General features: G+C 71.6%; 212 protein-coding genes, 4 tRNA genes and 1 pseudogene (2 of these 217 only partly in view). 120 read left to right on the top strand and 97 right to left on the bottom strand.

The window, feature by feature from the left end:
- The 3 genes in view from AB0M54_RS11055 to AB0M54_RS11045 are tightly spaced (at most 42 nt apart) and all read right to left on the bottom strand, a layout consistent with a single transcriptional unit that may run on beyond the window.
- On the bottom strand, positions 1-617 hold the 5' portion of the coding sequence (locus AB0M54_RS11055) for an amino acid ABC transporter permease (RefSeq protein WP_364315635.1). 91 nt of this gene lie to the left of the window's left edge; only the first 617 of its 708 coding nucleotides appear in the window; its start codon is at positions 615-617; its stop codon lies off the left edge, out of view.
- Between the two features lie 42 nt (positions 618-659).
- On the bottom strand, positions 660-1535 hold the full coding sequence (locus AB0M54_RS11050; RefSeq protein WP_364315638.1) for a glutamate ABC transporter substrate-binding protein: 876 nt from the start codon (positions 1533-1535) through the stop codon (positions 660-662).
- A gap of 36 nt (positions 1536-1571) precedes the next feature.
- Positions 1572-2318: an amino acid ABC transporter ATP-binding protein gene (locus AB0M54_RS11045; protein ID WP_364315640.1), complete on the bottom strand. Its 747-nt coding sequence runs from the start codon at positions 2316-2318 to the stop codon at positions 1572-1574.
- A gap of 217 nt (positions 2319-2535) precedes the next feature.
- Between AB0M54_RS11045 and AB0M54_RS11040 the strand changes: the two genes are divergently transcribed.
- Together AB0M54_RS11040 and miaB are read left to right on the top strand one after the other, a co-directional pair.
- Positions 2536-2904: a hypothetical protein gene (locus tag AB0M54_RS11040; RefSeq protein ID WP_364315643.1), complete on the top strand. Its 369-nt coding sequence runs from the start codon at positions 2536-2538 to the stop codon at positions 2902-2904.
- A 24-nt stretch (positions 2905-2928) separates the two neighbouring features.
- Positions 2929-4407, top strand: coding sequence for a tRNA (N6-isopentenyl adenosine(37)-C2)-methylthiotransferase MiaB (gene miaB / locus AB0M54_RS11035; protein ID WP_364470406.1), 1479 nt, complete (start codon positions 2929-2931; stop codon positions 4405-4407).
- 42 nt (positions 4408-4449) lie between these two features.
- On the opposite strand, the gene AB0M54_RS11030 is transcribed toward miaB, so the two are convergent.
- Positions 4450-4782 (bottom strand): helix-turn-helix domain-containing protein, encoded by a 333-nt coding sequence (locus AB0M54_RS11030; protein ID WP_364315648.1) that lies wholly within the window; start codon positions 4780-4782, stop codon positions 4450-4452.
- 55 nt (positions 4783-4837) lie between these two features.
- Here AB0M54_RS11030 and AB0M54_RS11025 point away from each other — a divergent pair, with 55 nt between their 5' ends.
- Positions 4838-5299 (top strand): group II truncated hemoglobin, encoded by a 462-nt coding sequence (locus AB0M54_RS11025; protein ID WP_364315651.1) that lies wholly within the window; start codon positions 4838-4840, stop codon positions 5297-5299.
- 91 nt (positions 5300-5390) lie between these two features.
- Here AB0M54_RS11025 and AB0M54_RS11020 read toward each other — a convergent pair whose 3' ends face one another.
- Positions 5391-6599, bottom strand: a complete 1209-nt coding sequence (locus AB0M54_RS11020; RefSeq protein ID WP_364470404.1) for a DUF349 domain-containing protein — start codon at positions 6597-6599, stop codon at positions 5391-5393.
- Positions 6600-6779: 180 nt separating this feature from the next.
- Here AB0M54_RS11020 and miaA point away from each other — a divergent pair, with 180 nt between their 5' ends.
- From miaA to AB0M54_RS11005, 3 genes are read left to right on the top strand one after another with little or no spacing between them, the layout of a single operon-like run.
- On the top strand, positions 6780-7661 hold the full coding sequence (gene miaA, locus AB0M54_RS11015) for a tRNA (adenosine(37)-N6)-dimethylallyltransferase MiaA (protein WP_364315657.1): 882 nt from the start codon (positions 6780-6782) through the stop codon (positions 7659-7661).
- Positions 7662-7669: 8 nt separating this feature from the next.
- Positions 7670-8473 carry a diaminopimelate epimerase gene (gene dapF, locus AB0M54_RS11010; RefSeq protein ID WP_364470402.1) on the top strand — a complete coding sequence of 268 codons (804 nt, stop codon included), beginning with the start codon at positions 7670-7672 and terminating at the stop codon, positions 8471-8473.
- Positions 8473-9183, top strand: a complete 711-nt coding sequence (locus tag AB0M54_RS11005; RefSeq protein WP_364315662.1) for a glycerophosphodiester phosphodiesterase family protein — start codon at positions 8473-8475, stop codon at positions 9181-9183. The genes dapF and AB0M54_RS11005 overlap by 1 nt, the downstream gene beginning before the upstream one ends.
- On the opposite strand, the gene AB0M54_RS11000 is transcribed toward AB0M54_RS11005, so the two are convergent.
- Positions 9180-10631: an NAD-dependent malic enzyme gene (locus AB0M54_RS11000; RefSeq protein WP_364470401.1), complete on the bottom strand. Its 1452-nt coding sequence runs from the start codon at positions 10629-10631 to the stop codon at positions 9180-9182. The two genes, AB0M54_RS11005 and AB0M54_RS11000, sit on opposite strands and share 4 nt — an antisense overlap.
- Before the next feature lie 175 nt (positions 10632-10806).
- On the opposite strand from AB0M54_RS11000, the gene hflX reads away from it, so the two are divergent.
- Together hflX and AB0M54_RS10990 are read left to right on the top strand one after the other, a co-directional pair.
- A complete protein-coding gene (hflX, locus tag AB0M54_RS10995) occupies positions 10807-12201 on the top strand; it encodes a GTPase HflX (RefSeq protein ID WP_364470399.1) in 1395 nt (464 codons plus the stop codon).
- Positions 12202-12282: 81 nt separating this feature from the next.
- On the top strand, positions 12283-14268 hold the full coding sequence (locus AB0M54_RS10990) for a hypothetical protein (RefSeq protein ID WP_364470397.1): 1986 nt from the start codon (positions 12283-12285) through the stop codon (positions 14266-14268).
- A gap of 100 nt (positions 14269-14368) precedes the next feature.
- Here the strand turns inward: AB0M54_RS10990 and lexA are convergent, their stop codons facing one another.
- Complete coding sequence (lexA, locus tag AB0M54_RS10985) at positions 14369-15094, bottom strand: transcriptional repressor LexA (protein ID WP_364317130.1); 726 nt, start codon at positions 15092-15094, stop codon at positions 14369-14371.
- Positions 15095-15399: 305 nt separating this feature from the next.
- Between lexA and AB0M54_RS10980 the strand changes: the two genes are divergently transcribed.
- The 4 genes from AB0M54_RS10980 to AB0M54_RS10965 all read left to right on the top strand — a co-directional run bounded on the left by AB0M54_RS10980 (position 15400) and on the right by AB0M54_RS10965 (position 20904).
- On the top strand, positions 15400-15714 hold the full coding sequence (locus tag AB0M54_RS10980; protein WP_364470395.1) for a LysM domain-containing protein: 315 nt from the start codon (positions 15400-15402) through the stop codon (positions 15712-15714).
- Between the two features lie 340 nt (positions 15715-16054).
- Entirely contained in the window at positions 16055-16573 is a 519-nt protein-coding gene (nrdR, locus tag AB0M54_RS10975) for a transcriptional regulator NrdR (protein ID WP_364315673.1), read from the top strand.
- A 61-nt stretch (positions 16574-16634) separates the two neighbouring features.
- Positions 16635-19532 (top strand): vitamin B12-dependent ribonucleotide reductase, encoded by a 2898-nt coding sequence (locus AB0M54_RS10970; RefSeq protein WP_364470441.1) that lies wholly within the window; start codon positions 16635-16637, stop codon positions 19530-19532.
- Positions 19533-19722: 190 nt separating this feature from the next.
- Positions 19723-20904: an MFS transporter gene (locus AB0M54_RS10965; RefSeq protein WP_364470393.1), complete on the top strand. Its 1182-nt coding sequence runs from the start codon at positions 19723-19725 to the stop codon at positions 20902-20904.
- Positions 20905-21031: 127 nt separating this feature from the next.
- Here AB0M54_RS10965 and AB0M54_RS10960 read toward each other — a convergent pair whose 3' ends face one another.
- Positions 21032-21928: an alpha/beta hydrolase gene (locus tag AB0M54_RS10960; RefSeq protein WP_364470391.1), complete on the bottom strand. Its 897-nt coding sequence runs from the start codon at positions 21926-21928 to the stop codon at positions 21032-21034.
- A 255-nt stretch (positions 21929-22183) separates the two neighbouring features.
- Between AB0M54_RS10960 and AB0M54_RS10955 the strand changes: the two genes are divergently transcribed.
- Positions 22184-22789, top strand: coding sequence for a hypothetical protein (locus AB0M54_RS10955; RefSeq protein ID WP_364470389.1), 606 nt, complete (start codon positions 22184-22186; stop codon positions 22787-22789).
- Between the two features lie 3 nt (positions 22790-22792).
- Here the strand turns inward: AB0M54_RS10955 and AB0M54_RS10950 are convergent, their stop codons facing one another.
- Positions 22793-23521, bottom strand: a complete 729-nt coding sequence (locus AB0M54_RS10950) for a metal-dependent transcriptional regulator (protein ID WP_364315679.1) — start codon at positions 23519-23521, stop codon at positions 22793-22795.
- Positions 23522-23595: 74 nt separating this feature from the next.
- The gene (locus tag AB0M54_RS10945) at positions 23596-24066 is read right to left on the bottom strand and encodes a hypothetical protein (protein WP_364315681.1); all 471 of its coding nucleotides are present in this window, start codon (positions 24064-24066) and stop codon (positions 23596-23598) included.
- Between the two features lie 53 nt (positions 24067-24119).
- Here AB0M54_RS10945 and AB0M54_RS10940 point away from each other — a divergent pair, with 53 nt between their 5' ends.
- Positions 24120-25298 (top strand): acetoin utilization protein AcuC, encoded by a 1179-nt coding sequence (locus tag AB0M54_RS10940; protein ID WP_364315683.1) that lies wholly within the window; start codon positions 24120-24122, stop codon positions 25296-25298.
- Positions 25299-25304: 6 nt separating this feature from the next.
- Positions 25305-27821 carry a GNAT family N-acetyltransferase gene (locus AB0M54_RS10935; protein WP_364470387.1) on the top strand — a complete coding sequence of 839 codons (2517 nt, stop codon included), beginning with the start codon at positions 25305-25307 and terminating at the stop codon, positions 27819-27821.
- 60 nt (positions 27822-27881) lie between these two features.
- Here AB0M54_RS10935 and sigB read toward each other — a convergent pair whose 3' ends face one another.
- Positions 27882-28838 (bottom strand): RNA polymerase sigma factor SigB, encoded by a 957-nt coding sequence (gene sigB, locus AB0M54_RS10930; RefSeq protein ID WP_364315689.1) that lies wholly within the window; start codon positions 28836-28838, stop codon positions 27882-27884.
- A 319-nt stretch (positions 28839-29157) separates the two neighbouring features.
- Here sigB and AB0M54_RS10925 point away from each other — a divergent pair, with 319 nt between their 5' ends.
- Entirely contained in the window at positions 29158-29946 is a 789-nt protein-coding gene (locus AB0M54_RS10925; protein WP_364470386.1) for a sporulation protein, read from the top strand.
- Here the strand turns inward: AB0M54_RS10925 and dtd are convergent.
- Both dtd and AB0M54_RS10915 read right to left on the bottom strand, forming a co-directional pair.
- Positions 29943-30365: a D-aminoacyl-tRNA deacylase gene (gene dtd, locus AB0M54_RS10920; protein WP_364470384.1), complete on the bottom strand. Its 423-nt coding sequence runs from the start codon at positions 30363-30365 to the stop codon at positions 29943-29945. The two genes, AB0M54_RS10925 and dtd, sit on opposite strands and share 4 nt — an antisense overlap.
- A complete protein-coding gene (locus AB0M54_RS10915; protein ID WP_364470382.1) occupies positions 30365-31006 on the bottom strand; it encodes a phosphotransferase in 642 nt (213 codons plus the stop codon). Before AB0M54_RS10915 ends, dtd begins: the two co-directional genes overlap by 1 nt.
- Before the next feature lie 116 nt (positions 31007-31122).
- On the opposite strand from AB0M54_RS10915, the gene AB0M54_RS10910 reads away from it, so the two are divergent.
- The 3 genes from AB0M54_RS10910 to AB0M54_RS10900 all read left to right on the top strand — a co-directional run bounded on the left by AB0M54_RS10910 (position 31123) and on the right by AB0M54_RS10900 (position 35302).
- On the top strand, positions 31123-34173 hold the full coding sequence (locus tag AB0M54_RS10910) for a hypothetical protein (protein WP_364470380.1): 3051 nt from the start codon (positions 31123-31125) through the stop codon (positions 34171-34173).
- 21 nt (positions 34174-34194) lie between these two features.
- Positions 34195-34761, top strand: a complete 567-nt coding sequence (locus AB0M54_RS10905) for an HhH-GPD-type base excision DNA repair protein (protein ID WP_364315702.1) — start codon at positions 34195-34197, stop codon at positions 34759-34761.
- A gap of 190 nt (positions 34762-34951) precedes the next feature.
- A complete protein-coding gene (locus tag AB0M54_RS10900) occupies positions 34952-35302 on the top strand; it encodes a DUF3099 domain-containing protein (protein ID WP_364315705.1) in 351 nt (116 codons plus the stop codon).
- Here AB0M54_RS10900 and AB0M54_RS10895 read toward each other — a convergent pair whose 3' ends face one another.
- The gene (locus AB0M54_RS10895) at positions 35303-36187 is read right to left on the bottom strand and encodes a carbohydrate kinase family protein (protein WP_364470378.1); all 885 of its coding nucleotides are present in this window, start codon (positions 36185-36187) and stop codon (positions 35303-35305) included. It lies immediately after the preceding gene.
- Positions 36184-37131, bottom strand: a complete 948-nt coding sequence (locus tag AB0M54_RS10890) for a pseudouridine-5'-phosphate glycosidase (protein ID WP_364315710.1) — start codon at positions 37129-37131, stop codon at positions 36184-36186. Before AB0M54_RS10890 ends, AB0M54_RS10895 begins: the two co-directional genes overlap by 4 nt.
- A gap of 161 nt (positions 37132-37292) precedes the next feature.
- On the opposite strand from AB0M54_RS10890, the gene AB0M54_RS10885 reads away from it, so the two are divergent.
- Together AB0M54_RS10885 and AB0M54_RS10880 are read left to right on the top strand one after the other, a co-directional pair.
- Positions 37293-37511 carry a DUF3039 domain-containing protein gene (locus AB0M54_RS10885; RefSeq protein WP_364315712.1) on the top strand — a complete coding sequence of 73 codons (219 nt, stop codon included), beginning with the start codon at positions 37293-37295 and terminating at the stop codon, positions 37509-37511.
- 180 nt (positions 37512-37691) lie between these two features.
- The gene (locus AB0M54_RS10880) at positions 37692-39419 is read left to right on the top strand and encodes a DEAD/DEAH box helicase (protein WP_364470376.1); all 1728 of its coding nucleotides are present in this window, start codon (positions 37692-37694) and stop codon (positions 39417-39419) included.
- Positions 39420-39492: 73 nt separating this feature from the next.
- On the opposite strand, the gene AB0M54_RS10875 is transcribed toward AB0M54_RS10880, so the two are convergent.
- Together AB0M54_RS10875 and AB0M54_RS10870 are read right to left on the bottom strand one after the other, a co-directional pair.
- Positions 39493-39735: a hypothetical protein gene (locus AB0M54_RS10875; protein WP_364315716.1), complete on the bottom strand. Its 243-nt coding sequence runs from the start codon at positions 39733-39735 to the stop codon at positions 39493-39495.
- A 244-nt stretch (positions 39736-39979) separates the two neighbouring features.
- On the bottom strand, positions 39980-41524 hold the full coding sequence (locus AB0M54_RS10870) for an RNA polymerase sigma factor (protein ID WP_364315718.1): 1545 nt from the start codon (positions 41522-41524) through the stop codon (positions 39980-39982).
- Positions 41525-41782: 258 nt separating this feature from the next.
- On the opposite strand from AB0M54_RS10870, the gene AB0M54_RS10865 reads away from it, so the two are divergent.
- Positions 41783-42613 carry an inositol monophosphatase family protein gene (locus tag AB0M54_RS10865; protein ID WP_364470439.1) on the top strand — a complete coding sequence of 277 codons (831 nt, stop codon included), beginning with the start codon at positions 41783-41785 and terminating at the stop codon, positions 42611-42613.
- A gap of 13 nt (positions 42614-42626) precedes the next feature.
- Here the strand turns inward: AB0M54_RS10865 and AB0M54_RS10860 are convergent, their stop codons facing one another.
- Positions 42627-43187 carry a LytR C-terminal domain-containing protein gene (locus AB0M54_RS10860; protein WP_364315721.1) on the bottom strand — a complete coding sequence of 187 codons (561 nt, stop codon included), beginning with the start codon at positions 43185-43187 and terminating at the stop codon, positions 42627-42629.
- A gap of 366 nt (positions 43188-43553) precedes the next feature.
- Here AB0M54_RS10860 and AB0M54_RS10855 point away from each other — a divergent pair, with 366 nt between their 5' ends.
- Positions 43554-43850 (top strand): DUF4193 domain-containing protein, encoded by a 297-nt coding sequence (locus AB0M54_RS10855; RefSeq protein WP_285683063.1) that lies wholly within the window; start codon positions 43554-43556, stop codon positions 43848-43850.
- 94 nt (positions 43851-43944) lie between these two features.
- Positions 43945-44721 (top strand): hypothetical protein, encoded by a 777-nt coding sequence (locus AB0M54_RS10850; RefSeq protein WP_364470437.1) that lies wholly within the window; start codon positions 43945-43947, stop codon positions 44719-44721.
- On the opposite strand, the gene AB0M54_RS10845 is transcribed toward AB0M54_RS10850, so the two are convergent.
- On the bottom strand, positions 44707-45174 hold the full coding sequence (locus AB0M54_RS10845; protein ID WP_364470374.1) for a DUF3093 domain-containing protein: 468 nt from the start codon (positions 45172-45174) through the stop codon (positions 44707-44709). The two genes, AB0M54_RS10850 and AB0M54_RS10845, sit on opposite strands and share 15 nt — an antisense overlap.
- Positions 45175-45271: 97 nt before the next feature.
- On the opposite strand from AB0M54_RS10845, the gene dut reads away from it, so the two are divergent.
- The 4 genes from dut to AB0M54_RS10825 are packed head-to-tail and all read left to right on the top strand — an operon-like array spanning position 45272 to position 47587.
- The gene (gene dut, locus AB0M54_RS10840) at positions 45272-45730 is read left to right on the top strand and encodes a dUTP diphosphatase (RefSeq protein ID WP_364470435.1); all 459 of its coding nucleotides are present in this window, start codon (positions 45272-45274) and stop codon (positions 45728-45730) included.
- 7 nt (positions 45731-45737) lie between these two features.
- Complete coding sequence (locus AB0M54_RS10835) at positions 45738-46382, top strand: DUF3710 domain-containing protein (protein ID WP_364470372.1); 645 nt, start codon at positions 45738-45740, stop codon at positions 46380-46382.
- A gap of 30 nt (positions 46383-46412) precedes the next feature.
- Positions 46413-46793, top strand: coding sequence for an OB-fold nucleic acid binding domain-containing protein (locus tag AB0M54_RS10830; protein WP_364315728.1), 381 nt, complete (start codon positions 46413-46415; stop codon positions 46791-46793).
- On the top strand, positions 46790-47587 hold the full coding sequence (locus AB0M54_RS10825) for a DUF3159 domain-containing protein (RefSeq protein WP_364315731.1): 798 nt from the start codon (positions 46790-46792) through the stop codon (positions 47585-47587). The genes AB0M54_RS10830 and AB0M54_RS10825 overlap by 4 nt, the downstream gene beginning before the upstream one ends.
- Here AB0M54_RS10825 and AB0M54_RS10820 read toward each other — a convergent pair.
- Positions 47577-48251: a TrkA family potassium uptake protein gene (locus AB0M54_RS10820; protein ID WP_364315734.1), complete on the bottom strand. Its 675-nt coding sequence runs from the start codon at positions 48249-48251 to the stop codon at positions 47577-47579. The genes AB0M54_RS10825 and AB0M54_RS10820 overlap by 11 nt on opposite strands.
- 1 nt (position 48252) lies before the next feature.
- Entirely contained in the window at positions 48253-48918 is a 666-nt protein-coding gene (locus AB0M54_RS10815; RefSeq protein ID WP_364315737.1) for a TrkA family potassium uptake protein, read from the bottom strand.
- Between the two features lie 117 nt (positions 48919-49035).
- On the opposite strand from AB0M54_RS10815, the gene AB0M54_RS10810 reads away from it, so the two are divergent.
- Both AB0M54_RS10810 and AB0M54_RS10805 read left to right on the top strand, forming a co-directional pair.
- Positions 49036-51084, top strand: a complete 2049-nt coding sequence (locus AB0M54_RS10810; protein ID WP_364315739.1) for an APC family permease — start codon at positions 49036-49038, stop codon at positions 51082-51084.
- 5 nt (positions 51085-51089) lie between these two features.
- A complete protein-coding gene (locus tag AB0M54_RS10805) occupies positions 51090-52271 on the top strand; it encodes a TRAM domain-containing protein (RefSeq protein WP_364317139.1) in 1182 nt (393 codons plus the stop codon).
- Here the strand turns inward: AB0M54_RS10805 and AB0M54_RS10800 are convergent.
- Positions 52261-53643 (bottom strand): cation:dicarboxylase symporter family transporter, encoded by a 1383-nt coding sequence (locus tag AB0M54_RS10800; protein ID WP_364315741.1) that lies wholly within the window; start codon positions 53641-53643, stop codon positions 52261-52263. The two genes, AB0M54_RS10805 and AB0M54_RS10800, sit on opposite strands and share 11 nt — an antisense overlap.
- Positions 53644-53759: 116 nt before the next feature.
- Between AB0M54_RS10800 and dxs the strand changes: the two genes are divergently transcribed.
- The 6 genes from dxs to AB0M54_RS10770 all read left to right on the top strand — a co-directional run bounded on the left by dxs (position 53760) and on the right by AB0M54_RS10770 (position 61702).
- On the top strand, positions 53760-55670 hold the full coding sequence (gene dxs / locus AB0M54_RS10795; protein WP_364315744.1) for a 1-deoxy-D-xylulose-5-phosphate synthase: 1911 nt from the start codon (positions 53760-53762) through the stop codon (positions 55668-55670).
- 50 nt (positions 55671-55720) lie between these two features.
- Complete coding sequence (locus tag AB0M54_RS10790; protein WP_364315747.1) at positions 55721-57037, top strand: PQQ-binding-like beta-propeller repeat protein; 1317 nt, start codon at positions 55721-55723, stop codon at positions 57035-57037.
- 5 nt (positions 57038-57042) lie between these two features.
- Positions 57043-58353 (top strand): PQQ-binding-like beta-propeller repeat protein, encoded by a 1311-nt coding sequence (locus tag AB0M54_RS10785; RefSeq protein WP_364470370.1) that lies wholly within the window; start codon positions 57043-57045, stop codon positions 58351-58353.
- 71 nt (positions 58354-58424) lie between these two features.
- Positions 58425-59738, top strand: coding sequence for a hypothetical protein (locus AB0M54_RS10780; RefSeq protein WP_364315752.1), 1314 nt, complete (start codon positions 58425-58427; stop codon positions 59736-59738).
- Between the two features lie 54 nt (positions 59739-59792).
- Entirely contained in the window at positions 59793-60482 is a 690-nt protein-coding gene (locus AB0M54_RS10775) for a response regulator transcription factor (RefSeq protein WP_364315755.1), read from the top strand.
- The gene (locus AB0M54_RS10770; protein WP_364315757.1) at positions 60479-61702 is read left to right on the top strand and encodes a HAMP domain-containing sensor histidine kinase; all 1224 of its coding nucleotides are present in this window, start codon (positions 60479-60481) and stop codon (positions 61700-61702) included. The genes AB0M54_RS10775 and AB0M54_RS10770 overlap by 4 nt, the downstream gene beginning before the upstream one ends.
- 13 nt (positions 61703-61715) lie before the next feature.
- Here the strand turns inward: AB0M54_RS10770 and AB0M54_RS10765 are convergent, their stop codons facing one another.
- Genes AB0M54_RS10765 through AB0M54_RS10755 form a run of 3 tightly spaced genes read right to left on the bottom strand, consistent with a single transcriptional unit; the run spans position 61716 to position 65460 of the window.
- On the bottom strand, positions 61716-63995 hold the full coding sequence (locus AB0M54_RS10765; protein ID WP_364470368.1) for a xanthine dehydrogenase family protein molybdopterin-binding subunit: 2280 nt from the start codon (positions 63993-63995) through the stop codon (positions 61716-61718).
- Positions 63992-64975: a xanthine dehydrogenase family protein subunit M gene (locus tag AB0M54_RS10760; RefSeq protein ID WP_364315761.1), complete on the bottom strand. Its 984-nt coding sequence runs from the start codon at positions 64973-64975 to the stop codon at positions 63992-63994. The genes AB0M54_RS10765 and AB0M54_RS10760 overlap by 4 nt, the downstream gene beginning before the upstream one ends.
- Positions 64972-65460, bottom strand: a complete 489-nt coding sequence (locus AB0M54_RS10755) for a 2Fe-2S iron-sulfur cluster-binding protein (RefSeq protein ID WP_364315763.1) — start codon at positions 65458-65460, stop codon at positions 64972-64974. The genes AB0M54_RS10760 and AB0M54_RS10755 overlap by 4 nt, the downstream gene beginning before the upstream one ends.
- Positions 65461-65550: 90 nt before the next feature.
- Here AB0M54_RS10755 and AB0M54_RS10750 point away from each other — a divergent pair, with 90 nt between their 5' ends.
- Positions 65551-66225, top strand: a complete 675-nt coding sequence (locus AB0M54_RS10750; protein ID WP_364470366.1) for a TetR family transcriptional regulator — start codon at positions 65551-65553, stop codon at positions 66223-66225.
- 145 nt (positions 66226-66370) lie between these two features.
- On the opposite strand, the gene AB0M54_RS10745 is transcribed toward AB0M54_RS10750, so the two are convergent.
- The 6 genes from AB0M54_RS10745 to AB0M54_RS10720 all read right to left on the bottom strand — a co-directional run bounded on the left by AB0M54_RS10745 (position 66371) and on the right by AB0M54_RS10720 (position 74353).
- Positions 66371-67477, bottom strand: coding sequence for a DUF2637 domain-containing protein (locus AB0M54_RS10745; RefSeq protein ID WP_364470364.1), 1107 nt, complete (start codon positions 67475-67477; stop codon positions 66371-66373).
- Positions 67478-67613: 136 nt separating this feature from the next.
- Complete coding sequence (locus AB0M54_RS10740) at positions 67614-68627, bottom strand: hypothetical protein (protein ID WP_364470362.1); 1014 nt, start codon at positions 68625-68627, stop codon at positions 67614-67616.
- A 144-nt stretch (positions 68628-68771) separates the two neighbouring features.
- Positions 68772-69680: a hypothetical protein gene (locus AB0M54_RS10735; RefSeq protein WP_364470361.1), complete on the bottom strand. Its 909-nt coding sequence runs from the start codon at positions 69678-69680 to the stop codon at positions 68772-68774.
- A 132-nt stretch (positions 69681-69812) separates the two neighbouring features.
- Positions 69813-71873 carry a 3-hydroxyacyl-CoA dehydrogenase NAD-binding domain-containing protein gene (locus tag AB0M54_RS10730; RefSeq protein ID WP_364470359.1) on the bottom strand — a complete coding sequence of 687 codons (2061 nt, stop codon included), beginning with the start codon at positions 71871-71873 and terminating at the stop codon, positions 69813-69815.
- On the bottom strand, positions 71870-73060 hold the full coding sequence (locus AB0M54_RS10725) for a thiolase family protein (RefSeq protein ID WP_364470357.1): 1191 nt from the start codon (positions 73058-73060) through the stop codon (positions 71870-71872). The genes AB0M54_RS10730 and AB0M54_RS10725 overlap by 4 nt, the downstream gene beginning before the upstream one ends.
- A gap of 48 nt (positions 73061-73108) precedes the next feature.
- Positions 73109-74353 (bottom strand): ribonuclease D, encoded by a 1245-nt coding sequence (locus tag AB0M54_RS10720; RefSeq protein ID WP_364470355.1) that lies wholly within the window; start codon positions 74351-74353, stop codon positions 73109-73111.
- Between the two features lie 231 nt (positions 74354-74584).
- On the opposite strand from AB0M54_RS10720, the gene AB0M54_RS10715 reads away from it, so the two are divergent.
- Positions 74585-75619 carry a S1C family serine protease gene (locus AB0M54_RS10715; protein WP_364470354.1) on the top strand — a complete coding sequence of 345 codons (1035 nt, stop codon included), beginning with the start codon at positions 74585-74587 and terminating at the stop codon, positions 75617-75619.
- Between the two features lie 21 nt (positions 75620-75640).
- On the opposite strand, the gene AB0M54_RS10710 is transcribed toward AB0M54_RS10715, so the two are convergent.
- Positions 75641-76210, bottom strand: coding sequence for a DUF3000 domain-containing protein (locus tag AB0M54_RS10710; RefSeq protein WP_364315786.1), 570 nt, complete (start codon positions 76208-76210; stop codon positions 75641-75643).
- Between the two features lie 110 nt (positions 76211-76320).
- On the opposite strand from AB0M54_RS10710, the gene hemE reads away from it, so the two are divergent.
- The 3 genes from hemE to hemQ are packed head-to-tail and all read left to right on the top strand — an operon-like array spanning position 76321 to position 79472.
- Positions 76321-77343 carry a uroporphyrinogen decarboxylase gene (hemE, locus tag AB0M54_RS10705; protein WP_364470352.1) on the top strand — a complete coding sequence of 341 codons (1023 nt, stop codon included), beginning with the start codon at positions 76321-76323 and terminating at the stop codon, positions 77341-77343.
- A 10-nt stretch (positions 77344-77353) separates the two neighbouring features.
- A complete protein-coding gene (gene hemG, locus AB0M54_RS10700) occupies positions 77354-78760 on the top strand; it encodes a protoporphyrinogen oxidase (RefSeq protein WP_364470350.1) in 1407 nt (468 codons plus the stop codon).
- A 7-nt stretch (positions 78761-78767) separates the two neighbouring features.
- Entirely contained in the window at positions 78768-79472 is a 705-nt protein-coding gene (gene hemQ, locus AB0M54_RS10695) for a hydrogen peroxide-dependent heme synthase (protein ID WP_364315794.1), read from the top strand.
- Here the strand turns inward: hemQ and AB0M54_RS10690 are convergent.
- Positions 79421-79915, bottom strand: a complete 495-nt coding sequence (locus AB0M54_RS10690) for a GNAT family N-acetyltransferase (protein ID WP_364315797.1) — start codon at positions 79913-79915, stop codon at positions 79421-79423. The genes hemQ and AB0M54_RS10690 overlap by 52 nt on opposite strands.
- Positions 79916-80003: 88 nt before the next feature.
- Between AB0M54_RS10690 and AB0M54_RS10685 the strand changes: the two genes are divergently transcribed.
- From AB0M54_RS10685 to AB0M54_RS10675, 3 genes and pseudogenes are all read left to right on the top strand, one after another.
- Entirely contained in the window at positions 80004-80258 is a 255-nt protein-coding gene (locus tag AB0M54_RS10685) for an isoamylase early set domain-containing protein (protein ID WP_364315799.1), read from the top strand.
- Positions 80259-80288: 30 nt separating this feature from the next.
- Positions 80289-80684, top strand: a pseudogene (locus AB0M54_RS10680) (NAD(P)H-dependent oxidoreductase); the annotation flags it as partial.
- A gap of 56 nt (positions 80685-80740) precedes the next feature.
- Positions 80741-80974, top strand: coding sequence for a hypothetical protein (locus tag AB0M54_RS10675; RefSeq protein ID WP_364315802.1), 234 nt, complete (start codon positions 80741-80743; stop codon positions 80972-80974).
- Between the two features lie 24 nt (positions 80975-80998).
- On the opposite strand, the gene AB0M54_RS10670 is transcribed toward AB0M54_RS10675, so the two are convergent.
- Positions 80999-82102, bottom strand: a complete 1104-nt coding sequence (locus AB0M54_RS10670; RefSeq protein WP_364315804.1) for an MBL fold metallo-hydrolase — start codon at positions 82100-82102, stop codon at positions 80999-81001.
- Between the two features lie 107 nt (positions 82103-82209).
- On the opposite strand from AB0M54_RS10670, the gene dgt reads away from it, so the two are divergent.
- Positions 82210-83673: a dGTP triphosphohydrolase gene (gene dgt, locus AB0M54_RS10665; RefSeq protein WP_364315807.1), complete on the top strand. Its 1464-nt coding sequence runs from the start codon at positions 82210-82212 to the stop codon at positions 83671-83673.
- Positions 83674-83694: 21 nt separating this feature from the next.
- Here the strand turns inward: dgt and AB0M54_RS10660 are convergent, their stop codons facing one another.
- Positions 83695-83934, bottom strand: a complete 240-nt coding sequence (locus AB0M54_RS10660; RefSeq protein ID WP_364315810.1) for a hypothetical protein — start codon at positions 83932-83934, stop codon at positions 83695-83697.
- A 93-nt stretch (positions 83935-84027) separates the two neighbouring features.
- A complete protein-coding gene (locus tag AB0M54_RS10655; protein ID WP_364317140.1) occupies positions 84028-84480 on the bottom strand; it encodes a GNAT family N-acetyltransferase in 453 nt (150 codons plus the stop codon).
- A 68-nt stretch (positions 84481-84548) separates the two neighbouring features.
- Between AB0M54_RS10655 and AB0M54_RS10650 the strand changes: the two genes are divergently transcribed.
- Positions 84549-85007 carry a potassium channel family protein gene (locus tag AB0M54_RS10650; RefSeq protein WP_364315812.1) on the top strand — a complete coding sequence of 153 codons (459 nt, stop codon included), beginning with the start codon at positions 84549-84551 and terminating at the stop codon, positions 85005-85007.
- On the opposite strand, the gene AB0M54_RS10645 is transcribed toward AB0M54_RS10650, so the two are convergent.
- Positions 84958-86454, bottom strand: coding sequence for an alpha/beta hydrolase (locus tag AB0M54_RS10645; RefSeq protein WP_364317142.1), 1497 nt, complete (start codon positions 86452-86454; stop codon positions 84958-84960). The genes AB0M54_RS10650 and AB0M54_RS10645 overlap by 50 nt on opposite strands.
- 141 nt (positions 86455-86595) lie before the next feature.
- On the bottom strand, positions 86596-87663 hold the full coding sequence (locus AB0M54_RS10640; RefSeq protein WP_364315815.1) for an ATP-dependent DNA ligase: 1068 nt from the start codon (positions 87661-87663) through the stop codon (positions 86596-86598).
- A gap of 106 nt (positions 87664-87769) precedes the next feature.
- Between AB0M54_RS10640 and AB0M54_RS10635 the strand changes: the two genes are divergently transcribed.
- The 4 genes from AB0M54_RS10635 to AB0M54_RS10620 all read left to right on the top strand — a co-directional run bounded on the left by AB0M54_RS10635 (position 87770) and on the right by AB0M54_RS10620 (position 91498).
- Positions 87770-88318, top strand: coding sequence for a hypothetical protein (locus tag AB0M54_RS10635; protein ID WP_364470348.1), 549 nt, complete (start codon positions 87770-87772; stop codon positions 88316-88318).
- Positions 88319-88327: 9 nt separating this feature from the next.
- Positions 88328-89032, top strand: coding sequence for a HipA family kinase (locus tag AB0M54_RS10630; RefSeq protein ID WP_364315820.1), 705 nt, complete (start codon positions 88328-88330; stop codon positions 89030-89032).
- Entirely contained in the window at positions 89029-89409 is a 381-nt protein-coding gene (locus tag AB0M54_RS10625; RefSeq protein ID WP_364315823.1) for a DUF3037 domain-containing protein, read from the top strand. Before AB0M54_RS10630 ends, AB0M54_RS10625 begins: the two co-directional genes overlap by 4 nt.
- A gap of 112 nt (positions 89410-89521) precedes the next feature.
- Positions 89522-91498, top strand: a complete 1977-nt coding sequence (locus AB0M54_RS10620) for a nitrate- and nitrite sensing domain-containing protein (RefSeq protein ID WP_364470346.1) — start codon at positions 89522-89524, stop codon at positions 91496-91498.
- A gap of 48 nt (positions 91499-91546) precedes the next feature.
- Here AB0M54_RS10620 and ligD (AB0M54_RS10615) read toward each other — a convergent pair whose 3' ends face one another.
- From ligD (AB0M54_RS10615) to AB0M54_RS10605, 3 genes are all read right to left on the bottom strand, one after another.
- Positions 91547-92581, bottom strand: a complete 1035-nt coding sequence (ligD, locus tag AB0M54_RS10615) for a non-homologous end-joining DNA ligase (RefSeq protein WP_364470344.1) — start codon at positions 92579-92581, stop codon at positions 91547-91549.
- A 65-nt stretch (positions 92582-92646) separates the two neighbouring features.
- Positions 92647-93195 (bottom strand): LPXTG cell wall anchor domain-containing protein, encoded by a 549-nt coding sequence (locus AB0M54_RS10610; RefSeq protein WP_364470342.1) that lies wholly within the window; start codon positions 93193-93195, stop codon positions 92647-92649.
- A gap of 99 nt (positions 93196-93294) precedes the next feature.
- Entirely contained in the window at positions 93295-93738 is a 444-nt protein-coding gene (locus AB0M54_RS10605; RefSeq protein ID WP_364470340.1) for a hypothetical protein, read from the bottom strand.
- Between the two features lie 67 nt (positions 93739-93805).
- On the opposite strand from AB0M54_RS10605, the gene msrB reads away from it, so the two are divergent.
- Positions 93806-94219, top strand: coding sequence for a peptide-methionine (R)-S-oxide reductase MsrB (gene msrB, locus AB0M54_RS10600; RefSeq protein ID WP_364315835.1), 414 nt, complete (start codon positions 93806-93808; stop codon positions 94217-94219).
- 26 nt (positions 94220-94245) lie between these two features.
- On the opposite strand, the gene AB0M54_RS10595 is transcribed toward msrB, so the two are convergent.
- Positions 94246-95022 carry a class I SAM-dependent methyltransferase gene (locus AB0M54_RS10595; protein ID WP_364470338.1) on the bottom strand — a complete coding sequence of 259 codons (777 nt, stop codon included), beginning with the start codon at positions 95020-95022 and terminating at the stop codon, positions 94246-94248.
- Between the two features lie 53 nt (positions 95023-95075).
- Here AB0M54_RS10595 and AB0M54_RS10590 point away from each other — a divergent pair, with 53 nt between their 5' ends.
- From AB0M54_RS10590 to AB0M54_RS10565, 6 genes are all read left to right on the top strand, one after another.
- Positions 95076-95633, top strand: coding sequence for a TetR family transcriptional regulator (locus AB0M54_RS10590; protein WP_364315841.1), 558 nt, complete (start codon positions 95076-95078; stop codon positions 95631-95633).
- Positions 95634-95725: 92 nt separating this feature from the next.
- Entirely contained in the window at positions 95726-96715 is a 990-nt protein-coding gene (locus AB0M54_RS10585; protein WP_364315844.1) for a LacI family DNA-binding transcriptional regulator, read from the top strand.
- A complete protein-coding gene (locus AB0M54_RS10580) occupies positions 96708-98312 on the top strand; it encodes an FAD-dependent oxidoreductase (RefSeq protein WP_364470336.1) in 1605 nt (534 codons plus the stop codon). The genes AB0M54_RS10585 and AB0M54_RS10580 overlap by 8 nt, the downstream gene beginning before the upstream one ends.
- A gap of 15 nt (positions 98313-98327) precedes the next feature.
- Complete coding sequence (locus tag AB0M54_RS10575; protein WP_364470334.1) at positions 98328-99527, top strand: sugar ABC transporter substrate-binding protein; 1200 nt, start codon at positions 98328-98330, stop codon at positions 99525-99527.
- Positions 99524-100393: a sugar ABC transporter permease gene (locus AB0M54_RS10570; protein WP_364470332.1), complete on the top strand. Its 870-nt coding sequence runs from the start codon at positions 99524-99526 to the stop codon at positions 100391-100393. Before AB0M54_RS10575 ends, AB0M54_RS10570 begins: the two co-directional genes overlap by 4 nt.
- The gene (locus AB0M54_RS10565) at positions 100383-101201 is read left to right on the top strand and encodes a carbohydrate ABC transporter permease (protein ID WP_364315852.1); all 819 of its coding nucleotides are present in this window, start codon (positions 100383-100385) and stop codon (positions 101199-101201) included. The genes AB0M54_RS10570 and AB0M54_RS10565 overlap by 11 nt, the downstream gene beginning before the upstream one ends.
- On the opposite strand, the gene AB0M54_RS10560 is transcribed toward AB0M54_RS10565, so the two are convergent.
- The 3 genes from AB0M54_RS10560 to AB0M54_RS10550 form a co-directional block, all read right to left on the bottom strand.
- Positions 101202-101399, bottom strand: coding sequence for a hypothetical protein (locus AB0M54_RS10560; protein ID WP_364315854.1), 198 nt, complete (start codon positions 101397-101399; stop codon positions 101202-101204).
- Positions 101400-101662: 263 nt separating this feature from the next.
- On the bottom strand, positions 101663-102565 hold the full coding sequence (locus AB0M54_RS10555) for a YegS/Rv2252/BmrU family lipid kinase (RefSeq protein WP_364315857.1): 903 nt from the start codon (positions 102563-102565) through the stop codon (positions 101663-101665).
- A 35-nt stretch (positions 102566-102600) separates the two neighbouring features.
- A complete protein-coding gene (locus AB0M54_RS10550) occupies positions 102601-103179 on the bottom strand; it encodes a GAF domain-containing protein (protein WP_364315859.1) in 579 nt (192 codons plus the stop codon).
- Positions 103180-103684: 505 nt separating this feature from the next.
- On the opposite strand from AB0M54_RS10550, the gene AB0M54_RS10545 reads away from it, so the two are divergent.
- The 7 genes from AB0M54_RS10545 (at position 103685) to AB0M54_RS10515 (ending at position 110945) form a co-directional block, all read left to right on the top strand.
- Positions 103685-104362 carry a sigma-70 family RNA polymerase sigma factor gene (locus AB0M54_RS10545; RefSeq protein ID WP_364315862.1) on the top strand — a complete coding sequence of 226 codons (678 nt, stop codon included), beginning with the start codon at positions 103685-103687 and terminating at the stop codon, positions 104360-104362.
- On the top strand, positions 104359-105135 hold the full coding sequence (locus tag AB0M54_RS10540; protein WP_364315865.1) for a zf-HC2 domain-containing protein: 777 nt from the start codon (positions 104359-104361) through the stop codon (positions 105133-105135). The genes AB0M54_RS10545 and AB0M54_RS10540 overlap by 4 nt, the downstream gene beginning before the upstream one ends.
- A gap of 251 nt (positions 105136-105386) precedes the next feature.
- On the top strand, positions 105387-106058 hold the full coding sequence (locus AB0M54_RS10535) for a hypothetical protein (RefSeq protein WP_364315866.1): 672 nt from the start codon (positions 105387-105389) through the stop codon (positions 106056-106058).
- 229 nt (positions 106059-106287) lie between these two features.
- Positions 106288-107007, top strand: coding sequence for a DUF4142 domain-containing protein (locus AB0M54_RS10530; protein ID WP_364315868.1), 720 nt, complete (start codon positions 106288-106290; stop codon positions 107005-107007).
- Positions 107008-107111: 104 nt separating this feature from the next.
- Complete coding sequence (locus AB0M54_RS10525; RefSeq protein WP_364470330.1) at positions 107112-108305, top strand: Pecanex-like protein 1; 1194 nt, start codon at positions 107112-107114, stop codon at positions 108303-108305.
- Between the two features lie 407 nt (positions 108306-108712).
- Entirely contained in the window at positions 108713-109561 is an 849-nt protein-coding gene (locus tag AB0M54_RS10520) for a DNA-3-methyladenine glycosylase 2 family protein (protein WP_364470433.1), read from the top strand.
- Between the two features lie 94 nt (positions 109562-109655).
- Complete coding sequence (locus AB0M54_RS10515) at positions 109656-110945, top strand: hemolysin family protein (protein ID WP_364470328.1); 1290 nt, start codon at positions 109656-109658, stop codon at positions 110943-110945.
- Here the strand turns inward: AB0M54_RS10515 and AB0M54_RS10510 are convergent.
- The 6 genes from AB0M54_RS10510 to AB0M54_RS10485 all read right to left on the bottom strand — a co-directional run bounded on the left by AB0M54_RS10510 (position 110942) and on the right by AB0M54_RS10485 (position 118548).
- Positions 110942-111340: a nitroreductase family deazaflavin-dependent oxidoreductase gene (locus AB0M54_RS10510; RefSeq protein ID WP_364470326.1), complete on the bottom strand. Its 399-nt coding sequence runs from the start codon at positions 111338-111340 to the stop codon at positions 110942-110944. The two genes, AB0M54_RS10515 and AB0M54_RS10510, sit on opposite strands and share 4 nt — an antisense overlap.
- 50 nt (positions 111341-111390) lie before the next feature.
- On the bottom strand, positions 111391-112353 hold the full coding sequence (locus AB0M54_RS10505; protein ID WP_364470324.1) for a hypothetical protein: 963 nt from the start codon (positions 112351-112353) through the stop codon (positions 111391-111393).
- Entirely contained in the window at positions 112350-114836 is a 2487-nt protein-coding gene (locus AB0M54_RS10500; protein WP_364470322.1) for an SMC family ATPase, read from the bottom strand. Before AB0M54_RS10500 ends, AB0M54_RS10505 begins: the two co-directional genes overlap by 4 nt.
- The gene (locus AB0M54_RS10495; RefSeq protein ID WP_364470320.1) at positions 114833-115966 is read right to left on the bottom strand and encodes an exonuclease SbcCD subunit D; all 1134 of its coding nucleotides are present in this window, start codon (positions 115964-115966) and stop codon (positions 114833-114835) included. The genes AB0M54_RS10500 and AB0M54_RS10495 overlap by 4 nt, the downstream gene beginning before the upstream one ends.
- 35 nt (positions 115967-116001) lie before the next feature.
- Positions 116002-117750 (bottom strand): ATP-binding protein, encoded by a 1749-nt coding sequence (locus AB0M54_RS10490; RefSeq protein ID WP_364315886.1) that lies wholly within the window; start codon positions 117748-117750, stop codon positions 116002-116004.
- A gap of 72 nt (positions 117751-117822) precedes the next feature.
- A complete protein-coding gene (locus AB0M54_RS10485) occupies positions 117823-118548 on the bottom strand; it encodes a pyrimidine reductase family protein (RefSeq protein WP_364470318.1) in 726 nt (241 codons plus the stop codon).
- 163 nt (positions 118549-118711) lie between these two features.
- On the opposite strand from AB0M54_RS10485, the gene AB0M54_RS10480 reads away from it, so the two are divergent.
- The 3 genes from AB0M54_RS10480 to AB0M54_RS10470 all read left to right on the top strand — a co-directional run bounded on the left by AB0M54_RS10480 (position 118712) and on the right by AB0M54_RS10470 (position 121796).
- A complete protein-coding gene (locus AB0M54_RS10480; protein WP_364315892.1) occupies positions 118712-119713 on the top strand; it encodes a LacI family DNA-binding transcriptional regulator in 1002 nt (333 codons plus the stop codon).
- A gap of 124 nt (positions 119714-119837) precedes the next feature.
- Positions 119838-120557, top strand: a complete 720-nt coding sequence (locus tag AB0M54_RS10475) for an amino acid-binding protein (RefSeq protein WP_364315895.1) — start codon at positions 119838-119840, stop codon at positions 120555-120557.
- Positions 120558-120704: 147 nt separating this feature from the next.
- Entirely contained in the window at positions 120705-121796 is a 1092-nt protein-coding gene (locus AB0M54_RS10470; protein ID WP_364470316.1) for a GNAT family N-acetyltransferase, read from the top strand.
- 8 nt (positions 121797-121804) lie between these two features.
- Here the strand turns inward: AB0M54_RS10470 and AB0M54_RS10465 are convergent, their stop codons facing one another.
- Together AB0M54_RS10465 and bioB are read right to left on the bottom strand one after the other, a co-directional pair.
- The gene (locus AB0M54_RS10465) at positions 121805-122320 is read right to left on the bottom strand and encodes a GNAT family protein (RefSeq protein WP_364315900.1); all 516 of its coding nucleotides are present in this window, start codon (positions 122318-122320) and stop codon (positions 121805-121807) included.
- A 300-nt stretch (positions 122321-122620) separates the two neighbouring features.
- Positions 122621-123616: a biotin synthase BioB gene (gene bioB, locus AB0M54_RS10460; protein ID WP_364315902.1), complete on the bottom strand. Its 996-nt coding sequence runs from the start codon at positions 123614-123616 to the stop codon at positions 122621-122623.
- Positions 123617-123782: 166 nt separating this feature from the next.
- Here bioB and AB0M54_RS10455 point away from each other — a divergent pair, with 166 nt between their 5' ends.
- The 3 genes from AB0M54_RS10455 (at position 123783) to AB0M54_RS10445 (ending at position 127490) form a co-directional block, all read left to right on the top strand.
- The gene (locus AB0M54_RS10455) at positions 123783-124919 is read left to right on the top strand and encodes an 8-amino-7-oxononanoate synthase (RefSeq protein ID WP_364470431.1); all 1137 of its coding nucleotides are present in this window, start codon (positions 123783-123785) and stop codon (positions 124917-124919) included.
- A 701-nt stretch (positions 124920-125620) separates the two neighbouring features.
- Entirely contained in the window at positions 125621-126385 is a 765-nt protein-coding gene (gene bioD / locus AB0M54_RS10450; RefSeq protein WP_364317146.1) for a dethiobiotin synthase, read from the top strand.
- Between the two features lie 181 nt (positions 126386-126566).
- Complete coding sequence (locus tag AB0M54_RS10445; protein WP_364470314.1) at positions 126567-127490, top strand: hypothetical protein; 924 nt, start codon at positions 126567-126569, stop codon at positions 127488-127490.
- 371 nt (positions 127491-127861) lie between these two features.
- Here AB0M54_RS10445 and AB0M54_RS10440 read toward each other — a convergent pair whose 3' ends face one another.
- Positions 127862-128470: an NAD(P)H-binding protein gene (locus tag AB0M54_RS10440; protein WP_364470312.1), complete on the bottom strand. Its 609-nt coding sequence runs from the start codon at positions 128468-128470 to the stop codon at positions 127862-127864.
- A gap of 61 nt (positions 128471-128531) precedes the next feature.
- Here AB0M54_RS10440 and AB0M54_RS10435 point away from each other — a divergent pair, with 61 nt between their 5' ends.
- Entirely contained in the window at positions 128532-129131 is a 600-nt protein-coding gene (locus AB0M54_RS10435) for a TetR/AcrR family transcriptional regulator (protein ID WP_364315911.1), read from the top strand.
- Here AB0M54_RS10435 and AB0M54_RS10430 read toward each other — a convergent pair.
- Positions 129104-129907 (bottom strand): TrmH family RNA methyltransferase, encoded by an 804-nt coding sequence (locus AB0M54_RS10430; RefSeq protein ID WP_364470310.1) that lies wholly within the window; start codon positions 129905-129907, stop codon positions 129104-129106. The genes AB0M54_RS10435 and AB0M54_RS10430 overlap by 28 nt on opposite strands.
- 50 nt (positions 129908-129957) lie before the next feature.
- Here AB0M54_RS10430 and AB0M54_RS10425 point away from each other — a divergent pair, with 50 nt between their 5' ends.
- From AB0M54_RS10425 to AB0M54_RS10415, 3 genes are read left to right on the top strand one after another with little or no spacing between them, the layout of a single operon-like run.
- On the top strand, positions 129958-130719 hold the full coding sequence (locus AB0M54_RS10425) for an ROK family protein (protein WP_364315917.1): 762 nt from the start codon (positions 129958-129960) through the stop codon (positions 130717-130719).
- Complete coding sequence (locus AB0M54_RS10420; protein ID WP_364315920.1) at positions 130716-131438, top strand: HAD family hydrolase; 723 nt, start codon at positions 130716-130718, stop codon at positions 131436-131438. The genes AB0M54_RS10425 and AB0M54_RS10420 overlap by 4 nt, the downstream gene beginning before the upstream one ends.
- A 9-nt stretch (positions 131439-131447) precedes the next feature.
- Positions 131448-132923: a hypothetical protein gene (locus tag AB0M54_RS10415; RefSeq protein WP_364470308.1), complete on the top strand. Its 1476-nt coding sequence runs from the start codon at positions 131448-131450 to the stop codon at positions 132921-132923.
- Between the two features lie 39 nt (positions 132924-132962).
- Here the strand turns inward: AB0M54_RS10415 and AB0M54_RS10410 are convergent, their stop codons facing one another.
- Positions 132963-133613 (bottom strand): 50S ribosomal protein L11 methyltransferase, encoded by a 651-nt coding sequence (locus tag AB0M54_RS10410; protein ID WP_364470429.1) that lies wholly within the window; start codon positions 133611-133613, stop codon positions 132963-132965.
- A gap of 55 nt (positions 133614-133668) precedes the next feature.
- Here AB0M54_RS10410 and AB0M54_RS10405 point away from each other — a divergent pair, with 55 nt between their 5' ends.
- On the top strand, positions 133669-136776 hold the full coding sequence (locus AB0M54_RS10405; RefSeq protein ID WP_364470306.1) for an EAL domain-containing protein: 3108 nt from the start codon (positions 133669-133671) through the stop codon (positions 136774-136776).
- Here AB0M54_RS10405 and AB0M54_RS10400 read toward each other — a convergent pair.
- From AB0M54_RS10400 to AB0M54_RS10390, 3 genes are all read right to left on the bottom strand, one after another.
- A complete protein-coding gene (locus AB0M54_RS10400; RefSeq protein ID WP_364470304.1) occupies positions 136746-137480 on the bottom strand; it encodes an SDR family oxidoreductase in 735 nt (244 codons plus the stop codon). The genes AB0M54_RS10405 and AB0M54_RS10400 overlap by 31 nt on opposite strands.
- Before the next feature lie 81 nt (positions 137481-137561).
- Complete coding sequence (locus AB0M54_RS10395) at positions 137562-137903, bottom strand: Lsr2 family protein (protein WP_364315930.1); 342 nt, start codon at positions 137901-137903, stop codon at positions 137562-137564.
- A 152-nt stretch (positions 137904-138055) separates the two neighbouring features.
- Positions 138056-139750 carry a GMC family oxidoreductase gene (locus tag AB0M54_RS10390; protein ID WP_364315932.1) on the bottom strand — a complete coding sequence of 565 codons (1695 nt, stop codon included), beginning with the start codon at positions 139748-139750 and terminating at the stop codon, positions 138056-138058.
- Positions 139751-139931: 181 nt separating this feature from the next.
- On the opposite strand from AB0M54_RS10390, the gene AB0M54_RS10385 reads away from it, so the two are divergent.
- The gene (locus AB0M54_RS10385) at positions 139932-141530 is read left to right on the top strand and encodes an AMP-binding protein (RefSeq protein ID WP_364470427.1); all 1599 of its coding nucleotides are present in this window, start codon (positions 139932-139934) and stop codon (positions 141528-141530) included.
- Here the strand turns inward: AB0M54_RS10385 and AB0M54_RS10380 are convergent.
- Together AB0M54_RS10380 and AB0M54_RS10375 are read right to left on the bottom strand one after the other, a co-directional pair.
- Complete coding sequence (locus tag AB0M54_RS10380; protein ID WP_364470302.1) at positions 141492-142661, bottom strand: NAD(P)/FAD-dependent oxidoreductase; 1170 nt, start codon at positions 142659-142661, stop codon at positions 141492-141494. The two genes, AB0M54_RS10385 and AB0M54_RS10380, sit on opposite strands and share 39 nt — an antisense overlap.
- Positions 142662-142737: 76 nt before the next feature.
- Positions 142738-143607: a BadF/BadG/BcrA/BcrD ATPase family protein gene (locus tag AB0M54_RS10375; RefSeq protein ID WP_364315937.1), complete on the bottom strand. Its 870-nt coding sequence runs from the start codon at positions 143605-143607 to the stop codon at positions 142738-142740.
- A 68-nt stretch (positions 143608-143675) separates the two neighbouring features.
- Here AB0M54_RS10375 and AB0M54_RS10370 point away from each other — a divergent pair, with 68 nt between their 5' ends.
- Both AB0M54_RS10370 and AB0M54_RS10365 read left to right on the top strand, forming a co-directional pair.
- Complete coding sequence (locus tag AB0M54_RS10370) at positions 143676-144554, top strand: MurR/RpiR family transcriptional regulator (RefSeq protein ID WP_364315939.1); 879 nt, start codon at positions 143676-143678, stop codon at positions 144552-144554.
- Between the two features lie 38 nt (positions 144555-144592).
- Positions 144593-145768 carry a glycosyl hydrolase gene (locus AB0M54_RS10365; RefSeq protein WP_364470300.1) on the top strand — a complete coding sequence of 392 codons (1176 nt, stop codon included), beginning with the start codon at positions 144593-144595 and terminating at the stop codon, positions 145766-145768.
- Here the strand turns inward: AB0M54_RS10365 and AB0M54_RS10360 are convergent.
- Entirely contained in the window at positions 145765-147387 is a 1623-nt protein-coding gene (locus tag AB0M54_RS10360; protein WP_364315944.1) for an AMP-binding protein, read from the bottom strand. The two genes, AB0M54_RS10365 and AB0M54_RS10360, sit on opposite strands and share 4 nt — an antisense overlap.
- Before the next feature lie 214 nt (positions 147388-147601).
- Here AB0M54_RS10360 and AB0M54_RS10355 point away from each other — a divergent pair, with 214 nt between their 5' ends.
- Positions 147602-148174 carry a hypothetical protein gene (locus tag AB0M54_RS10355; protein ID WP_364470298.1) on the top strand — a complete coding sequence of 191 codons (573 nt, stop codon included), beginning with the start codon at positions 147602-147604 and terminating at the stop codon, positions 148172-148174.
- A gap of 62 nt (positions 148175-148236) precedes the next feature.
- On the opposite strand, the gene AB0M54_RS10350 is transcribed toward AB0M54_RS10355, so the two are convergent.
- From AB0M54_RS10350 to AB0M54_RS10310, 9 genes are all read right to left on the bottom strand, one after another.
- The gene (locus tag AB0M54_RS10350) at positions 148237-148761 is read right to left on the bottom strand and encodes a hypothetical protein (protein ID WP_364470296.1); all 525 of its coding nucleotides are present in this window, start codon (positions 148759-148761) and stop codon (positions 148237-148239) included.
- Between the two features lie 80 nt (positions 148762-148841).
- Positions 148842-148923 (bottom strand) — tRNA-Tyr (locus AB0M54_RS10345).
- A 71-nt stretch (positions 148924-148994) separates the two neighbouring features.
- Positions 148995-149067, bottom strand: a tRNA-Ala gene (locus AB0M54_RS10340).
- Between the two features lie 5 nt (positions 149068-149072).
- A tRNA-Leu gene (locus AB0M54_RS10335) sits at positions 149073-149147 on the bottom strand.
- 24 nt (positions 149148-149171) lie between these two features.
- Positions 149172-149245: transfer RNA gene (locus AB0M54_RS10330), tRNA-Leu, on the bottom strand.
- A 710-nt stretch (positions 149246-149955) separates the two neighbouring features.
- Complete coding sequence (locus AB0M54_RS10325; RefSeq protein WP_364470294.1) at positions 149956-150927, bottom strand: TAXI family TRAP transporter solute-binding subunit; 972 nt, start codon at positions 150925-150927, stop codon at positions 149956-149958.
- Between the two features lie 44 nt (positions 150928-150971).
- The gene (locus AB0M54_RS10320; protein ID WP_364470292.1) at positions 150972-152975 is read right to left on the bottom strand and encodes a TRAP transporter fused permease subunit; all 2004 of its coding nucleotides are present in this window, start codon (positions 152973-152975) and stop codon (positions 150972-150974) included.
- 21 nt (positions 152976-152996) lie between these two features.
- Positions 152997-153638: a response regulator transcription factor gene (locus AB0M54_RS10315; protein ID WP_364470290.1), complete on the bottom strand. Its 642-nt coding sequence runs from the start codon at positions 153636-153638 to the stop codon at positions 152997-152999.
- On the bottom strand, positions 153629-154672 hold the full coding sequence (locus tag AB0M54_RS10310) for a histidine kinase (RefSeq protein WP_364470288.1): 1044 nt from the start codon (positions 154670-154672) through the stop codon (positions 153629-153631). Before AB0M54_RS10310 ends, AB0M54_RS10315 begins: the two co-directional genes overlap by 10 nt.
- Before the next feature lie 141 nt (positions 154673-154813).
- Between AB0M54_RS10310 and AB0M54_RS10305 the strand changes: the two genes are divergently transcribed.
- The 5 genes from AB0M54_RS10305 (at position 154814) to AB0M54_RS10285 (ending at position 160322) form a co-directional block, all read left to right on the top strand.
- Positions 154814-156256, top strand: a complete 1443-nt coding sequence (locus AB0M54_RS10305) for an alpha/beta hydrolase (protein WP_364470286.1) — start codon at positions 154814-154816, stop codon at positions 156254-156256.
- Between the two features lie 45 nt (positions 156257-156301).
- Entirely contained in the window at positions 156302-157318 is a 1017-nt protein-coding gene (locus AB0M54_RS10300) for an NADPH:quinone reductase (RefSeq protein WP_364315966.1), read from the top strand.
- An 84-nt stretch (positions 157319-157402) separates the two neighbouring features.
- Positions 157403-158383 (top strand): acyl-CoA desaturase, encoded by a 981-nt coding sequence (locus AB0M54_RS10295; protein ID WP_364315968.1) that lies wholly within the window; start codon positions 157403-157405, stop codon positions 158381-158383.
- A gap of 47 nt (positions 158384-158430) precedes the next feature.
- Positions 158431-159735 (top strand): sensor histidine kinase, encoded by a 1305-nt coding sequence (locus AB0M54_RS10290; protein WP_364470284.1) that lies wholly within the window; start codon positions 158431-158433, stop codon positions 159733-159735.
- Positions 159687-160322 carry a response regulator transcription factor gene (locus AB0M54_RS10285; protein WP_364315973.1) on the top strand — a complete coding sequence of 212 codons (636 nt, stop codon included), beginning with the start codon at positions 159687-159689 and terminating at the stop codon, positions 160320-160322. Before AB0M54_RS10290 ends, AB0M54_RS10285 begins: the two co-directional genes overlap by 49 nt.
- On the opposite strand, the gene AB0M54_RS10280 is transcribed toward AB0M54_RS10285, so the two are convergent.
- Complete coding sequence (locus AB0M54_RS10280) at positions 160312-161388, bottom strand: oxidoreductase (protein WP_364315975.1); 1077 nt, start codon at positions 161386-161388, stop codon at positions 160312-160314. The genes AB0M54_RS10285 and AB0M54_RS10280 overlap by 11 nt on opposite strands.
- A gap of 200 nt (positions 161389-161588) precedes the next feature.
- Between AB0M54_RS10280 and AB0M54_RS10275 the strand changes: the two genes are divergently transcribed.
- From AB0M54_RS10275 to AB0M54_RS10230, 10 genes are all read left to right on the top strand, one after another.
- On the top strand, positions 161589-162347 hold the full coding sequence (locus AB0M54_RS10275; protein WP_364315976.1) for a CPBP family intramembrane glutamic endopeptidase: 759 nt from the start codon (positions 161589-161591) through the stop codon (positions 162345-162347).
- Between the two features lie 10 nt (positions 162348-162357).
- Positions 162358-164007, top strand: a complete 1650-nt coding sequence (locus tag AB0M54_RS10270; RefSeq protein ID WP_364315979.1) for a histidine kinase — start codon at positions 162358-162360, stop codon at positions 164005-164007.
- The gene (locus AB0M54_RS10265; protein WP_364470282.1) at positions 163992-164660 is read left to right on the top strand and encodes a response regulator transcription factor; all 669 of its coding nucleotides are present in this window, start codon (positions 163992-163994) and stop codon (positions 164658-164660) included. The genes AB0M54_RS10270 and AB0M54_RS10265 overlap by 16 nt, the downstream gene beginning before the upstream one ends.
- Before the next feature lie 17 nt (positions 164661-164677).
- Entirely contained in the window at positions 164678-166531 is a 1854-nt protein-coding gene (locus tag AB0M54_RS10260) for an alpha-amylase family protein (RefSeq protein WP_364470280.1), read from the top strand.
- Between the two features lie 939 nt (positions 166532-167470).
- The gene (locus AB0M54_RS10255) at positions 167471-169243 is read left to right on the top strand and encodes a sensor domain-containing diguanylate cyclase (RefSeq protein ID WP_364470278.1); all 1773 of its coding nucleotides are present in this window, start codon (positions 167471-167473) and stop codon (positions 169241-169243) included.
- Positions 169244-169275: 32 nt separating this feature from the next.
- Positions 169276-170454: a S8 family peptidase gene (locus AB0M54_RS10250; RefSeq protein WP_364470276.1), complete on the top strand. Its 1179-nt coding sequence runs from the start codon at positions 169276-169278 to the stop codon at positions 170452-170454.
- 90 nt (positions 170455-170544) lie between these two features.
- Entirely contained in the window at positions 170545-171462 is a 918-nt protein-coding gene (locus AB0M54_RS10245; RefSeq protein ID WP_364470274.1) for an ATP-binding cassette domain-containing protein, read from the top strand.
- Positions 171459-172208, top strand: a complete 750-nt coding sequence (locus AB0M54_RS10240) for a hypothetical protein (protein ID WP_364315994.1) — start codon at positions 171459-171461, stop codon at positions 172206-172208. The genes AB0M54_RS10245 and AB0M54_RS10240 overlap by 4 nt, the downstream gene beginning before the upstream one ends.
- 9 nt (positions 172209-172217) lie before the next feature.
- Entirely contained in the window at positions 172218-173321 is a 1104-nt protein-coding gene (locus AB0M54_RS10235) for a histidine kinase (protein ID WP_364470272.1), read from the top strand.
- Positions 173318-173962: a response regulator transcription factor gene (locus AB0M54_RS10230; RefSeq protein WP_364470270.1), complete on the top strand. Its 645-nt coding sequence runs from the start codon at positions 173318-173320 to the stop codon at positions 173960-173962. Before AB0M54_RS10235 ends, AB0M54_RS10230 begins: the two co-directional genes overlap by 4 nt.
- A 7-nt stretch (positions 173963-173969) precedes the next feature.
- On the opposite strand, the gene AB0M54_RS10225 is transcribed toward AB0M54_RS10230, so the two are convergent.
- Positions 173970-174830, bottom strand: a complete 861-nt coding sequence (locus tag AB0M54_RS10225) for an NAD(P)-dependent oxidoreductase (RefSeq protein ID WP_364316000.1) — start codon at positions 174828-174830, stop codon at positions 173970-173972.
- 158 nt (positions 174831-174988) lie between these two features.
- Between AB0M54_RS10225 and AB0M54_RS10220 the strand changes: the two genes are divergently transcribed.
- The 4 genes from AB0M54_RS10220 (at position 174989) to AB0M54_RS10205 (ending at position 180733) form a co-directional block, all read left to right on the top strand.
- Positions 174989-175636, top strand: a complete 648-nt coding sequence (locus tag AB0M54_RS10220; protein WP_364316002.1) for a hypothetical protein — start codon at positions 174989-174991, stop codon at positions 175634-175636.
- Between the two features lie 73 nt (positions 175637-175709).
- Positions 175710-176672 carry a non-homologous end-joining DNA ligase gene (gene ligD / locus AB0M54_RS10215; RefSeq protein WP_364316004.1) on the top strand — a complete coding sequence of 321 codons (963 nt, stop codon included), beginning with the start codon at positions 175710-175712 and terminating at the stop codon, positions 176670-176672.
- A 99-nt stretch (positions 176673-176771) separates the two neighbouring features.
- Positions 176772-180260 carry a S8 family serine peptidase gene (locus tag AB0M54_RS10210; protein WP_364470268.1) on the top strand — a complete coding sequence of 1163 codons (3489 nt, stop codon included), beginning with the start codon at positions 176772-176774 and terminating at the stop codon, positions 180258-180260.
- A gap of 32 nt (positions 180261-180292) precedes the next feature.
- On the top strand, positions 180293-180733 hold the full coding sequence (locus AB0M54_RS10205) for a YdeI/OmpD-associated family protein (protein ID WP_364316008.1): 441 nt from the start codon (positions 180293-180295) through the stop codon (positions 180731-180733).
- Here the strand turns inward: AB0M54_RS10205 and AB0M54_RS10200 are convergent.
- Both AB0M54_RS10200 and AB0M54_RS10195 read right to left on the bottom strand, forming a co-directional pair.
- Positions 180730-181677 (bottom strand): helix-turn-helix domain-containing protein, encoded by a 948-nt coding sequence (locus tag AB0M54_RS10200; protein ID WP_364316010.1) that lies wholly within the window; start codon positions 181675-181677, stop codon positions 180730-180732. The genes AB0M54_RS10205 and AB0M54_RS10200 overlap by 4 nt on opposite strands.
- A gap of 51 nt (positions 181678-181728) precedes the next feature.
- Positions 181729-182901 (bottom strand): hypothetical protein, encoded by a 1173-nt coding sequence (locus AB0M54_RS10195; RefSeq protein WP_364316013.1) that lies wholly within the window; start codon positions 182899-182901, stop codon positions 181729-181731.
- A 251-nt stretch (positions 182902-183152) separates the two neighbouring features.
- Here AB0M54_RS10195 and AB0M54_RS10190 point away from each other — a divergent pair, with 251 nt between their 5' ends.
- Both AB0M54_RS10190 and AB0M54_RS10185 read left to right on the top strand, forming a co-directional pair.
- Positions 183153-185414 carry an NACHT domain-containing protein gene (locus tag AB0M54_RS10190; RefSeq protein ID WP_364470266.1) on the top strand — a complete coding sequence of 754 codons (2262 nt, stop codon included), beginning with the start codon at positions 183153-183155 and terminating at the stop codon, positions 185412-185414.
- Positions 185411-185827: a hypothetical protein gene (locus AB0M54_RS10185; RefSeq protein WP_364470264.1), complete on the top strand. Its 417-nt coding sequence runs from the start codon at positions 185411-185413 to the stop codon at positions 185825-185827. Before AB0M54_RS10190 ends, AB0M54_RS10185 begins: the two co-directional genes overlap by 4 nt.
- Here the strand turns inward: AB0M54_RS10185 and AB0M54_RS10180 are convergent.
- Complete coding sequence (locus AB0M54_RS10180; protein WP_364470262.1) at positions 185824-186924, bottom strand: hypothetical protein; 1101 nt, start codon at positions 186922-186924, stop codon at positions 185824-185826. The genes AB0M54_RS10185 and AB0M54_RS10180 overlap by 4 nt on opposite strands.
- 57 nt (positions 186925-186981) lie before the next feature.
- Between AB0M54_RS10180 and AB0M54_RS10175 the strand changes: the two genes are divergently transcribed.
- Together AB0M54_RS10175 and AB0M54_RS10170 are read left to right on the top strand one after the other, a co-directional pair.
- Positions 186982-187740 carry a dihydrodipicolinate synthase family protein gene (locus tag AB0M54_RS10175; protein ID WP_364316018.1) on the top strand — a complete coding sequence of 253 codons (759 nt, stop codon included), beginning with the start codon at positions 186982-186984 and terminating at the stop codon, positions 187738-187740.
- Positions 187741-188219: 479 nt separating this feature from the next.
- Positions 188220-190226: an NB-ARC domain-containing protein gene (locus AB0M54_RS10170; protein ID WP_364470260.1), complete on the top strand. Its 2007-nt coding sequence runs from the start codon at positions 188220-188222 to the stop codon at positions 190224-190226.
- On the opposite strand, the gene AB0M54_RS10165 is transcribed toward AB0M54_RS10170, so the two are convergent.
- Positions 190157-190402 carry a hypothetical protein gene (locus tag AB0M54_RS10165; RefSeq protein ID WP_364470258.1) on the bottom strand — a complete coding sequence of 82 codons (246 nt, stop codon included), beginning with the start codon at positions 190400-190402 and terminating at the stop codon, positions 190157-190159. The two genes, AB0M54_RS10170 and AB0M54_RS10165, sit on opposite strands and share 70 nt — an antisense overlap.
- Positions 190399-191589 (bottom strand): hypothetical protein, encoded by a 1191-nt coding sequence (locus AB0M54_RS10160; protein ID WP_364470256.1) that lies wholly within the window; start codon positions 191587-191589, stop codon positions 190399-190401. The genes AB0M54_RS10165 and AB0M54_RS10160 overlap by 4 nt, the downstream gene beginning before the upstream one ends.
- A 204-nt stretch (positions 191590-191793) precedes the next feature.
- Here AB0M54_RS10160 and AB0M54_RS10155 point away from each other — a divergent pair, with 204 nt between their 5' ends.
- A complete protein-coding gene (locus tag AB0M54_RS10155; protein ID WP_364470254.1) occupies positions 191794-194640 on the top strand; it encodes a BTAD domain-containing putative transcriptional regulator in 2847 nt (948 codons plus the stop codon).
- Here AB0M54_RS10155 and AB0M54_RS10150 read toward each other — a convergent pair.
- Both AB0M54_RS10150 and AB0M54_RS10145 read right to left on the bottom strand, forming a co-directional pair.
- Positions 194621-195925: an aspartate aminotransferase family protein gene (locus AB0M54_RS10150; protein WP_364470252.1), complete on the bottom strand. Its 1305-nt coding sequence runs from the start codon at positions 195923-195925 to the stop codon at positions 194621-194623. The genes AB0M54_RS10155 and AB0M54_RS10150 overlap by 20 nt on opposite strands.
- Positions 195922-197229, bottom strand: a complete 1308-nt coding sequence (locus tag AB0M54_RS10145; protein WP_364470250.1) for an aminotransferase class I/II-fold pyridoxal phosphate-dependent enzyme — start codon at positions 197227-197229, stop codon at positions 195922-195924. Before AB0M54_RS10145 ends, AB0M54_RS10150 begins: the two co-directional genes overlap by 4 nt.
- Positions 197230-197382: 153 nt before the next feature.
- On the opposite strand from AB0M54_RS10145, the gene AB0M54_RS10140 reads away from it, so the two are divergent.
- The 7 genes from AB0M54_RS10140 to AB0M54_RS10110 are packed head-to-tail and all read left to right on the top strand — an operon-like array spanning position 197383 to position 204072.
- The gene (locus tag AB0M54_RS10140) at positions 197383-198222 is read left to right on the top strand and encodes a nitrilase-related carbon-nitrogen hydrolase (protein ID WP_364316052.1); all 840 of its coding nucleotides are present in this window, start codon (positions 197383-197385) and stop codon (positions 198220-198222) included.
- A complete protein-coding gene (gene hydA / locus AB0M54_RS10135) occupies positions 198219-199619 on the top strand; it encodes a dihydropyrimidinase (protein ID WP_364316049.1) in 1401 nt (466 codons plus the stop codon). Before AB0M54_RS10140 ends, hydA begins: the two co-directional genes overlap by 4 nt.
- A gap of 9 nt (positions 199620-199628) precedes the next feature.
- Positions 199629-200612, top strand: a complete 984-nt coding sequence (locus tag AB0M54_RS10130; RefSeq protein WP_364316046.1) for a TIGR03842 family LLM class F420-dependent oxidoreductase — start codon at positions 199629-199631, stop codon at positions 200610-200612.
- Positions 200609-201451: an ABC transporter permease subunit gene (locus AB0M54_RS10125; RefSeq protein WP_364316044.1), complete on the top strand. Its 843-nt coding sequence runs from the start codon at positions 200609-200611 to the stop codon at positions 201449-201451. Before AB0M54_RS10130 ends, AB0M54_RS10125 begins: the two co-directional genes overlap by 4 nt.
- Before the next feature lie 5 nt (positions 201452-201456).
- Positions 201457-202206, top strand: a complete 750-nt coding sequence (locus AB0M54_RS10120; RefSeq protein ID WP_364470425.1) for an ABC transporter ATP-binding protein — start codon at positions 201457-201459, stop codon at positions 202204-202206.
- Positions 202203-202955: an ABC transporter permease gene (locus tag AB0M54_RS10115; protein WP_364316038.1), complete on the top strand. Its 753-nt coding sequence runs from the start codon at positions 202203-202205 to the stop codon at positions 202953-202955. The genes AB0M54_RS10120 and AB0M54_RS10115 overlap by 4 nt, the downstream gene beginning before the upstream one ends.
- A complete protein-coding gene (locus AB0M54_RS10110) occupies positions 202948-204072 on the top strand; it encodes an ABC transporter substrate-binding protein (protein WP_364316035.1) in 1125 nt (374 codons plus the stop codon). The genes AB0M54_RS10115 and AB0M54_RS10110 overlap by 8 nt, the downstream gene beginning before the upstream one ends.
- Positions 204073-204122: 50 nt before the next feature.
- On the opposite strand, the gene AB0M54_RS10105 is transcribed toward AB0M54_RS10110, so the two are convergent.
- From AB0M54_RS10105 to AB0M54_RS10075, 7 genes are all read right to left on the bottom strand, one after another.
- Positions 204123-204425 carry a hypothetical protein gene (locus AB0M54_RS10105; protein WP_364316033.1) on the bottom strand — a complete coding sequence of 101 codons (303 nt, stop codon included), beginning with the start codon at positions 204423-204425 and terminating at the stop codon, positions 204123-204125.
- 227 nt (positions 204426-204652) lie between these two features.
- Entirely contained in the window at positions 204653-205162 is a 510-nt protein-coding gene (locus tag AB0M54_RS10100) for a hypothetical protein (RefSeq protein ID WP_364316060.1), read from the bottom strand.
- Entirely contained in the window at positions 205159-205896 is a 738-nt protein-coding gene (locus tag AB0M54_RS10095) for a hypothetical protein (protein ID WP_364316063.1), read from the bottom strand. Before AB0M54_RS10095 ends, AB0M54_RS10100 begins: the two co-directional genes overlap by 4 nt.
- A 1-nt stretch (position 205897) precedes the next feature.
- Positions 205898-206932 (bottom strand): hypothetical protein, encoded by a 1035-nt coding sequence (locus AB0M54_RS10090; protein ID WP_364316066.1) that lies wholly within the window; start codon positions 206930-206932, stop codon positions 205898-205900.
- A gap of 148 nt (positions 206933-207080) precedes the next feature.
- A complete protein-coding gene (locus AB0M54_RS10085; RefSeq protein ID WP_364316069.1) occupies positions 207081-207608 on the bottom strand; it encodes a hypothetical protein in 528 nt (175 codons plus the stop codon).
- Between the two features lie 182 nt (positions 207609-207790).
- A complete protein-coding gene (locus AB0M54_RS10080) occupies positions 207791-208417 on the bottom strand; it encodes an ATP-dependent Clp protease proteolytic subunit (RefSeq protein ID WP_364316071.1) in 627 nt (208 codons plus the stop codon).
- Positions 208418-208496: 79 nt separating this feature from the next.
- Entirely contained in the window at positions 208497-208628 is a 132-nt protein-coding gene (locus tag AB0M54_RS10075; RefSeq protein ID WP_364316074.1) for a hypothetical protein, read from the bottom strand.
- A 127-nt stretch (positions 208629-208755) separates the two neighbouring features.
- Here AB0M54_RS10075 and AB0M54_RS10070 point away from each other — a divergent pair, with 127 nt between their 5' ends.
- Genes AB0M54_RS10070 through AB0M54_RS10055 form a run of 4 tightly spaced genes read left to right on the top strand, consistent with a single transcriptional unit; the run spans position 208756 to position 212375 of the window.
- The gene (locus AB0M54_RS10070) at positions 208756-209712 is read left to right on the top strand and encodes a helix-turn-helix domain-containing protein (RefSeq protein WP_364316077.1); all 957 of its coding nucleotides are present in this window, start codon (positions 208756-208758) and stop codon (positions 209710-209712) included.
- Positions 209709-211064, top strand: a complete 1356-nt coding sequence (locus AB0M54_RS10065) for a glucose-6-phosphate dehydrogenase (RefSeq protein WP_364470248.1) — start codon at positions 209709-209711, stop codon at positions 211062-211064. Before AB0M54_RS10070 ends, AB0M54_RS10065 begins: the two co-directional genes overlap by 4 nt.
- Positions 211065-211107: 43 nt before the next feature.
- Positions 211108-211437 (top strand): DUF6204 family protein, encoded by a 330-nt coding sequence (locus AB0M54_RS10060; RefSeq protein WP_364316081.1) that lies wholly within the window; start codon positions 211108-211110, stop codon positions 211435-211437.
- Positions 211434-212375, top strand: a complete 942-nt coding sequence (locus AB0M54_RS10055; protein ID WP_364470246.1) for an aminoglycoside phosphotransferase family protein — start codon at positions 211434-211436, stop codon at positions 212373-212375. The genes AB0M54_RS10060 and AB0M54_RS10055 overlap by 4 nt, the downstream gene beginning before the upstream one ends.
- Positions 212376-212470: 95 nt before the next feature.
- Here the strand turns inward: AB0M54_RS10055 and AB0M54_RS10050 are convergent, their stop codons facing one another.
- The gene (locus tag AB0M54_RS10050) at positions 212471-213532 is read right to left on the bottom strand and encodes a hypothetical protein (protein ID WP_364470244.1); all 1062 of its coding nucleotides are present in this window, start codon (positions 213530-213532) and stop codon (positions 212471-212473) included.
- Positions 213533-213598: 66 nt separating this feature from the next.
- On the opposite strand from AB0M54_RS10050, the gene AB0M54_RS10045 reads away from it, so the two are divergent.
- The gene (locus AB0M54_RS10045) at positions 213599-214222 is read left to right on the top strand and encodes a TetR family transcriptional regulator (RefSeq protein ID WP_364470242.1); all 624 of its coding nucleotides are present in this window, start codon (positions 213599-213601) and stop codon (positions 214220-214222) included.
- A complete protein-coding gene (locus tag AB0M54_RS10040; RefSeq protein WP_364316090.1) occupies positions 214219-214812 on the top strand; it encodes a chloramphenicol phosphotransferase in 594 nt (197 codons plus the stop codon). Before AB0M54_RS10045 ends, AB0M54_RS10040 begins: the two co-directional genes overlap by 4 nt.
- On the opposite strand, the gene AB0M54_RS10035 is transcribed toward AB0M54_RS10040, so the two are convergent.
- Together AB0M54_RS10035 and AB0M54_RS10030 are read right to left on the bottom strand one after the other, a co-directional pair.
- Positions 214809-215186, bottom strand: a complete 378-nt coding sequence (locus AB0M54_RS10035; protein WP_364316093.1) for a hypothetical protein — start codon at positions 215184-215186, stop codon at positions 214809-214811. The two genes, AB0M54_RS10040 and AB0M54_RS10035, sit on opposite strands and share 4 nt — an antisense overlap.
- A gap of 105 nt (positions 215187-215291) precedes the next feature.
- Positions 215292-215828, bottom strand: coding sequence for a hypothetical protein (locus tag AB0M54_RS10030; RefSeq protein ID WP_364470240.1), 537 nt, complete (start codon positions 215826-215828; stop codon positions 215292-215294).
- A 38-nt stretch (positions 215829-215866) separates the two neighbouring features.
- On the opposite strand from AB0M54_RS10030, the gene AB0M54_RS10025 reads away from it, so the two are divergent.
- The gene (locus tag AB0M54_RS10025) at positions 215867-216652 is read left to right on the top strand and encodes a nuclear transport factor 2 family protein (RefSeq protein ID WP_364470238.1); all 786 of its coding nucleotides are present in this window, start codon (positions 215867-215869) and stop codon (positions 216650-216652) included.
- Here the strand turns inward: AB0M54_RS10025 and AB0M54_RS10020 are convergent.
- Positions 216632-218503 carry a propionyl-CoA synthetase gene (locus AB0M54_RS10020; RefSeq protein WP_364470423.1) on the bottom strand — a complete coding sequence of 624 codons (1872 nt, stop codon included), beginning with the start codon at positions 218501-218503 and terminating at the stop codon, positions 216632-216634. The genes AB0M54_RS10025 and AB0M54_RS10020 overlap by 21 nt on opposite strands.
- A gap of 34 nt (positions 218504-218537) precedes the next feature.
- Here AB0M54_RS10020 and AB0M54_RS10015 point away from each other — a divergent pair, with 34 nt between their 5' ends.
- Positions 218538-219068 carry a GNAT family N-acetyltransferase gene (locus AB0M54_RS10015; RefSeq protein ID WP_364470236.1) on the top strand — a complete coding sequence of 177 codons (531 nt, stop codon included), beginning with the start codon at positions 218538-218540 and terminating at the stop codon, positions 219066-219068.
- Here the strand turns inward: AB0M54_RS10015 and AB0M54_RS10010 are convergent.
- Positions 219057-219455, bottom strand: a complete 399-nt coding sequence (locus tag AB0M54_RS10010; protein ID WP_364316104.1) for a hypothetical protein — start codon at positions 219453-219455, stop codon at positions 219057-219059. The two genes, AB0M54_RS10015 and AB0M54_RS10010, sit on opposite strands and share 12 nt — an antisense overlap.
- A gap of 95 nt (positions 219456-219550) precedes the next feature.
- On the opposite strand from AB0M54_RS10010, the gene AB0M54_RS10005 reads away from it, so the two are divergent.
- Together AB0M54_RS10005 and AB0M54_RS10000 are read left to right on the top strand one after the other, a co-directional pair.
- Positions 219551-220627 (top strand): histidine kinase, encoded by a 1077-nt coding sequence (locus AB0M54_RS10005; RefSeq protein ID WP_364470234.1) that lies wholly within the window; start codon positions 219551-219553, stop codon positions 220625-220627.
- Positions 220624-221274, top strand: a complete 651-nt coding sequence (locus AB0M54_RS10000; RefSeq protein ID WP_364316110.1) for a response regulator transcription factor — start codon at positions 220624-220626, stop codon at positions 221272-221274. The genes AB0M54_RS10005 and AB0M54_RS10000 overlap by 4 nt, the downstream gene beginning before the upstream one ends.
- Positions 221275-221289: 15 nt before the next feature.
- On the opposite strand, the gene AB0M54_RS09995 is transcribed toward AB0M54_RS10000, so the two are convergent.
- The 5 genes in view from AB0M54_RS09995 to AB0M54_RS09975 are tightly spaced (at most 11 nt apart) and all read right to left on the bottom strand, a layout consistent with a single transcriptional unit that may run on beyond the window.
- Positions 221290-222402, bottom strand: a complete 1113-nt coding sequence (locus AB0M54_RS09995) for an aromatic ring-hydroxylating dioxygenase subunit alpha (RefSeq protein ID WP_364470232.1) — start codon at positions 222400-222402, stop codon at positions 221290-221292.
- On the bottom strand, positions 222399-223547 hold the full coding sequence (solA, locus tag AB0M54_RS09990) for an N-methyl-L-tryptophan oxidase (protein WP_364316115.1): 1149 nt from the start codon (positions 223545-223547) through the stop codon (positions 222399-222401). Before solA ends, AB0M54_RS09995 begins: the two co-directional genes overlap by 4 nt.
- Before the next feature lie 11 nt (positions 223548-223558).
- A complete protein-coding gene (locus tag AB0M54_RS09985; protein ID WP_364470230.1) occupies positions 223559-226048 on the bottom strand; it encodes an FAD-dependent oxidoreductase in 2490 nt (829 codons plus the stop codon).
- Positions 226030-226995, bottom strand: a complete 966-nt coding sequence (locus AB0M54_RS09980) for an ABC transporter substrate-binding protein (protein ID WP_364316119.1) — start codon at positions 226993-226995, stop codon at positions 226030-226032. Before AB0M54_RS09980 ends, AB0M54_RS09985 begins: the two co-directional genes overlap by 19 nt.
- A protein-coding gene (locus AB0M54_RS09975; protein ID WP_364470228.1) for an ABC transporter permease subunit crosses the window boundary here: on the bottom strand, positions 226992-227394 show its final stretch. The gene runs 1409 nt beyond the window's last position; only the last 403 of its 1812 coding nucleotides appear in the window; the start codon falls outside the window, past its right edge; it ends in the stop codon at positions 226992-226994. Before AB0M54_RS09975 ends, AB0M54_RS09980 begins: the two co-directional genes overlap by 4 nt.

Here is a 227394-nt window from a genome sequence, read left to right as displayed (position 1 = left end):
ATCAGCGGGATGGCCGGTTCGCCGCCGACCGTGATCCGCTCGTACCCGCTGTTGGAAAGGTCTCCCACCACGCCGAAGAAGCCGGCCAGCGCGGAGTTCTTGATCATCGCGATGATCACGCTGCCGAGGGGCACGATGGCCGCCTTCCACGCCTGCGGGAGCACCACGAAGCGGAGGTTCTGGGTGAAGGTCAGGCCGATCGCGCGGGCCGCCTCGGCCTGGCCGGCCGGCACCGCGTTGATGCCGGAGCGCAGCGCCTCACAGACGAACGCGCCGGTGTAGAGGCTGAGCGCGATGATCGCGAAGCGGAAGTACGGCAGGTCGATGCCGAGCCGGGTGAAGATCTGGTCGAGCCCGGGGATGCGCAGGAAGCTGGCGTTGGAGCCGAGCGCCGGCAGGCCGAACGCGGAGAAGAAGAACACGATCGTGAGCGGTACGTTGCGGAACACCGTCACATACGCGGTGCCGACCGCGCGCAGCGGCGGCACCGGGGAGATCCGGAAGACCGCGATGACGGTGCCGATGACCAGCGCACCGATCGCGGCCAGGAACACGAGTTGCAGGGTGAGCCAGAACCCACCGGCTAAGACGTCGAAGTTGTCGATCACGGCGCCCATGAAGCCGCCTCACAGTTCTGGCTCAACCCTGGTCCTCAGTTGTCAGCTACGGTCGATCGTCGGGATCTTGAGCTCCGACGTGTCGTTCTTGCCGGCGGTGTCGTCCCACGCCTTCTTGTACGCACCGTCCTGGAACGCCTTCTCCAGGGTGTCGTTGATGAAGGTCTTGAAGGCGGTGTCGCCCTTCTTGAGGCCGATGCCGTACGGCTCCTCGGTGAAGGTCTTACCGGCCAGCTTGAAGGCGCCTTCGTTGGTGGCGACGAAGCCGGACAGGATCACGTTGTCGGTGGTGACCGCGTCGACCTGACCGCCCTTCAGGGCGTCCACGCACTTCTGGTAGATGTCGAACAGCACCAGCTGCTTGGTCTTGTCACCGAGGTACTTCTCGATGTTGGTGGCCGGCGTGGAGTTGGTCACCGAGCAGACCTTCTTGGTGCCGTCCTTGAAGGAGTCGGGCCCGGTGATCGAGGCGTCGTCGGCCTTCACCAGGATCGACTGACCGGCGATGTAGTACGGCCCGGCGAAGTCGATGACGGCCTTGCGCTTGTCGTTGATCGTGTACGTCGCCACCACGATGTCGACCTTGTCCTGCTGGAGCACCTGCTCGCGGACGGTCGACGGGGTCTCGGTGTACTCGATCTTGTCCTCGGGGACGTCGAGCGCCTTGGCGACCAGCTTGGCGATCTCCACGTCGAAGCCCTCGGGCTTGCCGCTGAGGCCCTTGAGGCCGAAGCCGGGCTGGTCGAACTTGGTGCCGACCCGGATCTTCTTGGCCTTGTTCAGCTTCTCCATCGTCGAGCCCGCGGCGAAGTTGCTGGTGCCGGACCCGCCGCCATCGCTGTCATCCCCGCCACAGGCGGTGAGAGTCAGCGCGAGGGTGATAGCCCCCAGCGCCGCCACAATGCGGGTTTTGCGCATCCTTGCTCCTTGATTGCTCCGAAATGGACGGTCAGGTCAGTGCGTCAGAATCTTGGACAGGAAGTCCTTGGCCCGATCCGACTTCGGGTTCGCGAAGAACTCCGTCGGCGCCGCCTCTTCGACCAGTTGGCCGTCGGCCATGAACACCACGCGGTTCGCGGCGTGCCGGGCGAAGCCCATCTCGTGCGTCACCACCACCATCGTCATGCCGTCCCGGGCCAGCGAGGTCATCACGTCGAGCACCTCGCCCACCATCTCGGGGTCGAGCGCGCTGGTCGGCTCGTCGAAGAGCAGGGCCTTGGGCTGCATGGCCAGCGCCCGGGCGATCGCCACCCGCTGCTGCTGACCGCCGGAGAGCTGGGCCGGGTACTTCTCGGCCTGGCTGGCGATGCCCACCCGGTCGAGCAGGCTCATCGCCCGGTCGCGGGCCACCCCGGCCTTCTCGCGCCGCACCTTGAGCGGCCCGAGCATGACGTTCTGCAGGATGGTCTTGTGGGCGAAGAGGTTGAACGACTGGAACACCATCCCGACCTCGCTGCGCAGCTTGGCCAGCCCCTTGCCCTCGGCCGGCAGCAGCCGGCCGTCGAAGACGATGGAACCCGAGTTGATCGGCTCCAGCCGGTTGATCGCCCGGCACAGGGTCGACTTGCCCGACCCGGACGGTCCGATCACGACGACGACCTCGCCCCGGCCGACCGACAGGTTCACGTCCTGAAGAACGTGCAGCGGCCCGAACCACTTGTTGACCTTGTCAAGGACGATGAGAGCCTTGTCGTCAGCCACTAGCGGACACCGTCCTGTTCGTCGGTTCACTCGGATGGGGCCACTCTAGGGGCGCTGGTGTATCGGTTCGCCCCGAGAATGGTCACGGAGAGGTAACACAGGGAGATGCAGGTCGGGAGTGTTGTCCACGATGAGCGGTATGGCGGACGTTGACCCGGTGGGCGGCATCTGGAACTGGTCCGTAGCCGGTCGGATCGATGAGGCCTTGGTCCGGTCTGTGATCTCTGACGTCCTCGGCCGCCCGGTGACCGGAATGGACGAGGACGCGGATGATTCTGCCGTCCTGGTCGACGTCTACCACGTCGGTGGCGATTTCCCGACAATGATTGATCTTTACCTCGTCCCGTCCGTTGCACCGGAGATCGAGGTCGCGGCGGCCGTCGCGGCCGGGCTGGGTGCGGCGGTCCTGCTGCCCGACGACACCCTCAACCCCACGCGGTACGTCCTGAGCGAGCCGGACGAGAGCCCACGGATCGTGCATGTCGACGAGGTCGAGACCGACGAGGGCACCGAGCGGCGCAACATGCGCCCGTGCACCGGATCCGATCCGGCCTGCGCGGTGGCCTCCGAGCGCAACGCCGCCTAGAGAAGGACTACCCTTTACCTCGCCATGACCAGTAATCCACGCACCTACGACGTGCGCACGTACGGCTGTCAGATGAACGTGCACGACAGCGAACGCATCTCCGGGCTGATGGAAGATGCGGGCTACGTGCGTGCCACCGACGCGGACGCGGCCGACGTGGTCGTGTTCAACACCTGCGCGGTCCGGGAGAACGCGGACAACCGCCTCTACGGCAACCTCGGCCGCCTCCGGCCGACCAAGCTGAAGAACCCCGAGATGCAGATCGCCGTCGGCGGCTGCCTCGCGCAGAAGGACCGCGGCGACATCGTCAAGAAGGCGCCGTGGGTCGACGTGGTCTTCGGCACCCACAACATCGGCTCGCTGCCCACGCTGCTCGAGCGCGCCCGCCACAACGCCGCCGCCGAGGTGGAGATCCTCGAGGCGCTCGAGGTGTTCCCCTCCACGCTGCCCACGCGCCGCGAGTCGACGTACGCGGGATGGGTCTCGATCTCGGTCGGCTGCAACAACACCTGCACCTTCTGCATCGTCCCGTCGCTGCGCGGCAAGGAGAAGGACCGCCGGCCGGGCGAGATCCTGGCCGAGGTCGAGGCGCTGACCAGCCAGGGCGTGCTCGAGGTCACGCTGCTCGGGCAGAACGTGAACTCCTACGGCGTCGAGTTCGGCGACAAGCTGGCCTTCGGCAAGCTGCTGCGGGCGACCGGCGGCGTCGAGGGGCTGGAGCGGGTGCGGTTCACCAGCCCCCACCCGAAGGACTTCACCGACGACGTGATCGCCGCGATGGCCGAGACGCCGAACGTCTGCCCGTCGCTGCACATGCCGTTGCAGTCCGGTTCCGACGCGACGCTCAAGGCGATGCGCCGCAGCTACCGGCGCGACAAATACCTCGGCATCATCGACAAGGTGCGCGCCGCGATGCCCGACGCCGCGATCACCACCGACATCATCGTCGGCTTCCCCGGCGAGACCGAGGCCGACTTCGAGCAGACGCTCGAGGTGGTGCGCGAGGCGCGGTTCGCCAGCGCGTTCACCTTCCAGTACTCGATCCGCCCCGGCACCCCGGCCGCGACCATGGCCGATCAGGTGCCCAAGAAGGTGGTGCAGGGACGCTACGAGCGGTTGATCGCCGAGCTCGAGGACATCACCTGGGCCGAGAACAAGAAGCAGGCCGGCCGTACGGTCGAGGTGCTGGTCGCGGTCGGTGAGGGTCGCAAGGACACGCGTACGGGCCGGCTCAGCGGCCGCGCCCGCGACGGCCGGCTGGTGCACTTCGCCACCGGCGAGGTGACGCCCCGCCCGGGCGACATCGTGGAGACCGTGGTCACCTACGCCGCGCCCCACCACCTGAACGCCGACGGCGCCCCGGTCAGCCACCGCCGCACCCGCGCCGGCGACGCCTGGGAGGCCGGCCACACCCCGAAGATGCCCGGCGTCAGCCTGGGCCTCCCCACGATCGGCGTCCCCGCCCCGCTGCCCGCCACCACCGGCGGCTGCGCGGTCAACTAAGGCCCGCCACCACCGGCGGCTGCGCGGTCAACCAAGGCGCGGTCAACTGGTGAAGGTCGCCCCGGTTCGCGCGGCGCGCTCGACACCCCAGTCGTAGAGCGCCTGCAACACCGGGGCCAGGCTGCGTCCCTCGTCGGTCAGCTCGTACTCGACGTGGGGCGGGTTCGTGCCGAGGTCGCGGCGGCACACCAGGCCGTCCGCCTCCAGCTCGCGGAGCCGCTGGGTGAGCATCTTCTCGCTCACCCCGGGCACCAGGCGGCGGAGTTCGCCGTAGCGGTGCACGCCCTCCTTGAGCCGGGACAGGATGACGGTGCGCCAGCGGCCGCCCACCACGTCGACGGTGAGTTCGACCGGGCACGAGAAGGTCTTGGGCACGAACCATTATGTGCGTACTTGTGCTTCGGGCCGCCCCGGTGCTGGGCTGATCGACATGACGACACCCAGCCTGTACGAGTGGGCCGGCGGCACCGACGCGTTCGTGCGGCTGACCGACGCCTTCTACGCCAAGGTGGTCGAGGACGAGTTGCTGGCCCCGCTGTTCGCGCGGATGGACGCCCAGCACGCCCGGCACGTGGCGACCTGGCTGGCCGAGGTGTTCGGCGGCCCGGCGGCCTACACCGACCAGCACGGCGGATACCCGCACATGGTGGCCAAGCACATCGGCATGGCCATCACCGAGCCGCAGCGGCGGCGCTGGGTGAACCTGATCCAGGACGCCGCCGACGAGGCCGGCCTGCCCGACGACCCCGAGTTCCGGGCCGCGTTCCTCGGCTACGTCGAGTGGGGCACCCGCCTGGCCCGCCAGAACTCGCAACCCGGCGCCGACGTGTTCCGGAAGGCGCCGGTCCCCCGTTGGGGCTGGGGTGTGGCCCCGCCCTACCAACCGGGATGACGCGGAAGCAAGAAGCGGCCCGGACCATCTACGGTCCGGGCCACTGAGGTCGTGCAGGTGTTGCGCGCGTACCTGAAAATGCTCTTGATCTTTACGAAGCCTGCTCGGCCAGGGCCAGGAACTGACGCTTCGAGTCGAGCGCCTGCTGGGCCTCTTTGATGCGGCGCTTGTCGCCGGCCGCCTCGGCGCGGGCGAGACGCTGCTCGGCCTCGGCGACCTGCTCGCGCATCTGCTGGAGCAGCGGGTTTTCCTGCGGGGAGGTCTTGCGCCAGGCGGAATCCATGGCCACCCGGATGCGTTCCTCGGCGGCCCGCCAGCGACGGTCGAGGCCGGCCTGCGACTCGCGCGGCACCCGACCGGCGTCGTGCCAGGAGGCCTGGGCGTCGCGAAGCTTGTTCTGGGCCTGGCGCGGGTCGGCGTCGACGTCGAGCGCCTCGATCTCGGCCAGGATCGCCTGCTTGCGCTCGAGGTTGCCCTTGAACTCGGCGTCCCGGGCCGAGAAGACCTCGCTCCGCCGGGTGAAGAAGGCGTCCTGCGCGGCGCGGAAGCGTTCCCAGAGGCGCTGCTCGGCCTCCTTGGCGGCGCGCGGCGCGGCCTTCCACTCGGTCATCAGCTCTTTGAGCCGGTTCGCGGTCGGGCCCCACTCGGACGACCCGGACAGTGTCTCGGCCTCGGTGACCAGGTCTTCCTTGGCCGTCTGGGCCTGCTTGCGCTGACCGTCGAGGGTCGCGAAGTGGGCGCCGCGGCGGCGGGTGAAGCCGTCCCGGGCGGCCGCGAACCGCTTCCACAGCTCGCCGTCGGTCTTCTTGTCGACGCCGCGGATCGTCTTCCACTCGTCGAGGATCTCCTTGAGCCGGTCGCCGGCCGTCTTCCAGCCGGTGGCGTCGGCGGCGATCTTCTCCGCCTCCTCGACCAGCGCGGTCTTGCGGGCGATGGCCTCGCCCCGGGCCGCCTCGCGGGCCACCCGGGCCTCGCCCGCCTTCTCGTCGGCGAGCGTGGAGAGCCGGTCGAGGCGGGCGGCCAGGCCGTCGATGTCACCGACGACGTGTGCCTCGTCGAGCTGCGTGCGCAGCCGCTTGACGCTGGACAACGAGTGGGCGGCGTCGGCCGCGCCGGACTTGAGCCGGGCCTCGATCAGGTCGACCTCGGTCACCAGATCGGCGAACCGGCGGGCGAAGTGGGCCAGACCCTCTTCGGGTGTGCCCGCCTGCCACGAGCCGACCACCCGGTCGCCCTCGGCGGTCTTGACGTAGACCGTGCCGTCGGCGTCGACTCGCCCGAAGGTTGTCCAGTCGTTCATCAGCCCATCCTCGTTCATCCCGGCCCGCGTGAGCCCCTTCGCTCACACCCACCGCCACAGCGCAGTCAAGAATGCCGTACATCCCTTGACATTCTTTCTCGCGCATTGTCACAGGTCCAACCCGGTTACGACCAAGTGCCCGCCGATGACCGTGACCATACGGTGTCCTACCGTTGCTCCGTGCCGAACCACCCCCATCCCCGGGTGATCGCCGTCGTCGGTCCCACCGCCGCCGGCAAGTCGGCGCTGAGCATCGGTCTGGCCCAGGCCCTCAGCGGGGAGATCGTCAATGCCGACTCGATGCAGCTGTACCGCGGGATGGACATCGGCACCGCCAAGATACCGGTCGCGGAGCGGGCCGGCGTGCCCCATCACCTGCTCGACATCTGGGACGTGACGGAACCGGCCAGCGTCGCCGAATACCAGCGGCTGGCCCGCGCGGCGGCCGACCGGATCGTCACCCCGATCCTGGTCGGCGGCTCGGGGCTCTACATCCGCGCGGTGCTCGAGGACTTCGAGTTCCCGGGCACCGACCCGGCGATCCGGTCCCGCCTGGAGGCCGAATGGTCGGACGGCGCCCCGCTGTTCGAGCGGCTCCGGGCGCTCGACCCGGCCGCCGCCGCCAAGATCCTTCCGTCCAACGGGCGGCGGATCGTGCGCGCGCTCGAGGTGATCGAGCTGACCGGGCGCCCGTTCACCGCATCCCTGCCGTCGCCTACGCCGGTGTACGACTCCGTTCAGATCGGTATCGACCGGGACGATCTGGACTCCCGCGTGGACCTCCGGGTGGATCTGATGTGGGAGGCCGGGCTGGTCGACGAGGTGGCCGGGCTCGACGGGCTCCGGGACGGGCTGACCGCGAGCCGGGCGCTCGGCTACCAGCAGGCGCTGGCCCAGCTCGACGGCCGGCTCACCGCCGCCGAGGCGCGCGAGGAGACGAAGCGGGCCACCCGGCGGTTCGTCCGGCGGCAGCGGTCGTGGTTCCGTCGTGACCCACGGATCCACTGGCTGGACGGGTCGTCGGACACGTTGTTGACGGACGCCCTCGCGCTTACGCGATGATGGACGGCGTGTTGTTCACCAAGGGCCATGGCACCGGCAACGACTTCGTGATCCTGCCCGATCCGGATGGCGCCCTCGACCTCCCGGCCGACCTCGTCCGCGAGCTCTGCGACCGCCACTTCGGCCTGGGCGCCGACGGCGTGCTGCGGGTGGTCCGCAGCGCCAAGCACCCCGACGCCGCCGATCTCGCGGCCGACGCCGAGTGGTTCATGGACTACCGCAACGCCGACGGCTCGGTCGCCGAGATGTGCGGCAACGGGGTCCGGGTCTTCACCCGCTACCTGGTCGACCAGGGCTGGGCGTCGTTCCCGGTCCCGGTGGCGACGCGATCCGGGGTGGTGCGCGCGGTGGCCGAGGCGGACACGATCTCGGTGCGGATGAAACCCCCGCGGGTGTACGCGGCCAGCACGGCGACCACCGGCGGTTTCACCCTGCCCGGCGTGGCCGTCGACTGCGGCAACCCCCACCTGGTCTGCGGGCTGTCCGCCCCGCTCGACTCGCTCGACCTGACCGTGGCCCCCGACCACGACGAGACGCTGTTCCCCCACGGCGTGAACGTCGAGTTCGTGACGCCGGTCGCCGACCTCCATGTCCGGATGCGCGTCCACGAGCGCGGCTCCGGCGAGACGCTGTCCTGCGGCTCGGGCGCCCTGGCCGTCGGCGCCGTGACCCTGCGCGACGCGAAACTGTCCGCCGGCCGGGTGACCGTCGAGGTGCTCGGCGGCACGCTCACCGTGACCGCCACCGAGTCGGGGGAGTGGTGGCTCGCGGGACCGGCGGTGCTCGTGGCGACGGGAGAGGTCACGCTCTGATGCACCGGGTGGCCCACCGCGGGTACTCCGCCGTGGCACCTGAGAACACGCTGCCCGCCCTGGCCGCGGCGGTGTCCGCGGGGGCGACCCATGTCGAGTTCGACGTCCGCACGACCGCCGACGACGTGCCCGTGGTCATCCACGACCGCACCGTCGACCGCACCACGAACGGGACCGGCCACGTCTGGGACCTGACCGTCGACGAGATCCGCGCGCTGGACGCCGGGTCCTGGTTCTCGCCGGCCTTCGCGGGGTTGAAGGTGCCGCTGCTCAGCGAGGTGCTGGCGCTGCCGCTGGCCGACGCCTCGCTGCTGCTCGAGATCAAGCCGCCGACCAACGCCGACCAGGTGAAGCGGATCCTCACCATGCTGGGTGACCTGGCCGGCCGCACGATCGTGCAGAGTTTCGACCCGTCGGTGGTCCGGCTGGTGCGCGAGGTCGCTCCCGACATCCGGCGCGGGCTGCTGCGCCTGCGCTTCGAGGCCGACACGGTCGCCCTGGTCAGGGATCTCGGCGTGGTCTGCTGCAACCCGTCGGTGGCCGATGTGGTCGGCGCCCCGGAGATGGTCGCCGAACTGGCCGCCGAGGGCGTCGAGGTGATGCCGTGGACGGCCAACGACATCACCGAGTGGCGCGCGCTGGCCGCCGCCGGCGTGGCCGGTCTGATCACCGACCATGCCGGCGAACTGACCGGCTGGGCGGCCAGTTAGAACGTCTCCTCGGGGGCCTCGTCGACCTCGATCGCGGCCGCGTTGGCCGGGGGTGGCGTGCCCTTGACGACCGCGCGGATCGCGGCCGCCACCGCCGGGGTGACCCGCGGGTCGAAGACGCTCGGGACGATCACCGTCGGGTTCAGCTTGTCCTCGCCCACCACGTCGGCGATCGCGCGGGCCGCGGCCAGCGCCATCTCCTCGGTGAACTCCGAGGCGGCGGCGTCCAGCATGCCGCGGAAGACGCCCGGGAAGGCGAGCACGTTGTTGATCTGGTTGGGCTGGTCGGAGCGGCCGGTGGCGACCACCGCGGCGTGCTGCCGGGCCTCCCGCGGGTCGACCTCGGGGTCGGGGTTGGCCAGCGCGAACACGATCGACTTCTCGGCCATCCGGGCGATGTCGGCGCCGGACAGCAGGTTGGGGGCGGAGACGCCGATGAAGACGTCGGCGCCCACGATGGCGCCGGCCAGGTCACCGGAGTAGTTGTCCTTGTTGGTGTTGTCGGCCAGCCACTGCCACGTCTCGTTCAGGCCGGCCATGCCGCGGTGGAGAGCGCCCTGCCGGTCGTACGCGACGATGTCGCCCACGCCCTGACGCAGCAGCAGCTTCATGATCGCCGTGCCCGCCGCGCCCGAGCCGGACACCACCACCTTGACGTCGGCCATGTTCTTGCCGACCACCCGCAGCGCGTTGGTCAGCGCGGCCAGCACGCAGATGGCGGTGCCGTGCTGGTCGTCGTGGAACACCGGGATGTCCAGCAGCTCACGCAGCCGGGCCTCGATCTCGAAGCATCGCGGCGCCGCGATGTCCTCCAGGTTGATGCCGCCGTAGGCCGGGGCGATCGCCCGGACGATGTTGACGATCTCGTCGGTGTCCTGGGTGTCCAGCACGACCGGCCAGGCGTCCACCCCGCCGAACCGCTTGAACAGCGCCGCCTTGCCCTCCATCACCGGCATCGCCGCGGCCGGGCCGATGTTGCCCAGCCCCAGCACCGCCGACCCGTCGCTGACCACGGCGACCGTGTTGCGCTTGATGGTCAGCCGGCGCGCGTCGTCCGGGTTCTCGGCGATCGCCATGCAGACCCGCGCCACGCCCGGCGTGTAGGCCCGGCTGAGCTCGTCCCGGTTGCGCAGCGCGACCTTCGAGCTCACCTCGATCTTGCCGCCCAGGTGCAGCAGGAAGGTGCGGTCGGAGACCTTGCGGACGTCGACGCCGTCCAGCTCCTCCAGCGTCTTGACGACCTGGTCGGCGTGGCCGGAGTCGGCGGTGTCGCAGGTGAGGTCGACGAGCACGCGTGAGGAGTCCGAGTCCACCACGTCGAGGGCCGTCACGATGGCGCCGGCCTCGCCGACACAGGTGGTGAGGCGACCGATGGACGACGCGTCGGCCGTCACGGCGATCCGGATCGTGATCGAGAATCCTGCGCTGGGCAGGCGGGTGGTCACCACGGTGGTCCCTCCGTCGTTGGCGGGTGAGTCACCGCATTCTTGCGCGTCCGGAATAGGAACTTCCAATTCGGTGGTTACAGATGCGTCAGGCACTGTCATTACAACTTCCGGACCGGTTATGTGGATGCGCTCGGTGCGCGGGTCTGCCACGATCGGTGCCGAGGAGGTCACACTTTTGCAGACTCAATTCTCTGAACCCGACGTCACCACCGGTGATCTTGAACTCGAGGAGCGCCACTCGCTACGGCGGGTCGCCGGCCTCTCCACCGAGCTCACCGATGTCACCGAGGTCGAGTACCGGCAGCTCCGGCTGGAACGGGTCGTCCTGGTCGGCGTGTGGACCGAGGGCGGCGTCACCGACGCGGAGAATTCGCTGGCCGAGCTCGCCCTCCTCGCCGAGACCGCCGGGTCCGAGGTCCTCGAGGGCCTGATCCAGCGCCGCAGCCGGCCCGACCCGGCCACGTTCATCGGCCGCGGCAAGGTCGACGAGCTGCGCGACGTGGTGCTCTCCACCGGCGCCGACACGATCATCTGCGACGGCGAGCTGTCCCCGTCCCAGCTCCGCAACCTGGAGCAGCAGATCAAGGTCAAGGTCGTCGACCGTACGGCGCTGATCCTCGACATCTTCGCCCAGCACGCGAAGAGCAAAGAGGGCAAGGCCCAGGTCGAGCTGGCCCAGCTGCAATACCTGCTGCCGCGACTCCGTGGCTGGGGCGAGACGCTCTCCCGGCAGAGCGGCGGTCGTGCCGGTGGCGCGGGCGGCGGCGTCGGCCTGCGCGGTCCCGGTGAGACCAAGCTCGAGACCGACCGCCGCCGGATCAACACCCGCATCGCCAAACTGCGTCGAGAGATCAAGGCGATGCGTACGGTGCGGCAGACCAAGCGTGCCCGCCGGTCGCGCAACGGCGTGCCCGCCGTGGCCATCGCCGGCTACACCAACGCCGGCAAGTCCAGCCTGCTCAACCGGCTGACCCAGGCCGGCGTGCTGGTGGAGGACGCGCTGTTCGCCACGCTCGACCCGACCACCCGCCGGGCCGCCGCCGAGGACGGCCGGGTCTACACGCTCTCCGACACCGTCGGCTTCGTCCGGCACCTTCCGCACCACATCGTCGAGGCGTTCCGCTCGACGCTGGAAGAGGTGGCCTTCGCCGACGTCGTCCTGCACGTGGTGGACGGCTCGCACGCCGACCCCGAGGGTCAGGTGAGCGCGGTCCGTGAGGTGCTGGCCGAGGTGGGCGCCGACAAGCTGCCCGAGCTGCTGGTCATCAACAAGGTCGACGCGGCCGACGAAGAGACCCTGCTGCGCCTCAAGCGCACCTGGCCCGACGCCGTCCTCGTGTCGGCCAGGTCCGGCCGGGGCATCGACGAGCTGCGGCAGGCGATCGAGGCGAACCTGCCCAAGCCCGCGCTCGAGCTCACCGTTCTGGTGCCGTACGACCGGGGCGACCTGATCGCCAAGATTCACCGCACCGGCCAGGTCCTCACCACCCGCCACACCGAGGACGGCACCGAGATGCGGGTCCGCGTCGACGAGCGACTCGGCGCTGAACTGTCCGCATTCGCGTCGTGATCGATGGGACTGATCGGACGCCTGAGCTGTGGTGATCCACGCGTAACAACAGCACGGGACGCCGCATGCGACACTGATCGGATGCGGCGTCTCGTGGTGTCGGTTCTCTGTGCCTCCGGGCTCGTGCTGACCGGCGCCGGCACCGCCTTCGCGGAGGAGGCCCCCGGGGGCACCGCGCAGGCTCAGGCCGGCAAGAAGGTGTGCAAGATCACCGATGAAAAGCTTCCCGGCCTGTCGGGTCTCGTGGCGACCGACGACGGGTTCGTCGTCATCAACGACAGCAACCCGCAGAACAGCCGCAAGCGTGTTTTCTTCCTCGACGCCAAGTGCAAGGTGAAGGACTCCGTCGCCTACAGCGGCCAGGGTCCGCTGGACACCGAGGACATGGTCCTCTCGCCGGACGGCAAGACGCTCTGGATCGCCGACATCGGCGACAACGACAGCAAGCGCCCCACCGTCGCCCTCTGGTCGATGCCGCTCACCGGCAAACAACAGCCGAAGATCCACCGGCTGAAGTACCCCGACGGCGGGCACGACGCCGAGGCGCTGCTGATCAACGGCGACGGCACCCCGATCATCGTGACCAAGGTGGTCGGGGTCGGCAAGGCCGCGGGCGTCTACACGCCGGCCGCCAAGCTCAAGACGAATAACTCGGCCGAGGACGCCGTCCCGCTCAAACGCGTGGGCGAGGTCGCGGTTCCGGCCAGCGAGACCCCGGCCAACCAGATCGCCTCGCTCGGCAGCCGCTCGATCGACGGCGGCGCGGTGGCGCTGAACGCGACCAAGGTGGCGCTGCGGACGTACACCGACGCCCTGGAATGGGATGTCACCGGCGGCGACGTGCTGGCCGCGCTCAAGGGCAAGCCCCGGGTGACCCCGCTGCCCAACGAGCCGTTCGGCGAGGCGATCAGTTTCAGCCCCGACGGCAAGTACTTCTACACGGTCTCCGACATGGAGAACACGCCTGAGCAGGGTGCGGCCAACTACATCCTCCGCTACACCCCGTCCACGGCCGGGGCGCCGGTCGTGAAGAGCGCCGCGGGCTCCGAGACCGAGAAGAAGACCGGCCCGTCCTGGTTCCAGAGCCTCGACCTGAACGACATCACCTACCTGGTCGCCGGCGTCGGCGTCCTTGGCCTGATCCTGGTCGGCGTCGGCATCTTCGGCATCCGCCGGCACCGCAAGAACGCCCCGGCCGAACCGGTCGCCCCGAAGAAGTCCGACCCGGACGACGGCCCCAAGCCCTCCGACGCGGCCACCGAGTTGCTGGCGGTCGGCGGCGCGCCGTCCGGCCCCGGCGTCTACGGAGCCGGTGGCGCCGCCCGTGGTGGTGGCGCTCCCGCCGGTCCGGGCGTCTACAGCGGCAAGCCCGCGGCCGGTGGCCCGGGTGTCTACGGCGGCGGTCGTCCGCCGGCCGGCGCCGGGGCGGGTCGTCCGCCCGCCGGTGCCGGCGCCGGTGGCCGGCCCGCGGCGGGTCCTCGTCCGCCGGGTGGCGGGCGTCCGCCGGTGGTCAACGGCCGGCCGGGTGCCGGACGCCCGCCGGTGAGCGGCGCGCCCGGTGCTGGTGGTCGTCCTCCGGTCAGTGGTGCTCCCAGTGGTGGTGGTCGCCCGCCGGTCAGTGGCGCGCCGGCCGGCGGCGGTCGTCCGCCGCAGGGCGGTGGCCGCCCACCGCAAGGTGGCCGTCCGGCCCAGGGTGGTGGCCGTCCTCCGCAGGGTGGCCAGCCGAGGCCGCCGCAAGGTGGTCAGCCCCGTCCGGCTCAGGGTGGTCAGCCCCGTCCGGCTCAGGGTGGTCAGCCCCGTCCGGCTCAGGGTGGTCAGCCCCGGCCGCCTCAGGGTGGTCAGCCCCGGCCGCCTCAGGGTGGTCAGCCTCGCCCGGCTCAGGGTGGTCAGCCCCGGCCGCCTCAGGGTGGCCAGCCGAAACCGCCCCAGGGCGGCCAGCCCAGGCCTCCGCAGGGTGCGGGTGGTCGTCCCGGCGGTGGTGTCTACGGCGCCCCGCCGCCCGCCGGTGGTGGTCGTTCCCGTGACCTGGACGACGATCAGAACTACGGCCGCACGTACGGCCGCTGACCCCTACCGAAAGCCCGAACGGTCGGCTTCCTCGCGAGGGAAGCCGACCGTTTGATTGTCGCCCCCTGCAAGCGGGCGCCGTCGGACCACGGGTCCGGTCTCAGACCCGGCGCAGCACCGCCACCACACGGCCCATGATCGTCGCGTCGTCACCGGGGATCGGGTCGAACGCCTGGTTCGCCGGCATCAGCCAGACATGCCCGTCCCGCTGCCGGTAGGACTTGACCGTCGCCTCGCCCTCGATCATCGCGGCCACGATGTCGCCCGACGTCGCCGTCGGCTGCTGGCGGACCACCACCCAGTCGCCGTTGCAGATCGCCGCGTCGATCATCGAGTCGCCCTTGACCTCGAGCATGAACACGTCGCCCTCGCCGACCAGCTCGCGCGGCAGCGGGAAGAAGTCTTCGACCGCCTGCTCGGCCAGGATCGGCCCACCGGCGGCGATCCGCCCGACCAGCGGCACGTACGCCGGTGTCGGCCGGGCCTGGCGCAGCGTCTCGTCGTCGACCATCTCGCTGGGCGAGCGCACGTCGACCGCGCGCGGCCGGTTGGGGTCGCGGCGCAGGAAGCCCTTGGTCTCGAGCGCCTTCAACTGGTAGGCCACGCTGGACGGCGAGACCAGCCCGACCGCCTCGCCGATCTCACGCACGCTCGGCGGGTAGCCGTACCGCTCCACCCAGTCGCGGATGAACTCGAGGATCCGCCGTTGCCGCGCGGTCAGGTCGGCGGTCACCACCTCGGGGAACTGGCTGACCGACGCCGGTGTCACCGCCCGCAGCTGGGGCGCCTCGGCGCTGCGCGAACGGGCCGGCGACCGCCGCCGCATGCCGCCCGCGGGATTCTGCTGGTGCTGCCGGCTCGTTCGGTCGTCGGTCGACACGCCTGCCCTCCCAAATTCGTTGGCCATGTCTGTGGCCCAGTGCCGTTCCGGCGGCACGCGCTGCTTCACCGGGTCATCCGAAAACGACCCCTTCTGAGGAAAGACCTTATGTTCGCGGTACGACAGTTTCAAACATCTGTACGACTTTCCTGTCGGCGTGTCGCCCGGAAGTGCTCGACTTCCGTACACGTGTTCTGATAAACCGTCGTACGGGCGTTCGATAGAACAGCCGTACGAGGAAGGTGAAACCCATGGTCACGACCTCTTACCCCCGGCCGCCGCTCCGTCTGACGCGGCGCGGACGCGCCGTGGTCCTGGCTTTCTTCGTCGGGACGTCCACGATCGCGAGCGCGTTCCTGTTGTCGACCGCCTCGCGTGCCGATCAGCCCGCGCAGGGGCCGGCGGCGACCGTCATCGTCCAGCCGCACGACACCCTCTGGTCGATCGCGACCCGCACCGCGCCGCGCCGTGACCCCTACGCCGCCGTGGCCGACCTCAAGAAAATCAACCACATCGATGGGTACGTCGTGCACCCGGGCCAGACCCTCCAGCTTCCGAGGGGCTAGTCCGCGGGCGTCGCGAACGTGACGACGACCACCCGTCCGGGTCGCAACGGCGGAAACACGACATTCCAAGGACGGCAAATCGGGCGCGGCCGACGCGCCAAGTGATCTCCTGTATACGGCTCGTGGTGGCACGAAATTCCCGGCGCGCCGACCCGCCGTCTGGCTTGCGTCGCGGTCGGCATCGGCCTAACTTTGACCCCAACATCTAGTAGTTACATGGCTGTAAGTCATCCACAGGTTGGGGTCACAGTCCCCAAGTTCTCCACACGTTATCCACAGCGCCGCGCTCTCGTGGGGCTTATTTGGCGTGTCCGGGGAGCCAGGAGAGGAATGGTTTCCGGTGCGCTGTCCGTATTGCCGCCACGCTGATTCGCGCGTGGTCGACTCGCGTGAGGCCGACGACGGCAAACTGATCCGTCGCCGTCGCTCGTGCACCGAGTGTGGCAAGCGGTTCACCACGGTCGAGGAGGCGGTTCTCGCGGTGGTCAAGCGCAACGGGGTGACCGAGCCGTTCTCACGCACCAAGATCATGAGCGGCGTCCGCAAGGCGTGTCAGGGCCGGCCGGTGGATGAAGACTCGATCGCGCTGCTGGCGCAGAAGGTCGAGGAGTCGGTCCGGGCGAAGGGCGCGGCGGAGATACCGAGTCACGACGTGGGACTCGCGATCCTCGGGCCGCTGCGCGAGCTCGACCAGGTGGCCTACCTCCGGTTCGCCAGCGTCTACAAGTCGTTCGACTCGCTGGACGAATTCGAGAAGGAGATCGCCGAGCTGCGCTCGGCGGCGACCGGCCGGGATTCGGCGGCCCGACACACCGTGACCCATACCCGGGCGGGCCGGCCGCCCAAGATCAATCAGTAGGGGACTGCCACAGCGACGGGCAGCGTTCAATCAGTAGTGGCACCAAATGAGGGGGAGCACCATGGCCGGGGACGGCATTACAGCAGGTCGGCAGCGCAGCCGCAGCAACGGCTCCAGCGCGCCCGCGGGGGGTCTGCGCGTTGAGCGGGTGTGGACGACCGAGGGCGTCCACCCGTACGACGAGGTGGAGTGGGAGCGCCGCGACGTCGTCATGACGAACTGGCGGGACGGCTCGATCAACTTCGAGCAGCGTGGCGTGGAGTTCCCGGTTTCGTGGAGCGTGAACGCGGCGAACATCGTGACCACCAAGTACTTCCGCGGCGCGGTCGGCACCGACCAGCGCGAGTGGTCGCTCAAGCAGCTCATCGACCGCGTGGTGCAGACGTACCGCAAGGCGGGGGAGAAGTTCGGCTACTTCACCACCAAGGACGACGCCGAGCTGTTCGACCACGAGCTGACCTGGATGCTGCTGCACCAGGTGTTCAGCTTCAACTCGCCGGTCTGGTTCAACGTCGGCACGGCGTCGCCACAGCAGGTCAGCGCCTGTTTCATCCTGTCGGTCGACGACTCGATGGACTCGATCCTGGACTGGTACAAGGAGGAGGGGCTGATCTTCAAGGGCGGCTCCGGCTCCGGGGTCAACCTGTCCCGCATCCGCTCCAGCCGCGAGCTGCTCTCGTCCGGCGGCACGGCCAGCGGCCCGGTCAGCTTCATGCGCGGCGCCGACGCCAGCGCGGGCACGATCAAGTCCGGTGGCGCCACCCGGCGCGCGGCCAAGATGGTCATCCTCGACGTCGACCACCCCGACATCGAGGAGTTCGTCTACACCAAGGCGCGCGAAGAGAACAAGATTCGCGCCCTGCGTGACGCCGGCTTCGACATGGACCTCGGCGGCTCCGACATCGTCTCGGTGCAGTACCAGAACGCCAACAACTCGGTGCGGGTCAGCGACGAGTTCATGCGCGCGGTCGAAGAGGGCACGACCTTCGACCTGCGCGGCCGGCTGCACGGCGAGGTCATCGACTCGATCGACGCCAAGAAGCTGTTCCGCGACATCGCCCAGGCCGCGTGGGAGTGCGCCGACCCGGGCCTGCAGTACGACGACACCATCAACGACTGGCACACCAACCCCGAGACCGGCCGGATCACCGCGTCCAACCCCTGCTCGGAGTACATGTCGCTGGACGACTCGTCCTGCAACCTGGCCTCGCTCAACCTGATGAAGTTCCTCAAGGCCGACGGCGGCTTCGAGGTGCAGAAGTTCGTCAAGAGCGTCGAGTTCATCATCACCGCGATGGACATCTCGATCTGCTTCGCCGACTTCCCGACCCCGCGGATCGGCGAGACCACGCGGGCCTACCGCCAGCTCGGCATCGGGTACGCCAACCTGGGCGCCCTGCTGATGGCGACCGGGCACCCGTACGACTCCGAGTCGGGCCGCGGCGTCGCCGGGGCGATCACCTCGCTGATGACCGGCACGGCGTACCGCCGCTCGGCCGAGCTGGCCGGCGTGGTCGGCGCGTACGAGGGCTATGCCCGCAACGCCGAGGCCCACCAGCGCGTCATGCGCAAGCACGCCGCCGCCAACGACGGCATCCGCCCGCAGGGCGTCGTCGCCACCGAGATCGTCCGCGAGGCCACCAAGCAGTGGCAGGACGGCAACAAGCTCGGCGCGAAGAACGGCTGGCGCAACGCGCAGGCCTCGGTGCTGGCCCCGACCGGCACCATCGGCCTGATGATGGACTGCGACACCACCGGCATCGAGCCCGACCTGGCCCTGGTGAAGTTCAAGAAGCTGGTCGGCGGCGGCTCGATGCAGATCGTCAACCAGACGGTCCCGCGGGCGCTGCGCAGCCTGGGCTACCCCGAGGAGCAGGTCGAGGCGATCGTCGAGCACATCGCCGACCACGGCCACGTGGTGGACGCGCCGGGCCTCAAGCCCGAGCACTACAGCGTCTTCGACTGCGCCATGGGCGAGCGGTCGATCGCGCCGATGGGCCATGTCCGGATGATGGCGGCGGCCCAGCCGTTCCTGTCCGGCGCCATCTCCAAGACGGTCAACATGCCCGAGTCGGCGACCATCGAGGAGATCGAGGAGATCCACTTCCAGGGCTGGAAGCTGGGCCTCAAGGCGCTGGCCATCTACCGCGACAACTGCAAGGTGGGCCAGCCGCTCTCGGTGGCCAAGCCGGCCAAGGGCACGACCGAGGAGGCGCCGGCCGCGCAGGCCGAGAAGGCCGTCGAGAAGGTCATCGAGTACCGCCCGGTCCGCAAGCGGCTGCCGAAGAAGCGCCCCTCCGAGACGGTGTCCTTCTCGGTCGGCGGCGCCGAGGGTTACCTGACCGCGTCGTCCTACCCCGACGACGGCCTCGGCGAGGTCTTCCTCAAGATGTCGAAGCAGGGCTCCACCCTGGCCGGCGTGATGGACGCCTTCTCGGTGGCCATCTCGATCGGCCTGCAGTACGGCGTGCCGCTGGAGACCTTCGTCAGCAAGTTCACCAACATGCGCTTCGAGCCGGCCGGCATGACCGACGACCCGGACATCCGCATGGCGGCGTCGGTGATGGACTACATCTTCCGTCGCCTGGCGCTCGACTTCCTGCCCTACGACACCCGCGCCGAGCTGGGCATCTTCACCGCCAAGGAGCGGGCCGCCCAGATCCAGGCCGAGATGGCGGCCGAGGCGGCGGCGGCCGACCTGACCGCGACGTCGATGGCGGAGTCCGCTCCGGTCTCGGCCCCGGTCGGCGCCGTGGCCGCTCCGCTCGCCGAGGTGCCCAAGGTGGAGGCTCCGAAGACGGAGGCGCCGAAGGTGGCGCACTCGTCGACCGAGCTGCTCGAGGCGGTGACCGGCCACGCCTCGGACGCGCCGCTCTGCTTCACCTGCGGCACGAAGATGCGCCCCGCCGGTAGCTGCTACGTCTGCGAGGGCTGCGGCTCGACCTCCGGCTGCAGCTGACCTCAGGGTTGGCTGAGAAGGCCTCCTACCCGGCAACGGGTGGGAGGCCTTTGCCGTTTGTCGCATGACCGATAGGCCCGGCCCGACCCGACCGGGCTGGTCGCGGCGGTCCGGTCAACCCTCCGGGTCAGTGATGCATCACGCATCAAGCGGCGCCCGGCTGATCTACTTTAACGGTTAAGTTGAGGTGGTGACCGCCACGCTCGAACCTGTCCGGCTCAACGCCGCCAAGATCGCCGTCGGCGTCACCTTCACGGTCAACGGCCTCGCCTACGCCGGCTGGCTCGCGCGCGCCCCCGCCGTCCGGGACGACCTCGGGCTGACCGCGGCCGGCTTCGGGCTCCTCCTGCTCTGCATGTCCGGCGCCGCGATCGCCGCGATCCCGCTGGCCGGCCCGCTCGTGCAGCGTCTCGGCCCGGCCCGGGCGGTGCTGCTCGGCAGCATGTCGGTGGTGCTCGGGCTGATCGCCCTGGCCACCGGCACGGCCACCGGCACCATCTGGCTGGCCGGCCTCGGGCTGGTCCTGGCCGGCATGGGCAACAGCACCTGGGACGTCTCCATGAACGTCGAGGGCGCCGACGTCGAACGCCGCCTCGACCGCACCATCCTGCCGCGCTTCCACGCCGGCTTCAGCCTGGGCACAGTGCTCGGCGCCGGGGTGAGCGCCCTGCTGGCCGCGGTCGGCGTGCCGGTGTCCGTGCAGCTCACGCTGACCGCGGTGCTCGCCGCCGCCGTGATGGCGTTGGCGGTGCGCCGCTTCACACCGTGGTCGCCGCTGCCCGCGGGCGAGAAGCCGGCGATGAGCGTACGCGAAGCCTGGCGCGAACCGCGCACCATCATGATCGGCCTGATCCTGCTGGGTTTCGGCTTCACCGAGGGCGTGGCCAACGACTGGCTGGCGATCGCGCTGGTCGACGCCTACCACGCCAGCGAGACCATCGGCGCCGTAGGCTTCGGCGCCTTCGTCACCGCCATGACGGTGTCCCGCCTGTTCGGCGGCGTGGCCATCGAGCGCTGGGGCCGCGTCCGGACCCTGCGCGGCACGGTGGTCCTGGGCGTCGCCGGCGTGCTGCTGGTGGTCACGAACATCGGCGTGCCGGTCGCCCTGGTCGGCGCCCTGCTGTGGGGCGCGGGCGCGTCCCTCGGCTTCCCGGTCGGCATGAGCGCCGCCGCCGACGATCCCGTCCGGGCCGCGCTGAGATTGTCGGTCGCGGGCTCCATCGGGTACGGCGCCTTCCTGGCCGGCCCGCCCCTGATCGGCCTGGTCGCCGAGGATCTCGGCGTCCTCCAGGCCATCCTCTGCGTCTTCGTCGCCCTGGGCATCGGCCTGTTCGCCAGCCGGGCCGCAAAGCCGTTGGCTGAGATCCGCTGACCCGGTTTTTTCAAGATCGCGCGCGGCCCCGCCGCCTCCCCCACCCCTGTTGGGTGGGCAGGAATGTAGCGCGCCGGTATGACAGTCTCGCGAACTGTCCACAGCTCGTGGCGCTGGGCCGGCGACGCTAGGCCGCGGCCAGGAAGTCCGAGATCAGCCCGGCCAGCAGGTCGGGCTGCTCGATGACCATCGCGTGCGAGGCGCCGGCCAGCTGCACGTACCGCACCCCACTGTCCTCGGCCTGCTCCCGCACGAAGCGGCGGTGCGCCTCGTACAGCTCCGCAAACCCCTCCTGCTCCGGCAGGTCGCGCGTCGGCAGCACCACCAGCTCTGGGCACCGCGTAGCGCGATAGACCGGACCAAGATCAAGATCCTCCATCAGCGTACGCAGTGACGACGCCGTCTCGGCCGAAGGCCGGATCGACGTCTCCCCGTTCGCCTGGACCAGGTTCCGCCGGAACCCCTCGATCCACACCTTCTCGTTGGCCCCCATGGCATGGGCCGCCGCCTTCTGCCGCTCGACCAGCTCGGGCAACTGCTCGGCCGGGACGGTCTGGCCCATCTCGGCGCCCATCCGGTCGAAGATCGCCCGCAGCTCGGCCAGCTCGGCCGCCGCCTTCTTGAGATCCATCCCGGGCAGATGTTCGGTCCGGGTCGGGGGCGGGTTGCCGTCGAGGCTGACCACCCCGGGCGTCTCCGGATGCCGCTCGCCCCACAGCGCCGCGATCATCCCGCCCAGCGAATGTCCGACCACCGCCGGCCGCGCCAGCTCGAGCTGCACCACCACGGCCGCCACGTCGGCGAGCGCCGCGTCCCAGCTCCACGGCCCGTCGCCGGACCGGCCGTGGCCACGCAGATCCATCGTGATCACCCGATGGCGCGGCCGGAGCGCCCGCGCCAGCGTCGTCATGTGGGCCAGGTTCGCGCCGGCGCCGTGCAGCAACACCAGCGGCGGCGCCGAACCGCCGAAGTCGCGCACCGCGATCGGAAGGTCCCCGGCATCAACCAGTCGGTCATTGATCACGCCGTCCATCTTCCCAGGGGCGCCCGCCCACCCGTGCGGCGCCGCCACCGCCCAGAACGATCTTGAAATTTCGCGCGCGCGCCGCCGCCACCCCCACCCCTGTACTGGGTGGGTCTGAACGTAGCGCTCGAAAACGACAGACCTGAGAACTATCCACAGTTACCGAGCGTGTCCCACCGGTTTCAGAGTTCGGGCTTTCGTGACCCGCATCCGACCAAGTACGGTGTGCCCCGAATTCGTCGGGAGGACCCCACTGTGCGTTCGCGTCTGCTGACCCTCGGTGTGGTCGTTGCCACCCTGGCGGTAACCGGCTGTAACGCCAAGGATGACGCCCGGGTGGTCCTGCCTCCGATCGAGGTGGTCGAGCCGCCGGCCGCTTCGGGTGGTGGCGCCTGCATCCTGTGGGACTACGCGTTCATCGAGGAGATGATCGGCGTCCGGTTCACGGTGGCGGCCGGCTCCCAGGTCGACAACACCGCCACCTGCGTGGTGCAGACCGAGGAGGGGCCGGAGCCGTCGCTTCTGCTCACGGTCAGCGACTCGTCGGCCACCGCCGAGTTGTTCAACGACGACCTGATCCCGGACAAGGCGACCAAGCTCAAGGGCCTGGGCGTGGCCGCCTACAAGCAGGAGATCGAGGCGTCGAAGACGGCCGGGCCGTCGTACGAGATCGGCTGGCTCAGTGAGGGCCACCAGCTGCAGTCGTTGCGGTTCACGTTCACCAAGGCGGCGAAACCGGCCGCGGTCGCCGACATGGGCGCCAAGTTGCTCGCCATGGCCAAGACCATGACGAGCACCACCGGGACCGACCCGAAGAAGACCGACCCGAAAAAGAAGACCGACGCGAAGAAGAAGAGCTGACGGTCAGTGCGCGTCGACGAACACGCGTGACGCCACCTCGCGAGGCAGCCTGATCTTGTCACCGGACCGGTCGACGGTCACCGCGTCGCGTTCCTGCGCCACGGTCACGGTCACGCCCGGGTCGATGCCGGCCGCGTGGAGCTGGCGCAGCACGTCGGCGTTGGTCTGGACGCTCTCGCAGATGCGCCGCACCACGACGCTGCCGGTGAGACCGGGGAACGCCAGGTTGCGTTCGCCGGTGTCGAGCTGTTCACCGAACGCCGTGGTGCTGTCGAGCACCTCGAGGCCGGGGATCGGGTTGCCGTACGGCGACCGGGTCGGCTTGTTGAGCAGCTCGTAGACCCGCTTCTCGACCGAGTCGCTCATCACGTGTTCCCACCGGCAGGCCTCGTCGTGCGCCTCCTCGTAGGGCATGCCGATGACGTTGACCAGGAGCAGTTCGGCGAGGCGGTGTTTGCGCATGACCGAGATGGCGACCATGCGACCCTCCTCGGTGAGCAGGAGGTGTCGATCGTTCTCGACGGTGAGCAGGCCGTCGCGCTCCATCCGGGCGACGGTCTGGCTGACGGTGGGGCCGCTCTGGTGGAGTCGCTCAGCGATCCGGGCGCGCAGTGGAGGCACGCCCTCCTCCTCGAGCTCCAGGACGGTACGCAGGTACATCTCGGTGGTGTCGACAAGATCGTGCTTGTGCGCGTGGGCACCACTCGTCGTGTTGTGGGTCCTGGTTGCCATCGTCCTAACCCTCCGGAGCCGCAGCTGTCGACCAAGACTAGTCGGTGCCGCACCGGGCGACGAATCATCTCTGGTCAGAGCGTCGCGAATGCCGCACGATCGACATATTCGCCGTTCCTGGTGAACGTGAAGCCGCTCGGCCCCTGCTCGATCCGCAGTGTGCCGGATTCCAGCCCGCGCACGTACTTCCCGATCAGATCTCCGACACCGGCCGCGATGACCCGGTCGCCGAGGACGAGTCCCCGGTCGGTGAGGAGGAGCGGGTCGCCGTTGCGGGTGCGGGCGATCGCCACCTGCCCGTCCGGCCCGGGGGCCAGCTGGTCGATGGTGAGCAGGCTGATCTCCTCGGGCGGGAAGGTGATCAGCGATGGGTCGACCTCGTTGCCGGTCAGCTGGAGCAGCAGCGCGTAGTCGTCCGGCACGGGAAAGCCGAGCGCCTCGATCTGGGCGGGGGAGGCGCCCTCGCCGAAGGGGGAATCCGTCATTCCGGTCTGCGAGACCAGGAGCATCCCGAACCGTTCGTAGAGCGCGGAATAGTCGGTCACCCCGACATTGTGGGCACGGCCGGTCCGGCCTGACAACGTGCGACGATGGCGGCATGGACGGCTCTGCGGCGGTGGTGTGGGACAAGGCCCTGCTCGGGTACGACATGGGCGATCACCCGCTCAACCCGGTGCGGGTCGAGTTGACCATCGCGCTGGCCCGTGAGCTGGGCGTGCTCGACCGTCCGGGGGTCCGCATGATCACCCCCGAGGCGGCCGGCGAGGCCGCGCTGACCCGGGTGCACCGCGCCGATTACCTGGACGCGGTCCGACATGCGCCGATGGATCCGTTCTTCTCCGGCTGGGGCCTGAACACGCCGGACAACCCGGTCTTCGAGGGGATGCACGAGGCGAGCGCCCGGATCTGCGGCGCCACGCTGGCCGCGGCCGAGGCGGTGTGGAGCGGCGATGTGACCCGGGCGGTGAACGTGGCCGGCGGCCTGCACCACGCGATGGCGGCCCGGGCGGCCGGGTTCTGTGTCTACAACGACCCGGCGGTGGCCATCGCGCGGCTGCTCGACCAGGGTGCGGAGCGCGTCGCGTACGTGGACATCGACGTGCACCACGGCGACGGTGTCCAGGCGGCGTTCTGGGACGACCCGCGCGTCCTCACGATCAGCCTGCACGAGACGCCGCTGGCGCTGTTCCCGTGGGCGTCCGGCTTCCCCGAGGAGGTGGGTGGCAAGGACGCCGAGGGCACGGCGGTGAACATCGCCCTGCCGCCGGGCACCGACGACGCCGGGTGGCAGCGGGCCTTCGACGCGGTGGTGCCGTCGGTGCTGCGCGCGTTCCGGCCGCAACTGCTGTTCAGTCAGTGTGGCGCCGACGCCCACCGGCTCGACCCGCTGGCCGACCTGCGCCTGTCGGTGGACGGGCAGCGGGTGGCGTACATCAAGATGCGCGCGCTCGCCGACGAACTGTGCGAGGGCCGCTGGGTGGCCACCGGCGGCGGTGGGTACGCGCTGGTCGAGGTCGTGCCCCGGGCCTGGACCCATCTGCTCGCCGTGGCCACCGGCGACCCGCTCGACCCGCACACCCCGACCCCGCAGGCCTGGCGCGACCTGGCCGCCGAACGGTGCCCGGGCACGGAGATCCCCGACGATCTGACCGATTCCGTGGAGATCACGAGCAAGAAGTGGGAACCGACCGCGGACCCGGTCGACAAGGCGGTCCTGGCGACGCGGATGGCGGTCTTCCCGCTGCACGGCCTCGACCCCCACGACCCCCGGGACTGATCAGCCATGGCATCGGACGTCCTGCTCTCCGACGGCAGCACCGTCCACCTGCGCCCGATCAGGAAGGAGGACGCGCCGGCCATCGTGGACTTCCACGGCCGGATGAGCGAGCGCACCCGCTATCTGCGGTACTTCTCGCCGTACCCGAGAATCCCCGACCGCGACCTGGAACGTTTCGTCAACGTCGACCACGCCGACCGCGAGGCGTTCGTGATCGTCGCGGAGAAACGGATCATGGCGGTCGGCCGGTACGAGCGGCTGGGGCACGACAGCAACGAGGCCGAGGTCGCCTTCGTGGTCGAGGACGCGCACCAGGGCCGGGGCATCGGCTCGGTGCTGCTGGAACACCTGGCCGAGGCGGCCCGCGCCAACGGCATCGAGCGTTTCGTCGCCGAGGTGCTGCCCCAGAACGCCGGCATGCTGCGCGTCTTCGGCGACACCGGCTACCCGGTGCAGCGCCGCTACGAGGACGGCACGGTGCACCTGAGCTTCCCGATCGCGCCGACCGAGAAGTCCCGGGCCGTGCAGGAGGACCGCGAGCACCGCACCGAGTCCCGCTCGATCGCCCGGCTGCTCAGCCCGCGCGGGGTCGCGGTGTACGGCGCCAGCGCGAGTGGTCAGGGCATCGGCGCGGCGCTGCTCGGCCACCTGCGGGACGGCGGCTTCACCGGCGCGATCATCCCGGTGCACCGCAGTGCGGACCGCGTCGCCGGGCTCCCGGCGTACCCCTCGGCCGTTGATGCTCGCGTCGACGTCGATCTCGCGTTGATCGCCCTGCCTCCCGCCTCGGTCGCGGATGCCGTCACGGACGCGGCCGCGGCCGGCGCGGGCGGCCTGGTGGTGATCTCGGCCGGCTTCGCCGAGGCCGGGGCCGAGGGCCAGGCCGCACAGCGTGCGCTGATCGAGAGCGCCCACCGGGCCGGACTCCGGGTGGTGGGGCCGGTCAGCATGGGGGTGGCCAACACCGATCCGGGGGTACGCCTGAACGCCACGCTCGCCCCGCGGCTGCCGGCGGCGGGCCGGGTCGGCTTCTTCAGCCAGTCCGGCGCGCTCGGTGTGGCGCTGCTGACCGAGGCCGACCGGCGCGGGCTGGGCCTGTCGACGTTCGTGTCGGCGGGCAACCGGGCCGACGTCTCCGGCAACGACCTGCTCCAGTTCTGGCAGGACGACCCGGGCACCGACGTGGTCCTGCTCTACCTGGAGACGTTCGGCAACCCGCGCAAGTTCGCCCGGCTGGCCCGCCGGATGAGCCGCGTCAAGCCGGTGGTGGCGGTGGCCTCCGCGACCCGTCCGCCCGGGCTGGCGGGCGAGCTGCCCGGTCCCGACGAGCGCGCGGTGACGGCGTTGTTCGCGCGGTCCGGCGTGATCCGGGTCGACACCGTGGCCGAGCTCTTCGACGTCGGCCTGCTGCTGGCCCACCAGCCGCTTCCGGCCGGCCGGCGCGTCGCGGTGGTCGGCAACTCGTCGGCGCTGTCCGGCCTGGCGATCGCCGCCGCCCGCGCGAACGGGCTGGTCGTGGCCCCCGGCTACCCACGTGACATCAGCCCGCAAGCCGGCGCGCACGACTTCGCCGACGCGCTCGCCGAGGCGGCCGTGGACGAGGGTGTGGACGCGATGGTCGTGGTCTTCGCGCCGCCGCTGCCCGGCCAGCTCGCCGACGAGGACGCCGATTTCGCCGCGGCCCTGGCGAGCGTGGCCCTGGCCGGCGAGAAGCCGACCGTGGCGACCTTCCTCCTCGGACAGTCACCGGCCCGCGTGCCGTCCTACCCGTCGGTCGAGGAGGCCGTGCGGGCGCTGGGCCGGGTCGCGTCCTACGCCGACTGGTTGCGCCGCCCACCCGGCGTTCTCCCCGAGTTCACCATCGACCAGGAGAGAACGAACGTTCTTTCTCGCTACGGCATCGACGTCGTACCGTCGATCGCGGCCGGCGACGAGGAAGCCGTGCTGGCGGCGGCGGAGCAGGTCGGCTACCCGGTGGCGATCAAGGCCGCCGGCCGCGCGTTGCGTCATCGCATCGACCTGGGTGCCGTCCGCCTCGCGCTGGCCGGCCCCGACGCCGTGCGCGCGGCCTACGCCGAACTGCTGGGCGCCTTCGGCCCCGGGGTCCTGGTGCAGTCGATGGTCCCGCCCGGCGTGGCGTGCACGATCGAGGTGGTGGAAGATCCGGCGTTCGGCCCGGTGGTCGGCTTCGGGCTGGGCGGGGTGGCCAGCGAGCTGCTGGGCGACCTGGCCTGGCGGGCCGCGCCGCTGACCGACCGGGCCGCCGAGGCGCTGGTCGACGAGCCGCGCGCCGCGCCCCTGCTGCACGGATACCGGGGTTCCCAGCCGGTTGACCGGGCCGCCCTGATCGACCTGCTGCTCCGCGTGGGCCGGCTCGCCGACGACCACCCGGAGATCCGCTCGCTGTCCCTGAACCCGGTGCTGGCCCGTCCCGACGGTTACTCGGTGCTGCACGCCCAGACAGAAATCGGCGAGGCCCGCCCCCGACCGGACACCGGACCTCGCCGCCTACAAACCCCCTAGTGGTAGGCGAGCGCGCCATCCGCGGAGCGGATGCCGCGCTGCGCTACCACCGAGGAAACCTCAGCCCGCGTACGCCTCCAGGCGACCGGCCCGCTCCGGCGCCCGCAGCTTGGACATCGTGACCTTCTCGATCTGGCGGATGCGCTCGCGGCTCAGACCGAACTCGCGGCCCACCTCGTCGAGGGTGCGCTGCCGGCCGTCGTCCAGGCCGAAGCGCAGCCGGATCACCGCCGACTCCCGCTCGGAGAGGGTGGCCAGCACGATCTCGACCTCGCTGCGCAGCTCGCCCTGGGCCAGCGAGTTGCCCGGCTCGGCGTTGGGGTCGACCGCGGCGACGAAGTCGCCCAGTGCGCTCTCGCCGTCCTCGCCGACCGCCTGGTCGAGGCTGACCGGCTCCCGGTCGTACGAGATCAGCTCGATGACCTGGAAATCGGGCACGTCCATGGCCTTGGCGATCTCGGCGATGCTGGGCTCGCGGCCGAGCTGGGCGGAGAGGTCGCGCCGGGCCCGGACCATGCGGTTGACCTGCTCGACCATGTGCACCGGGATGCGGATGGTGCGGGCCTGGTCGGCCATGGCGCGGGTGATGGCCTGGCGGATCCACCAGGTGGCGTACGTGGAGAACTTGTAGCCCTTGGTGTAGTCGAACTTCTCGACGGCGCGGATCAGGCCGAGGTTGCCTTCCTGGATCAGGTCGAGGAAGGCCATGCCGCGACCGGTGTAGCGCTTCGCGATGCTCACGACCAGGCGGAGGTTGGCCTCCAGCAGGTGGTTCTTGGCCTCGCGGCCCTCGGCCACGATGATCGCGAAGAGCGGCCGGAGGTCGTCGGAGGCGTCCCGCAGCTTCTCCTCGGCGTACAGGCCGGCCTCGATCCGCTTGGAGAGGTCGACCTCCTGGACCGCGGTGAGCAGCTTGGTCCGGCCGATGCCGTTCAGGTACGCCCGGACCAGGTCTGCCGACACCCCACGCTCGTCCGTCGCGTCCAGGTCGATCATGTGCTCGACACCATCGGTCATGATGTTCTCGTCAGCCCCTGCCACCGTGGACTCCGCCTTCAGCGTCTGCGCGACCATCCCGAGTCCCTCCCCGCGTTCCCGAATGTCCCTACGTCGTTTCCCAGCCGCATTCGTGCCGGTGATCACAAGCTTGGACCGGTGGGCGTTAAGCGGAGGTGAGGCAAGCGTCCGGGTGGCATGAATCCGGGAGAACCCTGAGGTCGCGAACCCGACACCTTGCCCGGATTGGTGGGACATATGACGAGAGCGGCGCAATTCCGTACGGGCTGGTAAGTGGCCGATAATCTGGACTCCAGGAATCCGAGAAAGGGAAGCCGACGTGGTCTTCAAGCGGTTGATGCAGGCGATGGGCGTCGGGGGCCCTTCCGTCGAGACGGTGCTCACGAACCCCAACTGCCGTCCCGGCGGTTATCTGGAGGGCAACGTCCACGTGATCGGTGGCGAGCACCCCACCGACATCGAGTACGTCGCGGTCGGCCTGATCACGCGGGTCGAGGTGGAGAGCGGCGACAGTGAGTACCACTCCGATCAGGAGTTCCACCGCCAGCGGCTCACCGGCTCGTTCCGGCTCGACCCGGGCGCGCGCCACGACGTCCCGTTCCGGTTCGACGTGCCGTGGGAAACCCCGATCACCGAGGTGTACGGGCAACATCTGCACGGCATGACGATGGGCCTGACCACCGAGCTCGAGGTCGCCCGCGCGGTGGACAAGAGCGACCTCGACGCGGTGGCGGTACACCCGCTGCCGGCCCAGGAGAAGATCCTCGAGGCGCTGCTGCGGCTCGGCTTCCGGTTCAGCCGCGCCGACGTGGAGCGGGGCCGGGTCTACGGCGTCCAGCAGGAGCTGCCGTTCTACCAGGAGATCGAGTTCTACCCGCCGTCGGCGTACGCGAGCGGCATCAACCAGCTCGAGCTGACCTTCATCGCCAATCCGCGCACCCTCCAGGTGGTGCTCGAGCTGGACAAGCGCGGCGGCGTGTTCACCGAGGGCCACGACTCGTTCGGCAGCTTCACCGTCGACTACCAGACCGTCGACCACACCGACTGGGCCCGCGAGCTGGACACCTGGCTCCGGCAGTCGGCGTCCCGCCGGGGCCTGTTCTTCTAGATCTCGATCAACAGCGTGTGCGGGCCCTCGTTCACGCTCTCGACCCGCATCATCGTCCGGAAGCGTCCGGTCTCGACGGTCGCGCCCCGCGCACGCAGGGCGTCCACGAAGGCCAGGAACAGCGGTTCCGCGACCTCCGCCGGGGCGGCGGCCGACCACGTCGGCCGCCGCCCTTTGCGTGCGTCGCCGTAGAGCGTGAACTGGCTGACCACGAGCAGGGGAGCGGCCACATCGGAGGCGGACCTCTCGTCGGGCAGCAGCCGCACCTCGTGCACCTTGCGGGCCAGCGTCGCCGCCTTCTCCTTGGTGTCGTCGTGCGTGACACCGACCAGCACCAGCAGACCGGCGTCGATTGCGCCGACGACCTCATCACCCACCGTCACTCTGGCCCGGCTCACCGTCTGCACCAGCGCCCGCATCAGCTCACTCCTCGCAACCTGGTCAAGGCCGGCGGCGGAAGATCGTCGACCTTCAGCTGCCTCTTGCGTACGGCCACCGCGTCGTCCAGCAGCCGGAACGGGTCGCCGGGCGCCGCCGCCAGGAAGGCATCGAGAAAGACCCCGGCCGGCGCCGACCAGACGTGTTGGTCATCGGTCGCCACCATCGCCAGGATCAACGACGACAGGGCCACGTCCAGATCGGGCTCGCCGTGGCGGGCGTTCACCCAGTCGATCACCACCGGGCCGCGGCCGGTGATCATGATGTTCTCCGGGTGCAGGTCGAGATGCAGGATCCGGCCCGTGTTCCCCGGCATCGGCGGCAGATCGTGCAGCCGGCTCAGGAGGCCGGCCAGCATCGTCGCGCCCTCGGCCGCCGTGACGTCGCCCGAGACCAGGGCCAGCGCCATGGTCGGACCGTGCAGGCGTTCCATCTCCATCTCGCCGCCACGGACCTCGTACACCGCGGGCACGGGATAGCCCAGCCCGCCGACGTACGCCATCACCTCGGCCTCGCCACTGACGTCGGTCATGTGACGGTGCCGGCGCACCACCCGGTGCTCGTCCAGGGCGTACACGTCGGCCTCGTTGCCGGAGGCCAGCAGCTCGAGGTCGCCAGTCACCCGGCGAGGCTACCCGTCGGCCTTTGCTCTGAGCGCGTATAGGCAACACCTGGATACCGGCATCATCGAGGTGGTGCCTATACGCGCTCAGAGCAGAGGGGCTCCATGATGGTCCGATGGCCCGGAGACTGCGTTACGCCGATGCCGTTCGGCTGCTCGGTGGGAGCGGTCCGCTCGCGGCCGCCGTGGACAACCTGCTCGGCACGGCGTTGTCGCTGGCCACGGCCGGTGGGAGCGACGTCGCGCTGAGCCTGTTCGACGCCAAGACGGAGACGGTCCGGCTGGGCCGGCTGGCCGCCGGGCAGTTGCGGGAGCGATGGACCGGGTACGGCCGGTACGAGCGCAACCTGCGGCTCGAGGCGGCGCACGGTGTGCTGGTGGTGGTCGCGTTCTTCGAGGCGTTCGACGAGATCGTCCGGGTGGCCGAGTTCCCGGCGCCCGAGCTGAGCCGCGACGACCAGGTGCTGCTCGCCGGGGGAACCCCGCTGCACGGCGACTGGCTGCACGCCCTGCTCGACGCGCCGTTGCCGGTCCCGGCGGCCGAACGCGGCTACCACCGGCTGCTGGCCGAGCTCACCGACTGGTACACCACGGCCGGCGACTGGTTCCGCGGCTACCTCGAAGGGCTGGCCGAGTGGGACCGGGCCGACGACCGGGCCCGCGCGGCGGTCGCCCGGCTGCTGTGCGAACGGCTGCCGCAGCTGGCCGTCCAGCACTACGAGGAAGGCCACCGGCGGCTGGCCGTGGATGTCCCCGAGTTCGCGATCTGGGTCGACCGGGCCGAGTCCCGGGCCGTCGGCCGGGGCCTGACCGAGCTGGAGGCGACACTCCGGCGGACCACGGCCGGTCGCGACCCGGACCGGCATCGGGCCGCGCTGGCCGCGGCGTACCGGGCCGAGCTGGACCGGCCCATCCTCGGCGGCGACACCAGCGAGCTGACCATCCCGCTGCTCGGCGAGGCGTACGTGGACGCGCTGTTCCGGGCGCGGGAGTGTGGCCCGGGCTCCCGGCCCGGTGCGGAGGACTGGTGGGACGCCGCGCCGCTGCGCCGTGACCTGTCCGGCTTCCTGGTCCGCCACCTGATCACGGCGCGGGCCGCGGTCGCCCCGATGCTGCTGCTCGGGCACCCGGGGGCGGGCAAGTCGGCGCTGACCCGGATCCTCGCCGCGCGGCTGCCGGCCACCGACTTCCTGGCCGTGCGGGTGGTGCTGCGCGAGGTGCCGGCCGAGGCGGCGGTGCAGGACCAGATCGAGTACGCGCTGCGTGCCGCGATCCACGAGTCGGTGGCCTGGGCCGACCTGTCCCGGGCGGCCGATGGCGCGCTGCCGGTGGTCATGCTCGACGGCTTCGACGAGCTGCTCCAGGCCACCGGCGTGCACCGCTCCGACTACCTGGAACGGGTCGCCCGGTTCCAGCGCACCGAGGCCGTGCAGGGCCGGCCGGTCGCGGTGATCGTGACCAGCCGGGTGGCGGTCGCCGACCGGGCCCGGCTGCCCGAGGACTGCGTGGCGGTGCGGCTGGAGCCGTTCGACGACGCGCAGGTGGGGCGCTGGCTGGAGACGTGGAACGCGGCCAACCGGGGTTCGCTGGGGCGGCGCGGTCTGCGTACCCTGCCGAAAGAGGTCGTGGCCCGCTTCCCGGACCTGGCCCGGCAGCCCTTGCTGCTGCTCATGCTGGCGCTCTACGACGCGGGCGAGAACGCGCTGCAGGACGCCGGCGGCACCTTCGGCACCGTGCAGCTCTACGACCGGCTGCTGCACGGCTTCGCGCTGCGTGAGGTGCGCCGGTGGCACGAGGGCCGGCCCGAGGACGAGCTGCCGGAGCTGGTCGCCGACGAGCTGATGCGGCTGTCCATCGTGGCGTTCGCGATGTTCAACCGTGGCCGGCAGTGGGTGACCGAGCGTGAGCTGGACGACGACCTCACCGGCCTGGGCATCGAGCCGGTGCGTCCCGGCCGGACCGAGGAGTTCCGCACCCCGCTGACCGTCGGCCAGGAGATCGTCGGGCGGTTCTTCTTCATCCAGCGGGCGCAGGCCACGCAGGACGGCCGGGCCCTGCAGACGTACGAGTTCCTGCACGCGACGTTCGGCGAGTACCTGGTCGCCCGGCTGCTGGCCGGCATCCTGCGGGAGAACGCCGGCCGGGAGCCGAGCCGGGTGGTCCGGCTGGGCGCCGGCGGTGGCGAGGACGAGTTGCTGCGCGGGCTGCTCGGCTACCTGCCGCTGACCGCCCGCCAGACCGTGCTGCCCTTCCTGGCCGAACTGCTCGCCCCCGTCGCCACCGGGGTGCGGTCCTGGCTGGTCGGCCGGCTCCGGGCCGCGGTGTTCCGGCCCGAGGCTTCGCAGCGGGCGTACGGGACCATGCCGAAGCGTGCCGACCACTGGATGGCTCTCTACTCCCTGAACCTGGTCCTGCTCGCCCTGGCCTGCGGCGAGCCGCTGCGCGGGAGCGACATCTGGGCCCAGGCGCAGGAGCCGGGGCGCTGGTTGCAGGGCCTGTCACTGGGGTGGCAGGCCGCGGTCCCGCCGTCGATCTGGTTCGAGGTGACGGCCCACCTCGAGGTGCGGCGGACCTACACGCCCGACGGCCGCCCCGACGTGGAGCTGCGGCGCGACGCCGGTGCCCCGGCCGAGCGGGTGGACCCGCTGTGGTCGTTCCGGCAGGACGGCTCGCGGCCGTTCCGGACGGCGTACCGGATGGACGAGGCCCTGCGCTCGATGCACCTGAGCAACCACCGCAGCGAGGACGTCCTCCGGCACCTGGCCGAGCCGCTGCTCGACGCCATCCCCTCGGCGGTCACCCGGTTCACCGTGCACGGGCCGGGCGACGCCGAGTCGGCCGCCCACAGCCTGCTGACCCTGCAGATGAAATCGCTGGCCGACGACGACGATCTGCCCGGGTTGCGCCGGGCCTACGATCGCGCGGTCACCGCCACGGCCGAGCTGGCGGGCGAGATCACCATGGCCGAACTGGAGTCCACCGGCGCCGCGGCGGAGTGGTTGTTGCGCATGCTCGCGCACGACGCCGGGCGGCTCGGACCGGACGCTGTCGCCGGTTACTGCCGGTCGGTGGTGGCCGCCGGCTGGTTTCCCCGAGGCGCGCTCGACCGGTGTCTCGATGCCGCCGGCATCACCGGGCCCCTGCGCGCCGAGCTCCGGGCGGGTTGACCAGCAGGGCAGACTGTTCGCATGACCATGTCGCTGCCGATCGACGCCGCGGCCAACGAGCTGCTCTCCACCGACGCGCTGGCGCTCCTGATCGGGATGACCCTCGACCAGCAGGACAAGCTGGAGAAGGCGTTCAGCTCGCCGTACGTGCTGTCCCAGCGGCTCGGGCACGTGCCGACCGCCGAGGAGCTGGCCGGGTTCGACACCGATGAGCTGATCGCGGTGTTCGCGACGCCGCCGGCGCTGCACCGGTTCCCCAAGGCGATGGCCGGCCGGGTTCAGGAGGTGGCCCGGGTGCTGGTCGAGCGGTACGACGGGGACGCGGCCAACCTGTGGAAGGACGCCGACAGCGGGGTCGAGCTGGTCAAGCGGGTGGCGTCGCTGCCGGGGTTCGGCAAGCAGAAGTCGCAGATCTTCGCGGCGCTGCTCGGCAAGCAGTTCGGCGTGCGGCCGGCCGGGTGGCGTGCGGCGGCCGGACACTACGGCGAGGACGGGTCGTTCCGGTCGGTGGCGGACATCGTCGACCAGAGCTCGCTGGAGAAGGTCCGGGAGTACAAGAAGGCGATGAAAGCGGCCGCCAAGGCCTGACCCGCTCACGACCGGCCGAACCGGGCCGATCGGACTAGGGTGGGCGACGCCGATGCCGCGCTCTACCGTGCCAAGGCCGCCGGCGAGGGGCACGGTCGAACTCAGCCGGCAGTGACCCGGACGACCGGGTGAGAAGTGGGCAGTGGGGTGCGCACGGTGCAAGGATGAGGAGTCGATCGGAGAACAAAGCGTGAAGAAGCAGCCGGAGCGGCCGGTGGTGATCACCGACGCCGCCCGCAGCCAGGGCGACCAGCTCCGCAGCCGCGAGATCCGCTATGTGTCGATGATGGCCCTGCGCGCGGCCTGCCTGATCACCGGCGCCGTGCTGATCAGCGTCAAGCCCCCGCTGCTGCCGTTGTGGCTGGCCCTGTGTGCCGCCGGCATGGTCCTGCTGCCGTGGATGGCCGTGCTGATCGCCAACGACCGCCCGGCCAAGACCAAGGCCGAGCGCGCCGCCAGCCGGCACCAGCCGCCCGCCCAGCCGATGATCGAACCCACGGCGGCCGCTGAGAAGCCGCGCGTCATCGACGCCGACGACTGATCAACCCAGGGGCCGAGCGCCGATCTTCGTCACGGCGGCCGCACCCAGGGCCGCACCGGCGGCCAGCGCCGCCTCCGGCGCAGCACCGCCCGTCCAGGCCTCGAGCAGCCCGGCCGCGAAGGCGTCCCCCGCCCCGGTCGGATCCACGACCACCACCGGGGCCGGCGGCGGCGCCTGCACCACTCCGTCCGGCCCGGCCCAGACCGCCCCGGCCCGGCCCAGCTTGACGACCACGTTGCGCGCGTGACCGGTGAGGCGGACGGCCTGCTCCAGCGGCGTGGACGGCCCCGCCAGCACCGTCGCCTCGTCGGCGTTGCAGAGCAGCAGATCGATCCGGCCGAGCCGGTCCAGGAACGACGGGTTCCGCCGGAGCGGCGCCGCCGACGACGCGTCCACGCTCACGGTGAGCCCACGGTCCCGGGCGGCCGCCAGAGCCGCCAGCCCGCCAGCCCGGGACCCCTCGTTGAGCAAGACATAGCCGGAAAGGTGCAGGTGAACCGCGTCCGTGGCGGCACCGACGGCAGTGGTGACGTCGTCGGGGGCGAGCCGGAGGCAAGCGCCCGGGTCGGTGATCAGCGTCCGCTCCTCCGGTGTGACGAGCACCACAACCGTGCCCGTGGCCGCGTCCGGATGGGCGCGCACCGCGCAGGTCACCCCGGCCGCCGCCAGCTCGGCGACGCGCGCGTGGCCGGCCACGTCGTCGCCCACCGAGGCGATCAGCGTGACCGGCGCGCCGGCGTGGGCCAGCCAGGCGGCCGTGTTCGCGCCCTGCCCGCCGCCGGACGGCGTGATCGTGGCCGTCGTGTCGGTGCCGTGCTCGATCGCGCCCGCCGGCACCACCACGACGTCGGTGACCAGGTCACCCACGACGAGGATGCGGCTCATGCGGGTACGGAGAAGCCCAGCTGGGCGGGGGCGGGCGAGGCCGCGGCGGCGATCTGGGCGGCGAGGGCCGCGTTGCGGAGGATGATGCGTACGTTGACCGCCAGGCTCTTGCCCTGCGTGCTGGTGTGGAAGTGGGCCAGCAGGAACGGCGTGACCGCCTTGCCGGTGACCCCCTCGGCGGCCAGCCGGGTCAGGCCCTCGGCCAGCGTGCGGTCGTGCAGGTCGAGGTCGAGCTGCTCGTCGACCGGCAGCGGGTTGGCCACGATCAGCGCGCCCCGGCTGACCTCCTGCTCGTCGCGGGCCCGCATGGCCGCCGCGATCTGCGCCGGCGACTCCAGCCGCCAGTCCAGGTCGAAGCCGCCGTCGGTGATGAAGAAGCCCGGGAACCGTCCGCTCCGATAGCCCGCCACGGCCACGCCGAGCGTCTCCAGCCGCTCCAGGGTCGCGCCCACGTCGAGGATCGACTTGACCCCGGCGCAGACCACGACGATGGGGGTACGCGCCAGAGTGGTCAGGTCGGCCGACTCGTCGAACGTGCTGCTCGCCTCGCGATGCACCCCGCCCAGCCCGCCGGTGGCGAACACCCCGATGCGCGCCGCGGCGGCCACGGCGCTGGTCGCGGCCACGGTCGTGGCGCCGTCGGCCCCGGTGGCGGCGGCCAGCGCCAGGTCACGTACCGACAGCTTCGCGGTATCGCCGGGCTGAGCCAGGTGGTCGATCTGCTCGGCGGACAGCCCGACGATCAGTTCGCCGGCGATCATCCCGATCGTGGCGGGAACGGCGCCGTTGTCCCGTACGGCCTGCTCGATCTCGTGGGCCACCCGCACGTTGTCGGGGTGCGGCAGGCCGTGCGAGATGATCGTGCTCTCGAGGGCCACCACCGGCCGTCCGTCGCGGCGCGCCCGGGTCACGTGCTCGCCGTACTGAATCGCGAAGTCGGTCACGAGGGCAACGGTACGGTGCCCCGATGTGCGCTGGTCGTTGGACCGACCAGGCGAGAGGTGTCAGACTTGTCGTTTGGAGCTTCGTCCCGCCGATCGGGGGCCCCGCTGCGCGCGGGCCGGCGGCACGCCAAAGCGATTGACCGTTACGAGAGGCAGATACCGTGAGCACGCAGATCCTGGAGCGCCCGGAGACCAAGGATGCGGACACCGGGCCGGAGATGTTCCACTATGTGCGCAAGGAGAAGATCGCCGAGAGTGCCGTGATGGGCACCTACGTGGTCGCGCTGTGCGGGGACAAATTCCCGGTGACGAAGACCCCCAAGCCAGGTTCGCCCGTGTGCCCGGCGTGCAAAGAGATCTACGACGCCATGAAGCACTGACCAGGGACGACCCGCGCGGCGGTTGCACGCTCGATCCATGATCGGGCGGCGCCGCCGTTCGTGTGTACAAGGGCACACCGCACGCAACAACCCGCACACACGGGTCACTCTCGTTATGCTGGGTTCCGCCTCCGCCGGGTTCTCCGCGGGGGCGGTTTTGTGAGAAGGGAACGTCGCAGCTTGAGCCCGCCGCCACCGGACCTGGAGACCTTCCCGCCCCTGCGGGCCTGGCAGCGCAAGGCACTGGTGGAATACCTGCGCCGGCGCTCCCCGGACTTCATGGCGGTCGCCACACCCGGTGCCGGCAAGACCACGTTCGCGCTGCGCATCGCGGCCGAGCTGCTGGCCGACGGCACCGTCGAGGCGGTCACTGTGGTCTGCCCGACCGAACACCTGAAGACGCAGTGGGCGGTGGCCGCGGCCCGGGTCGGCATCCAGCTCGACCACTCGTTCCGCAACGCCGACGTGCACTCGTCCCGCGACTTCCACGGGGCGGTCATCACGTACGCGCAGGTCGGCATGGCGCCGGCGGTGCACCGGCGGCGGACGATGACCCGGTCGACCTTCGTCATCCTGGACGAGATCCACCACGCCGGCGACTCCCGCACCTGGGGCGACGGGGTGAAGAACGCCTTCGACGAGGCCGAGCGGCGGCTGATGCTGACCGGGACCCCGTTCCGGTCGGACGAGAACCCGATCCCCTTCGTGCTCTACGAACGGGGCCAGGACGGCCTCCAGCGCTCCCGGGCCGACTCGATCTACGGCTACTCCGACGCGCTCCGCGACGGCGTCGTGCGGCCGGTGCTGTTCATGGCCTACTCGGGGGAGACCCGGTGGCGGACCAACGCCGGCGACGAGCTGGCGGCCCGGCTGGGCGAGCCGATGACCAAGGACCTGATCGCGCAGGCCTGGCGTACCGCCCTGGACCACCGGGGCGACTGGATGCCCCAGGTGATGCGGGCGGCCGACGCGCGGCTCACCAAACTCCGAAGTCATGGCATCCCGGACGCCGGCGGCCTGGTCATCGCCAGCGACCAGCAGACCGCCCGGGCGTACGCGAAACTTCTGGAGACCATCACCGGCGAGAAGGCCGTCGTGGTCCTCTCCGACGACGCGGGAGCCTCGGAGCGGATCGCCACCTTCGCGCTCTCCGAGCAGCGCTGGATGGTCGCGGTGCGGATGGTGTCCGAGGGCGTGGACATCCCGCGGCTGGCCGTCGGCGTGTACGCCACCAGCGCCTCCACCCCGCTCTACTTCGCCCAGGCGATCGGCCGCTTCGTGCGGGCCCGCCGCCAGGGTGAGACCGCGACGGTGTTCCTGCCCAGCGTCCCCCACCTGCTCGGCCTGGCCAGCGAGATGGAGGCCCAGCGCGACCACATCCTGGGCGCGCCGAAGGACCCGGACGGCCTGGACGACGACCTGCTCGAGCGCGCGCAGCGCGAGGAGAAGGCCGACGGCGACCTCGAGAAGCAGTTCGAGGCGCTGTCCGCGACGGCCGAGCTCGACCAGGTGATCTTCGACGGCACGTCGTTCGGCATGGGCGCGCTGACCGGTACGCCCGAGGAGGAGGAATACCTCGGCCTGCCCGGTCTGCTCACCCCCGACCAGGTCACCACGCTGCTGAACCGCCGGCAGACCGAGCAGCTGAACGCCGAGAAGAAGGCGAAGCGCAACGCCCCGGCAGCCGAGGTGCCGGCGCCGCGCGAGCCGGTGATCCTGAGCGCGGGGGAGAAGCGGGTCAGCCTGCGCCGTCAGCTGAACACCCTGGTCGCGGCCCACCACCACCGCACCGGCCTGCCGCACGGCAAGATCCACGCCGAGCTGCGCCGGATCTGTGGCGGCCCACCGAGCGCCCAGGCCACGATCGAGCAGCTCGAGGAGCGCATCGCCACCGTGCAGACGCTCTAGCTTTCGCCAGGGCACGGCAAAAGGGGCGCCCACACCGAGGCGCCCCTTTGTGAAGCTCGCTTGACCGGGATTGTCAGTTGGAACTCGAGGACATCTTGTCCGCGCCACGCCAGTCGAACTCGGGATCAGCCTTGTACTGAACCGCGATCTTTACCAGGTCCTCGGCGTAGCGGTTGGCGTGGTGCCCGCAGAACACCAGTTCGCCACCACCAGCGAGGGTCAAACGGAGCTTCCCTGCTGCATTGCAGCGGTCGCACCGTTCATCGGCAGCTGTGCCGGCCAAACTTCCCGCCGGCGGCGTGAGAGTCGGGGTCATCGCCTTCCTCCTCTGGTCGTCACCGATGAACTTGTTCCTCGGTTAGTGCTCACCCATGGTGCAACATCGGTGCTCGTCGGCGCCTTCCCACTGTGCCCCGGGGGGACCCAAGTCACACGTGGTCCGGCAAGTGTTCCGTCCTCCAAGGGTGCCACGTCAACGATCTCGTCTGTACAACGGTCTGATCACCACCATGTGTTGTACGTGTGGTGACCATTCCGACACGAAAGGTTGACTAAGAACCCTAGTCCAGGTAATCCCGCAGAACCTGCGAACGGGAGGGGTGGCGCAGCTTCGACATCGTCTTGGACTCGATCTGCCGGATCCGCTCGCGCGTCACGCCGTAGACCTGCCCGATCTCGTCCAGCGTACGGGGCTGGCCGTCGGTCAGGCCGAAGCGGAGCCGGACCACGCCCGCCTCGCGCTCGGACAGCGTCTGGAGGACCTGCTGGAGCTGGTCCTGCAGCAGCGAGAAGGACACCGCGTCGACCGCGACGACGGCTTCCGAGTCTTCGATGAAGTCGCCGAGCTGGCTGTCGCCCTCGTCGCCGATGGTCTGGTCGAGCGAAATGGGCTCCCGCGCGTACTGCTGGATCTCCAGCACCTTTTCCGGCGTGATGTCCATCTCTTTGGCCAGCTCTTCCGGCGTGGGCTCGCGGCCCAGGTCTTGGAGCAGCTCACGCTGTATGCGGCCGAGCTTGTTGATGACCTCCACCATGTGCACCGGGATGCGGATGGTGCGGGCCTGGTCGGCCATGGCGCGGGTGATGGCCTGGCGGATCCACCAGGTGGCGTACGTGGAGAACTTGTAGCCCTTGGTGTAGTCGAACTTCTCGACGGCGCGGATCAGGCCGAGGTTGCCTTCCTGGATCAGGTCGAGGAAGGCCATGCCGCGGCCGGTGTAGCGCTTGGCCAGCGAGACCACGAGCCGGAGGTTGGCCTCGAGCAGGTGGTTCTTGGCCCGCTCGCCGTCGCGGCCGATCCAGCGCAGGTCGCGCTCCATCGTCCGCTCGAGCTTCTCCTCGCCCTCGTCGAAGCCGCGCAGCCGCTCGGCCGCGTAGAGCCCGGCCTCGATCCGCTTGGCCAGCTCGACCTCCTGCTCGGCGTTCAGCAGGGGGACCTTGCCGATCTGCTTGAGGTAGGCCCGGACGGAGTCGGCGGAGGCGGTCAGCTCGGCGTCACGCCGGGCCTGCTTGAGCGCCTCGGACTCTTCGTCGTCCCACTCGAAGTCGCCGTCGGTGGCCGAACTGGCGGCGTCCTTGGCGGCGGCGGTGACCAGCGCGGCCGGCTCTTCGACGACGACATCCTCGATGTCGGCGGCGAGCTCCTCGGGGTCGATCTCCTCGCCCTCGGCGGGCGGCTCGCCGTCGGCGCCCTTGGCGCCGGGAGCGGCCTTCTTGGCGGGCACGCCCTTCTTGGCCGGCGCCTTCTTGGCGGCGGCCTTCTTGGCCGGGGCGGACGCGTCGCCCTCGGCGGCGGGCGCGGCGGCCGGCGCCGCCTTCTTGGCCGGTGCGGCCTTGGCGGTGGTGGCCTTCGACGCGGGCGTCGCGGCCCGGGCGGCGGCGACCTTGCGGCGCGGCGCGGCGGCGGAGCCGTCGACGACGACCGTGACGCCGGCGTCGACCAGCGCCCGGACGATCTTCTTCGCCTGGAGCGGGGTCACCTCTGCGGACTCAACAGTCTTCGCGACCTGGGATGCCGTGATCTGCCCGCCCGCGCCCTGAGCATGGGCGATCAGGGCCTCGGTGAGGGAGCGAACGTCGGCACCGGTCTGGTGGGCTTCTGTCACGAATGACCTTCCGGAGGGCGAGAAACGGCCTGGTGCCCAGCACAGCGCACGGCGAAGAGGCTGGCCGGTGGTTGGTGGGAGCCCCCGAAATCCCGGACCCGGCCCGTCGCTGGGAGCCCGTTCATCGGTGGCAGGGGTGAATTGTAGCGCCGTCGGACGAGATCCTCCCGTCGCCGCACGCCACCGGCCCGTCGCGAGGGGTCTTGCTCCGTGCCGGCGGCAGAATGGTAATGCCAAATCACGCTCGAGGGGGCCGACATTCCCGGGACATCGACATCTGACGAGCTTTTGTCACTCGCGGTGCGGATCGCGCGCGACGCCGCCGCGACCGCGCGGCGGATGCGCGCCGAGGCGATCACCGACGTGCAGACCAAGAGCACCGACACCGATGTGGTCACCGCGGCCGACCGCGCGGTGGAACGCCAGGTGGTCGAGGCGCTGCGGGCCGAGCGGCCCGGCGACAGCGTGCTGGGCGAGGAGTACGGCGACAGCGCCGAGCCGGTGGCCGGTGCGGTCCGCTGGATCCTCGACCCGATCGACGGCACCGTGAACTACCTCTACGGGCTGCCCTCCTGGGCCGTGTCGCTGGCGGCCGAGGTGGACGGTGCCGTGGTGGCCGGCGTGGTGCACAACGCGGCCACGGGTGAGGAGTGGACGGCCACGCTGGGGGGCGGTGCCTGGCGTGTCGTAGCCGAAACCGGTCGGGCTCGGCGGCTCAGCGGCTCGGTGCGTACCGAACTGGGTCAGGCCCTGGTTGGGACCGGCTTCGGCTACGACGCGGCTCGACGGGCCCATCAGGGGGCGGTGGTGGCCGGTCTGATCACCCGGGTGCGCGACATCCGGCGGATCGGCGCCGCCTCGGTCGACCTGTGCATGGCCGCCGAGGGGATGCTGGACGCGTACTTCGAGAAGGGCCTGAACCCGTGGGACCACGCCGCGGGCGGGCTGGTCGCCACCGAGGCCGGTCTGCTGGTGTCCGGACTCGACGGTGCCCCGGCGGGCCCGGAGATGCTCATCGCCGCGCCACCGGCGCTCTGGGGGCCGCTGCACGACGCCCTCAGCGACCTGGACGCGGCCGGCGGCCCCTGATCGGCGAGGACGCCTACTTGGCGTCCTCGTCCTCCTTCTTCTTCGGGGGCGGCGGGGCGGGGCAGGCGCCCGGCGGCAGCTCGGGCTCGCTGAGCTCGACCAGCGACTGGTTGACCTCGGTGCTGGTGGCCAGCTGGCGGTACTGGTCGCCGATGATCACGTCGATCACGTCGGTGGTCCGCTTGGCGCTGTACTCCGTCTTGGCCTGGCCCAGGAAGTACGCCCGGATCAGCTGGGCGTTGCCGACCGCCTTCGGTCCGTACTGAATGATCGCGACGCGCGGGAACTTGGTCTTGCTCTCGCGCGGCGGCTGCACCTGGAAGCCGCGGTTCTTGAAGTCGTCGCTGACCCGGTCGGCCACGCCGGCGGTCTTCGTGCCGTTGAGCACCCGAATCTTGACCTCGTCGGTGTCGTCGGGGAGCGTGATGTTGGCCAGCGGCGCCCCCTTGGGACAACCGCCGTCGGCCGAGGCACCGCCCTGGGTGTCACGTACCAGCGCGACCACGACGAAAACGATCGCGGCCACGCCGAGGACGCCGATGACGACGAACGCTCGGACGCGCGCAAAGCTCATGCTGCCGGCTCCAGTAGGTATGCCTCGACGGGGAACGAGGTGAGGTTAGCGTCTGCCCGCCAACCCTGCGGAAACAGGAGATACTTCCGGCGCGCCGACGATGATCCACCCGCCCGGGACCCTACTTTGATGTCGCCTCAGTCACATCGGGAACAATGAGCCGCCTGCGTGCGTACAACCGTCCTACGGGAGCGGTAAGGTACCGCGCTCGCCGGGGCATAACCACGAGGGGGTGGAAGCGTCCCGGCGGCAGTCGCTCTCCACTGAACGGATGAGTAAGAAAAGTCCGCGCGAACCGGGAACCAGGAAGACGTCACCGGCGTTACTAACGCCAAGTGACACATCGATACAGGAGAGTGAAAACCGATGGCCACCGACTACGACGCCCCGCGTCGCGACGAGGTCGACCTCGGCGAGGACAGCCTCGAGGAGCTCAAGTCCCGCCGGGCCGACTCGCAGTCGGGCGCAGTGGACGTCGACGAGGTCGAGGTCGCGGAGAGCTTCGAGCTCCCGGGCGCTGACCTGGCCGACGAGGAACTCACCGTGAAGGTCCTGCCCATGCAGACCGACGAGTTCCGCTGTTCCCGTTGTTTCCTCGTGCATCACCGCAGCCAGCTGGCCGCGGAACGCAACGGGGATCTGATCTGCCGTGAGTGCGCCTGACCCAACGGTTTGGCGCAGGCCTGTTTGACCGGGTCTGTGCGCGGTGAAGTAGAGGACGGGGAGGACAACAATGACCACACCCGAGACCGGAGCCATGAGTCCGGACCCGTCCGAGACGCCCGCGCAGCCCGACCAGCTCGACGACGGCATCGGCAAGACGGTCGCTGAACTCGCCCGCAGCGACCTCGAGCCGGCCGGTCGCCGGCGACTGCTCGGCCGGCTCGTGGACGATGTCCGCGGTCGCGGGCTGGGCAAGGTGTTCCGGCCCAAGGCGGCGTTGCGCTGGATGGCCGACGTGGTGGGCGACATCGCTCAGCACGTGCCCATCCGGGACATCGAGACGCTGCGGGCACACTTCGACGGGCTGGACGGCGACGAACTCGCCGACCGCCTGATCCGCAACGCCGCGCGATCCACCGCCGGGATCGGCGCGGCCGGTGGCGGCGTCGCGTCGCTGCAGTGGGCTGTCACGCCGACCCTGCTGTCGGCGCCGGTGCTGCTGACCGCCGAGACGATCGCGGTCGTGTCGATCGAGCTGAAGCTGATCGGCGAGCTGCACGAGATCTACCGCCGGCCGATCACCGGGCCGGGCCCCCAGCGCGCCGCCGCCCTGCTCCAGGCCTGGGCCGGTCAGCGCGGCGTCAACCCGCTGCTGCCCGGGGTCGGGGTGGCCTCGGTGCTGGGCACGGCCGCCCGCAAGGAGCTCCAGACCACCCTGCTGAAGCGCTTCGGACGCAACCTGACCACCCTGGGACCGTTGCTGACCGGCGCCGCGGTGGCCGGCTACCTCAACCGCCGGGCCACCAACAAGCTGGGCGAGGAGCTGAAGAAAGACCTGCGCAAGGGCCGCAAGGCGTTACCGGGCGGCTGATTCCCGCAGCGCGGTGGCCAGCTCGACCGGGTGCCGCGAGCTGATCACCCAGAACGGCGTCGGGTCGGCCGGGTCGTCGAGCACGACCTGCACCGCCCCGCCGATCCAGGGGCGCTGGATCACGAAGGCCAGCGGGTGCGAGCCGACCCCGAGGGCCTCCCGTTTGCCGGCCGCGTCGAGGGCGACCACCTCACCGATCGCCGACAGCGGGAGCCGGGCGTCGTCGACCTGGAACTCGGAGCCGGTGACGGCCACCCGGAGCCGGCCCACCCAGAACATCAGGGCGAGGGCCAGCGGCAGGATCACGGCGAACGGCGCCCAGGCGCGGACGCCGCCGGCGCCCATCCAGATCTCCACGCCGACCAGCCCGCCCCCGGCCAGCCCGAGCGGCCAGGCCCACCAGGGGATGGTCAGGCGCTCGGCGTAGGTGACCGTGGCCGCGTCGGTTGTCACCCGGTGAGGGTACGGCGCGTCTTCGCTCCGGAGTGCGGCAGGATGGCATGGTAAACGCCGCTCACCCACCGACGAGAGGCCTGACGCTGTGGACGTGATGGTCCGCCGGCTCGATCCGGACCTGCCGCTGCCCGCGTACGCACACCCCGGCGACGCCGGCGCCGACCTGGTCGCCGCCGAGGACGTGGTGCTCGCGCCGGGCGAGCGCCGCCTGGTGCCGACCGGCATCGCGATCGCCCTCCCGGAGGGTTATGTCGGGCTGGTCCACCCGCGTTCCGGTCTGGCACACCGCCTCGGCGTCACGGTGCTCAACGCGCCCGGTACGGTCGACTCCGGATATCGCGGCGAGATCCTCGTGAACCTGGTCAACCATGACCCGGCCGCCACGGTCAAGATCTTCCGTGGTGACCGCATCGCCCAGTTGCTGGTGCAGCGGGTCGAGCGCGCCGCCTTCCACGTCGTCGACGAGCTGCCGGACACGGTTCGCGGCGCGGGCGGGCACGGCTCGACCGGCGGCCACCAGGCTTTCGTCACGCCCCGGCGTGCAGAGAGGTGAACCACCGATGTTCTCCCGTAAGCGGCCCCGGCACGTCCGGCAGGACGACGCCCCGCAGTCCGACGCGCTGGCGTACAGCATGACCGCCGGCGACCCGCAGAAGCCCGAGTTCGGTCCCTGGGACGAGGAGTGGGCGCCGGAGGGCGTGGCCCGGCTCGACCTGGGCAGCATGCAGATCCCGGCGGTCGAGGGCGTCGAGGTGCGGGTGCAGGCCGGTCAGGACGGCAGCGTCGAGCACGTGGTGCTGGTGTCCGGTGCGGGCGCGGTGGAGTTCGGCGTGTTCGCCGCCCCGCGTACCGACGGGATCTGGGACGAGGTCCGCGCCGAGATGCTCCAGGAGATGAAGGCGGGCGGGCTGACCGTGCGCGAGGAGCACGGGCGGTACGGCACCGAGCTGGTCGCCCAGCTGCCCGACCCGCAGGGCCAGCTGGTCGACGTGCGGTACGTCGGGGTGGACGGGCCGCGCTGGTTCGTCCGGGCCACCTTCCAGGGTCCGGTGGCGACCGACAGCGCCGTCTCGCCGGTGCTCTGGGAGTGCCTGGAGGGCCTGGTGGTGGCCCGCGACGACGAGCCGCGGCCGGTGCGTGAGCCGCTGCCCGTGCGTCTTCCGGCCGAGATGGCCGACCAGGCTCAGCAGCAGCAACCGGACTGAACTTCAAGAGCGTGAACGGCGTACCGTGAGATGATGTCGACCGAACGGACCACCGGCCTGCGCCGGTTCTTCGAGCGCCTCACGGCCTCGGAGGACGAACTGCAGGCGGAGGAGCTGCAACGGGAGAGCGCCAAGTGCGGCGCGATCCCGGCGGGTCAGTGCACCCGCGGCCAGGTGGTGTCGGTCTCCGGCCGGCTCAAGACGGTCGCCTACACGCCGCGTACCAATCTGCCGACGCTCGAGGCCGACCTCTACGACGGCAGCGACGTGGTGACCCTGGTCTTCCTCGGCCGGCGTTCGATCGCCGGGGTCGAGCCCGGGCGGCAACTCACCGCCCGCGGGCGGATAGCGATCCGGGATGAGCGCAAAGTGATCTACAACCCGTTCTACGAGCTGGAGGCGCCGCGTTGACTTCCGGGAGCGAGCCCCGACACGTCGCGCCGCCGGACGAGGGCATGGACCGGGTCGCCGAGGAGATCGTCGAGGCCCAGGACCTGCATCCGGTGTCACCCGACCAGGCGAAGGCGGACGACGAGGAGGAACCGCTCCCGTCCATGTCCGAGATGCTCTCGGAGCAGCTCGGCGGGGTGCGCGGGCTGATCGAGTCGGGCGTCCCGGTGGCGGCCTTCGTGCTGCTCAACGTCATTCTCGGCGAGAACGCGGCCGGGCTCGACAAGCGCACCGCGCTGTACTGGGCGATCGGCGGCGCGGTCGGCACGGCGGTGCTGATCGGCGTCTACCGGATCATCCGCAAGGAGCCGATCCGCCACGCGATCAACGGCATCTTCGGCATCGCCCTGGGCGCCTGGCTGGCCTGGCGGTCCGGCGAGGCCAAAGACTTCTACCTGCCCGGCATCCTGCTCAGCCTGGGCCAGGTGGTGGTGCTGATCGCCTCCGTGGTGATCCGCAAACCGATCATCGGGTACGTCTGGGGTGTGCTGGTCAACAAGGGCAGGCACGACTGGTTCGACAACCGTGAGCTGTTCCGCGCGTTCCAGTGGCTGACCCTGGTCTGGGCCGGCTCGCTGTTCATCCGGGCCGGCATCCAGGGCTGGCTCTACCTGGCCGACCAGGCCACCGCGCTGGGCGTGACCCGGGTCGTGATCAGCTGGCCGATGTACGCCGCCACGTTCGCGTTCACCGCCTGGTACATCCACCGGATCACCCGGCGCCAGGCGACCGAGGCCGACCCGGTCAGTCCGTGAGGTCGTCGGTGCCGAGGATGACCGCGCGAACCTGATCCTCCACCTCGGCGGTGCAGACGAAGATCAGCTCGTCGGCCGCCTCGAGCGGGTCGTCCGGCGTCGGCACCAGCACCCGCTTGCCGCGCAGGATCGTCACCAGGGCCGAGTCGCGGGGCAGCGGCACGTCGCGGACCGGCAGGCCCACGTAGGGCGCGTCGGCGGGCAGGGTGATCTCGACCAGGTTGGCCTCACCCTGCCGGAAGGTCATCAGCCGGACCAGGTCGCCGACCGTGACCGCCTCCTCGACCAGGGCGGCCATCAGGCGCGGCTTGCTGACCGCCACGTCCACGCCCCACTGCTCGTTGAAGAGCCACTCGTTCTCGGCCCGGTTCACCCGGGCCACCACCCGCCCGACCGCGAACTCGGTCTTGGCCAGCAGCGACACCACCAGGTTGGCCTTGTCGTCGCCGGTGGCGGCCACCACCACGTCGCAGCCGGCCAGGTCGGCCTCCTCGAGGCTGCTCACCTCGCAGGCGTCGGCGAGGACCCATTCGGCGTCCGGCACCCGTTCCGGGCGCAGCTGGCGCGGCTGGCGCTCGATGAGCATCACCTGATGCCCGTTGCCGATCAGCTCCTGGGCGATGGACCGGCCCACGTTGCCGGCCCCGGCGATGGCGATCCGCATGTCACTGGCCTCCCTGGGCGGCGGAGGAGGCGATTCCCAGCACCGATCCGACGGTGTCGTCGGTGACCAGCACGAAGACCTGGTCGCCGTCCTGGAGCACGGTGGAGGTGGTGGGCAACGAGCCGATGCCGAAGCGCATCAGGTAGGCCACCCGGGCCCCGGTGGCGTCCTCGAACCGGCCCACGGTGATGCCGACCCAGTCCCGGTGCAGCGGGGTCTCGACGATCGAGATGGAGCTGGTCGGGTCGCGGAACACCTCGACGGTGCCCTCGGGGACCAGGTGCCGGACCATCCGGTCGGCGGCCCAGCGGATGGTCGCCACGGTCGGGATGCCGAGGCGTTCGTAGACCAGGGCCCGGCGGGAGTCGTAGATCCGGGCGACGACCCGGGACACGCCGTACGTCTCGCGGGCCAGCCGGGCCGAGATGATGTTCGAGTTGTCGCCGCTGGAGACGGCGGCGAAGGCGTCGGCGCGCTCGATGTCGGCCTGGCGGAGGACGTCGCGGTCGAAGCCGATGCCGGTGACCGTGGTGCCGCTGAACTCGGCGCCCAGCCGGCGGAAGGCGTCGGCGTTCTGGTCGATCACCACCACGGTGTGTCCGCGCGCGTCGAGCTTGTGCGCGAGGGTGGACCCGAGGCGGCCACACCCCATGATCACCACGTACAACGTCGTTGCCTTCCGAAGACCCGTCCGAGCTGTCCTGGGTAGCTTGGCACGGCCCCGCCAAGCGTGTGGGCCGGGGCGGCCGACGACGCGTTCGATACCGCCGTACGCTTTGCGCTTGTGGTCAGTCCCACCTCCATCGTCAAGCGGCTGCTGGTCGGCCGGCCGTTCCGATCCGACCGGCTCCAGCACACGCTGCTGCCCAAGCGGATCGCGCTGCCGGTGTTCGCCAGCGACGCGCTCTCCAGCGTCGCCTACGCCCCGGACGAGATCCTGCTGACCCTCTCCATCGCCGGCGCGGGGGCCTATCTCTATTCACCCTGGGTGACGCTGGCGGTGGCCGTGGTGATGGTCACGGTGGTGGCCAGCTACCGGCAGAACGTGCACGCCTACCCGTCCGGCGGCGGCGACTACGAGGTCGCCACGGTCAACCTCGGTCCCCGGTTCGGCGTCGCGGTGGCCTCGGCGCTGCTGGTCGACTACATCCTCACGGTGTCGGTGTCGATCAGCGCCGGCGTGAGCAACCTGGGCTCGGTCGTGCCGTTCGTGGCCGAGCACAAGATCGGCATCGCGCTGGTCGCGGTCACCGTGCTGACCGCGCTGAACCTCCGCGGCCTGCGCGAGTCGGGCACCGCGTTCGCCGTCCCGACCTACGCGTTCATCATCGTCATGGTCGGCATGGTGCTCACCGGGCTGGTCCGGGTCTTCGTGCTCGGCCAGGACCTCCAGGCGCCCAGCGCCACGCTGCGGATCGCGGCCGAGGAGAGCCACCTCACCAGCTTCGCCTTCGTCTTCCTGCTGTTGCGAACCTTCTCGTCCGGCTGCGCGGCGCTGACCGGGGTCGAGGCGATCTCCAACGGCGTGCCGGCGTTCAAGGCGCCGAAGAGCAAGAACGCGGCGACCACGCTGCTGCTCCTGGGCAGCCTCGCGATCCTCATGCTGGTCGGCATCATCGTGCTGGCCCAGGCCACCCACCTGCAGTTCGTCGAGGACCCGACGACGCAGATCGTCGGCGGCCCGGCCGGCTACGTGCAGAAGACCGTGACCACCCAGCTCGGCGAGACCGTCTTCGGTAGCGGCTCGGTCCTGCTCTACCTGGTCGGCGCGGTGACCGCGCTGATCCTGTTCCTGGCCGCGAACACCGCCTTCAACGGCTTCCCGGTGCTCGGCTCGATCCTGGCCCAGGACCGCTACCTGCCGCGCCAGCTGCACACCCGCGGTGACCGGCTGGCCTTCAGCAACGGCATCATCTTCCTGGCGATCGTCGCGATGGTGCTGATCGTGGCGTTCGAGGCCGAGGTCACCCGGCTGATCCAGCTCTACATCGTGGGCGTGTTCGTGTCCTTCACGCTGTCCCAGGCGGGCATGATCCGGCACTGGAACCGGCTGCTGCGGACCCAGCGTGATCCGACCCGCCGGCGGCAGATGGTCCGCTCCCGGGCCATCAACTCGTTCGGCATGGTGCTCACCGGCGCGGTGCTGATCGTCGTGCTGATCACCAAGTTCCTGCTCGGCGCGTGGATCGCGATCGCGGCGATGCTGGTCATCTACGCGACCATGCTGGCCATCCGGAAGCACTACGACCGGGTCTCGGCCGAGCTCGAGCCGACCGACGAGCGTCCGGTCCTGCCGTCCCGCAACCACGCCGTCGTCCTGGTCAGCAAGGTTCACCTGCCGACGCTGCGGGCCATCGCGTACGCCCAGGCGACCCGCCCCGACACGCTGACCGCGGTCACCGTGAACGTGGACGACAAGGACACCCGCAAGATCCAGGACGAGTGGGAGCGCCGCCAGGTGCCGGTGCCGCTGGCCGTGGTCGACTCGCCGTACCGGGAGATCACCCGGCCGATCATCGACTTCGTGAAGAGCGTGCGCCGCGGCTCGCCGCGCGACGTGGTGACCGTGTTCGTGCCCGAGTACGTGGTCGGCCGGTGGTGGGAGAACCTGTTGCACAACCAGAGCGCGCTGCGGATCAAGGGGCGGCTGCTGTTCGAGCCGGGCGTGATGGTGACCAGCGTGCCCTGGCAGTTGCAGTCCAGCCAGGACAAGGACCTGGAGCGCTTCGACCGCGGGCTGAGCCAGGCGCCGCAGCGGGGCCCGCGCAGCCGCCCGCTGCCGCCGCCACCGGAACAGGATCCGGAGCCGCAGCACGAGGACGTGAAGGCGTGAATCCGGTGACCGACGACCTGGTCGAGGGCGACACCGTCGAGGTGACCGTGGGCAGCCCGGCGCACGGCGGGCACTGTGTCGCGCGGCTGGGTGGCGAGCACGGCCGGGTGGTGTTCGTCCGGCACGCGCTGCCCGGCGAGCGGGTGACCGCGGCGGTCACCGAGGTGCATCGCGGCTATCTGCGCGCCGACGCGGTCGAGGTGCACGAGCCCTCCAAGGATCGGGTGACGGCGCCGTGCGCGTACGCGAAGCCCGATCTTTGTGGTGGTTGTGATCTGCAACACGTGAGCGACACCGGGCAGCTCGACTGGAAGACCGCCGTGGTGCACGAGCAGCTCACCCGGCTGGGTGGGATGACCCCGGAGCAGATCGCCGGGGTACGCGTGGAGCGCCTGCCCGGCGGCCTGCTGGGGTGGCGGTCCCGGGTGCGCTACTCGGTGGACGCCGCCGACCGGCCGGGGCTGCTCAAGCACCGGTCGCACGAGGTGGTGGCGATCGACCGCTGCCTGATCGCGCATCCGCACATCCAGGAGCTGGATGTGCTGTCGCACCCCTGGCCGGCCGCCGAGGAGATCGACGTGGTGGCCCCGGGCATCGGGCCGGCGGTCGTCGTGGACGGCGAGGGCGAGGTGCGCGAGGCGGCGGCCGGGCGAACCTGGACGCTGCCCGCCGACGGCTTCTGGCAGGTGCACCCGGCGGCGGCCGAGACGCTGGTCGCCACGGTGCTGGAGATGCTCGACCCGCGGCCGGGGGAGACCGCCTGGGACCTCTACGGCGGGGCGGGACTGTTCGCGGCCGCGCTGGCCGGGCGGACCGGCGCCCGGGTCAGCCTGATCGAGTCGGCCCCCGAGGGCGCGGCGGCGGCCCGGACCAACCTGGCCGACCTGCCGGTGGAGGTCGTCGAGGCGAAGGTGGAGCGGGCGCTGCGCCGGCGCCGGGTCACCGGACCGGTCGACCTGGTGGTGCTCGACCCGCCGCGGTCCGGGGCGGGCGCCGAGGTGGTGCACGCGGTGGCCGCCGCCGGTCCGCGGGCGATCGCCTACGTGGCCTGCGACCCGGCGGCGCTCGGCCGGGACATCGGAACGTTCGCGGAGCTCGGCTGGACGGCAACCGAGATCCGCGCGTACGACTGCTTCCCGATGACCCGGCACATCGAATGCGTGGCCCTGCTGACCCCTACGCGCTGACCGGCTCGTCGCGCTTGGGCGGCGCCGGCGGCTCCTCCCCGCCCGGCGCTTCGTCCCCGCTGTGCGCCTCGTCCGAGAACGTCGACTCGTCGAACGGGTCCTCGCCGCTGAACACGCGTTCCGCCTGCACCGGGTCGAACTCGCCGGTCCACTTGCCGACCAGCACCGTGGCGACCGAGTTGCCGGCGAAGTTGGTCAGCGCCCGGGCCTCGGACATCAGCCGGTCGATGCCGACGATCAGGCCGACGCCGGGCACCAGGTCGGGGCGGTGGCTCTGCAGGCCGCCGGCCAGCGTGGCCAGGCCCGCGCCGGTGACGCCGGCCGCGCCCTTGGAGGCGATGATCATGAAGGCGAGCAGGCCGATCTGCTGCCCGATGGACATCGGCTTGTCCATCGCGTCGGCGATGAACAGCGAGGCCATGGTCAGGTAGATGGCCGTGCCGTCCAGGTTGAACGAGTACCCGGTCGGCACCACGATGCCCGCCACCGGCCGGCTGACGCCCAGATGGCCCATCTTCGCGATCAGCCGCGGCAGGGCCGACTCGGACGACGACGTGGACAGGATCAGCAGGAACTCCCGGGCCAGGTACTTGAACAGCCGGAACACGTTCATCTGGGCGACCAGCCGGAGCAGCAGGCCGAGGATCACGAACACGAAGATCGCGCAGGTGATGTAGAAGCCGACCATGATCGTGAAGAGGCTCTTCAGCGCGTCGAAGCCGGTCGCGCCGACCACCGCGGCCATCGCGCCGAACGCCCCGATCGGGGCCAGCCACATGATCATCGCGAGGATCTTGAAGACCACCCGCTGGACGGCCTGGATGCCGCGGATGACCGGTTCGCCCCGCGCGCCGAGCGCCTGCACGGCGAAGCCGACCAGGAGCGCCACCAGCAGGGCCTGGAGCACCTCGCCGGAGGTCAGTGACGAGAACAGGGTGTCGGGGATGATGCCGAGGATGAAGTCGGTGGTGCCCTTGGCGTCCTCGGCCACCTGGGCCTTGCCGGTCTCGGCCAGCGCGTCGGTCAGGTGCAGGCCGGCGCCCGGCTTGAGGATGTTGCCGACGACCAGACCGATGGCCAGGGCGACCGTCGACATGATCAGGAAGTAGCCCAGGGCCAGGCCACCCACCTTGCCGACCTGCGCCGCCCGGCGGATGGAACCGACACCGAGGACGATCGTGCAGAAGATGACCGGGGCGATCATCATTTTGATCAGGTTGACGAAACCGGTACCGAGGGGACGGAGTTCCTTGCCGAATTCCGGGAAGAGAAAGCCGACCGCGATGCCCAGGGCCATCGCGATGAGCACCGCGATGTAGAGCCAGTGGGAGCGGTCACGACGGCGCGGTGGCGCCGTTGATTCGACGGTCATCCACGGTTTCTAACGTATTACTCGACCCCGGTCCATGTGTAGATCGTGTGCAGGTTCAGGTGACCATGGTTGTCGGGCGGATGCGGGCGGGCGCAGCGCCGATAGACTCGGGTGTCATGAGCGAAGCCCTCCCCACTCCGTACGGCCTGCTCGGCTCGATCACCGCTCCGGGCGATCTCAAGCGCCTCAGCGGTGAGCAGTTGACCCTGCTCGCGGCCGAGATCCGTGACTTCCTGGTGGCCAAGGTGTCCCGCACCGGCGGCCACCTCGGTCCCAACCTGGGCGTGGTGGAGCTGACGCTCGCGCTGCACCGGGTCTTCGACTCGCCCCGCGACCGCATCCTGTTCGACACCGGCCACCAGGCCTACGTGCACAAGATGGTGACCGGCCGGCAGGGCGGCTTCGACCTGCTCCGCCAGCGCGGTGGCCTGTCCGGCTACCCGAGCCAGGCCGAGAGCGAGCACGACCTGATCGAGAACTCGCACGCGTCCACCGCGCTGTCGTACGCGGACGGCATCTCCAAGGCGTTCGCGTTGCGCGGCGAAGAACGGCACACGGTGGCCGTGGTCGGCGACGGCGCGCTGACCGGCGGCATGTGCTGGGAGGCGCTCAACAACATCGCGGCGGCCAAGAACCGCCTGGTCATCGTGGTCAACGACAACGGCCGCTCGTACGCGCCGACGATCGGCGGCCTGGCCGACCACCTGGCCACGCTGCGCCTCAACCCCGGCTACGAGCGGGTTCTCGACCTGGTCAAGGACGCGCTGGGGTCGACGCCGATCGTGGGTCGCCCGGCCTACGAGGTGCTGCACGCGGTCAAGCGCGGCATCAAGGACGCGGTCAGCCCGCAGCCGATGTTCGAGGATCTCGGGCTCAAGTACGTCGGCCCGGTCGACGGCCACGACCAGCAGGCCATGGAGTCGGCCCTGCGCAAGGCCAAGGGCTTCAACCAGCCGGTCATCGTGCACGCGGTGACCCGCAAGGGCTACGGCTACCGCCCGGCCGAGCAGGACGAGGCCGACTGCCTGCACGGTCCGGGCGCGTTCGACCCGCAGACCGGCGCGCTCACCGCCAAGCCCTCGGTGAAGTGGACCAACGTCTTCGCCGAGGAACTGGTCGCGATCGCCGACGAGCGGCCGGACATCGTCGGCATCACCGCCGCCATGGCCGAGCCGACCGGCATCGCCAAGCTGGCCGCCAAACACCCGGAGCGGGTCTACGACGTCGGCATCGCCGAGCAGCACGCGATCACCAGCGCGGCCGGTCTGGCGATGGGCGGTATGCACCCGGTCGTCGCGGTCTACGCCACGTTCCTCAACCGGGCCTTCGACCAGGTGCTGCTCGACGTGGCGATGCACCGGCTGCCGGTGACGATCGTGCTCGACCGGGCCGGCGTCACCGGGCCGGACGGGCCGAGCCACTACGGCATCTGGGACCTGAGCGTCTTCGGCGTGGTGCCGGGCCTGCGGATCGCCGCGCCCCGCGACGCCGCCACCCTGCGTGAGGAGGTGCGCGAGGCGGTCGCCGTCGAGGACGGCCCGACGATCGTGCGCTTCCCGACCGGCTCGGTGGCCGCCGACCTGCCCGCGCTGCGCCGGGTCGGCCCGGTCGACGTGCTCCGCGAAGACGATCGCAAGGACGTGCTGCTGGTCGCCGTGGGCGCGTTCGCCGCGCTGGGCATGCAGGCGGCCGAGCGGATCGCCGAGCAGGGGTACGGCGTGACGGTGGTCGACCCGCGCTGGGTCCGCCCGGTCCCGATCGAGATCGCCGGCCTGGCCCGCGCCCACCGCATGGTCGTGACGCTGGAAGACGGCGTGCGCGCCGGTGGCGTCGGTGACGCGGTGGCGGCCGCCCTGCGCGACGCCGGCGTGCGGGCGCCGCTGCGCGACTTCGCGGTGCCGCCGGGCTTCCACCCGCACGGCACCCGGTCCGAGATCTTGGCCGCGCTGGGCCTCACCCCGCAGGAGATCGCGCTCGCGGTGACCGAGTCGGTCTCCCAGCTGGAGGCCGAGCACGCCCCGCTCTGATCGGAAAGTCCCGACGGGCGGTTTCGTTATCCAGCCGTTACCTTTATGGCATGGCGGTTGAGACCTTCGGCGAGAACACGATTGTCATCGATCTTGGCCTGGACCGCGGCGAGCCGGAGACCTACCGCCGGCCGACCCGGTCCACGGTGGCGCCGTGGTTCGCGCCGCTGATGGTGGCGCTGGCCGTGCTGGCGGTGGCCGGCCCGTCCGCGCCACCGTCCCCGTCGCCGCTCTCGCCGGTGCTCAGCCTGCGGGTCGCGCCCGCCGACACGTACGCGCTGACCGACAACAACGAGCTCCTCGCGCAGACCCAGGGCACCCTGGCCGCCTATGACCTGGCGACCGGGGCGCGGCGCTGGCAGATCGCGTCCGACCGGCCCACCTACCGGCTGCGGACCGCCAACGGGCTGGTGCTCATGCGGCCGTGGACCTCGTACGGCCCCGGCCAGCCCAACACCACCGCGCTCTCGCTGGCCACCGGGCTCACCCGCTGGAAGCACGACGGCACCGTGATGAACCTGGCCGGCAGCGAGGCCATGCTCGGCGTGTACGCGGTGCGCAGCGGCGGCACCAACCGCCGGGTCCAGGGCCCGGTCCAATCCCTCCAGCCGGTCGACGGCACCGTGCTCTGGGAGGTCGACGTGCCCGGCACCGCGGTGCTGCTGGGCGTGCCCGGCCCCGGCGACGCGGGCACCCGGATGCTGCTCGTGCACGACGACCGCACGGCCGTCGTGCACGACCTCGCCACCGGCGAGAAGCTCGCCTCGGCCGAGCTGCCCGCGGCCAACTACGGCCCGGAGAACCCGGCCGTCTCCGGCGGCCTCGTCCTGCTGCGGCACCTCGGCCGGTACGGCGCCGTGGTCTCCGCCTACGACCCGGTCACCCTGCAACGGCTCTGGCAACGGTCCGCCGACAAGGTCTACGAGGTGCGCGACTGCGGCCCGGTGGCCTGCCTGAACTCCCCGGAGGGCATCCGCGGCATCGACCCGGCCACCGGCCAGGAACGCTGGTTCCAGGCCGGCTGGCGCAGCGTCGAGCAGCGGGGGGCGCTGACCCTGGCCTACGGGACGGCCGACGGCGGCGCCGACCCGGCCGGCATCATCGACCCGGCGACCGGGCGGGTCCTCACCGACCTGCACGGCTGGCGGGTGGTCGGCGGGAGCGCCGGCGGCCACCTGCTGGTGACGCGGGACGTCGAAGCCGGTGCACGTACGATGGTCGCCGTCGCGGAGCCGGGACTGTCCAGTCCGCGACCGCTGGCCGATCTGCCGCCGGGCACCGGTGACTGTCAGGCCGCGCCCGGCCGGCTGGTGTGCCGGTCGACCTCGGGCGAGCTGGTCGTCTGGGCGTACCAGTTGAAGGAGTGACCCCGGTGGCGGTGATCGAGCTCGATCCGTCGCGCGAGACGCCGCTCAGCCCGGCCCGCCCCCCGCTGCACATCTTCCGCCCGGCCGGTCTCGTCGTCGCCGTCGTGCTGCTGCTCGCCCTGGGCGGCGCCGCGCCCGCGGCCACGACCATGTGGCGGTCGATCGGCTCGATCCCGCTGGCCACCGAGGGCACCTTCACGCCGGCCGGCGACCGCATCGTCACGCTGGCCGACACCGACCAGGCCCGGGTGCTCACCGCCTGGCAGCAGGATCCCCCGCGCCGCCTCTGGACCGCCTCGCTGCCCGCGAGCGAGCCGCCGGACGGTGTCGTGCTCACCGCCGGCAACTGGCTCTTCGCCGAGGGCGACACCCTGATGGTGCCGCAGTCCGACTACAGCACCGTCGCGGTCGACCTCCGGTCCGGGCAGACCCGCTACACCCTGCGCAACCGGGTCGAGCCCGCGCTGCCGGGGGTCGGCCTGATCCGCCGGACGATCTTCCGGCCCGGCGCCGCCAACGACCCCGGCTCCGACGCGGACGGCATGCTGCACATCGGCGACGACGGCCGGCCCTACCACGAGCCGCCCCAGCGCACCGAGGTGAGCGGCATCGATCTGGGGACGGGACGCGCGCTGTGGCGGCTGCCCGTCCGCGGCGCTGCCGTCACCCGGATGGTCGGCGCCTCGTTGCTGGTCGTCTCGGACGACCGGCTCCAGGAGGTCGACGCGACGACCGGGCGGGTGCTCCGGGAACAGGAGTCGGCCGGGGGCGGCTGGGTCGACATCGTCGGTGGTCTCGCGGTGGTCTTCGGCGCCCGGACGACCACGGCCTACGACCTCGCGACCCTCACGCCACGCTGGCACACGCCGACCGGGCCGCTGAGCGACACCGCCACCGGCGCCCGCTGCGACGGCGTGGTCTGCCGCCGCTCGGAGACCGGGGCCGAGGTGATCGACCCGGCCACCGGCGCCACCCGCTGGCGGACCGGACGCGAGGCCAGCCTGCGCCCGCAGGGCTCGTCGCTGATCGAGTACGACAGCGTCTCCCAGCGTCCGCTGCGCGTGGTCGACGCCGCCTCCGGCCGGCCGACCGCCGACCTGCGGAGCTGGCAGACGCTCAGCTCGCTCGGCACCCTCGAGACATTGCTCTCCCGGGTCGAGCCGGGCGGGAAACGGATGAGCTTCGCGGTGGTCCGGGCCGGGCAGATCCAGCCCCTCGGGTACGCCGACGTCATCGTCCGCGACTGCCGGGCCGGCGACGGTCTCGTGGTCTGCCGCCACGACGAGGGCATCGAGCTGTTCGCCTACCGCGCCTAGCGCCGGTCGAGCCCAGCGCCCATCGCTCCCAGCGCCTATCGCCCGGGTCGCCCTGAGCGCACAATCGAGCCGTGGGCGAGACGCTGATCGATCTCGGGATGGTGACGCGGACCGTGCGGGTGGCGGCCGCGCCCGACCCGCTGCGCCTCCGGCGGCCCCTCGGCGCCCTGATCGCCCTGATCCTGGTCGCGCTCTGCACCGGGGCCGCGCACCGCGAGCCGCCGCCCCCACCGCGGGTGGTGGCGGCCGGGCTCGGCGACATGACCTTCGTCTCGGCCGACCGGCTCTTCGTGGTCGAGGCCGGCCCGTTCCCGCCCGGCGCCCCGGCCACCGACCGGGTCATCAACGAGTACGCGCTGCCCGCCGGCCGGCTGATCTCCCGCACCACGGCCTCGGTCACCGGGGCGATCATCAGCGTGCTCGCCGCCGGGCCGCTGATCCTGATCTCGTACCAGGTGGACAGCCTGGACACGGACGCGACGGTGGCGCTCGAGGCCGGCACCCACCGGGCCCTCTGGCGGCGGCCGGCCCGGCTGCTCAGCATGTCGCCGGACGACGGGATCGTGCTGCTCCGCGAGAACAACCCGCGGCCCGGGCCACGCGCCTGGTACGGCGTCGACCTGGCCACCGGCAACCTCCGGTGGACCGTCGAGGAACCGCGGCGCGGCTTCACCGTCGCGTCCGGGCTGGGGCCGGGCGGCTTCCCGGCCATGCTGGTGTCGGCCACCGACACGGGTGAGCTGAGCGTCCGGGACACCCGTACCGGAGACCTCACCGCGCGGGCGACCACCCGCGTGCGGGACCGGCCCGCCGGCGCCGACGTGCCGATCTGGCCCGCCGGCGACCTGGTCCTGGTCGGCGAGCCGCGCGGGACCACCGCCTACCGCCTGCCCGGCCTGAGCGAGGCGTGGCACAGCGACGTCGACCTCTCCGGGCGCTGGGTGCAGAACGACTGCGACACCGGCATCTGCTCGCTGAGCTGGCAGGGCGGGCTCTGGTGGCTGGATCGAGAGACCGGGGTGCGGCGCTGGATCGCCGACCGGTGGAACTACGCCGACCAGGCCGGGCACTACCTGCTGGCCACCGGCAACGAACCGGGGGAGCGTGGCCGGGTGGTGTCCGTGCTCGACCCGGACACCGGTCAGGTCCGCGGTGACTTCGGCCGGTGGCACTCGGTCGGCGCGGCGGACGCCGACGGGATGGTGGTCGGGCTGCGCGAGCACCTGATCGACGACACCGTCTACTACGCCCGGCTCGACCCGGCCACCATGCGGATCCACGTGCTGGGCACGGCCGACCACGTGTCCGGCGACTGCCACACCACGATCGAGGTGCTGGTGTGCCGCCGGATCGACGCGTCGGTCGGGCTTTGGTCGCTGAAGTAGCCTGCACTTGGTCAGCGGGTTTCGCTGGTGAACGGCGGATCGGGAGGCGCGGACGTGCGCGTGCTGGTGGTGGAGGACGAGCGGAACCTGTGCGACGCGATCGCGCGTGGGTTGCGGCGCAAGGGGATGGCGGTCGACGTCGCGTACGACGGGCTGACCGGCCATGAGATGGCCTACGTGACCCGGTACGACGTGGTCGTGCTGGACCGGGACCTACCCGGGATGCACGGCGACGAGATCTGCAAGGCGCTGGTCGCCTCCGGGGCGCTGACCCGGGTGCTGATGCTGACCGCCAGCGGCACGGTCACCGACAAGGTCGAGGGCCTGCAGCTCGGCGCCGACGACTACCTGCCCAAGCCGTTCGCCTTCGACGAGCTGGTCGCCCGGGTGCAGGCGCTCGGCCGCCGGGCCACGCCGGTCGCGCCGCCGGTGCTCACGGTGGGCAACCTGGTGCTCGACCAGACCCGCCGGGTGGTCTCCCGCGGTGGCGCCCCGATCGACCTCACCAACAAGGAGTTCGGGGTGCTCGAGGAGCTGCTCAAGGCCCGCGGCGGCGTGGTGTCCAGCGAGGAGTTGCTGGAACGGGTCTGGGACGCCAACACCGACCCGTTCACCACCACGGTGCGGGTGACCATGATGACGTTGCGGAAGAAGGTCGGCGACCCGCCGCTGATCGAGACCGTGGTCGGCGCCGGCTACCGGGTGCCCGAACCGGTCGTGGTCACCCCCGGCGGCTCGGCGTGACCGTCTACCTGGGTCGCAACCAGCCGCGGAACTGGCTGCGGCCGACCCTGCGGCTCCGGCTCACGCTGCTCAACGGCATCCTGCTGGTCGGTGCCGGCGCGATCCTGGTGCTGCTGGCCTGGCTGCTGGTCGGTGACGCGCTGCACCCGGCCGACGAGCTCAAGGCCGGCACCCAGGTGGTGCTCAACGACGGCCGTACCCTCGACGCCCTCTACTGGCAGCGTGAGCTGGTCGACCGGGCGTCGCAGGAGCTGCTGGTCAAGGGGCTGGTCGCGCTGTTCGCGATCGGCATGATCGGCATCGCCGGGGCGTACGCGGTGGCCGGTCGGGCCCTGCGCCCGCTGCACAACGTCACCGCGACCGCCCAGCGGCTCGGCGAGGAGACCCTCGACCAGCGGATCCGCTACGCCGGCGCGGACGACGAGGTGGCCGAGCTGGCCCGCACCTTCGACGCGATGCTGGACCGGCTGGCCGGCGCGTTCGAGTCACAGAAGCGGTTCGTGGCCAACGCGTCGCATGAGTTGCGTACCCCACTCGCCGTGATGCGCACCGAGATCGACGTGACCCTCAGCGACGACGAGGCCGACGTGGCCGAGTACCGGCGGATGGCCAAGGTCGTCCGCAACGCCTCGGAACGGGCCAACGGCCTGGTCGACGCCCTCCTGGTGCTCGCACGCAGCGAGGCGCAGTCCGGCCGCCGCCTGGTCCGCAAGGTTCCGGCCGACCTGGCGACCTCGGTCTACAACGCGCTGTCCGCGGTGAAGGCCGAGGCCGAGCGCATGAAACTCCAGGTCGAGACCGACCTGCAGGCGGCGCCGGTTGTCGGCGACCCGAGCCTGCTCGACCGCCTGGCCGGCAACCTGATCGAGAACGCGATCCGCTACAACCACCTGATGGGCAAGCTCTGGCTGCGCACCACGACGGTGGACGGCCAGGCCCGGCTGGTCGTCGGCAACACCGGGTACGAGGTGGAGCCGGTCGACGTGCCGGGCCTGTTCGAGCCGTTCCGCCGGGGCGGCTGGGAGCGCACCGGGTCGCGCGGTTCCGGGCTGGGCCTGTCGATCGTCCGGGCGGTGTGCGACGCCCACGGCGGGACCGTGTCGGCGGTCGCTCAGCAGGGCGGTGGCCTGGAGATCACCGTGTCCCTGCCGGGCGCCGACAAGACCCCGGTGGTCGCCGCCACCGCGTCCGTACCCAAGCCCAAGGTTTCTTCTTCCTAGGCCGGATCGAAACCTAGAGCAGGCGGTCCAGGGTCAGCGGGAGTTCGCGGACCCGGACCCCGGTCGCGTGGTGCACGGCGTTGGCCACCGCCGCGGCCACCCCGGTGATGCCGACCTCGCCGACGCCCAGCAGGCCCAGCGGGGTGGTCGGGTCGGGCTCGTCGATGAAGCCGATGTCGATCCGGGGCACGTCGGCGTGCACCGGGACGTGGTATTCGCCCAGGCCCGGGTTCATGATGCGGCCGGAGCGCGGGTCGACCAGCGTCTCCTCGGTCAGGGCGGCGCCGATGCCCATGACCACGCCGCCGCGCAGCTGGCTGGACGCGAGCTTCGGGTTGAGCACCCGGCCCACGTCGAAGATGCCCAGCCAGCGGGTCACCCGTACCTCGGCGGTGTCGGGATCGACCCGCACCTCGCAGAAGTGGGCGCCGGTGGCCGGGTGCACCCAGCGCCGCCGGTCGGCCAGGAACCGGGTCATCATGCGGACCTGACCGGCCGCCTGGCCGAGGCGGGAGTCGGAGCCGGTGCGAGCCTCGATCGACGGGAGACCGGCGTCGCCGAGGATCTCCGAGTACGACCGCCCGGCGCCGTCGGCCCGGAACAGCCCGCCGTCGGTGAACGTCGCATCCCGAAGCGGCGGCGACGAGCGGCGGACGAGGCCCAGCATCGACCGTTTGAGCTGCTCGCACGCCTGGAGGACGGCCGCCGTGGCCGACGACGTCTGTGTCGACCCGGCGGCGCCGGGCGCGGTCGGCTGCTCGCTGTCGCCCAGCTCCACCGTGACCGCGCCGACCGGCACGCCGAGCGCGTCCGCGGTGACCTGCGCGACCACGGTCGCGACGCCGACGCCGATCTCCTGCAGGCCGCTGCGGACCAGCACCGTGCCGTCCGCCCGCAGCCGGACCAGGACGTCGCCGCCCAGATGGACCGGGAGGTGCAGCGCCGCGGCGACGCCCCAGCCGACCAGCCACCGGCCGTCGCGCATGGAACGTGGCTTCGGATCGCGGCCGGACCAGCCGAACTCGCGGGCGCCCCGGGCGTACACCGCACGGAGGTCGCGCCGGGAGAACCGCTGCCGGCCCGTCGGGTTGCGCTCGGGCTCGTTGCGGGCCCGCAGCTCGAGCGGGTCCAGGCCGAGCTCGACGGCCAGCTCGTCGATCGCCGACTCCAGCGCGAACGAGCCCATCGCCTCACCGGGCGCGCGCATGTACGTGTTGGGCAGCGCGTCCACCTCGGCGGTGCTGTGCCGGACCAGGATGGCCGGCGCCGCGTAGAGGTACTGGGACTGCGAGGCCACCGGTTCGACGCCGCCGCCGGCCCGGCCGACCTGGGAGACGCCGGTGTGTACGAGCGCGGTCAGCGTCCCGTCCCGCTGGGCGCCCAGCGCCACCCGCTGCACCGTGGGAGCGCGGCCGCCGACGGTCCGGTTGACCGCCTCGCGGGTCAGCGCCATCCGCACCGGGCGGCCGGTCACCTTGGCCGCGAGCGCGGTCAGCACCGTACCCGCCCAGACCGAGCCCTTCCCGCCGAAGCCGCCGCCGATGAACTCGGCGATCACCCGGACCCCGGCGACCGGTACGCCGAACCGGCGGGCCAGGTGCTTGCGAACCCAGTCGATGTTCTGGGTGGCGTCGTGCACGGTCAGCCGGTCGCCGTCCCACGCCGCCGTGGTCGCGTGCGGCTCGAGCGCGTTGTGGTTCTGACCGGGCGTGGTGTAACGGAGGTCGACGGCCACCGGGGCGGCGGCCAGCGCCTGCTCGGCGTCGCCGGTCTTCACCTCGCCGACCTCGATCAGGCTGCCCTTGACCGGCTTCGGGTGGTCCTGCGCGACGGCGAAGTCGGTGACCGCCGGCCGCGACTCGTAGGAGACCTCGACCAGCCGGGCCGCGGCATGCGCGGCCTCCAGGGTCTCGGCGACCACGACGGCCACCGGCTGGCCGTTCCAGTGCACCTCGTCGGTGTTCAGGTAGTTGATCGGCGTGCCCGGGGCCATCGTGCTCAGGTCCATGATGCTGGGCTTGGCCGACGGGATCATCTTGGGCGCGTTCTGGTGGGTCAAGACTTTGAGCACGCCCGGAACCGCCTCGGCCGCCGTGGTGTCGATCCCGGTGACCCGGCCGCGCGGGATGCTCGCGTGGACCAGGGCGGCATGGGCGATGTCCGCGTACGGGACCTCGGCCGAGAACCGCGCGCCGCCCGAGACCTTGGCGATGCCGTCGACCCGGTCGATCGACCGTCCGACATTCTTGGTGGGTGCCGGGGCGGTCCGGTTCTTCTCCAGCGCCGTGGTCATTCGGGAACCCCCAGTCCTCTGAGAACCGCGACGATCGTGCGCTTGGCCAGCTCGATCTTGAACTCGTTGCCGGGCAGCCCGGTCGCGTGCGCCAGTTCGGCCTCGGCCGCCCGCCGGAAGGTCTCCTCGGTGGCCGGCGCCCCGGTCAGCACCCGCTCGGCCTCGATCGCCCGCCACGGCTTGGCCGCGACCCCGCCGAGGGCGACCCGGGCCGCGGTCACCACGCCGTCCCGGACCTCCAGCGCCGCCGCCACCGACACCAGGGCGAACGCGAACGATGCCCGGTCCCGGACCTTCCGGTACGCCGACCGCCCGGCGATCGGCGCCGGGAGCTCGACCGCCACGATCAGCTCGCCCGGCTCCAGCACGGTCTCCCGCTCGGGGCGGTCGCCGGGCAGCCGGTGGAACTCGACCAGCGGGATCGTCCGGGAGCCGCGCACGCTGTGCACCTCGACCGTGGCGTCCAGCGCGGCCAGGGCCACCGCCATGTCCGACGGGTGCGTCGCGACGCAGTGCTCGCTCGCGCCCAGCACGGCGGCGGCGCGGTGGAAGCCGCCGGCCGCGTCGCAGCCGCTGCCCGGCTCACGCTTGTTGCAGGCCGCGGTGGCGTCCACGAAGTACAGGCAGCGGGTGCGCTGGAGCAGGTTGCCGCCGACCGTGGCCATGTTGCGGATCTGGCCGGAGGCGCCGGACAGCAGGGCCTGGGCCAGCACCGGGTAGCGGGTGCGGACCGCCGGGTGGGCGGCCAGGTGGCTGTTGCGGACGAGCGCGCCGATGCGGAGGCCGCCGTCGGGGAGGACCTCGACCTCGGTCAGCGGCAGCGTGGAGATGTCGACCACGGTGGCCGGGCGCTCGACATCCTGGCGCATCAGGTCGACCAGGTTGGTGCCGCCGGCCAGCGGCTTGGCCCCCGGCTGGTCGGCCAGCGCGCGGACGGCGGTGTCCACGTCGGGCGCGCTGACGTAGGCGAACGACCTCATGACGCCACCTCCCGGATGGCGGTGGCGATCCCGTCGTACGCGCCGCACCGGCACAGGTTGCCGCTCATCCGCTCCTTGATCTCGGCCTCGGTGAGCGGGATGTCGGTCGCGGTCAGGTCCTCGGTGACCGCGCTCGGCGCCCCGGCCCGGTGTTCGGCCAACATGCCCAGCGCCGAGCAGACCTGGCCCGGGGTGCAGTAGCCGCACTGGAACCCGTCGGCCGCGATGAACGCCCGCTGCAGCGGATGCTCGATGCCCTCGATCGTGGTGATCTCCCGGCCGCCGTACTGCACCGCCAGCGCCAGGCAGGAGGCGATGCGCTCGCCGTCGACCAGCACCGTGCAGGCACCGCAGGCCCCCTGGTCGCAGCCCTTCTTGGTGCCGGTCAGCCCGAGCTCCTCGCGGAGCGCGTCGAGAAGGCTGACCCGCGGGTCGAACTCGACCCGGTGGACCTCGTTGTTCACTCGTAGTTCCACATCGACCATGCCGCCAGGTTAGGGCAACACCGTTCGCTTAACAAGACAACACCGTTGACTTATAGCCGCCGAGATCGGCCGCCACGCTAAAGTCAGCAGGTGAGCGGTTTCGTGCGGGCCCGACGGCCCGAGCAGAAGGAGCAGCGGGCGACCGAGATCCTCGACGCCGCCCGCGAGCTCGCCATCCGCGACGGCGTCGGCCTGGTCAGCCTGGCCGCCATCGCCGCCGAGGTCGGCCTGCACAAGTCGGCGCTGCTCAAATACTTCGGCACCCGTGAGGAGATCTTCCTGCGGCTCTCCGAGGCCGAATGGTCGACCTGGGCCGACGCGGTGATCAAAGACCTCGATGGGGTACGCGACGGAGCCGCCGGCCTGGCCGACGTGCTCGCCCGGTCCATGGCCGACCGGCCGCTGTTCTGCCAGCTGCTGACCCACTCGTCGCTGACCCTCGAACGCAACGTCTCGCTCGACGCGCTGCGCCGGTCGAAGGTCGCGGCCATCGGCGGCACCGAGGCCGTGGTCGACGTGGTCCACCGGCTGCTACCGGACGTTCCGCGGGAGTCCTGCTTCGAGCTGGTGGCGGCGACGGCGCTGATCGCGGCCGGGCTGTGGCAGTCGGCGCACCCGCCGCCGGTGGTCCTCGCCCTCTACGCCGAGCAGGGGGCGTCGAACGGCTTCGCCCGGATCGCCCGGATCGACCTGTTCACCGAGCTGAGCCGGTTCGTCCGGGTCTTCCTGGCCGGCCTGCGGTGCGAGGCCGACCGCCCGGAGTGATGCGGATAGGTGCGCAGAGCTAGCGATTTCGTTGGCTCTGCGCACTCATACGCAACGGGGCGGCTGTCAGGCGGAGTGATGCGGATAGGTGCGCAGAGCTAGCGATTTCGTTGGCTCTGCGCACTCATATGCAACAGGCCGGGTGTCAGGCGGCGAGGCTGTGGTCGGGGGACTCGCGGCGGATGGTGCGCCAGCGGTTGGTGCTGATGCCCAGGGCGGCGGCCAGGTCGGAGTCGGTGATCTCGGGGCGGTTCTGCCGGATGCGGTTCGCCTCGGCCACGGTCTCGGCCGGGGTGCGGCGGCCCTTCGCGGCCGGGCGGGACTGCTTGGTCGCCTCCGGCGTCAGCTCGGGGATGCGTGCGCCGGGCGGGGTGGCGTGGCCGGCGGGGGTGGTGCGGCCGCCCGTCGTGGCGCGTCCGGCTGGCGTCGTGCGTCCGGCTGTCGTGGCGTGCCCGGCTGCGGTGGCGTGCCCGGCCGGAGTGGCGTGCCCGGTCGGAGTGGCGTGCCCGGTCGGAGTGGCGCGCCCGGCTGTGCTGGTGCGGCCGGCTGTGGTGGCGCGGCCGGAGGTGGTGGGCCGGCTCGTCGGGGTGGGTCGGGGCGCGGGGTCCGGTTGGGGCCTCGGGGACAGCAGGCCGGCGATCTCCGCGGCGGCCTGGGGAGGCAGGGCGCCCGAGACGACCGCACGCTCGACGGTGGCCGAGGTGGTGGACGAGGTGGTGGCCGACGCCGTCGCGGGTGCCAGGTGTGCGGGTGCCGGGTGGGCCGGCGCGGGTGTCACGTGTGCCGCGGCGGGCGCGGGTGCGGCGGCGGGCGCCGACGAAGTGGGTGCGGCGGCGGGGGTCGGCTCGGCCGGGTGTTCCAGGGTGGCGATGCGGCCGGCCAGTTCGACCAGGCAGATGCTGGCCACCACGATCAGGCCGTCGACCGAGAGGGGCAGCAGGTAGGGCGACGCGCCGGTCTCGCCGTAGCGGGCGGCCACCCCGGCCATGTGCCAGTAGGACACCCAGGCGGCGATGCCGGCGATGGTCGCGGTGGCCACCAGGCGGGCGGCGGCCAGCGACCGGCGGTGCACCGGCACCCGGGAGATCAGCTCGACCGTGAGGAGCAGGGCCAGCGGCGGCCAGGCGGCGATGGACTGGCTGATCGGATTGTCCTGGGCGTGCAGGACGTTTGCCACCACTGATGCGGCCACCCCGAGGAGCAGGGTCGCCCGGACGGCCCAGCGGACGCGGCGAAGCTGCGGGAGGTGCACGGATACTCCTTCACTCGGTGATGGCTGATCAGCGGACCATCCTGACCGGTGAAGATGACGACGCGGCCCTCCGAGGAGAACCGCGTCGTGTTCGTATCTTGATCGATAGACGTATGTGACCGTGTCGGCGGGAGTGTCAGCTTGACTTCTCGATCTCGCCGCGCAGCTTGACGAACTCCTTCTTCGCCGTGGTGATCGACTTGAAGTACCAGATGATCCAGCCCACGCTGCCCTCATCGGCCCAGCCGCAGAGCACCATGTCCACCCCGGACGCATCCGCCTTGCCGCACTTGGCGACGCCACCGAGCGGCCCGGCCGCGACCGACGTGATTCCGGTCACCTTGAGGCCGCCGACCCCGGCGCCGAGGAACGTGCCGTTCAGTTCCTGGGAGGGGTTGTCGACGTCCGCCTCGACCCCGGCGATCACCACGATGTTCTGCTTGGCGACCGTTCCGTACAGCGCGCCGACGGTGTTGCGGGCGTTGGGAATGTCGGCCAGGTCGGATTTGAGCTGCTCGGCGACGTCCTTGAACTGGTCGTCGGTCAGCTTCGGCCGGCCGCCCAGGGTGCGCGGTTCGACGATGGAGATCGTCTTGGCCGGCGGCTCGGTGGTCGGCGGCGGGTCGAGCGGCTCGACGCTGGGCAGCGGCGGCGGGGTGTAGTTGTCGACGGCCTCGTCGACCGTGCCGGCGGTGTTCCGCGCGACCAGCACGATCGCCGTGGTGCCGCCGACGCAGAGGACCAGGAAGACGGCGATCGAGACCAGCGTGATCGGCACCGCCCGGGACTTCTTCTTCGGGGCCGGCGTCATCACCGGGTAGCCGGGCGGCGCGTACTGCTGCTGCCCGTAGTCCGGCGGCGGAGGACCGTAGTCCGGCAGTGGTGGGTAGCCGCCCTGCTGCTGCGGCGGCGGGCCCGGATAGGGCTGCGCCGGCTGGTACGGCTGGGTCGGCGGGTACTGCGGCTGCCCGGGGTAGGGCTGGCCGGACGCCGGCTGCCCCGGATAGGGCTGGCCGGGCTGCGGCTGCCCCGGGTAGGGCTGCCCCGACGACGGCGGCGGCCCCGGCTGGGGCGGCTGCGCGTACGGGTCGGAGGCGGGCTGGCCGGACGACCAGGGATCGGGCGGGCCTGGGTACGGCGGCTGCGACATCAAAGCTCCATCGATGTGGGTAACACGCGGAACTCTAGTGCCGTGATCAGGGCATGTCGTCCCCCATCGGCGGGGAGAGATCGCACCGACCGGGCGATACGGCGCGGATCAGGCATGAGATCCGCGCCGCACCGCCGATGCCGGTCAGGCCTTCTTCTCGACCTCGCCGCGGAGGGTGACGAACTCCTTCTCGAGCTGGGCCTTGGTCTTGAAGAACATCGCGAACATGCCGGTGCTGCCGTTGTCCGACCACACGCAGACGGCCATCTTGACGTCCTGCTGGGTGGTGTCGCCGCACTTGGCGATGCCGCCGAGCGGGCCCGGGTCGGTGTCGGTCATGTTCTGGGCGGACATGCCGCCGGAGGCCATCCCGGAGGTGAACTCGTCGAACCGGGCCTGCGCCGAGCCGGAGACCGTGGAGGCCGCGGCCACCATGACGATGTCCTGCTTCTGCACGTTGCCGTACATGGCGCCGACCGAGCTGGTCGCGCCGCCGACCTTGCCGAGCTCCTTGTCGAGCTCGTCGGCCGCGGAGGCCACCGTCGGGTCGGTGATCTTGGCGCGACCGCCCAGGGTGGCCGGCGCGGCCACGGTGATCTTGGCGCCGTCGACGACCTCTTCGACCTTGTCCTTGGCGAAGAACACGACGGCGCCGATGCCGACCGCGCAGAGCACGGCGACGACGGCGACCACGATCAGCGTGATCTTGAGGGCGGAGGACTTCTTCTTGGGCGGCGGGCCACCGGCGGGCGGGCCACCGAACTGCGGCGCGCCACCCTCCGGCGGGGGCGGCGGGTAGCCGCCACCACCGGGCGGCGGGTAGCCCTGGGGCGCGCCCGAGGACTGGCCCGGCGGCGGGTAGCCCTGCGGCGCGCCCGAGGACGGCTGGGCGTACGGGTCGCCGGACTGCGGCTGCCCGTAGGCGCCGCCCTGCGACGGCTGCCCGTAGGTGCCGCCCTGTGACGGCTGGCCATAGCCACCGTCCTGCGACGGCTGGCCGTACGGCTGGCCGTAGGGCTCCTGCGGCTGGGGCGGGTATGGCGGCTGTGACATCTGCTTCTCCAGGGACTACGGCAACCTCGGGCCGACACGGCTTTCCTCGGCGCGCCGGAGCCTACCTATCGCAGGCCATCTGCGCAGACACCCCCGCGCCATTTCGGACACGGGGGCGTCGGATACCGGACATCAGGCGCGAAGGCCGGCCACCCCGCGGGGCAGGAAGCGCTTGCCGGTCACCCGTTCGGCGATGCCGCTGCGGTCCAGGTAAGGGGTCACGCCACCGAGGTGGAACGGCCACCCGGCGCCGAGGACCATGCACAGGTCGATGTCCTGCGCCTCGGCCACCACGCCCTCGTCGAGCATGATGCGGATCTCATCGGCCAGGGCGCCGAGTGCTTTCTCGCGTACCTGATCACCGGTCAACGGCTCGGAACCGGTCTCCAGCAGCGCGCCCAGCTCGGGGTTGATCTCGTCGTCGACGATCAGCGGCAGACCGGCCTCGACGATCCGGTGCAGGTTCGGGCTGTCGCCGTAACGATCCGGGAACGCTTCGTGAAGTTGCTCACCGACGTGCAGGCCGACGGCCGGTCCGACCAGGTGGAGCAGCTGGATCGGCCGCATCGGCAGGCCCAGCGGGTCGAGCGCGGTGTTCACCGTCTCCAGCGGCGTGCCGGCGTCGATCGCGGCGAACACCTCGCTGGTGAAGCGGGTGAGCAGCCGGTTGACCACGAACGCCGGAGCATCCTTGACCAGCACGCATGACTTGCGCAGCTCCTTGCCGACCGCGAAGGCGGTGGCCAGGGTGGCGTCGTCGGTGCGCCCGCCGCGGATGATCTCGAGCAGCGGCAGCACGGCGACCGGGTTGAAGAAGTGGAAGCCGACCACCCGCTCGGGGTGCTCCAGGTCGGCGGCCATCGCGGTCACCGACAGCGAGCTGGTGTTGGTGGCCAGCACCGCCTCGGGCGAGACGATCTTCTCCAGCTCGGCCCAGACCTGCTTCTTCACGTCGAGGTTCTCGAAGACCGCCTCGATCACGAAGTCGGCGTCGGCGAACACCGACTTGTCGACCGAGCCGCTGACCAGGCCGAGCAGCTTGGCCGCGTCACCGGGGGAGAGGCGGCCCTTGCCGGCCAGCTTCTCGATCTCGGCGTGCACGTACCCGACGCCCTTGTCGACCCGGGTCTGGTCGAGGTCGGTCAGCACCACCGGCACCTGCAACCGGCGGGCGAACAGCAGCGCCAGCTGGGAGGCCATCAGGCCGGCGCCGACGATGCCGACCTTGGTGACCTTGCGCGCCAGTTCCTGGCCGGGCGCGCCGACCGGCCGCTTCGCCCGGCGCTGGACCAGGTCGAACGCGTACAGGCTGGCCCGCGACTCGTCGCCCATGATCAGGTCGGCCAGCGCCTCGGTCTCGGCCGCCGTGCCGTCGGCGAACGAGGCCTCCTTGGCCAGGGCGAGCAACTCGAGGGCCTTGTTGGCCGACGGCACCGCGCCGTGCAGCCGCTCGTCGAGCTGCTGCTTGGCGAAGAACAGCACGCCGTCCCACATGTCCTTGTCGACCTCGGGCCGCTGCACGGTGATCTCCCCGCGCACCACCCCGGCCGCCCACTCCAGCGACCGCTCCAGGAAGTCGGCCGGTTCCAGCAGCACGTCGGCCACGCCCAGCTCGGCCGCCTGCTTCGGGCGCAGCACCTTCTGGGTGAGCGGGTTCTGCAGGATCACCTGGGCCGCGCCGGGCGCGCCGATCAGGTTGGGCAGCAACTGGCTGCCGCCCCAGCCGGGGATCAGGCCGATCGCGACCTCGGGCAGGCCGAGCGCGGCGGCGCCACCGGAGACCGTGCGGTAGTGGCAGTGCAGGGCCACCTCGAGGCCGCCACCGAGCGCCGCGCCGTTGATGAAGGCGAACGTCGGAATGTCGGAATCCTTGAGCCGCGCGAACACGCGGTGACCCAGCTCGCCCAGCTCGAGCGCCTGCTCCCGGGACGTGATCAGCGGCATGCCGGTGATGTCGGCGCCGACACAGAAGATGTACGGCTTGCCGGTGATCGCCACGAAGGCCGCTTCGGCGTCGAGGGCCGTGGTGATCGCCGCGTCCAGCGACGCCAGGCCGGCCGGCCCGAAGCTGTTCGGCTTCTTGTGGTCGAAGCCGTTGTCCAGGGTGATCAGCGCGACGGGCCGGTCGAGGCCGGGTGTGCTGAAGACACGGACGAGAGCTTTGGTCACGACCTCGTTCGGGTTCTCGATCACTTGCCCTCCCAGGCCGGGTTCTCCCAGATCACGGTGCCGCCCATGCCGATGCCGATGCACATGGCGGTGAGGCCGTAGCGGACCTCGGGGTGCTCGGCGAACTGGCGCGCGAGCTGCGTCATCAGCCGGACGCCGGAGGAGGCCAGCGGGTGGCCCACGGCGATCGCGCCGCCCCACGGGTTGACCCGCGGGTCGTCGTCGGCGATGCCGAAGTGGTCGAGGAAGGCGAGCACCTGCACGGCGAACGCCTCGTTGAGCTCGAACAGCCCGATGTCGGAGATGGTCAGCCCGGCCAGCCGGAGCGCCTTCTCGGTGGACGGGATCGGGCCGTACCCCATGACCTCGGGCTCGACGCCGACGAAGCCGTACGACACCAGCCGCATCGCGACCGGCAGGCCCAGCTCGCGGGCGGTCGCCTCGTCGGCCAGCAGGGCCGCGGTGGCGCCGTCGTTGAGGCCGGCCGCGTTGCCCGCGGTCACCCGGCCGTGCGGGCGGAACGGGGTCTTGAGCGTGGCCAGCTTCTCCATCGAGGTCTCGCGGGGCGCCTCGTCGGCCGCGGCCAGACCCCAGCCCGCCTCGGCGCTGCGGGTGGCCACGGTGACCAGGTCGGGCTGGAGCTTGCCGTTGGCGTACGCCTTGGCCGTCTTCTCCTGCGAGGCCAGCCCGAAGGCGTCGGCCCGCTCCTTGGTGATGCCGGGCAGGCGGTCGTGCAGGTTCTCCGCCGTCGAGCCCATCACCAGCGCGGACGGGTCGACCAGCTTCTCGGCCAGGATGCGCGGGTTGGGGTCGACGCCCTCGCCCATCGGGTGGCGGCCCATGTGTTCGACGCCGCCGGCGATGGCGATGTCCATCTGGCCCATCGCGATGCCGCCGGCCACCGTGGTGACGGCCGTCATGGCGCCGGCGCACATGCGGTCGATCGCGTACCCCGGCACGGTCTTGGGCAGGCCGGACAGCAGGGCCGCGGTGCGGCCGATGGTCAGGCCCTGGTCGCCGGTCTGGGTGGTGGCCGCGATCGCGACCTCCTCCACCCGCTCGGGTGGCAGCTGCGGGTTGCGGCGCAGCAGCTCTCGGATACAGCGGATCACCAGGTCGTCGGCACGGGTCTCGGCGTACATGCCGCCGGCCTTGCCGAACGGGGTGCGGACGCCGTCGACAAAGACGACCTCCCGGACTTCACGGGGCACAGCAAGCCTCCTGACAAGCGGGGTCAGGCGAATGCTACCCGCGAGTAACTACGCCTCGCCAGCGACCGCCGCAGAAGGATCCGGCAACACCTTGGCCAGTCCTTCGGCGATCAGCCCGATCTGCCAGGCCCGGGCGCCGAAACCGCGCAGCGTGTCGCCCACGGTCTGCGGGCTGACCTCGTCCGGCGGCGCCCAGGCCAGCCGGCGGATGAAGTCGGGGCTGATCAGGTTCTCCGGCGGGAGCGTGTGTGCCTCGGCGGTGCCGACCACCACCTGGCGGCAGCGCTGCAGGCGGGCGGCGGCCACCGGGTCGCGCTCGGCCCAGCGATGGGGCGGGGGCGGGCCCTCGACCGGCTGGTTCACCGGCAGAGCCTCGTCCGGCAGGGCCCGGGCCTCGTCCAGCGCGTCGAGCCAGACCCGGGCCAGCCGGCGCACCGAGCGGCCGCCGAAGCCGGGCAGGCCGAGCAGGGTTTTCTCGTCCTTCGGGTCGAGTTCGGCCGCCGCGATGATCGCCGAGTCGGGCAGCACCCGGCCGGGCGCCGAGTCGCGACGGGCGGCGACACCGTCCCGGGCGTACCAGAGGGAGCGGACCCGGGACTGGGCGCGGGCGCCGCGGACGCGGTGTATTCCGGAGGTGCGGCGCCAGGGGTCGGGGCGGACCCGGGGCGGGCGGTCGGCCGTGGCCACCAGGGCGGCGAACTCCTCGGCGGCCCAGGCCGCCTTGCCCTGCCGCTCCAGCTCGGCGGCCAGGTGGTCGCGCAGGTCGGTGAGCATCTCGACGTCCAGGGCGGCGTACGTCAGCCAGGACTCCGGCAGCGGCCGGGTCGACCAGTCGGCGGCCGAGTGGTGCTTCTCCAGCGTGAAGCCGAGCAGGTTCTCGGTCAGCGCGGCCAGCCCGACCCGCTCGAAGCCGGCCAGGCGTGCCGCCAGCTCGGTGTCGAACAGCCGCCGCGGCCGCATGCCCAGCTCGGCCAGGCAGGCCAGGTCCTGGCTGGCCGCGTGCAGCACCCACTCGCTGTCGGCCAGGGCGGCGTCGAGCGTACGCAGGTCGGCCAGCGGCATCGGGTCGATCAGCACGGTCCCGGCGCCCTGCCGGCGCAGCTGCACCAGGTAGGCCCGCTGGGTGTAGCGGTAGCCCGAGGCGCGCTCGGCGTCCACCGCCACCGGCCCGGTGCCGCCCGCCATCCGGGCGACCACCTCGGCCAGCTCGTCGGTGGATTCCACCGGGCGTGGGGTGCCGTCACGGGGGGCGGTCAGCGGGACGGGACCATCGGGCTCAGACGGGTCGGGCACGTCAAGCGGTCCGTCTCCGGCAACCTCCGGGGCGTCCCGACGGCGCACGGGTGCTTCGTCGGTCACACCGTAACCGTACGGGGGTACCCACTCTCCCGTGTGCAGCGGTCCCGGCGCGTCGATCCACACGGCATCCACGGCGCGGAAATTCTCCGTTCGAAACACATCCGTATCGGCGTCCGGTGCGTATTACCCGCCGGAGCGCCGAGAGCCCGGGGAGGCCGCACCGCGATGACCGCCATGCACGAGCCGTACGGACAGCGCGGCATGCCCGGACCACGACGGCCCGAGGACCTGCGACCCGCCGTCGACCCCTGGGAGACCGGCGAGCACATCTTCCGGTCCCAGTGGGACACCGGCGAGCAGCGCGCCCTGGACGTCGAGTGGGAGCTGGGGCAGCAGACGCGGTTCCCGCAGCGGCCGTCGCACGTCGGTCATCCCCGGCCGGCCCGGGCGCAGCATGCTGCGCCCGTACCCCACCGATCGTTCTCGGAACCGGGGCCGAAGAACCGGGGCCGCGGCCGGGGCGGGATGATCGCGATCGTGCTGGCCGTCGTGCTGGTGATCTTCGGCGCGTTGGTGGTGTGGCGGCTGGAGAGCGGCAACAGCAAGCTGTCGGCCGAGCTGGCCACCGAGCGCGACCGGGCCGTCGCGCTGAACGACCGCACCGAGAAGCTGGAGAAGCGGCTGGCGGGCGTCCTCGACCCGGAGGCGGTCTCGTCCGGCGTGCTGCCGAGCGTGTTCCGGGTGCGGGCGGGCGACTTCACCGGCACCGCGTTCTCGATCGGCGACAGGGCGGCCAAGGGCAAGGCCAACATGCTGACCAACTTCCACGTGGTCGAGTCGGTCTGGGCGGCCGGCGACAAGAAGGTCTTCCTGGAGCGGGGCAAGGACGAGGTCAGCGCCACGATCGTCAAGGTCGACAAGGACAAGGACCTGGCGTTGCTGCGCGCGGACCGGGCGATCAAGGGGCTCGAGCCGGCCCCGGCCGAGGTCAAGCCCGGTCAGCAGATCGTCGTGGTGGGCGCGCCGCTGGGCCTGGAGGACTCGGTCACCACCGGCGTGGTCAGCGCCTACCGGCCGAGCGAGCAGGACGCGCAGAGCATCCAGTTCGACGCGCCGATCAACCCGGGCAACTCCGGTGGGCCGGTGGTGAACGCCGGTCAGCAGGTCGTCGGCCTGGCCACGGCCAAGGCGCGGGACGCCGAGGGCATCGGCCTGGCAGTGTCGATCAAGGACGCCTGCGCGGCTTTCAAGGTCTGCTAGGCGTTTCCCGCGTCGTTCTTCCTACGTCGTCGCTCGATGCCGGTCGGCGATCGCCGAGACCCCGGGCGGCGGCAGGCCGGCGGTCGACGCCAGCATCGCGCACCAGCCCTCGAGGTGGGCCGCCAGCTCGACCGAGGTGGGCGTCCACGATGCCCGGATCTCCAGGTCGGCGGTGGGTTCGGGGCCGGCCAGCTCGCCGAAGCGGGTGGAGGTGGTCTGGGTGATGGTGCCGCCGATCGCGGTGTACGCGGCCGCGTGCTGCTCGAGGCCGTCGGTCAGCCAGGTCCAGGCCACGGCGGGCAGCAGCGGGTCGCCGGCCATGTCCGACTCGAGTTCGGCCGTGATCAGCGTGACCAGGCGCAGGTCGCCCTGCCAGGCCTCGTGACCGGCCGGCTCGTGCAGCAGGATCAGCCGGCCGCTGGCCACCTCGTCGCCGGCCCGCAGCACGGTGGCGCTGAGCGCGAAGGCGTACGTGGCCAGGCGCTGCGGCGCGGCGATCTCCTCGAGCAGAATCTCGTCTCGCGGGGCGGCCGCCCGGAGCCCGGCGACGGCGCGGGTGAACGCCTCGGGAGCCGCGGGGGTGGGCGTCATGCGGTGAAGCGTATGCCGATCACCCCTGTCCGTCGTCGATCGCCGCGCCGCGTGGCACACACAGTGGGCAAGGTAATCCCGCCCTTATGCCACATGGCACCATGGGGCGAGTGACCACGACACCCCGAGATTCGGCATTCGTCCGTGCCTGCCGTGGCCTGCCGGCGCCGCACACGCCGGTCTGGTTCATGCGACAGGCCGGCCGGTCACTGCCGGAATACCGCAAGATCCGCGAGGGCATCGGCATGCTCGACTCCTGCCGCCGACCGGATCTGGTCACGGAGATCACCCTGCAGCCGGTACGCCGGCACGGGGTGGACGCCGCGATCCTGTTCAGCGACATCGTGGTGCCGCTGGCCGCGGCCGGCGTCTCGCTGGACATCGTGGCCGGCACGGGTCCGGTGATCGCCTCGCCGATTCGGTCCGCCGCCGATCTCGCTCAGCTCGGCCGCCCGGTCGATGTCGGATTTGTCGGTGAGGCCGTCCGGCTGCTCGTCGCCGAGCTCGGGCCGACGCCGTTGATCGGCTTCGCGGGGGCGCCGTTCACGTTGGCCAGCTACCTCATCGAGGGTGGGCCGTCGAAGAACTACCTGCGGACAAAAGCCATGATGTACGGCGATCCGGATCTGTGGCATGAGCTGCTCGGTCGCCTCGCCACGATCACCCTCGAGTTCCTGCGCGTCCAGGCGGCCGCCGGGGTCAGCGCCGTCCAGCTCTTCGACTCCTGGGCCGGCGCGCTCTCGCAGGCCGACTACCGGCGCTTCGTGCTGCCCCACTCGGCCGCGGTGCTCAGTGGCCTGGCCGAGTTCGACATCCCCCGGATCCACTTCGGCGTCGGCACGTCGGTGCTGCTGGGCGCGATGGGCGAGGCGGGCGCGGACGTGGTCGGGGTCGATTGGCGTACGCCGCTGAGCACCGCCACCCACCAGATCGGCCCGGACCGCGCCGTGCAGGGCAACCTCGACCCGGCGGTGCTGTTCGCGCCCTGGCCGGCGGTCGAGGCCGAGGCGCTGCGGGTGCTGGCCGAGGGCCGGGCCGCGCCGGGTCACGTCTTCAACCTCGGCCACGGTGTGCTGCCGGACACCGACCCCGACGTCCTGACCCGGCTCGTCGACCTGATTCATCGCTCGTAGGCTTTGTCTCGTGCGGAAGCGGGTTGCGATCGTCGGCGGAGGCATCGCCGGGCTCGCGGCCGCCCTCAAGGTGCGTGATCTGGCGCCGCCCGAGACCGAGATCATCGTGTACGAGCAGAGCGGCGTCCTCGGCGGCAAGCTGCGGACCGGCCGGCTGGCCGGCGTCAGGGTGGAACGCGGGGCCGAGTCCTTCCTGATGAGCGCCCCGACCGGCGGGCCGTCCGCGGCCGCCCGCCTCGCCGCCCGGCTCGGCCTCCCCATCGTCCACCCCGCCGCGGTGCCCGCCGCCGTCGCCGCCTCCGCTCCCCCCAGTGGTGGCCCAGCGCGGCATCCGGCGCCCGGAAGCCGGGCTGAGCCACCACTGTCTCCGCTGCCGGCGGGAACGCTGATGGGCATCCCTCGCGAGTCGCCCGAGGTCCCCACGGCCGATCCGCTGCTGGCCCCCGGCGCGGACATCTCGGTCGGCGATCTGGTGTCCGCCCGCCTCGGGCCCGAGGTCGTCGACCGGCTGGTCGACCCGCTGCTCGGCGGGGTCTACGCCGGCCGGGCATCCGATCTGTCCCTGGCCACCACGATTCCCGCCCTGGCCGCCGCGGCCCGGTCGGCCCACACCCTGTCCGAGGCGGTCCGCGCGGCCCAGGCGGCCTCGAAGCGTGCGCCCGGCACACCGGTCTTCGGCGCGGTCGACGGCGGCATGACCCAGCTGGTGGCGGCGGTCGCGGCGGCCTGCGGCGCCCGGATCAGCCTGGGCCTGCCGGTCCGCGAGCTGGCGCCGGCCGCGACCGGCTGGCGGCTGCGGCTCGGCCCGGTCCCGGCCACCCAGACCGACGACGTCGACGCGGTCGTCCTGGCCGTGCCCGCCCGGGCCGCCGCCCGCCTGCTCGACGGCGTCGACCCGATCGCCGCGGCCACCGTCGGCCGGCTCGACTACGCCAGCGTGGCCCTGGCCGGCTTCGCGCTGCCGCCGGGCACGACGCTGCCCGTTCTCTCCGGCTTCCTCGTTCCGCCCAGCCGCGGCACGCTGGTCAAGGCGGCCACCTTCCTCACCCGCAAGTGGACCCATCTGACCGGCGAGGACGGCCCGGTCATCGTGCGCGCCTCGCTCGGCCGGTACGGCGAGGAGGCCCGGCTCCAGCCCGACGACCGGACGCTGCTGGCCACCGCCCACGCCGAACTGGCCGAGCTGATCGGCGCGCCGCTGCCCGAGCCGGCCGAGGCCTGGGTGCAACGCTGGGGTGGCGGACTACCGCAGTACGCCCCCGGCCACCTCGATCGGGTTGCCGCGGTGCGGGCCGCGATCGCCGGGCGGCCCAGTCTGGCGCTGGCCGGCGCGGCCTACGACGGCGTCGGCATCCCGGCCTGCGTGGCCAGCGGGGAAGCCGCCGCCGAGACCGTCTGCAAGACCCTGGAGGACTGAGGAGAGCATGAGCGACCAGCAGAGCAACGCCGCCCGGATCAACGAGCTGAACTCGACCATCCGCTACACGATGTGGTCGGTGTTCCGGTCCTCGTCGCCGTTGCCGGCCCTCCGGGACGAGGTGGCGGGTGAGGTCGACGCGCTGTTCGAGCAGCTCGCCGGCAAGGACGTGACGGTGCGGGGCACGTACGACGTGGCCGGGCTGCGCGCCGACGCCGACGTGCTGATCTGGTGGCACTCGGCGTCGCCGGACGCCCTTCAGGAGGCGTACTCGCTGTTCCGCCGGACCGCGCTGGGCCGGCATCTCGACCCGGTGTGGTCGCAGATGGCCCTGCACCGGCCGGCCGAGTTCAACAAGAGCCACCTGCCGGCGTTCCTGGCCGGCGAGGAGCCCCGGCCGTACATCTGCGTCTATCCGTTCGTCCGCTCCTACGAGTGGTATCTGCTTCCGGACGAGGAGCGCCGGGCGATGCTGGCCGAGCACGGGCGGATGGCCCGCGGCTACCCGGACGTGCGGGCCAACACGGTGGCGTCGTTCGCGCTCGGCGACTACGAGTGGATGCTCGCCTTCGAGGCGGACGAGCTGCACCGGATCGTCGATCTCATGCGCGACCTGCGGGCGTCCGGCGCGCGCCGGCACGTACGCGAGGAAGTGCCCTTCTACACCGGCCGCCGGCGCTCGCTCACCGAGCTGGTGGCCGCGCTTCCCTGAGCGTCCCTCGCCATCGGGATGTGGGGGATGCCGTCCTCGACGTAGTCCGGGCCGGTCGGCCGATAGCCGAAGCCGCCGTAGAAACCGGCGAGATGCGCCTGGGCGTCCAGCACGCTCGGGCGGTGGCCGACGATCGTGATCGCCTCGTCCATGATCTTCTTGCCCAGCCCGCGGCCGCGGGCCTCCGGCGCGGTGAGCACGCGGCCGATCCGGAGCGCGTCGCCGTCGTCCAGAATGCGGAGATACGCGAGGATCCGATCGCCCTCGGTCAGGTATACATGCCGCGTTCCGGGCTCGGTGTCCCGGCCGTCCAGCTCCGGGTACGGGCACTTCTGCTCAACCACGAAGACGTCCACGCGCAGCCTCAGGATCGCGTAGAGCGTGGTGGTGTCGAGGTCGGCGAACGAGGCGGCTCGTGTTTCCAGCGGGGGCTCGGGTCGCATTCCGCCAGGTTACGGGCGGCGCGTCGGCACACCCAACGCGACTGCGCGTTGTCAGCATAGGAACCCGGATCCGTGTTGGAGGGACATCATGATCAAGCGCAGCAAGCTCTTCGGAAACAAGACCCGGGTCACCTTCTGTCTGCCCGCCGACCAGCCGGCCGGCCCGGTCAGCGTGGTCGGCTCGTTCAACGACTGGCAGCCCGGCGAGCACGAGCTCAAGGTGCGGCGGGACGGGACCCGGACGATCAGCCTGCGGCTCGACCCCGGCCACTACGCGTTTCGCTACCTGGGCACCGGCGGCAACTGGTTCGATGACGAGAACGGTTCGGAACTCAGGCTCTAGGCGTTACCGGGGACCGTTCCTGGGCACGCCGAGGACGTGACCTGGGCCGACGCGGTGCTCTTCGGCTCGCCCACCCGGTACGGCAACATCGCCAGCCAGCTCAAGCAGTTCCTCGACACGCTCGGCCCGCAGTGGGGCCAGGGGCTGCTCGCCGACAAGGCGTACGCCGGCTTCACCTCGACCATGACCAAGCACGGCGGCCAGGAATCCACCCTCCTGGCCCTGTACAACACCATCCACCACTTCGGCGGCATCCTCGTGGCGCCCGGCTACACCGACCCGGTCAAGTTCGGCGACGGGAACCCGTACGGCGTCTCGCACGTCACCGGCGGCAACAACGACGCCCCGCTGACCGACGAGGTCTACGCCGCCCTCGACCACATGGCCGAGCGGATCGTCCGCATCGCGGGCAAGCTCAGCGCGTGACGCCGCTTTTCCCCGGTTCAAACCGAAAATGACTCATTTCTGGCTAACCTGTGGGCATGACTGTTCATGATGGTGCCGAACTGCACAAGCGGGTTGAGCGTTACGAGGCCGCGATCGACGAACTGCGTGCCTCCCACCAGGACATCAAGGACGTCCTGACCGACCAGGTCCTGTTCGAGCGCTGGCGGCAGGTGGGCGCGGAACTCGGCTTCTCCGCGACCACCACGCCGCCGCGCGAGACCACCCCGGCCGGCATGCAGATCCCGGAGATGAGCGAAGCCTGGAGCTGACGCCGCCGTCGGCCACGAGGTCGCTCAGGCGACCGACTGCCACCAGCCGTCGACCGGGGGCGGGGCGTCGACCTCGACGCGCTCGCCGGGGCGGGGGATCGCCAGCCGGACGTCGCGGGCCTTGGCCTCGGCCCAGACGCGGTCGGCCGGCTCGGCCCAGTCGTGCATGGCCAGGTTGAAGGTGGCCCAGTGGACCGGGATCATCAGGCCGCCCTGGACGTCGACGTGGGTCGCCACGCCGTCCTCCGGGAGCATGTGGATGTCGGGCCACTGATCGCCGTACGCGCCGATCTGCACCAGGGTGACGTCGAACGGGCCGTGCTCGCGGCCGATCTCGGCGAAGCCGTCGAAGTAGCCGGTGTCGCCGGAGTAGAACGCCTTCCGGGCCGGGCCGGCGATCACCCAGGACGCCCACAGCGTCTCGTCGCGGCTGAGGCCGCGGCCGGAGAAGTGGCGCGCGGGGGTGGCGATGAACTCGACGCCGGCCACCGAGTGGCGCTCGTTCCAGTCGAGCTCGACGATGCGGGTCGGCGGGACACCCCAGCGTTCCAGGTGGGCGCCGACGCCCAGCGGCACCAGGAACGGCGCCGCCTGCAGGTCGACCAGGTTGCGGATGGACTCCATGTCCAGGTGGTCGTAGTGGTCGTGGGAGATCAGGATCGCGTCGAGCGGCGGCAGCTCGCGGAGGGCCACCGGCGGCTCGTGCAGGCGCCGCGGGCCGGCCACCCGGGACGGCGAGCAGCGGTCGCTCCACACCGGGTCGATCAGGATCCGGCGGCCCTCGATCTCGATCAGCGCGGACGAGTGGCCGTACCAGATCACCGAGAGGTCGGACGACGCCGGCGCCGGAGTGACCACCGGGATCGGCGCGTGCGGGTGCCGGCGGTCCCGGTCGCGGAGCGACGCGACGATCATCGCGGGCATGGCGCCGGGGGTCAGCAGCTCGGTGGCGGGGACGGTGTTGCGGAACTTGCCGTCCCGGAACTGGGGTGAGCGCCGCATCCGCTCGAGCCGGGCCCCGGACGCGCGGCGAGCCCCCATCTGCCCGGGAAGGTCCTTCACAAGCCAGGCCAATGCCGCGCCCGCACCCAACGCCACCAGTGCGCCGGTCCGTCCTCTGTTAGCCATTACCCATACCTTCCGGTTGCCCCTGACGATCCCCAGCATGACCGGGACCGGGCCCAGGATGCCACCGGGCCTCTCAGCCCCATCTCAGCTTCCCTAGGATTTGTTTCATGACAGATCCCCGCGCCCGACGGATGTTCGGCGACGGCCTGGTGGCGCCGGGCGATCTGGCCCTGAGCCCGTACCGGGTCGACCGGGACCGCATCGTGAGCAGCCCGTTCTTCGCCCGGCTGGGCGGTGTGACCCAGGTCATCAGCCCGGGCGGGATGGGCCTGCTGGTGCACAACCGGCTCACCCACAGCCTCAAGGTGGCCCAGGTGGCCCGGGCCATCGCCGAACGGCTGGCCGGCGGCGACCACGGCGCGCTGCTGGAGAAGCTGGGCGGCTGCGACCCGGACGTGGTGGAGGCGGCGGCGCTGGCCCACGACCTGGGGCACCCCCCGTTCGGGCACCTGGGCGAGCGGACCCTCGACCAGCTGGCCCGGCAGCGGCTCCGGCTGCGGGACGGGTTCGAGGGGAACGCGCAGTCGTACCGGATCGTGACCAGCACCGAGATCCGCGGGCAGGCCACGATCGGGCTGAACCTGACCGCCGCGACCCGGGCCGCGATCCTCAAGTACCCCTGGACCCGGCGCTCGCATCCGGTGCCACACCCGCGCTTCCTCGACCCGGCGCCGCGCGGGGCGGCGGCGCCGGTGGACGACCCGGACGGCGGGTCGCTGAAGTTCGGGGCGTACTCCACCGAGGTGGACGACATGACGCAGGCCCGGGCGCCGTTCGCCGGGCGGGTCGCGGACTGGCAGCAGACGGTCGAGGCCTCGGTCATGGACACGGCCGACGACATCGCGTACGCGATCCATGATCTCGAGGATGTGCATCGGGTCGGCGTGCTCCAGCCGGGGGCGGTGGCGGCCGAGCTGACCGCCTGGCAGCGGCATTCCGCGTCGGAGACCGGACCGGGCAGCGCGATCGAGTCGCTGCGCCGCCAGCTGCACCGCAAGGACGCCTGGATGGCCGACGACGAGGCGTTCGCGGCGGCGGTCGAGAAGGTCCGGGCCGAGCTGGTGGACGGGCTGCTGGCCGCGCCGTTCGACGGTTCGCTGCGGGCCGAGGCCCAGGTCGCGGCGTTCTCGGCGACGTGGACCCAGCGGCTGGTCGAGTCGGTGACGGCGACCGATCAGCCGGCCGTCCGCTCCGGGCACGTGCTGCTGGCCCCGGCCCAGTGGCACGAGGTGCAGATCCTCAAGTTCGTCCAGAACCGGTTCGTGCTGGCCCGCCCCGACCTGGCCCTGCACCAGCGTGGTCAGGCCCGCCTGCTGGCCACCCTGGTGGAGGCGCTGCTGGCCTGGCTGACCGACCCCGACGAGACCGACCGGCTGCCGACCCGGCTGCGTGACCTGGTCGAGCTGGCCGAGGCCGAGCTTCCGGAGGGCACGCCGGACCGCACGTCCCGGGCGCGCGGCCGGGCGGTCATCGACTTCGTGGCGGCCCTGACCGACAACCAGGCGATCGGCCTGATGGACGCGCTGACCGGCCGGACCCGCCAGCTCTGGACCGACGCGTTCGTGCTCTGAGGCCGGTGACCGGGCCGAAGGTCAGGCGGTGCGGCCGCGGGGGCGGTTGCGGGCCGGGCCCTGGGGGCCGCGGCTGACCGGGCTGGCCGGCGCCGGGGGCTCGTCGGCCAGGCGCCGGCCGACGCGGATGAGCGCGTCGCCGATCCGGTGCCGCAGCTGGTGCGGATCACGGACCTGGGCGACCAGCCTCGACTGCTCGGCCTGGCGCAGCAGGTCGTCGCGGCGCAGGTCGGCGGCCGTGTTGATCGGGTAGGGATACATGATGTCGCCTCTCCGATATCATCTTTTGCCCGCAAATCGGGACGACCTGGACTCTACCCAGGGCTCCGGCCCGGCCGCTCGCGCCTGACGAAATCAGAGCGGTCGCTTCATGCCGACATGGGTGGCCTCGAAGCCCAGAGACGCGTAGAAGCGGTGGGCCGCGGTGCGGTTGTTGTCGGTGGTGAGCTGGGCCAGCGCGGCGCCCCGGGCCCGGCCCCGGTCGAGCGCCCAGGTCATCATCGTGCGGCCGAGGCCACCGCCCCGGCGGTCCGAGCGGACCCGCACCGCCTCGATCGTCATCCGGGAGGCGCCGCCCCGGCTCAGCGACGGCGTGAAGGTCAGCTGGAACGTCCCGGCGATCTCGTCGCCGTCGAGGGCGACGATCAGCTCGTTGGCGGGATCGGCGTCGATGGCCTCGAAGGCCGCCCAGTGCGCCGCGTCCGCCGCCTCGGACACGGCCCCGTCGCGGGCCCGGCTCACGTCGTCGTCGGCGTAGAGGGCGAGAATCTCGGGTACGTCGGCGCGTTCGGCCAGGCGAAAGGTCAACACGCGGCCATCCTGACACGCCCTGTCGGATGAGCCGCACCCTGGCACCGACCGGGCACGATGGCCGGATGCGAACCGTGCTGGTGCCTTTTCACAGGGCGTACCGGGGGCTGGTCTGGCTCGCCAACTCGCCCCGGATGCTGATCGTCGCGTACGGAATCCTGATTGTGATCTGCGGATCCCTGTACCCCGTCTTCGAGGATGACGTCTCGTTCGGCGACGGGCTCTGGTGGGCGGTCGTCACGGCCACCACGGTCGGCTACGGCGACATCTCACCCGACTCGTGGGAGGCGCGGCTGATGGCCGGGCTGCTGATCTCGCTCATGGTGCTGGGCGTCGTGCCGCTGATCACGGCACACTTCGCCAGCAAGCTGATCGTCGATCAGGACGCCTTCCGCCACGACGAGCAGGAGGAGCTGAAGAACAACCTCCGCCTGGTGCGGACCCTGCTCGAGGAGCTGGCCGAGCGTCAGGGCGTCAACGTGCCGGGCAGCGCAGGCCCTCCTTCGGCACCGCCAGATCGATGAGGTAGCGGTCGACCGCGTTGGTGATGCAGGTGGTGCTCGGGTACGCCGTGTGCCCCTCGCCCTCCCAGGTCAGCACGTGCCCGGTGCCGAGCATGCCGGCCAGCTCGGCGGTGTTCTCGTACGGCGTGGCCGGGTCGCCGGTGGTGCCCACGACCACGATCGGCGGGGCCCCGGTGGCCGGACCGGCCGGGTAGGGGTCGCGCTTGCCCGGCCAGAACGTGCACGGCAGCATCCCGATCGCCAGCGCGCCGCCGAACAGCGGGTACTTCGTCCGCCACTCGCTCTGCAGCCGGCGGATGCGGTTGACCGGCGGCGCCTCGTCGGTGTCGGCGCAGTTCACCGTGAGGTTGGCGTCGAACAGGTTGGAGTAGGTGCCGTCCGGCTTGCGGTCGGCGTACTGGTCGGCCAGGTCGAAGACGCCCTTGGCGTTGCCCGCCTGGAGGTCGTCGATCGCCTTGGCCAGCGACTTCCAGCCCGACTCGGTGTAGAGCGACGAGATCACCGCGACGAAGATCCAGCCGGCCGTGGCGTCCCGCCCGTCGTCGCCCTTGACCGGCGACGCCTTGGCCTTGGCCAGCGCGTCGGTGACGGCGCCACGGGCGTCGGCCGCGATCGGGCACTGGGCCGGTGTCGCCTTGCACCAGGTGGTGAAGTTGGTGAACGCCCGCTCGAAGCCCTTGGCCTGGGCCTCCGAGCCGGCCACGTAGTCCTGCTCGGGGTTGACCGCGCCGTCCAGCACCAGGCCGCGGATGTTCTGCGGGAACAGCTGGGCGTAGGTGGCGCCGAGCAGGGTGCCGTACGAGTAGCCCAGGTAGGTCAGCTTCTGGTCGCCGACGGCCGAACGGATCGCGTCCATGTCCTTGGCCGCCTGCTCGGTCGAGAAGAGCGGCAGCTGGTCGCCGTACTTCTTGCCGCAGCCCTCGGCGATCTTCTTGTTCAGCGCCACGACCTCGTCGAACGCGGCCTGGTCGACCGGGTCGGGTTCGAACGCGAACGACGCGTCCTGGTCGGTGTTGTCGATGCACTTCACCGGGTTGCTGCGGCCGACCCCGCGCGGGTCGAAGCCGACGATGTCGAACCGGTCGGTGATCTCGGTCGGCAGGCCGCCGAGCTGCTGGCCGAAGGACAGGTAGACCGAGGTGTCGATGCCGGAGGCGCCGGGGCCGCCCGGGTTGAGCACGAGCGATCCGATCCGCTCCTTCTGGTTCCGCGACCGGATGCGGATCATCTGGATCTCGTACGTCTCACCGGACTTCGGCGACGCCCAGTTCCGCGGCACGGCGACCGACGCGCAGTCGTACCGCATGTTGTTGGCGCCTCGCCCGACCAGTTGCTGGGGCACCTCGGGGCAGGACCGCCAGGAGGCGACCGTGCCGGGCACCGCGGGCGCCTGGGGCGACGCGCCGGGATCGGCCGCGTCGCTGCCGGACTCGTCCGGGGCGATCACCGGCAGCGTGCAGCCCGCGGTCGCGACCACGGCAACGAGCAGGGCGACGACCAGGCGGGGGTGACGCGGCACGAGGCTGACCCTTCCACGGAAACCGACGGTGCAGCCACGAAGGCTAGCCGGTGAGTCTGACAGGCGCGGCTACCGGCTGGTGAGGACCTCGGCCAGGTCGAATCGCACCGGGCGTTCCAGCTGGTCGTAGGTGCAGGTGCGCGGGTCGCGGTCGGGCCGCCAGCGCTCGAACTGGGCGGTGTGCCGGAACCGGACACCCTCCATGTAGTCGTACCGCACCTCGACCACCCGCTCGGGGCGCAGCGGCGTAAACGACAGATCCTTGCCCGCGTTCCACCGGCTGACCTCGTTCTTGCGCGGCGTCCGCTCGCCGGACAGGTGGGCCTCCCAGTTCCACGGGTGACCCTCGAACGTGGTCACCAGCGGCTGCATCTGTTCGAACAGCTCCTCGCGGACGGCCATCGGGAACGCGCCGATCACGCCGACCGAGACCAGCTTGTCGTCCTCGCCGTAGAGGCCCAGCAGCAGCGAGCCGATCCGGTTCTCGGCGCTCTTGTGCACCCGGTAGCCGGCCACCACGCAGTCGGCGGTGCGCTTGTGCTTGACCTTGAACATCACGCGCTTGTCGGGCTCGTACCCGAGGTCGCGGGGTTTGGCGATGAGGCCGTCCAGGCCGGCGCCCTCGAACTCGGCGAACCACCGCCGGGCCGTCTCCAGATCTTCGGTGGCCGGGGTGGTGTAGACCGGCGGCTCGGCGTCCTTCAGGCACTCCATCAGGCGGGCCCGTCGCTCGGCGAACGGAAGCTGGGTCAGATCTTCCGAACCCAGGGCGAGCAGATCGAAAGCCACGAACCCCGCCGGCGTCTGTTCGCTGAGCAGCTTGACCCGGCTGGCCGCGGGATGGATGCGCTGCTGGAGCGCCTCGAAGTCGAGGGTGTTGCGGGAGGTGTCGGCGACGATCACCTCGCCGTCGATCACCGCGCGCTCCGGGAAGTTGGCCAGGATCGCCTCGACCACCTCGGGGAAGTAGCGCGTCATCGGCTTCTCGTTACGGCTGCCGATCTCGACCTCGGCGCCGTCCCGGAAGACGATCGAGCGGAAGCCGTCCCACTTCGGTTCGTAGATCTGGCCCGGGGGGATGTCCGCGACGGGTTTGGCCAGCATCGGCTTCACGGGCGGGTTGATCGGCAGGTCCATCGCCACAGTCTGCCCTGATCAACGGGGAGGTGAAGCCCGCCCTGTTCGCTGTGAGCGAACGAATTCCGCGAGCAGGTAAGCCTTGTAACGGTGTAATCATGTAAGCATGCGATTCCGTCCGACTCCTCCGGGAGCACGCACCGAACCACCGCCCACCGACGACGCCGCCGCCTGGATCGCCGGGTCGGTCAACGACACCTGGTTCACCGAGCCGCCCGAGGTCGTCATCGACCGCGACGAGATCATCATCTGGGGCCGGGTGAACCAGCCCGAGCTGGGCGCCGACGCCTCCGACGCCGACCGGGACGCCGCCCAGGCCGGCCGGATCAACCAGTTCCGCGAAGACACCCGCGACGACCGGATCCGGGTCGCCCGCCAGGTCGAACACCGCTACCAGCGCAAGGTCGCCTGGGGTGTGCGCTGCGGCGACACCAGCGAGCTGTTCACACACCTCTCGGCGCCGGTGATGACCCGGCTGCGCCAGCCCGAGCGCCAGGTGCTCGACACGCTGGTCGACGCCGGCGTGGCCCGCTCCCGCTCCGAGGCGCTGGCCTGGTGCGTCAAGCTCACCGGCGAACACTCCGAGGAGTGGCTGGGCGAGCTGCGGTCGGCGATGGCCAAGGTCGACGAGGTACGCCGGCAGGGTCCCGCCTAAGGTAAGCGGGTGCTGCGCGAGGTCACCGCCACCCGTTACGTCACCCCGCTGCGCGAGGGCGGCTCGCTCCCGGGCGTCGTCGAGGCCGACGACGAGGGCACCTACGTGGTGAAGTTCCGCGGCGCCGGGCAGGGTCCGAAGGCGCTGGTCGCCGAGATCATCGCCGGTGAGCTGGCCCGGCGCCTCACCCTCCCGGTCCCCGACCTGGTGGTGGTCGGCCTCGACCCGGTGGTCGCCCGGGCCGAGCCCGACCAGGAGGTGCAGGAGCTGATCAAGGCCAGCGCCGGCGCCAACCTGGGGATGGACTTCCTGCCCGGATCCTTGGGGTACGAGCCGACGGCACACCCGGTCGAGCCCGGTCTGGCCGGGCGGATCCTCGCGTTCGACGCCTTCGTCGAGAACGTCGACCGCAGCTGGCGCAACCCGAACATGCTGATCTGGCACCGCGAGCTGTGGCTCATCGACCACGGCGCCAGCCTGTTCTTCCACCACGACTGGGACCGCGCCGCGGGCAAGGTGCTGCGACCCTTCAAGGCCGACGATCACGTGCTCCGGCCGTACGCGACAGAAGCCCTTGAACCTCCGCCCGTGACCCCCGAGCTGCTGGCCGAGGTGGTCGCGCTGGTGCCGGCGGAGTGGCTGGACGTGCCGCCCGAGCGCTACGTCGACCATCTGACCGCCCGTGCCGCCCGCCCCGAGGCGTGGTTGCCATGAGAATCCCCTACGAGTACGCCACCATCCAGGCCTGCCCGCGGATCGAGCGCGGCGAGCTGATCAACGTGGGCGTGCTGCTCTACTGCCACCGGACCGACTTCCTCGAGGCGGGCATCCTGCTGGTGCCGGAGCGGCTGCTCGCCCTCGATCCGGCGGCCGACGTGCACGCCGTGCGGACCGCCCTCGGCGCCTGGGTGGCCGCGTGCGCGGGCGGCGGCCAGGCCCAGGGCATGTCCCTGGGCGAGCGTTTCCGCTGGATGGTGGCCCCGCGCAGCACGATCCTGCGGGCCGGCGCGGTCCATATGGGACTGGCGGCCGACCCGTCCGAGGAACTCGACCGCCTGGTCGACAAACTGGTCCGGATCGACACCCCGTAAGTTACGGAGTAATCCCGGAATTGTCGGTTGTCCGACACCCGTGAACCAAGCATGGTCAGCGCGAGTACTTCCTTTTATGCGAAGGAAACCGAGATCCATTCGCTCAAAGATCATGCTGGCTCTGCTCGTTCCCGTGCTCGCGCTGATGGCACTGTGGACGCTGGACGTGAGCGCGGCGGTCACCGACGCCACCGCGTTCCGCGACAGCTACAACAGCCGCGACAACGTGAGCCTGCCCTGCGACCGGATGGTGGCGGCGCTGCAGGCCGAACGCCGCGGATCGGTCGTGGCGCTGGCCATCGGCGGGGACCCCACGACAGTGCGGGCCCTGCGGGCGGCCACCGACGCGAAGATCACCGAGTTTCAGGAACTGTCCCGAAACTATCGGGGCGAGGGCATCTCGGCCGACATCACCCGGGACCGGATCGCCGGCCTGAGCGGCGCCTTCGACTCCCTGGCCCTGCTGCGGAAGCGGGTCGACACCGGTGACGTCACCCGGGCCGAGGTGGTGAGCGGGTACGCCGGCATCATCAGCTACGCCTTCACCGTCTACAACGCGGCCGCGGTGTCCAGCGACCCGCTGGTGGAACGGGTCATCCGGACCGGGGTCGCTCTGCGCCGGTCCGGTGAACTGCTCCACCAGGAGAACGCCCTGCTGAGCGGGGTGACGATCGCGGGCCGGTTCGACGGCGGGGAATACCGGCAGCTGATCGAGATCGTCGGCGCGGTGCGGTTCCAGATCCCCACCTCCGGCGCCACCCTGCCCGGGCCGGACCAGGCCGACTTCAAGAGCATGCTCAGCGGCCCGGCCTTCACCGCCCTGCGGGGCGCCGAAGACCAGCTCATCCGCTCCGGCACCGCCGGGGAAGAGGTCGCGACGACACCCGACGTCTGGGCCGCCACCTTCACCCCGGCCGTCCGCGAGTTCTACCGCTTCCTCGCCAACGGCTACGACAAGGCCGCCGAGTTCGCGAAGGCGGAACGCGACCGGATCCTGTGGCGATTCGGCGTCTCCGGCCTCCTCGGCCTGCTCGCCATCGTGGCGTCGCTGCTGCTGGCCGTCCACATCGGCGGTTCCGTGGTGCGGCGGCTGTCCGTGCTGCGCGCGGCGGCGACCGACCTGGCCCATCGACGCCTGCCTGACACCGTCCGGGCGCTGCGGGCCGGCGAGCGCGTCGCCGGCGACGTCGACCCGTTGCGGCTGTCCCTCGGCGACGACGAGATCGCCGAGGTCGGCGCGGCCCTGAGCGAGGTGCAGCGCAGCGCCATCGACTCCGCCGCCGGCGAGGCCACCCTGCGCTACGACATGAAACGAGTCCTGGTCAACATCGCCCGGCGCAACCAGACCCTGATCGACCGGCAGCTCGAAGCCCTCGCCCAGGGCACCGGCGAACGGGCCGCGGCCCGGGCCGGACAACTCGCCGCCCAGATGCGGCGGCAGGCCGACCACCTGGTGATCCTCGCCGGCTCGGCCCGCACCGGGCGCCGGCTCGGCCCCCAGCCGCTGGCCGGGATCGTCACCCGGGTGGCGGGCGAGGTGGAGCACGCCGAGCGGATCGAGATCGGCACGATCGCCGACGCCGAGGTGCCCGGGGCGGCCGTCACCGACATCGGTCACCTGCTCGCCGAACTGCTGGCCAACGGCACCACCTTCTCCCCGCCGGAGAGCACGGTGCGGGTGTCGGCCCACCCGGTCCCGGCCGGCATCATGGTCGAGGTCGAGGACCACGGCCTGGGCATGTCGGCGGCGGCGCTGGACGAGACGAACCGCCGGCTGGCCCAGCAGCAGGAGTTCGACCCGGCCACCAGCTCACGGCTCGGCCTGCTGGTGGTCGCCCAGCTGGCCGCCCAGCACGGGATCAGCGTGGTGCTCCGGCCGGCCGCCGCCGGGGGCATCACCGCCGAGGTGACGATCCCGGCCGAGCTGGCGGCACCGATCTCCCCGGCCCCGGCCCCGGCCGTGACCGTCGCCGGGCCGCGGTCGTCCGGGGGCGGCCGCCGCTCCGACGCGTCCCGGCTGGTGGGCATGGCGTCGCGGGCCGGCCGCGGCGCTGCCGCTCCCCGGCACGCCGCCGAGGACCGAACCTAGCGCCGGCGGCGGCCGGCCGCTTGATCTGAACCTGGGCGGTGACCGCCGTCAGGGTTCGTCGGTCCAGTTGGCGGCGTTCTTGCGACTGGGCTGGACCCGGGGTGGTTCGCCGGGCATTTTCGGATGGTCGGGTGGGTAGGGCATCTCGCCCTGGCCGTTGGCCTCGTCTCGCTTCGACCACTCGAGCAGCGGGGTGATGTCGTAGGCGTTGGCGTCGATCTCGGCGTGTGCGTCGCCCTTCTCGGCGATGCGCTTCGGGACCGTGCGCAGGTCGAAGTCGTCCGGTTCGACGTCGGGCAGCTCGTCCCAGGTGACCGGGGTCGAGGCGGTGGCGCGGGCGTTGGCCCGCAGGGAGTAGGCGCAGGCGATCGTGCGGTCGCGGGCCATCTGGTTGTAGTCGATGAACACCCGCTCGCCGCGCTCCTCCTTCCACCACGCCGTGGTGATGAGGTCGGGGCGGCGCCGTTCCGCCTCGCGGGCCAGGGCGATCGCCGCGCGGCGTACCTCGACGAAGGTGAACTCGGGTTTGATCCTGAGGTAGACGTGCACGCCGCGGCCGCCGGACGTCTTGGGGAAGCCCTGCCAGCCCAGGTCGGCGAGCACCTCGCGGAACACCCCGGCGGTCGCGATCACGTCGCCGAAGTCGGTGCCGGGCTGCGGGTCGAGGTCGATGCGCAGCTCGTCGGGGTTGTCGGTGTGGTCGCGGCGGACCGGCCACGGGTGGAACACGACGGTGCCCATCTGGGCGGCCCAGGCGACGTGGGCGAGGTCGGCGGGGCAGAGCTCGTCGGCCGTACGCATCGACGGGAACTTGATCTTCGCCGTCTGGATCCAGGGCGGGACGCCGCGGGTGGAGATGCGCTTCTGGAAGAACATCTCGCCCTCGATGCCGTCCGGGAAGCGCTGCAGCGTCGTCGGCCGGTGGCCCAGCGCGCGCATGATGCCGTCGCCGACGGCCAGGTAGTACTCGAAGACGTCTCGTTTGGTGTAGCCGGGACGCGGGAAGACCACCTTGTCGGGGCTGGTCAGCCGCACGGTGTGCCCGGCCACCTCGATCTCTTCCGCCTGCGCCTTCGCCGCCATGCGCCCGACCCTACGACAGAACCGCCCGGCCGGTGGGCCAGGCGGTTCGGTGTCGATCGGGTAACTCAGGCCTCGCGGCGGCGGCGGGTGTACCAGACCGCCGCGGCGCCGCCGGCCACCAGCAGCGCGCCGAGGCCGATCGTGGCGCCCATCGGCGCACCGGTCAGCGGCAGCGTCCCGGCGTTCACGCCACCGGTCGGCGGCGTGGTCCCCGGCCCGGTCGGCGGCACGGTCTCGGGCAGCTCGCCACCCGGCGGGACGGTGTCGGTGCCACCGGACGGCGTGGTCTCGCTCGGCGACGGGGTCGGGCTCTCCGAGCCGTACCCGTAGCCCTTGTTGCCGCGGTCGTCGTCGTTGCCGCCGGCGGTCGCGTTGTCGTTGGGGACGGCGGTCGTGGCCGCGGCCGCGCCGCCGCCGTAGCCGTCGCTGTCCGCGCTCGAGTCGCACTTGGTCCGCTCGTCGCTCGAGCACGGGGTCGCCATCACGGCCGGCTGTCCGGCGCGCGCCGAACCGTCGCCGGTGGCGTAGGCGGGCGACCCGGCGAAGGCCAGGGCGGCGAGGGCGGTGACGCCGACCGCGGGGAGTCCAGCGGTCAACCGGCGCGTCAAGCTCATGAGGGAAAGTCCGTTCTGTTGCCGTAGGTCCGATTCAGTCCCGGGGAGTTTAACCACTAATGTCCGTATTGGCGAAAACCGCCCCCCGCGAGTCGGCCCTCAGCAGGGAACGCCGCCGATGCTGTGACTGCGCCACAGGTGCGAAAGGGTGGAGACCTTGAGGTCGAACTGCGGGTCCTCGGCGAGCAGGCCGTCACCGCTGTACGGCGCGGCCAGCTGCAGGCTCGCGCCCGAGACGAGATAGACCGAGACGACGGTACGCGCGCCGCGCCGTTCCGCCCGCAGATCGACCACGTGGTCCCAGGGCTCGTGCCCCCGCGCGGTCCGGATGCCCCGGGCGTCGATCCGGGTGCCGCGCCGTCCCGCCAGCAGGCCACCGGTCATCCCCGCGGCCAGCGAGCAGCCCGCCACCGCGGCCCACAGCACACCCGGCACCGGCGCGGTCAGCAGGACACCGGCCGTGCCCGCGAGGGCGACCAGAACACCGAGGAGGATTCCGTACCGGAGGGCTTGCTGCCGCGTGGGCGTGAACGCTGCTTCCATGGGGTGACCAACGAACGGTCGCTCCCGGCAGGCCGCACGGCACGTGCGACCGACGTACGGTTGACACATGGCATCCGACGAGCCCACCACCCTGCCCACCACCGAGGACGAGTGGCGCGTACGCCTCACTCCGGCCGAGTTCCGGGTGCTCCGCCAGGCCGGCACCGAGCCGGCGTGGCAAGGGGAGTACGTGGACACCAAGACCGCCGGCACCTACGAGTGCCGGGCCTGCGGAGCGCAGCTCTACCAGAGCAACGACAAGTTCGACAGCCACTGCGGCTGGCCGTCCTTCGACGACGCCATCCCCGGCGCCATCAAGGAGATCGACGACGTCAGCCTCGGCATGGTCCGCACCGAGATCCGCTGCGCCCGCTGCGACAGCCACCTCGGCCACGTCTTCCGCGGCGAGATGATGACCGCGAAGAACACCCGCCACTGCGTCAACAGCCTGTCCATCAAGCTCGACCCCGCCGCCGGCTGACGAGACCCCGCCGCCGGCTGAGGTCGTCAGCGCCGGCGGGCGCTGACCGCGACCGTCGTGTACCCGGCGGTGAAGTCGCCGATGCGGGTGGCCAGGTCGGCCAGCAGCGCGTCGCGGGTCTCGGGCGGCACCCGGGTCAGGCCGCCCGTGGTCGGCAGCAGGTCGAGCCATTCGGCTCGGGTGTAGTGGCGCGACCAGGCCGTCCGCCATTCCTCGGGGGCGTGGAAGGCGTCGGCCCGGATGATGCCCTGGCCGGCGTTGTCGATCATGTGCTGGTAGAGGTCGAGGGCCGGCCGGTCGTAGAAGGCGGGCGCCTCGGGGAAGAAGCGGCGGAACGCGTCGGCCAGGATCGTGGCCAGCTCGGGCGGGGGCTGGAAGACGTTCCAGAACACGGTCAGCCGGCTCCCGGGGCGCAGCACCTCGGCCGCGGTGACCGCGCCGGCCAGCGGGTCGACCCAGTGCCAGGCCTGGGCCGCGACGACGGCGTCGAAGACGCGCCCGCGCGGCTCCCACTTCTCGAACGTCGCCACCTCGACCTCGGTCCCGCCGGCCCGGGCCAGGCCGGCCATCCGTTCGTCGGGTTCGACGCCGAGCACGGTGCAGCCGGCCGCCGCGAACTGGCGGGCCGCGATGCCGGTGCCGGTGCCCACGTCGAGCAGGCGCGGGCCGGGTGCGGCCTCGACGATGCGGGTGATCAGCCCGGCCGGGTAGTCGGGGCGGGCCCGGTCGTAGCGGCCGGCGTCGGTGCCGAAGGACTCGGCCACCTCGCGGTGCTGGTGCGGCTCGGGGTTTAGAGTGGGCATGCGCCCACCTTAGTGGGCACGCGCCCACTCAAGCCAGGGGAAGGGTGCGCCCGATGCCGACCGGGGTGGCGATTCGAGACGTCCGCGAACATCTGTTCGGCGCGGCCGAGCGGGTGCTCGTGCGGTCCGGGGTCAACGCGCTGACCAGCCGCGCCGTCACCACCGAGGCCGGCGTGGCCAAGGGGGTGCTGCACCGGCACTTCGCCGACTTCGACGCGTTCCTGGCCGAGCTGGTGATCGACCGCATCGCCCGGCTGGCCGCCCGGCGCGACGACCTGCTGGCCCGCGTCGGCCAGGGGACCGTCGAGGGCAACCTGGCGTCGGCCCTGCGCGACCTCTTCGGCTCGGTGGCCGGGGCGATGCTGAGCCTGATCATCGCCCGCGACGAGTTGCGGGCCCGGCTCCGGGCCGCGGGTCTCTCCGGCATCCCGATGGCCGCCGACGCGATGCGGATGATCCGCGACTATCTGGCCGCCGAACAGCGGGCGGGCCGGATCGAGGCCGGCGCCGACGTGGACGCGATGGCGCTGCTGCTGGTCGGCTCGGGCCACCTGATCGCCGCCGCGGCGGACGACAACTTCGACCGGGTCATCGCGGCAACCCTCCGCTAATACCTATTACCAAATGCGATCCTCTTGACGACCGTGTCAACGGCTGGTCACGATGCTCCGCAAGGCTTTACTAATACGCATTAGGGAGCGTTGTGGGGCGGGTTACGCAACAGGACATCGCTCGGATGACCGGGGTCAGCCAGGCGACGGTCTCGCTCGTGCTGAACGGGCGGGCCGACGCCGAGGTGCGGATCGCGCCCGAGACGCGGGAGCGGGTGCTCAAGGCCATCCGCAGCACCGGCTACGTGGCCGACCCGATCGCCCGGCGGCTGGCCAGCCGGCACAACCGGATCCTGGGCGTGTTCACCTACGAGTCGGTCTTCCCGGCCGGGCTCGGCGACTTCTACCACCCGTTCCTGGTCGGCATCGAGGAGTGCGCCGAGCGGATCGGCTGCGATCTGCTCCTGCTGACCAGCGCCCCGGTCGTCGACGGGCGGCGGCGGATCTTCCACCAGGACAACCGGCTGCGGCTCGCCGACGGCTGCGTGCTGCTGGGCCGGTCGCTCGATCCGGCCGAGCTGGAGCGCCTGCTCGGCGAGGGGTTGCCGTTCGTCAGCGTGGGCCGGCGGGACGACGCGGGCGGGCCGGTGCCGTACGTCGGCGCGGACTACCCGGGCGCCACGGCGGCCCAGGTGCGCAAGGCCCGGGAGCTGGGCCACGAGCGGATGGTCTACGTCGGCCAGGGCGCGGGGCCGGAGTCACACGCCGACCGGTTCAAAGGGTTCGCCGCGGAGGCCGCGGACGGCGTACACATCCGGGAAGTTGATCTTGACGTGATCATCAGAACCGGCGCGACGTGTGTGTTCGTCGAGGAGTACGCGGACGGCGTCGCCCTCGTGCGTCAAGCCGAAGACAACGGGTTGCGCGTACCCGAAGATCTGTCCTTCGTGGCCCTGGGTGATCCCACCCGGCCGGCGGTGACCGACCGTGAGTTCACCGGCTATCGCATTCCGCGACGGGAGATGGGCTGGCAGGCCGTCGAGTTGCTGAGCGAGATCCTCGAAGGACGACCGAAGGGCACCCAGCGGCTGCTGCCCTGCGAGCCGGTGCCGGGTGTGACGCTGGCGGTGGCCCGTGGCTGAGCGGGAGATGCGCGCCGACGTCGTGGTGATCGGCGGCGGGCTGGGCGGGGTGGCCGCGGCGCTGGGCGCGCTGCGGGCCGGGCGGTCGGTGCTGATGACCGAGGAGTACGCCTGGCTGGGCGGCCAGCTGACCAGTCAGGCGGTGCCGCCGGACGAGCACACCTGGGTCGAGCGGTTCGGGGTGACGGCGTCCTACCGCCGGCTGCGCGAGGGGATCCGCGACTACTACCGGGCGCACTACCCGCTCACCGAGCGCGCCCGCGCGACCCGGGACCTGAACCCCGGGGCCGGGCACGTGAGCCGGCTGTGCCACGAGCCGCGGGTCGCCGTCGCCGTGATCGAGAGCATGCTGGCGCCGTACCGGAGCGGTGGTCTTCTGACGGTCCTCCAGCCGGCCACGGTAAGGAGCGCGACGACCGACGGCGATCGCGTCACCTCGGTGACCGTGACCCACGAGGGCGACGAGATCGTGCTGACCGGGCCGTACGTGCTGGACGCGACCGAGACCGGCGAGCTGCTGCCGCTGACCGGCACCGAGTTCGTCACCGGCTTCGAGTCGCAGGACGAGACCGGCGAACCCAGCGCGCCGGCCGAGCCACAGCCGGACAACATGCAGGCGTTCTCGGTCTGCTTCGCGGTCGACCACGTGGCCGGCGACCACACCATCGACCGGCCGGCGAGCTACCACCGGTGGCGCGAATACCAGCCCGCGTTCTGGGGCGACAAGATGCTTTCCTGGCGTACGCCCAACCCGCGCACCCTGGAGACCTCGACCCGCGGCTTCACGCCGAACCCGGACGACGACCCGTGGCTGGTCGACGCCGACCAGCGGGCCGACCCGGGCGACGGCAACCTGTGGACGTTCCGGCGGATCGCGGCGCGGCGGCAGTTCGAGCCGGGCTTCTACTCGAGCGACGTCTGCCTGGTGAACTGGCCGATGATCGACTACTTCGAGGAGCCGCTGATCGGCGCGGCCGATCCCGGCGCCGTCGTGGCCCGAGCCGAAGACCTCAGTAGAAGTGTCATGTACTGGCTGCAGACCGAGGCGCCACGCCCGGACGGCGGCGCCGGTTGGCCGGGGCTGCGGTTGCGTGGCGACGTCACCGGGAGCACGGACGGGCTGGCGATGGCGCCCTACATCCGGGAGTCGCGGCGGATCCGGGCCGAGTACACGATCGTCGAGCAGGACCTGTCGCTGGCCGTCCGCGGTGACAAGGGCGCGGTGTCGCACGCCGACTCGATCGGGGTCGGCATGTACCGGATCGACCTGCACCCGTCGACCGGCGGCGACAACTACATCGACGTGGCCTCCTGCCCGTTCGAGGTGCCGCTGGGGGCGTTGATCCCGCGGCGGATCGAGAACCTGCTGCCGGCCGGCAAGAACATCGGCACCACGCACATCACCAACGGATCGCACCGGCTCCACCCCACCGAGTGGAACGCCGGGGAGGTGGCCGGCGCGCTGGCCGCCTTCTGCCTGGACCGCGCCGTCACCCCGCGCGCGGTCCGCAACACCCCGGCCCTGCTGGCCGACTTCCAGGAACGTCTGACCGCCGAGGGCGTCGAGCTGCGCTGGCCCGACGTCAGCGGTTACTAGAAAAGGACCCTCCCGATGAAGGTACGAGCGACGCTGGCGGCCCTGACGCTGCTCGCCGGGCTGGCCGCGTGTGGCGGTGGCGGCGGCGAAGCGGACGACGGCCCGATCACGCTGCGGATGACGACGTGGTCGAACAACGAGGCGCACGTCAAGCTGTTCAACGAGATCGCGGCCGCCTACCAGCAGACCCACCCGGACGTGACGGTGCGGTTCGACGCGCTGCCGTTCGACAACTACACGACGACCGTGACCACCCAGATCGCCGGGGGCAACCCGCCCGACCTGGCCTGGATCCTGGAGAACTCGGCACCCGACTTCGTCTCGTCGGGCGCCCTGGAACCGCTGGACGGCACGATCGAGAACGAGCCGGAGCTGACCGAGGCGGCCACCACGTTGTGGCGCCAGGACGGAAAGCTCATCGCGTACCCCTTCAGCACCTCGCCCTTCGGCGTCTTCGTGAACATCGACCTGGTCAAGACCATCCCGCAGCCGTGGACCTGGGAGAACGCGATGGCGGCGGCCGCGGCGAGCAAGGGCCTGGTGATCCGGGACTTCGACTACAAGTCGTGGGACAACCTCGCCACCGTCTTCCAGGGCTGGGGCGCCGAGGCGTGGAGCGCGGACGGGAAGACCTGCGGCTTCGACCAGCCGGCGATGGTCGACGCGATGACCTTCATCCACAAGTCGATCTTCACCGACAAGGCGATGCCGGGTCCGGGGACGTCGGCCGACTTCTTCGCCGGTGAGGCCGCGATGACCGTCACCCAGATCTCGCGGGCCTCGCTGCTCAAGGACGCCACGTTCAGGTGGACCCTGGTGCCGCTGCCGGCCGGGCCGAAGGGCGAGTACTCGGTGATCGGGCAGGGCGGCGTCGGCGTCCTCAAGAAGGGCAAGCACGCCGACGCGGCCAAGGACTTCCTGGCCTTCTTCACCAACACCGCCAACTCGGCCAAGCTGGCGCAGTTCTTCCCGCCGCCGCGCAAGTCGCAACTCACCACCGACACGCTGGCCAAGGCCAACCCGCTGCTGAAGCCCGAGCAGCTGCGGGACGTGGTGATCAACGGGATCGAGACCGGCGTGGTCAAACCGTCGCACACCAGGAACGCCGAGATCTCGCAGACCGTGCGGAGCGCCCTGGACCCGCTGTGGAAGCCCGACGCCGATGTGCCCGCGGTGCTCAACCAGGTGTGCACAGCGGTGCAGCCACTGCTGTGAAGGTCGACAGGTCGGACCGGTTGACCGCGTACCTGTTCATCGCGCCGCAACTGGCCGGGACCGTGCTCTTCGTGCTGGTCCCGCTGGTGCTGGTGGTCTGGTACAGCCTGCACGAGTGGAACGTGCTGGCCGACACCTTCGACTTCGTCGGCGGCGAGAACTATCGGCAGCTCGCCGCCGACCCGAAGCTGCCGGGTGTGCTCGGGGCGACCGCGCTCTTCTCGATCGGGCTGGTGATCCTCAACCTGTCCCTGGCGCTGCTGCTCGCGGTGCTGCTCAACCAGCGCCTGCGCGGGACGACCTTCTTCCGGATCGTGTTCTTCTCGCCGGTGGTGGTGTCGCTGGTGGCCTGGACCATCGTGTGGGGCTTCATGCTCCAGCAGAACGGCGGCATCAACAGCCTGCTGGGCGGCGCCGGCCCGAACTGGCTCCGTGAAGGCGGCACCGCGATGGTGTCGGTGATCGTGGTTCAGGTCGTCAAGAACGTCGGCCTCAACATGGTGCTGTTCCTGGCCGCCCTGCAGGGCGTACCGCACGATCTGTACGAAGCCGCGCGGATCGACGGAGCCCGGCCGACGACGATCTTCACCCGGATCACGCTGCCGCTGATCAGCCCGACCATCCTGCTCACGTCGATCATCACGGTGGTCGGGTCGCTGCAGGTCTTCGCGCAGATCGCGGTGCTGACCCAGGGCGGCCCGGGAACGTCGACCACGGTCCTCGTCTACTACCTCTACCAGCAGGCGTTCCAGTTCCACGCGTTCGGTTACGGCGCCACCCTCTCGGTGCTGCTCTTCCTGATCGTGCTGGCGCTGACCGTGGTCCAGTGGCAGCTGCGCAAGAAATGGGTCTTTCATGAAAGCTAGGGTCATTTCGTACGGTCTGCTGTGCCTGTTGTGCGTACCCTTCGTCTTCCCGACCTGGTGGATGGTCACCTCGTCGCTCAAGCCGAACGCCGACATCTTCGCCTTCCAGCTCTGGCCGGAACGGCCGTCACCGCAGGCGTGGCGCGACGTCTTCACCCTGCAGCCGTTCGCCGAGCAGTACGTCAACTCGGCCTACATCGCCCTGGTGGTCACGCTCGGCACGCTCGTGGTGTCGTCGATGGCCGGGTACGCGTTCGCCCGCATCCGGTTCCGCGGCCAGAACCCGCTCTTCCTGGTCGTGCTGACCGGCCTGCTCATCCCCAGCGAGGTGACCATCGTCCCGCTGTTCCGGATGTTCAACGCGGCCGGCCTGGTCGACACCCACTGGCCGCTGATCCTGGTGCCGATCTTCGGCGCGCCGAGCGTGCTGGCCACGTTCATCATGCGGCAGTTCTTCGTCACGCTGCCGGGCGAGCTGGAGGAGGCGGCGCGGATGGACGGCCTCGGCCGGCCCGCCATCTTCCGTCGCATCGCGTTGCCCCTGGCACGCCCGGCGCTCGGCGCGGTGGCCGTCTTCACCTTCCTGCACAGCTGGAACCTGTACCTCGAGCCGATCGTGTTCATCAGTTCCAAGAACCGCTACACGCTCCCGCAGGCCCTGACCCAGTTCACCGACGCGTACCAGGGTCCGTTGTGGAACGTGCAGCTCTCCGCGGCCTCGATGACCGCGATCCCGGTGCTGATCGTGTTCGTGATCGCTCAGCGCCAGTTCATCGAGGGACTGGCGCACACCGGGTTGAAGGGGTGATCACACCGCGGCGGCGAGTGTGACGATCAGGGCGGCGGTGCCCAGGACGAGGACGGCGGTGTGCCGCCAGGCCGTCCGGCGGGTGGTCTTGACCGCGCGCCGGACGTCGCGGTGTTCCCGCCAGGCCGCATGGGTGCGGCCGGCTCGATAGCCGAGGACCAGCACGGTCGCGACGGTGATCAGAGATGCGAGGCTCACTGCGGAACTCTGGTGGTGCGGCATGGCCAACCCCCTTGAGACGCGTAGCGGCTTTCGAGTCAGTGTGAGGTCTGCCTGTGGCCATTACCAGGGGATTGATCGTTCTAAAAGGCCATAAAAACCCCGCTCGGGTACGACCGTTATGTCGCTAATCTGACTCGTCGCCGCCGCGGCAGCCGGCCGGGGTGGCCGGCCGGGGTGGCCGGCCGGGGTGGCCGGCCGGGGTGGCCGGCCGGGGTCTGCCGGCCGGGCCGGCCGGAGCCTCAGTCGGCGGTCGGGGGCTGGGCCGGGACGCAGATCTCGACCGCCTCGGGGACGACCTTGACCGTCAGGTGCTTGGCCTTCTCGCGGGCGCCACCGTCGAGCTCGTACTCGAGCTTGCCGGCCAGCTTGATGTCAACCTTGCGGGCCCGGGTCATCCGGACGAACGGGGACGAGTCGGAGCGGCCGACGGCCATCGTGCCCAGCGCCCGGGCCCACTGCAGCGCGCCCTGGGCGGTGGCCACGCCGACGTCGAGCCAGCCGTCGTCCGGCTTGGCGTCGTCGAAGGCGTGGATGCCGCCGGTGATCGTGCCGACGTTGCCGATCAGGACGCAGGACGCCTCGTCGTCGAACCAGGGCGTGCCGTCCACGGTCACCGTGGCCCGCGGGGCCGCGCCGTTGACGTGGCGGAGGCCGGTCCAGACGTAGGCCAGCTTGCCGAGCCGGTCCTTCAGGTTGCGGTCGGCGTCGCGGATCATCGCGCCGTCGAAGCCGACGCCGGCCATCACCGCGAAGTGTTCGCCGTTCAGCTTGCCGAGGTCGACCTTGCGCCGGTGGCCGGTGAACGCGACCTCGACCGCGCCGGGCAGGTCGGCCGGCACGCCCAGGTTGGTGGCCAGCAGGTTGCCGGTGCCGGCCGGGATGATCGCGAGCGGCGTGGACGAGCCGGCCACCACGTCGATGGTCCGCTGCACCATGCCGTCGCCACCCCAGACGACCAGCAGGTCGACGTCTTCCTTCAGGGCCTCGCGGACCCGCTTCGGCGCCTTCTTGCTCTTCGGCACCTCGTACCAGAGCAGCTCGTCGACGCCCTGGTCGGTGATCCGCCGCCGCAACTCGTCGAGGCCGCCGCCCAGGGTCTTGCGGGCATGGGCGACAACCGCGACCTTTCGTGGTGTTCGCATGGGACGGCCGTTTACCCCGGAACGGTGGAACCTACTCAGCTCACCGTCTGGCGCATGCGCTGCTCGGCGGCGGCGCTGCGGATCACCATGAGGCGGAGCTCCAGCTCGTCGGAGACCATCTGGGCCAGATGTTCCAGCGCGCGGAGCTGCCTCGGCGAGGCGTCGCGCGGCCGGTTGTCGATGACGTTGACGGTGCCCAGGCGGTAGCCGTCCTGGGTACGGATCGGCGCGGCGGCGTAGAAGCGCAGGCCGAGCTCGCCACGGACCAGCGGGTGCTCGAGGGTGCGCGGGTCGACGGCCGCGTTGTTGATCACATAGACGCCGTCCCGCTGGACGACCGACGCGCACAGGCCGGGCTCGTTGCCCACCTGGCGTACGCCGACCAGCCCGTGACACGCGGCCAGCCACACCCGGTCCTGCTCGACCAGGGACACCGTGGCGATGGGGGTGTCGAAGATGGCGCCGGCCACGAACGCGATCCGGTCGTACGCGTCCTCCACCGGCTGATCGACCAGCCGGTAGCGCCGGACGGCGGCCAGCCGGGCCTTCTCCTCCGGGCCGACGGCGTCGAGGTACTCATAGGCACTCGAGGACACCGGGCTGCTGTTGGTCATTCGGTGCACCCCCTACGCAAAGGTCTCTCCTGGTCACCGTGAGCTTAGTGACTGTGCGGGGGAGGATCGCAATGCCCTCGACCGGCCGAATCGGCCCGGATCGGCCCGGGCCGGGGGAAAGTCGCACAGCGAGTGAGTTCTGTCCGATCCGGGTGGTGGGCAGATCGGCCGTCAGCCGCTACCGTCGGGCACGCCCGTTCCGTCGCCCCGGGACGCGGTGCAGCGCAGCGCGACGCTGCGGCGACACAGCGGTACTCAGCTAACGCCGCGCGTCAAGAAGTGAGTAGTATTCGCCTGCCCCGCCGCGCATATCGGTGCAGATGGATGATTAGCGATCATTCACCTGCGGGACCCAATGCCCCCCACGGCCCCGACTTCCGCCCCCCGGAGGAACGTTGCTCGTCGCCACTGCCGAACCTTTAGAAATTCTTGTGTCCGCGTTGATCCCTGCTGGGCGCCCCACCCGTAAAGAGGGTGAAGGGGAAAGCACCGGCAGGAGGAATCGATGCATGCGTCAGTCATGGAGCGACGTGCGCCGAGCGAGGTGCACGGCATGACGGGACGGGGTTCCGGTGGTCGGTGGCAGGCTCTCGACGGAGGTCGTGGTGCGGAGAATGATGGTTCGGTGATTCCCCGACAGGCACCCCGGCACGAGGCGGCGGCCGGCGCGGATCATGAGGACACGCTGGTCCGGATGCTCTACGAAGAGCATGCCGGCCCGCTCCTGATGTTCGTGCTGAGGCTCACCGGCGGCGACCGGCAACGCGCCGAGGACATCGTGCAGGAAACCCTGCTGCGGGCCTGGCGCAACGCACACCGGCTCGGCGCCCAAGGACAGCAGTCCCTGCGGCCCTGGCTGGTCACGGTGGCGCGGCGGATCGCGATCGACGATCACCGCAGCACCAGCGCCCGCCCCCCGGAGACGTACGACCGCGAGCTGGAGAGCTTTCCGAGCACCGCGGACGACACGGATCGGGTGCTGCAACTGATGACGGTCACCGACGCGCTGAAGACGCTCAGCCAGTCGCATCGGGAGATCCTCGTCGAGACGTATTTCCGCGGCCGGACCGTTCCGGAAGCGGCGGAGGTGCTTGGCCTGCCGTTGGGGACGGCCAAGTCACGCGTGTACTACGCACTGCGGGCTCTGCGTACGGCCCTGCAGCAGCGGGGGGTGACGGAATGACACAGGAACAACACTTCGACGTGGCGGCGTACGCGCTCGGGGTGCTCGACGAGCACGACGCCAGCCGCTTCGAGGACCATCTCATCGACTGCCCGGCCTGCGCGGTCGAACTGGAGTCCTTTCTCCAGGTCGCCGACATCCTGGCCGACGTCGACGCCGACTCGCTGGTGGCCACCGAGGAGTCCCGCAAGGACGGCCTCGTCCTGAAGAAGATGATCCGCACGGTCAGCGGCGAGCGGCGCAAGGCGAACAGCCGGCGGCTCTTCTCGCTGGCCGCGGCGGTGGTCATCTTCGCGATGCTGTCGGTCGGCGCGCTGTTCGCCGGCGCCCGGTGGCTGGCGCCCGACAAGGGGCAGAATCCGGCCGTCACCGCCGGTGGCCCGAGCAAGCTCGACCCGCTTCCGCTGAGCCAGGGTGGCGGCGGCATCGGCGGCACACCCCTGGCCGGCGACCTGATCGGCAGCACCGACGCCCGCAGCGGCGTACGGCTGGACGCCGGTCTCGAGACCAAGGACCTGGGCACCCAGGTGCAGTTCGCGGTCTCCAACATCAAGGGGCCGAAGATCTGCCAGCTGGTCGCGATCAAGACCGACGGCAGCCCCGAGGTCCTCTCCAGCTGGAAGGTCGGCGAGAAGGGCTGGGGTACGGCCGAGCGCCAGGAGCCGCTGCTGATGACCGCGGTCACCGCGCTGCCCAAGGAGTCGATCGCGCACCTCCAGGTGCAGGAGGTCGCCGCCAACGGCGCCCCGACCAAACTGGTCACCGCTCCGTAACACCACGCAGTTCCACGAGGCCCGGCCGTCCATTCGGCCGGGCCTCGCTGCATTTCCGCGCGGCCGGACCGGCGCTATACGGATGCGATGGCAGTTCGGTTCAAACAAAAAACAAAGAAAAATGAGCCACCGGAGTTCAACCTCTCGCGGGCGCCCCGCGTACTACTGCGCGGAAAAGGCAGTCAGAACACAGACGGTGGAGGACCCCCGTGACACCGGAGAAGCGAAAGTTTATGGTCGTCGGCGCTGCGATGGCAGCGGCGCTCACGCTCCCAGGCTGCGCCCCGGCCGGTTACAACTCGTCGGCCACCGACGGCAGTGGCCTGCAGCCGGCGGCCAACGCGGTCGACGCGACGCCGGAGCCGACCGGAGAGCCCACGGGCGAGCCGACCGGCGAGCCGACCGCGGAGCCCACGTCGACCGCGGACAAGGCGGGCAAGCTGGCCGGCGACGACGTCACCAGCGAGCTGACCGGCACCTCGGTCAAGCGCATGGGCAAGGTCGTGGTGAACCAGGAGGGCATGGTCCTCTACCGCTTCGACGACGACAAGAACAAGCCGGCCGCGAAGACCAACTGCGAGGGCGACTGCGCCGCCATCTGGCCGCCGGCCATCACCGAGGACGGCAAGCCCGAGATCAAGGGCGTCGACTCCAAGCTCGTCGGCACGGTCACCCGCAAGGACGGCAGCAAGCAGCTGACCATCGACAAGTGGCCGGTCTACACCTACATCGGCGACAAGAAGGCCGGGCAGTGGAAGGGCCAGAACGTCGGTGGCAAGTGGTTCGTGATCGAGCCCACCGGCAAGAAGAACCTCACCTGCCTCCCGCCGGTCTCCAAGCCGGTCGCACCGCCGTCCTCGGACGACAAGGGCGATGCGGGAGCCGCGGACGGTGGCGCCGGATCGAGTGATTACAGCTACTGAGCGTGACAATCGGGCATCGTCCGAACGGATGATGCCCGAGGGTTCAAAAGAGATTCATAAATCTTTTTTAGGCCGCACCTAAGTGTTCCGCATTTCTCCTCATCGGGATTGCGAAACATCGATCAGAACTCATAACGTTCTCCCCGGAATTCCAATCGGAGGTGTTTCAGAGATGATTGCCGCACGCTTGCCCCGCCGGCTCGTTCGCTGGCTCGTGAGCATTTCGGCAATGGTCCTGGCGCTACTGTCGGTGCCCGTCACGGCACAGGCCGCGGACGCGCCGATTCCGATCCCGTCGAGCAGCGGACTGTCGGACAAGGGCACCGGCGAGGTCTCGGCCGCTGACCGTGACTTCGTCGTCAAGGTGCGGCTGGCGGGCCTCTGGGAGATCCCGGCCGGGAACATGGCGGTCGAGAAGTCGAAGGACAAGCGGGTGCAGGCGGTCGGCAAGGCGATCGCCGCCCAGCACGTCACCCTCGACAAGCTGGACATCTCGGTGGCGAAGAAGCTGGGCCTGGCCCTGCCGGCGGTGCCGAACGACCAGCAGCAGGGCTGGCTGGCCGAGATGGAATCCGCCAACAGCACCACGTTCGACCAGATCTTCATCGACCGGCTGCGGGCCGCACACGGAAACATCTTCCCGGCGATCGGGACGATCCGCTCCAGCACCCGTAACGACTCGGTGCGAAAGCTGGCACAGGAGGCCAACCAGTTCGTCATGACCCACATGACGCTGCTGGAGAGCAGTGGGCTCGTGCAGTACGGCGCGCTGCCCACAGCGCCCCCGCCGGCGGCACAGAAGGGCCCGGTCCCGGTGGACCAGCAGATGCTGGTCGCCGCGGGCTCCGGAGGCGTCACCGGCGTGAACACGTCAGTGATCTTGATGGTTCTGGCGGTGGCCCTAGTCGCCGGTGTCATCACCACGATGCGCATCCTCCGAGCCAGGTAGGAGCGTTCAGCGGTACCCGACCTGGCCAGCCGACCAGGCCGCACGTATCACCCCTCGGCCGGCACCCACCGCCGCCACGTGTGTTGAAGAAAGGTGTTCCTCAGATGCGAAGGTCTCAGTACCGGCGCGCAACCAAGGGCCCGAAGTGGCTCAACGGGAAGCGGCGCCTGATCGCTGCGGCCGCCACCATCGTGGCGTTCGGTGCAATCGTCACGGTCACCCAGGTGTCGGACGCGTCCACCAAGAAGTCCACCGACCGGGCCCTCGCCGCCTGCGACCGGATCCAGGCCCCGCGGCCGTCGAAGCTCTCCACGACGGGAAAGAAGGGCACCTACAAGGACAAGAACGGTGTGACGCAGCACGCTGACGACGGCAGTGAGGCGCCCAGCACCCAGACGCTGCGCGACAAGTGCCGTAAATGGGTGATGCAGAACGCCGGCAACAACAACGGCGGTGGCAACAACAACGGTGGCGGCGCCCAGCCCTCGCCGGGCCAGAGCGGCCAGCCCAACGCCGGTAACGGCGGCAACAACGGTGGCGGCGGCAACAACGGCGGCAACAACGGCGGCAACAACGGCGGCGGCCAGACCCCGCCGAACAACGGCCTCGACGTCCTGGCTCAGAACTGCGACAACAGCCAGCTCCAGCCGCACACCGGTTTCCAGGAGGGCAACCGCTGCATCTCCACCGCGTTCGGTGAGGTCGGCACGGAGGGGAACAACCCGACCCTGCTGATCGTCGATCACCCCGACCAGGTGGATGTCGGCCAGCCGTTCACCATCAAGGTGAGCACCCGCAACCTGATCCGCGACCGGTTCCTCGGTGCCGCCGCGGGTGGTTACTACCTCGAGAGCTCGGTCCTGCAGAACGGCCTCCAGCGCGGCCACTTCCACACCGCCTGCCGCAGCCTCGCGAACGAGACAGAGGCTCCGGACCCGGCGCCGGCGCCCGAGTTCTTCGTGGCGACCGAGGACAAGAAGGGCGGCGCGACTCCGGACGTGGTCGACATCAACGTCCCGGGCCTGCCCAAGGCCGGCGTCACCCAGTGCTCCTCGTGGTCCGGTGACGGTTCGCACCGCATCCCGATGATGCAGCGCGCCAACCAGACTCCCAGCTTCGACTCCTTCCGGATCCAGGTGGGTGGCAACGGCGGCGGCAACGGTGGCGACCAGGGTGACCAGGGCGGCGACCAGGGTGACCAGGCCGGCGACCAAGGTGACCAGGCCGGTGACCAGGCGGGCGACCAGCAGGCCGCCGACCAGGGTCAGCAGCAGCAGAACGGCCGTCGGCGCGGCTGAGGCCGGGCCTGACCACAACTGAACACGCGGAGCGCTGTCGCAACCCCGGGACTACGAACCCCGCGGCCGGACGTGGCCTTGAGCAAGCCACGTCCACCGCTGCGGGGACCCCCCATCGGAACCCCGGACCGCCGTCCACCCCCCTGAGGACGGCACCTGCGGCAGTCGGCCCGGACAAGGAAACGGCTGACGAAAGGAGGCGCGGGACCAAGGTCGGGCCGAGCACTCAGCTCCGGCACCGGCGACGCGGACCAACTCGGGTGTTCGCGCTCGCCCCCCGATGGCCCTGACTGGGAGCGCAGTCAGGGCCATCGGCATATCCGGAGGGGTGTGGCACAGTGTCTCGGGTGAGCGCACAGGTGACCCGGCGGCTGGCTCTGCCGGAGCGGTACCACCTGGCCGGCACGCTGTCGTCACTGATCGCGACCAAGGGCGATCCCTGCGTACGCCTGGAGGGCAGCGAGTTCTGGCTCGCCGCGCGTACCCCCGAGGGAAGCGCGACCCTCCACCTGGCCCGCACCGGCGCCGAGCTGAACGCGACCGGCCACGGGCCGGGAGCGGCCTGGATCGTCGAACGCGCCGACGCCATCGCCGGACTGCGCGACGAGGTGGACGAGTTCACGGCCCTGGCGGCGCGCCACCCGCTGATCGCGCGGCTGGCCAAGACCTTCGCCGGGGTACGCATGCCGGCCAGCGGCCTGCTCTTCCACCGGGCGCTCCGGGCCGTGCTCGAGCAGAAGGTCACCGGCAAGGAGGCCCACCGGGCCTACCGCGCCATGGTCCGGCACTTCGGCGAGCCGGCGCCGGGACCGGGCGGGCTGACCCTGCCGCCCGAGGCGGCCGCGGTGGCGGCCACGCCCTACTGGGTCTTCCATCCGTTCGGCGTCGAGCAGCGGCGCACCCAGGCCCTGCTGCGCGTCGCGGCGGTCGCCGACCGGCTCGAACGATGCGCGGACAGCGCCGAGGCCACGCGACGGATGATGGCCTTGCCCGGCATCGGGGTCTGGACGGCGGCCGAGACGGTGCGTACGACGTACGGCGACGCGGACGCGGTGAGCGTCGGCGACTACCACATCCCCAACACGGTGGCCTGGGCGCTGGCCGGCGAGGCGCGTGGCACCGACGACCGGATGCTGGAGCTGCTCGAACCCTTCCGCGGCCACCGCGCCCGGGTCTGCGACCTGCTCGCCTCCGGTGGCATCGGCGCGCCCCGCTTCGGCCCGCGCATGCCGGTCCGCTCCTTCGCCCGCTTCTGACGCTCGCCGCGCGGCGGGCGGGTTTGGCGACCTTCGAGATACGGCTTCGGTACGGTGTGCCCTTCGTGACCCTCTTTCGCGGGATGTGTGTCTGATGGGTGGAACGGGCGGCGAGATCGTCCTGGTGCTCGTGCTGGTGCTGGTCAACGCCGCGTTCTCGGGCAGCGAGATGGCCCTGGTCCAGCTCCGCGAGAGCCAGATCCAGCGGCTCGAGCGGCAGTCCCGGCGCGGCCGGGTGCTGGCCCGGCTCTCCCGCGACCCCAACCGGTTCCTGGCCACCATCCAGATCGGCATCACGCTGGCCGGCTTCCTGGCGTCGGCGGCCGCCGCGGTCTCCCTCTCCCAGCCGCTGGTCGAGCCGCTCGGCTTCCTCGGCGACGCCGCCCAGCCGACCGCGATCGTGCTGGTCACCATCGTGCTGACCTTCATCACGCTGGTGTTCGGCGAGCTGGCGCCCAAGCGCATCGCGATGCAGCGGGCCGAGGGCTGGGCGATGCTGGTCGCGCGTCCGCTGGACGTGCTGTCGGCGGTTTCCCGCCCGGTCGTGTGGCTGCTCGGCATCACCACCGACCTGGTGGTCCGGCTGGCCGGCGGCGACCCGAAGGCCAAGCGCGAGGAGGTCAGCACCGAGGAGATCCGCGACATGGTCGCCGCCCAGCAGGAGTTCTCGGCCGAGCAGCGGACCATCATCAGCGGCGCCTTCGAGATCGCCGACCGGATCCTCCGGGAGATCCTGGTGCCCCGCCGCGACGTGCTCAGCCTGCCCACCGGCACGCCGGCCAACGAGGCGCTGAAGCTGCTGATGGGCAGCGGCCACTCCCGGGCGCCGGTGGTCGGCCCGGCCGGGCTGGACGACGTGATCGGCGTGGTCCACCTGCGCGACCTGGTCGAGGCCACCGGCCCGGTGGACGGGGTGGCCCGGCCCGGCCTCTTCCTGCCCGAGACGCTGCGGGTCTCCGACGCGCTGCGTCAGATGAGGGGGGAACGCCAGCAACTGGCCATGGTGGTCGACGAGCGGGGCGCCATCGACGGCATCCTCACGATGGAGGACCTGGTCGAGGAGATCGTCGGCGAGATCTACGACGAGACCGACCGGGACGTGGAGGCGGTGGTCCGCGAGGACGACGGCGCCCTGCTGATGGCCGGCTCGTTCCCGATCCACGACCTGCCCGACCTCGGGTTCGACGGCGGCTCCCACGAGGACGCCGACTACACCACGATCGCCGGCATGGTGCTGGCCGCGCTCGGCCACATCCCGACCGCGCCGGGCGAGGTGGTCGACCTGTCCGAGTTCACCGCCGAGGTGGTCGAGGTGACCGGCCGGGCGATCACCCAGGTGCGGCTCCGCGCGGTCGAGCGCCCGGCCGAGGACGATGACGATTAGGGCCGTGCGCCCGTTCTGAGGAGCCGGAACTCGCGGCGCCGGAGCAGCCTGAGCACCAGGGCGGCCGGGTTGCCGAAGGCGCGCAGGCCGGCGTCGGCCGGGAAGTCCTCGATGGCGCTGATCTCGTGCTCGGCCCCGCGGTCGAGCACCACGCAGCGGCCGGCCGCGACGACGTTGCGGTACCAGGCGACCTCGGGACCGTAGGTCAGCTCGGCGACGAAGTCGTCACCGGCGCGGGCCAGGATCAGCGGGGTCTCGTACACCTTGCCGGTCTTCCGGCCCACGTGCCGGACGATCGAGAAGGGACCGACGCCGGCTCGGGCCATCCGCGACGTACCCCGGTTGAGGGTGTTCTTGAGGATCGTCAGCCAGACACGCTGTGCCTTGCCCGTCACGGTGGCCTCCTCGAACTCAACGTTCGATGAATTCGCCTAGCGGGATCAGCCTAGCGCCGGCCGTCCGCCGTGGACAGGGCCAGAGCGCGGTGCAGGACGCGGGCGTCGCCGAGCATGCCGCGGAGGCGACGTTCCAGGCCGGCGATCGGGATCAGGTTCTGGGGCGCCCGGGGGTCCTTGTAGGCCGACGAGGCGAACCGGGGGACGGTCACGGCGGCCACGTCGGCCAGCTCGATCGCCTCCTCCACGGTCAGGTCGGGCGAGCACTCCAGGCGGACGATGCCGCCCCACGGCGCGCCGCTGCCGCCGGGCAGGCGGAGGTACCAGGTCCAGGCGCCCCACATCGAGCCGAGCTTGAACAACGGCGTGCGCCGGCCGGGCAGCAGGCTGGTCACCACGCCGGTGAGCTGGGCCGACAGGTATTGGCGCTGCTGGGTCTTGACGTACCCGACGGTCCGCGGAAGCTGGCGGCGGCTGCGCAGCGGGCCGTCGACCACCAGCAGGTCATCGTCCTCGCGGGCGGCCGACGAGATCTCGATCTCCAGCTCGGTGAGCGGCGCCTGCACGGCCGCGGGCAGCTTGCTGACCTCGCCGGCGCCGCTGATCCGGCGGACCGTGTAGCTGACCGAGCCGGCCTGCACATCGGACGCGGACGGGCTGGCCGTGAACAGGCCGCGGCCGACCCGGGCGCCGGGCAGCAGCGTGGCGACGCCGTTGGCCAGGTCGCAGCGGACCACCCCGGCGCCGTACGAGGCGGCCAGGCCGGCGTACGACGTGCCGTCCTCCTCCCGGGTCCAGAGCAGGGCGTCGTTGCGCCGGACGCCGTCGACCAGCAGCACCACGGCCGGCCGGCGCGCGCCCCGGTCGGGGTCGATCGGGGCCCACTGGTCGTCGGGCACCTCGTGGTGGGTCTCGACCTGGGCGGTGCTGGGTGAGGCCGGGCCGTCCCCGCCGTCGCCCTCGAACGCGGCGCCGTAGGACGGATCCCACGAGTCGACGTACATCGTGGTCAAAGGCCGACCCTTTCCACGTACGCGGTTCGCGCGTCCTTGTGCACCTCGAACCGCACCGGGATCCGTTCGGCCAGCGCCTGCACGTGGGTGACCACCCCGACCATCCGGTCGCCCCGCGCGGCCAGATTTTCCAGGGTCGCCGCGACCACGTCGAGGGTGGCGGCGTCGAGCGTGCCGAAGCCCTCGTCGAGCATGATCGACTCGAGGCTGGCGGCGGTAGCCGACATGCCCGCGAGCTGCTCGGACAGGGCCAGCGCGAGGGCCAGCGAGGCCTGGAACGTCTCGCCGCCGGAGAGCGTGCGCACGCCGCGGCGCAGGTCGGCGTCGAAGTGGTCGACCACCCAGAAGTCGCCCTTCTCGTGCATCAGGTCGTACTGCCCGCCGGTCAGGTCGCGCAGGATCCCCGAGGCGCCGTCGACCAGCAGGTCGAGCGCCTCCTCGAGCAGCCAGCGCTCGAAGTTGTTGGCCCGCAGGTGCCCGGCCAGGGACTTGGCCACCCGGGACTCGCGGGCCAGGCCGGCCCGCTGCTCGGTGAGCTCGCGGGCCTGTTCCCGCCGGTCGACCAGCCGCTGCCAGCCCGCCCCGGCCCGCTCGGCCGCCACCGCGGCCGAGCGGATCAGATCGGAGTCGTCGCCGCGGGGCGCAGGGACACCCGCCTCGACGAACAGCGCGGCGATGGCGTCGAACGAGGCCTGCACGGCGTCGTGGGCCGAGGCGACGGCCTCTTCGGCCGCGGTCAGCGACTGCGTCCGCTCGGCCCGCTCGGCGGCGGCCCACTCGACCAGCGTGGCCCAGGCGCGGGCCAGGTCGTCACGGTCGGCCGGCGGCGGCCCGTACCGCGCCACCGCGTCGCGCGTCGTGTCGAAGGCGCGCCAGGCCGACCGCTGCTCCTCCTCGGCCGCCGCCACCGCACGCTGGGCCTTCCGCTGCGCCTCCCGCGTGGTGCGGACCTGGACGCCCGCCTCCTCCAGCCGCTTCTGGAGCCGGGTCAGCTCGGCCAGCCGCTGCTCGACCGCCGCGACACCGGGCGAGTCGGCCACCACGGTGCGGACCTCGGCCAGCCGGGCCATGTGATGTTCCAGCTGGGCGCGCTTGCGCTCGAGGTTGCTCTCCAGCTTGCGGGCCACCGCGTCACGCTGTTTCCACGCCGCCTCGGCCACCTCGGACGCGGCCCGGGCGGCCTTGCCGGTGGCCTCGGCCGCCTGCACCGCCGAACCCTCGGGCATCGAGGGCACGTCGGCGACGGACTGCTCGCACACCGGGCAGTGGTCGCCGGCCCGCAGGTGAGCCCGCAGGGCCACGGCCCGGTCGAGTTTCTGCGCCTCGGTGTAGTCGGCCCGCGCCTGCTCGAGCAGCTGGGTGGCGCCCACGTGGGCGGAGTGGGCCAGCTCGACGGCCGCGGCGGCGTCTTTGGACTCGACCTCGGCCACCTGCACCTCGCCGGCGAACCACTCGGCCTGACCGGTCAGCCGGTCGAGCTCGGCGTGCCGGTCGAGGAGCAGCTTGAGCGAGCCGGGGTCACCGGCCGCGGTCAGCTCGCCGCGGATCTTCTCCTCACGCTCCTCGGCCCCCCGGACCGCGTCGGCCGCCGCGGTCGCCGTCTCGCGGGCGTCGGCCACCGCGGCCAGCAGCCGGGCGCTGCCGTCGGGTGTGCGTACCCGGGTCAGCGTGGCCACCTCGGCCCGCAGCGCGTCACGGCCCTGCGCCGCCGTGGCCTCGCGCTGCCGGATCTCGCGCAGGCCGGGCACCGCCGCCTCGACCGCCGCGGTCAGCTCGCGCATCCGGGTCAGCTCGGCCTCGGCCGCCGTGACCGCCTCGTCGTCGGCGTCGGCCAGCCCCTCCAGCAGCTGCTCGATGGTGCCCAGCTTGGCCTCGGCCGTCGTCGCCCGCCCGGCCGCCCGCTGCTGCACCTCTTCGTAGACGTGCAGGCCCAGGAGGTTGACCAGGATCTGCTGGCGGGTGGCCGGCTTGGCGTGCAGGAAGTCGGCGAACTGGCCCTGCGGCAGCACGACGCAGCTGGTGAACTGCTCGTACGGCAGACCCACGGCGTCGATCACCGCGCGGTCCATCTCGGCCGGGGTGCCGGCCAGCACCTCGCCCAGGTCGTCCAGGCTCATGCCGGTGTCGAGCCGGGACACGTCGAAGCCGGCCGGCATCAGCTGGAGGCCGGCGCCGCTGGTCTTGACGTTGCCCCGGCCGTCGCGGCGCACCACCCGGGTCGCGACGTAGCGGTCGCCGGCCGACTCGAAGACCAGCCGGACCCGGGCCTCGGTGGCCGACGGGGCCAGGGCGTTGACGATGCCGCGGGCGCCGCCCCAGCGCGGGACGGTGCCGTAGAGCGCGAAGCAGATGCCGTCGAGCACCGTCGACTTGCCCGAGCCGGTCGGGCCGACCAGCGCGAAGTAGTCGGCGTCGGTGAAGTCGACGCTGGTCTCGTCGCGGAAGACGGTGAAACCGGCCATGTCCAGTCGCAGGGGCCTCATTGAGTCGAGCTCACTTCGTCGTAGAGCTGGTCGAACAGGTCACGGACGCCGTCCTCGGGGGTGCCGCGGCTGTCCAGGTAGTCGCCGAAGAGCTGGCGGGGGGTGCGGCCCTGGCGCTGGGCCTGGGTGCTCTTGCGGTCGGGCACCATGTCGGGGTCGATGCGGACCTCGAGCGCGTTGGGCAGCATGTCCTGGACGTCCTCCCGCAGGCCGGCCCGTGGGGTCTCCCGCACGAAGACACGCAGCCAGGCCTCCGGAAGGTTCACCTTCGACAACTGTTCCAGGGTCCCCCGGACCGTACGCAGCACCTTGGCCGAGGTCACCGGCACGTCGCGGACCCGGGCCGCCTTGTCCGGGGAGACGTCGACGATCGAGACGCCGCAGACGTTCTCCTCCTCGCCGAAGTCGATCGCCAGCGGGCTGCCGCAGTAGCGCACCGGGCACGGCCCGATCACCTGCTGGGTGCGGTGCAGGTGGCCCAGGGCGACATAGTGGGCGTTGGCCGGGAAGACCGTGGCCGGCACGGCGTAGCCCATCACCGTGTGGGCCTCACGCTCGCCGCCGCCGGCCGACGCGCCGACCACGGTCAGGTGGGCGGTCAGCAGGTTGACCAGGCCGGGCTGGTCGAAGGTCTGGCTGAGGCGGGCGATCAGGCGGGCCAGATGATCGGCGTACGTCTGCTGGGTCTCGGCCGCGGTCAGCTCGTACATCTCGGCGGCCCGGATCGCGTAGCGCTGGGACAGGAACGGGATGGCCACCAGTTGCCAGCCGTCGCCGGTGATGAGCAGGTCGTCGGGGTTGCTGGACACCGAGCCGCGGACCGTGATGCCGGCCGCCTCGGCCCACGGCCGCAGCGCGTCGAGCGCCGGGCCGTTGTCGTGGTTGCCGCCGATCGCGACCACCTCGGCGCCGGTGCGGCGCAGCGCGGACAGGGCCCGGGTGACCAGCCGGGTCGACGCCGGGGTGGGCGCGGCCGAGTCGTACAGATCACCGGAGACCAGCACCAGGTCGGGTTCTTCCCGCTCGGCGATCGCGATGACCTCGGCGAGGACCTGCTTGTGCTCCTCCTCGCGGTTCTGACCCTTGAGGACCTTGCCTACGTGCCAGTCGGAGGTGTGGAGGATCCGCATCGGGCAACCTTATGAGGGTAGTAGTTCGAAGAACCTTAGAAGGGGATGTCGTCGTCGGCGGAACCGGCGCGGCCCACGACCGCGAACGGGTCGGCGCCCTGCACGATCGAGCGCATCGAGGCGGACGGGGGCGGGCCGGCCTCGGAGAAGCGCGTCGCCCAGGCCGGGAACGGGAACTCGACGCACAGCGGGACCGGGATGTCGGGCTGGTTGACGAACATCGTGCCGGGCCGGGCCAGCAGGGCGCGCTGGCGCATGGCGGGCGGCAGGAAGCCGTATTCCGGCCGGGACGCCTCGGCCGGGTCGAGCCGGCCGACCACCCGGATCGCCGAGTTGGTGACGATCCGCCGCTCGACCTCGCTGGCCGTCTGTTGCGCGCCGATCAGGATCACGCCCAGCGACCGGCCGCGCTCGGCGATGTCGAGCAGCACCTCCTTGATCGGCGAGGTGCCCTCGCGGGGCGCGTACTTGTTCAGCTCGTCGAGCACCACGAACAGCAGCGGCTTGCCGGTGCCCGACTTCTCCTTGTCGTCGAACTCGGTCTTCAGCGTCACGCCGACCACGAACCGCTGCGCCCGGTCGGGCAGGTTGTGCAGGTCGACCACGGTGACCTGGGCGCTCTCGGCGGTCTTGATCGCGTGCGGGCGGCGGGCGGCCAGGTCGCCGCGGATCAGCCGGGCCAGGTCGCGCTTGCTGCCGATCAGCCGGCGGGCGAACGCGTTGACCGTACCCATGTTGATCGCCGAACCGGCCCAGGTGGACCGGGTCTCGTCGTCGGTGAGCTGCTCGACGATGTGGTCGACGAGGTCGCCGTACGACCCGAGGCGGCGGCCGTCGATGCTGACGCCGCCCTCGGCCGGCACCGCGTGACGATGAAGGTGGGCGGTGACCGAGTGGACGACCATCGTGTACTGCTGGCGCTCGTCGTCGGCGTCGGCGAAGACGTAGGGCAGCAGCCGGTTGGCGCAGAACTCCTCGAGCGTCCAGTAGAACGCGTCGACCCCGGTCATGCGGCTGGTCACATCGGGCGTGCCGGACGAGTCGCCGACTCGCGGCGGGGCGTAGACCCGGACGTCGGGGAAGGCCGTCGCGGGCAGTTCCAAGAGCTTGTACGCCGCGATCGTCGGCTCGTCCAGGCGGATGTTCGGATGGTCGAGGAACAGCAGGTCTTCACCCTTGACGTTGAAGATCAGCGCCTTGGCGTTGGTGCCGTCGGCCCCGAGCTGGCCCGAGCGGAAGACCGAGTAGAGCAGGAAGGTCGCGAAGCTGGTCTTGGTGGCCACGCCGGAGATGCCGGAGATCGACACGTGCGCGCCGCGGGTGCCGTCGAGGAAGTCGGCGTTGAGGTAGACCGGCACGCCGTCGCGGCCGGTGCCCATCGGGATCCGCCGCTCCATCCGGTCGAAGTGGAGGGCGGCGTCGCGGGCCGCGCCGGACGCCCGGTGAACCACCGCGCCCGGCGCCGGCGGCACGTAGAACTCGGGGTCGACCCGGGTCGTGGTGATCTCGGCCGCCTCCTGGACCAGCGCGGGCAGCGTGCCGTCGGCGATCGCGAAGACATCCGAGTCGAACTGTGCCCCCTCGTGGCGCGCCCGCACCTGGGTGACCACCCCGGCGATCGTCACCGGCTCGCGGCCGGGCAGGTCGCGCCGGGTCACGACCACGTCGTCGAGCTGGAGGTAGCTGCCCGGGGTCACCGCCGTCCAGAACTCGAGCGGGGTGGCGTCGGCGGTGCCGAGCACACGGCCGACCGGGTCGCCTGGTGGGGTGGGGTCGTCTAACACGGGATCATGGTGCACCAGAGGTACGACAAATCGACGGACCCCACGTCGGTTGGCACCGACTTTCCACAACTTCTAGTGGTTGTCCACAGGTTTGTCCACAAGTACTTGCTTCCGCGCGTACCGGAGAAAGAGCTGGTCGCCGTCGGTCAGGAGGTGCCGCAAGGACATCTCGCGCGCCTCGGCCGGCGGTCCGGTCGCGATCCGGCCGGGCTCGCCGCCGGCCAGCCAGGGCGAGATCGTCAGGCACAGCTCGTCGACCAGGTCGGCCGCGATGAGCTGCCCGAACAGGCTCGGGCCGCCCTCACAGAGGATGTGCTCGGCGCCGCGTCGGTTCAGCTCGTCCGTCACCTGCGCCAGATCACCCACGGTCACCAACTCGGCCGGGAAGCGACCGGCGCCTTCCGCCGTGAACACGATCGGCGGGCGCGGGGCGTCGGTGAAGATCGCCTGGTCCGGGTCGAGATTCAGGGAGCGGGACAAGATCGCCATCAGGGGGTACGCGGTGAGCCCGTTCGCCGTCCGCCACTCCGGATCGGGGCGCAGGGCGTCGTAGTGCTCCGTGCGTACCGTATTGGCCCCCACCAGGAGCGCGTCGCACCCGGCCCGCAGCAGATCGAAGATCCGTTTGTCGCCCGGACCGCCCAGCGGGCCGGACCTGCCACCGACCGTGGCCGCGCCGTCCGCGCTGCTCACGAAGTTCATCCGCAACGTCGGCCGCTCGTAGGCGTAGCAGGCCCGGAGCGCCTCGTCATCCAGCGGATGGCCCGGGTCGGGCAGCAGCCGGCGGATCGGCGTCATGGGCCGGGCGGGCCCGTCACCGGCGGCACCGGCACCGGCGGCCGATGTTGGCAGTCGCACCACGAGCCGCCGCGGCAGTCGTCATGCCGCTTCTCCCGGCAGGCTCGGCAGATCACCGGCCCAGACTATGCCGTTCTCCGGACGGAAAGATGATAATGCCGGTGTGACCAGGCAGGCGCCCCGCTCCACCGTCGGCCGGCCCACGCTCGAAGAGGTGGCCGCGCTCGCCGGGGTCGGCCGTGGCACGGCCAGCCGGGTGGTGAACGGATCGGCGCAGGTCAGCCCCCGGGCCAAGGCCGCCGTGGAGGCGGCCATCAACCAGCTCGGCTACGTGCCCAACCGGGCCGCGCGGTCGCTGGTGACCCAGCGAACGGACGCGGTGGCCCTGGTCGTCTCCGAGTCGCAGGAGAGGGTCTTCGGCGAGCCCTTCTTCGCCGGCGTGCTGCGCGGCATCAACGAGACGCTGCTCGAGACGTCGCTGCAGCTCTGGCTGGCGATGGCGGCCACACCGGCGCAGCGGCAGCGGGTCGAGCACCACCTCACCGACCAGCACGTCGACGGGGTGCTGCTGCTCTCGCTGCACGACGACGACCCGCTGCCCGCGCTGCTCCGGGCCCGGGCCATGCCGTTCGTGCTGGGCGGGCGGCCCTCTTCGCACGACGATTCCGCCTTCGTCGACGTCGACAACGTGGGTGGGGCGACCCTCGCGACGGCCCATCTGCTGAGCCTCGGCGCGCGGCGGGTGGCGACCATCGCCGGGCCGCAGGACATGGCGGTCGGCCGCGATCGGCTCGCCGGTTACCGCGCCGCGTTGCCCGCCCACGCCGCCGAGGTGGTCCAGGTCGGTGACTTCAGTGAGGCGGGTGGGTACGCGGCCATGCGCGCGCTGCTGGCCTTCGACTTCGACGCGGTGTTCGCCGCCAGCGACCTGATGGCGGCCGGGGCGTTGCGGGCGCTGCGGGAGGCCGGGCGGGTGGTGCCGCTGGTCGGGTTCGAGGACGCCGACGTGGCCCGGCGGACCGATCCGCCGCTCACCACCGTGCACCAGCCGGTCGAGGAGCTGGGGCGCCGGATGGCCGCGCTGCTCATCGACCTGATCGCCGGGCGGGACGTGGTTTCGCACGTTCTGCTGGACACCCACCTGGTCCGTCGCGACTCCGCCTGACCGCTCATATTCTGTTCCCGACTTGTCCTTTGACGGTGGGGATACCGCGCCGCAACCGGTCGGAAATGCCGCGTTGGCACACTGGACGCTGTCGGTTGGCCGTTCTTCTTCCTGAGGGAGCTTGATGTTGCTGCGGGTTCGCGTCACTCTGCCGGACCGGCCGGGAGCCCTCGGGCAGGTCGCTCGGACGCTCGGCGTGGCCGGCGCCGACATCGTCCAGGTGGTGGTGCTGGAACGCCTCAGCGGCCGCGCGGTCGACGACTTCACCGTGGTCTGGCCCGGCGCCGCCCGCGTCGACCGGCTCCTGGCCGGGCTCGCCGCGATCCCCGGCGTCCAGGTCGACGGGGTGTGGAAGGCGATCGGCGCGCCCGTCTCCGGCGGGCACGACGCCGAACTGCTGGCCCAGGTGGCGGCCAACCGCGCCGACGGGCTGGCCACGGTGGTCGACGCGATGCCCGGGCTGCTCGCCGCCGACTGGGCCGCCGCCGTGGTGGTGCCGGCCGACTGGGCCGAGCGGGCCGGCGCGCCCCAGCCGCCGGTGCGTGAGCCGGCCATCGCCTACGCCAGCTGGCGCGCGCCCACCCCGCTGCGGCTCCCCGAGGTCACCCCGCTGCGGGCGCGCCCGATGACCGACCCCGACGGCACCAAGTACGCCGTGGCGCCGTTCGGCCGGGCCGGCCTCGTGCTGGTGCTGGCCCGGGACGACGACGCGTCCGGCGCCTTCCACACCACCGAGGTCGACCGGGTCGCCCAGCTGGTCCGCGCGGCCGCCGTCATCCTCGGCGACCGCCTCGACCAGGTCGGTGTGCCGCCGGTCGCATCGGTTGTGACTGACCCCTCATAACTCGGCCGGCTCCGGCAATGCCGGGGTAACACCGGCGCGGCAGGCTTAGATTCGTCTTTGTTCCGTCGTTCGAGTTCGTCGTTGGTCGAGTTCGTCGTTGGTTGAGTTCGTCGTTGGTTGAGTTCGTCTTTGGTTGAGGAGGCGAGCATGGCGTTGTGGCGGGTCCGGGCGACCGTTGACGATCGTCCCGGTTACCTCTCGGTGCTGACCGCGAGCCTGGCGCTCAAGTCGGTCAACATCCTGGCCGTTCAGGTGCACACCACCGAGGCCGGCGCGGTCGACGACTTCCTGGTCGACGCGCCCGACACGATGTCCGAGCGCGACCTGCTGGCCGCCGTCGAGCGCGGTCGCGGGCGCGACGCGTTCGTGGCCCGCGCCGAGGCGCAGGGCCTGGCCGACCCGCCGACCCGGGCGCTGGCGCTGGCCGGCCGCCTGGTGCACGACCCCGACGGGCTGGGCGAGGCGTTGGTCGGGCTGCTCGACGCGACCGAGGTCCGCTGGCGTCCGTCCGCCGGCTCTCCCGGCTCGCCCGCCTCCGGTTTCACCGCCGGGCCTCCCGCCTCCGGGTTCACCGCCGGGTGCATGACGCTCGCCGACCCGGCGGGCGGTGTCTTCGAGGTGTCGCGGCGGGCGCCCGACTTCACCCCCGCCGAGTTCGCCCGGGGCCAGGCGCTGATCGAGCTGAGCGGCGCCCTGCTGCGCCAGGCCGACACCCAGACCACGCTGTTGCTGCCGTCCGGCGACGAGTTGCTGATCCGGGTGGCCACCCCCGACGACACCGAGGCGGTCCTCCGCCTGCATGCCCGCTGCTCGGCGGCCGCCCGCGAGCTGCGCTACCCCGGCGGTGTCCCGTCCGACGCCCGGCTGCGCCAGCTGCTCGAGCCGATCGGCGGCCTCACCCTGCTGGCCCTGCACACCGACCCGCGCAGCGGCGAGGAACACGTCATCGCCACCGCGACCCTGCTGGCCGAGGGCGACCTGGGCGAGGCGGCGCTGCTGGTCGAAGACGCGTGGCAACGCCGGGGCCTGGGCACCACCCTGCTCCGCCGGCTGGTCACCTGGGCCGGCCGGGGCGGTTTCGCCGCGCTGGTCCTGCACGTGACCGCCGACAACACCGCCATGCTCCGCACCCTCCGCCGCCTGGGCAGCGGCGCCGCCGACCGGGACGGCTCCATGCTGACCGTGACCCTCCCCGTCCCCGGCGCCGACGTCCACGAGTCCCCGGTGACGTCGACCTGACGGGGCGATCAGTCGCGGATCAACTCGGCCGCCACGAGGTCCATCAGGAGGCCGTCGTGCCAGCCGGTGGGGTCGCGCTCGTACTGGCGCATGATGCCGACCGGGCGGAAGCCGACCTTCTCGTAGCAGCGGATCGCCGGGGTGTTGTCGGCCGCCGGGTCGATCACCAGGCGGTGGAAGCCCTCGTCGTCGACCAGGTGGGTGGCCAGGGTGCGGACGGCGTCGGTGCCTACGCCGCGGCCGTGCACGGCGGGGTCGACGAAGATGTCGATGCTGGCGTGGTGGTAGTCGGGGTCGTGCTCGGCCGCCCACTGGATCGCGCCGGCCACCCGGCCCTCCACCTCGATCGTGTAGAAGCCGGTCTCCTCGTCGGCGATCGACTCGCGGGTCTCGGCGGCCAGGTCGTCGCCGCGCCAGCGCGCCTTGACCTCGGGGGTCGACCGGATGCGGACCAGCTCGGCGACATCCGCCTCCTCGGCCAGGCGTAGCGTCACCAGGCGGCCGCGCAGCCGTGACCAGGTCATGCGCTCATCCTCGCAAGATCATGGCAGTGCCGTCCGAGCGACGGAAGGACGGCACACCGCGAAGGAGGCGCGGGGGAGAGGCGCCGCACAGTGCGAAGGGGGTTGGGCATCAGGAGTGGGAATCGCCGTGTTCGACGCAGGTGGCGGTCCAGCCGGTGGGGACCACCTGAACCTTCAGGCGGCGGCGGCACTGCGGACAGTAACGGGGTGGCTCCAGCCGGCGGGCCGCCGTACACGCAAGGTGGTCGCCCTTGGTCAGGGTCTCGCCGCAGCGGTCGCAATACGTGGTGGCGGGCGCGGTCACAGCGTGGCCGAGAGAGCCTTGACCGGCATCTTGAGCTCGGCCAGCAATTCGAGGTCGGCGGTGGCGGGGCGGCCCAGGGTGGTCAGGTAGTTGCCGACGATCACGGCGTTGATGCCGCCGAGCAGGCCGTCGCGCGTGCCTAGGTCGCCCAGGGTGATCTCGCGGCCACCGGCGTACCGCAGGATCGTTCTCGGCAGGGCCAGGCGGAACGCGGCGATGGCGCGCAGCGCGTCCTTGCCCTCGACGACCTCGCGGTCGCCCAGCGGCGTACCCGGACGGGGGTTGAGGAAGTTGAGCGGGACCTCGTGGGGGTCGAGGCGGGCCAGCTGCCCGGCGAACTCGGCCCGCTGCTCGACCGTCTCGCCGAGGCCGAGGATGCCGCCGCAGCAGACCTCCATGCCCGACGCCCGCACCATCTCCAGCGTGCGGAAACGCTCTTCCCACGAATGGGTGGTCACCACGTTGGGGAAGAAGGAACGGCACGTCTCGAGGTTGTGGTTGTAGCGGTGCACGCCCATCTCGACCAGGTCGTCGACCTGCTCCTGGGTGAGCATGCCGAGGCTGGCCGCGACCTGGATGTCGACGGCCTCGCGGATCGCCTTGACGCCCTCGCGCATCTGGTCCATCAGGCGCTGGTCGGGACCGCGGACGGCGGCCACGATGCAGAACTCGGTCGCGCCCGTGGCGGCGGTCTGCCGGGCCGCCTCGACCAGGGCCGGGATGTCGAGCCAGACCGCCCGCACCGGCGACGTGAACAGGCCGGACTGCGAGCAGAAATGGCAGTCTTCGGGGCAGCCGCCGGTCTTCAGCGAGACGATGCCCTCGACCTCGACCTCAGGACCACACCACTTCATGCGTACGTCGTGAGCGAGCTGGAGCAACTCGGGCAGATCGTCGTCGGGCAACCGCAGCACCTCGAGCACCCCGGCCTCGCCCAGCCCGACACCGTCGGCGAGCACCTGGACGCGGGCTTGATCGAGGATCTCAGGCATGCCCGTACCCTACAACTCGCCGGGGACGATCCGGCCGGGTGATAGTTTGCCGGTCCAGGCTCTGTCTCGAAGATCACGCGCCGGTCCGGCATTGTCCGACAGGGTCCGCGCCGGGTGTGCTTCGGTGGTGCCGATGGATGCGTACGGCGGCGATTGCGAGGCTGTTTTGGCGGGCTGGTTGGCGGCGCTGGAACGGCTGGCTCGCGGCCGGGCCAAGGCCGGGCTGACGCGTGAGCTGCGGCCGCGCGCGCCCGGCGACCCGATCGTCGATCTGGCCGGCAACGACTACCTCGGCCTCTCCGCCCACCCCGCGGTGGTCGAGGCCGCGGCCGGGGCGCTTTCGGCGTACGGGCTGGGAGCCACCGGTTCGCGCCTGGTCCGGGGCTCCACCGCCGCGCACACGGCGCTGGAGGACGACCTGGCCGGTTGGCTGGGCGCCGAGCAGGCCCTGGTGTTCTCGTCGGGCTACCTGGCCAACCTGGGCGCCGTCCGGGCCCTGGCCGGCAGGGGCGGCCTGATCGTCTCGGACGCGTACAACCACGCCTCGTTGATCGACGGCTGCAAGATGTCCGGCGCCGAGACGGTCGTGGCGCCGCACGCCGACCCCGCGGCCGTCGCCGCCATCCTGGACGCCCACCCCGGCCGCGACGCCGTGGTGGTGACCGAGTCGGTGTTCTCGGTGGACGGTGACCTGGCGCCGCTGGCCGCCCTCCACCAGGTGACCTCGGCCCGCGGCGCCCTGCTGCTGGTCGACGACGCGCACGCGCTCGGCCTGCTCGGCCCGTCCGGCGCCGGCGGGGTGACCGCCGCGGGACTGGCCGGCCGGCCCGACGTCCTGGTCACCGCGACCCTGTCCAAGTCCCTGGGCGGCGCCGGCGGCGTGGTGGCCGGCCCCGCGCAGTTCGTCCGCCACCTGATCGACACCAGCCGCACGTTCATCTACGACACCGCGCTCCCGCCGGCGGTCGTGGCCGGCGTCCACGCGGCCCTGCACGTGGCCCGGTCGGCCGACGACCGCCGGGCCCTGCTGGCCTCCCGCGCGGCGCTGACGGTGAGCCGGCTCTCGGCCGCCGGTCTCGCCGTGACGCACCCGGCGGCCGGCGTCCTGTCGGTGCCCGCACCCGGCCCCGAGGCGGCCCTGGCGTGGGCGGCCGACTGCCGCGACCGAGGCATAGCCGTAGGCTGCTTCCGCCCACCGTCCACCCCGGACGGCTCCAGCCGCCTGCGCCTGACCCTCAACGCCGGCGTCACCGACCCGGACTTCAGCCGAGCCCTCGACGTGATCGTGGAGTGCGCCCCATGACCCCCGCACCAGCCAGCCCCCCGGACCCGCCCCCGACCTCGGATTCACCCACCCCGGCCCCCTCGACGCTGGAACTGCCGACGCCGGCGCCTCGCGGGCATGCCCTGCCCGGCCCGGGGCCCGGTGGCAGCCGGGCCGTGTCGCGTGGCCCGGGATCCCGCGGCCCGGCGGTTCCCCGGGCGGGGTCCGGTGGTCACGCGCTGCCCGGCCCGGCTTCCCGCCGGTCCACGTTCGGGGCCGGCGACGGGCGGCGGGCGTCGTGGACGATGTCCCGGCCGGTCGCGGTCGCGCCGCAGGTCGTCCCGGTCCGCAAGGCGTCGCCCCTTGTGCTGGCGCCGACACCGGGCGTTCCTGGGAAGGGCAAGCCGAACTTCGACGCTCCGGACGGCGAAGACCCGGCCGCGACCGATTCCGCGCCGTCCTCCGCGCCGGCCACGGTGGCGGAAGCCGGATTGAGCGCGGAGGAGCCTGTTGCCGTGACTGAGTCTGCGCCTGTGCCTGTTGCCGTGACCGAGCCCGCGCCCGTGACCGAGCCGGCGCCGGTGGGGCCGGCGCCCGGTGAAGAGGCGCCGGGGGTGGTGCCAGGGGTGGAGCCTGCTCTGCCCGTACCCGTGTCTCCAGGGGCCGCGCCCGACGAGAGCGTGACCGGCATGGCCGAGCCGGAGGCCGCCGAGCAGCTCGGCGACGAGGTCGAGGCGGAGCTGTCCGCGCAGGCGGCGGCCCAGCCCCAGCGCCCCGAAGGGCCCGAATGGCGCGGCATCGTGCTGGTCACCGGCACCGACACCGACGTCGGCAAGACGATCGTCACGGCGGCGATCGCGGCCGCGGCTCAGGCCGCCGGGCTGAGGGTCGCGGTGATCAAGCCCGGCCAGACGGGTACGGCGCTCGGCGGACCCACCGACATCGACCTCGTCCAGCGGCTCGCCGCCCCGCACACCGCCCGTACGCTGGCGTCCTATCCGGAGCCGCTCGCCCCGCTGGCCGCGGCCAAGGTGGCCGAGCTGCCGCCGCTGGAGCTGTACGAGGTGGTGGACGAGATCCGGGCCGAGGCGGCCCAGCACGACCTGGTGCTCGTGGAGGGGGCCGGCGGCCTGCTGGTGCCGATGGGCGTGCGGCCGTCGGGGGAGCCCTGGACCTTCGCCGACCTGGCCACCACGCTGGGCGTCAGCACGGTGGTGGTGGCGCGGGCGGGGCTCGGCACGCTCAACCACACCGCGTTGACGCTGGAGGCGCTGGCGCGGCGCGGCGTACCCGCGGGTGTCGTGCTCGGCGCCTGGCCGGCCGACCCCGAGCTGGTGCACTGGGCCAACCTCAGCGAGCTCGTCCCGCACCTGGTCGGCGCCCTCCCGGACGGCGCCGGCGGCATGGAGCCGGGCGTCTTCCGGCGGTCGGCCCCGGGCTGGCTGACCCCCATCCTGCACGGCGTCCTGGACAACTGGCGCACCTGGGCCGACGAGGTTCACTAGGGCCTTCCCGGGCTCGCGCTCGGCTGATCGGGCTCGCGCTCGGCTGATCGGGCTCGCGCTCGGCTGATCGGGCTCGCGCTCGGCTGATCGGCCGGAAAGGCCTTAGCAGCTTCCTGCCTGAGCGCCCCATCGCGGCGTCCGGCTCGGCACGATCCGAAGAGGACCGGGCGGGGAGGATGCGATGGGCTGGGTGTGGCGCAGGCTGATCGATGTCGCGGCGTTGACCGGCGGCGTGTGGGTGGCCGACGTGTTCGTGCCGGGGTTCCGGGTCGAGGGTTCGGGGTGGGGCCGGCTGTTCCTCGGCGGGGCGGTGGCGGTGGTCATGGTCGGGGTGGCTGTCGCGCTGATCGTGCCGCTGTCGGTGATCGTCGGCTCGATGCTGATGGCTCGCGTCGCGGTCACAATGACCTGGGCGCCGTCGCCGTCGCCGCCATCGCCGCCGTGGTCGTCGCCGTCTCTGTCGCCCGAGCCGGTGCCGGTGCTGGTGCCCCGGCCGCCCGGGCGCGTGATGACCGTCCTGGCCGGACTGATCTTCGCCGGCGCGGCCGTCGCCCTGGTCCAGCCGGTGGCGTTCAAGGCCGGGACCTGGCTGGTGGGCCGGTTCGGCGGTCCGGTCGAGCTTTCCGGTGGCTGGGCCCGGTGGCTGGCCGCCGGGTTGGTCTTCTCGGGCGTGTTCGGGGCGGTACGCGGGCTGCTCGCGCCCCGCCGCGTCGAGGAGACCGCGAGTCAGTGGCTGGCCTTCCTGGTCTCCCTGGTCGGCGCGGCCGGGGCGCTGTGGTTCGCCGTCGAGGTACTGCCCGGCGTCCGGCTGACCTCCGGCGACCGCCCCGTCGTGGTGAACGTGCTGGTCCTGGCCTCGGTGTTCATCGCCATGCGGGTGGCGATCCCCGGCGGCGTGCTGATCCAGGTGGCGATCGACGCGATCGTGCTCGCCACCCTGGAGTGGGCCGGCGCCTGGCTGACCACGCCACTGGAGTTCAGCGGCTGGGGATGGCTCCTGCTGGCCGCCTTGATCGTCACCGTGGCGACGTCACCGGCCCGCCTGCTCGCGCCCGAGCAGTCCCTGGCCCCGGCCGCCACCGACTGGCGAAGCGCTCCGTTCTAGGGCCGCGTCTCGTGGATCAGGCGCCGTCCAGGATGGTGGCCGGCAGCGCCTCCATTCCGGAATGCGCCCAAGCCGTAAGCACAAGCGCCACGGCGTGAAGCTGCCGGTCACGGCGTCGGTCGCCGGTGTCGTCAGCCACACTCCGGGGCACGTCTCGGATCTAGGCGCCGCGCCCCAGCTGGGCAGACGCGGCTCGCCCCCGCTCAGGTGCCGATCCCGCCTGTGGACAACCGCCGATTCCGGGACGTCACCGCGCTACATTCCTCGCCCACCCAGAGGGGTGGGGGAGGTGGCGGTGCGCGCGTCACGCGATTTTCAAGATCAACTTGTCCGCGGCGAGGTCGAACGAGCGGCGGTCGAACGAGCGGCGGTCAGTAGCCGATGCTGATGGTCTGGCCGGCGGTGGCGGGGTCGGTGGCGGCCCGGAGCAGGCAATGCGCAAGGTCGGCTCGGGAGATGCTGGCGGCCCAGCGAGGGTTGCCCGAGGTGGCGGAGCGGTACGTGCCGGTCAGCGGGCCGTCGGTCAGGCGGGGCGGGCGGACGATCGTCCACGGCGTACCCGAATCTTGAAGGGTCTGTTCGGCGCGCATCGCGTCGGCGTAGGTGCGGCGCAGCACCCGCTGGAGGATCGGCTTGATCAGGTAGCGCAGCGGCCACGGGTCGCCGGCGCCGTGCATGCCGCTGTTGCTGACCAGGATCACCCGGGGCGGTGACGTGTCGAGCAGCGCCGAGAGCGCGGGCGTCACGATCGGCTCGGGTGAGCCGCGGCGCGGGCCCAGCGCGGTGATCACCACGTCGCTGTCCTTGACCGCGGGGCGCAGTTCGTCGGGCCGGGTGACGTCGGCGATGACGACGTGGGGGCCGGCCGGGAGGCGGGCGGGGTTCCGGACGACGGCGGTGACCTCATGGCCGGTGTCGAGGGCCTGCCGCACGACGTGGAGCCCGGTTCCGCCGGTGGCTCCGATGACGGTGATCCGCATGGTCTCTCCCGTGATGATCAATGGTGAGTGAGTACTTACTAACCACTATGCTGCGGGGGAGATGCCTGAGAACAGCCGAGACCGCATTCTGGACGCCGCCTCCCACGTGATGGGCACGCTGGGGCTGGCGCGGACCACCACCAAGGAGATCGCCCGCCAGGCCGGCTACTCCGAGGCGATGCTCTACAAGGTCTTCCGCACCAAGGAGGAGATGTTCCTGGCGGTGCTCGAGGAGCGCATGCCGGGGCTGTCCCCGCTGCTCCGCGGGCTGCCCGACCGGGTCGGCGAGGGCGAGGTGCTCGACACCGTCCGCGAGCTGGTCCGCGCCGCCCTCACGTTCTATCGGCGTACGTTCCCGATCGCGGCGTCCCTGTTCGCCGAGCCGCAGTTGCTCGCCGCGCATCGCGAGGTGATGCAGGCCCAGCAGAAGGGTCCTCAGGTCGTGGCCGAGTCGGTGGCCGGCTACCTGCGGGCGGAGCAGAAGGCCGGCCGGGTGTCCGAGCGGGCCGACCCGGACGCGATCGCGCACATGCTGATGGGTGGCTGCCTCAACTACGCGTTCCTGACCCACTTCACCGACCGGCTGCCCTGGGCCACCGAGGACGAGTGCGTCACCGCGCTGTCCGACGCGGTTCAGCCGTTGCTGGAACGCGAACGCTGACGCGCCGCCTCGTAGAGCACGACCGTGGCCGCGGCCGCCGCGTTGAGCGAGCTGGCCGCCCCGGTGATCGGGATGCGCAGCAGGTCGTCGGCGGCGTCCCGCCAGCCCGCCGACAGGCCCTGGGTCTCGTTGCCGATCAGCAGCAGGCGCGGACCGGTCAGGTCGTAGTCGGCCACGTCGACCGCGCCGTGCTCGTCGGTGCCGGCGACCCGTACGTCGAAGGGCAGTTGCGAAACCCAGTCGATGACCGCGAGGTGGGAGTCGGCCCGGATCACCGGCAGCGCGAAGAGGGAGCCGGTGCTGGCGCGTACGGCACGAGGGTCGTAGGGGTCGGCCGCGTGCCCGGTGACGATCACGCCCGAGGCGCCGAACGCGTCCGCCGACCGGATCAGCGTGCCGATGTTGCCGGGCGTGGCCGGCCGGTCGAACACCACCACGAGCATCCGCGGGCCGGCGACGATCCGGTCGAGGTGGTCGGGCGGGCGGCGGACCACCGCGACCAGTTCGGCCTCGTCCTTCTCGGCCAGCTCGGCCACCAGCTCGGGCGCCATCGCCACCGGGGTCGCGCCGGTCTCGGCGAGTAGGTCGCGGGCCCAGGCCGAGAGCGCCTCCCGATCGGAGTAGACCAGGGCGTCGACGGTCCAGCCGTACGAGGCCGCGAGCGTGATCGGGCGCACACCCTGCACCAGGAACGTGCCGGAACGCTGCCGCTTGGTGCGGTTGGTCAGCAACGCCTGCCACTGCTGGAAACTCGCGTTGCGCGTGGTGATTCTCATCGGCAGCGACCCTACTCGCGGCGCCCGGCCGGGTGGGCGACACTGTTCAGGTGGCATTCACCCTGACGATCGACTGTGGTGGTGGCGGCATCAAGGGCTCCGTGCTCGACGACGCCGGGACGATGCGGGCGCAGCCGTTGCGCGTGCCCACTCCGTACCCCCTGCATCCCGATCTTTTTGTGAAGACCCTGGTCGAGCTCGGTGGGCGGCTGCCCCAGGCCGACCGGGTGACCGTCGGCATGCCGGGCATGCTGCGACACGGTGTCGTGGTCGCCACACCGCACTATGTGACGCGCAGCGGGCCGCGCACCAAGGTCGACCCGGAGCTGGTCGAGGTGTGGCACGGGTTCGACGCGCGGACCGCCCTGGCCGAGGCCTTCGGGCTGCCCACGCTGGTGCTGAACGACGCCGAGGTGCACGGCGCGGGCGTGGTCGCGGGCACCGGCTGCGAGCTGATGATCACCCTCGGCACCGGACTGGGCTGCGCGCTGTTCGACGGCGGCAAACTGGCGCCACACATGGAGATGTCCCAGGCGCCGGTGCGCTGGGGAATGAGCTACGACACCTACATCGGCGAGCACGAGCGGCGCCGGCTGGGCGACGCGCTGTGGTCCCGCCGGGTCCGCAATGTCGTCGAGGGGCTGCGGCCGGTCTACCTGTGGGACCGGCTCTACCTGGGCGGCGGCAACTCGCGCCTGCTCACGCCGACCCAGCTGGCCCGGATGGGCGACGACGTCGTGGTGGTGCCGAACACCGCGGGCATCCTCGGTGGCGTCCGGGCCTGGACCCTCGGCGTCAACGGGCACCGGTGACCCCCGCCGCGTTGCTCCTCGACTTCGGCGGGGTGCTGGCCGACGCGCCACCGTCCCGGGAGCCACCGCCTGAGCTGGTGCTGCGCGTCTACAACCTGACCGGGGGCGTGCTCACGCCGGGCGAGATTCAGCTGCGGCTCACCGAGGCGACCGAGGCCTACGGCCGCTGGCGCGACGAGGACCACCCCGACGAGCTGCCGCAGGCCGAGGTCTGGGAGAGGTTCGTTCTGGGTGGGTGGCCCAGCTCGGCCCAGGTCCGGGTACGCGCCGCGGTGAAGCGCCTCAGCTACGAGTGGGCCTGGCGCCACAACTGGGCCCTGCGCCCGGGCATCCCCGAGCTGCTCTCGGCGGCCGCGTCACGCGATCTCCCGATGGCTGTGGTGAGCAACACCCTCTGTGGCGCCGCCCACCGAGACTTCCTGGCCAAGGCGGGCGTGGGCGACCGGTTCGCGGCGCAGGTCTACAGCGACGAGGCGGGGGTCCGCAAACCCAACCCGCAGATGATCTGGCTGGCCGCGGCCGAGCTGGGCGTCGACGCGGCCGACTGCTGGTTCGTCGGCGACAGCTTCCAGCGCGACGTGGTGTGCGGCCGCCGGGCCGAGGTGGCGAAGGTGATCGTGATGCGGTCGGTCCGCACCGCCAAGGAAGATCCGGCCGCCTGGCCCGACCCGGATGCCATTGTCGACGATGGGCTCGGAGTCGCCGCACTTCTTGGCTAAGGTGGCCGCGTGCGTCGACGCCTGGTCGAGGCCGCCTGGGTGATCCTGGTGATCGCCGTCGCGGTTCCGCTCTTCATGCTGCGCGTCGACGGCCCCCAGCGGGTCGCGTCCGGCGACAGCTACTGGTACATGCGGCAGGCGCAGATCTTCGCCGGCGTCGACCCGGTCACGGCGGCGGCGGTCGCGCGCCGGGAGGTCTGCCGCGACATCAACCGCGCGTCGCGCAAACAGGGCGGCCAGGCCCCTTGCGTCGAGTACGACGTGATGACCACGCCCCGCTATGCGGCGATCTTCCACTCCCGCCCCGGCTATCCGCTGTTCGGGTCGCCGTTCGTGGCGGTGCTCGGCGCGTGGCGCGGGATGATGGCGGCGACCCTGGTGCTTGCCCTGATCGCGGTCGTGCTGGCCTACCTGGCGGTGTGGCTGGCCACCGGCCGGCGCCTGGCCGGTCTGGTCGCGGCGATCGCGCTGTTGCTGCTGCCGTCCGGGTTCTGGATGACCCGCATGCTGGTCGAGAGCGCCACGCTGGCCGGCTGCCTGGCGGTGCTGCTCGGCGCCACGCTGACGTGGCGCGGGCGGCGGCTCGGCGGTCTGGTTCTGGCCGGTGGGGGACTGGTCTGGCTCTTCCCCGTACGCTCGGCCAGCGCTCTCGCCGTGTCCCTGGCCCTCCTCGCCGCCAGCGTGATCCTCGGCCTCCTGGCCCGCCGACGCCCGCAGCATGCGGCTCCCGCGCCCGCCGTGCCCCCCGCGCCCGTGCCCGCCGCACGCGTGCCCGCCGCGCCCGCGCCTGCCGCGCCCGCGCCTGCCGCGCCCGCGCCCGCCGCACGCGTGCCCGCGCCCGTGCCCACCGTGCCCGTGTCCGCCGTGCCCGCGTCCGGGTCCGCCGCGCGCCGCGCGGGGGTGTTGCCTATACGCGCTCAGAGCAAAGGGGGCCTCTGGTGGACCGCGGCGCTGGCCGGTGCCGCTCTGCTCGGGTGGGCCGTGGTCAGCTCGGTCTGGCATCTGCCCTCGCTCAACGAGACGATCCAGGACCGGGCCACCGATCACTTCTCCCGGCCGGACATCGCCGATCCGCTGGCCTACCTGACCGACCTGAATCTCCGGTTCTGGCGCCGCTGGCTGTCGGCGAACGCGCACGAGCCCGGCGCGATGGCCTCGGTCGCGCTCGCGATCGTGGTGCTGGCCGTGCGGCTGCGGCGGGACGCGGTCCTGTGGATCCTGGTCGGGCTCAGCGGGTTCGCGCTGGTGGTCGCCCATCCGCTGATCTCACAGCAGCCGCGCCTGTCGAACCCGATGTGGATCCCGGTGGCGGCTGTGATCGGGTGGGCGGTCGCGGTGATGGTGCATCGCCGGCCGAGGTCGGAGGAGAGGCCGGAAAGCCGGTCAGAAGGCGGCGACGGGTTCGGCGCGCTCGCCCCGGGCGAAGGCGCGCAGCAGGGCGGCGGTCCCGTGCCGGCGGTGCGAGTGCCGGAGAAGCAGGGCTAGCACCGGCCACCGCTCCGGCCGCCGACAGGTAGGCCTGGATCACGCGGTCACCTCCCAGACCTTGGTGTGCCGGATCGGCACGCTCTCCAGCGACTCGGCCACCGGCACGTCGTAGGCGGCCCGCTCGGTCAGCCCGGCCGGCAGGTAGGCCCGGCCGGGGTCGCCCAGCAGCACCAGGCTGCCCCGGCCGGCGGCCCGGCGCAGGAACGGCAGCACCCGGGCGGTCATCGCCCGGCTGTAGCAGACGTCGCCGGCCAGGATGACGTCGTGGTGCTGGTCCGAGTCGAGCAGGTCGCCCTCGAACAGGGAAAGATCCACGTCGTTGGCCGTGGCATTGGCGGCCGCCGCGGCCAGGGACAGCGGGTCGATGTCGTTGGCCGTGACCCGGGCGGCGCCGGCCCGGGCCGCCGCCACCGCGACCAGGCCGGAGCCGGTGGCCAGGTCGAGCACCGTACGGCCGGCGACCAGCGCGGGGTGGTCGAGCACGAAGCGGGCCAGCGCCTGCCCGCCGGCCCAGGCGAACGCCCAGAACGGCGGTGGCTGCTCACCCGTACCACCGGCCTCGGTGCTCTCCCAGAGGGCGATCACCTCGTCGGCCTGGTGAAGGGTCACCTCGGGGATGAACGGCACCGGGCGCGGGCGGGTGTGTGAGCGGACGAAGTCGGTGTGCACGCCATCAGTTTCGCTCAGCTACCCGGCGGCGTGACCGATGAGGTGGCCGTTGAGACCGCGCCGAGGAGGAGACATGCCGGCACGCTGGGCCGCCGCGCTCTTCGGCGGGTGGATGGCCGTGCTCGCCGGTGTCTTCCTGCTCGAGCCCGACCTGCGGGCGCCCGTCCGGCTGATCGCCGGCGCGTCCGCGGTGGCGGCCGTGGCGGTCGGTCTACGCCGGCGGAAGCCCGCCCGGGTCCTGCCCTGGCGCCTGCTCCAGCTGACCCTGGTCGTGTCCTGCCTCGGCGGGACCGCGGTCGGGGAGCGGGACCGGCTGACCGGCTCGCCGGCCTGGGTGGCCGACGTCGGCGAGGGCCTGCTGATCGCCGTGTACCCGCTGTTCGCCCTGGTGCTGCTGATGTTCGTGCGCATCCGCACGGGCGGCGCCCGGGACCGTGGCGGCGTGCTGGACGCGCTCACGGTCACCTCGGGCGCGGCGCTTCTCGCCTGGGCGTACGCGATCGCCCCGCACCTGAGCACCGCCGACATGAGCCGCCCGGCGGAGTGGGTGTCGGTCGCGTTCCCGCTGGGCGACCTGCTCTGCCTGGCCATGCTGACCCGGCTGTTCACCACGATCAACCGCCGCATCGCCGCCGCGGTGCTGCTCGGCGCCGGCCTGTTCGCGCTACTCATCGCCGACATCGGCGACGACCTCGTGGTGCCCGGCGACCACCTGGGTTTCCTGGCCGCGTTCGGGCGGGTCCTGTTCTACGCGGCGGCCGGGCTGGCCGCGCTGCACCCGTCGATGACCCAGCTGACCCAGCCCTCCGGGGTGCGCGACGGCGACCTCGGCCGGCTGCGGCTGGCCCTGCTCGCGCTGGCCTCGCTGGTGGCGCCGACCGTGCTGATCGTCGAGGCCGGCCGGCGCGGCGAGGTGCCCGACCTGGCCGTGCTCGGCGCCCTCAGCGCGCTCACGTTCCTGCTGGTGCTGGCCCGGATGGCCGGGATCATGGCCAGCCATCGGCTCGCCCTGGCCCGGGAACGCGGCCTGCGCGAGGCGTCGGCCACGCTGGTGTCGGCGGCGGACGCGGACGAGGTCGGTGACGCGGTGCGGACCGCGGTGGCCCAGTTGCTGCCGGCCGACGTACCCCACGGGGTGGTTCTGGCCATGGCCATCGCCGAGCCGGAGCAGCCGCTGACCGGCCTGGCCGCCGCCCAGGCCGCGCAGGACCGGGCCTCGGGCACGTCGGCGCGGCTGGTCGGGACCCGGGACGTCGACTGGGCGGTGGCGATCCGGCTGACCCACTTCAACACCGTGCTGCGCTGCCCGCTGGTGCTGGCCGACCGGCCGACCGGTGACCCGCTGGTCGGGGTGCTGCACGTGGGCGGGCCGCGGTGGGCGCTGACCGGGCTCCAGCAGGCCATGGAGGTGCTGGCCACCCAGGTCGCGCTGGCCCTGGAGCGGATCGCGCTGAGCGAGGAGGTCACCCGCCGCAACAGCGAGACCTATTTCCGTACGCTCGTGCAGAACACCTCGGACGTGATCCTGATCGTCGACGACGAGGACCGGGTCCGGTACGCCAGCCCGTCGGCCGGCCCGGTGCTGGGCAACGACCCGGTGGGCGTGGACATCTTCTCGGTCATCCACGCGGTCGACCGCGTCCGCCTGGCCGACCTGCTGATGTCGGTGCGGGCCGGCCACAGCCCGGCCGAGGGGCAGGACTTCCGGGCGCAGGACCGGCGGCGGACCGAGGTGACCGTCGAACTGCATCTGCGCGACCTGCGGGCCGACCAGAGCGTGGCCGGCCTGGTCGTCACCATGCGCGACGTGACCGATCGCCGCCGCCTCGAGCGTGAGCTCACCCACCAGGCGTTCCACGACTCGCTGACCGGCCTGGCCAACCGCACGCTGTTCACCGACCGGCTGGGGCACGCGCTGGCCCGCGGCGCCCGGGACGGCTCGGTGGTCGGCGTGCTCTTCATCGACCTGGACGACTTCAAGATCGTCAACGACACGCTCGGCCACGCCGTCGGCGACCAGTTGCTCCAGGCGGTGGCCGACCGGATCGCCGGCGCGCTGCGGGCCGACGACACCGCGGCCCGGCTCGGCGGCGACGAGTTCGCCGCGCTGGTCGAGAACGTGCAGGACCCGGGCGCGGTCGAGGAGACGGCCACCCGGATCCTGGCCGCGCTGGCCGAGCCGATCCTGGTCGACGGCGGCGCGTTGCAGGTCAACGCCAACGCCAGCGTCGGCATCACCACGACCCCGGAGGCGGACACGGCGGCCGAACTGCTGCGGCAGGCCGACCTGGCGCTGTACGTGGCCAAGGGCGCCGGCAAGAACCAGTGGCGGCGCTACCAGTCCCACCTGCACAGCGCCATGGTCGAGCGGCTGGAGCTGCGGTCGGCCCTCGACCACGCCGTGCACGAGGGCCACTTCCTGCTGCAGTACCAGCCGATCGTCGACCTGGCGTCCGGCGACACGGCCGGCTTCGAGGCGCTGGTCCGCTGGCAGCACCCGCAGCGCGGGGTGATCGCGCCGGACGAGTTCATCGAGGTGGCCGAGGAGAGCGGCCTGATCGTGCCGATCGGCAAGTGGGTGCTCGACCAGGCGCTGCACACCGTGGCGCAGTGGCGGCGCATCCTCCCGCGGGCCGGCCGTCCCTACGTCAGCGTGAACGTCAGCGTCCGGCAGTTCCGCCAGCCCGGCTTCGTCGAGCAGGTGCGCTCGTCGCTGGCCTGGGCCGACGTTCCGGCGCAGGCGCTGATGCTGGAGATCACCGAGACCCTGCTGATGGGCGACGACGAGCAGATCTGGGCCGATCTGGCGGTGCTTCAGGAGATGGGCGTACGCATCGCGATCGACGACTTCGGCACCGGCTACTCGTCGCTGGGTTACCTCCGGCAGCGCCCGATCGACGTGGTGAAGATCGACAAGACGTTCATCGACGACATCACCCACGACCCGCAGCAGATGACCCTGGTCGGTGGCATCGTCCGGCTCGCGCACTCGCTGAACCTGACCGTGGTGGCCGAGGGCATCGAGACCGAGGCCCACCGCGAGGTGCTGGTCGAGCTGGGCTGCCCGCTCGGCCAGGGCTACCTCTACTCCAGCCCGATCGGGCCGACCGAGGCGCTGACCTGGATGACCCGGGCGGCCGACGAGCGCGGTCAGCGCCTCCTGGACGCCTTGCCCGCGTAGATCCGGTCGGCGATCGCCGGGAACAGGTGGGCGGCCACGACCGCGCCGCGATATTTGAACGGGACGATGATGCGGCGGCGCGGCCGGCGCAGCGCGCTCTCCACGGCCGCGGCCACGATCTCGGGGCCGGGCAGCCCGCTGCGGTGGGCGTTGCCCGGGGTGGCGATGTAGCCGGGTTCGATCAGCGTCACGGTCACCCCGGTGCCGGCCAGCTCACGGCGTACCGAATCGGTCATGCCCCGCAGGCCGAACTTGGTCGCCGAGTAGACCCCGCCGATGCCGACCTCGCCCGCCACCGAGCCGATGTTGACGATCGTGCCGGAGCGCTGCTCCTCCATGATCGGGACGACCGCGCGCATCAGCCGGATCGGGGCGCGCAGGTTGATGTCGATCGCGCGATCGACGCTGTGGTCCTCGGCCAGCACCGATGCGTTTGTGCCGACCCCCGCGTTGTTCACCAGAGCGTCGATCCGGCCGGTCACCGCACGGGCCTGTTCGACGAGCGCGGTCACCGCTTCCGGGTCACCGACATCGGTGGGTACGACCACCGCGGCGCCGCCATTCGCCTCGATCCGGGCCCGCACCGCGGTCAATTCCGGCACCCGCCGGGCGGCCAGCACCAGGGTCATTCCCGGACGCCCGAGTCGCAGCGCGGTGGCCTCTCCGATGCCGCTGGACGCACCGGTCAGGATGACGACGGTCATGGTTTCCCATCTGTCGCGGAATGCACAACGACGCCGCCGGCATGACCGGCGACGTCGTGTATGCGTGGGTCGGCGATAAATCTATCGCCTGGCGTGGTACGCCTCCACGATGGAGCTCGGGATGCGGCCGCGCTCGGAGACCTCGTAGCCGTTCTTGGTGGCCCACTCCCGGATCGCCTGGTTCTGGTCGCGGCTGGCCCGGCCGGTGCTGGCCGATCCACGACGGGCGCGGGAGTCGGCGCCGGCCCGGCCGACCCGGGTGGCTACGTTCAGATACGGGTCGAGTGCCTTCCGCAGCTTTCCGGCGTTCTTTTCCGACAGGTCGATGGTGTAGTTGACCCCGTCGAGTCCGAACTCAACGGTGCGGTCGGCCTCGCCGCCATCGAGGTCGTCGGTGAGAAGGGTGATTACCTGCTTGGCCATGGTGTGGCTGCTCCTGTAACGGCGATTTTTAGGCACGTCGTAATGCGGACTGTCAGTTCGCATTCTGTCTTGCCGATGATGCCTGTGCAAATTGCTGCCGCCGCATGTCGCATTTCTTTGCCTCGCTGTGCCGTCCGGCACAGTCGAAATGGTCACCCCAGTCGGAGTGCCGCCGGCGCGTGTTCCGGCACGGCCGGTTGGTTCGGCGCGATTGGGTTAAGCGCGCGATACGGCTCGCCGATGGCCGGCCGAACGTCGGTTTCTCCCTTGTTCGGCCACAATGCGACGGCCCGTTCGGCGAGCGCGGTGATGGTCAGCGACGGGTTCACGCCCAGGTTCGCCGGCACCGCCGAACCGTCCACCACGTGCAGGCCCGGATATCCGTAGACCCGGTGGTAGGCGTCGACCACGCCGGTCTCGGGCGAATCGCCGATCGTGGCGCCGCCCAGGATGTGCGCGGTCATCGGGGTGTTGAAGATGTCGCCGACCGAGCCACCGGGGTGGCCGCCGATCCGATCGGCGATCCGGCGGACCGCCTCGTGCCCGACCGGGATCCACCGCGGGTTCCCCGGCCCGTGGCCCGGGCCCGTCGTCAACCGGCCGGTGCGCGTCATGCGTACGGTCAGGGAATTGTCCAGGGTCTGCATCACCAGCGCGATGATCGTGCGTTCGCTCCACCGCCGCGTCGACAGCGACCGGGCGAACAGCACCGGATTGCGCAGCGCCTGCCCGAGGAAACGCAGCGGGCGCGGGACCCGCCCGTCGCCGTCGACCAGCATCGTGGAGAGCAGGCCCATGGCGTTGCTGCCCGGCCCGTAACGCACCGGCTCGATGTGGGTGTCCTCGTCCGGGTGGAACGACGACGTGATCGCCACCCCCTTCGAGAACGGCTCAGCGGGTACGCGATCGGTCTCCGCGCCGAGCAACGCCTCGGAGTTCGTCCGGGTCAGCGCGCCCAGCCGGTCGGAGAGCCGGGGCAGCACGCCCCGGGCCTTCATCCGGTGCAGCAGCCGCTGCGTGCCCAGCGTGCCGGCGGCCACGATCACGTCGTCGGCGGTGTAGTCGCCGTTCTTGGTCTCGATCCGCCAGCGCGGGCCCGGAGCGAAAGAACGTTCGTTCTCTCTCGGGTGGCCGCCGTCGCCGGCCGTCAGCGGACGCACGGCTGTGACCTGGGTATCCGGGTGGATCGTCGCGCCGGCCCGCTCGGCCAGGTGCAGGTAGTTGACATCCAGGCGATTTTTCGCGCCCACCCGGCAGCCGATCATGCAGTTGCCACATTCGGTGCAGCCCGTGCGGTCGGGGCCGGCGCCGCCGAAATACGGGTCGGGCACGGTCTTGCCCGGCTCGCCGAAGAACACCCCCACCGGGGTACGCCGGAACGTGCCGCCCACCCCCATGTCCTGCGCCACCTGCTGGATCACCACGTCCGACGGCGTCATCGACGGCTGCACGGTCACGCCGAGCATCCGGGTCGCCTGGCCGTAGTACGGCTCCAGCTCCCGGGCCCAGTCGGTGATGCCCGACCAGCGCGGGTCGTCGAAGAACTTGGCGGTCGGCTGGTAGAGCGTGTTCGCGTAGACCAGGGAGCCGCCACCGACACCGGCCGCGGACAGCACGATCACGTCCTTGAGCATGGTGATCCGCTGAATGCCGCGCAGGCCCAGCCCCGGCGCCCAGAGGAAGTTGCGCAGGTCCCACGAGGTTTTCGGCAGCGTCTCGGGGGTGAACCGGCGGCCCGCCTCCAGCACACCGACCCGATAGCCCTTCTCGGCCAGGCGCAATGCGCTCACGCTGCCACCGAATCCACTGCCCACGACGACCACGTCGTAGTGCGTTAAGCGCCGCATTCCGTCGACGTTAGGCGCGCCCAAAGAGATGCGCCAGAACCTGATTCCCATGCCGGACGAACCCACCGGGCTTCTCCTCGCCCACCGCGCCATGCTCGAGGCGGTCGGTGGAGACGACCTCGCCGCCCGCGACGGCGAGCCGGCCGTGGCGCCGATCGTCAGGAGAGCGCATGCTGCGGAGATGCTGGCCTACACCGTGGGCACCTCGGACGTGCCGATGCTCGGCGAGACGATCGGCGCCAACCTGGACCGCACGGCCGCCCGCTTCCCGGATCGCGAGGCGCTGGTCGACGTGGCGGCGGGCCGGCGATGGACGTACGCGGAATTCAACGCCGCCGTCGACGACCTGGCCCGCGGCCTGCTGAGCCGCGGCATCACCAAGGGCGACCGGGTCGGCATCTGGGCGCCGAACTGCGCCGAATGGGTCCTGGTGCAGTACGCGACGGCGAAGATCGGCGCCATCCTGGTCAACATCAACCCGGCGTACCGTACCCATGAGCTGGGTTTTGTCGTGAAGCAGGCGGGCCTGAGCCTGTTGATCAGCGCGGTGAGCTTCAAGACCAGCGACTACCGGGCGATGATCGCCGAGATCGGCTTCCCGGCCGCGATCTTCCTCGGGAGCCCGGAGTGGGACGCGCTGCCGAGCGACGACGGCGAGCTCCCGGCCGACCTGAGCTTCGACGACCCGATCAACATCCAGTACACGTCGGGTACGACCGGCTTCCCCAAGGGCGCGACCCTCTCGCACCACAACATCCTCAACAACGGCTTCTTCGTCGGCGAGCTGGTCAACTACACCGAGCGTGACCGGATCTGCATCCCGGTGCCGCTCTACCACTGCTTCGGCATGGTGATGGGCAACCTGGCCGCCACCTCGCACGGCGCCTGCATGGTGCTGCCGGCGCCGGGCTTCGACCCGGCCGCCACCCTGGCCGCGGTCACTTCGGAACGATGCACGTCGCTCTACGGCGTACCCACGATGTTCATCGCCGAGCTCGGTCTGGAGAGATTCGACGGGTACGACCTGAGCACGCTACGCACCGGCATCATGGCCGGCTCACCGTGCCCGGTCGAGGTGATGAAGCGGGTGGTCGCCGAGATGAACATGGCCGAGGTCGCGATCTGCTACGGCATGACCGAGACGTCGCCGGTGTCGACGATGACCCGGGCCGACGACAGCCTGACCCGGCGTACCGGGACGGTCGGCCGGACCATGCCGCACCTGGAGTCGAAGGTGGTCGACCCGGGCACCGGCCTGGTCGTCGGGCGCGGCGAGCCGGGCGAGCTGTGCACCCGCGGCTACTCGGTGATGCTCGGCTACTGGGAGCAGCCGGACGCCACCGCCGGGGCGATCGACGCGGCCCGCTGGATGCACACCGGCGACCTGGCCACGATGGACGCCGACGGGTACGTCAACATCGTCGGCCGGATCAAGGACCTGGTCATCCGCGGTGGCGAGAACGTCTACCCGCGCGAGGTCGAGGAGTTCCTCCACACCCACCCGGACATCGCCGACGTGCAGGTGATCGGGGTGCCCGACGCCAAGTACGGCGAGGAGCTGATGGCCTGGGTGGTGCTCCGCCCGGGGGCCGGGCCGCTGACCGCCGGGCAGGTGCGCGAGTTCTGCGCCGGGAAGCTGAGCCACTTCAAGATCCCCCGCTACGTCCACGTGGTCGATGGCTTCCCGATGACCGTCACCGGCAAGGTGCGCAAGGTCGAGATGCGCGAACAGGCCGTGCGCCTAATCGCGCCGGGGGAGGGCGAAGAAGTCGGCCGGTGAGGTGACGCCGGCGCTCATCCGGGCGAACGCGTCCATCCCGTCCTGATCACCCTGCAGGCCGTTGACCAGGGCGACCGTGCGGTCGTCGGGCGCCTGGAGCGCGGCCACGGTCGCGGTCAGCTCGTACATCGGGAGGACCTGCGCGTCCCGGGCCGCCCAGTAGTCGGCCATCGCCTCCTCGAACTCCCGTTTGCCGCTCAGCGCCTCGTCGAGCGCGCCGGCGCACAACTCGGCGTCCCGGAACGCGTCGCTGATGCCCTGGGCGGTGATGAAGTCGCGGTTGTAGCCGGCGTCGCCGACCAGCGCCCAGCCGGGGCCGTACGGCGTGCGCAGGTAGTTGGGCATGGTGGCGCCGACGATCCGGTGTTCCCGGGTGGCCGACCGCAGCCGCTCGGCGAACCCGGGCGCCCGGTCGAACGTCCGGCCCAGCTCGTCCTCGACGTCGTCGCGGTGCTCGGTCAGTTCGGCGTACGGCCAGCAGCCGATGACCATGGTCAGGCCGTCGTTGGTCGGGCACGCCGCCCAGCCGCGTCCGGGCCGGCCGAACACCTCGAGCCCGTCGGCCGGCAGGTCGCTCCAGTACGAGTAGTAACCGCAGGTCATCGGCGAGCGGACGTGATATTGCCCAGCCTGCGCGACCTTGGCGACCAGCGAATTGCGGCCATCGGCGCCGACCACCACGCGAGCCCGGGCCCGCACCACGGCCCCGGTGGCGTCGCGGCCGCGTACCTCGGCGGGCTGATCGTCGGCGAGCACCACGTCGTCGACCGTGAACCCCTCGCGGACCTCGGCGCCGGCCTCGGCCGCGGCGTCGAGCAGCACCTTGTCGAGCACGGTGCGGCGCGGGGCGTAGGCGGTGCCGGGCGAGCCGGCCAGCGTGACGTCGCCGAAGTCGAACGAGTAGCGGCCGACCGGCGGGCAGCCCGAGGCGGCGACCCGGTCGAGCAGGCCCCAGCGGCGCAGCGAGTCGACGCCCGGCGGGTGGATGACGTGGGAGGACACGGTGTCGCTGGGGAAGGTGGCCCGGTCGACCAGCAGCACGCGGTGGCCGCGGCGGGCCAGCAGCATGGCGGTCGGAGAACCGGCGCAGCGAGCGCCGATCACGATCACATCATGGACCGGAGCCACCATGCATGCTCCTTTCCCTCGTCGGTCCCGGCCGACACCTTCCGTCCGCTGTCGGCCCGGCCCCACATTCGCCGCCTGGTCATCGCCCCGGATGCGAATGAGGGACAAGGCCGAGAGCCAGCCGAGCGGCCCCTGATACCGGATCGCCGGCCGGGCGAGCGCGGTCACCGAGGGCGGCCTCGACGCCGCGCCGGATCGGGGTGTCGGCGGTGAGCAGGCCGCCCGCCAGCACCACCGGGCCCTCCGGGTGATCGAGTTCGGCGACCGTGGCGATCAGCCGTTCCACCGCCTCGGCGATGATCCGGGCCGACTCGCCGTCGGACGTGGTGCAGACCAGGGGGGCGAGGCGGGCGTAGGCCTGCGGCTTCTGGCGGGTCGCCCAGGCGATCAGTTCGTCCGGGGTACGCGTGCCGGTGTGCATCAGGACGGCCGTGCCCAGCGCCGACGTCCGCCGGACGGCCGAGCGGATCGCCTGGAGGCCCAGCCACACGCCGGAGCCCTCGTCGCCGAGCAGCCAGCCGTACCCGTCCGCGGTGCGCAGCACGTCGAGGCCGTCGACCAGCGCCGCGACCGACCCGGTCCCGGCGATCAGCACCGCGCCGCGGGTCTCCTTGGGCTCCCCGGCGGCGTAGGCGGTCACCGCGTCGCCGACGATGCGCACCGGGCAGGTCAGGCCGATCTCCCGCCACTCGGCCGCGAACGCGTCGCGTACCGCGGTGTTGGCCATCGAACTGAGGCCGGCGATCCCCACCACCGCGAAACCCACCCGGGCCGGGTCGTGCCCGCGCAGCGCGGCGCGGACCGTCGCGCCGATCGCCCGCACCGCCACCGGACCGGACATCGGGTTGCCGGCCGCGCCGTCACCGCGTCCGACCTGGACCCCGGTCTGATCGAGGAGGACCGCCCGCGAGCCGGTGCCACCCGCGTCGACCCCCAGAGCGAGCCTCATGGAAGTTCATCATTGACTATCGGCGGCCACGGTCGTAATTTTCATCAACACACTTGTCGATGAAAAGGATGACCACAGTGTCCTGGTCCGGCGGGCTCCTGGAGCGACTGCGCATCGAGGGGCCGACCCTGCCCGGCGCGTTCGCGAAGATCGCCGCGGCCATCGTCGAGAACCCCGAGGCGGCCGCCCAGGCCAGCATCGTCGACCTCGCCGAGAGCACCGCGACCAGCGCCGCGACGGTCACCCGGTTCTCCCGGACGCTCGGCTTCAAGGGGTACGCGAACCTGCGCGTCGCCATCGCCACCGAGACCGGCCGCGCCGAACAGGCCCGCTGGGAGACCGACATCAGCGGCGACATCCACCCCGGCGACTCGCTGGACAGCGTGCTCAAGGTGATCGCCGCCGCGGACACCCGGGCCATCCAGGCCACCGCGGCCGGCCTGGACATGGGCGACGTCGAGCGGGTCGCCGCGGCCATCGCCTCGGCCTCGCGGGTGGAGATCTTCGGGCTGGGCAGCAGCGGCACGGCCGGCCGGGAGATGGCCTTCCGCCTGGAGCGGATCCGGATCCCGGTGTGGAGCCGGTCCGACAGCCACACCGCGCTGACCAACGCCGCCCTGCTCGGGCCGGGCGACGTGGCCATCGGGCTGTCGCACTCGGGCCGGACCAGCGAGGTGATCGAGACCCTGGAAGAGGCGTCGGCGCACGGCGCGCTGACCGTCGCGGTCACGTCCTACCCGCGGTCGCCGCTGGCCGAGCTGGCCGACGTCGTGTTCGTGACGTCGGTGCACGAGACCACGTTCCGGGTCGCCGCCCTGTCCGCGTTGCACTCGGCGCTGCTGGTGCTCGACCTGGTCTACGTCGCGGTGGCGCAGCGCACCTACGAGCGCACCACCGAGGCCTTCGAACTGACCGTGCGCGCGGTCGCCGCCCACCGGCGGCACTGAAATCCCCCGTTTCCCCTTCCGCAGGAGGCAGTCTGCTCATGAAAATCGACAAGTATCGATCAGTAGGGTTGGCCGCCCTGCTGGCCTTCGCCGGGGCCGGGTTCGCGCTGACCACGGCGAATCCCGCCGCCGCGGCCGACTGCGGCCAGATCTTCGACGACTTCGCCTACTCGTCCTCGTCCGACGCGGCGCTGACCAGCCACGGCTGGGTGGTGCGCGGCAACGCCGGCGGACCGGGCGTACCCGGCGCTTCGTGGTCGCCGGCCAACGTCACCTTCCCGACCGCCGACGGGCAGAAGGTGATGCAGCTGACCTCCTACACCGACGGCACCGCGGCCGGCACCGGGCACGCCGAGGTCCTCTCCGCGCAGAAGCGGTACTTCGAGGGCACCTACGCCAGCCGGGTCAAGTTCAGTGACATGCCCACCACCGGCACCGACGGCGACCACATCAACCAGACGTTCTTCACGATCAGCCCGCTCGCCTACGACCTCGACCCGACCTACTCCGAACTGGACATCTCCGAGTACCTGCCGAACGGCGGGTGGGGCGAGACCGGGCCGATCAACTACCAGACCACCTGGTACACGTACCGGAACGAGCCCTGGCTGGCCGACAACGTGCACTCCGAGCAGCGCTCCAGCCTGAACGGCTGGCACGACCTGGTGGCCCAGGTGGCCGGCGGGCACGTCCGCTACTTCATCGACGGCGTGCAGGTCGGCGACCACTCCGGCAAGTTCTACCCGCGCCAGACCATGACGATCAACTGGAACCAGTGGTTCATCGACCTGGCCACGCACAGCGGCGGGCGGGCGACCTACGTGCAGCAGGTCGACTACCTGCTGCACGCCAAGAACGCGGTGCTGTCCCCGGCCCAGGTGACCTCGCAGGTCGGCTCGTACCGCAGCGCCAGCCGGACCTTCACCGACACGATCGCCTCCGACTGTGGCACCACGCCGCCCACCGACCCGCCCACGGACCCGCCGACCGATCCGCCGACCGACCCGCCGGCGACCGGCTGCAACGACGCCCCGACCTGGAACTACAGCTCCGTCTATCTCGGCGGCGCCCTGGTCAAGCACGAGCGCAGCCGCAACGGCGACCCGTCCGGCCCCAAGTCGGGCGACGGCCTCCACCTGTGGAAGGCGCGGTACTGGACCCAGGGCTCCGAGCCCGGCTGGACCCAGCAGTGGGAAGACCTCGGCCGCTGCTAGTCGGTGAACTCGCCGGACGGTGTGACGCCGGGCGTGGAGTGCTTCTCCCGCTCGGCGTCACGCAGTTGCACCCGCCGGATCTTGCCGGAGATGGTCTTCGGCAGGTCGGCGAACTCCAGCCGCCGCACCCGGGCGAACGGGGGCATGTGCTCGCGGCAGTACGCGAAGATCGCCTTGGCGGTCGCCTCGTCCGCCGCCCAGCCCTCGGCCAGCACCACGTACGCCTTCGGCACGGCCAGCCGCAGCTCGTCCGGTGACGGCACCACCGCCGCCTCGACCACCGCCTCGTGCTCGATCAGCACACTCTCCAGCTCGAACGGCGAGATCCGGTAGTCGGACGCCTTGAACACGTCGTCGGTGCGGCCCACGTACGTGATGTAGCCGTCGGCGTCGCGCGAGCCGATGTCGCCGGTGTGGTAGTACCCGTCCGCCATCCGTTCCGCGGTCAGCTCGTCGTCGCCGTGGTAGCCCACCATCAGCCCCAGCGGGCGCGGGTCGAGGAACAGGCAGATCTCGCCCTCCTCGGCCGGCTCGCCGGTCGCCGGGTCGATCAGCGCCACCTGGAAGCCCGGCACCGGCCGGCCCATCGACCCCGGCTTGACCGGCTGGCCCGGCGTGTTGGCGATCTGCACGGTCGTCTCGGTCTGCCCGAAGCCGTCCCGGATCGTCACGCCCCACGCCTTCTTGACCCGGTCGATCACCTCGGGGTTGAGCGGCTCGCCCGCGCCGACGACCAACCGCGGTGGGGTACGCAGCGCGCTCAGGTCGGCCTGGATCAGCATGCGCCACACCGTCGGCGGGGCGCAGAAGCTGGTCACGCCGCAACGCTGCATCTCGGCCAGCAGCCGGGCCGGGTCGAACCGGGTGTAGTTGTAGATGAAGACGCACGCCTCCGCGTTCCACGGCGCGAAGACGTTGCTCCAGGCGTGCTTGGCCCAGCCCGGCGACGAGATGTTGAGGTGTACGTCGCCCGGTTCCAGCCCGATCCAGTACATCGTGGACAGATGGCCGGCCGGGTAGCTGGCGTGGGTGTGCTCGACCAGCTTGGGGCGCGCCGTGGTGCCCGACGTGAAATAGAGCAGCAGCGTGTCGGTGGCGTCGGTGACGCCGTCGGGTTCGAAGACCGGGCTTTCGGCGTACGCGTCAGAGAAGCTGAGCCATCCGTCGACGGCCCCGCCCACCGCGATCCGCGTGCCCTGCTCGGCGAACTTGTCCGCGGCGGCGGCGAGCGCGATCACATGCTTGGCCCCGCCCCGCGACACCCGATCACGCGCGTCGGCCGGCCCCAGCAGCGGCGTGGCCGGGATCAGCACCGCGCCCAGCTTGATCACGGCCAGGATGGTGTCCCACAGCTCGACCTGGTTGCCCAGCATCAGCACCACCCGGTCGCCGCGCTCGACGCCGTGGCGCCGCAGCCAGTTGGCGACCCGGTTGGACCGCGCGGACATCTCGGCGAACGAGAACCGCTGCTCGGTCCCGTCCTCCTCGACGATCCACAACGCCGGCCGGTCATTCCCGGCCGCCACCACATCGAACCAGTCCAGCGCCCAGTTGAACGCCCCGAGTTCGGGCCACCGAAACTGAGCCGCCGCCCCGGCGTAGTCCTCCCGATGTGCCACCAGAAAATCCCGAGCGTCCCGAAATGCAGCTGTCGTCATAGCCCCGCCTTCCGCCCGTCAGCATGCTCCCGCCTCCCGATCATCATCACGAACGCGTCGCCCTGTGGATAGTTCACAGAACCGTCGATATCACGCGCTACATTGACCGCCCACCCAGTGACGGGCGGGGGAGGTGGCGGCGCGCTCGCCTCGAACGAAACGGTGCAAATCGGTCATGGGGCGGCGGTGGGGAGCGGCGGGATCGCTGCTTCTGCTGGCCACAGCGGGGTGCGCCGTTCAGCCGTCGCAAGCAAGACCCGCGCCCAGCGCGTCGCCGGCGGCCCTGCGGCTGACCACGATCCGCGACTGTCCGCCGCTCGCCGGCCCCGACCGGGAGCCCGGCCCGGACGATCCCGCCATCCAGCCCGGCACCAAGCAGACCGGGCTGGGCTACCAGCGCTTCTGCGTGTACGGGAATCCCGTGACGGTCAGCGTCACCATCGACGTGTACGTGGTCGCCAACACCGGGCCGTATCTCGACGTGCCCAAGTCCGTGCGGGAGGCCAAGTCGTACGGGCACTTCGCGGTGCCGGTGTCCGGTGCCGGTGATCGGGCGCTGGCCATCGCCGACGGGAAGGACTCGGACGGGCCGCGTCCACTGGTTCTGACCATGATCGCCGCCGGCAATGTCGAGCTCAGCATCCAGAGCCACGTGACCGGGGCCGTCCGCGGTGACGCCGACCTCCGGGCGCATGCTCCTGAGCTGGCCGCCCTCGGGGCCGAGTTGATCAGAGGGCTAGGTCCCTGACGATGTGGCGTGAGCTGATCGAGGGACTCACCGCCGAGGCGACGGACCGGTACCGGCACTGGTCATCCGCGCGCCTCGCTCACCTGCCGGTTCGCGTCCGCGATCAGGGCGAGCACGCGGTGCCGGCCGACCACAACGTTCCCCAGCAGCAGCAGCCCGGCCGCCACGCGGACGCCGGTCATCGCCCAGACGCCGACGGTCCACTGGGAGCCCGCGCTTTCCAGGCACATGGCCACGATCAGGGTCAGCACGAAGGCACGGACCACCCACCCTTTGACGACCAGCCCGGCGTCGAAGCCGAAGCGGTCGGCGAGCTGCTGGGTGCGCCGGTTCCACATGATCAGCAGAACGATCGTGCCGATCAAGGCCAGGAGCGATCCGAAGAGTACGCCGACAGCCAGCAACAGGAACCAGATCGTCACCGGTGTCCCGGCCGGCGGCAGGTCCAGCGCGGCGGTCGCGACCCCGCACACCGCGTAGAACACCGTGAACCCGGCCAGCAGCCACGTCACCACCGACCACCCGACCGGCACCGTGATCGTCTCCGGCAGCAGCGATCGGCAGGTGTGCCCCTGCCCGGCGAACACCAGAACCGTCCCACACTTCGTGCAATGCACCACGGCCCCCGTATGCCGATCGACAAGCGTCAGCCGGGAACGATAGAGCGTGCGGGCGGAGGGATTCGAACCCCCTGGGCGTGAGCAAGCGGTTTACAGCCGCTCCCGACCCTCCCACGTCGGCGCGCCCGCGAAGAGGGCCGCTCCGGGTGGAGGCGGCCCCGTGAAGAGGGCCGCCCCGCGAGGAAGCGGAAGCGGCCCCGTGGACCCGGCCGGACTCGAACCGGCCACCTTCTGTTTGCAAGACAGACGCTCTCCCAGATGAGCTACGAGCCCTTGCGTACCCGGAGCGCGATTCGAACGCGCACTATCGCCGGTCTGAGCGGCGTGCCTCCTGCCAGTTGGGCTACCCGGGCCTGGTCTTCAGTTGTGGTGGTGCGTGCCTTCGGCGCGATTCGAACGCGCACTGCCGGCGCTCTCGACGCCGGGCCTCTGCCAGTTGGGCTACGAAGGCCGGGCCGGCCGTTGTGCGGAGACGGGGGTACGTCTTCCGGTGTCGTTGGCGGGGTAGCGCAAGTAGTCCCCTCCAGCCAGCCACGACGCGCTGTCCGCCGCGCCGGCCCGACATCGGCCGTTGACGTTCCCATCTCCGCACCCGAGCGATCAATCACTCGGAATGCCGGCTTTCCTCTGCACTTCATGAGAATCGGATAATTGTTCGTCGATCCATTCCGAAGCAGGATCGACCCATTCTTCCCACCGGGAGGAGAGCACTTCCGCCCGCCTCGGAGAAGATTGCGGATCAAGTCTTATTCGGAACTGCCGCCGAGCATTGTCGGGGCGGTCCTCGTGAGCGAGCGCCTGGGCGAGCCGGCCGGGTCCGTCGCTCCGCGTCCGGAGCGTAAGCCCAGCCAGGGCAACAGAAAAGCCGCCCGACCCGAGTGGGTGAGGACGGCTCTACCGCGCGGAATTCGCCGCGTTACCCGCCCACTCCAAGGCCCAGGAACATCTCATACGCACTGCGGGAGCCGAGTAGCCGCACGGCTCGCCCACAGCGCAGCGTCTGCCACCCCGTGATCGTGGCGATGTGCCGGCCCATGGTCGACTCCCTCCAAGTCTGTCGTCGCCCCGGGAGTCGGAGCAACTGAAGAGAACGGTAGTCGAGGCGCGCGAATCAAGCAATACCTTTCGCGCGCCCTATTCGACTCGTCCCTTACACGTGGGCTATTTCGGCGCGCCGAGATCGTCGAGTGCCTTGACGGCGCCGCGGTGCAGCGGAACCGGATCGGTCTTGCGCGCGGTCTCCAGCTTGATCTCCTTGGCCGCCGCGTTGGCCTGTTCCAATTGCGGCTTGCGGTCGAAGAGGGCCTTGGTGAGCACGCACGCGACGTTCGCGTCCAGGTCGGTGCGGACCAGCAGGACGTTGGGCACGGCGATGGTCTTCACGTCGGCCGGGGTCTTGTACGTGGCCGCGGGGATGGTGCTGGCCTCGTACACCGGATTGATCTTCTGCATCTCGCTGAGGAGCGGCGTGACGTCGAGGAAGGCGACCTGCTCGCCGGACGTGGTGAACAGGTCGGTGATGCCGGGCGTCGGCAGGCCACCGGACCAGAACATGGCGTCGATCGAGCCGTCCTTCATGCCGTCGACGGTCTTGGTGAGGTCGAGCTTCTGGGCGCTGATGTCCTTGGCCGGGTCGAGGCCGCCCGCCTTGAGGATGCGGTTGGCGATCACCTCGGTGCCGCTCTTGGGCGAGCCGGTGGAGACGCGCTTGCCCTTCATGCCCGCCACGTCGGTGATGCCGGCGCTCTTGCGGGCGACCACGTGGGTGTAGTTGGTGTGGATGCGGGAGATCGCGGCGACCGGCTGCTTCCCGGTGAAACTGCCGGTGCCGTTGACCGCGTCGGCGGCCGAGTCGGCGAGCGAGAAGGCCAGGCCGAAACTGCCGGCCACCAGCTGCTGGATGTTCTGCACGGAGGCGCCGGTCTCGCTCGCGGTGGCCTTGACCTTGCCGCCGGTGGCGCCGAGCTGTTCGGCGTAGGCGTTGCCCAGCGCGAAGTAGACGCCGGTGGCGTTGCCGGTGGCGATGCCGATCCGGGTGTCGTTGGCGACGTCGCAGGTGACCTCCCCTCCCGCGTCGGTGCTGGCGGTGTCCTGCCGGCCGCCGCAGGCGGTGAGGGCGAGGGCGGGGATCAAGAGCAGAGAAAAGGGCCTGAGGGGTACGGACATGAGCGTGCCTCCTAGGAAGAGGGAACTGCGGGCGGGGCGGCGACGGAGCGCCGGCGGTACAGGTAGGCCAGGAACGCGGCCAGGGACAACGCGACGACACCGGCCGCGATCGTGAGCGGGGCCAGGTAGAGCAGCAGCAGGCCGGCCAGCCCGCCGAGGACGCGGGCGGGCAGCGGCGCCGCGCCGACCCCGGGCACCCAGCCGCCGGTGGCCACGGCCAGCCCGAACACCGCCAGCGCGGCGGCCAGCGTGGTCCACACGATGCCCAGGACCGGGCCGCGGGCCAGCAGGTATTCGCCCGGCTCGGTCAGCACGAAGGCGATCGGGGCCAGGAACGCCGGCAGGGCGTACTTGAGGGCCTGCCACATGGTCGGGATGGTGCGGCCGCCGGTGATCGCGCTCGCCCCGACCGCGGCCAGCGCGGTCGGTGGTGTCACCTCGGAGAGGACCGAGTAGTAGAAGACGAACATGGCCGCCGCGGGCGCGGGGACGCCCAGTTGCAGCAGCGCCGGGCCGATGATCACCCAGCCGATGATGAAGCTGGCGGTGACCGGGACGGCGAGGCCGAGGATGGCCAGGGCGATCGCGGCGAGCACGGTGGTCAGGGCGAGCACCAGGGTGGGGTTGTCGCCGAAGACGTGGGCCCAGCTGATCAGCTTGCTCGCCAGCTTGGCGCCGAGGCCGGTCTTGGTGGTGATCGAGGTGATGATGCCGGCGGCGGCGCAGACGGCCACGACCGGGAGTACGCCGCGTACGCCGGCCGACAGCGCGTTGAACAGCCGCCCCGGGGTCAGCCACGAGCGCCGGTCCAGGAAGGACAGCGCGGCGGCGAGGATGGTCGCGTACACCACCGATCTGGTCGCGCTGACGCCCGCGGCGAGCAGCACCACGATCAGGATCAGCGACGAGAAGTGGTAACCGAACCGGGCCAGCAGCCTCAGCGCCGACGTCTGTGGCAGGTCGACGGCCTTCACCCCGAAGCGGCGTACGTCGATCTCCACCGCGAGCAGGATGCCCAGGTAGTAGAGGACGGTCGGGATCATCGCCCAGCCGAGCACGGTCAGGTACGAGACGTCGAGGTACTCGGCCACGATGAAGGCGGCCGCGCCCAGGGTCGGCGGGGAGAGGATCGCGCCGACGCCCGCCGCGGCCAGCATGCCGCCGGCCTGCTCGGGCGGGTAGCCGGCCCGCTTGAGCATCGGCCAGGTCACCGCGCCCACGCTGACGGCGGTGGCCGTACCCGAGCCGGAGACCGTGCCCAGCAGGAAGCCGGCGGCGACCGCCGTGCGGCCCGCGGCGCTGCGGGAGCGGCGGAAGGCGGCCACCGACAGATCGACGAAGAACCGGCTGGCTCCCGACAGATCGAGCACGGCGCCGTAGATGGTGAACAGCACGATGTACGTGGCCGCGACGTCCAGCGGCGTGCCGTAGAAGCCGCTGCCGGAGTTGTAGAGCGCGTCCACGATCTGGTCGAAGTCGAGGCCGACGTGGGCGAGGTCCCAGTTCTGCGGCATCAGGCCGCCGTAGTACCCGTAGGCCAGGAAGAGCACGCAGACCACCGGGAGCGCCCACCCGGTCGTCCGGCGGCAGGCCTCGATCGTCAGCACCAGCAGGACCGCGCCGAACAGCACGTCGGCCGGCTCGAGCAGACCCTGGCGGTTCAGGAAACCGTCGTACCCGCCGCCGAAGGGGTTGATCGGATAGAGGCAGACGATCAGCGTGACCGCGGCGAGCACCCAGTCCACCACCGACGGACGCCGGCGCGGCGCCCGGCCCCAGCCGGAGTGGTAGCAGAGCAGGACCAGCGGGAGCGTGCCGGCCAGGAAGACGATCAGATAGAACTGGCTGCCCTGCGCGAGCGGCCGGAACACCTGCCAGAGCACCAGCAGCGCGACCACACACGCGACGACCGCGACACCGAGACCGACCCGGCCGCTCAGGTCGCGGGCCGGGCGTTCCTCGTCGTCGAAGTGGACGGCCGGTGGATCGGCCTCCGAAGATCGAAGCTCGACCATGTCCGGACATTACCCGCTCGATCAGCCGTCGAGGAACTTCAATACCGCCAGGACCCGCCGGTGTCCGGTATCGGTCGGCTGGAGGTCCAGTTTGGCGAAGATGCTGCTCACGTACTTCTCGACGGCGCTGTGGCTGACGCGCAACGCGTCCACGATGCCGGCGTTCGAGCGGCCCTCGGCCATCAGGCGCAACACCTCCTGCTCGCGCGGGGTCAGCCGGTTGCGCGGATCGTCGCGGCGGCGGATCAGCAACTGGGCGACCACCTCGGGATCGAGCGCGGTGCCGCCGGCCGCCACCCGGCGCAGCGCGTCGAGGAAGTCGTCCACATGCGCCACCCGGTCCTTGAGCAGATAGCCGACCGCGTCGGTGGAGCTGTTCAGCAGGTCGGTGGCGTAGCGCTCCTCGACGTACTGCGAGAGGACCAGGACCGCGACCCGCGGGTGCACGCGGCGGATCACCAGTGCGGCCTGGATGCCCTCGTCGGTGTGGGTGGGCGGCATGCGGACGTCGATCACCGCGAGATCCGGCTCGTGCTCGGCGACCGCGTCCAGCAGCGCCGGGCCGTCCCCGACCGCGGCCACCACCTCGAAACCGGCGTCGGTCAGCAGCTTGGTGAGCCCGGCGCGCAGCAGCACGCTGTCCTCCGCGAGCACTATGCGCACGGCAGCTCCACCACGATCGAGGTCGGGCCGCCGGGCGGGCTGGTCACGGTCAGCGTCCCGTCCACCCCGGCGGCCCGTTTGGCCAGGCCGCTGTCCGAGGTGATCACGGCGCCGCCCCGGCCGTCGTCGGTGATGTCGATGATCAGCCGGTCCTGGGATCGGGTCAGCGTCACGCCGGCGGATGTCGCGGAGGCGTGCTTGGCGACGTTGGCGAGCGCCTCGGAGACCACGAAGTAGGCGACCCCCTCGATGCCCGGTGCGCAGCGGGGCTCGACGTCGACGGTCACCCGTACCGGGAGGGGCGCCCGCGCCGCGATCCCCGAGATCGCCGCGTCCAGACCGCGCGCGTCGAGCACCGCCGGATGCAGCCCCCGCACGAAGTCTCGCAACTCGGCCAGCGCCGCCACCGCCTCGTCGTGCGCCGCGTCGATCGCCTCCCGCTCCGGCGACTCCGGCAGCGTCGCCCGGGCCATGCCCAGGTTCATCGCCATCGAGACCAGCCGCTGCTGCACACCGTCGTGCAGATCGCGCTCGATCCGGCGGCGCTCGGCGTCGGTCGCCTCGATGATCTCGTCCCGGCTCCGGGCCAGCGTCGCCACCCGCCGGGTCAGCGTCTCGGCGCGGCTCGGCCCGAGGAGCGCGCGGCCCACGCGGGCGTCCAGCTCGGCGACGCGGCGTCCGGTCCGGGGTTCCACGACCAGGAGTCCGGCGGGCACGTCCACCGCGATCGCGTACAGATGGAAGAGGATCTGCCGCCCGTAGCTCGTCCGCGCCGCCTCGACCTCGACCCCGATCCGGACCAGCCTGGCCCGCTGCCGGGCGGCGAGCCGGCGCGCGGTCCAGATCACCACGACCGGCCCGAGCGGCACGGTGGCGGCGTAGACCCAGGCCTGCCAGGCGGCGCCGGTCGGTCCCTCGATCAGGCTGACGACGGCGGCGCCCCAGAGCAGCACGATGAGGAACAACACGCCCGCGGTGAGCAGCCCGAGCCAGAAGCCCCAGGCAAGGTGCATCACCACACGCGGTTTGGTCAATCCGTTCATGACATCCACGGTCGGGCTCGCACGGGGCCGAGGGTATCCGGTGGGCTCCCGGCCGGGGATGCGGAAATCCACACCCCCGCGGCGGAGGCCGCCCCACTGACGACTCGGCGACTCCGGCGGAGCGTGGTCGGCATGACGAAATGGATCGCGGTCATCGCCGCCGGGTTGATGATGGTCACGCCGCCGGCGGCCGGGCGGAACGGGGTCGACTGGCACCGGTGTGCCCAGGCGGCCGACGACACCGAGGGGCAGGAGCTGGACGCCGCCGGGGTGCAATGCGCCGAGGTGACGGTGCCGGTCGACCATGCGCGGCCGGGTGGGCGGACGCTGACGGTGGCCATCGCGCGGAGCGTGGCGCCGGATCACGTGCACCGGGCCGGGATCTTGATGATCAATCTTGGCGGGCCGGGCAGCCCGGTGCTCGGTGTGGTGCCGGCCGCCCGGGCCGTGATGGGTGCGGCGGGCGCCCGGTTCGACCTGATCGGGATGGATCCGCGGTTCGCCGGGCGAAGCAGCCCGATCGACTGCGGGTGGCCGGAGAGCTGGCTGCCGAGGTCGGCCGGTGCGACCCGGGCGAGCTTCGACCGGATCACGCGGCTGAGCCGGGACCTGGCCCGGCGGTGCACCGACGACCGGTTGCGGCACATGTCCAGTGCGGACAGCGCCCGGGACATGGACGCCGTCCGCGTTGCGCTGGGCGAGCCGAAGCTCTCCTATCTCGGCTACTCGTACGGCACCTACCTGGGCGCCGTCTACACGCAGCTCTTCGCGGCCCGGGCCGGCCGGATCGTGCTGGACAGCGCGATCGACCCGGCGCTGGCCGGCACGGCCCAACTGCGGGAGGCGGCGCCGTTCCGGCAGGCGATGCTCCGGGAATGGGCGGCGACGGCGGCCGGCACCCGGCTGGGCGCGACCGCCGACCAGGTGGTGGCGACGGTCGAGCGGGTGTACGCGGCGTCCGCCCGGCGTCCGTTGCGGGTCGGCGACCTCCGGCTCGACGACACGGTGGTGCCGGCGATCATCGTGAACCAGCTGATCGACGACACCGGGAACGACGGCCTCACCGCGACGATGCTCGAACTCCAGGCCGCGGCGGACGGGCGGGCGGCCACGCCCACCGACGCGATGCGGGAGACGGTGTCGAGCGCGCTCACGAGCGACTCGTCGGCCGTGCACTCGGCGCAGACCGCGATCATGTGCGCTGACGGAGGTGTACCCCGGGATGTCGAATTCTTCTGGCGGAGCCTTCGGCGGGAGCGTGCGGAATCGCCGGTCTTCGCGCCGATGGCGTGGCTGGTGACGCCGTGCTCGTTCGCGCCGTCGCCGCTGACCCCGCACGTCGACGTCGCGAACCGGGTGCCGGCGCTGATCGTCCAGGCCGAGAAGGACATCGGCTCGCAGCTGCGGGGCGCGCGGGCCCTGCACACCGCGATGGCCGGCTCCAGCATGATCACGCTGGGCGGGGCGCGCACCCACGGCGTCTACGGCTTCCGCCAGAACGCCTGCGTCGACGACGCGGTCAACGCCTATCTGACCACCGGGCGCCTGCCGCGAGACCGCGAGGTGGCGTGCTGAGGCGTTGGCGTGGCGGGGCGATTCACCCGGTGCAAGGATCGGGGGATGAGGGCCATCATCTACAGCGAGGTCGGCGACGCCGAGGTTCTGCGGGTCGTCGAGCGGGCCAGGCCGGAGCCCGGACCGGGCGAGGTGCGTGTCACGGTTGCCGTGTCGGGGGTGAACCCGACCGACTGGAAGACGCGGGCGGGCGCCACCAATCCGAAGAAGTTCGAGGAGGTCACACCCCATCTGGACGGCGCCGGGGTGATCGACGCCGTGGGCGACGGGGTGGATCCGGGGCGGGTGGGTGAGCGGGTGTGGCTGCTCATGGCCACCCTCGGCCGGTCCACCGGCACCGCGTCCGAGTACACCGTGGTGGACGCCTGGCAGGCGGTGCCGCTGGGCGACGCCAGTTTCGACGTCGGCGCGACGCTGGGGGTGCCCGCCCTCACGGCACATCGGGCGCTGACCGTCGCGGAGGGCGGGCCGGACCGGCTGGCGCCGGGCGCGCTGGACGGGCGGGTGGTGCTCGCCGCCGGTGGGGCCGGTGCCGTGGGGCACGCGGCCATCCAGCTCGCCCGGTGGGCCGGCGCCACGGTGATCAGCACGGTCAGCTCGCCGGCCAAGGCGGCGCTGGCCACCGCCGCGGGGGCGCACCACGTGGTCAACTACCGGGACGGCGACGCGGCCGAGCAGATCCGGAAGGTCGCCCCGGACGGCGTGGACGTGATCGCGGAGGTCGCGCTCGGTGCCAATCTCGCGCTCGACCTCGCGGTGCTGCGGACGCGGGGCACGATCTGCACGTACGCCAACGACGGTGGCAAGCCGGTGGAGCTGGACGTGCGGCAGAACATGATGCTCAACACGCGCTTCCAGTTCATGGTGCTCTACACCGTGGGCGAGGCGGCGCTGCGGGCCGGCGCCGAGGACGTCGCGGCGGCGGCGCGGGCCGGGGCGCTGCCGGTGGGCGAGGAGCACGGGCTGCCGATCACCCGGTTCCCGCTGGAGCAGACCGCCGACGCCCACCGGGCCGTGCAGGACGGCGCGGTCGGCAAGGTTCTGGTCGACGTCGTGCTGTGATCCGTCGGTAGGGCTGGCCTCACCACCGCCTTGGGGGGCCAGCACCCCTGCGCGCGCGGTACCCGGATCGGGACAATGTCGTCTATGACGACGTCAACCGAGCCGCGAACCGATTTCGCAGAGCTCAGCCGCCGCATCCGAGAAGCCGGTCTGCTCGATCGCCGACCGGCCTACTACGTTCTCCGGCTGTCCCTGGTGGCGCTGTTCCTGGCCGCCGGCTGGGTGGCGTTCGCGCTGGTCGGCAGCTCGTGGTGGACGGTGGCGATCGCGGTGTGGCTCGGCGTCGGGTACGCGCAGGCGGCCCTGGTGGCGCACGACGTCGCACACCGTCAGGTGTTCCGGACGGCCACCGCCAGCGGCCGGGCCGGGATGATCGCCGGCAACCTGGGCATCGGCATGAGCTACGGCTACTGGCAGAACAAGCACACCCGGCACCACGCCAACCCCAACCACGACGACCTCGACCCGGACGTCGGGCCGGGCGTGCTGGTCTGGACGCCGGAGGCGGCGGCCAAGGGCGGCTGGATGGTCCGGAACCAGGCGTGGATGTTCTTCCCGCTGCTCACGTTGCTCGGGCTGAGCCTGCGCCGGGACAGCATCCGGGCGCTGATCCGCGACGACATGCCGAAGAAGGTTCGCGAGGGCGTGCTCCTCGGCGTACACCTCGTGGGTTATCTCGTGGTTCTGATCCTGGTCCTGACGCCGCTGCAGGCGCTGGTCTTCTTCGTCGTGCATCAGGCCGTGTTCGGCGTCTACCTGGGCATGACGTTCGCGCCCAACCACAAGGGCATGCCCCACCCGGACGGGACCGAGGACTTCCTGCGCAAGCAGGTGCTGACCTCGCGCAACGTGCGCGGCGGCGTGCTGGTCGACGTGGCCCTGGGCGGGCTCAACTACCAGATCGAGCACCACCTGTTCCCGTCCATGCCGACGCCGAACCTGCGCCGCGCCCAGCCGATCGTGCAGCAGTTCTGCGCCGAGATCGACGTGGACTACGAGATGACCGGTCTGGTCGATTCGTACCGGCAGGCGCTGTCCTACCTGCACCAGGTGTCGCGAAGGTAGGGCTACCACTACCGACCGGGGCGACGAACCGGGCGAGAATCGACGGCATGGAGTTGGTCTCGGACGAGCAGCTGAGCGAGTGGATCTGGCGAGGCGTGCGGGGCACCGCCGCCGGGGCCGTGTCGTTGCTGCTCGGCGTGCTCACCATCCCGCTGTTCGTGCTGTCGGTGGTCAGCCTGGCGCTCTGCCTGGTCCCGGGCCTCGGCCAGGTGGTCCTCCCGCTGACGACCGGGCTGGTCCGGGCCCGGGCCGACCTGGAACGCCGCCGGTCGGCCCAGCGCGGGGTGCTGATCGCCCGGCCCTACGCGCCGCGGCCGAGCAAGGGGCTGCCCGGCGGCTGGCGGCGGTTCCGGTGGATCCTGCAGGACGTGGCGACCTGGCGCGACTTCGCCTGGCTGCTGCCCGGCGGCATCATCGCCATCGTCCTCGGCGCGCTCTCGCTGGCCCTGCCGGTCTATGGCTTCGAGGGCATCTTCCTGATCCCGCTCTGGGTGTGGCTCGGCGGCGCCTGGTACGGCTACGGCGCGATCTGGCCGATCGAGGACCTCGGCGACGGCTTCCTGTCCCTGCCCCAGGGCGCGGTGATCCTGGGCCTCGCCCTGTTCGCCGCCCCCTGGTTCCGGTTCGCCGAGGCGTGGTTCGCGAAGCTGTTTCTGGCGCCGACCCGGGCCGCCGAGCTGCGGCTGCGGGTGACCGAGCTGACCGAGACCCGGGCCGATACGGTCGACGCGCAGGCCGCCGAGCTGCGCCGGATCGAACGTGACCTGCACGACGGCGCCCAGGCCCGGCTCTCCTCGCTGGGCATGACCATCGGGCTGGCCGAGGAGCTGATGGAACGCGACCCGGCCGCCGCCCGCAAACTGCTGGCCGAGGCCCGCGACACCAGCAACACCGCCCTGATCGAGCTGCGCGCCCTGGTCCGCGGCATCCACCCGCCGGTGCTGGCCGAGCGCGGGCTGGACGGCGCCGTCCGCGCGCTCGCGCTCAGCCTGCCGCTGCCGACCGCGGTGGACGGCGGCGTGCCCGGCCGGCTGGAGACGCCGGTCGAGTCGGCGTCCTACTTCGTGGTCGCCGAGGCGCTGGCCAATGTGGTCAAGCACAGCGCCGCGACCACCGCCTGGGTGAGCCTGCGACACGAGTCCGGCCTGCTCATGCTCATGGTCGGCGACGACGGCCGGGGTGGCGCCGACCCGTACCGCGGAACCGGGCTGCGCGGTATTGAACGCCGCCTGGCCGCGTTCGATGGCACGATGTCGCTGTCCAGCCCGCCGGGCGGACCGACCGTCGTGACCATGGAGCTGCCGTGCGTGTTGTCATCGCCGAAGACCTCGCCCTCCTCCGGGACGGCCTGACCCGGATCCTGGAGGCGTTCGAGTTCAAGGTGGTGGCCGGCGTCGACAACGGTCCCGCCCTGCTGCCGGCGCTGATCGAGCATCGGCCCGACGTCGCCGTGGTCGACGTGCGGCTGCCGCCCACGTTCACCGACGAGGGCCTCCAGGCCGCCATCGCCGCCCGCACCGAGGTGCCGGGCATGCCGATCCTGGTGCTGTCCCAGCATGTCGAGCCGCTGTACGCCCGCGAGCTGCTGACCGACCGCACCGGCGGCATCGGCTACCTGCTCAAGGACCGGGTGTCCAACGTGGCCCAGTTCGTGGACGCGGTGCGCCGGGTGGCCGCCGGCGGCACCGCGCTCGACCCCGAGGTCGTGTCCCAGCTGCTCGCCCGGCGCGAGCCGCTGGCCGTGCTCACCGCCCGCGAGCGCGAGGTGCTCGGTCAGATGGCCGAGGGCCGGTCCAACGCGGCCATCGCCGGCAAGCTGTTCGTCACCGAGAAGGCGGTGAGCAAGCACATCAACAACATCTTCACCAAGCTGGGCATGCCGCCGTCCGACGACGACAACCGCCGGGTGCTGGCGGTGCTGGCCTACCTCAACGGCTGATGCTCAGCCTGGCAATCCGCCCGGAAGCGCCGGACGCCCAGCAGGACAGGTCGGGGGTGCAGAAGACCGAGTCGAAGCTGCCGGTGTCGAACCGCTTCCAGGTGCGGCCGCCGTCGTCCGTGATGTCGCTGCCCGACGGCCCGACCGCCAGCGCCACCGGGAGCAGCCCCAGCCAGTCGGCGCCCGAGCGGTATTCACCCGGCACCGTGCGGGACACCGTCCACGTCCGGCCGCCGTCGCGCGTGGTGGCGGCGCCGTCCGGGGCCTGGTCCGGGGTGAGGTAGTCGCCGCCCACCGCCAGGCCGTGCCACGGGTCCTTGAAGGCGAGGCTGAACACGCCACCGGCCTCGCTGCTGGGCAGCGGGCTGTCGGTGACCGACCACGACCGGCCGCCGTTGGCCGTGGCGAACACCCGGGCCGTCGCGCCGCCGCCGGTCGCGAACCAGGCCCGCCCGGCGCCCAGGTGGTCGGCGCTGACCAGGCAGGTGCCGCTGGCCGCGAACGCGAACTCGCCCGGCAGCGCGTCCGGCATCCCGGTGGTCGGCCGGACCGCCCAGCTGCGTCCGCCGTCGTCGGTGGCCAGGATGCGGAACTTGCCGCCGACCGGGTCGGACAGCGCCAGCCCGTGCCGCCGGTCCATGAAGGTCACGCAGTCGTAGAAGGCGGTCTCGTCGTCGTTGCGGAACGTCTCGGTCCAGCTCTTCCCGCCGTCGGCCGTGGTGTAGATGCGCGAGGCCTCGCCGTTGCCGATGGCCAGGGCCACCGCGTTGCGCGCGTCCCAGGCCTCGATGTCCCGGAACTCCAGCCCGGCCATGTCGGCCGAGGCGACACTGGCCCAGTGCCGGCCGCCGTCGACGGTGCGCAGGATCGTGCCGGCCGATCCGGCCGCCCAGGCGACCTTGCCGTCGACCGGCGCGAGCCCCCGGAACCGTGCCGTGACCCCGGTGTCGGTGAGCTTCCACTGCGGCTTCCACCGCGGCTTCTCGGAGGCCGCGGTGAATCCGCCGCTGGTAGCGACGATGGCCAGGCCGATGGCCGCGACGGCAAGCACGCGTGTCGATCTCATGGGGCGGAACCTATCCACATCTCAAGATCAAGATCAAGAGCTGGGGGTCGCGGGTTGGTGGGTGGTCCAGACCGTCGCTCCCGCCGAGGGTCGCTCCGCTCCACCGGCGGGAGTGGTCGCGGTCACACCAGAAAACCGCCCTGGCGGCCGACCGGCGCACCGGCTTATCCCCCCGCCGTTCCGATGACAGCGTCGAGGTCATGAAAACGCGCATCATGGAAGAGACCAAGGCCCCCCACTTCGTCGCCCGGCACCGGCTGCTCTCGTTCTTCGTCCTGGCGTACGCGCTGTCCTGGTGCACGTGGCCGATCAACGGCGAGTTCCAGGCGATCGGCGCCCTGCTCGCCGCGGTCATCGTGATCGCGGTGACCGACGGGCGGGCCGGCTTCAAGGAGCTCGGCCGGCGGCTGATCCGGTGGCGGGTGCCGTGGTACTACTACGCCTTCGCGCTGCTCCTGCCGCTGGTCGTGCGGCTCGTGGCGGGCTCGCTCAACCCCGGGCCCGGCCCGGACTGGCTGTCGCTGACCTGGACCAGCGCCGGCCTGTGGTTCCTGGTCCGGATGATCAACCCGATGGACGGCCCGCTGGCCGAGGAGCCGTCGTTCCGCGGATATGCCGTGCCGCGCCTGCCGGACACGCTGCGGTCGGCCGCCCTCCTGGGCGTGCTCGTCGCCGGCTGGCACCTGCCGCTCGCCGCCGACGTCGGGGTGGCCGGCTTCGCCTCCACGTTCGTCATCACCTTCGTCTACGTGTGGCTGTTCAACCGCACCGGCGGCAGCGTCCTCCTGGTCCTGCTCTTCCACAACGCCCAGGGGTTCGTCACGTTCGGCGACCTCGGCCTGACCGGCGCCGCGCTCGCCCGGCAGCAGTGGATCGAGTTCGCCGCCTGGGCCGTCGTCGCGTTGACGCTGGTCGTGGCCGATCGCGACGGCTTCCGCCGGAACACGCGCGAGGCGTAGCGTGTGGACCATGCCGAAGCCCGGCCTCCGGACAGCGCTCGGTGCGGGGCTGCTGGCCGGGCAGGCGGCGGTGGCCGTCGCCGGGCTCCGGCAGGGTGTGCCGGCCACCCATGTCGCGGTGGTCTGCTGGCTGACCACGTCCTATTCGATCAGCGGCCTGATCGCCTGGCGGCACCGGCCGGGCAACCGGTTCGGCCCGCTGATGGTCCTCACCGGCGCCGCCGGGCTGATCGGCTCGCTGACCTGGCTGCCCGCGACCGTCCCGCACACCATCGGCCAGGTGGCCGACCTGCTGCCGCTGGTGCTGATCGTGCACGTGTTCCTCTCGTACCCGTCGGGCCGTCCGGCCGGCCGGATCGAACGGGGGCTGCTCGCGGTCGGTTACGCCGCCGCGATCGGGCTGCAGAGCGTGGCCGTCGTCCTCGCCTTCGACACCCCGCTCTACCAGGCCGAACTGCTGGTCGTCAGCGCGGTCGCGCTGGCCGGCGCCGCGCTCATGGTCGCCCGCCGGCGCACCCGGCCGCTGCGCCGGTCGCTGACCGTGCTGATCGACGCGTTCACCCTCGGCCTGGTGATGATCGCCGTCCTGCTGGTCGTCGGGGTGTTCGGCGGGCCGGCGTTCCCGGCCGTGCAACGCGTCGCGATCGCGCTGCTCGGCGTCGCCCCGGTGGTGTTCCTGGCCGGGCTGCTCCAGGCCCGGCTGGCCCGCAGCTCGATCGGTGACCTGATGGTGTCGTTGCGCGCCGACCCGGCCGATCTGGGCACGCCGCTCGCCCGGGCGCTGCGCGACCCCTCGTTACGGCTGCTCTACTGGCTGCCCGAGTTCGACGCGTGGACCGGCGAGGACGGCCGCCCCGCCGTCCTGCCCGGCGAGCCCGAGCGGGTGACCGTGATCGAGGAGAAGGACGCGGTGGTGGCGGCGCTGGTGCACGACCCGGCCCTGCACGAGGAGTCCGACCTGCTGGCCGCGGTCACCGCGGCGGCCGCGATCGCCGTGCGCAACGGCCGGCTCCAGGCCCAGCTCCGGGCCAACGTCGAGGAGCTGCGCGGGTCGCGGGCCCGGGTGGCCGAGGCCGGCCAGCGGGAACGCCGCCGCCTCGAACGCGACCTGCACGACGGCGCCCAGCAGCGGCTGATCGCGTTGTCGCTCAACCTCGGCGTGCTGGAGAACCGCCTCGGCGCGGACCCGTCGTCGCTCGCCCTGGTGCGGGAGGCCCGCGCCGAGATCACCACGTCGCTGGCCGAGCTGCGGGACGTGGCCCATGGCCTGCACCCCTCGGTGGTGTCCGCGCACGGCCTGGCGGTCGCGCTCGAGTCGCTGGCCGCCCGGGCGCCCGTACCCGCCTCCCTTGCCGTTGATCTTCCTGGTCGGCTGGCCGAGTCGGTCGAGGTCGCCGCCTACTACGTGGTGTCCGAGTGCCTCACCAACATCGGCAAGCACGCGGCGGCCACGTCGGCGACCGTCCGCGTCTCGTGCGACGACGGCACGCTGGTGATCGAGGTGGCCGACGACGGCCGCGGTGGCGCCGACGCCGAACGTGGCAGCGGGCTGCGCGGCCTGGCCGACCGGGTGGAGACGCTGGGCGGCCGGCTGCGCGTGCGGACCCCGCCGGGCGAGGGCACCCGGGTCCGGGCGGAGCTGCCATGCTCCCTCGCGTAGCGACGGGCCTTCGGGTAGCCATCGCCGAGGACAGCGTCCTGCTCCGCGAGGGCATCGCCCGCCTCCTGGCCGACGCCGGCTTCGACGTGATCGCCACGTGCGGCGACGCCGACCAGCTGCGCGCCGAGATCCGGGTGACGTTGCCCGACGTGGTGATCGTGGACATCCGCCTGCCGCCCACCCACACCGACGAGGGTCTGCGCGCCGCCATCGACCTGCGCGCCGCGCATCCCGGCCTGGCCGTGCTCGTGCTCTCCCAGTACGTCGAGGTCGGCCTGGCCATGCAACTGCTCGCCGACTCCGCGGCCGGCGTCGGCTACCTGCTGAAGGACCGCATCAGCGACGTCCCGTCGTTCGTGGCGGCGCTGCGCCGCGTGGCCGCCGGCGGGTCCGCCATCGACCCGGCGATCGTGTCCACCCTGCTGTCCCGCCGCCGCCGCGACGACCCCCTGGCCGCCCTGACCCCGCGCGAGCGCGAGGTGCTCGAGCTGATGGCCGAGGGCACCTCCAACCAGGGCATCGCCGACCGCCTGACCATCACGTTGCGGGCCGCCGAGAAGTACGTCTCCAGCATCTTCACCAAGCTGGGCATCCCCACCACCCGCAGCGAGTCCCGCCGCGTCCTCGCGGTTCTGCTCTTCCTGCGCTCCTGAGCCGTTAGCGTGATCCGATGGAGTCCCGCGTCGCCTTCCAGGCCCGGTTGGCGTACAGCCTGCCCGACATCACCGAGGCGCTGTCCGCCGTCTACCCCGGGCACGACGGGCTGGTCGAGCGGCTCGTGGCGGTCGCACGCGAGGCCGCCGCCGCCCGGCCGCGGGCGCTCCGCGACCGGGATCGGCAACGGGAGATCGACCAGCGCTGGTACCAGCGATCCGAGATGATCGGCTACGTCTGCTACGCCGACCGGTTCGCCGGCGTCCTCGACGGCATCCCCGGCAAACTCGACTACCTGACCGAACTGGGCGTCACCTACCTGCACCTGATGCCGCTGCTCCAGCCCCGCCCCGGCGAGAACGACGGCGGGTACGCGGTGCTCGACTACCGGGCCGTCGACCCGCGGCTCGGCACCATGGACGACCTCGAACACCTGGCCGGGGCACTGCGGGAACGGGACATGAGCCTCTGTGTCGACCTCGTCCTCAACCACACCGCGAAGGAACACCCGTGGGCGGAGGGCTGGCTCGCCGGCGACCCGGACTTCGAGGACTTCTACCTGGCGTTCCCCGACCGCGAGATGCCCGACGCGTACGAACGGACGATCGTCGACGTCTTCCCCGACCGGGCGCCGGGCTCGTTCACGTTCCACCCCGAGCTGAAACAGTGGGTGTGGACGACGTTCTGGTCGTACCAATGGGATCTGGACTACCGCAACCCACGGGTCTTCGAGGCGATGCTGGACACGATCCTCTGGCTGGCCAACCGCGGCGTCGACATCTTCCGCCTCGACGCCGTGCCGTTCATGTGGAAGCGCCTGGGCACGACCTGCATGAACCAGCCCGAGGTGCACAAGATCGTGCAGGCCCTGCACGGCCTGACCCGGCTGGCCGCCCCCGGCGTGATCTTCAAGGCCGAGGCGATCGTGGCCCCCGACGACCTGGTGCCCTACCTCGGCGGCCACGACCGCTACCGGCCCGAGTGCGAACTGGCCTACCACAACCAGCTGATGGTGATGCTCTGGTCGAGCCTGGCGACCAAGGACGCCCGCCTGATGAGCCAGGCGCTGCGCCGGATGCGCCCGATCCCCGCCGAAACGTCGTGGTGCACCTACGTGCGCGGGCACGACGACATCGGCTGGGCGGTCAGCGCCGAGGACGCCGCCGCGGTCGGCTGGGACTGGTGGAACCACCGCAACTTCCTCAACGCGTTCTTCTCCGGCCGGTTCCCCGGCTCCTACGCCCGGGGCGCCCTCTTCCAGGAGAATCCCGCCACCGGCGACGCGCGCATCTCCGGCACCGCCGCGTCCCTGTGCGGCCTGGACGCGGCCACCACGCCCGCCGAGACCGACGCCGCCCTCCGCCGCCTGATCCTCCTGTACGCCGTGGCGTTCGCCGTCAACGGCATCCCCCTGATCTACATGGGCGACGAACTGGCCCTTCGCAACGACCCGACGTTCCACGACGACCCGGCCCGCGCCGACGACAACCGCTGGATGCACCGCCCCCCGATGGACTGGCCGGCCGCCGCCCGCCGCCACGACCCCAGCACCGTCGAGGGCCGCGTCTTCGCCGCGATGAAGTCGCTGTCCGCCGCGCGCAAGGGCCTCGATGCGCTGCGCACGGGCGGGGAGATCGAGATCCTGACCGTCGACGACGACGCGATCTTCACGTGGCGGCGCCGGCATCCGCGCAGCGGCACCTTCATCGGGCTGGCCAACTTCGCCGAGTCGGACCGCACGTTCGACGCCGCCCCGATCGGCCGCTTCGGCCGGCTGGAAACGGCCGCGACCAGCGACGGCGCCTTCCAGGTCACGAACGGCCGAGGCCGCCTCCCGGGCTTGGGATTCGTCTGGCTCGCCGAGCGGTGAGGGCGTCTTCAAGGCCAAGGTCAAGAGCTTGATGTCGTAGCTGGGTGGTGGGTTCTGACCGCGGCTCCCGCCGAGGCCGGGCCCACGGCTCCTGGCCGCTGGCGCGTCCAGAACGGAGCCGCGCACCCTTCATTCTGCGTAAGTGGGCACCCTCCGGCGCTTCGCGCCACAAGGCCGAACGAACGCCGGCGCAACAGTCGCCAGACAGCCGCGGGCGACCTTTGGTCAGAGGTTCACCTTGGAGCCCGGCGGCGCGGCGGTCGCGGGAGCTGGCCCGGCGGCGGGCGCGGGAGTTGGCCCGGCGGCGGGCGCGGGAGTTGGCCCGGCGGCGGGCGCGGGAGTTGGCCTGGCGGGGCGGCGGGCGCGGGAGTTGGCGCGGCGGGCGGGCGGGCCGAGCCGATGCCGAACTGCCGGCGTTGGCGGTGACGAGTTCCCGAGGGCGCGGGGGCATCAGGGTCGGCGACGAGTTCCGCAGCCCCTTTGCTCTGAGCGCGTATAGGCACCACCTGGATGCCGGCTACGTAGAGGTGGTGCCTATATGCGCTCAGAGCAAAGGGGTCGTTGGAGGGGTTGGCTGCCGCTCGCGGCGGAGGTCGTTGGAGGGGTTGGTTGCCGCTCGCGGCGGAGGTCGGAGGAGGGGTTGGCTGACGCTCGGGGCGGAGGTCGGCGGGTTTGGCGCGGAGCGCCGGAGGGTGAGCATGCACGCAGAATGAAGGTTGCGCGGCTCCGTTCTGGACGCGTCAGCGGCCAGGAGCCGGGTGACCGGCCTCGGCGGGAGCGACGGTCGGCACCACCCACCGAGCTACGACATCAAGCCCTTGACCTTGAAGAAGAACGTCGACCTTGAAGAACGTCGGCCTTGAAGAAGAACGTCGACCTGAAACTGATCCGCTACAGATCGCGCGTCTCCTGCCGATGTTCTCGGTGAAGGAGGGCCCTATGCGGCTGCGGAGCGGGATCGCGGTTGCGGTCAGTGTGGTGGTGCTGGTGGCCATCGGTGTGGTTGGTGTGCTGGTCAATCGGTCGGCGTTGCAGGCCGCTGATCGGGTGCACCGGGCCGACTCGGTGGCGCTGGGGACCAACAACGGAACGCTGGCGGGGCAGATGCAGCTGCTGTCGGCCCAGGAGCTGAGCGACTTCGCCGAGGCGATAGGCCGGGGGCTGACGCTGGGGCGGGACGACGCCGCCGACCGGGTCAAGCTGAGGGCGTTCGCGGGGAAGAGCGCGTTCTTCGGGTACGGGCTGGCGATCGTGTCCCGGAAGGGCGAGGTGCTCAACGCGACCCGGGCCGGTGGGCTGCCGGCGGTCACTGATCCGGGGTACGCGACTCTGCACGCGGGGCTGCGGGCGGGCCGGCCGGGCTTCTCGTCGGTGATGACGGTTGGCGGGGTGGCGCTGGCCGCGGTGGGCGTGCCCGTGAAGACGGCGATTCTGGTCGGCTACACCAACGTGGCCGCCACGCAGCTGCAGGCGTTCGTGGCCCGGCTGAGCGCGGACACCCATTTGACCACGATCGTCGACGCCGAGGGCCGGGTCGGTGCGACCAGCGAGCCCGCGCTGATCGGCCGGACGATCGATCCGACGCTGATCGCCGCCGCGCACGAGATGCGGGCGCCGGACTTCGTGGAGTACGCCACCCCGGACGGCACCCGGATGATCGCGGTCGTGGTGCCGGGGATGCCGGGCGGGTGGACGTACGTGCGTACCCAGACCGTGGCGTCGTTCGACGGCGCCGTGCACCGCCGCAGCCAGACCCTGAACCTCGCGATGCTGGCGATGCTGCTGGCCGGCGTCCTCGGAATCTTGATCTTCGCGTATCGGGCGCTGATCACCCGGCGCCGGGCCGACGAGAAGTTCCGGGCGCTGTTCCAGCACGCCCCGGACATGGTGGCCGTGGTCGACGCCGACGGGAAGATCACCTACTCCAGCCCGAGCGCCGCCGGCCTGCTCGGCTTCGAACCGGGCTCGTTGCAGGGCAGCAGCGTCTTCGACGTGGTGCACCCGCAGGACCGCAACCAGTTGCAGGCGCAGTTCCGCGACCTGGTCGGGGAGCGCGACGGCCTGCTGCGCCGGGAGTGCCGCATGATCACCTCGGACGGGCGGCCGCGCTGGTTCGAGTTCACCGCCTCCAACCAGCTGCACAACCCGGCCCTGACCGGCGTGGTGATCAACGCCCGGGACGTGACGCAGGCGCGGGCCTTCCAGGAGCGGCTGGCCCACGAGGCGCGGCACGACTCGCTGACCGGGCTGCCGAACCGGCGCCGGATGCGCGACGCGCTGGGGGAGACGCTGCCGACCGACGGTGTCGCCATCCTCTACGTGGACCTCAACGGCTTCAAACCGGTCAATGATCGGTACGGCCACAACGCCGGCGACGAGTTGCTGCGCCAGTTCGCCCAGCGGCTCAGCCGCGCCGTCCGCGATCAGGACGTGGTCTCCCGGGTCGGCGGCGACGAGTTCGTCATCCTGATGCCCGGGGTGGAGAACGAGGCGACCGCCCGGGCGATGGCCGACCGGGTGCGTGCCGAGGCCGACCTGCCGTTCGAGATCGGCGGCGAGCTGGTGTCGGTCGGCGCCAGTGTGGGCGTCAACCTGGCCCGCCCGGACTCGGACCCGGAGGACGCGCTGCGCGACGCCGATCAGACCATGTACGCGGTGAAGCAGGCCGTGGCGGCGCCCAGGAAGGTCGGCCGGCACCGCGCCCAGGCGTAGATATCCACGGTCATCGTTGTTAACGTCCGTTCATGAGACGCGCTTTCGCGGTGCTGGGGGCGGTTGCCCTCACTGTCTTCGGTCTGTCGGCGCCCGCTCGGGCGGAAGCCGGCCTTCAAGCGGCGCCCGGTGCTGAGGTCGTGCCGGACAGCTATGTCGTGGTCCTCAACCAGTCCCGATCGGAAACCACCCAACGGGTGCGTACGCTCGCCGGCCGGCACGGCGCGACCGTGCGGGCGACGTACACCCATGCCCTGCAAGGTTTTGCCGCGACGATGAGCGAGCGGCAGGCCAGGCGGATGGCCGCCGACCCGGCCGTCGCCTACGTGCAGCCGAACGTGATCCACCGGGCCAGCGGCACGCAGCCGAACCCGCCGTCCTACGGGCTCGACCGGATCGACCAGCGCAACCGGCCGCTGGACAACTCGTACACCTATCCGCGGGACGGCGCTGGGGTGCACGCCTACATCATCGACACCGGCATCCGCACCACCCACCAGGACTTCGCGGGCCGGGCGAGCAGCGGGTTCGACGCGGTCGACGGCGGCGCGGCGGACGACTGCAACGGGCACGGCACCCATGTGGCCGGTACGGTCGGCGGGTCCGCGTACGGCGTGGCCAAGGGGGTCGATCTGGTCGCCGTGCGGGTGCTGAACTGCGAGGGCAGCGGCACGACGGCCCAGGTGGTGGCCGGCATCGACTGGGTGACGGCGAACGCGCAGCGGCCGGCGGTGGCCAACATGAGCCTCGGCGGCGGCGCCGACACCGCCCTGGACAACGCGGTGAAGGCGTCGATCGCGGGCGGTGTCAGCTATGCGATCGCCGCGGGCAACGGCTTCCTGGGCATCTTCGCGCTGGACGCCTGCACCCAGTCGCCGGCCCGGGTGCCCGCGGCCATCACGGTCTCCGCGACCAACAGCTCGGACGCCAAGCCGAGCTGGGCCAACCGCGGCGCCTGTGTGGACGTCTTCGCGCCGGGCATCGACATCACGTCGTCCTGGAACACCAGCGACACCGGCACGAACACGATCAGCGGCACCTCGATGGCCACCCCGCACGTGGCCGGGGCCGCCGCGCTCTACCTGGCCGCCCATACGTCGGCCACGCCCGCGCAGGTCAGCGCCGCGATCGTCGGCGGCGCCACGACCGGCGTGGTCGGCAGCCCGGGTTCGGGGTCGCCCAACCGCCTGCTGCACGTCGGCGGGCTCTGAGCACGAACGAAGAGGTTTACGGGTTTCCGCCATCGAGGTCGGCGGCTGATCCCGATTCGCGGATCGGCCGCCGGCCCTAGCGTCGGCGGCATGATTTCCCTGGACGGCCTGACCAAGCGCTACGGCGCCAAGGTCGCGGTCGACTCGCTCACCCTGACCATCCGGCCCGGCGCGGTGACCGGCTTCCTCGGCCCGAACGGCGCCGGCAAGTCCACGACCATGCGGATGATCCTCGGCCTGGACCGCCCGACCGCCGGGACCGCCCTGGTCCAGGGCCGGCGCTACGCCGACCTCGAGCATCCGCTGCGGACGGTCGGGGCGCTGCTCGACGCCCGCGCGGTCCACCCTGGACGCAGTGTCCGGGCCCACCTCTGGGCCCAGGCCGGCAGCAACAAGATCCCGAAGCGGCGGGTCGCCGAGGTGATCGGCCTGGTCGGCCTGGACAGCGTGGCCGGCAAGCGGGCCGGCACCCTCTCGCTCGGCATGAGCCAACGCCTCGGCATCGCCACGGCGCTGCTCGGCGACCCGGAGATCCTGATGTTCGACGAGCCGGTCAACGGGCTCGACCCGGACGGCGTGCGCTGGATCCGGCGGCTCACCCGTGACCTGGCCGCCGAGGGCCGGACCGTCTTCGTGTCCAGCCACCTGATGAGCGAGATGCAGCTCACCGCCGACCATCTGGTCGTGATCGGCCAGGGGCGGCTGCTGGCCGACGCGCCGCTGGCCGAGGTGATCGCCGCGAGCGCGCTGACCGCGGTGGTGGCGCGCAGCCCGCACGCCGCCGACCTGGCCGGGCGCCTGACCGCCGCCGGTGGCACGGTCGAGCGGTCGGGTGAGCACCAGGTGATCGTCACCGGGCTGCCGATGGACCGGGTCGGCGACGTGGCGCACGACGCCGGGATCCGGCTGCACGAGCTGCGGACCCGGGAGGCCTCGCTGGAACAGGCCTACCAGGAGCTGACCGAGGGCAGCGTCGAGTTCGGCGCGGACGGAAGGGTGCCGGCATGAGGTCGGAGTGGACGAAGTTCTGGTCGGTGCGATCCACGTGGTGGTGCCTGGTCGGCGCGGGCGCCCTGATGGGGATGGCCGCGCTCACCCTGGGCGCGGACAGCGCGACCGGCGGCCGGCACTTCGCGGCCACCCAGCCGGTGATCGACGCCGCGGTGGTGTTCTCGTTCGGGATCGCGGCGCTGGCCATGCTCACCGTCACCGCCGAGTACGCCTCCGGCGGCATCCGCGCCACCCTGCAGGCCGTGCCCCGGCGCGGCCGGCTGCTGGCGGCGAAGGCCGTGGTCGTCGCCGCGGTGGTCGCCGTGGCCACCGCGCTGGGCGGGCTGGTGACCGCCGTGACGGTGTGGGCGTTCCTGCGGCTCGACCCGTTCGACGGCGCCGCCGGCCTGCCGGTCGCCGAGGTCGCCACCGACCTGCTGAAGCTCGGCTGCTTCGGCGCGATGATCGCGCTGCTGAGCGTCGGCGTGAGCTTCGCGCTGCGCAGCTCGGCCGGCACCTTGACGGTGGTGTTCCTGCTGCTGGCCGGCATCCCGCTGGTGCTGGCCATGACCGGCGACCAGGTGCTGATCGAGGCCTCGCTGCGGACGCCGTTGTTCGCCGGGCTCAGCTTCATGGGCAGCGCCAACAACCCGGCCGGCGAGCAGCTCGCCTATCCGGCCGGGGAGGGCTTCGCGTGGCTGGCCGGCTGGACGCTGGCCGCGCTGGCGATCGGCTACGCGGTCCTGCGCCGCCGCGACGCTTAGGCTGCGGGCATGAGGTGGCGGACGGTGGTGGGGGTGGGGCTCGGCATGCCGCTGGCCGTCGCCGAGGCGGTGGCGCTGGTGGCGGTGTGGCCGCCCCGCGCCCGCCGCCGGGTGCTCGGTGCGCTCGGGCGGGCCGAGGCGGCCCGCTTCGGCCGGTGGCTGGATCGGCCGGCGACCGCCGGCGCCGCGAGTGAGCCGGGCTTCCTGGCCGCCCGCGCCGCCGCCGGGCTGCTCGGTGGCTACCTGGTCGCGGCCGTGCTGTTCGTCGCCCTGCTGCTGCTCGGTGGCGGTGGCTGGGCCGCGTTGACCGGGGCGTCGGAGACACTGCCGCTGACCCTGCCCGGCGTGCGGATCCTCACCACCGACGCCATCGTCGGCATCACCGCCGGCCTCGGCGGACTGGCCCTGACCTCAGGCATGGTCCTCGGTCTCGGGAACGTGGAGCGGCGGATCGCCGACGGCCTGCTCGGGCCGGACGAGCGGGAGCGGATGCGCCGCCGGATCGCCGAGCTGACCACCACCCGCTCCGGCGTGGTCGCGGTCATCGACGAGGAGCGCCGGCGGATCGAACGCGACCTGCACGACGGCGTCCAGCAGCGCGGGGTGGCGCTGGCGATGCTGCTCGGCCGGGCCCGGCACACCGCCGACCGGGCGGCCGCCGCCGACCTGGTCGGCCGCGCGTACACCGAGGCGCGGGACCTGATCGAGGAGATCCGCGAGGTGGCCTGGCGGATCTACCCGACCGCGCTGGACGAACTGGGCCTGCACGCCGCGCTGGCCGGCGTCGCCGAGCGGTCGGCGATCCCGGTGTCGGTGCACTACCGGCTGACCACGCGTCCGGCCCCGGAGGTGGAGACGGCGCTCTACTTCGTCGCCCGCGAGGCGATCACCAACGCGGTCAAGCACGCCGGGACCGGTGACGTGCTGGTCGTGGTGGAAGAGACCGCCGGGAGCGTGAGCCTCGCGGTCTCGGACGACGGCTGCGGCGGGGCCGACAAGAAAGGGGCCGGGTTGCGCGGTCTCGCCCATCGGGTGGCCGCCTTGGACGGCGCCTTCGAGGTGAGCAGTCCGCCCGGCGGTCCGACGCGCGTCCAGGCCACCCTGCCGGTATGAGGATCGTCCTGGCCGAGGACTCGGTCCTGCTGCGTGAGGGACTCGTGCACCTGCTGGCCGACGCCGGCCACGACGTCGTCGCCGCCGTCGGTGACGGCGAAGCGTTGCTGGAGGCGGTGGCTTCACAAAACCCTGACCTCGCGGTGGTCGACGTCCGGATGCCGCCGGCCCAGACCGACGAGGGTCTGCGCGCGGCGCTGACCATCCGCGAGCGCTGGCCGGGGGTCGGGGTGCTGGTGCTGTCCCAGTACGTCGAGAAGACGCACGCCGCGACCCTGCTCGGCGGGGCCACCGAGGGCCTCGGCTACCTGCTGAAGGACCGGGTCTCCGAGGTCGCCGAGTTCCTCGGCGTGCTGGAACGCGTCGGCGCCGGCGGGGCGGCGTTCGACCCCGAGGTGGTACGCCAGTTGCTCGCCCGCACGTCCCACCTCGACGCGCTGGCCCGGCTCAGCCCGCGCGAGCGCCAGGTCCTCGAGCACCTGGCCCAGGGGTACGCCAACCAGGCCGTGGCCGACCGGATCCACGTCTCCCTGAGCACCGTGGAGAAGCACATCGCCAGCCTCTCGGACAAGCTCGACCTGCCGTCCGACGCCGGCTACAACCGTCGCGTGCTGGCCATCCTGCGCTACCTGGAGGCATAGCAGCAGGTCAGACGTGGTCGCGCCACGAGTGCTCCGGCGCGTACCCGAGAATTCGCCTGGCCTTGTCGATGCCCAGCATGGTCTCGTGCTCGCCCAGTTCCTTGCGCACCTCGACGCCGGGGTACACCTCCGCCGCCAGCGAGGCCGACGAGCGGCTCATCACGGTGTCGGCGTTCGCGATGACGAAGACCTCCACGCCCGTCGTCTCCAGTTCCAGGCTTCGGCGTACGGCCTGAGCACCGTCCCGCGCGTCGATGTAACCCCACAGGTTCCACTTGCGCAGCGACGGATCCGCGTCGAACGAGGGGAACGCCGCGTAGTCGTCCGGTTCCATCACGTTCGAGAACCGGAGCCCGATCATCTTCAGCGCCGGGTTCCACCGGCAGAACTGCGCGGCCATCTGCTCCTCGAGGTGTTTGCCCAGCGAGTACGTCGACTCCGGGCGGGCCGGGTAGTCCTCGTCGACCGGGATGTACGGCGGCGGCGTGTCGAAGGGCAGCCCCAGCACGGTCTCGCTGGACGCCCACACGACGTTGGTGATGCCGGCCGCCCGGGCCGCCGCGAACACGTTGTAGGTGGCCGGCACGTTGTTGGCGAAGGTGGCCGCGTTGCCGGTGAGGCCGGGCGCCGGGATGGCGGCCAGGTGCACCACGGCGTCGAACCGGCCCGGGCTCTCGTCGAGCGTGGCGCTCAGCGTGTCGACCACCTGGCCGTAGTCGGTGAGGTCGATCCGCCGCCAGCGCGCCCCCGGCCCGGCCGGCGGCGTGGCCGCGTCGATGTTCGTCACCTCGTACCCGTGTTCCACCAGGTCTTTGACCACCGCGCGGCCGAGCTTCCCGCTGCCGCCGGTCACCGCAACTCTTGTCATGTGTCCAGTAGTACCGCAGATGTTCTAAACCTTTTGGACGAACTGGTCGCCAAGGTCGACATCGCATCAAATGAATGCACTGCGGATGCGGAATGTGTTTCCGGGGCGAAACGCAGGGCAATGCGGGCCGTGGACATTCATCGATGAAAGGGGTCCACATGCGAGTTGGCTTGATCACTAAGGCGGTGCTCACCGGGGCGCTGGCGATCACCACCGTGGCGGCCACCGGCGGCGCCGTCGCCCAGGCAGCGCCCAAAGCACCTCCCGCGGCTCCGGCCGCCGCCCCGGCTCCGGCCGCGGCCAAGGCGGGCCCGAAGCTGGCGTCCGCCGCCGGCACGCTGACCTCGACGGTCAGCGGCTCGTTCACCGACGCGGCCGGCGCTCTCGGCTCGGTGACCGGCTCGTTCACGCCGACCAAGTTCACCAACAAGCAGGGCCAGGTCCTTGCTACCGGCACGCTGACCAGCACGCTGACCGACTCGCTCGGCGTCGACCTGGGCACGGTCCAGAAGACCGTCTCCATGCCCGTTCAGCTGCCCGAGACGGCCGCGGCCAACAAGGACGCCGCCGCCCTGATCACCTGTGACGTGCTGAACCTGGTCCTCGGTCCGCTGCACCTGGACCTGCTCGGCCTGGTCGTCGACCTGAACCGGGTCGTCCTCGACATCGTCGCCCAGTCCGGTGCCGGCAACCTCCTCGGCAACCTGCTGTGCGCGATCACGAACCTGCTGAACGGCGGCCTCAGCCTGCCGCTGGGCTTCATCGCCGACCTGCTGAACCAGATCCTGGCCATCCTCAGGCTCTAGTTCTCCCGGTTGATCATCAGCGCCGGTACGCCAACCCACGCGTACCGGCGCTGATCAGCGCTAGTTTGTGACCATGGCGACCAAGAGCCCCCAGGTGGAGATCGAGGCCGGGAACCACACGGTGCGGGTGACCAACCCCGACCGGGTCTACTTCCCCGAGCTCGGGCTGACCAAGCTCGACCTGGTCCAGTACTACCTGAGCGTGGGCGACGGCATCGTCCGGGCGCTGCGGGAACGGCCCTGCATGATGCACCGGTTCCCCGAGGGGCTGGCCGGCGACAAGGTGCACCAGAAGCGCGTACCGCATGGCGCTCCGCCCTGGCTCGAGACCGTTCGCATCTTCTTTCCCCGCTACAAGCGCACCGCCGACGAACTGTGCGTCACCAAGATCGCGGACGTGATCTGGGCGGTGCAGATGTCGACCGTCGAGTTCCACCCGTGGAACAGCCGCCGCGCCGACACCGAGAAGCCCGACGAGTGGCGGATCGACCTCGACCCGATGCCCGACTGCACGTTCGACCGGGTGCGCCGGGTCGCCGGGGTCGCCCACGAGGTGCTCGACGAGCTCGGCGTGACCGGGTTCCCCAAGACGTCCGGCGGCCGTGGCCTGCATGTCTACGTGCGGATCGCGCCGGAGTGGGGCTTCTCCGAGGTACGCCGGGCCGCGCTGGCCTTCGCCCGTGAGGTCGAGCGCCGCGCCCCCGAGGACGTGACCACCACGTGGTGGCGCAAGGACCGCGACCCCGAGGCGCTGTTCGTCGACTACAACCAGAACGCCCGCGACCACACCATCGCCAGCGCCTATTCGGTGCGCGGCAACCAGCGCGGCACGGTGAGCACGCCGATCGACTGGGCCGAGGTCGCCGACGTCGAGCCGGACGACTTCACGCTGCGGACCGTGCCGGCCCGGTTCGCCGAGAAGGGCGACCTGCACGCGGCGATCGACGACACCGCGTACCGGCTGGACACCCTGCTCGAGTGGGCCGACCGCGACGAGAAGGCAGGCCTGGCCACCCCCGACGAGCCGGCCCCGTAAACATCGTGTAAATCCGGGCTGGCCACATCGCGACATGTCATCGATAGGGCGCGACCAAAAGCTTTCGACCTGCGTCGATGCCACCCAACAATGCGTGGCATGCGTCGTCCCCTCGCAGCATTAGCCGCCGCGGTCCTGATCGGACCGGGCCTCGCCGCCATCGCGCCCGCGGGGGTGGCCACCGCCGCCCCGGCCACGCCGCCGCCCGCCGGCCACACCGACACGCTGACCCTCATCACCGGTGACGTCGTCACCCTGACCAGGGCGGGTGACCGCACCGCCGCCACGGTCCGTCCCGCCGCCGGCCGGGAACACGTCACCTTCCACACCATCGAGGCCGACGGCGGCCTGCGTGTCCTGCCCGAGGACGTGATCCCGCTGGTCAGCGCCAAGAAGATCGACGCCGACCTGTTCGATGTCGAGAAGCTCGTGGCCGACGGGTACGCCGACGCCGCCTCGCCGACCCTGCCCCTGATCGTGACCCAGCCGGCCGGGCTGCGCGCCCGGTCGTCACACGCGCTGCGCAGCCTGGGCGCCACCTCGATGCGGGCGGAGAAGACCTCGCTGGCCTCGTTCTGGAAGTCCCACCGGGGCCAGGTCTGGCTGGACGGCAAGGTCCGGGCGTCGCTGGACCGCAGCGCCGCGCAGATCGGCGCGCCCGCGGCGTGGCAGGCCGGGTACGACGGCCGCGGCGTCAAGGTCGCGGTGCTCGACACCGGCATCGACGCCGGCCACCCGGACATCAAGGGCCGGCTCGCCGCCGCCAGGAACTTCACCGACAGCCCGGACACCACCGACCACCACGGGCACGGCACGCACGTCGCCGCCACCGTGGCCGGGTCCGGCGCCGGGTCGGCCGGGCTGCGCAAGGGCATCGCGTACGGCGCCGACCTGCTGGCCGGCAAGGTGCTCAACGACGACGGCTGGGGCCTGGAGTCGTGGATCATCGAGGGCATGCAGTGGGCCGGCGACGCCGGCGCCAAGGTGGTCAACATGAGCCTCGGCGGCGCGCCGACCGACGGCATCGACCCGCTGAGCCAGGCGCTCACCGAGATCACCGAGCGCACCGGCACGCTGTTCGTGGTCGCGGCCGGCAACGAGGGCGCGGCGTACAGCGTCGGCTCGCCCGGCCTCGCCCCCGCGGCGCTCACCGTGGGCGCCGTCGACCGGGACGAGACGCTGGCCGCGTTCTCCAGCCGCGGCCCGACCGCCGTCCGTAACACCCTCAAGCCGGAGATCACCGCGCCCGGTGTCGGCATCGTCGCCGCGCGCGCCGAGGGCACCACGATGGGCCAGCCGGTCGACGCGCTCTACACCGGCGCGTCCGGCACCTCGATGGCCACGCCGCACGTGGCCGGCGCCGCCGCCGTCCTGGCCCAGGAGCACCCCGGCTGGAAGGCCGCCGAGCTCAAGGACGCCCTGGTCAGCAGTGCCAAGACCGCCAACAACATCGACGTGTACGGCCAGGGCGCCGGCCGCGTCGACCTGGCCCGCGCCACCTCACAGACGATCCGGGGCAGCGCCACCGCCGACTTCGCCGACCACAGCGTGGGGGAGTCACCGACCCAGCACAGCAAGACCATCACCTACACCAACGAGGGTCCCGCCCCGGTCACCCTGTCGCTGACCGCGCCCGCCGGCGTCACCGTCGACCGGAGCGTCACCGTGCCCGCGCACGGCACCGCGGCGGTGACCGCGAGCATCAACACCGCCACCATGGACGCCGGGCTGCACAGCGGCTGGATCGTCGCGACCGGACCGGCCGGGGAGAAGGTCACCACCGCGTACGGCCTGCGCCTCGGCGCGAAGCACCACCTGCTGACGATCAACGCGATCGGCCGGGACGGCAACCCGACCCGGGTGCCCGCGCTGACCATCTTCGGCGACGACCCCGACTCGGACCGCCTCGGCTTCGTGTGGGACGAGCCGGTCACCTACGACCTCGGCGAGGACGACTACATCATCACCGCGACCATCGAGGGCCGCGAGGAACAGCACGACGACTCCACCTTCGTGGTGCTGCCCGAGCTCAAGCTCGACCGCGACATGGAGATCACGCTGGACGCCCGGCTGGGCACCCCGGTGCGGATCGAGACCCCGCAACCGGCCGAGCAGCAGGCGGTGCTCAGCTACTACGCCCACCGGGAGACCGGCCGGGGCCGCAGCATCTCGCACGGCGTCATGCACTTCAGCAACGTCGAGACGGTCTACGTCACCCCGACCAAGCCGGTCCGGAAGGGCGCCTTCGAGTTCTCCTCCCGCTGGCAGCTGGTCGAGCCGGACGCTCAGGTCAGCGTGCCGGGCGTGACCCCGCAGCCGCGGATGAACCTGCGGGGCGACTCCCCGGGCCTGCCCGCGGAACGGACGTTCCCGTTGGTCGCGATGGACGCGCCGGACGTCCGGGGCAAGGCTGTGCTGCTGCGCAGCGACATGGACTCCGAGGAGAAGCTGATCGAGTGGGCGCACGCCGCGGGCGCCGCGGTCGCGCTGCTGATCCGCCCGGCCGACTGGAGCACGTGGTCGGTTCTCGACCCCGAATCGCCCAAGCAGCCCATCCCGGCGCTGACCGTGACCGCCGCCGACGGCGTGCGGCTGCTCGACCGGGCCGAGCGGCCGGACGCGGAGATCACGCTGAAGCTGACCACGGCCAGCCCGTACCTCTACGACGTCATCCAGGTGTCGAAGAACCGGGTCCCGGAGAGGATCGTGCACCGCGTGACGCCGGCCAACACCCGGCGGATCACCACCGACTACGCGTACAACGGCGGCTTCGACTGGGTGCGCGAGCAGCGGTTCGGGTGGCGGCCCTGGCAGGAGTACGCCTGGAACGACACCTCCCGCGCGGTGCCCACCCCGTTCCGCCGGGTCGAGTGGGTGTCGGCCGGCGACTCGCTGTGGCAGCACCAGGTGCACCCGGCCTACCCGTGGCTCGGCCTGGTCTCGGGCGGCTTCGTCGAGGCGGCCGGCCCGGTCCGGGCGGGCACCACGGCCAAGGAGACCTGGGCGGCGCCGGTGGTCCGCCCGGCCACCCCGGCCGGCGTGCTGAACACCCGGGCCGGCGACGTGCTCAAGCTGCGCGTGGCCGACCTGGTCGACCGCACCGATCGGCACTGGACCTTCGCCGGAAACGGGTCGGCCACCCTGAAGCGCAACGGCGCGGTGGTCGCTGACCTGCCGGACGGCTGGCAGGACGTGACGGTCGCCCCGGGCGACGCCGCGTACGAGCTGGCCGTGCGGACCAGCCCCGGCAACGAGGACTGGATCTACGGCACCAGCACCGACACGTCCTGGACGTTCCGGTCGGGCGCCGAGGGCGTCCTGCCGCTGCTCCAGGTCGGTTACGACGCCAAGCCGCGGCGGGTCGGCTTCGCCCTCACCGTGGCCGGCAAACCGGCCCGGGGCACCTCGTTCCGGGCGGAGATGTCGGCCGATGACGGAAAAACCTGGCGGCGGCTGAACACGACCGGCCGCGGACCGTCGTACACGGCGAACATCCCGGCGCACACCACCCCGGTGTCGCTGCGGATCACCGCGTCCGACCGCGACGGCAACACGGTCACCCAGACGGTCATCCGCGCAATCGGGTGATCCCGCCGGGCTCCGCCGTTATCCTCACCGCCATGAGGATCACGGCGGAGCTCCTGGCCACAGGCGGTAACACCACCGGATTCCGGATCCCCGACGACGTGGTCGGTGAGCTCGGCGGTGGGGCGCGGCCCAAGGTGGTGGTCACCGTCAACGGGTACGAGTACCGCAGCTCGATCGCGCGGATGAGCGGCGAGTACTGGCTCGGGGTGAGCGCCGAGCGGCGGGCCGGCGCGGGCGTGCGGGCGGGCGACGTGGTCGAGCTCGAGCTGGTGCTCGACACGCAGGAGCGGACGGTGGACGTACCCGAAGACCTCGCCCTGGCTCTGGCGGCCGAGCCCGCGGCGCAGGCGCGCTGGGACAAGCTCTCCTTCAGCCATAAGCGGCAGCACGTAGAGGCCATCCTCGGTGCCAAGGCCGCCGAGACCCGCGCCCGCCGAGTCGCCAAAGCCATCGAGAAACTGATCGCGGGTTAGAGCCAGCCTCGTCTCGCCGCCTGGTAGGCCAAGCCCGTGCGGGTGTCGACACCGGCGATCGCCATCATGCGGTCCAGGCGGCGCTGGACCGTGCGGCGGCTGACGCCCAGATGGGTGGCGATCGACTTGTCCGGCAGGCCGGAGACGAGCAGGGACAGCAGCAAGGTGTCGAGCTGTTCGTCGGGCTTGGCCGCGATCACCGGGGTGGCCCGCTCCCAGTGGCTCTCGAAGAGCGCCACCAGGGCGTCCAGCAACTCGCTGGGCCGGATCAGCGCCGCGCTCGGCTGGGCGATGCCCCGTGCCTCGTCCGGCACCAGCGGGCAGATGGCCAGCTTCCGGTCGGCGATGGCCAGGCGCACGGGCAGCGTGGGCAGCACACGCGACTCTTCGCCGTACCCGATGGCCTCGATGATCCCCTTCAGCTCGCCCGGCGTCTCGATCAGCTCGCGCTCGTAGATCGCCCGGTATTTCACGCCGCGGGTCAGCGCCGGCGCCTCCTCGTTGTTCTCCGGGCCCTCCATCGCGATCGGGTTGGCCCGGCAGAACCAGAGGATCTCCTCGGTCGCCGAATCCTGCATCTCGCTGAGCCGCTGTCGTAACGCCCGCGCGCCGACCACGATCTCGACCAGATGTTCGGCGCTGCGCCGGCGCGCGCTGGTGCGGTAGTCCTCACTCAGCGCGGCCATCATCTCACGCGCGACCTGCAACTCCTGCTGCCGGCGGAGCAGCACCTCACCGAGCGCGACATCCGGCGGACGCGCGTGATAGACCGGCCCCGGCGACGCCAATCCCTTGGCGTGCAAGGCCTCCAGCGTCTCCGCGGCATCATCCGCGGTGACTCCGGCACTCTCCGCGAAACCCTTCGCGTCGGTGCCGGACAGCCGCACCAGCAACCGATAGGCATGTTGCTGGTCCGGCGACAGAACATCGCCCTCCCCTGACATGGCCGTCACTTTACTGAGCTGCGGCCCGGTTGCTCCGGAACGTAAGTACCGTCACGCGTCGAACGCGACCTCGGGGTTGAGCAGGGTGGTCCACCGTGGCCGCCACCGCTCCTCCCGGCCGGCCATCTCGCGGGCCATCTCGTCCCGCCCCGGCCCGGAGATGCCGTTGTCGGTCCACCAGTCCGGCCACGAGTCGTAGCGCCGCTCGATGGTCGCGCCGGTGGCCGTCGTCTCGAGCCGCAGGAACAGCCACGCCCCCGCCCGCGGGTCGGCCTCCTCGGCCCGGACCGCCTGCACCAGATCGACCACGTCGCCGAACACGGTCAGCGGCTCCTCGCCGTCGCGCACCAGCGGCGCGAACTCACCGTCCTGCTCGGAGGCCTTCGAGGCGCTGGCCCAGAACAGCAGCGAGCACCGTCCGTCGCCGTGCGGCGCGCGGTCGCGTACCCATCGCACCAGGTCGTCCATCGCCGGCGTCGGCGGCGGCAGCGGCCGGTCCAGCTCCGCGGCCCGCTGCATCGCGTCCCAGACCAGGCGGCGGTGCTCGCGGTCGGACAGCTTGCGCACCCGCCGCTGCTCCGGCTTGCGGCCGGCGGCGACCATCGGCGGGGCGCCACCCGGGCTGATCCCGCCGGTCGCGGCCACGGCCAGTCCGGCTTCGACCAGACCGCCCGGGTACGCCCGGAGCACGCTCACGTCGACCCGCTGCTCCTCGGCCGCGGTCAGCAGCGCCTCACAGGTGTCCCGGATCCGCGCCTCGTCGGTGAGGTCGGCGGGCCGGTAGGCGCCCCACCGCACGATGAACTCGTAGAGCTCATCGGCGGCCGATTCATGATCGAGCGCCGCGCCGGCCGTCTGCACCAGCCCGTCCGCCTCGTCGTAGGGCGCGTGCTCCCACCGCACCCCGTCATGCCAGTAGACGTACCCGAGCTGATCCTCGCCGGCGAACTCGGCCAGCTCCTCCCACGGCAGCCACTCGGGCGCCCCCGCCAGCACATCGACCGGCGGATCGGCGTCCACGGTCGCGCTGTACTCATGGTCGTACCCGTACAGAACGGCCCGCCCGCCCTCGATCAGGGCCAGATGCCCCCAGTTCCCGCCATGATCATCATGGTGGGCCCCACCCGCGCCCACGGTCCACACATCATCGAACCCCACCGCACTGAGCGCCGTCGCCAACGCCGCCCACCGCCGCCACACCACGATCGGCTCAGGTATCTCCACCAGCCCACTTTCGCAGATCACCGCACATCGAGCCTGGTCACTCACCCTCCTGTCGCCGAACGTTCACGATCGCCACCGGCCGGCGCGGTGGTAGCGTGCGGGCTTCCCGACGAGCTACGGAGACCTTCGCCATGGCGACCGGGCTGGAGACGGCCATCGCCCGCATCGCGGGCCAGATCATCCGCCGGCTCGGCGGCCACGTGGGCAAGCAGGCCCAGCTTCGCAAGGCCCGCGACTCGGCCCGCCCGCTGATGGCCCGCCAGGTCGCCGACGACCTGCTCGGCGAGCTGTCCGCGGCCGAGGCGGCCGAGCTGGCCGGCTACCTGGTGTCACCCGACTTCGAGCAGGTCGCCCTCCAGTTCGCCGTGGCCCGCCTGCACCCCCGCGACGGCCAGCGCGACGAGTTGCTCGCCGCGGCCCGCGACCAGATCCGCCAGGGCCTGCGCCTGGCCACCACCCTCCCGCCCGAGCGACGCTTCGGCCTGACCGACGTCGTCTACGACGCCCTGCTGGCCGCCGAGCACACCCCCGGCAACCCGGCCCAGGCCGCCCGGCTGGGCCACCTGGTCGCGATGGCCGCCCGCAACGGCGAACTCCTTGGCCGCCTCACCGACCTGACGTCCTGCCGGGCCGAGGCCGACCTTCTCCGCACGCAGGTGGCCGCCATGCACGCCGAGCTGCGCATGCCCCACACCGGCGTGAGCCGCAGCGTTCCCTGGGACCAGCTCTACGTGGAGTCGCGCCCCCACGACCTGCGCCGCGAATCCGCGCCGGTCCGCGAGCTGGCGCAGACGGGCCGCCGCCTGGTGGTCCTGGGCGATCCCGGGGCCGGCAAGTCCACGCTGGCCACGAAGCTCGCCTACGACCTGGCCTCCGACCCGGCCGGCACCGAGGTCCCGTTCCTGGTCGTACTCCGCCACCTGGCCACCGCGCTGCATCAGGGCGAACGCACCCTGGCCGAACACCTGACGGTGGTCGCCCGCGACCCCTACAACGTGGCGATGGCCCCGGAGACGGTCGACTACCTGCTGCTCAACGGCCGCGCCGTGGTCATCCTCGACGGCCTCGACGAGCTGACCGACGTGAGCCTCCGCCGCCGCCTCACCGAGCTGGTCCGCGGCTTCGCGACGCTCTATCCGATGGTTCCGATCGTCGCGACCTCCCGCCGCGTCGGCTACCGCGAGGCGCCCCTGGACGCGGCACTGTTCCCGGTCCACGACCTCTTGTCCTTCGATTCCGCTCAGGTCGAGATGTACGTCCGGCATTGGTTCGCGCTCGACGACGGAACCCCTTCGGCTGACCGGGAACGGCTGGCCGCCTCGTTCCAGCGCGACAGCGATTCGATCCAGGATCTGCGGAGAAACCCGCTTCTCCTGGCGTTGCTGTGTGCAATGTATTCGGCTGACCATTACGTTCCGCGATTGCGCGCGCAGATCTACGAGCGTTGCGCGCTCATGGTATTCGAACGCTGGGACTCGATGCGGGGTATCGGCAGGCACCTCGAGTTCGAGGGTCGCGTTCGCGGTGCTGTTCAGCACCTCTCGTGGCATCTTCTGGTCAACGATCAACCTGACGTCGGCCGACATCAAATCATTCGCCTTCTGGTCGGCTATCTGGTCGGCCGCGGCCTCGGTCCGGACGAGGCCGAGACCGCCGCCCGCGAGTTCCTCGAATTTTGCGCCGGCCGGGCCTGGGTGCTCGCCGAGGTGGGTTCGACCGACATGGAGCCGGTCTACGGATTCGCGCATCGCACGTTCCTCGAGTTTTTCGCCGCAGAACATCTCGTCCGAAACCGGCACACCCCGGAGGAGGTTTGGAACGAGTTGCGCGCACGTGTCGCTGCCGGGCAATGGGAAGTCGTCGCGCAATTGGCGGTGCAGCTGGTCGACCGCGGCACCATGGACGGTGCGGAGACGATCGTGCGCACGGCAATGGAGGAAGCGGCGCGGTCGAGCGGCACGGAGCGGGAACGGCTGGCTCAATTCGGTGCGAGCGCGCTACAGCACGTCACCTTGCCGCCCGTGGTAGTGGAACGCGTCGCGCAGGAGGCGTTGGCCTGCTACTTCTCGGTGCCGTTCGAGGACAGATTCCGAGCGGTCATCAGCAACACCATGCTCCAGACGATGTCGGCCACCGACGGTGCCCTCGGGTCGGCGATCCACCTCTGCATGGGGAGCAACTTCAGCTATGTGCGGCGTGCCGTCGCGGCTGCGATCGTTGACAGTATTGCCACCGGTGACGATCGTGGCCACCTTCTCCTCGAGAGTTTGGGCCAGTCTCATGTCTCGAGTGAGCGCATACCGGACTTGATCGAACTGCGCCAATCGCTGGGGAAGTCGATGGCGGACTCGCATGGCGCTTGGCAGGAACGCTGGTTCAGGAAACCTGCCGGCGTCCACAGTATGGTGTCCGGTGGCGCCGTAGGTTCATTGAAGAACCTGTACATGTATCAGACGGCTCTAGGGACTACCTTTTCTTTGATCCCGGATCTGCTGGGCGAGGGTGAGCGGTGACCGAGGATGCCGAAGGACTTGCCAACTATCTATTAGGGTTGGATCCGCCCTGGTTCGATGGCTCTCGTTGGGCAAGCGACGTCGAGCGTCTACGGAACTCCGGAAACACTGGTTCGGAGGTATATCCGTTCTTCCAGCCGTGGAAGTTGGCACGTTATGACGATGCTGGTGGTGCGCTCCGATCGGCGTGGATGGTTATTGCACTTCCCTTCGTTGAGCTGGCGCGCGACATCGGCCTCGACGAAGGCGTGATGGCGCCCCACGAGGCGCTGCTGGCCGTGGTCCAGTCGTCGCCCAACCCGGAAAATCTGCATGGGTTTCTCGTGGGTCAAGGCATCTCCGAGCGAGTCGCCGACTTTCTGGCTCGGTGGAGCGTCGGCGAGTTCCGGGTCCTGAGGATTTCGACGCCCTAGCTCGTGATCGTGGCGCCGAGGAAGAAGATGCCGGGATGGCCGGGGGTTTCGAAGCCGGCGCTGCGGTTGGCCCGCACGGTTGAGTTCTTGATGGTCAGGCTGCCGGTGCGGTCGTTGCTGACGAAGAAGACGGCGCCGCCGCCCTCGCGGGCCCGGTTGTTCTCGATCAGGGCGCCGGTGACGGTCACCGTGAAGAGGTTGCCGTCGGTGTAGATGGCGCCGCCGCTGCCGCCGCCCGGAGTGCCGGCCTCGGCCGGGTTGGCGCCGTGGCCGATCGCCTCGTTGTCGCGGAAGACGCTGTTCAGGACGACCCAGGACACGCCGATGCTGCTCAGGGCGCCGCCGTTGGAGCAGCGGCCGCCGGTGAAGGTGCTGTTCACGACATACACCGGCCGGGTCTGCGACTGCGCCCGCACGGCCGCGCCGCCCAGGTCGGGGCCGGTGGCGTCGCAGCGGTTGCCGGTGAAGCGGGAGTTGATCACCTTGAGCCGGCCGCCACGGGCGAAGATCGCGCCACCGCCGTCCGGCGAGCCGGTGCTGTCGCCGTCGGCGAGAACCAGGTTCTGCACGGTGAGAGCGGGATTGTCCTGGTCCTGGCAGTGTGACGTGGTCGGCCGGACGCAGGTGTTCATCAGCAGGATGCGCCGCTTGCCGCCGCCGCTCAGGGTGACCCGGCCGCCGCCGTCCAGGACGACGCGGGCGATGTCGTTCCGGACCGTCGCCGTACGCGTCATGGTGATCGTCGCCGGCGCCGGGCCGCAGTCGAAGGTGATCACGCCGCCGGCCGCCACCGCGTTCACCACCGCGTCCGACGTGCAGCTCGCCGCCGTGCCGGTGCCGACGACCCGGGTCGGTTCGCCGGTGTCCTCGGCCCGGGCCGCCGGCGGGATGGTCGCGCGCCCGTCCGGGTTGCCGGGCTTGGGCAGGGCCCGGGGCGCCGCCTTCTTGGCCGGGGTGGACGACGGTGTCGGCGGCGCCGGCGAGGACGACGCCGCGGCGGACGGCGGGGCCTCCGGCGGGAGCGGGGCCGGTGGCGGAGAGTCGCCACACCCGCTCACCAGAAGGGCGCCCAGCAGCGCAGATACGGCCCGTCGCACGTCCTGATCGTAGGCGAGGGTGGGCATCCGGGCCGCGTACGTAGAAATATGGGTCTCATGGTTGAGCCGATCTGGACCGGGCCCGCGGTGGCCGTGGTGACTCTGTTCGACGCCGAGGGCCGCTTGCTGGCGGCGGAGACCGGCGCGCACGCCGCGCGGCTGGTCGCCTCGGGGATGCGGGCGGTGGTGGTGGCGGGCAGCACGGGCGAGGCGGCCACGCTGTCCGACGCCGAGCGGGTCGCCCTGGTGGCCGCCGTCCGCGGGGCGTGCCCCGGCGTGCCCGTGCTGGCCGGCAGCTCCGGCGAGTGGCACGGCATGGCGGTCGAGCGTACGGCGGCGGTGCTCAAGGCCGGCGCCGACGCGGTCCTGGTCGCGCCCCCACGCCTCGGCGGCGACCTCGGCGTCTACTACGACCGGGTGGCCGAGGCGGCGGCCGGCGCCCCCGTGCTGGCCTACCACTACCCGGGCGTCGCCGGCGGTCCCGTGCCCGTCGACGCCCTGGCCGGCCTGCCCGTGCAGGGCGTCAAGGACAGCTCGGCCGAACCGGCCCGCCTGGTCAAGGAGCTCGACCTGGGCAAGGCCGTCTACACCGGCGCGGCGGCCCTGCTCGGGTACGCCGGCTGGCTCGGCGCCACCGGCGCCATCGTGGCCGCCGGCAACCTCGTACCCGAGAAATGCCTGGCCGCGTGGTCGGGTGACGCCGACGCCCAGCGCGAGGTGGCCCGGGCCGAGGCCGCCTATAAGGCCCGGCCCGGCGGCCTCAAAGCCGCCCTGGCCGAGGCCTTCGGCACCTCACCGACGAGACGACTCGGATAGCCGACCGCAACCTCGACGTCGGCGGGAGGCCCGGCCGCCGCCCGGTGGGCGGGAAGGGCTGGCGGCCGCCGTCACGCTCCGGAAGCACTCACCCGATCGGGTGACAAGGAGTGATGTCGGGTTGTCTTACGACTAGGGTGTCACAAGACAACCCGACGGGAGGGTTGTTCAGAAGAGGAGCGCGGCCGCGGAGACGGCCTGGTGAACCGGTACGAACAGCATTGACATGCAGAAGGCGCTGACTATCACGATCATCGCTCGACGGTGGGCGTTCTTGGACATCGGCTCGCTTCCAGGTGGTGCGGGAATATCGATGATCACCTTACTGGAGCGGTTCCTGTTACCGGTGAGTTTTGCTCAGCGTCACCGAGATCCACTGTGGAGGTTTGCGAGAATTCGCGGCTCCCGGTTGCCGTGTTGGCTTCCGGTCAGGGCGTCTGCTTAGCCTGACCCCCTGGCGTACCTTGGGGGGCCGCGACGTGCACGATGCCGAACCGCCACGCCAGCTGCCCGCTCCGCCGCGGGTGTTCGTCGGTCGCCGGGGCGAGCTCGCCGACCTCGAGGCGGCCGCCGCGGCGGCGCCGCTGGTGATCCTGACCGGACCCGGTGGCGTCGGCAAGACCACGCTGGCCCGGCGCTGGGCGAATGACGTCAAGCCGCGCTTCCCCGACGGCCAGCTCTTCCTCGACCTGCAAGGCGCCGGCCCGGCCACGGCCACCGACCCGGCGGACGCGCTCGGCCACCTGCTGCGCGCGCTGGGCGTGCCGCCCGATCAGGTGCCCGCCGGAACCGGCGAACTCGCCGCCCGCTATCGGTCGCTGACCGCGGGCCGGTCCTTCCTGATCGTGCTGGACAACGCTTTCTCGGTGGCTCAGGTCCGGTCCCTGCTGCCGGGCGACGGCCCGAGCGTGGTGATCGTGACGAGCCGGCAGCGGCTGACCGGCCTGCTCGCCGACGGCGGCGTTCCGGTCGAGGTGCGGCCGTGGGCCCCGGACGACGCTGTCGCGCTGCTGGAACGAATCCTCGGCCCGGACCGGGTGCGGCCGGAGCTCGCCGACGCCAGGCGCATCGCGCGGCTCTGCGACGGGCTGCCGTTCGCGGTGTCCGTGGTGGCCGCCCGGCTCGCGGCCCGGCCGCGGATGCCGCTCGCCCGGCTGGCCACCGAACTGGCCGGGGAGGCGGGGCGGCTTCGCGCTCTGCGTACCGCCGAAGGGGTTTCCGTCGTGAGCTCGCTCGACCTCTCCTATCAGGGCCTCGACGCGGCGACCCGCGCCGTCTACCGGCGGCTCGCGGTGCTGCCGGCGCGCGAGTACGGACTCGGCCCGATCACCGCGCTGACCGGTTCGGCTCCCGCCGCCGAGGCCGCGGTCGACCGGCTGATCCAGGCGAACCTGCTGGAGGAGGTCGGCGCCGACCGGCTGCGGCGGCACGACCTGGTGGTGCTGCACGCGCGGCAGCGGTTCGAGGCCGAGGAGCCGCCGGACGACCACGATCACGTGCGGCGTGCCGTGCTCGAGTGGTATCTGGCCGCCGCAGGCGTCGCGGATCGGGTGCTCACCCCGTATCGAAGACGCCCTTTCCCCTACCGATTCACCGCGACCCCGCTCCTGCCGCCGTCGTTCGCGGGACGGGACGATGCTCTGCGGTGGCTCGGCGCGGAGCGGCTCGCTCTGCTGGCGGCGGGCGAGGCGGCGCTGGCCGGCGGCTGGAACGAACTGGCCTGGAATCTCGGCGACGTGCTGTGGCCGGTGCTGCTCCTGGAGAAGCACTATGGCGACCGGGCCGGCATCGAGGAGCGCGGCGTGACGGCGGCCCGGCGCTGGGGCAACCGGTGGGCCGAGGCCGACGCGCGCAAACGGCTCGGCATCGCGCACGCGGAGGCCGGCCGGCTCGCCGACGCCGAGACGGAGCTGCGCCGAGCGGCCGAGTGCTACCGGGCCGTCGACGATCCGCTCGGCGCCCTGGACGCCGAGGAGCGGATCGCCTCGGTCCTCCGGGACACCGGCCGGGCGGACGAAGCCATCGCGATGTACGAGCGGATCCTCGCCGCGAACCGCACCACCGGCGAGCCGCGCCGCGTCGGCCTCACCCTTCTCCGCCTGGGTGCGCTGCGCTCCCGTTCCGGGACGCCGGCCGAGGCGGTGGCCCTCCTGCTGGAGGCGCGGGAGGTCTTCGGGCACCTCGGCGACACCGACCCGTACAACCGGGAACGCGCCGAGATCGCCCTGGCCGGCGCCTTTCTGGCGCTGGGCGAACTGGACGACGCCACGGCCGCGGCGGGCGGCGCCGTCGCCGGGATGGGCCGGCTCGGCTCGCGGTTCGAACAGGCCCAGGCGGTCGAGGTGCTGGCGCGGGCGGCGACGATGCGGGGCGACGAGACCGGCGGCCGGCGGCACTGGGCCCGGGCCCTGGCGATCTACGACGACCTGGGCTCGTCCCGGGCGCCGGCCCTGCGCGCCGAACTGTCCGATCCGGACCTCGGGTAGAGCGCGACGGTTCCGTCCACGTCGACCGCGACCACCAGGGTGAGGCCGGGACAGGCGGTGAACAGCTCCGCGATCCGATCCGGACCGGCGGGCCCGGTGACGATCACGTCGGCCAGCCGCAGCAAGCGGTCCGGCGCGGCCCGGCCGTGGCAGCACACGACGAACGGCTCGCTCATCGGACCGGCACCGGCTCGGTGCGGCGATGCCGTCCGGGCTGGGGCAGGCCGAGAAGGCGGTACAGGTGCCGGCGCAGTCGTTCGCCGGCCCGTCCCGGGTACGAGGTGAGCCGCGCCGCCACGGCCCCGGCGTCGAGGGCCCCGGCGACCCGCAGCTGTGGTTCCAGCGGATCGCCGAGTCGTAGTCTCGCCGCGTTCCGCCCGACCAGTTCCTGGGCCGTGCCCGGGGCGCACTGACGGGACCACGGCCCGTCCAGCCGCAGCGTCGGCACGCCCGCGGCCGCCGCGTAGGCCGTCACCGACCCGTGATCGCCGATCACGTGATCGGCCGCGGCGATCACCGCGCGCCAGTCCTCGGCCGGTTCGGGCAGGATCAGTCCCGCCGCGCGGCAGTCCCCGGTCCACGCCCGCACCTGGCGATGCCCGTGCGCCCAGATGGCCGGATGAAGGAGCGCCGCGACCCGGTACCGGTCGCCCGGCAGGCCGTCCAGCAACCTCGGCAGCAGTTCCCGGGTGGCGCCGAAGATGCCGTCGCGTCCCCAGGTCGAGCTGACCACGACCAGCCGCCGGCCGGCGCCGAGGGCCAGGGCGCGGCGGTACGCGTCCCGGCCGGCCCGGCTGCGGACCAGCCGGTCGAAGCAGATGTCCCCGGTCACCACCGCCACCGGCAACGCCGCCGGACACTGCCGGCGCAGCACCTCCCGTTCCGATTCGTGGGCCAGCACCAGGGCCGTCGGCAGCACTCGGCCGCCCCGCAGCAGCCGCCGGGCCTCCAGCCCGAAGACCTGCGGCGGTTCGACCACCGGGCCACCGTGACCGGGCGGCCGGGCGGTCTTGCCGTGCCCGGCGCCGTGGGCCATCAGGACCAGCGGGCCGTGGATCTCGGCCAGCCCGTCGTAGGCCGCGGCCAGCGCCAGGTCGAACCGTTCCCGGGTCGCCTGCGCCCACGGCACGAGCAGCGCCCCGAGCCCGCGCAGGTAGTCCTCGACGCCGTGGTTGAAGACGTCGGGCGCGACCGTGAACACGACCTGCACCCGTGTGTCGGATTCCACCAGGTCGATCACGTCGAGCAACCGCTGGCCGCTGACCACGGTGTGGACGACCACGAGCACCTTCCGGCAGCCGTCCCGGGTGACCCACCGACCCGCGTCGATGCCGATCGGCACCGTCATCCATTCCTGTTCCATGCTTCCGCCTCTCCTCCGGCCTGGTTGCGCCCAGAGTCCGAAGAGGACCGTGCGGTGGGCTGGGTCGTGGGCTTGCAGTTCGCTTGCACGGTCACTGGCAAGCGCGTGTCAGATCTGTCGCCATGCGCTACACGCCGACTGGCGATCAGGGAGCACCGGCCAACACACTGAGTAGCGGTTCAGCTACTAAGAGGAGGGTCGCTCGTGCGGTTCGGCGTGCTCGGTCCGACGGAGCTGTGCGACGGGGAACGGTCGATCCCGATCGGCGCGGCGAAGCAGCGCGGTCTGCTCGCGCTCCTGCTGGTGCACGCCGGACGTCCGGTCCGGGTGGACGTCCTGGTCGAGCACCTGTGGCCGGGCGGCGGCCCGTCCGATCCGCGGCAGACCATCTACTCGCTGGTCAGCCGGCTACGGAAGGTCTTCGCCGGCCATGGCGTGCCGGCCGCCGTGGTCAAGGACGGCAACGCCTACCGCGTCGAGGTCGATCCGCGCATCGTGGACCTTCACCGATTCCGGGCGCTGGTGGAGCGGGCGCGAGGTGCGCTGGACGCCGGCCGTCCGGCGGCCGCGGTGTCCGATCTGGAGCAGGCCATCGACCTGTGGCGGGGCGACGAGGCCGTGACCGAGCTGCGCGGCCCGTCGGCCGAGCGACTGCGGGAACAGGTCGGCGACGAGCGGCTCGACGCCCATCGGCTGCTGGCCGGCGGGCAGCTCCGGCTCGGCCGGCCCGACGCGGTGCTGGTCCGGCTGCCCGATCTGCTCCGCGAGCACCCGGTGGACGAGGCGCTGGCCCGGCTTTGGATCGGCGCGCTGTTCGCGGCGGGCCGGTACGAGGAGGCCCGGCGATTCCACGGCGCCTTCCGGAAAGCCTTCCGGCGGGAGATGCGCCACGACCCGGAGATCGACCTCGACGCGCTCCGGGGCGCCCGGTCGGATCCGGCGGTCGGGCACCCGCATCAGCTCCCGTACGAGATCCGGGGTTTCGTCGGCCGGGCCGCGCTCCTGGCCGACCTCGACCGCTTCGCCGAGCCCGCGCCCGGCCGGCCGAACGTCGTGGTGATCACCGGCATGCCCGGCGCCGGCAAGACGACGCTGGCCACCCACTGGGCCCAGCGCCACGTCGGCCACTTCCCCGACGGCCAGCTCTATCTCGCGGCGGGCGCCTACGGGCCGGGCGCCCCGGTCGACCCGAAGGAGGCACTGGCGCGGTTCCTGCACGCGCTGGGTGTTCCACCCGACCGCATCCCGGCCGACGCCGAGGAGCGCCGGCACCGGTTCAACGACCTGGTGGACGGCCGCCGGGTGCTGGTGCTGCTGGACAACGTGGCCAGCTCGGAGCAGGCCCGTCCGCTGATCCCGTCCGCCGCCGGCTGCCTGACCCTGATCACCAGCCGTGATCGGCTCAGCGGGCTCACGGTCCGGGAAGGCGTGCACAACGTGGTCAGCGAACCGCTGGCCGCCGACGAAGCCCGCACCCTGCTCACCCGGATCATCGGCGAGCCGCGCACGACGGCCGAGCCCGCGGCGGTGGACCGGCTCGCCGGGCTCGCGCACGGCCTGCCCCTGGCGGTCCGCATCGTCGGGGTCCACGTCGCCGAACGTCCCCGGGCCCGGGTCGCCGACCTCGCCCGGGAACTGCGCGAACGCGTGCTCTGGGCGCCGGTCGAGGATGGTGATCTGAGCACCTTCTTCGAATGGTCGTACCGTGAGCTGGAACCCGCGGTCGCGACACTGTTCCGGCGGCTGGCTCTGCACCCCGGCGTCCGGATCAGTCTGGACGCCGCCGCGGCGCTGACCGGGTCGGGCCTACGCGCGACCGAGCGCGCGCTCGACCTGCTGGCCCGGGCGAATCTGATCGAGCACGACACCGCCCGGCGCTACCGGATGCACGACCTGCTGCGGCAGTACGCTCACGCCTGCGCCGAGATCGAGGACAAGCCGGCCGAGATCGCCGAGCGGCGGCGAGCCGTGGTGACCTGGTTCCTCTGCTCGGCGGCGAACGCGGCCGCGGTCATCGCGCCGCAACAACCCCCGGTGCCCGACCTGCCGCAGGCGCCGCCGGACGCGATGCGGTTCGGCACCGAGGCGGACGCCCGAGCCTGGTGCCGGACCGAGCGTGGCAACCTGGGCGCCGCCGCCCGGGACGCCACCCGGCACGGCCTGCACCGACTCGCCTGGCAGATCCCGGCGGCGATCCACGAGATCTTCACGCACACCGGCCGCTACGACGACCTCATCCACCTGAATCGGAGGGCGGCCGCCTCGGCGCGGCTGGACGGGCACGTCTTCGGCGAGTTCGCCAACCTCAACAACCTCGGCTACGCCTACTGCGCCACGCATCAGTACGACCGGGGCATCGCCGCGCTGACCCTGGCCCGGGATCTGGCCGCCGCCGCGGGCAACGCGCGGGCCGAGAGCATCTGCGCGCACAACCTCGGGGTGGCCTACCTGAACACCGGCGACACGCCCCGGGCGATCGAGACGTTGCGGGAGGTCCGGCTGGCCCTGCGGAACCTCGGCAGCTCGTTCGGCGAGGCGGCGACGCTGCACCAGCTCGGGGACGCGTACCGGCGGGACAAGCAACCCCAGAGGGCTCTGGCCGCGTACGGCGAGGCCCTGGCGATCCGCGAGCGGGACGGCGCGATCCGCGGCCAGGGTCACACCCACCACCGGTTGAGCGAGTTCTATCTGGCGGCCGGCGAGCCGGACCTGGCCCGGCGGCACTGTGCCACCGCGCTGGCCTGTCACGATCGCGTGCAGGATACGGCCGGGCGTTGTGACGCGCTGATCACCCGGGCCGACATCGAGCATGCGGCCGGGTCGGGCACCTCGGTGGCCCATGCCCGCGCCGCCGTGACCGCCTGCGCCGACCTGGACGACTCCTACCGGAAGGTGCGGGCGCTGGCCGTCCTCGCCGACGCCCTGACCGCCGCCGGCGCGACCGGCGAGGCCGGCCGGATCCGCGCCGGGGCGCTGCGGACGGCCACCGAGCTGTCCGGCCCCGACGCCGAACCGTTGGTGGCCCGCCTGATCAGAGGGACTCGGCGTTGACCGTGCGGATGGCGTCGGTCAGGGCGGTCAGGCCGGTTCGGGCCTCGTCCTCGGTCAGGGTCAGCGGCGGACCCATCCGCAGGACGTTGTTGTAGAGGCCGCCCTTGCCGACCAGCAGGCCGTTCCTGCGGCACTCCTCGAAGACCCGCACGGTCGCGGCGGGGTCGGGCTCGGTGGTGCCGGGGCGGACGAACTCGACGGCCAGCATCAGGCCGCGGCCGCGTACCTCGGCGACGATCGGCGTTTCCCCGGCGAGCCGGCGCAGGCCGTCGAGCAGGATCGCGCCGACCCGCTGGGCGTTGGCCTGGAGGTCGTGGCTGAGCACGTAGTCGAGGACCGCGTTGCCGGCCGCGGCCGAGATCGGGTTGCCGCCGAAAGTGGAGAAGCTGATCGCCGGCACCGCGTTGATCACCTCGGCGCGACCCACCACGCCGCCCAGGGCGAAGCCGTTGCCGATGCCCTTGGCGAAGGTGATCAGGTCGGGCACGACGCCGTGCGCCTGGTAGCCCCAGAAGTGTTCGCCGGTGCGGCCCCAGCCGGTCTGCACCTCGTCGGCGATCAGCAGGATGCCGGTTTCGTCGAGCACCTTCTTGAACGCCCCGAGCATCCCGTCCGGCGCGTGCACGAACCCGCCCACGCCCTGGATCGGCTCGGCGATCATGGCCGCCACGTCGCCCGCGGTGACCGTGGCCAGGGTCTCGCGCAGCTCGTCGACGGCCACGTCGATCTGGTCGCCGTCGGAGAGGCCGGCCATCCGCCCGCGGAGCCGGTCGCCGGACGGCAGCCAGGACACCTGCACCGGGTTCAGCGAGCTGGCCGACCAGCTGCGGTGCCCGGTGACCGCCATGGTTCCGAAGCTGCGACCGTGGTAGCTGTTCTTGACGGCCAGGATCTGGTTGCTCCTGCGGATGTTGGTGGCCATCAGCATCGCGGCCTCGTTGGCCTCGGTGCCCGAGTTGGTGAAGAAGACCCGGGCGTCGGGGATGCCGGAGACCCGGGCGATCTTCTCGGCCAGCTCGACCTGCTGGCGGATCAGGTAGAGCGTCGAGGTGTGCGCGACCCCGGTGCGTAGTTGCCGCTCGACGGCCTCCCGGATCTCCGGCACGTCGTACCCGATCATCGTGGTCAGCACCCCGCCGAAGAAGTCGAGGTAGGTGCGGCCGGCCGCGTCGGTGACGTGCCGCCCGGAGCCGGAGACGATCTCGATCGCCTCGTCGCCGTAGTAGATCGGCATCCAGGCCGGCATCACCGCGTGGTGCCGGGCGAGCAGGTCGTCGTTCGTCATAGGAGCCTCCGGTTGTCGGTACGTCGAGCGGCCGAAGCCAGGATCGTGGCGAGGTCGTCGAAGCCGTCGGCCACCAGCCCGACCGTCACCCGCACGTGGTCGGTGGCCGCCGGGGTGACCATGAACGGCGCGCCGGGGGCCACGCTGATGCCGTGCGCGGCCAGGGTGACCAGCGCCTGCTGCTGGTTGTGGACGGTCAGCCACAGGTTGATGCCGTCGTCCGCCGCGGCCTCCGCCTGCCGGGAGCGCAGGGCCGCGAGAAGTGAGGCGCGTCGGCGGGCGTATTCGAGGCGCGCGGTGGAGACCTGAGCGATCGACGCGGGCGAGGTGAGCAGGTCGAGGAGTACGGCCTGGAGCAGCCGCGACGACCAGCCGGGCCCGAGCAGCCGCCGGGCCGCGACCGCCTCGATGATCCGGGCGGGCCCGCCGACCGCGGCCAGTCGCAGGTCCGGTCCGTGACTCTTGGAGAACCCGGCGATGTGTACGGTCCGGTCCGGCCGATGCGTGCCGAGGCTGACCGGTGTCGCGGTGGCGATGTCCCCGGCGTGGTCGTCCTCCACGATGATCGTGTTCTCCGGCAGCCGGGCGGCGAGCGCCGCGACGTCCGAGGCGGACATCGTGGCGCCGGTCGGGTTCTGAGCGCGGGGCTGGATGAAGATCGCCACCGGCTCGGCACCTTCCAGGTCGCTCAGCGGCACCACCGTGGCACCGGCCGTGTCGAGCAGGTCGAGCAGCGGCGGGAAGGTCGGGTTCTCCACGACGACGCGGTCGCCGAACCGCACCGCGACGCCGATGATCCGGTCCAGCGCGTCCAGGGCGCCATCCACCACGGTCACGGCCTCGGGCGGGAACGGCCACCGCTCGCGCAGCACGTCCTCGAGCGCGGGCAGCACCGGAGCGTCCAGATAGCTGCTGGTCAGCCGCCCGTCCCCGACCCGCTTGAGCGCCTCGGTCAGATCCGGCAGAAGATCGTGATCGGGTACGCCGGACGACAGGTCCCGCTCGAGCGCCGGCCCGCCCAGCTGGGCGTACCGCAGCCGGGGCCGATCGAGAGCCGCCACGAACGTCCCGGACCGCCCCCGCGTCCGGATCGCCCCGGCCCGCAGCAGGCTCTGCCAGGCCTCGGAGACCGTGGTCGGGCTGACCCGGAGCTCGCGTGCGACGTCGCGCACGGTCGGCAGCCGGCTGCCGCTCGGCAGGTCACCGGCCGTCACCAGCCGGCTGACCGCGGCGGCGATTCCCCGTGAGCTGCGGTCCTCGACGGCCCGGGCGATCAGAGCGAGCAAATTACGTCTCCGAAACATTGCGTAACGATCAGGCAATTGTTCGCCGTCATCTGTGTCGTAACGTTCTACCACCTCGGATGTCAAGCTCCCAGGGACGATGACATGCGGTGGCGAGACGATCACACTGTCTTGGTGACCCACGCCACAGGGGAAGAGAGAGGGGCCCAGCTCATGACCGACGTCATCCGCGCCGCCCTCGTCCAGACCAACTGGACGGGCGACAAGGAGTCGATGATCAAGGCGCACGAGGACTACGCGCGTGACGCGGCCGCGCAGGGCGCCAAGGTGATCTGCTTCCAGGAGCTGTTCTACGGCCCCTACTTCTGCCAGGTCCAGGACGCGGCCTACTACGAGTACGCCGAGTCGATCCCGGGCCCGACCACCGAGCGCTTCCAGGCCCTCGCCCGCGAGCTGGGCCTGGTGATGATTTTGCCGATGTACGAGCAGGAGCAGCCCGGCGTCCTCTACAACACCGCCGCCGTGGTCGACGCCGACGGCAGCTACCTCGGCAAGTACCGCAAGAACCACATCCCGCAGGTCAAGGGCTTCTGGGAGAAGTTCTACTTCCGGCCCGGCAACCTCGGCTACCCGGTGTTCGACACCGCGGTCGGCCGGGTCGGCGTCTACATCTGCTACGACCGGCACTTCCCCGAGGGCTGGCGGGCCCTCGGCCTGAACGGCGCCCAGATGGTCTTCAACCCGTCGGCCACCAGCCGCGGCCTGTCCAGCTACCTGTGGCAGCTGGAACAGCCGGCCAGCGCGGTGGCCAACGAGTACTTCATCGGGGCGATCAACCGGACCGGCGTCGAGGAGCTGGGCGACAACGACTTCTACGGGCAGTCGTACTTCGTCGACCCGGAGGGCAAGTTCGTCGGCTCGGTCGGCGACACCCACCAGCCCGAGCTGATCGTGCGCGACCTCGACCTGGGCCTGCTGAACACGGTCCGCGACCGCTGGCAGTTCTACCGGGACCGCCGCCCGGACAGCTACGAGGGCCTGGTGACACCGTGACCACGCTGATCAAGGGCGGCACGGTGGTCGGCCCGACCGGTCCGTACGCCGCGGATGTCTTGATCGACGGCGAGACGGTGGCCGCGATCTTCGCGCCGGGCCGGGCCCCGGACGGCCCCGAGGTCATCGACGCCACCGGCAAGTACGTGATCCCGGGCGCCATCGACGCGCACACCCACATGCAGATGCCGTTCGGCGGCACCGAGGCCAGCGACACCTTCGACACCGGCACCCGGGCCGCCGCGATCGGCGGCACCACGACGATCATCGACTTCGCCATCCAGCGGTACGGCGAAGTGGTCCAGGACGGCCTGGCGGCCTGGCACCAGAAGACGGCCGGCGCCTGTCACATCGACTACGCCTTCCACATGATCGTCGGCGGCGTGGACGACGACTCCCTCAAGGCCATGGACCAACTGGTCAGCGACGAGGGCATCACCAGCTTCAAGCTCTTCATGGCGTACCCCGGCGTCTTCTACTCCGACGACGGCCAGATCCTGCGGGCGATGCAGAAGGCCCGGAGCAACGGCGCGATGATCATGATGCACGCGGAGAATGGTCCGGCCATCGACGTTCTGGTCAAGCAGGCCCTGGAACGCGGCGAGACCGACCCGATCTTCCACGGCATCACCCGGCCCCAGGAGCTCGAGGCCGAAGCCACCAGCCGGGCCATCTGGCTGGCCGGCGTGGCCGCCGACTGCCCGCTCTACATCGTGCACCTCTCCGCGTCGAAGGCGCTCGAGCAGGTCAAGGCCGCCCGCGACCTCGGCCGCAACGTGTTCGCCGAGACCTGCCCGCAGTACCTCTACCTGACCCTGGAGGACCAGCTCGGCGCGCCCGGCTTCGAGGGGGCCAAGTGGGTCTGTTCGACGCCGTTGCGCAGCAAGCACGAGAACCACCGGGCCGATCTGTGGCAGGGCCTGCGTACCAATGACCTGTCGGTGGTCTCGACCGACCACTGTCCCTTCTGCATGAAGGACCAGAAGGAGATGGGGATCGGCGACTTCTCCAAGATCCCGAACGGGATCGGCAGCGTCGAGCACCGCGTCGACCTGCTCTACCAGGGCGTGGTCGACGGCAAGCTGTCGCTGGCGCGCTGGGTCGAGACGATCGCCACCACCCCGGCCCGGATGTTCGGCCTCTACCCGCGCAAGGGCATCATCGCGCCCGGCTCGGACGCCGACATCGTCATCTACGACCCGGGCGCCCGCACCCGGATCGGCGTCGCGACCCACCACATGAACATGGACTACTCCGCCTGGGAGGGCTGGGAGATCGACGGCGGCGTGGACACCGTGCTGTCCCGCGGACTCGTCGTCAGCGCGGGTGGCGAATACCGCGGTCACGCCGGCCACGGCCGATACGTCAAGCGCGGACTCTCCGACTACCTGCTCTGAGGAGGTTGCATGGACATCGGTGTGGTGCTCCAGAACGACCCGCCCGCGAAGCAGGTCGTCGAGTACGCCAAGCAGGCCGAGGCGCTGGGCTTCAGCCACGTGTGGACGTTCGACTCGCACGTGCTGTGGCAGGAGCCGTTCGTCGTCTACTCGGCGATCCTCGCGGCCACGTCCCGCGTGATCGTCGGTCCGATGGTGACCAACCCGGGCACCCGGGACTGGACGGTGATCGCGTCCCAGTTCGCCACCCTCAACGAGATGTACGGCAACCGCACCATCTGTGGCATCGGCCGGGGCGACTCGGCGCTGCGGGTGATCGGGAAGCCGCCGCAGACCCTGGGGCAGCTCCGGGAGGCGGTCCAGGTCATCAAGGCCCTGGCCAACGGCGGGTCGGCCAACGGGCTGAGCCTGGCCTGGGCCCCGGAGAGCACCCTCGACGTCTGGGTCGCCGCCTACGGGCCCAAGGCGTTGAAGCTGACCGGTGAGGTCGCCGACGGTTACATCCTCCAGCTCGCCGATCCCGACATCGCCGAGTGGATGATCAAGGCGGTGCGCAAGGCGGCGGCGGATTCCGGGCGCGATCCGGCCGCGATCAAGTTCTGCGTGGCGGCGCCGGCCTACGTGGGTGACGATCTGGCTCACCAGCGGGATCAGACCCGGTGGTTCGGCGGGATGGTCGGCAACCACGTCGCCGACATCGTGGCCCGCTACGGCGGCAGCGGCGCGGTGCCCCAGGCGCTGACCGACTACATCAAGGCCCGCGAGGGGTACGACTACTCGGAGCACGGCCGGGCCGGCAACACGCACACCACGTTCGTGCCGGACGAGGTGGTCGACCGGTTCTGCGTGCTCGGCCCGGTGGCCGACCACCTGAAGCGACTGTCGGCGCTGCGTGAGCTCGGCGTCGACCAGTTCGCGGTCTATCTCCAGCACGACGCGAAACAGGCGACGTTGACCGCGTACGGCGAGCAGATCATCCCGGCGCTGCCGTGAGAAGAGTTCTCTTCGCGCTCGCCGGGCTGCTCGTGTTCATCCTGCTGTGGGAGGGCTACAAGGTCGTCGGCAATCAGGACGGGACGGTGCTGTTCGGCGTACGCCTGCTGCCCCGCGCCGACGACCTGTCCATGCCGCACGTGTGGACCGTGCTGTCCCGCCTCGGCCGGCCGGAACTGGCCGGCGGCAGTCCGGTGTGGATCGTGGTGCTCCGCGCGTGCCTGTTCACGCTCGGCATCACGGCCGCCGGGTTCGCCGCCGGCGCGGTCATCGGTCTGCTGCTGGCGGTGGCCATGCAACGCTTCGTGATCGTGGAGCGCGGGCTCCTCCCGTACGTCATCCTCTCGCAGACCGTGCCCCTCGTCGCGCTCGCGCCTCTCATCGCGGGCTGGGGCGGCACGATCTGGCCGGCCTGGATGTCGGTCTCGGCGATCGCCGCCTACCTGGCGTTCTTCCCGGTCGCGGTGGGCATGCTGCGGGGGCTGCAGTCACCGGCCGCGGCCGGCGTCGAGCTGATGCGCAGCTATGCCGCCGGGTGGTGGCGCACGCTGGTCAAACTCCGCCTGCCGGCGTCGCTGCCCTACCTGTTCCCGGCGCTGCGGCTGGCCGGTGCGGCCGCCGTCGTGGGCGCGGTGGTGGGGGAGATCTCGACGGGTACGCGCGGAGGAATCGGCCGCCTCGTCATCGAGTACTCGCGCGAGGCCACCTCGGACCCGGCCAAGGTCTACACCGCCATGCTCGGCGCCGCCGTCCTCGGACTGGTGGTCGCCGGCCTGGTCGGCCTCCTGGAACTGCCGCTGATGCGGCACCGCCGACGGGTGGAGGTGGCGACGCTTTGACCGCGGTGTCGGTTTCCGGCCTGACCAAGGTCTTCAACGCCGGCCGCCCCGACGAGGTGACCGCGCTGTCCGATGTGGACCTGGCGGTCGGCGACGGCGAGTTCGTCTCGCTGATCGGGCCCTCCGGGTGCGGCAAGAGCACGCTGCTGCGGCTGATCGCCGACCTGATCCCGGCCACGTCGGGCTCGATCTCGGTGGCCGGCGACACGGCCACGTCGGCCCGGCGCAAGCAGGAGTACGGGATCGCGTTCCAGCAGGCCGGCCTCTTCGAGTGGCGGACCGTGGCGCGCAACGTCGAACTGCCGCTGGAACTCCGGGGGATGTCCCGCTCCGCCCGGCGCGATCGGGCCCGGGAGATGCTCGACCTGGTCGGGCTGGGCGACTTCGCCGGGCACTACCCGGCGCAGCTCTCGGGTGGCATGCAGCAGCGGGTGGCGATCGCCCGGGCCCTCGCCGTGTCGCCGCCGTTGCTGCTGATGGACGAGCCGTTCGGGGCGCTCGATGAGATGACCCGGGAACGCCTGCAGACCGAGTTGCTGTCGATCTGCGCCGCGACCGGCGCCGCCGTGGTGTTCGTGACCCACTCGATCTCCGAGGCGGTCTTCCTGTCCCGCAAGGTCGTGGTGATGTCGCCGCGGCCGGGCCGCATCACCGCCTCGATCGACGTCGCCCTCCCGGCCCGCGACGAGGCGGTCCGCCAGTCCTCGGCCTACTTCGACACGGTCACCGCGGTGCGGAAGGCCCTCCGCGCATGATCCGTCGTGTCCTTCCCCCGGTTGTCTTCGGCCTGCTCGCTCTGGTCGCCTGGGAGCTGACCGTCACCCTCGGCCGGGTAGCGCCCTTCATCCTGCCCGCGCCCAGTGCCATCGGGCGTGAGCTGCTGGTCCAGCGTGGCAACATCTGGGACGCCGCCCTGGCCAGCGGTCTCAACGCCCTGATCGGGTTGGCCGCCGGCTCGGTCCTGGGCGTGCTCGCGGCCATGCTGACCAGCCGGTCCAAGGCGTTGAGCGACGCCAGCGTGCCGTTCGCCGCGGTGCTGAACGCGCTGCCGATCATCGCGCTCGCCCCGATCCTCAACAACATGTTCGAGTCGACCAGCAGCGTCCCGCGGCGCATCGTGGCCGGCATCATCGTGTTCTTCCCGGTCTTCGTGAACACCCTCCGCGGACTACGCGAGGTCAACCCCGTACACCGCGAACTGATGGAAAGCTACGCGGCCGGCGGCTGGACCTTCGCCCGCAAGGTGCGCCTGCCCGGCGCGCTGCCCTTCGTCTTCACCGGCCTGCGGCAGGCGTCGTCGCTGGCCGTGATCGCCGCGGTCGTGGCCGAGTACTTCGGCGGACTGCAGGACGGGCTCGGCGCGCGGATCACCTCCGCCGCGTCGTTCACCGCGTACCCCCGTGCCTGGGCCTTCGTGGTCGGCGCCTGCCTTCTCGGACTCGTCTTCTACCTGACCACGCTGATCGTCGAACGACTCGCGATGCCCTGGAGATCCCATGCGTAAGTCTCGTCTGCTGCTCGCCTCCCTCCTCGTTCTCGCCGCCTGCGGCACCGCCGACACCCCCGCTGTCACCAGTGCGAGTGGCGGCGCGCTCGCTCCGGTCAAACTTCAGCTCCAGTGGTTCTACCAGGCCCAGTTCGCGGGCTACATCGCCGCCGTCGACCAGGGCTTCTACAAGGAGCAGGGCCTCGACGTCCAGCTGCTCGAGGGCGGCGTGGACATCGTGCCGCAGACCGTGCTCGCCCAGGGCAAGGCCGACTACGCGGTGGCCTGGGTGCCCAAGGCCCTGGCCTCGCGCGAGCAGGGCGCCACCATCACCGACGTCGGGCAGATCTTCGCCCGCAGCGGCACCTACCAGGTGGCGTGGAAGGACAGCGGCATCACCTCGGCCGCCGACTTCAAGGGCAAGAAGATCGGCAACTGGGGCTTCGGCAACGAGTTCGAGCTGTTCGCCGGCATGACCAAGGCCGGGCTCAACCCCGGCAAGGACGTCACCCTGGTGCAGCAGCAGTTCGACATGCAGGCGCTGCTCAAGAAGGAGATCGACGCCGCCCAGGCGATGAGCTACAACGAGTACGCCCAGCTGCTCGAAGCCGTCGACCCCGCGACCGGCAAGCCGTACACGGCCGACAAGTTCCAGATCATCGACTGGAAGACCGAAGGCACGTCGATGCTCCAGGACGCGGTGTGGGCCAACACCGACAAGCTCAACGACCCGGCGTACCAGCAGCAGACCGTGAAGTTCCTGACCGGCACCATCAAGGGCTGGGCGTTCTGCCGGGACAACGCCGAGAAGTGCCGCGATCTGGTCGTGGCCAAGGGGTCCAAGCTCGGCAAGAGCCACCAGCTCTGGCAGATGAACGAGACCAGCAAGCTGATCTGGCCCTCCACCGCCGGGATCGGCATGATCGACGAGGCGGCCTGGAAGCAGACCGTCGACCTGTCCATGTCGACCAAGAACCAGACCGGCGACTCGGTCCTGACCAAGCAGCCGGCCGGCCTGGCCTACACCAACGACTACATCAAGCAGGCCGTCGAGCAGGCCAAGTCGAACGGCGTCGACGTCAACGGCGCGACCTTCCAGCCTCAGACGGTCACCCTTTCGCCCGGCGGCGCCTGAGCCGGCTCCGCTGTTCGTGAGGTCGCCGTTCTGCTGGTCAGTTCTTCTGCTCAGTTCGGCGACTTCACGAACAGCCCGAGCATCCCCGACAGCGCCGACGAGAACACCGTCACGATCACATCCGGGCTGGTGCCCTCGTTGCCGTCGACCACGGTCCAGATGATCCCGGCGAGCGCGATCACCAGGATCACCGACAGCGCCACCACCAGGATCCGCCACAACATCCCCGTGTCCGAGGTCGTCGGCGTCGGAATGCTCTGAGCGGCCGCGGCCGCCCCCACCGCGGCCTTCACCTCGACCGACTCGCCGGCCGCCCCCTCCATCGCGTCCCGCACCATCTGCTGCACAGTCATGAGCCCCCGCTCCCTTTCCTCGGCGTCGCTTCGCCTGGAATGAGACCTCATCCCGCGAACCAGATACCGACCTGTCGCTACGGTGACTGAATGCCATCCCGCACGGCACCGGGACCTTCGGCACCGCTGCCAAGGCCAAGCACCTGACCGCCCGCCCCGCCGTGAGCGTCGCCCACATCAACGGCGAACGCCTGGCCGTCTTCGCCCACGGCCGGCGTTCGCCTGACTCAGGCCGGCGCCTCGCCGGGCTGGGGCACGAGGGCGCGTAGCTGTTCCCACGGCGGGACGTGGACCAGGCGGCCGGTGTCGTCGAGGATGCAGGCGGTCAGCATGGCCTCGAAGCGGGCCAGGTCGAGGCGGACGATGTCCGGTGGGTCGGCGACCGTGAAGTTGCGTTTGTACCAGCAGCGGTACGGGTCGAAGAACACGCACACCTTGGGCTTGCGCGGGGTGTCGTGGACCGTGCAGCGCGACTCGGCCGCGTCGAGCAGGCCGCAGGTCCGGTGGGTCAGGTGTTGCCAGGTGCCGTCGCGGGCGACGATCAGCTCGGTGCCGGGGAAGCCGAGCAGGTAGCGGACGTAGTCGAGGTCGGTGAAGGTCTGTGGGGTGGGATGTGGGGTCAGGACGATCCGGCAGCAGGGCGCCGAGCAGCCCTCGCACGGGTTGGCCTCGGCCATCTCACTGAACGAGCGGGCGTTGCGCCCGATCGCCTCGATCGGGACGAAGGTGCTGGTCATGGCCTGCTCCAGGCGTCGGGGTCGGGGCCGAACACGGTCGGGACCCGGTCGCCGATGCTGGGTTTGACCCCCCACAGCGCCCGGAACTCGTCGTCGCCGGTGCGATCCGTGATGGCGGCCAGCGCCTCGGTCGCGGCCGCGCGCTCGTCCAGCAGCCAGAGGGTGACCGCGGCGTAGGACGCGGTCGCCGGATCGGCCGTCTCGGCGGCGGCCCGGTGGACGACCGGTGACGCCGAGCGCAGTTTCTCGTCGCCGATCGCGCGCAGGGCGCTCGACCGCCCGGCCTCGGCCGGGTCGCCTGCGACGGCGGCGAGCGCCTCGGCCCGCGCGCCCGGGTCGGTGGGCAGCCCCGCGAACCAGCGCGCCACGCCGATGTCGGCGTCGAGGTCGGCGGTGGCCCACGCGGGGACCACCGCCCCGGGTACGTCCAGCGGACCGCCGTCGAGGGTGCCGAACATCAGCAGGCGATCACCGTCCCCGGGCCGGGGACGGTGTGGGGGAGAGCCGGTGGCCGCCGGCTGGGGCAGCGCCAGCGGGATCGGCCCGTGGCCGGGGTCGCCCTTGAGGATCTCGTCGACGGTCAGGGCCTCCCGCGCCGCGTCGAACCGCCCGGCCGCGACCACCTCGGCGGCGGTGCAGCGAGCGCCGATGGTCCAGCGGGTGACCCGGGCGAGGTAGCCGAGCCAGTCCGCACCCCGGTCGGGGAACGCCACCACGGGCAGCACGACGGCCATGTCAGTACACCACCAGCGCGGCCGACGACGTGGTGCCGATGCTCGTGGTTCCGTTGTCGATCGCGTACGTGATCTCGCCCGCCTTGTTCACCGAACGTGTACCCGCGCCGAACGAATGCCAGCCCTTGGTGTCGCGGTCGAACGTCTTGGAGTAGAGCGTCTCGTAGATGGCGGCCCACTTGGTCTGATCGTGGCCCAGGCCGGGGTGCGTGAGCTTGGCGGTGATCCGGTCCTTCACCTTCTGTTCCGCTTCCGCCTGCGTGCCGGTGGCGGGGAAGACCTTCCCGATGACATGGTCGGTCAAGACGGTTTCGGCCTCCTTGATCGAGATGTCGCGGGCCTGCTTGATGTCGTTGGAGTGTTCCCCCTCAGCCTGCCCGTCCCGGGCCGAGATGGCGGCGCTGATCTGGAAGAACACCGGCGCGCCGCCCTCCTTGATCTTGGTCGCGTGCCGGCCGGCGCCGAGGTACAGGCAGCGGCTGTCGCCCTCGTAGTAGTGCTGGGTCCAGGTCGGTGTGCAGGCCCAGCTGGGCGGCCCCATCCCGCCGGGGGCCGACGCCACGGCGCCCAGGTCGAACTGCGGCGCCTTGGCCGTGGCCCGGGGCAGGGTCGTCACGCCGGCCACCCAGTCGCTGTTGGCGCCCGCGGCGGTCTGGATGTTGTTCAGCGAGTCGACCGCGGGAGCGGCCAGGGCGTGGGCGGCGTCCTCCTGGTCGGCCGCGCCGAGCGCCGCCCACGAGACCGACGCGGGCCCGGAGAGGCCGCCGCCGGTGGAGACGGCCGCCGCGGGCGAGGTCTGTACGGCCGGTTCGTGTTCCTCGGCCCCCGGCTCCGCGGCCTGCTCGGCCCCGGCCGGCGGGATGATGAAGCACTCGGGGTCGGTCTCACCGGCCGAGCGTTGCAGCATGCGGGCGACCGCACGATTGCCGGCCGTCATCTGCAGGCGTAGCAGCGCCGCCGCGGGCGATCGGGGCGCCACCGCGCCGGTGCGCCGCTCGGCGCCCTCCTCGGCGGCGTGATCGGCTGTGTGGCGCATCGTCGCCTCCTGACCGGCTCACCCGGAGGGGCCCGCCTGGAACGAGTTTCCGCCCGTCACATCACTGTGGACAAGGACCGTCCGGGCAGTCGCCGCTGTCGGATAGTGGCCCCCCGTCGCGGCGGGGGACCGGGAGCCGGCCGGTGGCTCAGCGGTGGGCGGGCTGGTGAGCGGCGGCCGTCGTGGCCGGGCGGAGCCAGAGCGGGATCAGGCCGGCGCCGACCAGGATGGCTGACAGGGGCAGCAGGTCGAGGCTGATCGGGATCGTGGTGAAGCCGGCCAGGACCAGGATCGGCGACCAGACGGGCAGCCGGCGGGCCACGACGTGGCGGATCAGCAGGGTCAGCAGGCCCAGCTCGAACAGCAGTGGGCCGAGGATGCCGACCACGGCGGGCGGGTCGTAGAACGTGGCGACGATGTCGTGGGTGATCACCAGCAGGAAGAACAGCGAGCCGACGGCCGTGACCACGGTGGCGGCGGTGGTCAGGAGGCCGGGCCGGGCACGGCGCAGGCGGTCGGCCAGGAGGGTGAAGAGGACGATGGCCACCCAGAAGGCCGCGTGGCCGATGGTCCACGCCGGGCCGTTGCCACGGTCGCCGTCCAGGCCGTCGGCCCAGCGGCACACTCCATAGGCGAGCATGAGCGCCGGGGCCGCGTACGCGAGGAATTTGGTCATGCCGGGAGCCTCGCGCGGGCCGACCGCCTAGAGCCATCGGGGTTTGCCCGGTGCCGACCCCCAGCTAATGCACCAGGGTGACCCGCCCGGTGTCGAGGTCGTAGCGGGCGCCGGTCACGCGCGGCTCGCCGGCCGCGACGTAGGACGAGGGATGGATCTCCCTCGTTCCAGCAGGCCCCCGCTCAGGCGCCGGCGGTCAGCAGGCTCTTCTTGCGGCTCGGCAGGACCACGTCGACGATGCCGTACTCCTTGGCCTCTTCGGCCGTCATGATCTTGTCGCGGTCGATGTCACGCACGACCTGCTCGAGCGGCCGGCCGGTGCGCTCGGAGAGCAGGTGTTCCATCTGCTGGCGCATCCGCATGATCTCGCGGGCCTGGATCTCGAGGTCGGTGCCCTGGCCCTGGGTGCCGCCGAGGGCCGGCTGATGGATCATGACGCGCGAGTTGGGCAGCGCCAGCCGCTTGCCGGTCGTGCCGCCGGCCAGCAGGACCGCTGCCGCGGAGGCGGCCTGGCCCAGGCAGACCGTGGTGATGTCGGGCCGCACGTACTGCATGGTGTCGTAGATCGCGGTCATCGCCGTGTACGAGCCGCCGGGGGAGTTGATGTAGATGGTGATGTCACGGTCGGGGTCGGTGCCCTCGAGCGTGAGCAGCTGGGCCATCACATCGTTGGCGGACGTGTCGTCCACCTGCACGCCGAGGAAGATGATGCGGTCCTCGAACATCTTGGTGTACGGGTCCTTGGACGCTGTCCCGTACGAGGTCCGCTCGGTGAACGACGGCACCACATAACGACTCTGCGGGTTCATGCTCCGACACTAGGCAGGCGGGCCGGTTTTGGCCCGCCTGTTCGCCCTGAGCGTGTTCGCCGAGAGCTGAGTCGGTCGTTCACTCCCACCGCGCCCGGCGCATGCCGTCGGATGAGGGCTTCCAGTCGGCGCTGTCCCGGCTGTCGGCGACGAGCCCGAACCGGGCGGCGAGGGCGATGAGGACGAGGAAAAGCAGCACGCCGATAGCCATGGTGATCACTCCTGAGCTGGGGTTTTGTTGCTTACAGGAGAAAGCATGCGCCGGTCCGTGGCGGAGGGACAGTGGCAGTGATGCCACACATCTACAAAATCCTGCCAAGGCCGGTTAGGCTGTCGGCATGTTGCGGAAAGTGGCCGTCATCGCCCTCGACGACGTCGCCGTGTTCGAGCTCGGCGTGATGTGTGAGCTGTTCGGCTACGACCGCACCGCCGAGGGGCTGCCGGGGTACGAGTACGCCGTCTGCACCCCGGGCGGCGCTCCCGTCCGTACCCATGCCGGGTTCTCGATCGTCCCCGACCACGACCTCGCGCCGGCCGACGACGCCGACCTCGTCGCGGTCGTGCCGCACGACACCCTGGCCGAGCCGCCGGCCGAGGTCCTCGACGTCCTGCGCCGCGCCCACGACCGCGGCGCCTGGGTGATGAGCGTGTGCACCGGCGCCTTCGCCCTCGGCGCGGCCGGCCTGCTCGACGGGCGCCGCTGCACCACCCACTGGCGGCACACCGACGAGCTGGCCCGGCGGTTCCCCGAGGCCAAGGTCGACCCCGGGGTGCTGTACGTCTCCGACGGCAACATCCTGAGCAGCGCCGGCACCGCCGCCAGCGTGGACGCGGGACTGCACCTGATCCGGGAGGAGCAGGGCTCGGCGGTGGCCACCGCGATCGCCCGGCGGATGGTCGTGCCGCCACACCGGGACGGCGGCCAGGCCCAGTTCATCGAGTCGCCGGTGATGCCGGTGCAGTGCGACACGCTCCAGCCGGTGCTCACCCGGGTGCTCGAGTCGCTGCACGAGGCCCACACCGTCGAGACGATGGCCGACCAGGCCCACATGGCCCCGCGTACCTTCGCCCGGAAGTTCCGGTCCGAGACCGGCGTCACCCCGCACGACTGGCTGACCGGCCAGCGGCTGCTGCTCGCCCGGCGCCTGCTGGAAGACTCCGACCTGGGCGTCGACAGCATCGCCGTCCGGGCCGGCTTCGGCAGCGCCGCCACCCTGCGCCACCACTTCGCCCAGCGGATGAGCACCACCCCACAGGCGTACCGGGGCACGTTCCGGGGAACCATCCGCGCATGACCCAACCCACCGTGTTCGTGCTGTACGGCGCCACCGGCGACCTGGCCCGCCGGATGGTCCTGCCGGCGTTCCACACGCTGGCCGAGGCGGGCCTGCTGCCGGCGAAGTGGATGCTCGTCGGCAACGGCCGCGGCGACGTCGCCCACGACGAGTTCCAGCGCAACGTGCACGAGGCGCTCGACGGCAAACCGTCCCGGGCCTTCCTCGACCGGCTGCGCTTCGCCGGCGGCGGCTTCGACAACCTGCGCCCGGTGATCGAGGGGGCCCATCGCGAACTCGGCACCCGGGCCCAGCTCGTGCACTACCTGGCCATCCCGCCGGTGGCGTTCCCCGAGACCACCCAGGCGCTCGGCGACCTCGGCCTGGCCAAGGGCGCGAGGGTCGTGTACGAGAAGCCGTTCGGCACGTCACCCGGCGGTTTCCGTACGCTCGACCGGCTGGTCCACCGGGTGCTCGACGAGGATCAGGTCTACCGCATCGACCACTTCCTCGGTAAGGAAGCCACCCAGCAGCTCCACGTGCTGCGCTTCGCGAACGAGATGTTCGGCGCGATGTGGGACCGGCACCACATCGAGAGCGTGCAGATCGACGTGCCCGAGACGCTCGACGTGGCCGACCGGGCCGGCTTCTACGACGCCACCGGCGCGGTGCTCGACATGCTGGTGACCCACCTGTTCCAGGTGGCCGCCGAGGTGGCCATGGAGCCGCCGGCGTCGTTCGCCGCCGCCGATCTCCAGGCCGCCCGCGAGAAGGTCATCCGCTCGTTCCGGCCGCTCGACCCGGCCGAGGTGGTGCTCGGTCAGTTCGAGGGCTACAAGGACATCAAGGGCATCGCGTCGCGGTCGCGCACGGACACGTACGTCGCGGCCCGGCTGTGGATCGACAACCCGAGATGGCGCGGCGTGCCGTTCCTGTTGCGCACCGGGAAGCGGCTCGCGCAGAGCGCGCAGCAGGTCTCCCTCGTTCTGCGTACGCCGGACGGCCCGTTCCGCGATCTGCCCGCGCGCGGCAACGTGCTCACCTTCTCGCTCGCCGGCAACGGTGAGATCGACACCACCCTGCTGGCCAAGAAGCCCGGCGTCGCCCTCGGCCTGGAACCGGCCTCGGTCTCGCTGCCGCTGGCGTCGCTTCCCGACGCGGAACCCCTTCCCGCGTACGCCCGGCTCATTCACGACGTGCTGCTCGGCGACCGGTCCCTGTTCACCCGTCCCGACGGTCTCGCCGCGGCGTGGAAGGTCGTGACGCCCCTCTTGGAGAACAGGCCGAGGCTGATCCCGTACCCGCCGGGGTCGTCGGGTCCGCCGAAGGCCCGCAAGCTGGCCGCACCGCACGGCTGGCTCCTGGGCGGTTGAAATTCGCTGCGTGGTCGCGGCCGCGCGGCTACCGTCGGCCCTCATGACGATCCGCGTCACCGTCCGCGGTGCCTTCGCCGACCTGACCGACGACCAGCGCGCGGCTCTGGTGGCCGACCAGGCGTCGCACGACTACCTGCACACCACCTACACCCCCGAGGGTCACCTGACGTACGACCTGACGGTCCGGCCCAGCTTCGCCTTCCGCTTCGCCCTCTCGGCCGAGGACGCCGCCGCCGCCGCGACGGAGGCCGAACTGGCCGCGATCGGCTGGCTGGAGGAGCGCGGCTACGCGTACAAGCACCTCAAGGTCCAGGCCGTCGACATGGCCGAGGTCCCGCTGGGCGCCCGCGGCCGCAAGCTGTCCCGGTGAGCGTCCCGGTCCCGAAGCGCGTCGAGGTCGGCGAGGACCAGGTGCGCCGGCTGGTCGCCGAGCAGTTCCCGCAGTGGGCCGGCCTGCCGGTGACCCGCGTCGCCGCATCCGGCTGGGACAACCAGACCTTCCACCTCGGCGACCGCATGTCGGTGCGGCTGCCCAGCGCGGCGGAGTACGCGCAGGCGGTCGCCAAGGAACACCGCTGGCTGCCGGCCCTCGCCCCGCACCTCCCGCTGCCCATCCCGACGCCGCTGGCCTGCGGGCAGCCCGGCGCCGGCTACCCCTTCGTGTGGTCGGTCTACGGCTGGCTGGACGGCTCGCCGGCCACCGCCGACCAGATCGCCGACCCGGTCCGGTTCGCGACCGACCTGGCCGGCTTCCTGGCCGCCCTGCGAGCCGTGGACAGCGACGGCGGACCGCGGCCCGGCCTGCACAACTGGTTCCGCGGCGGCCCGCTGGCCACCTACGACGAGCAGACCCGGGACGCGCTGACCAGGCTGACCGGCCACATCGACGTCGCCCTGGCCCGCGCGGTCTGGACCGCCGCCCTGGACGCCACCTGGGACGGCGTCGACCGCTGGTTCCACGGCGACGTGGCCGACGGCAACCTCCTGCAGCGCGACGGACAACTGGCGGCGGTCATCGACTTCGGCACCTGCGGCGTCGGCGACCCGGCCTGCGACCTGGTGGTGGCCTGGACGCTGCTGACCCCCGAGGCCCGATCGGCGTTCCGCTCACGGCTGGCCGCCGACGACGCCGAGTGGTCCCGGGGCCGGGGCTGGGCCCTGTGGAAGGCCCTGATCCTGCTGGCCGACAACCCGGCCGACGCCGGAGCCGCCCGCGTCCTCGACGAGATCCTCAGGTCCACGGATCGCTGGTCGAGCCGGCTGGGGAGCCGGGCTACGAGCGGGTCCCCACCACCGTCCGTACCCTGAACGGCGAGTTGAAGGCGTCGATCTACGTCCTGCGTACGAAGGACGCGCCCACTCCTCGACCACGCGACTGACGTGCGGTCCGCCCGGGCCGGCGGCTATGCCGCCGGCTTTGTGGTGTCCCTTCGGTTACGCGAGCGGCCGTAGTGGTCGGCGACGGTGGTGAAAGCGGCTTTCGGTTCCCAGGGCATGTCGGGGTAGGTGTCGCCGCGGCGGTTTTCGAAGACCTTGACTATGGCGGGGCTGGCTATGTCCAGGTCGTCCCGGGGGTCACCGTCGGGGCGGTGCGGGTAGTTGTCGAGGGCGAACAGGTGGACAAAGGTGCTGTCCACGCCCTCGGTGTCGAAGATCTCCAGCATCTCGGCCAGGTAGGTGGCCTGCTCCTGCTCGTCGCGCTGGTAGTCGCCGTTCAGGCGCCGGGGGCGGCCGGTGGATTCGTCGTGCTCGACGATTGCCATGCTCTGCGGGGCCACGGCGGCGGCGCCTCGCCAGGTGGCGGTGCTGAAGCCGGTGACGGCAACCGGCCTGGGCTGGGCCGTCAACGTGCGGACGGCCTCGCGGAACTGGGGCTCGACCTCGGCCGAGCGGATCAGCTCGTAGGTGATGATGTCGAACCGGCTCCAGTCGACGCCCTCGAACTGGATCGCGGCGTAGGTGACCGGGCCGTGGAAACGGGTGCGGATCTCGGCCACGGCCTGGCCGAGGAAGGTGTCCAGGGCAGCCCGCGCCTGGGCGATCCGGCGGGGGCGGGCGGCCGGGTCGGCGAACAGGGTGGCCAGCCGGTCGTCCAGGCGGGCGCCATCCACGAAACCCGGGTTCATGATGGTCAGCTCGACGCCGGCCACGAAGACAACCTCGGCACCGTTCGCGCGCAGGCGTTCGGCCCGGTCGGCGCAGTCGGCGAACAAGGTCTGGATCTCGGCCGGGGTCTGTTCGATGGGGTACGGCGAGAACCAGATCTCCAGGCCCAGGCCGGCCGCGTGCCGGGCGGCGAGCTCCAGCCGCTCCGGGTCGCCGCCGACCAGGTGGACGGCGGTGCAATGCAGATCGTCCCGGATGATCGTCAGCTCTCGCCCGACACGATCGGGGTCGAGGTGGTCGATCGAGTTGTGGCCGTCGACGACAAATCCGGTGTTGTACGCGATGCCTTTGGCGCGCATGGCCCTCCTTGAAAGTGCGTGAGCGCAAGTTTGCGTGCGCGCATTCTTTCTGTCAAGGTGGGACACGTGACGGGCTTGCGGGAACAGAAGAAGCAGGCCACCCGAGCGGCGCTGGGCGCGGCGGCGCTGCGGCTGGCGTGGGAACGTGGGCCCGAGAACGTGCGGGTGGACGACATCGCGGAGGCCGCGGGAGTGTCGACGCGGACCTACAACAACTACTTCTCCAGCCGTGAGCAGGCCATCGTCGCGGCGGTCATCGCCGACCGCGAGTCGCGGGTGGCGGCGGCCGTCGTCGGCCGGGATGCCGATGTCGGGCTCGGTGAGGCGGTGATCGACGCCGTGGCGGGGCAGTACGAGGACGAGGGCGGGCGGGACGCACTGCTGATGATCACGGGTAGCCCGGCGCTGCGTGCGTGCTACATCGACACCGTCGCGGCGATCGAGGATCCGCTCGCCGAAGCTATCGTGGAGCGTTGCCCGGGCGTCGACACGCTCACCGCGCAGGTGCTGTCGGCCGGGGTCGGCGCCGCCGTCAAGGTGGCTCTTCGTCAGTGGCTGCGGCCGACCAGCATGCCCGGCTTCGTCATGGTCTCCGGCTCCCTGACCGATCTTCTGCGGACCGCGCTGACGCCGCTCCGCCCGGCGCTGGAGGCCGCCGGGGATACGGAAGTCAGTAGGTGTCGGCTGTGAGCGGGCAGATCGTGATCCTCAACGGGCCGCCGCGCTCCGGGAAGTCGAGCATCGTCTCGGTGATCCAGGAGACGTTCGACGGCGTGTGGATGAACCTCGGCGTGGACGCCTACATGCGGATGACACCGCGCAAACTGCAGCCCGGCATCGGTCTGCGGCCCGGCGGTGAGCGGCCCGACCTGGAGCCGTACATCGTCGACTGGTACCGCGCCCTGTACGAGTCGATCGCCGCCCACAGCCGCCTCGGCCTCAACGTCGTGGTCGACGCCGTGCACCACGACCACTACTCGACCGCCCGGCACGTGCTGGGCCGGTGCGCGCGGCAACTCGACGGGCTGCCGGTGCTCTTCGTCGGGGTCCGGTGCCCCGTCGAGGTCGCCCTGGCCCGGCGGCGAGCCACGTGGGGCGGCGCGGGCTTCACCCCCGGTTCCGGGGTACGCCACCCGGTCGAACTGTGGCACGAAGCCGTACACCAGCCTGGCCTCTATGACCTGGAGGTGGACACCTCGGCGCTGACCCCGGCGGAATGCGCCGCCGTGATCGCGCAACGTCTCGGATCACCGGCTGACGCCTTCCGGCAGCTGGCCTAGAACACCATGTACCAGCGGGCGTCCTGCCGCGACAGGCTGAACGAGTCGCGGTAGGTCTCCTTGGTGCTCCAGTTGCGCAGGGTCAGGTCGACCGAGGTGGTGCCGGCCATCCCGATGCCGCGGAACTGCATCGTGTCGTAGTCGAGGTGGCGCCCGCCCAGGCGGTCGAGCCGCTCGGCGATCGCCCGGTCGGCGTCGGCGCCCGGGGCCACCAGATCGTCGACCTGGTCGGGGTCGTCGGCGTTTAGCGCCTCGATGTACGCGCTGACCACGAGCCACGGGTCGTTCTCGTCCGGCTTCGGGCCGCCGCCCCCGCACCCGGCCACGAGCAGCGTGGCGGCCACGAGGCCGGTCGCTCGCATTCGGACACTCACGCGCTCACGATAGCGATCCGAACCAGGCATTGCGGCCCCGAATACCGTCAGGACCTACCACTGCCACGAACGGTGGGACGCGCATGCTGAGCTGGTCCTGGGACTTCAGGCGAGGCGGAGGCTCAGTTGGGTGCCCAGTTCGGTGAAGCCGAGCGCCCGGGCCACCCGGCGGGACGGCTCGGGGCGGGGCCAGCGCCGGTAGCCGGCCGCCGCCACGACCTGCCTGCCCGCGCGGATCACGAAGGCCGGCGAGGTGATCTCGTCGAGGCCCGCCTCGCCGGCGTCTTCGGGCGAGGCCACCAGCGACTCCCACGAGCCGGTCGAGACGTCGGACGTGTCGGCGGGGCGCAGAGCGGAGCAGTACGCCAGCGTCGCCGGGCCCAGGAACTCGTCGACCGGCAGCCGCGCGCGCAACGCTTCGGGCGAGGTCCACTCCGGGACCGGCAGGCCGGCCAGCGCGTCGCGCAGCAGGGCGGCCGCGGCAGGGGTGGGGGCGGTGACGACGGCCTTGTTCTCGATGGTCACCACGCCGGACCAGCCGGGTGGGCAGAGCGCCGAGCCGGGCGACACCACCACGTCGCCGCCGAAGGTGGTCGGCACGCCGGCCAGGGCGGTCCACAAACTTTGGATCCTCGGCTGCATCAGCGATGAGTTTCCGGAAGGAGCGGGGTTACAGGGGCATGACGAACAGCGAGAACGAAGTCAGGGAACTGGTCGTGCGCTGGGCGGCCGCCGTCCACGCCGGTGAGATGGATGTGGTGCTGGATCGGCATGCCGACGACATTGTCATGTTCGACGTGCCGCCGCCGTACCAGGGGGTGCGCGGCCTCGACGCCTACCGCGAGTCGTGGGTGCCGTTCTTCGTCTGGCAGGCCAGCGGGGCGGTCTTCGAGATCGTCGAGCTCACCGTGGTCGCGGGGGAGGACGTGGGGTACGCGTACGCGCTGCTGAAGTGCGGGATGCCGGACGAGATCGGGGCGCAGCGGCTGCGCCTGACGCTGGGCGTACAGAAGAAGGACGGGGTCTGGGTGGTGCAGCACGAGCACCATTCGTTCAGCGACGAGAGCGGGATCGGAAGCGACGAGGGCGGGATTTCAAAGGACGAGATCAAGGAGATCCACGAGGGGTGGTCACGCGCCACCGAGGCGAAGGACCTGGACGCGATGATGGCGAGCATCGCCGGCGACGTCGTGTCCTACGAGCACCAGGAACCGATCGAGTACCGGGGCGCCGACGCCGTCCGCGAGTCGTGCCGCGCCGGCCTCGAGTCGACCGACGGCAAGGTCACCTTCACCACGCCCGACCTGACCATCCACGTGGCCGGCGACCTGGCCGTCGCGTGGGGGCTCAACCACATGAGCCACGACGGAGAACCCGACCTCTCCCGGGGTACGCGCGTCTTCCAGCGCCGCGGCGGCACGTGGCAGATGATCCACCAGCACGTGTCATACCCGGTCCCCGCGTAGTACCGGAGTCAAGGCGTCGAGCACGGCCGGGTCCTCGATCGTCGACGGCACGGGCTGGTCCCGGCCGTCGGCGATGCCGCGCATCGTGCCCCGCAGGATCTTGCCGGAGCGGGTCTTCGGCAGCCCGGCCACGACGTCGACGCGCCGCAGCGCCGCCACCGCGCCGATCTGCTCGCGGACCAGCGCGACCAGATCGGCCGGGTCGACGGTGGCGCCGGCCTTGAGCACGACCAGCCCGCGCGGCACCTGGCCCTTGAGATCGTCGTGCACCCCGAACACCGCGCACTCGGCCACTGCCGGGTGTGACGCCAGCACCTCCTCCATCGCGCCGGTGGACAGCCGGTGACCGGCCACGTTGATGACGTCGTCGGTGCGGCCCATCACGTACAGGTAGCCGTCGGCGTCGAATCGGCCGCCGTCGCCGGTCAGGTAGTTGCCGGGGAACGCCGACAGGTAGGACGCGACGTAACGTTCGTCGTCACCCCACAGGGTCGGCAGGCAGCCGGGCGGCAGCGGCAGGCCGATGACGATCGCGCCGTCGGCGCCGGCCGGCACGTCCTCGCCCGAGCCGTCGACCACCCGGACGCGGTAGCCGGGCACCGGGAACGACGGTGAGCCGGCCCGGGTCGGCAGCTCCTCGAGGCCGCGCGGGCCGGCCGCGATGGGCCAGCCGGTCTCGGTCTGCCACCAGTTGTCGATCACGGGTACGCCGAGCCGGGCCCCGGCCCACGCGTAGGTTTCCGGATCGAGGCGCTCGCCGGCCAGGAAGAGGCACTTCAGCGTGCTCAGGTCGTACCCGCCGAGCAGTGTGCCTTCGGGATCTTCCTTCTTGATCGCGCGGATGGCGGTCGGGGCGGTGAACATGACGGTGACGCCGTGTTGCGCGACGACCCGCCAGAAGGCGCCCGCGTCCGGCGTGCCCACCGGTTTGCCCTCGTAGAGCACGGTGGTGGCGCCGGTGAGGAGCGGGGCGTAGACGATGTACGAGTGGCCGACCACCCAGCCGACGTCGGACGCCGCCCAGAACACGTCGCCGGGCCCGGCCGCGAAGACCGCTTTCATCGAGTAGCGCAGCGCCACCGCGTGCCCGCCGTTGTCCCGGACGACGCCTTTCGGCCGGCCGGTCGTGCCCGACGTGTAGAGCAGGTAGAGCGGGTCGGTGGCGGCCACCGGGACACAGTCGACCGGCGCCTGGTCGCGGACGGCGTCGGCCCAGTCGACGTCACTCGCACCCAGCGCGAACGGGTGCTGCGGCCGCTGCAGGATGATCCGGCGCGACGGCCGGTGGGCGGCGAGGTCCAGGGCCGCGTCGAGCATCGGCTGGTAGGGCACCACGCGGGCCGGCTCGATGCCGCACGAGCTGGCCACGATCACCGTGGGCCTGGCGTCGTCGATGCGCGCGGCCAGCTCCTTCGCCCCGAAGCCGCCGAACACCACCGAGTGCACCGCGCCGATCCGCGCGCAGGCCAGCATCGCGACGACCGCCTCGGGCACCATCGCCATGTAGATCACGACCCGGTCGCCCCGCTCCACACCCAGGTTCCGCAGGGCGCCGGCGAAGACCGCGACTTCGTCGCGAAGTTCCCGATAGGTGTACGACCGGAGCACGCCGGTCACCGGGCTGTCGTGGATCAGCGCCGGCTGCTCGCCGCGTCCCGCCTCCACGTGCCGGTCGAGCGCGTTGAAACAGGTGTTCAGCTCGGCGTCCGGATACCACCGGTAGATCGGCGCCGCGCTGTCGTCGAGGATCCGCTCCGGCGCCCGGACCCAGTCGATCGCCTCGGCCGCGTCCCGCCAGAACCCGATCGGGTCCCGCATGCTGCGCTCGTACGCCTGCCGGTAGTCACCCATCAGCTCATCCTGCGCGCCGTTCACACTTGACGCCATGCGGTTCACGATCAGCCCGGCCACCCACGCCGACCTGCCCGCCCTGCGGCCGTTGATCTCGTCGGCGACGGCCGAGCTCCTGCGCCCGTTCCTGACCCCCGACCAGGTGGCGTCCAGCCAGGCGATCATGGGCCTGGACACGCAGCTGATCGACGACGGCACCTACTACGTGGTCCGCTCCGGCGACGCCTACGCCGGCTGCGGGGGCTGGAGCCGCCGGGCGACGATGTACGGCGGGGACCACTCGGCCGGGCGGGACGCCGCGCTGCTCGACCCGGCCACCGAACCGGCCCGCATCCGGGCGATGTACACCCACCCGTCCTTCACCCGCCGCGGCGTCGGACGCCTCATCCTCACCCACTGCGAGCAGGCGGCCGCCGCCGAGGGCTTCACCACCCTGAGCCTGGTGGCCACGCTGGCCGGGCGGCCGCTCTATGAGGCGGCCGGCTACCAGCCGGTCGAGCACCTGACCGACGCGTCCGGCGGCGCGCCCGTCCCGCTCGTCCGCATGCGCAAGTCACTGCGTTGATCGCCGGCCGCGCAGGTGGTCCAGGCCCCAGGCGATCAGGCCGGTTACGGCGCCGGTGAGGAGACCGGTGAAGAGGCTGCTCACGAAGGCGAACGCGCGCAGCACCACCTCGGGGGCCCGGCTCGCCGCGTCGGCCGTGATGGCGTGGTCCCAGAAGATCTGGTGGGTCAGGGCCAGCCCGAGGCCGTAGATCGCGCCGACGATGAGCAGGCTGAGGAACGGCTTCGCGGTGGCGGTGAGGACGGCCGCCGCCACCCAGGCCAGCAGGGGGACGAAGACGAAGAGCAGGTTGACGAACGTGCGCTCGTGGATGACGTCGAGGTCGTGCAGGACGGCGCGGGGGACGGCCAGCAGCGCCAGCACGATCATGGCCCAGGGCTTCAGCATGCGCCGAAACTAGGCGCGGCGTCGCGGGCTGCCATCCGTACCCGGGCGATGCTTCTGTCGACCCTCGACGACATCACGGGGCGTTAGGTTGAGGCATGGACCGACGCACCCCGTGGCTGGTGGACGCGCTGCTCGGGCTGGCCGTGACCGGGTCGCTGGCCGCGGTCATCTCGTCGCGGCAGGGTGGCACGCACGGGCCGGACGCGCTCGCCTACCTGTGGGCGGCCGGCCTGGGCGCGCTGATGTTCGCGCGGCGCACCCACCCGCGCGCGGTGCTGCTGGTGACCGCGTTGGGGCTGTTCGCCTACTACGCGGCCGACTACCCGGCCGTCGGCATCGCGGTGCCGGTGGCGGCGGCGCTGTTCTCGGCGGCCGAGGCGGGCCGGCTGACCGAGTCGATCGGCGCGGCCGCCGGCGTCCTGGCCGTGTCCCTGCTGTACCGGCTGCTGGAGGGCCAGGACGTCGCCTTCGTGCTCGGGTACGACCTGGTGCCGCACGTGGCCCTGATGGCGGCCGCGATCGCGCTCGGCGACGGGCTGCGCAGCCGCCGCCGGCAACGCGCCCAGCAACGTGAGCTGGCCGCGCTCACCGCCCGTGAGGAGCGCCTGGCCATCGCCCGCGACCTGCACGACTCGATCGGGCACACGATCTCGGTGATCTCGCTGCACGCGGATGTCGCCCGGGAGGCGCTCGGTCCCTCGTCGGAGGGTGCGGAGGTCGCGCTGCGCCGGATCAAGGACGCCACCTCGGACACGATGCGTGAGCTGCGCCGGACCGTCGGGTTGCTGCGCGCCGACGAGCCGCTGTCCCTCACCGCGCTCGATCCGGTGCTCGACGCGGCCCGCTCCGCGGGATTCGATGTGTACGCCGACATCGCCGTCGCCCCGGGAGAGCTGTCGCCTTCGGTCGACGTGGCGGCCTACCGCATCGTCCAGGAGGCGGTGACCAACGTGGTCCGCCACGCCTCGGGCGCGAGCCGGGTCGACGTGGTCGCCACGGTCACCGCCGGCCGGCTGCGCCTGACGATCAGCGACGACGGGCCACCCTCCGGCGGCCGGGGAACCGGCCACGGCCTGGCCGGCATGGCCGAGCGTGCGGCGGCCGTGCACGGCTCGCTGGACGCCCGGCACGAACCGAGCGGCTTCATCGTCACCCTGGAGGCTCCCGCGTGATCCGCGTCGTGCTGGTCGACGATCAGATGCTGGTCCGGGCCGGGCTGCGCGCCCTGCTGCAGAACGACCCCGGGATCACGATCGTGGCCGAGGCGTCCGACGGGGTGCTCGGTCTGGCCGAGGTCGGCCGCCACCGGCCCGACGTGGTGCTGATGGACATCCGGATGCCCGGCGGCGACGGCCTGACCGCCACGGCCAAGATCGTGGCCGACGAGTCCCTGTCCATGGTCCGCGTCCTGGTGCTGACCACGTTCGACGCGCCGGACGAGATCGACGGCGCGATCCGGGCCGGCGCCGCGGGCTACCTGTTGAAGGACGCGGGCTCCGACGACCTGCGCCGCGCCGTGCACACCGTCGCCGAGGGCGGCAACGTGATGTCCCCGTCGGTGACCCGCCAGGTCATGCAGCGGGTGGCCGCCCAGACCCCGCAGCCCACGCCCGACCCGCGCCTCGCCCGCCTGACCGACCGCGAGCGCGCCGTCCTGGCCCGCGTCGGCCTGGGCGAGACCAACCAGGAGATCGGCGCGGCCCTGTTCCTCAGCCCGGCGACCGCCCGCACCTACGTGAGCCGCCTGATCACCAAGCTGAACGCCCGCGACCGCACCCAGCTGGCCGTCATCGCCCACCGCGCCGGCCTCACCGCTTAGGGTCGGTCCTGTTGATCAGCCGAGTGCGAGGCGCTGCTTGACCCAGTCGTGGAAGGCGCCGATGTGGTGCTCGCTCGGGACCAGGACACCGCCCGAGCGGTAGCCGCGGGAGGCCATGCCGGGCTGGCAGCGTTCGCAGGCCTCGAAGTCCTGGCGGTTCACCCGGTCGAAGAGCTCGACCGAGGCGCCCAGGTCGGTGCCCGAGTCGACCACGTCGGGGCGGAACAGCCAGTCGCACTCGATGATCGTGCGGTCGGCCGCCAGCGGGAACATCCGGTGGAAGATCACGTGGTCGGGGACCAGGTTGATGAAGACCTGCGGCTTGATCGTGATGGCGTAGTAGCGGCGGTCCTGGTCCTCGGTGATCGTGTCGATCGCGGCGACACCGGCGCGCCCGTCGACCGTGAAGCCCTCGACGGCCGGGCCGAACTCGGCGCCGTGGCCGACGTAGTACTGCGCCGCGTACCCGCCGGCGAATTCGGGCAGCACGTGGGTGAGCTCGGGGTGGATGGTCGAGCAGTGGTAGCACTCCATGAAGTTCTCGATGATCAGCTTCCAGTTGGCGGCCACGTCGTAGCGGATGCGGCGGCCGACGGTCAGCTCGTCCAGCCGGTAGCGGTCGATCGAGGCCAGGTCGCCGAGCCGCTCGACGCAGGCGCCCATCACGTCGTCCTCGAAGGACGGCGGCTCGTCGGCCAGCGCCACCCAGACGTAGCCGAGCCACTCGCGCACGTGCACCGGCCGCAGGCCGTACTCGACGCGGTCGATGTCCGGCATCTTGACCAGATTGGGCGCGGCGACCAGCTTGCCGTCCAGGTCGTACGCCCACGCGTGGTACATGCAGCGGAAGGTCCGTTTCACCGCGCCCTGTTCCTCGACGCAGAGCTGGGCGCCCCGATGCCGGCAGACGTTGAGGAAGGCGCGGGCGGCGCCGGACGACGAGCGGGTGATCAGGATGCTCTCCCGGCCGACCCGGGCGGTCCGGAACGCGCCGGGCGTGCCGATGTCCGACGACCGGATCGCGCAGAACCACATCTGCTCGAAGACGCGGTCCTGCTCGAGAGCGAAAACGGAGGGGTCGGTGTAGTGGTGGCCGGGGAGGGTGGGGATCAGCGAAGGAGCGGTCACGACGGGATCACCTCTGTGAAGCGGCGGGGGTCGAACAGCGAGATGGGGTGCCGGGTGGTGCCCGTGGTGGCCAGGTCCGCGACGATCTCGCCGACCACCGGCACGAACTTGAAGCCGTGCCCGGAAAAGCCGCACGCGACGGTGACCGCCTCGTGCGCGGGGTGCCGGGCGATGACGAAGTGCTCGTCCGGGCTGTTGCTGTAGAGGCAGGTCTTGGCCTTGAGGAACGTGCCGGGCAGATCGGGCAGGTGGCTCCCGGCGGCGGCCGCCATGGCCTCGATCTCGGCCGGGTGCACGTCGCGGTCGATGGTCTCCGGCGTCGTCACGGCGCCGCGGCGGAAGAACGCGATCTTGGCGCCGCCGGCCGGTCCGTCGATGGCCGGGAACCCGTACACCTGGGTGCCGTCGGCCGCCTCCCAGACGTAGATCGGGTGGTCCTCGAACGGTCCGGTCCCGCCGGTCGGCTGGAACCAGTACTGCACCTGCCGCTCGATCGTGAACGGCACGCCCAGGTCGGTGAGCAGCTGCGGCGCCCAGGGGCCGGGCGTGACAACGAGCTGGTCCGCCCGAAATGTCCCATCAGCGGTCACGACTTCCACCCCGCCGGCCGGCAATGAACTCCAGCGGAGGGCGGGCGTGTTGAACAGCAACGAGGCGCCGGCCGCCGCGGCCAGGGTCAGGTGCGCCGAGACGGTTTCCTCCGGCCGTACAAAACCGGCGTTGTCCTCGTAGAGCGCGACCTCGTCCGGCTCCGGGCTCAACGTGGGGAACCGCTTGCGCAGGTCGGCCGCCGACAGCATCTCGTGCGGGAGCCCCCACTGCTCGGCGCTGGCCAGGCTGCCCGAGACGGTCCGGCTGGACGGCAGCCCGCACATCACGCCGCCGGTCCGCCGGATGACCTCGCGCCCCGAGTCCCGGGCCAGCTGGTCGAACAGCTCGTACGCCCGCAGCAGCAGCGGCACGTAGTCCGGCCCCTCGAAGTACGACTGCCGGGTGATCCGTGACCCGCCGTGGCTGGCGCCCTGATCGTGGGCCGGCCCGAACTTCTCGAGCCCGAGCACCCGGTGCCCGCGCGCGGCCAGATGGTAGGCGGTCGCGCTGCCCATGCCCCCGAGCCCGACCACGATCACGTCATAAGCCGCCACGCGGGACCTCCCTAACGCCTGATCCGCTCCATCTTCGGGTCGACCAAGGGCTCCTGGGCGACGGTGGCGGAAAGCAGCCGATCAAAATATCCGATTTGTACGCGCGTCCCCGGCGTGGCGACCGACGTTGGCAACCACCCGTAGGCGATCGGTGACCCGATGGTGTGACCGTATGCGGCGCTCGTTACGAATCCAACCGCTGTCCCGGAAACAACGATCGGTTCCTTGCCCATCGGCACACAGCCCTCGTCGTCGAGCACCAGGCAGGTCAGCTTCCGCGTCGGCTCGTCCGCGGACAGCGCGGCCCGGCCGACGAAGTCACCGGCGTCGAGGCGCACGGCGAAACCCAGACCGCTCTGGTACGGGTCATCCTCCGGCGTCATGTCCGTGCCCCAGAGCCGGTAGCCCTTCTCCAGCCGCAGGCTGTTGAACGCCGCCCGCCCGCCGGCGATGATCCCGAGCTCCTGCCCGGCCGCCCACAGCGTGTCCCAGAGCTTCAGGCCCTGATCCGCGCTCGCGTAGACCTCCCAGCCCAGCTCACCCACGTACGACACCCGCAGCATGGTCACCGGAACCGTTCCGATGTGCCCCTGCCGCGCCTTGAAGTACCCGAACGCCCGGTGCGACACGTCGATGTCGGTCAGCGGCGCGACCAGGTCCCGGGCCAGCGGCCCCCACACGCCGAGCCCGCACGTCCCGCCGGTGATGTCCCGCACCGAGACCCCGGCCGGCGCGTGCCGCCGGAGCCAGTGCAGGTCGAGCATCCCGTTGACGCCCACCTGGAAGCGGTCCTCGGCCAGCCGCGCGACCGTGATGTCGGAGAGGATCCCGCCGCCTTCGTCCAGCAGCAGCGTGTAGACCACCGTGCCGACCGGCTTGTCGACGTTGTTCGTGGTCAGCCCCTGCAGGAACGACACCGGCCCGACGACCTCCAGCCGCATCAGCGGCGTCATGTCGTAGAGCGCGACCCGTTCCCGGGTGACCCGGGCCTCGGTGGCGGCGACCGGCGACCAGTGCCGCCCCGACCACGAGTCCCGCACCAGCCCCCTTTGCTCTGCGCACTCATACTCACCCCCCGCCTGACCTGCGGTCTCGGCATTTGGGGGTGCTTTCGTGGTGGATGGCGCGGTGGCGTCGGACGCGTCGGCCGAGGTCAGGACGTTTTGGGAAGGGGGTGAGTATGAGTGCGCAGAGCAAAGCGCCGCGGTGGACTCGTACCAGAGCGGACGCTCCCAGCCGGCGCCCTCGCCGAAGACCGCGCCCAGCGCGACCTGCCGCGGGTGGAAAGCGCTGGTCCGCACGTCGCGCACGGACGGCGGGTCGAGCGGGTGCAGGATGTCGTAGACCTCGACGAAGCTCCGCACCGACCGCTCGTGCACGTAGGCGGGGGAGAGCTGCGCCTCGTGGAACCGGTTGAGGTCGCATTCGTGCAGGTCGAGGGACGGCCGCCCGTCGACGATCCACTCGGCGACGACGCGACCGACCCCGGCCGAATGCGTCACCCAGACCGCCTCGGCCGACCAGAACCCGCGCACCACGGGCGACTCGCCGAGCAGCGGGAAACCGTCCGGCGTGAACGAGAAGACGCCGTTGAAACCGGAGGCGACGGACGACGACCGCAGCGCCGGCAGCAGGTCTTGCGCCGCCGCCCAGGACGACGCGAAGTCGGCCGGGGTGAAGGCCAGCGTGGAGTCCTCGATCGCGGACACGTCGATCGGCATCGGCGGGTGCAGGTAGGAGCCGACACCCAGGTGCCCGTCCGGGTAGGAACGGAAATAGAGGTCCTGGTCCTGGTGACGCAGGATCACCGAAGGTGTGCGACCGACGGCGGAGGTGTGCGCGTACTGATGGGCCATCGGCAGCAGCGGGATCCGCACCCCGGCGAGCGCGCCGACCGACGGCCCCCAGAAGCCGGCGCAGGACACCACGATGTCGGCCGGGAAGAACGTGTCGGAGGTCTGGACGCCGGTGACGCGGCCGTTCTCGACGGCGACGGAAGCGACGCGGTGGAAGGGCAGGAACACCGCGCCGCGGGCCTGAGCCCGCAGCGCCTGTGCCTCCCCGGCGGGGACGGCCCGAGCCAGGCCGTCCCCCGGAACGTGCAGGCCGCCGAGGACCGACTCCCCGAGCAGCGGGTACAGCGCGCGACACTCGTCCGGGCTGAGCAACCCGGACGAGATGCCCCACGATTGGGCGAAGCCGTGCCGCCGGTGCAGCTCGGCGAGCCGGGCCGGCGTGGTCGCCACTTCCAGGCTGCCGACCCGGTCGAAGCAGCCCAGGTCGACGTACTTGTCCACGGTGTACTGAGCGAGCCGGGCCATGGTTCGCGAGGGGTTGGTCTGGAACACCAGGCCCGGCGCGTGTGAGCTGGAGCCACCGGTGGCATACAGCGGCCCCTGCTCCAGCACGGTCACGTCGGTCAGACCGCGCAGGGTGAGCTCGTCGGCCAGCGCACAGCCGACGATGCCCGCCCCGACGATGACTACTTTGCGGGAAGCCACGCCTTCCACTTCGCCTCGTTCTCCTTGACCCACTGCTCGGCGGCCTTGTCGGCCGACATGCCCTGGTTGGTGATGTAGTCGGAGACCTTGTTCTGGTCGTCGTTGGTCCAGGAGAAGTTCTTGATCAGGGTGTACGCCTCGCCGCCGGTGTCGGCGAACTTCTTGCTGGCGATCTTGTCCAGCTTGTAGTCCGGGTAGTCACAGGCGACCTTCTTCGGGTCGGCGTCACAACCGGGGGTGTAGGCCGGCAGCTTCACCCGCGCGTACTTCTCCTTGGAGAACAGCCACTGCGGCTCGTAGAAGTAGAACAGCAGCGGCTTCTTCTGCGCCGTGGCCTGCTGCGCCGCCTTGATGATCGCCGCCTCGCTGCCCGAGAAGACCACCTTGTAGTTGAGCTTCAGGTTGGTCACCAGCGCCGCGTCGTTGGTGACGAACGACGGGTCGCCGTCCAGCAGCTGACCCTTGCCGCCGGACTCCGAGGTCTTGAACAGGCCGGCGTACTTGTTCAGGTTCTTGCCGTCGGTGATGTCCGGGTACTTGTCGACCATCCACTGCGGCACGTACCAGCCGATGTTGCCGTTGTTTCCGGTGGGGCCGACCTCGACCGCCACCTTCTTCTCCTCGATGTAGGTCTTCTTCAGGTCGTCGTGGCCCCAGTTCTCCACGATGACGTCGACCTCACCGGTCTCGAAGCCCTGCCAGGAGATCTCCTCCTTGAGGTTCTTCTTCTCCACCTTGTAGCCCAGCTCCTTCTCGAGGAGGTAGGCCAGCACGGCCGCGTTCGCCTCGTACCCCACCCAGGGGTTGATGGCGATGTTGACCGTGCCCTTCTCGCCCTTCGAGGCGCCGTCGGACGCCGCCCCCGCGTCCGACTTCGCGCCACCGCACGCGGCGGTGAAAGCGAGACTTGCCGCCGTGAGGGCGGCGGCAAGGATGCGAATCTTCATGACCGAAAAACCTTCTTCCGTTGGGAGAAACCCTGTGTGAGCCGGTCGAGGAGGATGCCCAGCAGGACGATCGCGAGGCCGGCGGCCAGACCCTGGCCGAAGTCCTCGCGTTGCGAGAACCCGGCCACCACGTCGTAACCCAGTGCGCCCGCGCCGACCAGTCCGCCCACCACGACCATCGCGAGCACCATGACGATGCCCTGGTTGGTGGCGAGCATGAGGCCGCCGCGGGCCATCGGGAGCTGGACCTTCCAGAGCAACTGCCGCGGGGTGGACCCGGCCGAACGGGCCGCCTCCACCACGGTCGCGGGCACGTCGCGGATGCCGCGTTCCACCAGCCGCACCACCGGCGGGACCGCGTAGATCACCGCGGCCACGATCGCGGTGAACCGGGTCGCG

The organism is Actinoplanes sp. NPDC051470, assembly GCF_040682035.1.
Taxonomy (GTDB): Bacteria; Actinomycetota; Actinomycetes; order Mycobacteriales; family Micromonosporaceae; genus Actinoplanes.
The sequence above is the reverse complement of the archived record's forward strand: the minus strand, read 5'-3'. Positions and strand labels throughout refer to the sequence as shown.

Coding starts and splice junctions, on each gene's coding strand:
- AB0M54_RS11050 (WP_364315638.1), bottom strand. CDS start 1,535: ATGCGCAAAACCCGCATTGTGGCGGCGCTGGGGGCTATCACCCTCGCG.
- miaB (WP_364470406.1), top strand. CDS start 2,929: ATGACCAGTAATCCACGCACCTACGACGTGCGCACGTACGGCTGTCAG.
- AB0M54_RS11025 (WP_364315651.1), top strand. CDS start 4,838: ATGACGACACCCAGCCTGTACGAGTGGGCCGGCGGCACCGACGCGTTC.
- AB0M54_RS11020 (WP_364470404.1), bottom strand. CDS start 6,599: ATGAACGACTGGACAACCTTCGGGCGAGTCGACGCCGACGGCACGGTC.
- AB0M54_RS11005 (WP_364315662.1), top strand. CDS start 8,473: ATGCACCGGGTGGCCCACCGCGGGTACTCCGCCGTGGCACCTGAGAAC.
- AB0M54_RS10990 (WP_364470397.1), top strand. CDS start 12,283: ATGCGGCGTCTCGTGGTGTCGGTTCTCTGTGCCTCCGGGCTCGTGCTG.
- lexA (WP_364317130.1), bottom strand. CDS start 15,094: ATGCGGCGGCGGTCGCCGGCCCGTTCGCGCAGCGCCGAGGCGCCCCAG.
- AB0M54_RS10980 (WP_364470395.1), top strand. CDS start 15,400: ATGGTCACGACCTCTTACCCCCGGCCGCCGCTCCGTCTGACGCGGCGC.
- AB0M54_RS10970 (WP_364470441.1), top strand. CDS start 16,635: ATGGCCGGGGACGGCATTACAGCAGGTCGGCAGCGCAGCCGCAGCAAC.
- AB0M54_RS10950 (WP_364315679.1), bottom strand. CDS start 23,521: ATGGCAACCAGGACCCACAACACGACGAGTGGTGCCCACGCGCACAAG.
- AB0M54_RS10940 (WP_364315683.1), top strand. CDS start 24,120: ATGGACGGCTCTGCGGCGGTGGTGTGGGACAAGGCCCTGCTCGGGTAC.
- AB0M54_RS10935 (WP_364470387.1), top strand. CDS start 25,305: ATGGCATCGGACGTCCTGCTCTCCGACGGCAGCACCGTCCACCTGCGC.
- sigB (WP_364315689.1), bottom strand. CDS start 28,838: ATGACCGATGGTGTCGAGCACATGATCGACCTGGACGCGACGGACGAG.
- dtd (WP_364470384.1), bottom strand. CDS start 30,365: ATGCGGGCGCTGGTGCAGACGGTGAGCCGGGCCAGAGTGACGGTGGGT.
- AB0M54_RS10910 (WP_364470380.1), top strand. CDS start 31,123: ATGGCCCGGAGACTGCGTTACGCCGATGCCGTTCGGCTGCTCGGTGGG.
- AB0M54_RS10905 (WP_364315702.1), top strand. CDS start 34,195: ATGACCATGTCGCTGCCGATCGACGCCGCGGCCAACGAGCTGCTCTCC.
- AB0M54_RS10895 (WP_364470378.1), bottom strand. CDS start 36,187: ATGAGCCGCATCCTCGTCGTGGGTGACCTGGTCACCGACGTCGTGGTG.
- AB0M54_RS10875 (WP_364315716.1), bottom strand. CDS start 39,735: ATGACCCCGACTCTCACGCCGCCGGCGGGAAGTTTGGCCGGCACAGCT.
- AB0M54_RS10860 (WP_364315721.1), bottom strand. CDS start 43,187: ATGAGCTTTGCGCGCGTCCGAGCGTTCGTCGTCATCGGCGTCCTCGGC.
- AB0M54_RS10855 (WP_285683063.1), top strand. CDS start 43,554: ATGGCCACCGACTACGACGCCCCGCGTCGCGACGAGGTCGACCTCGGC.
- AB0M54_RS10850 (WP_364470437.1), top strand. CDS start 43,945: ATGAGTCCGGACCCGTCCGAGACGCCCGCGCAGCCCGACCAGCTCGAC.
- dut (WP_364470435.1), top strand. CDS start 45,272: ATGGTCCGCCGGCTCGATCCGGACCTGCCGCTGCCCGCGTACGCACAC.
- AB0M54_RS10835 (WP_364470372.1), top strand. CDS start 45,738: ATGTTCTCCCGTAAGCGGCCCCGGCACGTCCGGCAGGACGACGCCCCG.
- AB0M54_RS10830 (WP_364315728.1), top strand. CDS start 46,413: ATGATGTCGACCGAACGGACCACCGGCCTGCGCCGGTTCTTCGAGCGC.
- AB0M54_RS10820 (WP_364315734.1), bottom strand. CDS start 48,251: ATGCGGATCGCCATCGCCGGGGCCGGCAACGTGGGCCGGTCCATCGCC.
- AB0M54_RS10800 (WP_364315741.1), bottom strand. CDS start 53,643: ATGACCGTCGAATCAACGGCGCCACCGCGCCGTCGTGACCGCTCCCAC.
- dxs (WP_364315744.1), top strand. CDS start 53,760: ATGAGCGAAGCCCTCCCCACTCCGTACGGCCTGCTCGGCTCGATCACC.
- AB0M54_RS10790 (WP_364315747.1), top strand. CDS start 55,721: ATGGCGGTTGAGACCTTCGGCGAGAACACGATTGTCATCGATCTTGGC.
- AB0M54_RS10765 (WP_364470368.1), bottom strand. CDS start 63,995: ATGACCACGGCGCTGGAGAAGAACCGGACCGCCCCGGCACCCACCAAG.
- AB0M54_RS10760 (WP_364315761.1), bottom strand. CDS start 64,975: ATGAGGTCGTTCGCCTACGTCAGCGCGCCCGACGTGGACACCGCCGTC.
- AB0M54_RS10755 (WP_364315763.1), bottom strand. CDS start 65,460: ATGGTCGATGTGGAACTACGAGTGAACAACGAGGTCCACCGGGTCGAG.
- AB0M54_RS10740 (WP_364470362.1), bottom strand. CDS start 68,627: ATGTCGCAGCCGCCGTACCCAGGCCCGCCCGATCCCTGGTCGTCCGGC.
- AB0M54_RS10735 (WP_364470361.1), bottom strand. CDS start 69,680: ATGTCACAGCCGCCATACCCGCCCCAGCCGCAGGAGCCCTACGGCCAG.
- AB0M54_RS10715 (WP_364470354.1), top strand. CDS start 74,585: ATGACCGCCATGCACGAGCCGTACGGACAGCGCGGCATGCCCGGACCA.
- AB0M54_RS10710 (WP_364315786.1), bottom strand. CDS start 76,210: ATGACGCCCACCCCCGCGGCTCCCGAGGCGTTCACCCGCGCCGTCGCC.
- hemQ (WP_364315794.1), top strand. CDS start 78,768: ATGAGCGACCAGCAGAGCAACGCCGCCCGGATCAACGAGCTGAACTCG.
- AB0M54_RS10690 (WP_364315797.1), bottom strand. CDS start 79,915: ATGCGACCCGAGCCCCCGCTGGAAACACGAGCCGCCTCGTTCGCCGAC.
- AB0M54_RS10685 (WP_364315799.1), top strand. CDS start 80,004: ATGATCAAGCGCAGCAAGCTCTTCGGAAACAAGACCCGGGTCACCTTC.
- AB0M54_RS10675 (WP_364315802.1), top strand. CDS start 80,741: ATGACTGTTCATGATGGTGCCGAACTGCACAAGCGGGTTGAGCGTTAC.
- AB0M54_RS10670 (WP_364315804.1), bottom strand. CDS start 82,102: ATGGCTAACAGAGGACGGACCGGCGCACTGGTGGCGTTGGGTGCGGGC.
- dgt (WP_364315807.1), top strand. CDS start 82,210: ATGACAGATCCCCGCGCCCGACGGATGTTCGGCGACGGCCTGGTGGCG.
- AB0M54_RS10660 (WP_364315810.1), bottom strand. CDS start 83,934: ATGTATCCCTACCCGATCAACACGGCCGCCGACCTGCGCCGCGACGAC.
- AB0M54_RS10650 (WP_364315812.1), top strand. CDS start 84,549: ATGCGAACCGTGCTGGTGCCTTTTCACAGGGCGTACCGGGGGCTGGTC.
- AB0M54_RS10640 (WP_364315815.1), bottom strand. CDS start 87,663: ATGGACCTGCCGATCAACCCGCCCGTGAAGCCGATGCTGGCCAAACCC.
- AB0M54_RS10635 (WP_364470348.1), top strand. CDS start 87,770: ATGCGATTCCGTCCGACTCCTCCGGGAGCACGCACCGAACCACCGCCC.
- AB0M54_RS10625 (WP_364315823.1), top strand. CDS start 89,029: ATGAGAATCCCCTACGAGTACGCCACCATCCAGGCCTGCCCGCGGATC.
- AB0M54_RS10620 (WP_364470346.1), top strand. CDS start 89,522: ATGCTGGCTCTGCTCGTTCCCGTGCTCGCGCTGATGGCACTGTGGACG.
- ligD (WP_364470344.1), bottom strand. CDS start 92,581: ATGGCGGCGAAGGCGCAGGCGGAAGAGATCGAGGTGGCCGGGCACACC.
- AB0M54_RS10610 (WP_364470342.1), bottom strand. CDS start 93,195: ATGAGCTTGACGCGCCGGTTGACCGCTGGACTCCCCGCGGTCGGCGTC.
- AB0M54_RS10605 (WP_364470340.1), bottom strand. CDS start 93,738: ATGGAAGCAGCGTTCACGCCCACGCGGCAGCAAGCCCTCCGGTACGGA.
- msrB (WP_364315835.1), top strand. CDS start 93,806: ATGGCATCCGACGAGCCCACCACCCTGCCCACCACCGAGGACGAGTGG.
- AB0M54_RS10595 (WP_364470338.1), bottom strand. CDS start 95,022: ATGCCCACTCTAAACCCCGAGCCGCACCAGCACCGCGAGGTGGCCGAG.
- AB0M54_RS10590 (WP_364315841.1), top strand. CDS start 95,076: ATGCCGACCGGGGTGGCGATTCGAGACGTCCGCGAACATCTGTTCGGC.
- AB0M54_RS10575 (WP_364470334.1), top strand. CDS start 98,328: ATGAAGGTACGAGCGACGCTGGCGGCCCTGACGCTGCTCGCCGGGCTG.
- AB0M54_RS10565 (WP_364315852.1), top strand. CDS start 100,383: ATGAAAGCTAGGGTCATTTCGTACGGTCTGCTGTGCCTGTTGTGCGTA.
- AB0M54_RS10555 (WP_364315857.1), bottom strand. CDS start 102,565: ATGCGAACACCACGAAAGGTCGCGGTTGTCGCCCATGCCCGCAAGACC.
- AB0M54_RS10550 (WP_364315859.1), bottom strand. CDS start 103,179: ATGACCAACAGCAGCCCGGTGTCCTCGAGTGCCTATGAGTACCTCGAC.
- AB0M54_RS10545 (WP_364315862.1), top strand. CDS start 103,685: ATGCATGCGTCAGTCATGGAGCGACGTGCGCCGAGCGAGGTGCACGGC.
- AB0M54_RS10540 (WP_364315865.1), top strand. CDS start 104,359: ATGACACAGGAACAACACTTCGACGTGGCGGCGTACGCGCTCGGGGTG.
- AB0M54_RS10535 (WP_364315866.1), top strand. CDS start 105,387: ATGGCAGCGGCGCTCACGCTCCCAGGCTGCGCCCCGGCCGGTTACAAC.
- AB0M54_RS10530 (WP_364315868.1), top strand. CDS start 106,288: ATGGTCCTGGCGCTACTGTCGGTGCCCGTCACGGCACAGGCCGCGGAC.
- AB0M54_RS10525 (WP_364470330.1), top strand. CDS start 107,112: ATGCGAAGGTCTCAGTACCGGCGCGCAACCAAGGGCCCGAAGTGGCTC.
- AB0M54_RS10515 (WP_364470328.1), top strand. CDS start 109,656: ATGGGTGGAACGGGCGGCGAGATCGTCCTGGTGCTCGTGCTGGTGCTG.
- AB0M54_RS10500 (WP_364470322.1), bottom strand. CDS start 114,836: ATGAGGCCCCTGCGACTGGACATGGCCGGTTTCACCGTCTTCCGCGAC.
- AB0M54_RS10495 (WP_364470320.1), bottom strand. CDS start 115,966: ATGCGGATCCTCCACACCTCCGACTGGCACGTAGGCAAGGTCCTCAAG.
- AB0M54_RS10485 (WP_364470318.1), bottom strand. CDS start 118,548: ATGACGCCGATCCGCCGGCTGCTGCCCGACCCGGGCCATCCGCTGGAT.
- AB0M54_RS10475 (WP_364315895.1), top strand. CDS start 119,838: ATGTTGCTGCGGGTTCGCGTCACTCTGCCGGACCGGCCGGGAGCCCTC.
- AB0M54_RS10470 (WP_364470316.1), top strand. CDS start 120,705: ATGGCGTTGTGGCGGGTCCGGGCGACCGTTGACGATCGTCCCGGTTAC.
- AB0M54_RS10465 (WP_364315900.1), bottom strand. CDS start 122,320: ATGACCTGGTCACGGCTGCGCGGCCGCCTGGTGACGCTACGCCTGGCC.
- bioB (WP_364315902.1), bottom strand. CDS start 123,616: ATGCCTGAGATCCTCGATCAAGCCCGCGTCCAGGTGCTCGCCGACGGT.
- AB0M54_RS10445 (WP_364470314.1), top strand. CDS start 126,567: ATGGGCTGGGTGTGGCGCAGGCTGATCGATGTCGCGGCGTTGACCGGC.
- AB0M54_RS10440 (WP_364470312.1), bottom strand. CDS start 128,470: ATGCGGATCACCGTCATCGGAGCCACCGGCGGAACCGGGCTCCACGTC.
- AB0M54_RS10435 (WP_364315911.1), top strand. CDS start 128,532: ATGCCTGAGAACAGCCGAGACCGCATTCTGGACGCCGCCTCCCACGTG.
- AB0M54_RS10430 (WP_364470310.1), bottom strand. CDS start 129,907: ATGAGAATCACCACGCGCAACGCGAGTTTCCAGCAGTGGCAGGCGTTG.
- AB0M54_RS10405 (WP_364470306.1), top strand. CDS start 133,669: ATGCCGGCACGCTGGGCCGCCGCGCTCTTCGGCGGGTGGATGGCCGTG.
- AB0M54_RS10400 (WP_364470304.1), bottom strand. CDS start 137,480: ATGACCGTCGTCATCCTGACCGGTGCGTCCAGCGGCATCGGAGAGGCC.
- AB0M54_RS10395 (WP_364315930.1), bottom strand. CDS start 137,903: ATGGCCAAGCAGGTAATCACCCTTCTCACCGACGACCTCGATGGCGGC.
- AB0M54_RS10390 (WP_364315932.1), bottom strand. CDS start 139,750: ATGCGGCGCTTAACGCACTACGACGTGGTCGTCGTGGGCAGTGGATTC.
- AB0M54_RS10385 (WP_364470427.1), top strand. CDS start 139,932: ATGCTGGCCTACACCGTGGGCACCTCGGACGTGCCGATGCTCGGCGAG.
- AB0M54_RS10380 (WP_364470302.1), bottom strand. CDS start 142,661: ATGGTGGCTCCGGTCCATGATGTGATCGTGATCGGCGCTCGCTGCGCC.
- AB0M54_RS10375 (WP_364315937.1), bottom strand. CDS start 143,607: ATGAGGCTCGCTCTGGGGGTCGACGCGGGTGGCACCGGCTCGCGGGCG.
- AB0M54_RS10370 (WP_364315939.1), top strand. CDS start 143,676: ATGACCACAGTGTCCTGGTCCGGCGGGCTCCTGGAGCGACTGCGCATC.
- AB0M54_RS10365 (WP_364470300.1), top strand. CDS start 144,593: ATGAAAATCGACAAGTATCGATCAGTAGGGTTGGCCGCCCTGCTGGCC.
- AB0M54_RS10355 (WP_364470298.1), top strand. CDS start 147,602: ATGGGGCGGCGGTGGGGAGCGGCGGGATCGCTGCTTCTGCTGGCCACA.
- AB0M54_RS10320 (WP_364470292.1), bottom strand. CDS start 152,975: ATGGTCGAGCTTCGATCTTCGGAGGCCGATCCACCGGCCGTCCACTTC.
- AB0M54_RS10305 (WP_364470286.1), top strand. CDS start 154,814: ATGACGAAATGGATCGCGGTCATCGCCGCCGGGTTGATGATGGTCACG.
- AB0M54_RS10300 (WP_364315966.1), top strand. CDS start 156,302: ATGAGGGCCATCATCTACAGCGAGGTCGGCGACGCCGAGGTTCTGCGG.
- AB0M54_RS10295 (WP_364315968.1), top strand. CDS start 157,403: ATGACGACGTCAACCGAGCCGCGAACCGATTTCGCAGAGCTCAGCCGC.
- AB0M54_RS10290 (WP_364470284.1), top strand. CDS start 158,431: ATGGAGTTGGTCTCGGACGAGCAGCTGAGCGAGTGGATCTGGCGAGGC.
- AB0M54_RS10280 (WP_364315975.1), bottom strand. CDS start 161,388: ATGAGATCGACACGCGTGCTTGCCGTCGCGGCCATCGGCCTGGCCATC.
- AB0M54_RS10275 (WP_364315976.1), top strand. CDS start 161,589: ATGAAAACGCGCATCATGGAAGAGACCAAGGCCCCCCACTTCGTCGCC.
- AB0M54_RS10270 (WP_364315979.1), top strand. CDS start 162,358: ATGCCGAAGCCCGGCCTCCGGACAGCGCTCGGTGCGGGGCTGCTGGCC.
- AB0M54_RS10265 (WP_364470282.1), top strand. CDS start 163,992: ATGCTCCCTCGCGTAGCGACGGGCCTTCGGGTAGCCATCGCCGAGGAC.
- AB0M54_RS10260 (WP_364470280.1), top strand. CDS start 164,678: ATGGAGTCCCGCGTCGCCTTCCAGGCCCGGTTGGCGTACAGCCTGCCC.
- AB0M54_RS10255 (WP_364470278.1), top strand. CDS start 167,471: ATGCGGCTGCGGAGCGGGATCGCGGTTGCGGTCAGTGTGGTGGTGCTG.
- AB0M54_RS10250 (WP_364470276.1), top strand. CDS start 169,276: ATGAGACGCGCTTTCGCGGTGCTGGGGGCGGTTGCCCTCACTGTCTTC.
- AB0M54_RS10245 (WP_364470274.1), top strand. CDS start 170,545: ATGATTTCCCTGGACGGCCTGACCAAGCGCTACGGCGCCAAGGTCGCG.
- AB0M54_RS10240 (WP_364315994.1), top strand. CDS start 171,459: ATGAGGTCGGAGTGGACGAAGTTCTGGTCGGTGCGATCCACGTGGTGG.
- AB0M54_RS10235 (WP_364470272.1), top strand. CDS start 172,218: ATGAGGTGGCGGACGGTGGTGGGGGTGGGGCTCGGCATGCCGCTGGCC.
- AB0M54_RS10230 (WP_364470270.1), top strand. CDS start 173,318: ATGAGGATCGTCCTGGCCGAGGACTCGGTCCTGCTGCGTGAGGGACTC.
- AB0M54_RS10225 (WP_364316000.1), bottom strand. CDS start 174,830: ATGACAAGAGTTGCGGTGACCGGCGGCAGCGGGAAGCTCGGCCGCGCG.
- AB0M54_RS10220 (WP_364316002.1), top strand. CDS start 174,989: ATGCGAGTTGGCTTGATCACTAAGGCGGTGCTCACCGGGGCGCTGGCG.
- ligD (WP_364316004.1), top strand. CDS start 175,710: ATGGCGACCAAGAGCCCCCAGGTGGAGATCGAGGCCGGGAACCACACG.
- AB0M54_RS10210 (WP_364470268.1), top strand. CDS start 176,772: ATGCGTCGTCCCCTCGCAGCATTAGCCGCCGCGGTCCTGATCGGACCG.
- AB0M54_RS10205 (WP_364316008.1), top strand. CDS start 180,293: ATGAGGATCACGGCGGAGCTCCTGGCCACAGGCGGTAACACCACCGGA.
- AB0M54_RS10200 (WP_364316010.1), bottom strand. CDS start 181,677: ATGTCAGGGGAGGGCGATGTTCTGTCGCCGGACCAGCAACATGCCTAT.
- AB0M54_RS10190 (WP_364470266.1), top strand. CDS start 183,153: ATGGCCCGCCAGGTCGCCGACGACCTGCTCGGCGAGCTGTCCGCGGCC.
- AB0M54_RS10175 (WP_364316018.1), top strand. CDS start 186,982: ATGGTTGAGCCGATCTGGACCGGGCCCGCGGTGGCCGTGGTGACTCTG.
- AB0M54_RS10165 (WP_364470258.1), bottom strand. CDS start 190,402: ATGAGCGAGCCGTTCGTCGTGTGCTGCCACGGCCGGGCCGCGCCGGAC.
- AB0M54_RS10160 (WP_364470256.1), bottom strand. CDS start 191,589: ATGGAACAGGAATGGATGACGGTGCCGATCGGCATCGACGCGGGTCGG.
- AB0M54_RS10150 (WP_364470252.1), bottom strand. CDS start 195,925: ATGACGAACGACGACCTGCTCGCCCGGCACCACGCGGTGATGCCGGCC.
- AB0M54_RS10145 (WP_364470250.1), bottom strand. CDS start 197,229: ATGTTTCGGAGACGTAATTTGCTCGCTCTGATCGCCCGGGCCGTCGAG.
- AB0M54_RS10140 (WP_364316052.1), top strand. CDS start 197,383: ATGACCGACGTCATCCGCGCCGCCCTCGTCCAGACCAACTGGACGGGC.
- AB0M54_RS10130 (WP_364316046.1), top strand. CDS start 199,629: ATGGACATCGGTGTGGTGCTCCAGAACGACCCGCCCGCGAAGCAGGTC.
- AB0M54_RS10115 (WP_364316038.1), top strand. CDS start 202,203: ATGATCCGTCGTGTCCTTCCCCCGGTTGTCTTCGGCCTGCTCGCTCTG.
- AB0M54_RS10110 (WP_364316035.1), top strand. CDS start 202,948: ATGCGTAAGTCTCGTCTGCTGCTCGCCTCCCTCCTCGTTCTCGCCGCC.
- AB0M54_RS10105 (WP_364316033.1), bottom strand. CDS start 204,425: ATGACTGTGCAGCAGATGGTGCGGGACGCGATGGAGGGGGCGGCCGGC.
- AB0M54_RS10100 (WP_364316060.1), bottom strand. CDS start 205,162: ATGACCAGCACCTTCGTCCCGATCGAGGCGATCGGGCGCAACGCCCGC.
- AB0M54_RS10095 (WP_364316063.1), bottom strand. CDS start 205,896: ATGGCCGTCGTGCTGCCCGTGGTGGCGTTCCCCGACCGGGGTGCGGAC.
- AB0M54_RS10090 (WP_364316066.1), bottom strand. CDS start 206,932: ATGCGCCACACAGCCGATCACGCCGCCGAGGAGGGCGCCGAGCGGCGC.
- AB0M54_RS10085 (WP_364316069.1), bottom strand. CDS start 207,608: ATGACCAAATTCCTCGCGTACGCGGCCCCGGCGCTCATGCTCGCCTAT.
- AB0M54_RS10080 (WP_364316071.1), bottom strand. CDS start 208,417: ATGAACCCGCAGAGTCGTTATGTGGTGCCGTCGTTCACCGAGCGGACC.
- AB0M54_RS10075 (WP_364316074.1), bottom strand. CDS start 208,628: ATGGCTATCGGCGTGCTGCTTTTCCTCGTCCTCATCGCCCTCGCCGCC.
- AB0M54_RS10070 (WP_364316077.1), top strand. CDS start 208,756: ATGTTGCGGAAAGTGGCCGTCATCGCCCTCGACGACGTCGCCGTGTTC.
- AB0M54_RS10065 (WP_364470248.1), top strand. CDS start 209,709: ATGACCCAACCCACCGTGTTCGTGCTGTACGGCGCCACCGGCGACCTG.
- AB0M54_RS10060 (WP_364316081.1), top strand. CDS start 211,108: ATGACGATCCGCGTCACCGTCCGCGGTGCCTTCGCCGACCTGACCGAC.
- AB0M54_RS10050 (WP_364470244.1), bottom strand. CDS start 213,532: ATGCGCGCCAAAGGCATCGCGTACAACACCGGATTTGTCGTCGACGGC.
- AB0M54_RS10030 (WP_364470240.1), bottom strand. CDS start 215,828: ATGCAGCCGAGGATCCAAAGTTTGTGGACCGCCCTGGCCGGCGTGCCG.
- AB0M54_RS10025 (WP_364470238.1), top strand. CDS start 215,867: ATGACGAACAGCGAGAACGAAGTCAGGGAACTGGTCGTGCGCTGGGCG.
- AB0M54_RS10020 (WP_364470423.1), bottom strand. CDS start 218,503: ATGGGTGACTACCGGCAGGCGTACGAGCGCAGCATGCGGGACCCGATC.
- AB0M54_RS10015 (WP_364470236.1), top strand. CDS start 218,538: ATGCGGTTCACGATCAGCCCGGCCACCCACGCCGACCTGCCCGCCCTG.
- AB0M54_RS10010 (WP_364316104.1), bottom strand. CDS start 219,455: ATGCTGAAGCCCTGGGCCATGATCGTGCTGGCGCTGCTGGCCGTCCCC.
- AB0M54_RS10005 (WP_364470234.1), top strand. CDS start 219,551: ATGGACCGACGCACCCCGTGGCTGGTGGACGCGCTGCTCGGGCTGGCC.
- AB0M54_RS09980 (WP_364316119.1), bottom strand. CDS start 226,995: ATGAAGATTCGCATCCTTGCCGCCGCCCTCACGGCGGCAAGTCTCGCT.